General features: G+C 56.6%; 210 protein-coding genes, 2 tRNA genes, 2 pseudogenes and 1 riboswitch (2 of these 215 cut by a window edge). Of the genes and pseudogenes, 102 read left to right on the plus strand and 112 right to left on the minus strand.

Annotation, left to right across the window (positions count from 1 at the left end):
• Positions 1-171, plus strand: the 3' end of a protein-coding gene (locus M2Q46_RS00515; RefSeq protein ID WP_302356247.1) for a DUF445 domain-containing protein. Its footprint begins 1,146 nt before the window's first position; only the last 171 of its 1,317 coding nucleotides appear in the window; the start codon falls outside the window, past its left edge; the stop codon is at positions 169-171.
• Positions 172-335: 164 nt separating this feature from the next.
• Here the strand turns inward: M2Q46_RS00515 and M2Q46_RS00520 are convergent, their stop codons facing one another.
• Together M2Q46_RS00520 and M2Q46_RS00525 are read right to left on the minus strand one after the other, a co-directional pair.
• Positions 336-1,991: a methyl-accepting chemotaxis protein gene (locus M2Q46_RS00520; RefSeq protein WP_035269138.1), complete on the minus strand. Its 1,656-nt coding sequence runs from the start codon at positions 1,989-1,991 to the stop codon at positions 336-338.
• A 286-nt stretch (positions 1,992-2,277) separates the two neighbouring features.
• Entirely contained in the window at positions 2,278-4,008 is a 1,731-nt protein-coding gene (locus M2Q46_RS00525) for a PAS domain-containing methyl-accepting chemotaxis protein (protein WP_035269140.1), read from the minus strand.
• Positions 4,009-4,413: 405 nt separating this feature from the next.
• On the opposite strand from M2Q46_RS00525, the gene M2Q46_RS00530 reads away from it, so the two are divergent.
• The 3 genes from M2Q46_RS00530 (at position 4,414) to M2Q46_RS00540 (ending at position 7,394) form a co-directional block, all read left to right on the plus strand.
• Complete coding sequence (locus M2Q46_RS00530; RefSeq protein ID WP_035269142.1) at positions 4,414-5,358, plus strand: membrane protein; 945 nt, start codon at positions 4,414-4,416, stop codon at positions 5,356-5,358.
• A 94-nt stretch (positions 5,359-5,452) separates the two neighbouring features.
• Entirely contained in the window at positions 5,453-6,352 is a 900-nt protein-coding gene (nadC, locus tag M2Q46_RS00535; RefSeq protein ID WP_302356252.1) for a carboxylating nicotinate-nucleotide diphosphorylase, read from the plus strand.
• Between the two features lie 22 nt (positions 6,353-6,374).
• Positions 6,375-7,394 carry a tripartite tricarboxylate transporter substrate binding protein gene (locus tag M2Q46_RS00540; RefSeq protein WP_203145897.1) on the plus strand — a complete coding sequence of 340 codons (1,020 nt, stop codon included), beginning with the start codon at positions 6,375-6,377 and terminating at the stop codon, positions 7,392-7,394.
• 280 nt (positions 7,395-7,674) lie between these two features.
• On the opposite strand, the gene M2Q46_RS00545 is transcribed toward M2Q46_RS00540, so the two are convergent.
• The 4 genes from M2Q46_RS00545 to M2Q46_RS00560 all read right to left on the minus strand — a co-directional run bounded on the left by M2Q46_RS00545 (position 7,675) and on the right by M2Q46_RS00560 (position 13,498).
• A complete protein-coding gene (locus M2Q46_RS00545) occupies positions 7,675-7,947 on the minus strand; it encodes a hypothetical protein (RefSeq protein WP_009458345.1) in 273 nt (90 codons plus the stop codon).
• Positions 7,948-8,219: 272 nt separating this feature from the next.
• A complete protein-coding gene (locus M2Q46_RS00550) occupies positions 8,220-8,762 on the minus strand; it encodes a (2Fe-2S)-binding protein (protein WP_009458347.1) in 543 nt (180 codons plus the stop codon).
• The gene (locus M2Q46_RS00555) at positions 8,759-11,578 is read right to left on the minus strand and encodes a xanthine dehydrogenase family protein molybdopterin-binding subunit (RefSeq protein ID WP_035269146.1); all 2,820 of its coding nucleotides are present in this window, start codon (positions 11,576-11,578) and stop codon (positions 8,759-8,761) included. Before M2Q46_RS00555 ends, M2Q46_RS00550 begins: the two co-directional genes overlap by 4 nt.
• Positions 11,579-12,094: 516 nt before the next feature.
• Positions 12,095-13,498: a GntP family permease gene (locus tag M2Q46_RS00560; RefSeq protein WP_035269147.1), complete on the minus strand. Its 1,404-nt coding sequence runs from the start codon at positions 13,496-13,498 to the stop codon at positions 12,095-12,097.
• Between the two features lie 316 nt (positions 13,499-13,814).
• Here M2Q46_RS00560 and M2Q46_RS00565 point away from each other — a divergent pair.
• Positions 13,815-13,891: transfer RNA gene (locus tag M2Q46_RS00565), tRNA-Met, on the plus strand.
• Between the two features lie 11 nt (positions 13,892-13,902).
• Here M2Q46_RS00565 and M2Q46_RS00570 read toward each other — a convergent pair.
• A pseudogene (locus tag M2Q46_RS00570) lies at positions 13,903-14,292 on the minus strand (tyrosine-type recombinase/integrase); the annotation flags it as partial.
• Positions 14,293-14,826: 534 nt separating this feature from the next.
• Between M2Q46_RS00570 and M2Q46_RS00575 the strand changes: the two are divergent.
• The 3 genes from M2Q46_RS00575 to M2Q46_RS00580 are packed head-to-tail and all read left to right on the plus strand — an operon-like array spanning position 14,827 to position 15,548.
• Complete coding sequence (locus M2Q46_RS00575) at positions 14,827-14,973, plus strand: hypothetical protein (RefSeq protein ID WP_239055327.1); 147 nt, start codon at positions 14,827-14,829, stop codon at positions 14,971-14,973.
• Positions 14,954-15,307, plus strand: a complete 354-nt coding sequence (locus tag M2Q46_RS18720; RefSeq protein ID WP_367997699.1) for a glycoside hydrolase family protein — start codon at positions 14,954-14,956, stop codon at positions 15,305-15,307. The genes M2Q46_RS00575 and M2Q46_RS18720 overlap by 20 nt, the downstream gene beginning before the upstream one ends.
• Complete coding sequence (locus tag M2Q46_RS00580) at positions 15,207-15,548, plus strand: hypothetical protein (RefSeq protein WP_238441674.1); 342 nt, start codon at positions 15,207-15,209, stop codon at positions 15,546-15,548. The genes M2Q46_RS18720 and M2Q46_RS00580 overlap by 101 nt, the downstream gene beginning before the upstream one ends.
• 139 nt (positions 15,549-15,687) lie before the next feature.
• Here the strand turns inward: M2Q46_RS00580 and M2Q46_RS00585 are convergent, their stop codons facing one another.
• Complete coding sequence (locus M2Q46_RS00585) at positions 15,688-16,185, minus strand: BON domain-containing protein (RefSeq protein ID WP_302356261.1); 498 nt, start codon at positions 16,183-16,185, stop codon at positions 15,688-15,690.
• Positions 16,186-17,097: 912 nt separating this feature from the next.
• Between M2Q46_RS00585 and M2Q46_RS00590 the strand changes: the two genes are divergently transcribed.
• Positions 17,098-17,265, plus strand: a complete 168-nt coding sequence (locus M2Q46_RS00590) for a hypothetical protein (protein ID WP_203144930.1) — start codon at positions 17,098-17,100, stop codon at positions 17,263-17,265.
• 970 nt (positions 17,266-18,235) lie between these two features.
• On the opposite strand, the gene M2Q46_RS00595 is transcribed toward M2Q46_RS00590, so the two are convergent.
• Together M2Q46_RS00595 and M2Q46_RS00600 are read right to left on the minus strand one after the other, a co-directional pair.
• The gene (locus M2Q46_RS00595) at positions 18,236-18,388 is read right to left on the minus strand and encodes a hypothetical protein (RefSeq protein ID WP_181363933.1); all 153 of its coding nucleotides are present in this window, start codon (positions 18,386-18,388) and stop codon (positions 18,236-18,238) included.
• 78 nt (positions 18,389-18,466) lie between these two features.
• The gene (locus tag M2Q46_RS00600) at positions 18,467-18,700 is read right to left on the minus strand and encodes a hypothetical protein (protein WP_203144929.1); all 234 of its coding nucleotides are present in this window, start codon (positions 18,698-18,700) and stop codon (positions 18,467-18,469) included.
• A 249-nt stretch (positions 18,701-18,949) separates the two neighbouring features.
• Here M2Q46_RS00600 and M2Q46_RS00605 point away from each other — a divergent pair, with 249 nt between their 5' ends.
• Positions 18,950-19,228 carry a hypothetical protein gene (locus M2Q46_RS00605; RefSeq protein WP_203144928.1) on the plus strand — a complete coding sequence of 93 codons (279 nt, stop codon included), beginning with the start codon at positions 18,950-18,952 and terminating at the stop codon, positions 19,226-19,228.
• Between the two features lie 427 nt (positions 19,229-19,655).
• Here M2Q46_RS00605 and M2Q46_RS00610 read toward each other — a convergent pair whose 3' ends face one another.
• A complete protein-coding gene (locus M2Q46_RS00610; RefSeq protein WP_203144927.1) occupies positions 19,656-19,949 on the minus strand; it encodes an addiction module antidote protein in 294 nt (97 codons plus the stop codon).
• A 356-nt stretch (positions 19,950-20,305) separates the two neighbouring features.
• On the opposite strand from M2Q46_RS00610, the gene tauA reads away from it, so the two are divergent.
• Genes tauA through tauC form a run of 3 tightly spaced genes read left to right on the plus strand, consistent with a single transcriptional unit; the run spans position 20,306 to position 23,002 of the window.
• Positions 20,306-21,304 carry a taurine ABC transporter substrate-binding protein gene (tauA, locus tag M2Q46_RS00615; RefSeq protein ID WP_203144926.1) on the plus strand — a complete coding sequence of 333 codons (999 nt, stop codon included), beginning with the start codon at positions 20,306-20,308 and terminating at the stop codon, positions 21,302-21,304.
• Positions 21,305-21,309: 5 nt separating this feature from the next.
• Positions 21,310-22,095: a taurine ABC transporter ATP-binding subunit gene (gene tauB / locus M2Q46_RS00620; protein ID WP_203144925.1), complete on the plus strand. Its 786-nt coding sequence runs from the start codon at positions 21,310-21,312 to the stop codon at positions 22,093-22,095.
• 16 nt (positions 22,096-22,111) lie between these two features.
• Complete coding sequence (tauC, locus tag M2Q46_RS00625) at positions 22,112-23,002, plus strand: taurine ABC transporter permease TauC (protein WP_302356269.1); 891 nt, start codon at positions 22,112-22,114, stop codon at positions 23,000-23,002.
• A 259-nt stretch (positions 23,003-23,261) separates the two neighbouring features.
• Here the strand turns inward: tauC and M2Q46_RS00630 are convergent, their stop codons facing one another.
• Positions 23,262-23,966 (minus strand): SDR family oxidoreductase, encoded by a 705-nt coding sequence (locus M2Q46_RS00630; protein WP_302356270.1) that lies wholly within the window; start codon positions 23,964-23,966, stop codon positions 23,262-23,264.
• Positions 23,967-24,069: 103 nt separating this feature from the next.
• On the opposite strand from M2Q46_RS00630, the gene M2Q46_RS00635 reads away from it, so the two are divergent.
• A complete protein-coding gene (locus M2Q46_RS00635; protein WP_302356272.1) occupies positions 24,070-24,966 on the plus strand; it encodes a LysR substrate-binding domain-containing protein in 897 nt (298 codons plus the stop codon).
• Between the two features lie 171 nt (positions 24,967-25,137).
• On the opposite strand, the gene M2Q46_RS00640 is transcribed toward M2Q46_RS00635, so the two are convergent.
• Positions 25,138-25,842, minus strand: a complete 705-nt coding sequence (locus M2Q46_RS00640; protein ID WP_266109057.1) for an IclR family transcriptional regulator — start codon at positions 25,840-25,842, stop codon at positions 25,138-25,140.
• 90 nt (positions 25,843-25,932) lie between these two features.
• On the opposite strand from M2Q46_RS00640, the gene M2Q46_RS00645 reads away from it, so the two are divergent.
• The 9 genes from M2Q46_RS00645 (at position 25,933) to M2Q46_RS00685 (ending at position 36,481) form a co-directional block, all read left to right on the plus strand.
• A complete protein-coding gene (locus M2Q46_RS00645; RefSeq protein ID WP_302356277.1) occupies positions 25,933-27,435 on the plus strand; it encodes an amidase in 1,503 nt (500 codons plus the stop codon).
• A 44-nt stretch (positions 27,436-27,479) separates the two neighbouring features.
• Positions 27,480-28,511, plus strand: coding sequence for a TRAP transporter substrate-binding protein DctP (gene dctP / locus M2Q46_RS00650; protein WP_302356279.1), 1,032 nt, complete (start codon positions 27,480-27,482; stop codon positions 28,509-28,511).
• A gap of 18 nt (positions 28,512-28,529) precedes the next feature.
• Positions 28,530-29,069, plus strand: a complete 540-nt coding sequence (locus M2Q46_RS00655) for a TRAP transporter small permease (protein WP_060186940.1) — start codon at positions 28,530-28,532, stop codon at positions 29,067-29,069.
• Positions 29,066-30,346 carry a TRAP transporter large permease gene (locus tag M2Q46_RS00660; RefSeq protein WP_302356281.1) on the plus strand — a complete coding sequence of 427 codons (1,281 nt, stop codon included), beginning with the start codon at positions 29,066-29,068 and terminating at the stop codon, positions 30,344-30,346. The genes M2Q46_RS00655 and M2Q46_RS00660 overlap by 4 nt, the downstream gene beginning before the upstream one ends.
• A gap of 125 nt (positions 30,347-30,471) precedes the next feature.
• On the plus strand, positions 30,472-30,816 hold the full coding sequence (locus tag M2Q46_RS00665; protein ID WP_035269161.1) for a zinc ribbon domain-containing protein YjdM: 345 nt from the start codon (positions 30,472-30,474) through the stop codon (positions 30,814-30,816).
• Between the two features lie 196 nt (positions 30,817-31,012).
• Positions 31,013-31,507 (plus strand): RNA polymerase sigma factor, encoded by a 495-nt coding sequence (locus M2Q46_RS00670; protein WP_302356283.1) that lies wholly within the window; start codon positions 31,013-31,015, stop codon positions 31,505-31,507.
• A complete protein-coding gene (locus tag M2Q46_RS00675) occupies positions 31,504-32,448 on the plus strand; it encodes a FecR domain-containing protein (RefSeq protein WP_302356285.1) in 945 nt (314 codons plus the stop codon). The genes M2Q46_RS00670 and M2Q46_RS00675 overlap by 4 nt, the downstream gene beginning before the upstream one ends.
• Before the next feature lie 101 nt (positions 32,449-32,549).
• Complete coding sequence (locus M2Q46_RS00680) at positions 32,550-35,267, plus strand: TonB-dependent receptor (RefSeq protein ID WP_302356287.1); 2,718 nt, start codon at positions 32,550-32,552, stop codon at positions 35,265-35,267.
• Between the two features lie 191 nt (positions 35,268-35,458).
• On the plus strand, positions 35,459-36,481 hold the full coding sequence (locus tag M2Q46_RS00685) for a cytochrome-c peroxidase (protein ID WP_302356289.1): 1,023 nt from the start codon (positions 35,459-35,461) through the stop codon (positions 36,479-36,481).
• A gap of 92 nt (positions 36,482-36,573) precedes the next feature.
• On the opposite strand, the gene dctP (M2Q46_RS00690) is transcribed toward M2Q46_RS00685, so the two are convergent.
• The 4 genes from dctP (M2Q46_RS00690) to M2Q46_RS00705 form a co-directional block, all read right to left on the minus strand.
• A complete protein-coding gene (gene dctP, locus M2Q46_RS00690; RefSeq protein WP_026484510.1) occupies positions 36,574-37,671 on the minus strand; it encodes a TRAP transporter substrate-binding protein DctP in 1,098 nt (365 codons plus the stop codon).
• 18 nt (positions 37,672-37,689) lie between these two features.
• On the minus strand, positions 37,690-39,012 hold the full coding sequence (locus M2Q46_RS00695) for a TRAP transporter large permease subunit (protein ID WP_083053847.1): 1,323 nt from the start codon (positions 39,010-39,012) through the stop codon (positions 37,690-37,692).
• Positions 39,002-39,502, minus strand: a complete 501-nt coding sequence (locus tag M2Q46_RS00700; protein ID WP_226349297.1) for a TRAP transporter small permease subunit — start codon at positions 39,500-39,502, stop codon at positions 39,002-39,004. The genes M2Q46_RS00695 and M2Q46_RS00700 overlap by 11 nt, the downstream gene beginning before the upstream one ends.
• A 384-nt stretch (positions 39,503-39,886) precedes the next feature.
• Complete coding sequence (locus M2Q46_RS00705; protein WP_302356294.1) at positions 39,887-41,293, minus strand: amino acid permease; 1,407 nt, start codon at positions 41,291-41,293, stop codon at positions 39,887-39,889.
• 378 nt (positions 41,294-41,671) lie between these two features.
• A riboswitch (glycine riboswitch) is annotated at positions 41,672-41,761 on the minus strand.
• Positions 41,762-42,051: 290 nt separating this feature from the next.
• Between M2Q46_RS00705 and M2Q46_RS00710 the strand changes: the two genes are divergently transcribed.
• Positions 42,052-42,996 carry a rhodanese-like domain-containing protein gene (locus M2Q46_RS00710; RefSeq protein WP_060186948.1) on the plus strand — a complete coding sequence of 315 codons (945 nt, stop codon included), beginning with the start codon at positions 42,052-42,054 and terminating at the stop codon, positions 42,994-42,996.
• A gap of 63 nt (positions 42,997-43,059) precedes the next feature.
• Here M2Q46_RS00710 and M2Q46_RS00715 read toward each other — a convergent pair whose 3' ends face one another.
• From M2Q46_RS00715 to aqpZ, 5 genes are all read right to left on the minus strand, one after another.
• The gene (locus M2Q46_RS00715) at positions 43,060-43,476 is read right to left on the minus strand and encodes a DoxX family protein (protein ID WP_302356296.1); all 417 of its coding nucleotides are present in this window, start codon (positions 43,474-43,476) and stop codon (positions 43,060-43,062) included.
• A 25-nt stretch (positions 43,477-43,501) separates the two neighbouring features.
• Positions 43,502-44,377 (minus strand): DMT family transporter, encoded by an 876-nt coding sequence (locus tag M2Q46_RS00720; RefSeq protein ID WP_302356298.1) that lies wholly within the window; start codon positions 44,375-44,377, stop codon positions 43,502-43,504.
• Between the two features lie 145 nt (positions 44,378-44,522).
• Positions 44,523-45,461: a LysR substrate-binding domain-containing protein gene (locus tag M2Q46_RS00725; protein ID WP_115635005.1), complete on the minus strand. Its 939-nt coding sequence runs from the start codon at positions 45,459-45,461 to the stop codon at positions 44,523-44,525.
• Between the two features lie 4 nt (positions 45,462-45,465).
• The gene (locus tag M2Q46_RS00730; RefSeq protein WP_081055479.1) at positions 45,466-45,885 is read right to left on the minus strand and encodes a lysozyme inhibitor LprI family protein; all 420 of its coding nucleotides are present in this window, start codon (positions 45,883-45,885) and stop codon (positions 45,466-45,468) included.
• A gap of 246 nt (positions 45,886-46,131) precedes the next feature.
• Complete coding sequence (gene aqpZ, locus M2Q46_RS00735; RefSeq protein WP_088452448.1) at positions 46,132-46,830, minus strand: aquaporin Z; 699 nt, start codon at positions 46,828-46,830, stop codon at positions 46,132-46,134.
• A gap of 243 nt (positions 46,831-47,073) precedes the next feature.
• On the opposite strand from aqpZ, the gene M2Q46_RS00740 reads away from it, so the two are divergent.
• Positions 47,074-47,439, plus strand: coding sequence for a DUF4440 domain-containing protein (locus M2Q46_RS00740; protein ID WP_137431330.1), 366 nt, complete (start codon positions 47,074-47,076; stop codon positions 47,437-47,439).
• 92 nt (positions 47,440-47,531) lie between these two features.
• Here the strand turns inward: M2Q46_RS00740 and M2Q46_RS00745 are convergent, their stop codons facing one another.
• The 11 genes from M2Q46_RS00745 to M2Q46_RS00795 all read right to left on the minus strand — a co-directional run bounded on the left by M2Q46_RS00745 (position 47,532) and on the right by M2Q46_RS00795 (position 58,274).
• Complete coding sequence (locus M2Q46_RS00745; RefSeq protein ID WP_302356305.1) at positions 47,532-48,497, minus strand: DUF3325 domain-containing protein; 966 nt, start codon at positions 48,495-48,497, stop codon at positions 47,532-47,534.
• Positions 48,494-48,790 (minus strand): DUF3649 domain-containing protein, encoded by a 297-nt coding sequence (locus M2Q46_RS00750; RefSeq protein WP_088452454.1) that lies wholly within the window; start codon positions 48,788-48,790, stop codon positions 48,494-48,496. Before M2Q46_RS00750 ends, M2Q46_RS00745 begins: the two co-directional genes overlap by 4 nt.
• Positions 48,787-50,448 carry a PepSY domain-containing protein gene (locus M2Q46_RS00755; protein ID WP_230940672.1) on the minus strand — a complete coding sequence of 554 codons (1,662 nt, stop codon included), beginning with the start codon at positions 50,446-50,448 and terminating at the stop codon, positions 48,787-48,789. The genes M2Q46_RS00750 and M2Q46_RS00755 overlap by 4 nt, the downstream gene beginning before the upstream one ends.
• Before the next feature lie 581 nt (positions 50,449-51,029).
• Positions 51,030-52,391, minus strand: a complete 1,362-nt coding sequence (locus M2Q46_RS00760) for an SLC13 family permease (protein WP_009461047.1) — start codon at positions 52,389-52,391, stop codon at positions 51,030-51,032.
• A 285-nt stretch (positions 52,392-52,676) separates the two neighbouring features.
• Positions 52,677-53,159: a cysteine hydrolase family protein gene (locus tag M2Q46_RS00765; RefSeq protein WP_302356313.1), complete on the minus strand. Its 483-nt coding sequence runs from the start codon at positions 53,157-53,159 to the stop codon at positions 52,677-52,679.
• A 98-nt stretch (positions 53,160-53,257) separates the two neighbouring features.
• Entirely contained in the window at positions 53,258-54,265 is a 1,008-nt protein-coding gene (locus tag M2Q46_RS00770) for a YeeE/YedE family protein (RefSeq protein WP_302356315.1), read from the minus strand.
• Positions 54,266-54,298: 33 nt separating this feature from the next.
• Complete coding sequence (locus tag M2Q46_RS00775) at positions 54,299-55,594, minus strand: NAD(P)/FAD-dependent oxidoreductase (protein ID WP_026484494.1); 1,296 nt, start codon at positions 55,592-55,594, stop codon at positions 54,299-54,301.
• A 2-nt stretch (positions 55,595-55,596) separates the two neighbouring features.
• A complete protein-coding gene (locus M2Q46_RS00780; protein WP_052159242.1) occupies positions 55,597-55,950 on the minus strand; it encodes a c-type cytochrome in 354 nt (117 codons plus the stop codon).
• Between the two features lie 165 nt (positions 55,951-56,115).
• Positions 56,116-56,442, minus strand: coding sequence for a thiosulfate oxidation carrier complex protein SoxZ (soxZ, locus tag M2Q46_RS00785; protein ID WP_088452462.1), 327 nt, complete (start codon positions 56,440-56,442; stop codon positions 56,116-56,118).
• A gap of 13 nt (positions 56,443-56,455) precedes the next feature.
• A complete protein-coding gene (locus M2Q46_RS00790) occupies positions 56,456-56,959 on the minus strand; it encodes a thiosulfate oxidation carrier protein SoxY (protein WP_088452464.1) in 504 nt (167 codons plus the stop codon).
• Positions 56,946-58,274 (minus strand): FAD-dependent oxidoreductase, encoded by a 1,329-nt coding sequence (locus M2Q46_RS00795; protein ID WP_088452466.1) that lies wholly within the window; start codon positions 58,272-58,274, stop codon positions 56,946-56,948. Before M2Q46_RS00795 ends, M2Q46_RS00790 begins: the two co-directional genes overlap by 14 nt.
• Positions 58,275-58,678: 404 nt before the next feature.
• Between M2Q46_RS00795 and M2Q46_RS00800 the strand changes: the two genes are divergently transcribed.
• Positions 58,679-58,888, plus strand: coding sequence for a cold-shock protein (locus tag M2Q46_RS00800; protein WP_009461028.1), 210 nt, complete (start codon positions 58,679-58,681; stop codon positions 58,886-58,888).
• A 93-nt stretch (positions 58,889-58,981) separates the two neighbouring features.
• Here M2Q46_RS00800 and M2Q46_RS00805 read toward each other — a convergent pair whose 3' ends face one another.
• Positions 58,982-60,334: an ATP-binding protein gene (locus M2Q46_RS00805; protein WP_060186959.1), complete on the minus strand. Its 1,353-nt coding sequence runs from the start codon at positions 60,332-60,334 to the stop codon at positions 58,982-58,984.
• 12 nt (positions 60,335-60,346) lie between these two features.
• Positions 60,347-61,009, minus strand: coding sequence for a response regulator (locus M2Q46_RS00810; protein WP_021446792.1), 663 nt, complete (start codon positions 61,007-61,009; stop codon positions 60,347-60,349).
• A 252-nt stretch (positions 61,010-61,261) separates the two neighbouring features.
• Between M2Q46_RS00810 and M2Q46_RS00815 the strand changes: the two genes are divergently transcribed.
• Genes M2Q46_RS00815 through M2Q46_RS00830 form a run of 4 tightly spaced genes read left to right on the plus strand, consistent with a single transcriptional unit; the run spans position 61,262 to position 65,438 of the window.
• Complete coding sequence (locus tag M2Q46_RS00815; protein WP_031232271.1) at positions 61,262-62,857, plus strand: cbb3-type cytochrome c oxidase subunit I; 1,596 nt, start codon at positions 61,262-61,264, stop codon at positions 62,855-62,857.
• Positions 62,854-63,504, plus strand: coding sequence for a cbb3-type cytochrome c oxidase subunit II (locus M2Q46_RS00820; RefSeq protein WP_009461016.1), 651 nt, complete (start codon positions 62,854-62,856; stop codon positions 63,502-63,504). Before M2Q46_RS00815 ends, M2Q46_RS00820 begins: the two co-directional genes overlap by 4 nt.
• 8 nt (positions 63,505-63,512) lie before the next feature.
• Positions 63,513-64,328: a cytochrome c gene (locus M2Q46_RS00825; RefSeq protein WP_035269192.1), complete on the plus strand. Its 816-nt coding sequence runs from the start codon at positions 63,513-63,515 to the stop codon at positions 64,326-64,328.
• A gap of 21 nt (positions 64,329-64,349) precedes the next feature.
• The gene (locus M2Q46_RS00830) at positions 64,350-65,438 is read left to right on the plus strand and encodes a c-type cytochrome (RefSeq protein WP_060186960.1); all 1,089 of its coding nucleotides are present in this window, start codon (positions 64,350-64,352) and stop codon (positions 65,436-65,438) included.
• A 1,250-nt stretch (positions 65,439-66,688) separates the two neighbouring features.
• Here the strand turns inward: M2Q46_RS00830 and M2Q46_RS00835 are convergent.
• The 4 genes from M2Q46_RS00835 to M2Q46_RS00850 all read right to left on the minus strand — a co-directional run bounded on the left by M2Q46_RS00835 (position 66,689) and on the right by M2Q46_RS00850 (position 71,544).
• Positions 66,689-67,357 carry a metallophosphoesterase gene (locus M2Q46_RS00835; protein WP_035268369.1) on the minus strand — a complete coding sequence of 223 codons (669 nt, stop codon included), beginning with the start codon at positions 67,355-67,357 and terminating at the stop codon, positions 66,689-66,691.
• A gap of 145 nt (positions 67,358-67,502) precedes the next feature.
• Positions 67,503-69,737, minus strand: a complete 2,235-nt coding sequence (locus tag M2Q46_RS00840) for a TonB-dependent siderophore receptor (RefSeq protein ID WP_302357037.1) — start codon at positions 69,735-69,737, stop codon at positions 67,503-67,505.
• A gap of 286 nt (positions 69,738-70,023) precedes the next feature.
• Positions 70,024-71,010 carry a FecR family protein gene (locus M2Q46_RS00845; protein ID WP_302356331.1) on the minus strand — a complete coding sequence of 329 codons (987 nt, stop codon included), beginning with the start codon at positions 71,008-71,010 and terminating at the stop codon, positions 70,024-70,026.
• Between the two features lie 27 nt (positions 71,011-71,037).
• Positions 71,038-71,544, minus strand: a complete 507-nt coding sequence (locus tag M2Q46_RS00850) for an RNA polymerase sigma factor (RefSeq protein WP_035268361.1) — start codon at positions 71,542-71,544, stop codon at positions 71,038-71,040.
• A gap of 196 nt (positions 71,545-71,740) precedes the next feature.
• Between M2Q46_RS00850 and M2Q46_RS00855 the strand changes: the two genes are divergently transcribed.
• The gene (locus M2Q46_RS00855; protein ID WP_302356333.1) at positions 71,741-72,874 is read left to right on the plus strand and encodes an aminotransferase class V-fold PLP-dependent enzyme; all 1,134 of its coding nucleotides are present in this window, start codon (positions 71,741-71,743) and stop codon (positions 72,872-72,874) included.
• A 99-nt stretch (positions 72,875-72,973) separates the two neighbouring features.
• Here M2Q46_RS00855 and M2Q46_RS00860 read toward each other — a convergent pair whose 3' ends face one another.
• From M2Q46_RS00860 to M2Q46_RS00875, 4 genes are read right to left on the minus strand one after another with little or no spacing between them, the layout of a single operon-like run.
• Complete coding sequence (locus M2Q46_RS00860) at positions 72,974-74,464, minus strand: TolC family protein (protein ID WP_256868597.1); 1,491 nt, start codon at positions 74,462-74,464, stop codon at positions 72,974-72,976.
• 10 nt (positions 74,465-74,474) lie between these two features.
• Complete coding sequence (locus tag M2Q46_RS00865; RefSeq protein WP_009460989.1) at positions 74,475-75,161, minus strand: MarC family NAAT transporter; 687 nt, start codon at positions 75,159-75,161, stop codon at positions 74,475-74,477.
• Positions 75,162-75,181: 20 nt separating this feature from the next.
• The gene (locus M2Q46_RS00870; protein WP_083053824.1) at positions 75,182-76,654 is read right to left on the minus strand and encodes an amidohydrolase family protein; all 1,473 of its coding nucleotides are present in this window, start codon (positions 76,652-76,654) and stop codon (positions 75,182-75,184) included.
• A 41-nt stretch (positions 76,655-76,695) separates the two neighbouring features.
• Positions 76,696-78,330, minus strand: coding sequence for a Na+/H+ antiporter (locus M2Q46_RS00875; RefSeq protein ID WP_060186963.1), 1,635 nt, complete (start codon positions 78,328-78,330; stop codon positions 76,696-76,698).
• Between the two features lie 203 nt (positions 78,331-78,533).
• Here M2Q46_RS00875 and M2Q46_RS00880 point away from each other — a divergent pair, with 203 nt between their 5' ends.
• From M2Q46_RS00880 to M2Q46_RS00900, 5 genes are all read left to right on the plus strand, one after another.
• On the plus strand, positions 78,534-78,788 hold the full coding sequence (locus M2Q46_RS00880; RefSeq protein ID WP_179136438.1) for a YtcA family lipoprotein: 255 nt from the start codon (positions 78,534-78,536) through the stop codon (positions 78,786-78,788).
• Positions 78,789-78,795: 7 nt separating this feature from the next.
• Positions 78,796-79,845: a multidrug transporter subunit MdtN gene (mdtN, locus tag M2Q46_RS00885; protein ID WP_021446781.1), complete on the plus strand. Its 1,050-nt coding sequence runs from the start codon at positions 78,796-78,798 to the stop codon at positions 79,843-79,845.
• A complete protein-coding gene (locus M2Q46_RS00890; RefSeq protein ID WP_052159193.1) occupies positions 79,832-81,583 on the plus strand; it encodes an FUSC family protein in 1,752 nt (583 codons plus the stop codon). The genes mdtN and M2Q46_RS00890 overlap by 14 nt, the downstream gene beginning before the upstream one ends.
• A 316-nt stretch (positions 81,584-81,899) precedes the next feature.
• Complete coding sequence (locus M2Q46_RS00895; RefSeq protein WP_035268349.1) at positions 81,900-83,279, plus strand: NCS2 family permease; 1,380 nt, start codon at positions 81,900-81,902, stop codon at positions 83,277-83,279.
• A gap of 69 nt (positions 83,280-83,348) precedes the next feature.
• Positions 83,349-83,963: an HAD-IB family hydrolase gene (locus M2Q46_RS00900; protein WP_302356339.1), complete on the plus strand. Its 615-nt coding sequence runs from the start codon at positions 83,349-83,351 to the stop codon at positions 83,961-83,963.
• Positions 83,964-84,164: 201 nt separating this feature from the next.
• Here M2Q46_RS00900 and M2Q46_RS00905 read toward each other — a convergent pair whose 3' ends face one another.
• From M2Q46_RS00905 to M2Q46_RS00920, 4 genes are all read right to left on the minus strand, one after another.
• A complete protein-coding gene (locus M2Q46_RS00905) occupies positions 84,165-84,734 on the minus strand; it encodes an HdeD family acid-resistance protein (RefSeq protein WP_009460967.1) in 570 nt (189 codons plus the stop codon).
• A gap of 326 nt (positions 84,735-85,060) precedes the next feature.
• Entirely contained in the window at positions 85,061-85,540 is a 480-nt protein-coding gene (locus tag M2Q46_RS00910; RefSeq protein WP_302356342.1) for a copper chaperone PCu(A)C, read from the minus strand.
• 20 nt (positions 85,541-85,560) lie between these two features.
• Positions 85,561-86,178 (minus strand): SCO family protein, encoded by a 618-nt coding sequence (locus M2Q46_RS00915; protein ID WP_239055358.1) that lies wholly within the window; start codon positions 86,176-86,178, stop codon positions 85,561-85,563.
• 56 nt (positions 86,179-86,234) lie between these two features.
• Entirely contained in the window at positions 86,235-86,651 is a 417-nt protein-coding gene (locus tag M2Q46_RS00920) for a hypothetical protein (protein ID WP_035268339.1), read from the minus strand.
• Positions 86,652-86,733: 82 nt separating this feature from the next.
• On the opposite strand from M2Q46_RS00920, the gene M2Q46_RS00925 reads away from it, so the two are divergent.
• Complete coding sequence (locus M2Q46_RS00925) at positions 86,734-86,898, plus strand: hypothetical protein (protein WP_157664272.1); 165 nt, start codon at positions 86,734-86,736, stop codon at positions 86,896-86,898.
• A gap of 20 nt (positions 86,899-86,918) precedes the next feature.
• On the opposite strand, the gene M2Q46_RS00930 is transcribed toward M2Q46_RS00925, so the two are convergent.
• Complete coding sequence (locus tag M2Q46_RS00930; protein ID WP_302356347.1) at positions 86,919-88,625, minus strand: FMN-binding glutamate synthase family protein; 1,707 nt, start codon at positions 88,623-88,625, stop codon at positions 86,919-86,921.
• A gap of 374 nt (positions 88,626-88,999) precedes the next feature.
• On the opposite strand from M2Q46_RS00930, the gene M2Q46_RS00935 reads away from it, so the two are divergent.
• The 3 genes from M2Q46_RS00935 to M2Q46_RS00945 all read left to right on the plus strand — a co-directional run bounded on the left by M2Q46_RS00935 (position 89,000) and on the right by M2Q46_RS00945 (position 92,037).
• The gene (locus tag M2Q46_RS00935; RefSeq protein ID WP_302356349.1) at positions 89,000-90,913 is read left to right on the plus strand and encodes an FUSC family protein; all 1,914 of its coding nucleotides are present in this window, start codon (positions 89,000-89,002) and stop codon (positions 90,911-90,913) included.
• The gene (locus tag M2Q46_RS00940) at positions 90,913-91,377 is read left to right on the plus strand and encodes a MarR family winged helix-turn-helix transcriptional regulator (RefSeq protein ID WP_009460957.1); all 465 of its coding nucleotides are present in this window, start codon (positions 90,913-90,915) and stop codon (positions 91,375-91,377) included. The genes M2Q46_RS00935 and M2Q46_RS00940 overlap by 1 nt, the downstream gene beginning before the upstream one ends.
• Positions 91,378-91,506: 129 nt before the next feature.
• Positions 91,507-92,037 (plus strand): CinA family protein, encoded by a 531-nt coding sequence (locus tag M2Q46_RS00945; RefSeq protein ID WP_026484714.1) that lies wholly within the window; start codon positions 91,507-91,509, stop codon positions 92,035-92,037.
• Between the two features lie 34 nt (positions 92,038-92,071).
• Here M2Q46_RS00945 and acnA read toward each other — a convergent pair whose 3' ends face one another.
• On the minus strand, positions 92,072-94,726 hold the full coding sequence (acnA, locus tag M2Q46_RS00950; protein WP_302356353.1) for an aconitate hydratase AcnA: 2,655 nt from the start codon (positions 94,724-94,726) through the stop codon (positions 92,072-92,074).
• A 169-nt stretch (positions 94,727-94,895) separates the two neighbouring features.
• Between acnA and M2Q46_RS00955 the strand changes: the two genes are divergently transcribed.
• A complete protein-coding gene (locus M2Q46_RS00955) occupies positions 94,896-95,906 on the plus strand; it encodes a GntR family transcriptional regulator (protein ID WP_009460951.1) in 1,011 nt (336 codons plus the stop codon).
• A gap of 4 nt (positions 95,907-95,910) precedes the next feature.
• Positions 95,911-97,071, plus strand: a complete 1,161-nt coding sequence (locus M2Q46_RS00960) for a 2-methylaconitate cis-trans isomerase PrpF family protein (RefSeq protein ID WP_302356355.1) — start codon at positions 95,911-95,913, stop codon at positions 97,069-97,071.
• Here the strand turns inward: M2Q46_RS00960 and M2Q46_RS00965 are convergent.
• Positions 97,068-98,054, minus strand: a complete 987-nt coding sequence (locus M2Q46_RS00965; protein ID WP_026484711.1) for an AraC family transcriptional regulator — start codon at positions 98,052-98,054, stop codon at positions 97,068-97,070. The genes M2Q46_RS00960 and M2Q46_RS00965 overlap by 4 nt on opposite strands.
• A gap of 305 nt (positions 98,055-98,359) precedes the next feature.
• Between M2Q46_RS00965 and M2Q46_RS00970 the strand changes: the two genes are divergently transcribed.
• From M2Q46_RS00970 to M2Q46_RS01020, 11 genes are all read left to right on the plus strand, one after another.
• Positions 98,360-99,541: an ABC transporter substrate-binding protein gene (locus M2Q46_RS00970; RefSeq protein ID WP_009460946.1), complete on the plus strand. Its 1,182-nt coding sequence runs from the start codon at positions 98,360-98,362 to the stop codon at positions 99,539-99,541.
• 38 nt (positions 99,542-99,579) lie between these two features.
• Positions 99,580-100,971, plus strand: coding sequence for an aromatic ring-hydroxylating dioxygenase subunit alpha (locus M2Q46_RS00975; protein WP_035268328.1), 1,392 nt, complete (start codon positions 99,580-99,582; stop codon positions 100,969-100,971).
• A 32-nt stretch (positions 100,972-101,003) separates the two neighbouring features.
• On the plus strand, positions 101,004-101,540 hold the full coding sequence (locus M2Q46_RS00980; protein ID WP_035268326.1) for an aromatic-ring-hydroxylating dioxygenase subunit beta: 537 nt from the start codon (positions 101,004-101,006) through the stop codon (positions 101,538-101,540).
• Entirely contained in the window at positions 101,540-102,148 is a 609-nt protein-coding gene (locus M2Q46_RS00985) for a cysteine hydrolase family protein (protein WP_115635041.1), read from the plus strand. Before M2Q46_RS00980 ends, M2Q46_RS00985 begins: the two co-directional genes overlap by 1 nt.
• Positions 102,149-102,157: 9 nt before the next feature.
• Positions 102,158-102,985 carry an SDR family oxidoreductase gene (locus tag M2Q46_RS00990; RefSeq protein WP_302356359.1) on the plus strand — a complete coding sequence of 276 codons (828 nt, stop codon included), beginning with the start codon at positions 102,158-102,160 and terminating at the stop codon, positions 102,983-102,985.
• Positions 102,986-103,089: 104 nt separating this feature from the next.
• A complete protein-coding gene (locus M2Q46_RS00995) occupies positions 103,090-104,682 on the plus strand; it encodes an NAD(P)/FAD-dependent oxidoreductase (RefSeq protein ID WP_035268317.1) in 1,593 nt (530 codons plus the stop codon).
• A gap of 305 nt (positions 104,683-104,987) precedes the next feature.
• The gene (locus M2Q46_RS01000; protein ID WP_035268314.1) at positions 104,988-107,429 is read left to right on the plus strand and encodes a DUF3772 domain-containing protein; all 2,442 of its coding nucleotides are present in this window, start codon (positions 104,988-104,990) and stop codon (positions 107,427-107,429) included.
• Positions 107,430-107,472: 43 nt separating this feature from the next.
• Positions 107,473-109,872 (plus strand): mechanosensitive ion channel family protein, encoded by a 2,400-nt coding sequence (locus M2Q46_RS01005; protein WP_302356362.1) that lies wholly within the window; start codon positions 107,473-107,475, stop codon positions 109,870-109,872.
• A 99-nt stretch (positions 109,873-109,971) separates the two neighbouring features.
• Complete coding sequence (locus M2Q46_RS01010) at positions 109,972-111,270, plus strand: MFS transporter (RefSeq protein ID WP_009459482.1); 1,299 nt, start codon at positions 109,972-109,974, stop codon at positions 111,268-111,270.
• Between the two features lie 15 nt (positions 111,271-111,285).
• The gene (locus M2Q46_RS01015; RefSeq protein WP_302356364.1) at positions 111,286-112,401 is read left to right on the plus strand and encodes an aminotransferase class V-fold PLP-dependent enzyme; all 1,116 of its coding nucleotides are present in this window, start codon (positions 111,286-111,288) and stop codon (positions 112,399-112,401) included.
• 13 nt (positions 112,402-112,414) lie between these two features.
• Positions 112,415-112,831, plus strand: a complete 417-nt coding sequence (locus M2Q46_RS01020; protein WP_115635051.1) for a hypothetical protein — start codon at positions 112,415-112,417, stop codon at positions 112,829-112,831.
• Between the two features lie 9 nt (positions 112,832-112,840).
• Here the strand turns inward: M2Q46_RS01020 and M2Q46_RS01025 are convergent, their stop codons facing one another.
• From M2Q46_RS01025 to mgtE, 4 genes are all read right to left on the minus strand, one after another.
• Entirely contained in the window at positions 112,841-113,413 is a 573-nt protein-coding gene (locus M2Q46_RS01025) for a helix-turn-helix domain-containing protein (protein WP_226349537.1), read from the minus strand.
• 59 nt (positions 113,414-113,472) lie between these two features.
• A complete protein-coding gene (locus tag M2Q46_RS01030; RefSeq protein ID WP_035268306.1) occupies positions 113,473-114,489 on the minus strand; it encodes a two-component system response regulator in 1,017 nt (338 codons plus the stop codon).
• Positions 114,482-117,448, minus strand: coding sequence for an MHYT domain-containing protein (locus M2Q46_RS01035; RefSeq protein ID WP_302356369.1), 2,967 nt, complete (start codon positions 117,446-117,448; stop codon positions 114,482-114,484). Before M2Q46_RS01035 ends, M2Q46_RS01030 begins: the two co-directional genes overlap by 8 nt.
• A 162-nt stretch (positions 117,449-117,610) precedes the next feature.
• A complete protein-coding gene (mgtE, locus tag M2Q46_RS01040; protein WP_302356371.1) occupies positions 117,611-118,951 on the minus strand; it encodes a magnesium transporter in 1,341 nt (446 codons plus the stop codon).
• Positions 118,952-119,434: 483 nt separating this feature from the next.
• Between mgtE and M2Q46_RS01045 the strand changes: the two genes are divergently transcribed.
• Positions 119,435-120,196: a hypothetical protein gene (locus M2Q46_RS01045; protein WP_302356373.1), complete on the plus strand. Its 762-nt coding sequence runs from the start codon at positions 119,435-119,437 to the stop codon at positions 120,194-120,196.
• A gap of 64 nt (positions 120,197-120,260) precedes the next feature.
• Here the strand turns inward: M2Q46_RS01045 and nhaA are convergent, their stop codons facing one another.
• From nhaA to M2Q46_RS01080, 7 genes are all read right to left on the minus strand, one after another.
• A complete protein-coding gene (nhaA, locus tag M2Q46_RS01050) occupies positions 120,261-121,625 on the minus strand; it encodes a Na+/H+ antiporter NhaA (protein ID WP_239055368.1) in 1,365 nt (454 codons plus the stop codon).
• Positions 121,626-121,743: 118 nt separating this feature from the next.
• A complete protein-coding gene (gene dtd, locus M2Q46_RS01055; protein WP_035268299.1) occupies positions 121,744-122,202 on the minus strand; it encodes a D-aminoacyl-tRNA deacylase in 459 nt (152 codons plus the stop codon).
• 15 nt (positions 122,203-122,217) lie between these two features.
• Positions 122,218-122,562 carry a multidrug efflux SMR transporter gene (locus tag M2Q46_RS01060; RefSeq protein WP_302356376.1) on the minus strand — a complete coding sequence of 115 codons (345 nt, stop codon included), beginning with the start codon at positions 122,560-122,562 and terminating at the stop codon, positions 122,218-122,220.
• 6 nt (positions 122,563-122,568) lie between these two features.
• Positions 122,569-123,087, minus strand: coding sequence for a DedA family protein (locus tag M2Q46_RS01065; protein ID WP_009459463.1), 519 nt, complete (start codon positions 123,085-123,087; stop codon positions 122,569-122,571).
• A 37-nt stretch (positions 123,088-123,124) separates the two neighbouring features.
• Positions 123,125-123,595, minus strand: a complete 471-nt coding sequence (locus M2Q46_RS01070; protein ID WP_302356379.1) for a GNAT family N-acetyltransferase — start codon at positions 123,593-123,595, stop codon at positions 123,125-123,127.
• Complete coding sequence (locus tag M2Q46_RS01075; protein WP_009459461.1) at positions 123,592-123,993, minus strand: YchJ family protein; 402 nt, start codon at positions 123,991-123,993, stop codon at positions 123,592-123,594. Before M2Q46_RS01075 ends, M2Q46_RS01070 begins: the two co-directional genes overlap by 4 nt.
• 335 nt (positions 123,994-124,328) lie before the next feature.
• Entirely contained in the window at positions 124,329-125,087 is a 759-nt protein-coding gene (locus tag M2Q46_RS01080) for a M48 family metallopeptidase (protein WP_009459460.1), read from the minus strand.
• A 278-nt stretch (positions 125,088-125,365) separates the two neighbouring features.
• On the opposite strand from M2Q46_RS01080, the gene M2Q46_RS01085 reads away from it, so the two are divergent.
• Positions 125,366-125,851, plus strand: a complete 486-nt coding sequence (locus tag M2Q46_RS01085; protein ID WP_060186047.1) for a DUF4440 domain-containing protein — start codon at positions 125,366-125,368, stop codon at positions 125,849-125,851.
• Between the two features lie 145 nt (positions 125,852-125,996).
• Here the strand turns inward: M2Q46_RS01085 and M2Q46_RS01090 are convergent.
• Positions 125,997-126,075, minus strand: a tRNA-Ile gene (locus M2Q46_RS01090).
• 195 nt (positions 126,076-126,270) lie between these two features.
• Here M2Q46_RS01090 and M2Q46_RS01095 point away from each other — a divergent pair.
• Positions 126,271-126,399, plus strand: a complete 129-nt coding sequence (locus M2Q46_RS01095; RefSeq protein ID WP_266140775.1) for a hypothetical protein — start codon at positions 126,271-126,273, stop codon at positions 126,397-126,399.
• A gap of 462 nt (positions 126,400-126,861) precedes the next feature.
• Positions 126,862-127,128: a hypothetical protein gene (locus M2Q46_RS01100; RefSeq protein WP_083053805.1), complete on the plus strand. Its 267-nt coding sequence runs from the start codon at positions 126,862-126,864 to the stop codon at positions 127,126-127,128.
• A 36-nt stretch (positions 127,129-127,164) separates the two neighbouring features.
• On the opposite strand, the gene M2Q46_RS01105 is transcribed toward M2Q46_RS01100, so the two are convergent.
• Positions 127,165-127,692 carry a LexA family transcriptional regulator gene (locus tag M2Q46_RS01105; RefSeq protein WP_258866305.1) on the minus strand — a complete coding sequence of 176 codons (528 nt, stop codon included), beginning with the start codon at positions 127,690-127,692 and terminating at the stop codon, positions 127,165-127,167.
• A 134-nt stretch (positions 127,693-127,826) separates the two neighbouring features.
• Here M2Q46_RS01105 and M2Q46_RS01110 point away from each other — a divergent pair, with 134 nt between their 5' ends.
• Entirely contained in the window at positions 127,827-128,171 is a 345-nt protein-coding gene (locus M2Q46_RS01110) for a lysozyme (RefSeq protein WP_258866319.1), read from the plus strand.
• Positions 128,150-128,626, plus strand: coding sequence for a DUF2514 family protein (locus tag M2Q46_RS01115; protein WP_302356386.1), 477 nt, complete (start codon positions 128,150-128,152; stop codon positions 128,624-128,626). Before M2Q46_RS01110 ends, M2Q46_RS01115 begins: the two co-directional genes overlap by 22 nt.
• Before the next feature lie 45 nt (positions 128,627-128,671).
• Here the strand turns inward: M2Q46_RS01115 and M2Q46_RS01120 are convergent, their stop codons facing one another.
• The gene (locus M2Q46_RS01120; protein WP_009459867.1) at positions 128,672-129,202 is read right to left on the minus strand and encodes a hypothetical protein; all 531 of its coding nucleotides are present in this window, start codon (positions 129,200-129,202) and stop codon (positions 128,672-128,674) included.
• A 124-nt stretch (positions 129,203-129,326) separates the two neighbouring features.
• On the opposite strand from M2Q46_RS01120, the gene M2Q46_RS01125 reads away from it, so the two are divergent.
• Both M2Q46_RS01125 and M2Q46_RS01130 read left to right on the plus strand, forming a co-directional pair.
• Complete coding sequence (locus tag M2Q46_RS01125; protein ID WP_203144889.1) at positions 129,327-129,692, plus strand: YgiW/YdeI family stress tolerance OB fold protein; 366 nt, start codon at positions 129,327-129,329, stop codon at positions 129,690-129,692.
• 118 nt (positions 129,693-129,810) lie between these two features.
• Positions 129,811-130,155, plus strand: coding sequence for a DMT family protein (locus tag M2Q46_RS01130; protein ID WP_021446759.1), 345 nt, complete (start codon positions 129,811-129,813; stop codon positions 130,153-130,155).
• A 341-nt stretch (positions 130,156-130,496) separates the two neighbouring features.
• Here M2Q46_RS01130 and M2Q46_RS01135 read toward each other — a convergent pair whose 3' ends face one another.
• Complete coding sequence (locus M2Q46_RS01135) at positions 130,497-131,312, minus strand: META and DUF4377 domain-containing protein (RefSeq protein WP_035268251.1); 816 nt, start codon at positions 131,310-131,312, stop codon at positions 130,497-130,499.
• Between the two features lie 107 nt (positions 131,313-131,419).
• A complete protein-coding gene (locus M2Q46_RS01140) occupies positions 131,420-132,127 on the minus strand; it encodes a tellurite resistance TerB family protein (protein ID WP_035268249.1) in 708 nt (235 codons plus the stop codon).
• A gap of 210 nt (positions 132,128-132,337) precedes the next feature.
• Between M2Q46_RS01140 and M2Q46_RS01145 the strand changes: the two genes are divergently transcribed.
• Positions 132,338-133,489, plus strand: a complete 1,152-nt coding sequence (locus M2Q46_RS01145) for an ABC transporter substrate-binding protein (protein WP_026482930.1) — start codon at positions 132,338-132,340, stop codon at positions 133,487-133,489.
• Positions 133,490-133,577: 88 nt separating this feature from the next.
• On the opposite strand, the gene M2Q46_RS01150 is transcribed toward M2Q46_RS01145, so the two are convergent.
• The 5 genes from M2Q46_RS01150 to M2Q46_RS01170 all read right to left on the minus strand — a co-directional run bounded on the left by M2Q46_RS01150 (position 133,578) and on the right by M2Q46_RS01170 (position 136,830).
• The gene (locus M2Q46_RS01150) at positions 133,578-133,844 is read right to left on the minus strand and encodes a DUF3892 domain-containing protein (RefSeq protein WP_230940605.1); all 267 of its coding nucleotides are present in this window, start codon (positions 133,842-133,844) and stop codon (positions 133,578-133,580) included.
• Between the two features lie 87 nt (positions 133,845-133,931).
• Positions 133,932-134,618, minus strand: a complete 687-nt coding sequence (locus M2Q46_RS01155) for a 3'-5' exonuclease (protein WP_009455576.1) — start codon at positions 134,616-134,618, stop codon at positions 133,932-133,934.
• Positions 134,619-134,642: 24 nt separating this feature from the next.
• Entirely contained in the window at positions 134,643-134,867 is a 225-nt protein-coding gene (locus M2Q46_RS01160) for a hypothetical protein (protein ID WP_137430864.1), read from the minus strand.
• Between the two features lie 64 nt (positions 134,868-134,931).
• Positions 134,932-136,380, minus strand: a complete 1,449-nt coding sequence (locus tag M2Q46_RS01165) for a GGDEF domain-containing protein (RefSeq protein ID WP_060186022.1) — start codon at positions 136,378-136,380, stop codon at positions 134,932-134,934.
• Between the two features lie 183 nt (positions 136,381-136,563).
• On the minus strand, positions 136,564-136,830 hold the full coding sequence (locus tag M2Q46_RS01170; RefSeq protein ID WP_009455580.1) for a hypothetical protein: 267 nt from the start codon (positions 136,828-136,830) through the stop codon (positions 136,564-136,566).
• A gap of 545 nt (positions 136,831-137,375) precedes the next feature.
• Here M2Q46_RS01170 and M2Q46_RS01175 point away from each other — a divergent pair.
• Positions 137,376-138,245 (plus strand): MOSC domain-containing protein, encoded by an 870-nt coding sequence (locus M2Q46_RS01175; protein WP_060186021.1) that lies wholly within the window; start codon positions 137,376-137,378, stop codon positions 138,243-138,245.
• A gap of 18 nt (positions 138,246-138,263) precedes the next feature.
• Here M2Q46_RS01175 and M2Q46_RS01180 read toward each other — a convergent pair whose 3' ends face one another.
• Entirely contained in the window at positions 138,264-138,725 is a 462-nt protein-coding gene (locus tag M2Q46_RS01180; protein WP_009455584.1) for an Lrp/AsnC family transcriptional regulator, read from the minus strand.
• 146 nt (positions 138,726-138,871) lie between these two features.
• Here M2Q46_RS01180 and metC point away from each other — a divergent pair, with 146 nt between their 5' ends.
• Positions 138,872-140,095, plus strand: a complete 1,224-nt coding sequence (gene metC, locus M2Q46_RS01185; RefSeq protein WP_302356394.1) for a cystathionine beta-lyase — start codon at positions 138,872-138,874, stop codon at positions 140,093-140,095.
• On the opposite strand, the gene M2Q46_RS01190 is transcribed toward metC, so the two are convergent.
• From M2Q46_RS01190 to M2Q46_RS01205, 4 genes are all read right to left on the minus strand, one after another.
• A complete protein-coding gene (locus M2Q46_RS01190; protein ID WP_009455589.1) occupies positions 140,075-140,548 on the minus strand; it encodes a hypothetical protein in 474 nt (157 codons plus the stop codon). The two genes, metC and M2Q46_RS01190, sit on opposite strands and share 21 nt — an antisense overlap.
• Before the next feature lie 158 nt (positions 140,549-140,706).
• Positions 140,707-141,120, minus strand: coding sequence for an NUDIX domain-containing protein (locus M2Q46_RS01195; RefSeq protein WP_302356395.1), 414 nt, complete (start codon positions 141,118-141,120; stop codon positions 140,707-140,709).
• A gap of 46 nt (positions 141,121-141,166) precedes the next feature.
• A complete protein-coding gene (locus tag M2Q46_RS01200) occupies positions 141,167-141,556 on the minus strand; it encodes a YbaN family protein (RefSeq protein WP_009455593.1) in 390 nt (129 codons plus the stop codon).
• Between the two features lie 2 nt (positions 141,557-141,558).
• The gene (locus M2Q46_RS01205) at positions 141,559-142,149 is read right to left on the minus strand and encodes a peroxidase-related enzyme (protein ID WP_009455594.1); all 591 of its coding nucleotides are present in this window, start codon (positions 142,147-142,149) and stop codon (positions 141,559-141,561) included.
• A 177-nt stretch (positions 142,150-142,326) separates the two neighbouring features.
• Between M2Q46_RS01205 and argG the strand changes: the two genes are divergently transcribed.
• A complete protein-coding gene (gene argG / locus M2Q46_RS01210) occupies positions 142,327-143,661 on the plus strand; it encodes an argininosuccinate synthase (protein WP_035268236.1) in 1,335 nt (444 codons plus the stop codon).
• A 253-nt stretch (positions 143,662-143,914) separates the two neighbouring features.
• Here the strand turns inward: argG and M2Q46_RS01215 are convergent, their stop codons facing one another.
• The 6 genes from M2Q46_RS01215 to M2Q46_RS01240 all read right to left on the minus strand — a co-directional run bounded on the left by M2Q46_RS01215 (position 143,915) and on the right by M2Q46_RS01240 (position 149,645).
• A complete protein-coding gene (locus M2Q46_RS01215) occupies positions 143,915-144,748 on the minus strand; it encodes a phosphodiesterase (RefSeq protein ID WP_060186019.1) in 834 nt (277 codons plus the stop codon).
• Positions 144,749-144,763: 15 nt separating this feature from the next.
• Entirely contained in the window at positions 144,764-145,828 is a 1,065-nt protein-coding gene (locus M2Q46_RS01220; RefSeq protein WP_302356397.1) for an ABC transporter ATP-binding protein, read from the minus strand.
• Positions 145,818-146,630, minus strand: coding sequence for an ABC transporter permease (locus M2Q46_RS01225; protein WP_247965612.1), 813 nt, complete (start codon positions 146,628-146,630; stop codon positions 145,818-145,820). Before M2Q46_RS01225 ends, M2Q46_RS01220 begins: the two co-directional genes overlap by 11 nt.
• A 7-nt stretch (positions 146,631-146,637) precedes the next feature.
• Positions 146,638-147,444, minus strand: coding sequence for an iron ABC transporter permease (locus tag M2Q46_RS01230; RefSeq protein ID WP_026482917.1), 807 nt, complete (start codon positions 147,442-147,444; stop codon positions 146,638-146,640).
• A gap of 22 nt (positions 147,445-147,466) precedes the next feature.
• Positions 147,467-148,429 (minus strand): ABC transporter substrate-binding protein, encoded by a 963-nt coding sequence (locus M2Q46_RS01235; RefSeq protein ID WP_230940610.1) that lies wholly within the window; start codon positions 148,427-148,429, stop codon positions 147,467-147,469.
• A 151-nt stretch (positions 148,430-148,580) separates the two neighbouring features.
• Entirely contained in the window at positions 148,581-149,645 is a 1,065-nt protein-coding gene (locus tag M2Q46_RS01240; protein ID WP_302356398.1) for a LacI family DNA-binding transcriptional regulator, read from the minus strand.
• 205 nt (positions 149,646-149,850) lie between these two features.
• Between M2Q46_RS01240 and M2Q46_RS01245 the strand changes: the two genes are divergently transcribed.
• The 7 genes from M2Q46_RS01245 to M2Q46_RS01275 all read left to right on the plus strand — a co-directional run bounded on the left by M2Q46_RS01245 (position 149,851) and on the right by M2Q46_RS01275 (position 158,820).
• Positions 149,851-150,600, plus strand: coding sequence for a type 1 glutamine amidotransferase (locus tag M2Q46_RS01245; RefSeq protein ID WP_302356400.1), 750 nt, complete (start codon positions 149,851-149,853; stop codon positions 150,598-150,600).
• Between the two features lie 79 nt (positions 150,601-150,679).
• Complete coding sequence (kdpF, locus tag M2Q46_RS01250) at positions 150,680-150,775, plus strand: K(+)-transporting ATPase subunit F (RefSeq protein WP_022983188.1); 96 nt, start codon at positions 150,680-150,682, stop codon at positions 150,773-150,775.
• 136 nt (positions 150,776-150,911) lie between these two features.
• The gene (gene kdpA / locus M2Q46_RS01255; RefSeq protein WP_302356402.1) at positions 150,912-152,615 is read left to right on the plus strand and encodes a potassium-transporting ATPase subunit KdpA; all 1,704 of its coding nucleotides are present in this window, start codon (positions 150,912-150,914) and stop codon (positions 152,613-152,615) included.
• Between the two features lie 12 nt (positions 152,616-152,627).
• Positions 152,628-153,302: a potassium-transporting ATPase subunit KdpC gene (kdpC, locus tag M2Q46_RS01260; protein WP_252606285.1), complete on the plus strand. Its 675-nt coding sequence runs from the start codon at positions 152,628-152,630 to the stop codon at positions 153,300-153,302.
• Between the two features lie 14 nt (positions 153,303-153,316).
• Positions 153,317-155,401, plus strand: coding sequence for a potassium-transporting ATPase subunit KdpB (kdpB, locus tag M2Q46_RS01265; protein WP_302356405.1), 2,085 nt, complete (start codon positions 153,317-153,319; stop codon positions 155,399-155,401).
• Positions 155,402-155,446: 45 nt separating this feature from the next.
• Positions 155,447-158,116, plus strand: coding sequence for a sensor histidine kinase KdpD (locus M2Q46_RS01270; RefSeq protein ID WP_302356407.1), 2,670 nt, complete (start codon positions 155,447-155,449; stop codon positions 158,114-158,116).
• Positions 158,113-158,820 (plus strand): response regulator, encoded by a 708-nt coding sequence (locus tag M2Q46_RS01275; RefSeq protein WP_035268214.1) that lies wholly within the window; start codon positions 158,113-158,115, stop codon positions 158,818-158,820. The genes M2Q46_RS01270 and M2Q46_RS01275 overlap by 4 nt, the downstream gene beginning before the upstream one ends.
• Before the next feature lie 239 nt (positions 158,821-159,059).
• Here the strand turns inward: M2Q46_RS01275 and argF are convergent, their stop codons facing one another.
• Entirely contained in the window at positions 159,060-160,001 is a 942-nt protein-coding gene (gene argF / locus M2Q46_RS01280) for an ornithine carbamoyltransferase (RefSeq protein WP_021446751.1), read from the minus strand.
• Positions 160,002-160,253: 252 nt separating this feature from the next.
• Here argF and M2Q46_RS01285 point away from each other — a divergent pair, with 252 nt between their 5' ends.
• Positions 160,254-160,568: a DUF3579 domain-containing protein gene (locus tag M2Q46_RS01285; protein WP_009455652.1), complete on the plus strand. Its 315-nt coding sequence runs from the start codon at positions 160,254-160,256 to the stop codon at positions 160,566-160,568.
• 55 nt (positions 160,569-160,623) lie between these two features.
• Here M2Q46_RS01285 and M2Q46_RS01290 read toward each other — a convergent pair whose 3' ends face one another.
• The 10 genes from M2Q46_RS01290 to M2Q46_RS01335 all read right to left on the minus strand — a co-directional run bounded on the left by M2Q46_RS01290 (position 160,624) and on the right by M2Q46_RS01335 (position 168,238).
• Positions 160,624-161,565 (minus strand): 2-hydroxyacid dehydrogenase, encoded by a 942-nt coding sequence (locus M2Q46_RS01290; RefSeq protein WP_060186010.1) that lies wholly within the window; start codon positions 161,563-161,565, stop codon positions 160,624-160,626.
• Positions 161,566-161,722: 157 nt separating this feature from the next.
• Entirely contained in the window at positions 161,723-161,986 is a 264-nt protein-coding gene (rpsT, locus tag M2Q46_RS01295; protein ID WP_009455654.1) for a 30S ribosomal protein S20, read from the minus strand.
• 56 nt (positions 161,987-162,042) lie between these two features.
• Positions 162,043-163,596 carry a murein biosynthesis integral membrane protein MurJ gene (gene murJ / locus M2Q46_RS01300; RefSeq protein ID WP_302356413.1) on the minus strand — a complete coding sequence of 518 codons (1,554 nt, stop codon included), beginning with the start codon at positions 163,594-163,596 and terminating at the stop codon, positions 162,043-162,045.
• Positions 163,597-163,614: 18 nt separating this feature from the next.
• Positions 163,615-164,379, minus strand: a complete 765-nt coding sequence (locus tag M2Q46_RS01305; protein ID WP_060186008.1) for a 3-hydroxyacyl-CoA dehydrogenase — start codon at positions 164,377-164,379, stop codon at positions 163,615-163,617.
• A gap of 63 nt (positions 164,380-164,442) precedes the next feature.
• Complete coding sequence (adk, locus tag M2Q46_RS01310) at positions 164,443-165,099, minus strand: adenylate kinase (protein WP_035268201.1); 657 nt, start codon at positions 165,097-165,099, stop codon at positions 164,443-164,445.
• A gap of 102 nt (positions 165,100-165,201) precedes the next feature.
• Entirely contained in the window at positions 165,202-165,966 is a 765-nt protein-coding gene (gene kdsB, locus M2Q46_RS01315; RefSeq protein WP_302356416.1) for a 3-deoxy-manno-octulosonate cytidylyltransferase, read from the minus strand.
• 1 nt (position 165,967) lies between these two features.
• Positions 165,968-166,153, minus strand: coding sequence for a Trm112 family protein (locus M2Q46_RS01320; RefSeq protein WP_009455665.1), 186 nt, complete (start codon positions 166,151-166,153; stop codon positions 165,968-165,970).
• Entirely contained in the window at positions 166,153-167,232 is a 1,080-nt protein-coding gene (gene lpxK, locus M2Q46_RS01325; RefSeq protein ID WP_302356418.1) for a tetraacyldisaccharide 4'-kinase, read from the minus strand. Before lpxK ends, M2Q46_RS01320 begins: the two co-directional genes overlap by 1 nt.
• A complete protein-coding gene (locus M2Q46_RS01330; protein WP_009455679.1) occupies positions 167,229-167,633 on the minus strand; it encodes a biopolymer transporter ExbD in 405 nt (134 codons plus the stop codon). The genes lpxK and M2Q46_RS01330 overlap by 4 nt, the downstream gene beginning before the upstream one ends.
• Positions 167,633-168,238 (minus strand): MotA/TolQ/ExbB proton channel family protein, encoded by a 606-nt coding sequence (locus M2Q46_RS01335; protein WP_035268192.1) that lies wholly within the window; start codon positions 168,236-168,238, stop codon positions 167,633-167,635. Before M2Q46_RS01335 ends, M2Q46_RS01330 begins: the two co-directional genes overlap by 1 nt.
• A 425-nt stretch (positions 168,239-168,663) precedes the next feature.
• On the opposite strand from M2Q46_RS01335, the gene xseA reads away from it, so the two are divergent.
• Together xseA and sodB are read left to right on the plus strand one after the other, a co-directional pair.
• On the plus strand, positions 168,664-170,010 hold the full coding sequence (gene xseA / locus M2Q46_RS01340; RefSeq protein WP_302356421.1) for an exodeoxyribonuclease VII large subunit: 1,347 nt from the start codon (positions 168,664-168,666) through the stop codon (positions 170,008-170,010).
• A gap of 54 nt (positions 170,011-170,064) precedes the next feature.
• Positions 170,065-170,643 carry a superoxide dismutase [Fe] gene (gene sodB, locus M2Q46_RS01345; RefSeq protein WP_009455685.1) on the plus strand — a complete coding sequence of 193 codons (579 nt, stop codon included), beginning with the start codon at positions 170,065-170,067 and terminating at the stop codon, positions 170,641-170,643.
• A gap of 139 nt (positions 170,644-170,782) precedes the next feature.
• Here the strand turns inward: sodB and bfr are convergent, their stop codons facing one another.
• Entirely contained in the window at positions 170,783-171,247 is a 465-nt protein-coding gene (gene bfr / locus M2Q46_RS01350; protein WP_035268187.1) for a bacterioferritin, read from the minus strand.
• 254 nt (positions 171,248-171,501) lie between these two features.
• Between bfr and M2Q46_RS01355 the strand changes: the two genes are divergently transcribed.
• Together M2Q46_RS01355 and pcaF are read left to right on the plus strand one after the other, a co-directional pair.
• Entirely contained in the window at positions 171,502-172,323 is an 822-nt protein-coding gene (locus M2Q46_RS01355; RefSeq protein ID WP_302356424.1) for a phosphatase PAP2 family protein, read from the plus strand.
• Between the two features lie 383 nt (positions 172,324-172,706).
• Positions 172,707-173,912 carry a 3-oxoadipyl-CoA thiolase gene (gene pcaF, locus M2Q46_RS01360; RefSeq protein ID WP_009455691.1) on the plus strand — a complete coding sequence of 402 codons (1,206 nt, stop codon included), beginning with the start codon at positions 172,707-172,709 and terminating at the stop codon, positions 173,910-173,912.
• On the opposite strand, the gene M2Q46_RS01365 is transcribed toward pcaF, so the two are convergent.
• A complete protein-coding gene (locus M2Q46_RS01365; RefSeq protein ID WP_115635105.1) occupies positions 173,913-174,383 on the minus strand; it encodes a DUF192 domain-containing protein in 471 nt (156 codons plus the stop codon). It lies immediately after the preceding gene.
• Between the two features lie 46 nt (positions 174,384-174,429).
• The gene (locus M2Q46_RS01370; RefSeq protein ID WP_003801483.1) at positions 174,430-174,675 is read right to left on the minus strand and encodes a cold-shock protein; all 246 of its coding nucleotides are present in this window, start codon (positions 174,673-174,675) and stop codon (positions 174,430-174,432) included.
• A 165-nt stretch (positions 174,676-174,840) separates the two neighbouring features.
• Between M2Q46_RS01370 and clpS the strand changes: the two genes are divergently transcribed.
• The 11 genes from clpS to M2Q46_RS01425 all read left to right on the plus strand — a co-directional run bounded on the left by clpS (position 174,841) and on the right by M2Q46_RS01425 (position 190,049).
• Entirely contained in the window at positions 174,841-175,164 is a 324-nt protein-coding gene (clpS, locus tag M2Q46_RS01375; RefSeq protein ID WP_026482895.1) for an ATP-dependent Clp protease adapter ClpS, read from the plus strand.
• A 93-nt stretch (positions 175,165-175,257) separates the two neighbouring features.
• Positions 175,258-177,579: an ATP-dependent Clp protease ATP-binding subunit ClpA gene (gene clpA, locus M2Q46_RS01380; protein WP_035268183.1), complete on the plus strand. Its 2,322-nt coding sequence runs from the start codon at positions 175,258-175,260 to the stop codon at positions 177,577-177,579.
• A 93-nt stretch (positions 177,580-177,672) separates the two neighbouring features.
• Positions 177,673-178,872 (plus strand): paraquat-inducible protein A, encoded by a 1,200-nt coding sequence (locus M2Q46_RS01385; protein WP_302356426.1) that lies wholly within the window; start codon positions 177,673-177,675, stop codon positions 178,870-178,872.
• Between the two features lie 10 nt (positions 178,873-178,882).
• The gene (locus tag M2Q46_RS01390) at positions 178,883-180,535 is read left to right on the plus strand and encodes an intermembrane transport protein PqiB (protein ID WP_115635109.1); all 1,653 of its coding nucleotides are present in this window, start codon (positions 178,883-178,885) and stop codon (positions 180,533-180,535) included.
• On the plus strand, positions 180,532-181,146 hold the full coding sequence (locus M2Q46_RS01395) for a membrane integrity-associated transporter subunit PqiC (protein ID WP_302356428.1): 615 nt from the start codon (positions 180,532-180,534) through the stop codon (positions 181,144-181,146). The genes M2Q46_RS01390 and M2Q46_RS01395 overlap by 4 nt, the downstream gene beginning before the upstream one ends.
• A gap of 111 nt (positions 181,147-181,257) precedes the next feature.
• Entirely contained in the window at positions 181,258-185,031 is a 3,774-nt protein-coding gene (gene putA / locus M2Q46_RS01400; RefSeq protein WP_302356430.1) for a trifunctional transcriptional regulator/proline dehydrogenase/L-glutamate gamma-semialdehyde dehydrogenase, read from the plus strand.
• Between the two features lie 129 nt (positions 185,032-185,160).
• Complete coding sequence (locus M2Q46_RS01405; protein WP_009455707.1) at positions 185,161-186,318, plus strand: branched-chain amino acid ABC transporter substrate-binding protein; 1,158 nt, start codon at positions 185,161-185,163, stop codon at positions 186,316-186,318.
• Between the two features lie 128 nt (positions 186,319-186,446).
• Positions 186,447-187,379 (plus strand): branched-chain amino acid ABC transporter permease, encoded by a 933-nt coding sequence (locus M2Q46_RS01410; protein WP_021446749.1) that lies wholly within the window; start codon positions 186,447-186,449, stop codon positions 187,377-187,379.
• Complete coding sequence (locus tag M2Q46_RS01415; protein WP_021446748.1) at positions 187,376-188,482, plus strand: ABC transporter ATP-binding protein; 1,107 nt, start codon at positions 187,376-187,378, stop codon at positions 188,480-188,482. Before M2Q46_RS01410 ends, M2Q46_RS01415 begins: the two co-directional genes overlap by 4 nt.
• Positions 188,479-189,315 (plus strand): ABC transporter ATP-binding protein, encoded by an 837-nt coding sequence (locus tag M2Q46_RS01420; RefSeq protein ID WP_302356433.1) that lies wholly within the window; start codon positions 188,479-188,481, stop codon positions 189,313-189,315. The genes M2Q46_RS01415 and M2Q46_RS01420 overlap by 4 nt, the downstream gene beginning before the upstream one ends.
• Positions 189,312-190,049: an ABC transporter ATP-binding protein gene (locus M2Q46_RS01425; RefSeq protein WP_021446747.1), complete on the plus strand. Its 738-nt coding sequence runs from the start codon at positions 189,312-189,314 to the stop codon at positions 190,047-190,049. The genes M2Q46_RS01420 and M2Q46_RS01425 overlap by 4 nt, the downstream gene beginning before the upstream one ends.
• A gap of 310 nt (positions 190,050-190,359) precedes the next feature.
• Here M2Q46_RS01425 and M2Q46_RS01430 read toward each other — a convergent pair whose 3' ends face one another.
• Positions 190,360-192,411: a hypothetical protein gene (locus M2Q46_RS01430; RefSeq protein WP_302356435.1), complete on the minus strand. Its 2,052-nt coding sequence runs from the start codon at positions 192,409-192,411 to the stop codon at positions 190,360-190,362.
• A gap of 706 nt (positions 192,412-193,117) precedes the next feature.
• On the opposite strand from M2Q46_RS01430, the pseudogene M2Q46_RS01435 reads away from it, so the two are divergent.
• Positions 193,118-193,861, plus strand: a pseudogene (locus M2Q46_RS01435) (SDR family oxidoreductase).
• 32 nt (positions 193,862-193,893) lie between these two features.
• The gene (locus tag M2Q46_RS01440) at positions 193,894-194,538 is read left to right on the plus strand and encodes a DJ-1/PfpI family protein (RefSeq protein WP_302356437.1); all 645 of its coding nucleotides are present in this window, start codon (positions 193,894-193,896) and stop codon (positions 194,536-194,538) included.
• Between the two features lie 118 nt (positions 194,539-194,656).
• Here the strand turns inward: M2Q46_RS01440 and rlmF are convergent, their stop codons facing one another.
• From rlmF to M2Q46_RS01470, 6 genes are all read right to left on the minus strand, one after another.
• Complete coding sequence (gene rlmF, locus M2Q46_RS01445; RefSeq protein ID WP_302356439.1) at positions 194,657-195,652, minus strand: 23S rRNA (adenine(1618)-N(6))-methyltransferase RlmF; 996 nt, start codon at positions 195,650-195,652, stop codon at positions 194,657-194,659.
• Between the two features lie 135 nt (positions 195,653-195,787).
• Positions 195,788-196,249, minus strand: coding sequence for a dUTP diphosphatase (gene dut / locus M2Q46_RS01450; protein WP_035268160.1), 462 nt, complete (start codon positions 196,247-196,249; stop codon positions 195,788-195,790).
• Between the two features lie 73 nt (positions 196,250-196,322).
• A complete protein-coding gene (gene coaBC / locus M2Q46_RS01455; RefSeq protein WP_203144858.1) occupies positions 196,323-197,507 on the minus strand; it encodes a bifunctional phosphopantothenoylcysteine decarboxylase/phosphopantothenate--cysteine ligase CoaBC in 1,185 nt (394 codons plus the stop codon).
• Between the two features lie 20 nt (positions 197,508-197,527).
• Complete coding sequence (lspA, locus tag M2Q46_RS01460; RefSeq protein ID WP_302357038.1) at positions 197,528-198,046, minus strand: signal peptidase II; 519 nt, start codon at positions 198,044-198,046, stop codon at positions 197,528-197,530.
• Positions 198,047-198,053: 7 nt separating this feature from the next.
• Positions 198,054-200,894: an isoleucine--tRNA ligase gene (gene ileS, locus M2Q46_RS01465; RefSeq protein ID WP_302356443.1), complete on the minus strand. Its 2,841-nt coding sequence runs from the start codon at positions 200,892-200,894 to the stop codon at positions 198,054-198,056.
• Positions 200,884-201,849 carry a bifunctional riboflavin kinase/FAD synthetase gene (locus M2Q46_RS01470; protein ID WP_009455719.1) on the minus strand — a complete coding sequence of 322 codons (966 nt, stop codon included), beginning with the start codon at positions 201,847-201,849 and terminating at the stop codon, positions 200,884-200,886. Before M2Q46_RS01470 ends, ileS begins: the two co-directional genes overlap by 11 nt.
• Before the next feature lie 49 nt (positions 201,850-201,898).
• On the opposite strand from M2Q46_RS01470, the gene purN reads away from it, so the two are divergent.
• From purN to M2Q46_RS01500, 6 genes are all read left to right on the plus strand, one after another.
• Positions 201,899-202,555 (plus strand): phosphoribosylglycinamide formyltransferase, encoded by a 657-nt coding sequence (gene purN / locus M2Q46_RS01475; RefSeq protein ID WP_302356445.1) that lies wholly within the window; start codon positions 201,899-201,901, stop codon positions 202,553-202,555.
• Between the two features lie 173 nt (positions 202,556-202,728).
• Positions 202,729-203,994, plus strand: a complete 1,266-nt coding sequence (locus M2Q46_RS01480) for an RsmB/NOP family class I SAM-dependent RNA methyltransferase (RefSeq protein WP_302357039.1) — start codon at positions 202,729-202,731, stop codon at positions 203,992-203,994.
• Positions 203,995-204,095: 101 nt separating this feature from the next.
• Complete coding sequence (locus M2Q46_RS01485) at positions 204,096-205,322, plus strand: fatty acid desaturase (protein WP_026482877.1); 1,227 nt, start codon at positions 204,096-204,098, stop codon at positions 205,320-205,322.
• Positions 205,319-207,613, plus strand: coding sequence for a UvrD-helicase domain-containing protein (locus M2Q46_RS01490; RefSeq protein ID WP_060185991.1), 2,295 nt, complete (start codon positions 205,319-205,321; stop codon positions 207,611-207,613). The genes M2Q46_RS01485 and M2Q46_RS01490 overlap by 4 nt, the downstream gene beginning before the upstream one ends.
• 391 nt (positions 207,614-208,004) lie before the next feature.
• Positions 208,005-209,225 carry a sulfite oxidase gene (locus M2Q46_RS01495; RefSeq protein WP_170978564.1) on the plus strand — a complete coding sequence of 407 codons (1,221 nt, stop codon included), beginning with the start codon at positions 208,005-208,007 and terminating at the stop codon, positions 209,223-209,225.
• A gap of 53 nt (positions 209,226-209,278) precedes the next feature.
• Positions 209,279-209,587: a cytochrome c gene (locus tag M2Q46_RS01500; RefSeq protein ID WP_052159170.1), complete on the plus strand. Its 309-nt coding sequence runs from the start codon at positions 209,279-209,281 to the stop codon at positions 209,585-209,587.
• Positions 209,588-209,610: 23 nt separating this feature from the next.
• Here the strand turns inward: M2Q46_RS01500 and M2Q46_RS01505 are convergent, their stop codons facing one another.
• From M2Q46_RS01505 to M2Q46_RS01515, 3 genes are all read right to left on the minus strand, one after another.
• Entirely contained in the window at positions 209,611-211,512 is a 1,902-nt protein-coding gene (locus tag M2Q46_RS01505; RefSeq protein ID WP_302356449.1) for an alkaline phosphatase D family protein, read from the minus strand.
• Between the two features lie 123 nt (positions 211,513-211,635).
• On the minus strand, positions 211,636-212,013 hold the full coding sequence (locus M2Q46_RS01510; protein WP_083053752.1) for a hypothetical protein: 378 nt from the start codon (positions 212,011-212,013) through the stop codon (positions 211,636-211,638).
• Positions 212,014-212,036: 23 nt separating this feature from the next.
• Entirely contained in the window at positions 212,037-212,684 is a 648-nt protein-coding gene (locus tag M2Q46_RS01515; RefSeq protein ID WP_009455727.1) for a TetR/AcrR family transcriptional regulator C-terminal domain-containing protein, read from the minus strand.
• 98 nt (positions 212,685-212,782) lie between these two features.
• Here M2Q46_RS01515 and M2Q46_RS01520 point away from each other — a divergent pair, with 98 nt between their 5' ends.
• The 3 genes from M2Q46_RS01520 to M2Q46_RS01530 are packed head-to-tail and all read left to right on the plus strand — an operon-like array spanning position 212,783 to position 215,880.
• Positions 212,783-213,925: an HlyD family secretion protein gene (locus tag M2Q46_RS01520; protein WP_302356453.1), complete on the plus strand. Its 1,143-nt coding sequence runs from the start codon at positions 212,783-212,785 to the stop codon at positions 213,923-213,925.
• 2 nt (positions 213,926-213,927) lie between these two features.
• Positions 213,928-215,454, plus strand: coding sequence for an MFS transporter (locus tag M2Q46_RS01525; protein ID WP_137430895.1), 1,527 nt, complete (start codon positions 213,928-213,930; stop codon positions 215,452-215,454).
• Positions 215,455-215,496: 42 nt separating this feature from the next.
• Complete coding sequence (locus M2Q46_RS01530) at positions 215,497-215,880, plus strand: DUF4148 domain-containing protein (RefSeq protein WP_302356456.1); 384 nt, start codon at positions 215,497-215,499, stop codon at positions 215,878-215,880.
• A gap of 117 nt (positions 215,881-215,997) precedes the next feature.
• Here the strand turns inward: M2Q46_RS01530 and M2Q46_RS01535 are convergent, their stop codons facing one another.
• Positions 215,998-217,212 carry an arabinose transporter gene (locus M2Q46_RS01535; protein ID WP_302356457.1) on the minus strand — a complete coding sequence of 405 codons (1,215 nt, stop codon included), beginning with the start codon at positions 217,210-217,212 and terminating at the stop codon, positions 215,998-216,000.
• Between the two features lie 85 nt (positions 217,213-217,297).
• Between M2Q46_RS01535 and M2Q46_RS01540 the strand changes: the two genes are divergently transcribed.
• The gene (locus M2Q46_RS01540) at positions 217,298-217,939 is read left to right on the plus strand and encodes a TetR/AcrR family transcriptional regulator (RefSeq protein ID WP_137430897.1); all 642 of its coding nucleotides are present in this window, start codon (positions 217,298-217,300) and stop codon (positions 217,937-217,939) included.
• Between the two features lie 352 nt (positions 217,940-218,291).
• On the opposite strand, the gene M2Q46_RS01545 is transcribed toward M2Q46_RS01540, so the two are convergent.
• From M2Q46_RS01545 to dapD, 4 genes are read right to left on the minus strand one after another with little or no spacing between them, the layout of a single operon-like run.
• Positions 218,292-220,217 (minus strand): ATP-binding cassette domain-containing protein, encoded by a 1,926-nt coding sequence (locus tag M2Q46_RS01545; RefSeq protein WP_088452596.1) that lies wholly within the window; start codon positions 220,215-220,217, stop codon positions 218,292-218,294.
• A complete protein-coding gene (prmB, locus tag M2Q46_RS01550) occupies positions 220,214-221,137 on the minus strand; it encodes a 50S ribosomal protein L3 N(5)-glutamine methyltransferase (protein WP_088452598.1) in 924 nt (307 codons plus the stop codon). The genes M2Q46_RS01545 and prmB overlap by 4 nt, the downstream gene beginning before the upstream one ends.
• Positions 221,131-222,267, minus strand: a complete 1,137-nt coding sequence (gene dapE, locus M2Q46_RS01555; protein WP_035268144.1) for a succinyl-diaminopimelate desuccinylase — start codon at positions 222,265-222,267, stop codon at positions 221,131-221,133. The genes prmB and dapE overlap by 7 nt, the downstream gene beginning before the upstream one ends.
• Before the next feature lie 2 nt (positions 222,268-222,269).
• On the minus strand, positions 222,270-223,088 hold the full coding sequence (gene dapD / locus M2Q46_RS01560) for a 2,3,4,5-tetrahydropyridine-2,6-dicarboxylate N-succinyltransferase (protein WP_026482863.1): 819 nt from the start codon (positions 223,086-223,088) through the stop codon (positions 222,270-222,272).
• Positions 223,089-223,957: 869 nt separating this feature from the next.
• Between dapD and M2Q46_RS01565 the strand changes: the two genes are divergently transcribed.
• Positions 223,958-224,863 carry a hypothetical protein gene (locus M2Q46_RS01565; RefSeq protein WP_009455739.1) on the plus strand — a complete coding sequence of 302 codons (906 nt, stop codon included), beginning with the start codon at positions 223,958-223,960 and terminating at the stop codon, positions 224,861-224,863.
• 120 nt (positions 224,864-224,983) lie between these two features.
• Here the strand turns inward: M2Q46_RS01565 and M2Q46_RS01570 are convergent, their stop codons facing one another.
• Complete coding sequence (locus M2Q46_RS01570; RefSeq protein ID WP_302356461.1) at positions 224,984-225,751, minus strand: helix-turn-helix transcriptional regulator; 768 nt, start codon at positions 225,749-225,751, stop codon at positions 224,984-224,986.
• Between the two features lie 106 nt (positions 225,752-225,857).
• Here M2Q46_RS01570 and M2Q46_RS01575 point away from each other — a divergent pair, with 106 nt between their 5' ends.
• Positions 225,858-226,229, plus strand: partial view of a sulfite exporter TauE/SafE family protein gene (locus tag M2Q46_RS01575; protein ID WP_302356463.1) — the start only. 435 nt of this gene lie beyond the right edge of the window; only the first 372 of its 807 coding nucleotides appear in the window; its start codon is at positions 225,858-225,860; the stop codon falls past the right edge of the window.

Consider the following 226,229-nt stretch of genomic DNA (forward strand, 5'->3'; position numbering starts at 1 on the left):
GCCAAAGACCATATCTCGCGCACCGTGCGTCAATGGGATGACAGGCAACTGGTGCGCGAGCTGGAACTGACCGTAGGCACGGATCTGCAATACATACGCTTTAATGGCACGGTGGTGGGCGGTTTGGTTGGCGTAGGCCTGCACGCGATTCTGTTACTGGGTTTGGTCTAAAAAGAGCCTGCCAGATCAGCGTCCTGTCAGCGCCTTGGCCGTGCTTGGAAAACAGGGCAGAGCATTTCTGATCAGGGTTAGCTGAATCCGCTGCCTTATCGAGGCAGGAGTAGGAGGGGGCGGGGCAGCGAGACGCTCAGCGCTTTGCCCCCACGGCTTTCTTATCAGGCAACTTTCAGCAAGGGAACTGGCTCCTGGGTGGCATTCGGGTCGGGGGCGTAGGTAGAACGGCCACTCGACCCCGTATTCAGAAGCTGGATGGACAGTTTCAGCTCTTGTGCCTGACGGCTGAGCTCATGCACTGTCACTCCCAAATTTCGAGCCAGATCGGCGTTGTCATTGGTATCGCTGTCCATGGTGGAGACAGCGTCGTTAATCTGCGCCAAACCGCTGGCTTGCTCATTGGAGGCCGTGGAGATTTCGCTGATCAGATGCGTCACATCGGAGACGGACTGCATGATTTCATCCATGGTAGAACCGGCCCGTTTGGCATGATGGGCGCCGGTTGCCATGCGCTTCAAGGAGTCTTCCACCAGGTTCTTGATTTCCCCGGCGGCCTGCGCACTTTTCTGCGCCAGACTGCGTACTTCACCGGCCACGACCGCAAACCCTTTGCCGGCCTCGCCCGCACGGGCGGATTCCACGGCGGCGTTCAGTGCCAGAATATTCGTCTGAAACGCCAGCCCTTCAATAATCGACACAATATCGCCAATGCGCTCGGAGCTATTGTGGATGTCCTGCATGGTGCTGACCATGTCCTGCACCACTTCGCCTCCACGCCTTGCGGTAGACAGGCTCTGGTCGGCCAGCTGATTGGCCAGCCTGGCATTGTCCGCTGTCTGCTGCACATTCATGGTCAACTGCTCCATATTCGCGGCCGTGCGCTGCAAGGAGCCGGATTGGGCGGCGGTACGGTGGGATAGTTGGCGGTTGCCGTCCTCAATCTGTGTAGATACATCCAGAGAAGCCTGAATGCCCTGATGCACATCGCGGGCAAGGCTCAGCAGGCTCTTGCGCATCATGTCCATATAGAAATACAGCTGTGCAATTTCCTGGCTACGGGTGTGTTGTGGGTTCAGGTCGATCAGCAAATTGCCCGTCGCAATTTGTTGAGCGATATGGGTGGCACTGTGCAGGGGCTGCATCATGCGCTGGGTCACAATCCAGCCATAGGCCAAGGTGGCCAGACTGAGCACCCCCAGCGAGGCCAGCCCGGCGGTCAGATAGGTGCCGGATGCGCCACTGCCCAATAGCAAACCGACGCTCAAGGTCACCAGGCTGCCCGTCAGAATCCCGAAGCGTAGCAAGCTGGCGCGCAGGCTGCGGTTCAAGGGTTGGAGCAGGGTATTCAGGGCAGAGCGCCAGCCTCTGGCTTGCAACTGGCCTTCATGCAGACGAAAGCCGCGCAACCCTTGCTGCTGGATGGAGTGGTACAAATATTCTGCTTCCTTGATCTCTTTGGGCTGGGCGCGTACCCGTACCGAGGCATAGCCATTGACGCGGCCATTTTCTATTAAAGGAATGACGCGGGCCTTCACCCAGTAAAAGCCGCCGTCTTTGCGGCGGTTCTTGATCAACCCCGACCAGGATCGTTGTTGCTTGAGGGTCTGCCATAAATCCTGAAAAATCACGGCCGGCATGTGGGGGTGACGCACGATATTGTGGGGCGCCCCGATCAGCTCATCATGGCTGTAGCCGCTAACCTCGATAAAGACTGGATTGGCGTAGATGATGCGCCCCTTCAGGTCTGTTTTGGAGATTAAATAGGTTTTTTCGGGTACCTGTGTTTCATGAGACGTAATGGCTTGGTTTTCACGCATGATCTGGCCCTGTTAAAGACGTAGGCGGAAAAGGACAGATCATTATGTTGCATGTTGACTCAATTTTGTTACCTGGTGTTTGTATTAGATTCTAAATGTGTCAATGTAATGACAAGCAAAATCCAGGGTTTCAGAGCAAGGTTGCCGTAGTCTACTTCATTGATTTTATTATTAATTATTATTTTCAAGTATTCCGGGTATCAAAACCGATCCCGGAATTAATGTTTTGTCTAGCTGTCAGTTTTATCAGGATCAGCAGAGCCGCTGCCGATCCTGATTTTATGGTTTAGCGGCGAATCGCTTCCAGGCGGGCATTCGCTGTTTTGGCACTTTGAGCCTGAAAGGGCTGCGTGTTCTGGTAGGACAGTACCTGCATGGTGGGAGCCTTGCTCAACTGAGCCAAAGCAGGAGCACTTTGGTTGGAATCGACAGAGCCGGTATTCAAGGCCTTGATGGCATCGGCCAGCTCGGAGGCTTCGGAGGCCAGGTCGCTCATGGTGTTGCCCAGATCCTGTACCAGGGCGGCATTCTGCTGGGTGACCCCATCCATCTTGGCCATCGCTTCGTTGATCTGATCCAGACCGCTGGCCTGCTCGATCGATGCGGTGGAGATCTCGCCAATAATATCCGTGACACGTTTTACCGAGTCCACGACCTCGCCCATGGTGGCGCCCGCGCGGGCAGCTTGTTCGGCACCCACGGCCATACGGCTTACCGAGGCATCAATCAGGTTCTTGATCTCGCCAGCAGCTTGGGAACTCTTCTGGGCCAGACTGCGCACTTCACCGGCCACCACCGCAAAGCCACGGCCAGCCTCACCGGCACGGGCCGATTCCACCGCCGCGTTCAGCGCCAGAATATTGGTCTGGAAGGCAATGCCTTCAATGACGGTGACGATATCGCCAATGCGGCGCGAGCTGTCGTGAATGCCTTGCATGGTCTGCACCACTTCATTGACCACTTCGCCGCCACGCTGAGCAATCTGCATACTGGCATCGGCCAACTGGCTGGCCTGATTGGCGTTATCGGCGTTCTGACGCACGGTTACCGTCAGCTCTTCCATGCTGGCGGCGGTCTCCTGCAAGGACGCAGCCTGATCTTCGGTGCGCGATGCCAGATTGGTATTGTTGACTTCCAGAATGCGGGCCGCATGGATAGAGGCATCAATCCCGGTGCGGGCATCACTGGCAATTCCCACCAGACTCTTGCGCATCAAATCCAGACAGAAGTAGAGCTGGCCAATTTCCGAATTACTTTCGCTGGAGTTGATGTCAATATCCAGCTGCAAGTTGCCGGTGGCAATTTGCTGGGCGATCAGGGAGGCCTGGTCCAGAGGGCGGATCACACGCTGGGCAATCAGCCAGCCGTAACCCATCATCACGGCACTGGCCAGGCACAAACCACCAGTCAGCCACAAACCCGAGCCTTGAGGTACGCCACCTGTCAGGGCGAAGTACAGGGCGGTGCCGGTCGTGGCCAAAGCCAGGGCGCCCATACGGAACAGGCTGGCACGCAAGGAATTGCTGAAAGGGCGGCGCAACTGACTCAAGGCCTTGCGCCAGCCGGTAGGCACAGCACGGCCTTCATGCAGGCGCACACCTTTGGCGCGGCCTTCATTAATGGCGGCGTACAGGCTTTCGGCCTCGTCGATCTGTTCCTGGCTGGGCTTTACGCGTACCGAAGCATAGCCAGCGACGGTGCCATTTTCGTAAATAGGCACCGCCATGGCGTACACCCAGTAAAAACCACCGTCTTTACGGCGATTCTTTACCACGCCCATCCAGGGGCGTTTATTTTGCAAGGTGTCCCAGAAGTCCTGGAAGGCCTCGGGCGGCATGTCGGGGTGACGGACCAGGTTATGGGCCTTGCCAACCAGCTCCTCACGGGTGAAGCCACTGATCGCAATAAAGGCTGCGTTCGCGTAGGTGATCCGACCTTTCAGGTCAGTTTTTGAAATAAGGTACTGATCGGCCCGGACGCGAACCTCGTCCTGGGTAATGGGGAAATTCTTACGCATTCATCATCCTGGAGGAGAACAACAAAGGGGACGCGGGGGGCCGTCAAGCCCGCATGGGCCATGCAAAAACGGGGCATAGGCTTCTGTCTGTCCGTGATCGACCTGAATTGTCAGAAACCTTCTATTTTTGCGAATGGCGGAGCAGAACAAAGCGTGAAACTGTTGTCTGATCCGGCCTCTGACTGAGCGCTTGCTTGTCATTTATGGCAAACACATACAGTTCAAACACTTAACGGCAGCCAGGCGAATTTCTTTAGGCTTAGATGTTCATGGGTCATAATTTGATCATCTGAAAATAAGGTACCCACTGTATTTTCGGATAGCGCCCCTGCCGCCCGCCGGAGCAGGGCGGGCCTCGCTTATAATCCGCCAGATGCGCGCTGGCGCGATTCAGAAGGAGAATATGTGATCGATACGCAGGAACCTGTAGTCAGTGCTGAACTGGTGGCTGTTTTAGTAGCTGTCAGCGACGGCGAGCCCCGTGTCTTGACCACGGACGCCGGCCAAGCCTTGCCCGCCGGGCCGTTTCAGCACACGCACCGTTCTTTGCAAACGGGGCTGCGCGATTGGGTGGAAACCCAAACCCATCACCCGGTGGGGTATGTGGAGCAGCTGTATACCTTTGCAGACAGGGACCGTTTTGACGCGCAGGGCACGCGTATTGTGTCGGTCAGCTATGTCGGGCTGACGCGTGAAGTGGGCCAGCCGGATGTAGCCCAGGTGATCTGGCAGGACTGCTACCGTTACTTCCCGTGGGAAGATCGACGCGATGGTGCACCGGACATTATTCAGAAAACCATCGTGCCTGCCTTGCTGGACTGGTGCGAGCAGGACGAATCCTTGCGGGCCTTGCGCCGCCAGCGCGTCAATTACAGCTTTGGCCTGGAAGGGGCGATCTGGAACGAGGACTTTGTTTTGCAGCGTTACGAACTGCTGTATGAAGCGGGCTTGTTGCCCGAGTCCTGTCGCCGTCGCCAGCGTGAACAGCAAGAGCTGGGCAAGCATTACGAGCTGGGCCTGGGCATGCGTCACGATCATCGCCGTATTCTGGCCACAGGTCTGGCGCGTCTACGCGCCAAAATCAAATACCGTCCTGTGGTGTTTGAACTGATGCCGCCAGAATTCACCTTGCTGCAATTGCAGCAGGCCGTTGAAGCCCTGGCAGGGCGGGGACTGCATAAGCAGAACTTTCGCCGTTTGATTGAACAGCAAGCCCTGGTGGAAGAAACCGGCGCCATGAGTGTGGGTGGTTCAGGCCGACCCGCCAAATTGTTTCGCTTTCGTGGAGACGTTTTGTTTGAACGGGCGATCTCGGGCAGTAAATTGCCGCTGGCGAAACAAGCGCGTTAAAAAGCGGGCCTATGGCTTGACAGTGCTTATGCTCAGGAATAGCATAAATGCACCGTGCCATTAGGCCTTATTTTTAGCGATTTAAATACTCATAATGAGCATAATTAACGCCCCCGAGCCGACAGCGCAAGCTGCAGAGACACGAGCTCACCGTATTCCTTCCTTGCCCGACGTCATCCTGGAACCCTTGGTGCGCGCCACCTTGCAAGAAGACTTGGGTCGCGCTGGTGATCTGACGACGGACTCCATCGTTCCCGCAGCAACGCGCACGCAAATGCGCCTGGTGGCCCGCGAGGATGGTGTGTTGGCTGGCCTGGATCTGGCTCGTCTGGCCTTTACCTTGCTGGACCCTACGTTGCGCTTTGAGGCCCAACTGCAAGATGGCGATGTCCTGACTCCGGGGGTGCAGATTGCGGTCATCAGCGGTTCGGCCCGTTCCATGCTGACGGCAGAGCGCTGCGCCTTGAACTTCCTGGGGCATTTAAGTGGCGTGGCATCGGCAACCGCCTCCATCGCCCGTGCGATTGCGCCTTACGGCACTAAAGTCACCTGCACCCGCAAAACCATGCCCGGCCTGCGCGCTGTGCAGAAATACGCGGTTCGAGTCGGGGGCGGCAGTAACCATCGCTTTGGCCTGGATGACGCGGTACTGATTAAAGACAATCACATTGCCGTTGCCGGGGGCGTCAAAGCCGCCGTGGAAGCAGCCCGTGCCTATATTGGCCATCTGGTTTGCATTGAGGTGGAGGTCGACACCCTGGAGCAGCTGGATGAAGTGCTGGAACTGGGTGTGGATAGTATTCTTTTGGACAATATGGACACCGCAACCTTGACCGAGGCCGTGGCCCGCGTGGCAGGCCGAGCCAAAACAGAAGCCTCTGGTCGTATCACTCCGGAAACAGCCGTAGAAATAGCCCGTTGCGGTGTAGACCGAATCGCAGTGGGCTGGATTACGCACAGTGCCCGTGTACTGGATATTGGTCTGGACGCTTGAGTAGAGAAACGTGTTAGCTGTAATGGCGGGTTTTCAGGTGGGGAAGCGGGCGGCAGCAGCCACCTTGCTGGGAATGGTGGCGCTAGGCTTGGGTAATCCAGCGGCGCAGGCAAGGGAGGTGGCAGTCGAGCAGGCTGTGAAATATCCCCTCAAGCCGATTACCGTGATCGTCACCTTTCCGCCTGGCGGCGGGACCGACTTGCTGGCCCGCAAACTGGGCCCCCGGCTGGAAAGAGCGCTGGGCCAACCCGTTATTATCGACAACCGACCTGGTGCCAGCGGCAATATTGGTGCGCGGGCGGTAGCTTATGCCCGCGCTGACGGCTACACCTTGCTGATGGCCAATAGCTCTTTTGCCATCAATCCTGGCGTATTTCGTAACCTGGGCTTCAAACCCAAAGAAGACTTTGCGCCGATTGCGAATATAGGATTTGTGCCCTCCGTGATCGTGACCGGACACGGCTCGGATATTCAGAATCTGGAACAAGTTCTGGAGCAGCAGTCCGAACCGGCCTTGGCTTATGCGTCCTGCGGAAATGGCACTCCTCAGCATCTGGCGGGAGAGATGCTCTATGACTTGCGAGGCACGGCCTTGCTGCATATCCCGTATCGCGGCTGCGGCCCCGCTTTGAACGATGTGGTCGCGGGCCAGGTGCCTTTAGGCATTGTGACCTTGTCCAGCGCGGCTACCTTGATCGAGTCCGGACACTTGCGCGCCTTGGCCGTCACCTCTGCCCAACGCAGCCCCGTTCTGCCTAAAGTGCCAACCGTGGCTGAAGTCAGTCATAGTGATTTCGAGCTGGACCAATGGCACGGCCTGTTGGCTCCGTCTCACACGCCTGAACACATTATCAATACGCTGAACCGCGTCGTGCAAAAAGCCCTGACGGACCCGGCCATGCAATCGCAATTGCTGGCATTGGGTTATACGCCGCAAGAAGGCAATGAATCAGCACAAGCCAGTGGCTTCAAGGCCATGATCTGGAACGACATCGACCGATTTGGGGCCTTGGCCTACAAGATTGGTTTGCAGGTGGATTAGGGCGGGTAGGGCCCTGCTTTGCGGGCTCGTTGACTCCTGGAACGCAAGCGACAGGTTTTCCTCTGATGGTGTTCCGGCACCCGAATGCATCAGATCATGCGGCAATATGCCCAGTTTCTATATGAATCTTATTGGTCCCTCAGACAGTTTGAGGCCCAGGCAGCGGTTTGGGCTTACCTGGGCCAATATCTATAGAGAGACGAGGGGCCGATAGCTGAGCTTGTGTCTGTCTGACAGTTGGTCAGTCGATTGTGAACTCACAGACAAGCCCAGCTTCTATTTAGAAGAAGCTGTCTTCACTGGGCGCCTCAGGAACAGGCTGGGTCGCAAACCAGTGTTTTTCCAGTAACAGGGTATGCGTCAAACCATCCTTGCTGCAGTTGGAATCGATCTCGATCTGGCCGCGCTGGCTGCCGCCCGCATTGAAATTATCGGCCTCTACTTCGGCAGCGGCGATGTAAGCCTGCAGGTTCAGATCAGGCTGACCACGATCCAGAACAAACTGACGAATCGCTTCAGTGCCTAACTCATTAAGGGTGTAGGTGTAGTTCATGGTGTGCTCCTGATAGAGGGCCTTGAGAATATGCGGCCATAGATCCAAATCCTAGCACAGGGTGAAAGGAGCCGTGTGCCTCGTGGCACTGTACTGCGCGATGTAAGCCTTCCCTCTAGCTAACCATGTGAGTGACAAGCAGACAGATGGCGTTGCAGCGGAAGGCGTACTGTCGAGTACTCGAACGCCACGATACCAGCGTGGCTAAGCCCAGAGTTTTGCCGTGCAGTTGCCAGGGGATCACCAGCTAGATCCCCCGCAGCCTTTGCGACCTAACTGACCATGCCTGGAGTGGCGAGAATCAGATCCCTCATTGCTTGGTGGTAACGGACATAGCCCGTACAGCGGCAGATATGGTTTTGTAAACCTTCCGATACTTTGGCTTCAACTTGTTCACGTGAAACCGGCTGCTTTTGCAGGGATTCGTACAGCACAATTCCCGCATTTACAAAGCCGGGGGTGCAGTAACCACACTGAAAGGCAAAGTGCTCCAAAAAGGCTTGTTGTACAGGGTGCAGTTGCGTGACCTTGTCCTGTGCATCCCGCTGGGCATGGGCCTCGATCGTGCGTATTTTTTTGCCCTCAAAGTAACTGGCTGGCGTGATGCACGTTTGTATTTCTTCGCTACGCCCGTCCGGGTGATCCACGATGACAACGCAAGCATGGCAAATCCCCATTCCGCAGCCCAAATGCGTGCCGGTCAGCCCTGCATGCTCATGCAGAAAGTCGATCATGGGCAGATCTGGGCTGACGTCCATTGTTTGCAAGTCCACCCGATTAATGTTGAGGTGTAAGGTCTTAGTGGGGCTGCTCATGCCAAGCGCTCCTTGATTTTTTCTGCGGTCACAGGCAGTTCACGAAAGAACTGTCCTGTAGCGTGGTTAACACCGCTGACAGCGGCAGCAATGATGGGGATCATCACCACTTCGGCAATTCCCTTGGGAGAGTCCGTCTCGGAAATCTGGTCCAGTAGTTCGAAACTGGTGTTCCAGACGGCCACATCCTTGGCGCGAGGTAGGCGATAGCGGTGAAAATTCCAGGAGCCATCGCCGGGGCCACCTTCGTGCAGCGGTAGATCCTCGAACCAGGCCTGACCCAATCCCATGGCTAGCCCCCCCTCGGCCTGACTCATGACTAGTTGGGGCACGATGGGCTTGCCGCAGTCGATCCACGTATGTGCTGACAATAAGGTCTGCTCACCACTTTTGCTGTCGATCTCCACTTCCGTTAACACGCCAACGGCGGAGTAATACAGGTAACCGCCTCGACGACGTGACACAGGCGGGTAGCTGATATTGCGACGCTCCAGTCGCTGGTAGCCATTACGCGCCTTGGCCTGTTCGGTCTTGGTTCCTGCTCCATGGCGCAGTGCCAGCCCATCCAACGGCAGTCGCAGGTTTTGACCAGCTACCTCAAAGTCGGCCTCGGCCCACTGGTAGCGGTTAAACGCATGCAGCACAACACCGGTAACCAATTCCAGCTCGTGGGCGCGCTTGGCCAGTTGTGGCAGCGTGAGGGGTTCCAGACCTCCGGTGCTGAGCAGGCCATCGTCGGTCCAGCTGGCGTCTTCAGGGCGTACGGTCAAGGGGGCGATTTGACCACCACCGTAACCTTCCCCCCAGATGGACAAGGCGGCTGGCCATAGTCCATACAGAAACAGCAAGCGAGCCGCTTCCGAGGTGCCGTGAGAACCAAAGTAGGAGGAACTGCTGGCGTAGGAGCCGGAGGATAGAACCGGTGTCCAGCGTGGATTGGTTTGATGCTTGTCTTGATCAGGCTGTTTTAAGGTGTAGGGGTTGTGAGTAGCCTGCATATCCAGCTCGGGCCAGTCAAGATGTGAAGCCTTTACCGTGTGTGCAGCGCGGCCAACCCACTTGGCACAGATCACTGCTTGGGACGTTGCCGAGCCCGTACCAATTTCTACCGTAGAGGTGCGAAGGTGGACTTGCCCTTGCTCATCAATTTCGATACCAGAATGGTCTCCTTGCGCGCCGGTGCCATAGTTTTTCATAACGCAGGCAAAGCCCACGCCATACAGCTTGCCTGGGTTGCTGGCTTCAAACTCTTTCTTTTTCTTGTCCCGCCCGGTCCACAATGGATGTTGATGTGCTTTTTCTAAAATCTCCCGGGCACGCAGGGAGCCCGCCGGAATCCCTCCTTCCATATTTTTCTGACCGCTGCGCATGACGTTCTTGAGGCGTAATTCGATGGGGTCCATGTTCAGGCGAGCGGCTGCTTCGTCCAACATCAGTTCCATGGCAGTCATGGTCTGTCCCTTGCCATAACCACGCATGGAGCCGGCCTCCACCGCGCGCGAGGCCAGTGCAATTCCCCAGGAGTCGCTCTTGGGCAGATAGTAAATACCCTGTGCGCTTTGTGCGCCGCCTGTGGTGACCGCCCAGCTGCACGTAGCCCTGCCCCCACCGTCCGTGATGCTAAAGCTCTGGTACTGCATGATCTTGCCGCTCTTTTTGTCGATAGCAATGCGGTTGTTCATGCGGTTGGAGTGTCGTTTTTGACCAGCTTGAAACTGCTCAAAGCGGTCATTGGCTAGCCGTACGGGCATATTGTCTGCAAACAGGGCAGCAACAACTCCGTAGTGGTTGAAAGCGCTGTGCTCCTTGACCCCGTAACCTGTGGCCGTACAGGGGTGGACAATGATGTTCTCCAAACCAAATTGGGATGCGGCCACTATGCCCGCAGCTTCTGCACCATCCGCCCCCGGGGTTTGGGAGCCGACCACCATTTGCAGCTCTTTGTTTTTGTTGTCATACCAGCAATTGATGCACTCCGGTTCTAAAGGGGCGCCGTCGATCGATTGGGAGTAGTACTCACCATCGAACACGAGCCAATCATCAGGCGCTTGGTCGAAACGTTCTTGCATCGCTTCGCTCAAGGCGATGGCCTTTGCTGTATTGGTGTTTCCCTTGCTGGACGGCCATACAGGCGAGTTTCCCTGAATTTTTTCCGGAAACACGACTCCGTCCTTCATGCTGGAGAATATATCGTCGGCCCCTGGCGTATCGCCCTCTACACGGATATAGCGTGCTCCACCATAGGCATCTATTTCCCTGAAGCCTGTCTTGTCTCCATACTTCAGCACGGCGGATCTCTTGCTGGCATTTTTAGCGCGGCGGTAGCGATCAAAGTCTTTGTAGATCAAGATGGCGACCGGGTGCCCTAAAAAGCGTGCCGTCTTACCGGTGGCCAATAGCATCTCGTCGTTGTAGTAGTCAGGCAGTTCCAGTTGTGCCTTGGCGAGGTCTTGGGCCTGGATCAATATATCGGGCTGTAGGTCGGCACCTAGTGCTTCCAGGTCCAAGCCGATGTAACGATGATCAGCCTGAGCGGCGCGCAGGATAAAGGCGTGAGCCTGATGCTCTGGCCAACCGGGCATATCTTTGGCGCGAATATCACGCACAAAAAATTTGCTGCCGGTGACTTGTCGCGTACCGTCAATCTTGAAGGGTACTTGTCGCTCTACGCTATTCCAGGGCGTAGGGCGGGAGTCTTGTTCTCCCAGAAGTGTGGCCTGTGCCGTTTTGGGTAAAAAAGGCGCCATATAAATGGATACGCCGGATACGACACTAAATTTTAGGAACTGTCGCCGATTAAAAGGCGCTGTGCTCATGCAGGACCTCCGGATAATAAAAGATACGTCGCGATATTGAGAGCAACACTCCGCCTTCAGATGCGTAGTCGTACAGCATCGTTGAGCGTGGCTGATGATAGGGACGTGTCAGAACCCGAAGTTGGGCTTTTGGCCAAATTTCATATGTGTGTCTCCGAATCTTCGCTATTAGGTAGGACCTTGCTTCGCTTTTTTGTAGATGGCGTAGCGGGACCTGATTATTTTTTAGTTAGCTGGCTAGCTTCATAGGCATGAAGCATTTCTGATAGTGGCGGAGAATATCTGAAAATAGCGTGATAATGGTTATATTGTTTATGTTATGTTGATTTTTATTGTTGTAAATCAGTTACTTATGGGAGCGCTTGTTGTTGCTGGTGTTTCTACTTATGCAGGTTTAAATGGTTCTTGGGTGTAGTTTTAAAGTCCTGACTCTACGGTCCTGGTGTGTCGGCTGTCTCCATGTGGACTAAAAAGCCAGCCCAATGGGCTGGCTCGATGCACTGATAAGAAGAAAATCTAGAAGCTGCCAAAAATCGTACCCAACGTAATCACGGTGATCAGCGCAAAGATAGGAGCAGCCATTGTCACCATGGCGATATTGCCATAGGACTGACGGTGGTTCAGCTTGCAGATGGACAGCAAGGTAATGATCGCGCCGCAATGGGGCAGGGTATCCAGACCGCCCGCTGCCATCACCGCCACTCGGTGCAGTAGTTCAGGGCTGATGCCAGCTTGCTGAGCCATCGCCAAATAATCCGAACCCAACGTCTGCAAGGCAATACTCAAACCACCTGAAGACGAGCCTGTAATCCCGGCCAATGTCGTCATGGCGACTGCTTCCGAGATCAGGGGATTGCCAGGAGCCACGTTCAACACAAAGTCCCGAATAATCGCAAAGCCTGCCAGGCTGGCAATTACCGCGCCGTAACCAACTTCAGAGGCGGTATTGAACAAAGGCAGCATGAAACCAAATACGCCTTTATTGATGCTCTCGCGCAGACTCTTCCAGTGACCCAAGCGGCTGATGATCAGCACCAGGTTCGCGGTAATCAAGGCAATAATCAGCGCCCACAGACCCGTAATCTTGGCGGGATCAACCTGAGGGAAGCGCTCGGCCATGAACTCGAAGTTCGTGCCGGGGAAAATCCCATAAGTGAACAAGGCATTGACGCCAATCACCAGAATCAGCGGCAAGATAGCCAGGAAGATAGGCATGGGTTTCTGACCATGCGTACTGTGATCGTCGCTGGCATCAAAATGATCCTGACCGTGGTCGCCATAGCCTTCGCCATTCGCAATAGCTTTGCGCGCACGCGACTGCAGCCACCACAAGCCACCCAAAGCCATGATCAAACCACCAATAATCCCCAGCCCCGGTGCAGCAAACACGTTAGTGCCGTAATAAGGAATAGGAATCGCGTTCTGAATGGCAGGCGTGCCAGGCAGAGCCGTCATGGTGAAGGTAAAGGAGCCCAAAGCAATCGACGCGGGAATCAGACGCTTGGGGATGCCTGCGGCGCGAAACAGATCCTTGGCGATCGGATAGATGGCAAAGGCCACCACGAACAAGGACACACCACCATAAGTCAGTACGCCGCACACCATCACAATGGTGGCAATAGCATGACGATGCCCCAGCTTGCGCGTGATCCACTGAGCAATCGCCTGAGCCGCTCCGGAGTCCGCCATCAACTGACCAAACAAGGCACCTAACAAGAAGATGGGCAAGAACTGAAGCACATAGCCGCTAAGCGCGCTCATGAAGGTGGAAGTATAGATGGGCAACAAAAACCCGGAGTCCCCCGAGAGCAGCACAGCCAGGGCGGCCATCAAGGGGGCCAGCAACAGAACCGTCACCCCCCGATAAGCGAAGAACATCAGCAGCAAAAGCGAGACAACAATAGCAAGCGTACTGGCCATAAACAAAGTTCCTGTGGAAAGTCCGGATCACGGACGTCAGTCAATTAACAAGGACGGATCAAACGCCAAGCAGGCAGTGTAGCAATAGGGGATGACAAACAGGCTTGATAGGGCGCAAGGGGGAGGAGTAGCAGGGAATGGCTGGTCTTTTTACTTTTTGTATCATTTGGTTGAGTGGCCGAAGCAGGCGTTGAAGAAGGGAAGCTCAATGAATACAAGGGCTTAGCGTTTTCATAGGAGAGAATCATCAAAAAGATGAAAAAAGATCGAGATAAGGGCTTGCTAAAAGACGAAACCTTGCTATAATTTCTTCTTCGGCGCATTAGCTCAGCAGGTTAGAGCGACGGAATCATAATCCGCAGGTCCCCTGTTCGAATCAGGGATGCGCCACCAGAATACCCCTGTTAAATCAGGACATTAAAGCCACCCGATGCGGTGGCTTTTTTCTTGCCTGCTGTTTGCTGTGACCTAAACGTGACATGATTGGCGTACTGTGCCAGATGGCCTGCGTCCAGGTGGGCATACTTCTTCACCATGTCCAAAGTCTCCCAGCCGCCTAGCTCTTTCAATACAAAGAGTGGGGTGCCGTTCTGAACATGCCAGCTCGCCCATGTGTGACGCAGGTCGTGAAAGTGTAAGTCCCTTAGCTCAACCTCCTTCATTGCCGCAGCAAATGCTCTGCGGTCGATCTGCTCAATTTGCGACCCTGCCCATATTCGAGAGAACATCAGGCTTGCATGGGTTCCTATTCTGCGCTGAACCACCTCCACGGCATGCTCGTTCAATGGGACTGCTCGTGCACGCCCGACCTGGGTAAGTCATTCGTGACCCAGGCCAGACTCCTACCCAGATCCACCTTGTCCCAGGTTAGTGAGAATATTTCGGCAGCGCGGCAGTCCGTTGCCAACGCAAACTCGCAGGAGTCTCGCACCCAATCCAAACGGATAGCGTTTAGGAATTGATCGGCCTTTGCCTGGGTAAGCCAGCGAACGCGTACGGTTGCTTCTCTTGCCATCTGTAGCTTGGGCTTGCGGTCGATCCACCCAGCATCTGCCGCAAGAGACAAGATGCGTGTCATGCTTGCGAGATAGCGGTTCTGAGTCGCCGGGGTTAGTTTTGTTGCTGGCCCGCTTTCACATGTCCTGTGCGTCGGCAGGCCATTCATTATGTCGTCAGTTGTTAAAGAGCAGATGGAGCGGCCGCGCACGCAGTCTGAATGGATTGTGGGCGTAGTCAGCACGGTGGTGGCTTCGATCTTGGGCGGTGCCGCTGTGATCTAGCAGTACGAGCTGCATCACTGGGCAAACAACTCAGTTGGTCTGGTGGCCATGCTGGGTTTGGCGTTCGCATTTGGGTTGCCAGGCTGGGCCGTGGTGCGCTGGGCTTTTAACCTTTTCGACAAGCGGCGCAAGGCTGACCTGCTTGAAGTCATGACTGAACTGCGCGAAGGCGCGATTGGAGGGAAAACAGAATGAAGTCCTTGCTGAGTTTGATCTGGGGCCTGCTGGCCCTTTTTTTTCGTCCGCAGAAGGTGGAGCAGGCCGCACCAGAACCAGAGAAGGCTTCGCCGATACCGGGCCGGGCGTCGTTCAGGGTCCGCGCATCAGCCAAGCCGACGCCGACCAGCGCCTGCAGCGCCGGCTAGCCCGTGAGTTCGTGACTGGTGTTCTGAAAGCCCTGACTCGTCCTGCGACCCAGGCCCAGATCGATGCCATGGTGGATCTGGCCTACAACATTGGCGTATCTGCATTTCAAAGGTTCTACGCTGGTGCGTTTGTTCAATGCCGGCGACCAGGCCGGTGCTTTTGAGCAATTCCTACGCTGGAACAAATCAGGCGGCAAGGTGCTGCTGGGCCTGAACCTTGCCGCTTTGGCGCTGCTGCAGATCGGGTGGCGTCAGGGTAAGGCCCAGGCAGAGCAAAAACAAACAAAGGCAGACATGGCTGCCGTGGAGGTATCAAGAGATGCAACTGAAACGATTGAGCGCCTGGATGACGATGCTGTGCGCGACCGTACTCGCAAGCGGATGTGTGGCAGCGAAGGGCGGTAGCTACTGCGCCGCCGCCCAGCGGCCTTTCCAGTGGCGCTCTCATGCTGAGATTGACGCCACGCCGATAAGAGTGTTGCGCTATGTGGAAACGGAGGCTGTAACTTGGGGGCGGCTGTGTTTTTGATCGGAGGAATGTCGATCAGTTGGCCTTCACTGTCAAGCCGGTGGCGTCAACCTTGCTCACGCCTTTGATGCTTTCAGCATCTGAAATTGCCTTCTTCAGCAGCTTGTCATCTGAAACTGCACCAGTGAGCTTAGTGACTCCATTTTTGGTTTCGACTGAAATGGTGTTGCCCTGCAGTTCTTTCTGGGCGGCTAGGCGGGCCTTTACCTGCTTTGTGATTTCTGCGTCAGGTGTGTTTTGTTGAGTATCGGCCCCGCGGTTGTGTGCCTCTTTAGCGCTTGCTTCTCCTGGGGTTTTCTCCTCAGCGGCTCCTTTCCCGGCTGTTGCAGAAAGGTCAGGGTGGGAGGGCCTGTCTTCTGCCATGGCACCGGCGCTTAACCCAAAGCTGAGTGCTGAGGCTGCCAATAGCTGAGAGATAGTTGTTGAGTTAGTCATTTTTTCACTTAATTTGGGCGAATTGGTTTCGTGGGTCTTTAAAAGGATGTCCGCCTTGCTTTCTGGCGGTAGGCTCATCCCTCTTAATTAAAGCGAACCGCACCTTCGCTTGTGCTGGTCGTCGACAGTATTGAAGGTTGAGGAGCTTGCCGATTGTCGTGAGTCAAAAAGGTGTTCAATGTACCTGACCATAACTTGAACCCTAAGCAGGCTTGCCATTTGTCCTGCTGATAAAGCCAGTGCGTGTGGCAGACTGTGCATTGGTAAAGACGCTTAATGCCAAACTGTCCAGAATCCTCTTTGGGAGTTAAAGTTGTCATGTTGGGGTGGCCCGAAGTGTGGGGCTTGGAAAGTGGCAATGTCTGACACATGATGCACATGGTGCCGTGGTCTAGCTTTCCCATATATTGCTCCTTTGGTAAAGGTTGATACAGGTAACAGCTAAGCTCTAACTAGCTCGGGAAATACAAATCAATTCTCATTGTTTTAGTTCTTTCTGACTTTACGCTCAGACGGGTTTTTAAAATGCGCAAAAAGTTACGGATGTAAAGCAATGTGTGGAAAGAGTGCTTATATGGCTGTAGGGTAATTTGTGTTTGGAGCCTGGCACTTTACATTGCTCATCTGCTTGGTGGCGGGGTGCCAAGTGAAGTCTGTCTCTGGCCGTGACGTGCTTAGTAGTTCCAGCGCTGATTCGATATTGGTGTCCGGTGAAGCCCACTCCCGCGCAACTTCTGGCGTTAAAACTACAGGTTGGTGGCCGTGTATATCGACCATAAGGCATTTCTCTATCAAGGTGTGGGTGCTGGCTCTTATAAGTGAGTCATTCCATGGGTGTATGTCATCGACCCATTGGGCCGTTCGAACCGGTTTTAGCAATGCCTGCTATGCTAGATGAGGTGGCAGGTTAATTGGTGATGATTCTTGCTGCCACGATTAAACCGAGCGAACGCGACATAAGCGCAAGTTAACCAAACTAGAGAGATTCCCATGGGCACCAAAATTTTTACTGAAGCCGACCGTAAGCGTACTCCCCCTCCTGCCACTCCCAAGGGCGTGAGCCTTAGTACGAAATTCCGGGGCCAACGTGTTAGCCAGGAGCGTGGTGCGCATACCCGCAGCAAGAAGAATCCCGGCAAGCGCGCACATTCGGGTTAATTTCTGACGGTAGTTCGCCACCGGCGTTCTTCTGTTTACCGAGTGACGACGCTGACTTTAGGCTTTTGTGTTTATCAGCTTACGCGTGTGTGACATCTGGCAGGGGAAGAACATCTACTCGCGCAGTTGGGATTACTAAGCGGACGCGACAGTCTGGGACTGCTCGGACCGCGGTGGCTTGTTCAGCCTCACGCGGCTTTATTTTGCGTACTGGCTACCAGATGAAGATAAACAAGCTATTTATCGGTTTATCGCCTATCCTGTACTTATGTCCTAACATTTGTTGGGGCTGCCATTGACCAATGGAGGTCATAATGGACAAGAGAGGCAAACCGCCTAAGAAGCCAAGTACACGCAAGTCTGAGCTCACTCCGCCGCAAGTAGGTTGGCCAGCTCAGGCTCCTAATGCGGGGATCAGGCGCGCCAGCGCTGCCCATGATCACAAACCCACAGGAAGAGGGGCTGTGCGGGGAAGATAAACCTCGAGACTTGAATCGCTATCCTATCCCGCTATAGAAAGGGCCTGCAATGACACATCATCGCAGGCCTTTTTGTTTACAACTCTACACAGTGTACTAGCGTTGGAAATCCTGCTGCGTACCCTGCCATAGCTTAAAGCCTAGGCAAGCGCCCCAATGGTCGCGCTCATACAACCACAATGTTTTGCAATTGGAGCATTGGTATAAAGATTTTTGAGCTTCACCAGAGCCTTGCAAGCAAGGGCCAGCAACAGCCATAAATTCGTGCTTGAGGCTGATCGAAGAGGATAAGGGTAACAGCTGGCATAGAGTGCACAGATTATGTGAGCTTTGATAGGGCACTTTGTTCTCCTGAAGGGGGGAGCTCCAGACATTAGCCAGAGTGATGAAAAGTTATTATTGTTGTTGGAGTCCTCAGGGGGAGGGGCTGTTGCCGGAATGTTTGGCAGTCCCGTATTGCAGACTCGTTGGGGCGAGTCTGCGAAAGCTACTTATTTGCCTTTCGGCTGGTCCTGCGGAGCTTTGCCATCTTTATTGCCGTCCTTCTTGTCGTCAGGATGCATGGCCGCTTTTCGATCAGGAGACGGTGATGGGTTTTGGGAAGGGGCTTGGGGTTTGTTGGGCGAGCTGGTTGTTTGTGTCATGAGAGACTCCAATAGGTGAATCCCAGCAGCAAATCAGGCGATTTGAGGGCACTGCTTTGTGCTGTGATGCACTAACAGTTAGTTAAAAATGGATTGATCGTTTTGCGCTGGAGGAGGGGAGCGAGGTTTCTTGTCGCCGATGGGCTCATCGTTTGCAGGTAATGTCTGATCGTCTTCGTGGATCCGTTCGATTTCAACGGGGCGTTTGTCGCGGGGGTCCGGGATAGTGGGTTCGGCGGGGTCGGCGGCCGAGAGAAGGGGGAAGCGAAGCAAGTTAACTTTTCTTCCAATGGACCGGAGATAGTGTGTCATAGGCACTCCTGCCATGACTGGCGGGATATTTCTCAGAGAGTCTGAGCAACAGCGCCAGTAGCGCCTTCAGGGTGTCAACGAGAAGGTCTAAGTTCATACTAGGCTGATCCTGAAAATACCCACCATGCTAATTTGTAAATCATTGTATTTTAAGGGGAATTCAGTCTGTGCGCTTTGCTTTAAATCTGCTTGCAAGGCTGAAGAGGTCTATACTGACAATTCGTTTAACCGCCGATTAGGGAGGGCGTCATGAATACAGAAGTCTCATCAGGCGGCGGGCAATGGGATGACGATGGCGGATCTCAATTGAAAGCCTTGGCAGTGGCACGAGCCGTAGATCAGCTAGATGAAGATGATCAGTTGATACTTGGTTTTTTAGGGGCGTCCTTATTGAGCTTATGGGATGATTTACCCGCCAGCGAGCAACAGAGGTTGTTGAATAGCCAGGCCATCAAAAATGCATTTGATAAAGCAGAAATCAAAACTCGAATTCAGCGGTTGGAAGAACATTTCAAGCGGTTAAAGTAGTCGCTCGCCGGCTTAGGGGCACTGTAGTCTGCCTAGCCTTGCCTACTGTCATGCGTGGGCGAAAAAAAGCCCGCTCTAGGGCGGGCCTCTTTATCTGTGCTGTGACCGGAATGTGTCGTGAATAGCCAAAAAATGCCATAAAAAAGCCAAAATCGGACTGTTGTGTGGTGTGTGATTATCTCTGCAGTTGATTGATTTTAAAGGTCTTTCTTATTTGTTTTGTTTGCGGATGTGGGGAGTCATAATCCGCAGGTCCCCTGTTCGAATCAGGGATGCGCCACCAAGATAAAGAAAACGGCCCACAGGAATGTGGGCCGTTTTTTATTGTTTTTTCAGATGAAGAAGCCACCACTCAGTGGGTGGCTTTTTTCTGTTACGGCAGATCAATTGAAAGTGCGCTTGTCCGCCAACCCCTGATAGCGCTCTATCATGCATGAAGCGGCTCTACCGTTAATTTCACTCCAGCAGCCCGCGCTAATTTCAGCACAGTGTCATATCGTGGCTTGGCACCGGGAGCCAGGGCCTTGTACAGGCTTTCTCGGCCTACACCGGCGTCTTTTGCCATCTTTGTCATGCCTCTGGCTTTAACCACATCCGCAAGCGCAGAAAGGAACAAGGCTGGATCGTCCTCTTCCAAAGCAGCAGAGAGGTACTCGGCGATAGATTCCTCACTATCAAGATATTCAGCGGCGTCGAAAGGGGCAGTTTTGATGGCGGTCATGATTGATCCTCCTGAATTTTTTTCCACATAGCGATTGCAGTTTTTATGTCTTGTTTTTGAGAGGACTTGTCGCCCCCGCTAAGTAGCAGATAGACCACACGGCCCTCACGAGTACAGTAGAGACGATAGCCAGGAGCTGAAGGTCTCGGTGCGGTTGATCGTGTTCATGGGGCTAATTGTATCCGTTCGGATACTTTTATGCAATGTAAAGTGCGTAGTTAGGGTGTTCACCCACCTCATAAATTCACGCACTAACAATAAGCGAAATCGGTCTTTTGCCAGCCGTCTCGCTTTGTCTATCCTGATTCCTCGACCTAACGGCTTATCCAGCCGCAAAAATAATCGAGGAATGCTTCATGTCGTTGACGAGAACTCTGCAGCATCTGGGCCTGGCCTTGGCGGCCAGCGTCGTATCTTTGACAGCCCAGGCCACCAGCCTGACGGTCGCTTATCAGACCATTCCCACTCCGTCGAACGTGCCGCAGGCAGACGGTGTTTATGAAAAAGAAACCGGCGCCAAAATCGACTGGCGCAAGTTTGATGGTGGGGCAGAGGTCATCAATGCTGTCGCTTCGGGTGATGTGCAGATTGCCTATTTAGGCTCCAGCCCTTTGGCCGCTGCGGCCAGTCGCAAGCTTCCTATCGAGACATTCCTGATTGCTGCTGAGCTGGGCACCAGCGAAGAGCTGGTGGTGCGTAACGGTTCGGGTATTCAGGCTCCGCAAGATCTTGTTGGCAAGACGATTGCCACGCCTTTTGTGTCGACCAGTCATTACAGTCTGCTGGCTGCGCTCAAGGATTGGAAAATAGACCCCAAGCAGGTCAATATCATCAATCTGACGCCGGCCAATATCGTAGCGGCCTGGGCTCGTGGTGATATTGATGGTGCTTATACGTGGGACCCGGCCTTGAGCAAGGCCAAGGAAAGCGGCAAGGTGCTGATCAGTTCAGGGGAACTGGCCAAGCTGGGTGCGCCGACTTTTGATGTGTGGTTGGTGCGCAAGGATTTTGCGGAAAAACATCCGGATATTGTGTCGGCTTTTGCGCGTGTCACTTTGGCTGCGTACGAGGGCTATACGAACGATCCTGCTGCCTGGGTAGCCAATGCCGACCACATCAACAAGCTGTCCCGCTTGACTGGTGCGACGCCTCAAGAAATTCCCAATGTTCTGGCTGGCAGCGGCTTTTTATCTGCGGCTGATCAAATCAAAACTTTAGGTCAGCCCACTGCCAAGGCCTTGGCCGATACCTCTGCCTTCCTGAAAGAGCAGGGCCGTATCGACGAGGTCTTGCCTGATTACGCGGGTTACACCACCAGCAAATATGTCGAGGCGGCTGCCTCGCTGGCCAGGTAATTCTGATGGCGCAGTTAACACTGAATCACGTCAGCGCACGCTATCCCGGTGCCGATCATTTGGCGCTGCGAGATGTGTCGCTGCAATTGGGGCCGGGGCAGTTGGTGGTGGTGCTGGGGCCTTCGGGAAGTGGGAAGACTACTTTGTTGAATCTGATTGCAGGCTTCACCTTCCCCAGTGCTGGAACGATTATCTTGGATGGCGAACCTGTGCGCGGCCCTGGGGCTGATCGCGGTGTGGTGTTCCAGGACGACGCCTTGCTGCCTTGGCAGACGGTTCTGGAAAATGTGGCTTTTGGTTTGACGCTGCGGGGTGACTCCAAGGAGCCGCGTCAGGCGGTAGCTCGTCATCAATTGGCCCTGGTAGGGCTGGAGGGCTTGGAGCAGCGCCGTATCTGGCAATTGTCTGGTGGTCAGAAGCAGCGGGTGGGTATTGCTCGTGCTCTGGCAGCGGACCCGCGTGTGCTCTTGCTGGATGAGCCGTTTGGGGCGCTGGATGCCTTCACCCGCGAGCAGGCCCAGACGCTGCTGTTAAATGTTTGGCAGCGTAGCGCCAAGCCTGTTTTTCTGATTACTCACGATATTGAGGAAGCTGTGTTTCTGGCTACCGATCTGATTATTTTGGGCGGTACGCCTGGGCATGTGGTGGAGCGTCTGACGCTAGACTTTGGGCGGCGTTACACCGATGGGCAGCCGGTACGTCAGGTGAAGTCTTCGCCGGAGTTCATTGCGGCGCGAGAGCGTGTGCTGGAGCATGTGTTCTCGGCGCATCCCGTTACCGCTTCATCCTGAGTTTAGGAGACTGTTCATGAAATCCTCTGTCGCTGGCGAGGTTCTGCAACCGCGCGATATCGCTGGTTTGTCGGGCGCTTCGTCTTTAAGCGCAGGTAGCGACTCCAAGCCTCATCAATCAACGTCCACTAAGCCTCGGCAAGTCTCTATTGCCGTGATCAGTTTGCTTACCCTGAGTGGAGTGCTGTTCTTGTGGTGGGCCGTTACTGAGTGGGGCTATGTGGATCCGCTGTTTCTCCCATCACCCCAGGCCGTGCTGAGTCGCGTTTTTCGTCTGTTCACTGTGGGCTATATGGATGCCACGGTGCAGCAGCATTTGGTGGCCAGTTTGTGGCGGATCAGCTTGGCATTGTTTGCCGCTGTCTTGTTGGCGATTCCTACGGGTATCGCCATTGGTCGTAATCGCATTGCCCAAGGCATTCTGGACCCTTTGATTGAATTCTATCGCCCGATTCCTCCGCTGGCGTATTTGCCGCTGATCGTGATCTGGTTTGGGATTGGTGAGCTATCAAAAGTACTGCTGATTTATCTGGCGATTTTTGCGCCGATCACGATAGCGACAGCTGGCGGAGTGCGTAATGTGGATCCGGTGAAACTGCGTGCGGCTCAATCTCTGGGGGCGACGCGTGCTCAGTTACTGCGCTACATCATTATCCCCAGTGCCTTGCCTGATATTTTGACGGGCTTGCGCATCGGTTTGGGAGTGGGGTGGTCAACCCTTGTGGCTTCGGAGCTGGTTGCTGCCACGCGTGGTTTGGGATTCATGGTTCAGTCAGCAGGGCAGTTTCTGGCAACTGATGTGGTGATGGCGGGGATTCTGCTGATCGCCTTGGTGGCGTTTGCGCTTGAAATCGGTTTGCGTCGATTGCAGGCCAAGCTTGTTCCGTGGCACGGGCAAGCGCGTTAGCAGCTGGGGATGTGAGTGTTCGCCTGGAGTTTTTGGTGCAGAGGTTCAGAGTTGATGTTGTGCGGTGTGAGTAGGTCGGCTCTCGTTCGAGCCGACCTGGACGTCCAGACACCGTAGCATTGCGTCAAGACATGATTACTGCTTTGCTGGTTTATGCCTCAGCTGCTGGATTGAACTCATGGATCCCATAAGGCCCTTGGTTAGTGTGCGCACAGCGGCCTTAGTGTGAATACAGCCAGTCTGCTCAGCTCTTGGCAGTTCACACTGACCGAGTCAGCCCACCATCCACCTTGATGTTCTGTCCCGTAATGTAGCCAGCTCCATCCGACAACAAAAACGCAATTGTCGCGGCAATTTCCTCGGCTTTTCCATAACGTCCCATAGGCACACTTTCTCGCCGTTCTTCGGTCGCTGGCAGGCTATCAATCCAGCCAGGCAGCACGTTGTTCATACGTACATTCTTGGCTGCATAGCTGTCCGCAAAAATCTTGGTGAAGCTGGCTAGCCCGGCGCGGAATACCGCCGAAGTGGGGAACATCTCCGCAGGCTCAAACGCCCAGGCTGTAGAAATATTCACAATAGCCCCACCACCTTGCGCGGCCATGATGGGCGCTACCAGTCGTGCTGGACGCACGGCATTCAGAAAGTAGACATCCATGCCCTTATGCCAGTCTTCGTCGCTGATCTCCAGAACCGGACCGCGTGGACCGTGTCCGGCGGAGCTGACCAGGGCGTCGATACGCCCCCAGCGTTGCATGGTCAGGTCCACCAGTCGCTGCAAGTCTTCGTTGGATTGATTCGATCCTGTCAGACCTATACCGCCCAACTCTTTTGCCAGGGCTTCGCCCTTGCCGGACGAGGACAGGATGGCGACACGATAACCATCTTGAGCCAGCCTGCGCGCCGCAGCGGCACCCATGCCCGAGCCGCCTGCGCTAATAAGTGCTACTTTTTCTATAGTCATGAGAGCCTCCATATATTGAGATTGATATTATTATTTCAGCCTGGAATGGAAAAATCATGCGATAAATAAACCTTCCAGGATGTAGAAAAACTACTGTCAAAAAATGATGAAATCTCGCCGAACCTTGCCCCCGCTCAATGCCCTGCGCGCTTTTGAAGTGTCTGGCCGTCGTTTGAATTTCCGTGCCGCTGCGGATGAGCTGGGCGTGACTCAAGGTGCGGTCGCCCAGCAAGTCCGGGCTTTGGAAGAGCATCTGGGGCTGGCGCTGTTTCAGCGTCATCCGCGTGGTTTGCAGCTGACTTTAGCGGGCGCGGCCTATTTGGCCGAGGTGACTCGTGCTTTTGACACTTTGGCTGATGCAACAGGGCGCTTGTTGGTGCGCCCCGATACAGTCACGATCAGCGTCACGCCCACGGTGGCGGCCAAATTGCTGATTCCCCGCCTGGGGGATTTGCAAGCGGTCTTACCCGATGTGGAGCTGCGTACCGTGGCAACCGAGGCCTTGTCGGATTTTGAGCGCGATCAGGTTGATATTGCCGTGCGCCTGACTCGTCCACCGTTTGCTCCGGATCTGGAGGCCCAACTGCTGTTTCGTCAGGATCTGGTGGCCGTGGCCAGTCCTCGTTTGATAGGGAACATGACACTTCCTTTGCCGATTGAGCAACTGCGTGTTTTGCCCTTATTGCATGATGCCCACGATCATTGGGCTACGTTTTTGAAAACCAGTGGCAAATTGTCGGGTGCGGTGTTCAACCAGACAACGCTGGCATTGGACGCAGCTATGGCGGGCCAAGGTGTAGCGTTGGCGTGCAAGGCTTTTGTGGCAGCAGATCTGGCCGCTGGGCGTTTGGTTCAGGTGGCGGAAGCAGGGGCTTTAGGGCCGGACTTCTATCTGGTACGCAAGCGATCAGCTCCGGTCAGACAGTCGGTGGCGGCAGTATGGGATTGGTGCTTGCATAGATTGTTATTGCCTCAACTGCTTGACGAGCTGCCTGCCTGATCCGCCCAGAGTGCCGTAATGGGGAGTTGAACGAAGCGATTTTTTGATTAGTGTTTTCAGGCTGGCGCGTTGGGGCAACACGCAGCCAAGATGTGCTGCTCGCCATCTCTGGTGCCTATTGCCCAATAATCGTCATTGCGAAGCTGGCATTTATTGGGAGCCTGAATTCGATCAAGGCACGGCGCTATGTATGCGTTTTAAAGAAGCGCCCAAGTGGGCACAGAGCTCCTGCCTGTAATCATCTTCTTGAAATCTGGTCCGGGTCCCCGACAGCCCCAAAGCCCCCAGCAGTTTCCCGTCTCCACTGAACACAGGCACCGCCAAAGCAGCCAGTTCCGCAACGCGCTCGCCCAGGGACTGGAAAACCTTGAACTCATAATCCTTGGGTTGGCCATCGCTAAAGGCAGTCAGCACATGCCCGCTGGCTCCTGTCATCGGCAGGGTATCCCCCGTGCACAAACGGTGCCCCACATCTCTCCATCCCATGGCGACTGCTACGCATAGGCGCTGCTCGCCACTGCAAGTGAAAAACGATGCCGTCTCCCCCGTTTGTTTCGCCAGCCAATCCAGTTCCGGTTGCATGCTGCTGGCCAGCCAGTTGTCCATGCTCAGGTTGCGGGTGATGACGGCCAGCGCATAGCCAAAATAATAAAGCTGCTTGCCGTCCCGCCACACAAAGCCTTGTTGCTCCAACGTTCGCAGCAATCGCAGGGCGGTGGCCTTGTTCAGATCACTGCGTTGGGCGATTTCTGTCAGGCTCAAACCTTCTTGCTGCCCCAGGGTGCGCAAGATTGATAGACCGCGTTCCAAAGCCGCGACACCAGCCGGTGCAGACTGTTTTTGTACGGCTTGTTCAGGACTGTCCTTTCTTGACATCACCCAACTCCTCTGATAGATTTTTATGAAAATAATACACGAGTTTCATCTGATGAAACTACGGCAAAAAACTGCCCAGGGGACAAAACAATGGCCAGCACAACGCAGGCGGACCTACGCTACACATTTGAGCAGTACGCAGGCTGGATTCAACAGCCTTTGACCAAGCCTTCCACCGCCGAGCAGTGGGTACAACGTTTAGCAATTAACGAAGCGGAAATCCAACATTTTCTGCAATTGCCCCTCAGCAAGGCACAGCCTTATCAGGCTCGTCCCGCGCAGATCAAAGACGCGCAGGGCACAGTAACGCGTGCGCAGTTCAGTTTGCCTGCGATTGCTCCTGAACCGGAGCAGGCTTTGCAGCGTGCCAAGGATCTGAATCCTGACTTGCACTTGTTTACCGCCTTGGCGCAGACAGCGCCAAACGGGCAAGCGGGGTATCTGCATAATCTGCCCATTGCGGTTAAAGACATGACGGCGGTTGCGGGGTTTGCGGTGACGGCGGGTAGCGCTTCGGGGGATGTTGAGCTTGTGACGCAGGACGCCTTGAGCGTGGCCCGTTTGCGCGCCAAGGGGGCGGTGGTGATTGGCATGGCCAATCAGCACGAGATGGCTTTTGGGGCCAGCAGCAATAATCCTCGTTATGGCCGTGTGGTCAATCCCGCTTCACCTGAGCACATTCCCGGCGGTTCCAGCGGTGGCTCTGCCGCGATTGTGGCTGCGGATGTGTGCCGCGTTACCTTGGGCACCGACACGGGCGGGTCTATCCGTTTGCCTGCTGCTTGCTGTGGCGTGGTGGGTTTCAAGCCCACTTACGATAGCGTGCCGCGTGACGGGTCTATTGATGTTGCCCCCAGCCTGGATCATCTGGGGCCCATTGCCAAGTACGTACAGGACTGCGCCTTGGTGTATGCCGGGCTGCTGGATTTGCCGCAAGAACCGGATTGGGCAGTGGACAGTCTGGATGGTATTCGTGTGGGTCGCTTGGGCGGCTATTTTGCGGAGCCTTTGGAGTCTCAAGTGCTGCAAGCACTGGATCAGGCTTGTCTGGGTCTGGAAAAGGACAAGGCCAGCGTGCAGGACATTCTCTTGCCCGAAGCACATATGGCGGCCGCCTTGCAGTTCATGATCATCACTTCCGAGGCCACTGCGTCCTACACCGACCGCCTGCAGGAAAAGTCCGAGCAGATCAGCGAAGAAATCCGTATCCGGCTGGAGATTGGCCATTTTCTGCCCGCTCCCTGGTATCTGCGAGCGCAAAAACTGCGTACTGAATTGAATGCCCGCATCGAGGCCCTGTTTGATCAGGTCGACATTCTGATTTGCCCCACCATGCGTTGCCCGGCTCCCAAAGTCGGCGCTACCGAAGTGCAGATCGGTCATAAAACCTACCCTCTGCACACCGCCGTTACGCAATTGACCATGCCCTTTAGTTTGTCGGGTTCGCCTGCCATCTCCATTCCTTGGGGCGTGGCGCAGGACGGCGCGCCCATTGGGCTGCAATTGATTGCCAGGCAGGGGGATGACTGGCGTTTGCTGGCTGTTGCCCAACGTCTGGAAGCCGCAGGGCATGCCTTGTTCGGCAAAAACTAAAACGATTCGCTGCAGAAACTACCTCTACCACCAGGAAAAAAACCATGTCTTCACATCGCATCTCTCCTTTGCGTTGCGCGGGGCTGTTCGCCTTTGCCCTGACGCTTGCGCCTGCTGCTCATGCAGCGGATAAATTCCGGATCTCTCTGGATACCAACCCCAACCACGTTCGCAATAAAGGCGTGGAAGTTTTTGTGGCCGAGCTGCAAAAAAGAGTAGGGGACCAGTTGGCGGTTGAGGTCTACCCCAGCGCCCAGCTGTTCCGTGACCGTGATGTGCCTAAGGCCCTGCGCCAAGGCGCGATTGAAATGGGTTTGCCCGGCACTTGGCAACTGGAAGGTAGTGAACCTAGCGCCGCGGTTACCGCTCTGCCCATGTTCTACGGCGTGGACCCGGAGATCACCCATCGCCTGATGGATGACAAGCTGGGAGCCTTGGTCAACCAGAAAATTGAAGACCGCTTGAAGGTGAAAGTCTTGGGTAACTGGGCGGATGCCGGCTCCATCCATTTCTACACCACAGGTAAAGAAGTCCGTTCCTACGACCAGCTGCAAGGCATGAAAATCCAGTATTCGGGTGGCACGACCTTCTCGGCCCGTATCGAAGCGCTGGGCGGTGTGCCGGTGATGATTCCTTTCTCCGACTTGCCCATGGCCATGAGCCAAGGCGCCATCGACGCCATTGCCAGCAGTCGCGAGGGTGTGCGTACCGCCAAGCTGTGGGACTCGGGTCTGAAGTACAGCTTTGATGACTACCAGATGATGGCGCAATACGTGCCCCTGGTCAGTGAGCGCTTCTGGAAAAAGCAAAGTCCCGACGTTCAGGCTGCGATTACCGAAGCCTGGCAAATTGCGGTGAAACAGCAGCGCGATATGGTCAAGCAAGTCGAGCTGGACGCGGCCAAGACCTTGCAGGAAAACGGGATTCAGGCATTCAGCCCAGACGAAGCCGCTCGTACTGAAGCACGCAAGAAGTTGAGCCAGTCTCAGGACGCTTTGGTCAAAGCCATGAAAATTGATGTTGAAGCCGAGCAACTGGCCAAACAGGAACTCCAAGCAGCAAACGTGGAATTCTAAAAACGTAAAGGCGTGAGCATGTCCAATACCTGTACCAATAAGGACACGCCAGCCTTGGGGGAGGCCACGCCTCCCTCTGCGCTGCAGCGAGTCGAAGATGTGATCGTAGGTTTACTGGGACTACTGGCTGTACTGGTCTGTTTGTATAACGTCATCCTGCGCAACACCAGCAGCAGTCACGCCATCACGGCCAGTGATGAAATTCAGGTGTATCTGATTATCTGGGCCGTGTTCTTGTCCCTGGGCGTAATCACGGCGCAAGGGCGGCACATCAAGGCCGATATTGTGCTGAATTACTTGTCACCCGGCTTGAAGCACAAGGCGTTCCTATTCTCCTATGTGCTGGGCCTGCTGTTTTCCATGTTGATGAGCTATCTTGGTGTGCAGATCACCATGGAGGCCTATGAGTTCGGTGACGTGTCCTCGACCAGCTTGCGCTTTCCGTTGTGGATTTACACGGCAGCCTTGCCGGTAGGCATGAGCCTGATGAGCCTGCGCTATCTGCTCCTCTTGTTCCGCTGCCTGCGCACGCCGGCAGGCCAGGAGAGGCAATCATGATCGGGATTGTGTTTCTGGGTTTTCTGGCCTTGCTGGCTATCGGCGCCCCTATCTTTTTGGCGCTGGGTACGACGGGTGTGGTGCTGTTCTATCAGGACGATGCCTTGCTGTCTTTTGCCCAACGGCTAATTGATGAACTGAACTCTGTACCTCTATTGGCTGTTCCATACTTCGTCATTGCCGCCACCTTCATGGAGCGCGGGGGGATTGCACGAGCTTTGGTCGATGCGGCCCAGGCCTGGGTGGGGCAGATTCGTGGGGGAGTGGGTCTGGTCGGGATTACCGCTTGTGCCTTGTTTGCCACCATGTGCGGATCGTCGGTGGCCACGGCCATTGCCATGGGCACCATCCTGATTCCTGCCATGCTGCGTAGTGGCTACTCCGGTGGTTTTGCTTCTGGTGTGGTGGCATCGGCGGGGACTTTGGGCATTCTGATTCCACCGTCCCTGGCCTTTGTGATTTATGGTGTGCTGGCGGATGTGTCGATTCCTCGCCTGTTCCTGGCAGGTGTCATTCCGGCGATTTTGCAGATTGTGATGATCTCGGGCTACATCATCTGGTTCAGCCGCAAAAATAATTACGCCATTGATAGCAGTGCCATTCCACGAAGCGAGAAGCTGCACAAAACCTTGCTGGCTTTGCCGACCTTGCTAATCCCTTTGATTGTTCTGGGTGGCTTGTACGGTGGTTTCATGACGCTGTCCGAGTCCGCTGCGGTCTCGGCGGTCGTGGCTTACTTTCTGGCGCTGTTTGTCTACAAAGGCATTACCGTCAAAGAGACTTTTGCGGTGCTGGCGGTGGGGGTGCGTAACGCCTCGGTGATCATGATTATTGTGGCGGTGGCTTTGCCGTTCGGTCACTGGATTACCGAAAGCGGTTTGGGTGCCAAGCTGGTGGGGCAACTGCACGACTGGGATATCAAGGGCTGGCAGTTCCTGCTGTTTCTGAACCTGGTTCTGCTGTTCCTGGGCATGTTCCTGGAAGTGCTGTCGGTCTTGATGATCATGATGCCGCTGGTGCTGCCTTTGCTGGAGCCGCTGCAAATCGACCCTATTCACTTTGGTGTGCTGGTGGTGGTGAACATGGAAATTGCGCTGCTTAGTCCGCCATTAGGTTTGAATTTGTTTGTGGTGTCGGACATAGGCAAAGTGCCTTTGTCGCAGGTGATACGCGGCACGACACCGTTCTTCCTGATCCTTTTGGTGTTGCTGGGTATGGTCACGTACATTCCCATTCTGTCCACCTGGCTACCAGAGTTGCTGATGCCTACGATGTAATTCAGCGCCCATCACAGGCCCTGCCTAAACAGCAGGGCCTGTGCGTTTTTGGTCTTCCTGATGCAAAGGGCTAAACTGGCCGCACTTCTGGTGCAGCAGCACCCAGCTTTTTACAGGAAAAAAATATGAGCACACCGCTTCCCTGTCCTCAGTGCACCTTGGAAAATACCTACCATGACACGGAGCAATGGGTATGTGCCGATTGCGGCTATGAATGGCAAGACGTGGACCCGGCTGCCGAATCAGATACCGATGACGATGAACTGATCGTTAAAGACAGCAACGGTAACTTGCTGGCCGCGGGTGACGATGTGATTCTGATCCGCGACTTGAAGGTCAAAGGCTCCAGCACCTTGAAGAAAGGTGCCAAGGCCAAAGGCATACGTCTGGTTCGTGGTGACCACGAAGTCGATTGCAAGATTGATGGCATCAGCTACTTGTTGAAGGCCATGTATTTGAAGAAAGCCTAAGTACCCAAACTTGGTTTTTTTGCAGGCGCAGCGTATAGACACGCTGCGCTTTTTTTATGTCTGCAGACAGAATAAGGCATCCAGGCGACAGCAACTATCAGCTAGCGTATTGGTGGCAGGTAGTAGCAAACAAGGCGCTGGACGTGTATATAATAATGAGAATGATTATTAATTAGATATTAACCTGATTGTCTCTATGTCCAAGCTGACGGCGGCGTTCCTGACCCATTACCCGGATTTGATCCGCTATCTGCGCAGGCGTACTCACTGCTCTGAACTGGCGCAAGATTGCGCGCATGACACCTGGCTGCGTTTGCTGGAGAAGGGCAAGCAGGTCACGGCAGACAACCACCGGGCTTATGTGTTCAGAGTGGCTGCCAATATTTTGGCGGACTGGTATCGGCGTCAAACACGTGAGCAGGCTGCTTTCGATGGCTACGCCTTGAATGTCGCCCATCACCATGCCCCGGATACGTATGAGGAAGTGCTGGCCAAGGAAACCTTGCAGCGTCTGGAGCAGGCCTTGATGGCCCAGTCCCAGCGCAGTGTGCGGATTTTCATGATGCATCGCTGTGAAGAGATGAGCTACGCGCAGATCGCCCAGAAGTTGTCAGTGTCCGAGAGCACGATTGAGAAACACATGATGCGCATTTTGCTGGTGGCGCACCAAGTCTTTAATTCCGCAGCATGAACGCGCAGCCAGATTCGGCCTGGAGCCGAGTAGATGAAGACGCCGCCCGCTGGGTGGTGCGCAAAGAAGGCACCAAGCTGGAGCCGGACGCCCTGGCCCAGTTCGACGCCTGGTATGAAGCCGATCCGTTGCATGCCCAAACCTACGATGCCTTGGCAGCCAGTTGGCGGAGGCTGGATCAGGTTTCGGTGTTGCCTATCGCCCGTAAAAAGAGAAAGTCACGCGTCAAAACCCTGGCCAGTGCCTGTGTCTTGATGGGCGTCTCTTTTTACGCCTGGCAGATGTTTGAGCTGCAAGGCTCAATCCGCAGCGGGGTGGAGATCACTCAGTTGAGTTTGCCTGATGGCTCGGTGGCGATTCTGGATGCACAGACTCGTGTGCGTCTGAATTTTGAAAATGGCCAACGACAAGTCAGCGTGGAGTCGGGGCGTGCCTTCTTCCAGGTGGTGCCTGCTTCGCCCCAGACAGGTCCGTTCACCGTGCAGGCCGGTCCGGCACAAGCGACGGCTTTGGGAACGCGCTACGAGGTCAGCCTTATAGATCAGATCAGCGCCGTGGCGGTATACGAACATACCGTGCAGGTGCAGTGCCAGTCTTGCGAGAGCTCGCAGCCAGTAATCTTGCAGCCGGGAGACAGTGCCACGGTAGCGGGCGGGCAACTGCGGGCGCAGTTGGCTCAGCCTGCAACGTCCACGCATGCGGAAGCGGCGCCTGCCTGGGTGAACGGCTTGCTGAGCTTTGATGATGTCAGTTTGAAAGAAGTTGCCCGTCAGTTGGGGGAATACACCCATCGAGTGATCTGGATTGGCAGCGAGCAGGCGGGCTCAATGCGAGTGTCCGGTGTGGTGCAAGCGGCTCGCCCAGCCGCTGCCCTGAACTTGCTGACCTCGGGCCAAGGCTTGCAAATCAAGGAGTTACCAGGACTTATAGTTATTTACTAATGATAATTATTAACAATTAAAAAATACGATGGCAATCAGGGGTGAGGGGAGAGGGGTAGCACAGCGTCCTGAGGGTAGTTGTTTACATAGGATGCTCAATCATGAAGTGCGCTTTGCAGGACACGCCGTCTCTTTTTGCCTTGCGCAGGCAAGCTCGCCCCGGCGTGACAACCAAGTCTCTTTCTTCTTCCCAAGGCTCGCGCTTCAAGCAGGGGCAACTGGCTTTCTTGATGGCCAGTGTTCTGTTCGTGATGCAGCCCATGCCGGCACACGCTGCCGGGCCTATTGTGCTGGATATGGCCTCTCAGCCTTTGGCGGATGCACTTTTGCAAATTGGCCGTCTGGCCCAGGTGGAAATTGCGTTTTCACCGGGACAGGTTCGGGAAAAGCGAGCCGTGGCCTTGCAGGGCGAACTGACGGTTGAGCAGGCCTTGGATACCTTGCTGACCCCTTGGGGGCTGGCGGCCAGAGCCCAGGGCGATCAGCGCTACACGATTGTGACGGCTCCCGTTGCCAAAGGTTTGTCCGTGCTGGAGCCCGTCCGTGTACAAGGCCAGCGTGTTGGTGAACGCAACTATACCCGCGAGGAACTGGATCAACGTGCTGCAGGTAACCGTGATCTGTCCAGCCTTCTGGCCGATAACCCGGCCGTGCGTCAGAACGAGGCCGCGAAAACCAGTGCCAACCGTGGTTCTCTGGCGCTGGAAGATATCAGCTTCTACGGGGCCAGCCCGTTCCAGAATCAGTTCCAGATTGATGGCATCAGCTCCACCAATCAGATTGATCCAGCCAGTCGTAACTTGAATTTGCAGGTGGGCAATGTGCCTGCCTACGCCCAGGCCTACAACCTGGACACGAATATGCTGGAAAGCGTGACGGTGCTCGATAGCAGCATTCCCGTGGAATACGGCCGCTTCACTGGGGGCGTGGTCGATGCCAAGGTGCGTGATCCCAAGGGCGATAACAGCTTCCGCGCGGACTTCAGCTACAACTCCTCGGGTTTGACGTCACAGACTGTACCTGAAGAGCAAAAGAAAAAGTTCGGGGCGGGTGAGCCCGGTTTCACCCCAGCCTGGACCAAGCGTTTTTCGTCCGCCATGCTGGATGTGGGCATTACGGACAATACTGCGGCCTTGATCAATGTGTCCCGGCGTGAGTCCAGCATTGATCGCACCATGCGCGTACTGCACGAGAAGGAGTTCACCGATGTGAATACCAACTCCAAAGACCGTGTCGATAATGTGTTCGCCAAAGTCCATACCCGTTGGAGCGCCAGCACGGACTCCGCCTTGACCTTCAAGTACGCGGATCGACGCGAGGATCTGGTCGATTCCGGCATGATGGCCAATCGTGTTCAGTGGCAGCATCAACAAAAAGCCTATGGTCTGGGCTTTGACCTGAACCATGATTTTGGCTGGGGGCAGGGGCGCTTGCAGCTGGGTTACGACCAGATGAACAGCTACCGTAATTCCGACGGCACGGAATATATGGTCAATATGGTGTTTCTGCCCAATGGCCGCCCCGACTACACCTATATCAGCGGTGGTTTCGGGCAGGAGTCTACCGAGCAACGCAATCTGACCATGAAGACCCGACTGGAGTTCAAGCCGTTTCAGACCGGGGCAATCGAACATACGCCCTACGTAGGTTTTGAGCTGGCCCATACCAAGGGAGAATTTGTCCGAGATCGGGATGCCTATGGGGGGCAGAAACGCCATTACAGCGATGGGCAGCCCAGCAAGGTTCAGGTCTTGAATTATTACCGCGCTGGAGAGGTGGGCGTCAGCTATACCAATGCGTCCGTTTATGTATCGGACCGCATGTCCTGGCAGCGTCTAGCCCTGACAACAGGCTTGCGCATGGACAAAGACAACTACTTTGGCAATACCAATCTGGCCCCCCGTACCTTGCTGGAATGGGATGTGCTGGGAACGGGTGAAACCCGTCTGTCGGGTGGCTGGTCGCGCTATTACGGCATGGATATTCTTGGAATTGCCATGCGCGAGCGCAAGAGCCAACTGCACACCTTGCTGGTGACGGGCGGCAATCCGGTAGACCGTCCTTCGCATACGGCCTACAAGCTGGATGGCCTGAAAACCCCGTATGACGACGAGTGGGCCTTGCGTTTGCAGCAACAGCTGACGAACAAAGTGGCCGCCGAACTGGCCTATGTGCGCCGCTATGGCCGTCAACAAGTCTCTATCGAAGGGCTGGCGAAGACAGGCTACACCTACACCAATAATGGCAAGTCCAAAACCGATGCCTTTACCTTGAGTCTGATGAACACGGCCCCTTGGACCTTGGGCGAGAGCTTGTGGACGGGGCGTGTGGATGTGACCTATCAGCACAGCAAGCGTAATAACAAGTTGGCCGACGGTTATGACGGTGAAGCCGAGGCACAGGAGGAAAACATCTATTACAACGGCGACCTGATACGCCGTGGTGATCGTCCAGTGGGGGACTACAACCTGCCATGGCGAGTCAGCGCTGGCGTAACCGGCATGTGGGCGCGGTATGGCTTGCAGATGAACAACCGGATTAATTGGAACAGCGCTCGCATGGATGTGCACTATGTGGGTCTGAATCGGGGCGATGGCTTGGAGAAGTACGAGTCCGGTCGGGTCGGTTCTTATTGGACCTGGGATATGCGTCTGGATTGGGAACCGGCCATGCTTAAAGGTCTGGGCCTGGGGCTGGATGTGCTGAACGTGCTGGACAAGCAAGCGCCAGTGGTGGTCTCGACACCGACCTCCGTGCTGAACCCTAACCTATATCGCACAGGACGAGAGTTGTGGCTGCGCGCTTCCTATCGGTATTAACAGGAGGACGAGCGGGCGCAAGCTTGCTGATGGCGGCACTGGCAACAGTGCTGTCAGGGGCAACCTGCGCGGCGGGGGGAGTGGAGACAGGAGTGGACCAGCAGCTTGGCTCAGGTTTAGCTTCTGCTCCTGTGGCCACTACGGGGCTTTCCGCGTCGGAGACAACAGAACAATCCTGTGGAGCTAAGGACATGCTTGAGGCCAGGTGTCTACGCGCCCTTTATAAAAATGTCCCCGCTCAATGGCCAGCGCCCACCATTGATCCGGGGCAGTCCTGGCAAGAATGGGGGCCTGTGCCTGGGCCGGGCTCCAGCGCCCAGTCCGAGGCGGCAGAGGATGCCAAGAACAGGCAGATCGTCTCCTTGGGGGCACGCCTGTTTTTTGACAAGCAGCTGTCCCGTAAAAAGCAGATCTCCTGTGCCTCCTGTCATCAGCCCGACAAGTCCTTTACCGATGGCAAGGCATCAGCCGTAGGGGAGGATGGCTTGATGGGAAAACGCCGTACTCCCCCCTTGTTTGCTGCGCCTTTTGCTAAAGATCTGTTCTGGGATGGCCGTGCTCGAACCTTGCAGGAGCAAGTTGTCGGCCCCATAGAAAACCCGGTAGAAATGAACCATGCCTTGAGTGACTTGATCCCACGTTTGCAGGAGTCGGAAGACTATAGACAGGCATTTCAACAAGCCTTTGGCGCATCCTCATCCAATCCCATCGACGCCGAGCGACTGGCCCGTGCCTTGGCCGCCTATGTAGTTACCATTCGCCCGGCAGCAACGCGCTTTGATGATTTTATCGCCGGAGATACGGCTGCCTTGAATGATCAGGAACTGATCGGCCTGCACTTGTTTCGTACCAAGGCACGCTGCATGAATTGCCATAACGGCCCCATGCTGACAGACAACGGTTTTCACAATATCGGTCTGTCTTTTTATGGGCGTCGCTTGCAGGATCTGGGACGATTTGAATGGACCCGAGACCCTGCGGATCTGGGGCTGTTCCGAACACCCAGCCTGCGCAATGTTGCCAAGGCAGGTCCCTGGATGCATAACGGTTTGTTCCCCAGCCTGGATGGCTTGTTGCGTATGTATGACGTGGCAATGGGGCCGGACCCCAAAGAAACCGGGCTTTTGGTGCCGCGTAAATCGGAACGGATACAGGTCTTGAACTTGAGCGATGAGGAACTTCAGGCTTTGCTGGCCTTTCTGCAGGTCCTGTAGCGATCAAAGCGATTCAGACTTGATTGCGGGGCGCATAAAAAAGCGATAGTGGCGGACCACTATCGCTTTCAAGCTCACTGGAGGAGGGCGTTTTATTTCAGGCAGGCTTTGATTTTCTCCAGATCCGGGCCATCAATCGGACGTCCCAGATTGAAGGGCATGGAGGTTTCGCGCCAGTCCTTGTAGTCGTGCAGATACTCCATCTGGCTGGCATATACCTTGGCCGCATCAGGGTTGCTGCAGGCCATGGAAATCATCACCTCGTTGGTGACTTGCTGAATAGTCTTCAGGCTTTCATCGTCCATGCGGTGGATTTCCACGCCAGCTTTCTGGAAGGTGCGCAGACCTTCCGTCGCTTTTTTCTCTGTAAAAGCAATGGACCACATCATGGTGGCGTCGGCGGCAATTTGCAGTTTTTCCTTGGCCGAATCACTGAGTGCATCCCAGGCGGTTTTATTGATCATGACGCCAAACACGGAAGCGGACTGGTGCCAACCCGGCGTGGTCCAGTGCTTGGTGACCTGATGGAGACCGGCAGAAACGTCCACGTTCGGAGTGGAGAACTCGGCTCCCTCGATCACGCCACGCTCAAGCGATTGATACAGTTCCTGACCCGCCATGGATACCTGGGTGCCACCAATTTTTTCAAGCACCTTGCCTTGTTCCAGACCAGACAGACGCAGGCGCTTGCCCTTGATTTCTTCCAGGTTGCGAATCGGCACATTGGTATGGAAGCCGGATTCGTTATTGGTGATGGCGTAGGGGAGGTAAACCATGCCGTACTTGCCGTAGATCTCGTTATAAAGCTCGGCGCCACCCCATTCCTTGATCCAGTTTGCGTAGTCAACCGCGTTGAACAGGCTGGAGTGTGTTCCTAAAGGGGAGAAAGCGGGGTTGCGGCCTGCCCAGTAGCCCGGCCAGTCGGCTCCGGCTTGTATGGTGCCGGACTCCACCGCGCTGAAGACCTCGCCGGTTGGAACCAGTGCGCCGCCTTCAAAGAATTCGATCTTCAACTCATCACCGACCAGCTTGTTGGCCAGCTCTACCCATTTCTTGTCCAGTTCGACCAGCTCGATCGAAGCGGGCCAGGTACTGGTCATGGTCCACTTCTGTGCCGCCTGGCTCAGGCTGGTCATGCCCAGCAGGGCAAAACCCGTCAAGGCGAAGAGTGCCTTCTTTGTCAGTTTCATGGTGTCTCCTTGTTTTATTTAAGTTCCGTACAGGACAGTGGGTAGCCAAGTGGCCAGGCCAGGGAAAATGGCCAGCAAGATGCACATCAAAATAATCAGGCCAATGAATGGAATGACCCCGGTAATGATCTCCATGGTTTTGACGGATTTGGGCGTAATGGCCCGCAAATAAAACAGTGCATAACCAAAGGGAGGGGTCAGGAAAGAGGTCTGCAAAACAACGGCGACCAGAATCACAAACCACAGCAGGCTGATGCCCATCTCTTGCACAATGGGCAACAGAATCGGGAAGGAAAGCAGGACAATACCGGTCCAGTCCAGAAAGCAGCCCAGCACAAAAATAATCAGCAGCATGACTACAATAAGCAGCCAGGGCTGCATATCCAGGCCACGCATCAGGTCTTGTGCGGCGCCCAAACCGCCGGTGATATTAAAGACGCCGGTAAAGGCGGTGGCACCCACCACGATAAATAAGATCATGGAGGAAGTACGGCCCGTTTCGTAAAGCGCATTCAGGAAAATGGACCATTTGAACTTGCCCCGGAAAATAACGATCAGCAGGGACAGCAATACCCCAATGGCCGAGGCTTCCGTGGCCGTTGCAATACCGGCCAGCATGGAGCCCAGAATGCCCAGAATAAGAAAGATGGGTGGCACGGCTTCCACCAGCAGCATGCGGATCAGGGCGGGCTTGGAGATCTTTTCATCAGGCTCCACCGAGGGGGCACGTTCCGGGTGACGCCATGCAACAAACACGACCCAGACGGCATACAGCAGGCCCAGCAGGACACCCGGTATCAATGCGCCGGCGAACAATTCACCGATGGACAGGGGAGAGTAGCTGGCCATCAGGATCAACATGATGGACGGTGGAATCAGAATGCCCAGACAGCCGGAGGCCGCAATAACACCGGTGGTCAGCTTGGGGCAGTAGCCGTAGCGCAGCATGGGGCGCAAGGCCATCATGCCGGTGACGGTAATGGAGGCGCCAATAATGCCGGTGGTCGCCGCCAGAAGGATGGAGATGAACACCACGGCCAGTGCCAGTCCGCCACGAACGCGGGACATGAGCAGGCGCAAGGCTTCGAACATCTTGTCAGTCACTTCCGAGTCGGACAGGAAGCGCGCCATCAGGATGAATAAAGGAATGGCGATCAGGGTGTAGTTGTCCAGGACATCGCCGTAAATGCGGTTGACGACAATGCCCAGAACCATGGGCTTGCCAGCCACCAGTGCGCCGATGACGGCGGTACTACCCAGAACAAAGGCCAAGGGATGGCCCATGAAGAGCCCAAGCAGGAGCAGGCCACCCATGACAAGTGCAATCAGTTCAGGCGTCATGGTGAGCGGCTTCCTTCTGGGTCAACAAACGAATAACTTCAGCAATGCCCTGGAGCAGCAAAAGCGCGGCGGCCAGGGCCATGGACATCTTCAAGGGGTAGACGGGCAACTGTACTGCGCCGTACGTGGTTTCGCCTTGCGCCAGCGAGCGCATGGCGAAGTCGTAGCTGCGTGTCAGAAATACCCAGGCAAAAGGGAAGAAGAAAATCAGATAACCCGCAATCTCGGTCCATTTGCGAACGGTGGGGGAAAAGCGGTTGATCAGCAAATCCACCCGGACATGGGCCTGATGTTTAAGTGCGTAGGCGCCCAGCATCAGAAAGTAGAACCCATATAGCTGCTTGGTGACGTCAAAAGTCCAGCGAGTGGGCTGATTCATCACATAGCGCATGAACACTTCGTAAATAATAATGGCGGAGAAAATGATGGCAATAAAGGAAATGAGCTTTCCTATCCATTCATTGATTGAGTCGATTAGACGCAAAACCATGCTTGTCCCTTTTGTACGTTTTTATTGGCCACACACCGGGTTTAGTCTATGAGTAAGCTCTAAAGCGCCACAACTTGGGTTTACCCTTACGTAAACTTGAGTTTAATAATTAAGGGTAATAAGGCGTAAATAAGGGTGATTTTCTTGGGAAATCGTGCTGGGCCTGAAGGTGAAAGCCAGACTTTCGGGGCGACAATGAGCATGAAAAAAGCCACCCGTTTGGGTGGCTTTTTGCAATCGGGCTCCAGCCTCGTTCCAGTTCTGCTGCCCAAGGACAGCGAGTTGGAGTGTTGCCAGTGTATGCCAGCCAGGTTTTGTAGAACGAGGCCAGACCCGATTGCTGCAACACGGTTCTTGGTAGAACCGTGTTGTGTCCATCACAACTTAGCGTACGCTTTGCGCCGCCAGGCCCAGGGCCAGATCCTGCTTCATGCGTTTCTTGTAGAAAGGCAGGCAGATGAACAAGGCCAGGAACCAGAATGGCGTAGCCATCAGGCCGATCAGGGTTTCTTCTTCCTGGCTGAACAGGTACAGCGCAAAGGCAAAGAACGCCAGGGTCAGGTAGCACATGGGAATCGCAAAGGGCATTTTGTAGCTCGATGCGGCATGGGCCTCAGGACGAATGCGACGGTACTTCAGGTAGGTGATCAGAATCACGGCCCAGACAAAGATAAAGCAGATGCTGGCCACGGTGGTCACAATGGTGAACACACGCATTACGTCGCCTTCTGCGTAAAGCAGGAACAGGCTGGACAGCAAAAGGGCGCAAGAATAGATCAGACCATTACGGGGAGTGCCGTTACGCGACAACTGGCTGAATGCCTCTGGAGCCAGCTTGTTCTTGGACAGACCGTACAACATGCGACCAGTCGAGAACATGCCGCTGTTGGCGGACGACAGGGCCGAGGTCAGCACCACAAAGTTGATGATGGCTGCTGCTGCACCCACGCCAATCAGCAAGAACATGTTTACAAACGGGCTCTTGTTGGGCGCCACAATGTCCCAGGGGGTGACGGTCATGATGGCAGTCAGGGCCAGCACGTAGAACACAATCACGCGAACGGGAATCTTGTTGATGGCTTTGGGCAGGTTCTTGGCAGGGTCGGCTGTTTCAGCCGAGGCCGTACCCACCAGCTCAATGCCCACGAAGGCAAAGATGGCGATCTGGAAGGCCGCAAAGAAACCATGCAAGCCATTGGGGAACATGCCGCCGCGATCCCACAAGTGGGTCAGGCTGGCTTTTTCGCCGGTCGGGCCGACAAAGCCGGTGAACAGCAGGTAAGCACCCACGCCAATCAGAGCCACAATGGCGATGATCTTGACCAGGGCAAACCAGAACTCCAGCTCGCCAAACAATTTGGCCGACAGCAAGTTAAAGATCAGCAGGAAGGCAATGCATGCCAGGCCGGGTAACCAGAGCGGAATGTCCGGCCACCAGAATTGGGTATAGCCGGTAATGGCGACAATATCTGCAATACCAATCACCACCCAGCAGAACCAATAACTCCAGCCCAGAAAGTAGCCCATGGTGGGGCCGAGAATATCGGCGGAGAAATCCACGAAAGATTTGTATTCCAGGTTATGCAGGAGCAATTCCCCCATCGCCCGCATAACAAAGAATAAAAAGAACCCAATGATCATGTAGGTAAACAAGACCGAGGGTCCGGCCAGGCTAATGGTGCGGCCTGATCCCATAAATAGCCCTGTACCGATAGCGCCTCCAATTGCTATCAGTTGCAGGTGCCGGTTTTTCAACGAGCGCTGCAGTCCAGATGAATGTTGCTGAGACACACTGTTCTCCTAATTTTTTTTCGTTCAAATGCGTAATTATGACTGTGCTGCGAGAAAACAAAGGGCACAACCCGTCCTCAAGGACGGTTTTCTTGATGCCGATCTAAATAAGCTGAGGAGCGCACAGCAGTCCTCCTTGTTCTGACGACATGAAATGTCAAAACAGACCTGTGTGCGATTAAAAATGGGAATAGGGATGTGGTATGCCAGGCGGCCAGAAAAGGCGCCTGACTATCTGCTCATAAATAGGCTCCGGACGAATAGGTGAACACAGGCCATATGGCCTCTGTACCCCCTCTGTCCGTTTACCTGAGAGCTTATCCATCGGTTCGCGATGGTCCCCTTCGGTGGGCACGGGTGTGCCTCTCTCCAGATGGTCAAAGGTTCAGGATTCTTTTGCCTGAGAGATTCCGGGGTCGTTGCTCCGTCGGCGCTTCATCAAAGTGAAGACTCTCACCTGAACCGTTATTGACGCCGCTATTGTATAGACAGGTAAAAAGCGATGACTACTAGCGTTAACCTGTAGGCTTTTAATGAGAATAGTTCTTGTTTGTTGAGCGGTTTTGTGGCTGCAGAGCCAGCCTCGGGGATAGTGCAGGGGCGTGATGAAAGTAGCGGCGTCGAGTCTGGCCAGATGCCCTTGAAAGGGACCGTGTTTTTTGCATGGAAGCTATGCCGTAATGCTTTAGCGTTGAAACAGAAATCGGCCGACACCAGCCTACAATATCGGCTGTCTGGCAATTTTTGTACCTCGCAATATGGTCGAATCGATTCTGCAACTTATCGAGCAACACGGTCTGTTGATCGTGTTTTTCAATGTCCTGGTGGAGCAGGCAGGGGCGCCGGTGCCGGCCTATCCGGTGTTGGTGGTAACGGGTGCCTTGCACGAGTCCGGTGGTTACAGCCTGTGGGGCTTGCTGGGTTTTGCCGTGCTGGGCGCGATGATTGCGGATTACGGCTGGTACCTGGCTGGGCGACGCTATGGTGGCAAATTGCTGGCTTTGCTGTGCAAAATTTCACTGTCGCCGGACTCCTGTATTCGGCAGACCGAATCCATTTATATGCGTTGGGGGGCACCGTCCTTGATGGTGGCCAAGTTCATACCCGGCTTTGCTTCCATTGCCAGTGTGTTGGCCGGTACAGTGGGGACGCCCAGAAGAAGCTTCCTGCTTTACGACATCATCGGGGCTACGGTCTGGGCCGGCTCTGCCGTGTTCCTGGGCTCCTTGTTCAGCTCGGCGGTGGATGAGCTGCTGAATGTGCTGATCAGTCTGGGGGTGGTGGGTGGAATCCTGTTGGCGCTGGCTTTGGCGGTATTCATTGCCAGAAAGTGGTGGCAGCGCCATCGCTTCATGAAATCCTTGTGCATGGAGCGTGTCAGCGTGCAAGAGTTGCATCAGATGCTGTCCTCGGACACGCCCCCCACGATTGTGGATGTGCGTTCGACCCTGATGCAGGCGCAAGGACGTATTCCGGGGGCGATCAGTCTGGCTTTGGGTGAGGCCACGCTGAATTTGATTACCGACGGGGAAATTATTGTGTATTGCGATTGCCCCAATGAGGTGTCCGCAGCCTTGGTGTCCAAACGCTTGCTGCAAAGTGGCTATAGTCGGGTGCGCCCTTTGGAAGGCGGATTGGAAGCCTGGCGGGCCGCTGGTTTTGATATACAGCGCGACCCTGATCAGCCCGAACCGGCCCTGTAAAGGAAAACGGCAGACATCAAACCATGTCTGCCGTTTTTGCAAGAAGAACGCTTGAGATCGCGCTTACCGGCGCACCTGCCGGTAAGCATGAGCCAAAGCGGCGGCCACCGCCAGCCCGCCGATCACACTGATATGGTACTGCACCAGAGCTTGTTCCAGAAAGGCTTCCAAGCCCTGCATTTCCCAAAACCGATGTGCCAGGGGAATCGTGGACAAAGTAAAGACACTCAGCATCAGCGCTCCCAACCAGGCCAGGCGACTCGCGCTGATAATCAGCCAGCTGCCCAGCAATTGAACTGTGATAGTCAGCACGGCGAATAAAGCCTGGGGCTCCAGTCCGAAGTGGGCCATTTCCTTTTTTGCAGCGCTGAAGTCCCAAACCTTATTCACACCGCTCCACCAGAAAATGTAGGTCAGGAGCAGAGTAGCCAGTACAAAATACACTCGTGAACGCAGTAATTCTTGTATGACGTGGTTCATGATGCCTCCTCCTTGGGTGGGGCGTTCAGGGCTTGTGGACAGATGCTTCCAGCGTGGAGCGTGCGACGGCCAGTGTTTGCTGGCTCAAGACCAGTCCACCCATGACCAGTGCCACTCCCACCAGTTGCAGCGTGGTGGGCCAGATGCCCTTGATCAGCGCGTCCAGAATAAAAGCGGTCACAGGCACCAGCAGCATGAAGGGGGCAACAGTGACGGCGCTCAGTTGCTTGATGGCACTGAACCACAGCGCGAAGGGACCAGCCGTCAGTACAGTTGCCAGCAGGAACAGGCCCAGCCAATGCACAGGGATAAGCTGGCTTGGAATGTCCTGCGTCAGCAGCACAACCACACTCAGTTCCACACCGGCAATCAAGAGCTGCCAGCCGGTAAAGCCCAGCAAAGGGATAGGTGGCGCACCCCATTTGTTCATCAAGACCCCGCCCGTCGCAATGGACAACATGCTGCCCAAAGCGGCGGCAATGCCGATCAGATCCAGAGTGGCATTGCTGGACAGGACAACCAGCGACACGCCCAGCGCACCCAAGAGAACGGCTCCAATCCGCGTTAGGGCAGGGCGAGCACGCAAAATGCCCCAGGCGATAAAGATGGTGGCCAGTGGTGTCAGCGCCTGGAAGATGGCGGCCACGCCACCGGGCAGACGGGTGGCAGCGATAAAGAACAGGCCAAAGAACAGGCCGGTGTTCAGGGTGCCCAGCACGGCCAGGCGCCCCCACCAGGCACGGGGCGGCAGGCTGCGTACCAATGCCAGCAGGACGATGGCGCCTCCCAAAGCCCGGACAGCAGCCAGGAACAAGGGATTAGGTGGCAACCAGGTCGTGGTCAGAATGTAGGTAAAGCCCCAGAGAATAGCGGCAGTGGCCGCAGCCATTTTGGCGTTCATGTTGATGTACTCCCCATCATGAATAGTGTGATGAAGAGACTATAGGAGTGCAACGATGGCTTGAATAGATAAGAATATGGCCATCAGCGTTCCATAATTAGAACGACTGCTTGGAAGCTGGCTTTGGGTAATTTGCAGCAGGGATTCAGGGGGCGGGCGTATGCAAAATAGTGACGAACTCCTGGCCCAGAAAATCCAGCAGAGCGCGTACCGCAGGCACCAGGCCTCGGCGTGAAGGAAAGACGGCATGTACCACGCCGGAGCGGGGGTTCCAGCCGGGGGCCACATCCACCAGTCTGCCGTCCTGCATGTACGGAGCGATCAGCATGGCCGGCATCTGAACGACGCCAATTCCCTGCAAGGCTGATTGCAGCAAAGTCATGCGGTCGTCGCAGACCAGACGGGGTTGGTAGGGCACTTCCATCAGGGTGTTTTCTGCGGTTTGCAGTTGCCAGGTGGGATTGCGTTGCAGATGCTCGTCGCTCAAGGCGGGCCAGTTCCCTAATTGGTCCAGCTTGGGCAGCCCGCCCATGCGTTCGATCAGGGCCGGGCTGGCAACCAGATACTGTGTACTCTCGCCCAGGACTTTCATCACCAGACCGCTGTCTTCCAAAGGAGGGAAGCGGACGCGCAAGGCCACATCAAAGCCTTCGCGAATCACGTCCACGCGGCGGTTGGTGCTTTCCACTTCCAGCTTGACCTGCGGATAGGCCGCCATATAGCGGGCCAGCAATTCATTGACGCCGTAGTCCAGCAAAGCCAGGGGGCAGCTGATGCGTACTGAGCCTTGCGGCTCGCTGCGATGGCGCTCGATGATGTCCTGAGCGGAGTCGGCCTCCACCAGCATGGCTACACAGCGCTGGTAGTACATCTGGCCAATTTCCGTGACGCTGAAATGGCGGCTGGACCGCTGAATCAGACGCACACCCAGGGATTCTTCCAGAAAGGTGATGCGTCGGCTTAGCTTGGATTTCGGGATGCCCAAAGCCCGTCCGGCCGGTGCAAATCCTCCGTGGTCCACGACCTGTACAAAGTAGTAAAGGTCGTTCAAATCGCGCGTGGATGGGTGTTTGGTGTCGGGCATGTCATTACATGGCCGGTGGAACCGGGCAGCTCATATCGCCTTCTTCGCAGGACAGGTAGGTGTTGAAGTTCTTGATACGGGCCTGGGTCAATTCGTTCCGGCAAGTGGTGATCAGCATGGAGTGAATGCTGCCGCCTTCGGTGTTGATCGCTGCAAAGTCGCATTCTGCGTCCCTGAAGCTGATCCAGGCACGTTGGGCGTTACGCAAGGCTTTGAGGGTGTCGGCATCATCTTTCAGACGATGGCTGATTTCCTTGTAGAGCTTGTTCAGTTCGGCGTCCGAGTTCTTGTACTCGTTGCTAAAGCACTGGTTCATGGCATTTTGATTGCTCATGCTGTCGCAGTCGGCCGCCTGAACGGAAGAGGCGCTTGCCATCAAGCTCAGTCCTAAAGCGATCAGGCCGGTATTCAATGCTTTTTTCATGGGGTTCTCCGGTTTTGTGGGCGTTGATAAACGTATGAGGCTCAGTTGAATCGCCAGATGCAGTGCGTAATGCCCATTTGCTCGGGGCAGGGTGTAAATCCTACTACAAAGGGCGGCAAGCCTGATGCTTTGCCGGGTGATAACAGGGTTCCATAGATAGCATTGAGCCGCATTGTCTTGAATGGGCCATATGCTCGATTCAAGCCAATGCGGCTCAAGGGTCCTGCCAGCAGGAGTTAGCGCAGCTTACTCGTCGTTGGCGTGCAGAAAGCGATACACCAGCGCGCCGATCACCCCACCAACCAAGGGAGCCACCCAGAACAGCCACAGCTGCTCCAAGGCCCAGGTGCCCTGGAAGAAGGCCACGCCAGTAGAACGCGCAGGGTTCACGGAAGTGTTGGTGATAGGGATGCTGATCAGGTGAATCAAAGTCAGTGCCAGACCAATGGCTACGCCTGCCAGGCCAGCGTGACCACGCTTGTGGGTTGCGCCCATGATGATGAACAGGAAGAAGGCGGTCAGCACAATTTCTGCGATCAGGGCTGCGTTGCGGCTGTAGTTGTCGGGCGAGTGCTCGCCAAAGCCGTTGGAGGCAAAACCTGCCACGGGATCAAAGCCGGTTTTGCCGCTGGCGATCAGGTACAGAACACCGCCGGCCAGCAGACCGCCGAGAACCTGGGCAATGATGTAGGGAATGGCATCACGAGCGGGGAAGCGTCCCCCAGCGACCAGGCCCAGCGTGACAGCCGGGTTGATGTGACAACCAGAGATATTGCCGATGGCATAGCACATGGTCAGCAAAGTCAGACCAAAGGCCAGGGCTACCCCGGCAAAACCAATCCCCAGTTCAGGGTAGGCAGCGGCAAAGATCGCACTTCCGCAGCCCCCAAAGACCAGCCAGAAAGTGCCCAGCGTTTCTGCGGTGCATCGTTTTAATAAAGACATGATATTGCCCTGTTAGTCATTTAACACGGCTGGATTCTAGCGATAAGCGGGAAGCGCTAAGTGCTTGAAAGGAAAACAACTGTTAAAAATTTTCCTTTGTTTAGGGTGGTGTTTTTTTATAGTAAATGTGAGAAATATCGGTGGCGTGGCGGCTTGTGTCAGGTGTAGGATTTTGTCTGGTTTATGAAGAATTGTGTTGACGATTCTGACGCTGAACATCACTCCCAATTCCCTCACATCCACATGCCTCACTCCCTTGAATCCTTGATCCTGTCTCTTGAAGAGCGCCTGTTTGAGCGTGCCACTCGTCAGGATGTGGCGGCGCTTGGCGCTTTACTGGCCGACGAGTTTGTAGAGTTCGGAGCCAGAGGCGCGGCGTGGGGTAGAGCAGAAGTGCTAGGCGATCTGCCTGAACAGGATTTTGTGCAGCGCCACCTCAACAACTTCAAGCTGACCATCCTGTCAGAGGATGTCGTCCTGGCGACTTATGTGTGTGAGGTATCAGGTGATGAAAAGCCGCAGCAATCCTTGCGCAGCTCCATCTGGAAGCAGAGTCAGGGGCGTTGGCAGATGGTGTTTCATCAAGGAACCCGCGTTGCCCAGGAATAAAAAAGGGCCGGGATTTGAATGGCCCACCAAAGCTTGAATTGTTGTTCAACACTCCGGGGGGGCAATCTTGGCCCTTTCTACTCGGATCGCGCTTACGGCTGTTGCTGGATGAACGCCGCCGTCATGGGGGATACCTGGTGGAAATCAAAAGCCTGATGGTAGATCTCTCCACTCTTGGCTTCCACAGTTAGCCATAGTTGATGTTCCAGTTCGCTATTGGGCGGAATGACGATTTCTACCGCTCGTGTCCAGCGCGTGTTGCTGAAAGCTTGACGGGGCGCAGGCATAGGCTCGGGCTTGCTCACTTGCAGATAGGCGCGGCGTATATGTGGGTCGCAGGCCTGGCAAAAGCGAATCTGAAATGCTTTGCGATGAGCGCCGGTGGGCCCGCTGATGGGGGCTTTGTTATTCGTCTCAGCCAGAGCAAACGACCAGGGGCCAATCTGGCCTTGCAGGGCATGGTTGCCAAATACAGGCTCGGGGCCTTGTTGCGCCAGATAAATCATGAAGGCGGCAGGGATGGCCAAAAGGCCGCTGGCAAAAACCAGGCTGCGTGTGGAAAATCGTGATGCTGTAGGCGCCACTCCAGCGTGAGTTGGCTCTGTACGTGTAGCCCCAGCGCTAGTTGAAGCAGCGCTTGAATTTGCCGCCGCCACTCCATTTTTCCCAGCTACAGCGTCATTTGATGGCGATGCAGTGTTGTCCGCTCCAACCGCTTTAGGCGCTGCCTTCGCAACTGGTGCAGGTTTGGCCCGCACAGGTTTCTTTTCCTGCCAAGGCCACCAGGGCAAGTAAAAGGTCAACCCGGCACCGGCCATGGTCAGCCAACCCAGCCAGGCAACGGTGCCCATGCTCCAGCCCCAGCCTTGCCAGCATAGAGCTAAAGCCACAGCCAGCAAGGGCCAGCCGAGCAGACGAAAGATCCGCCTTTCCTTCTCGCTGGGCATGCGATGCAGCAGGAATTCCCCCTGGCGATCACTGGCCAAAGCCAGGCAGATAAAGCCCACCAGGCTGATGATAAAAACGGCCAGATTCAGCCACAGACTGGTATTAATCATGGCAGCACTCCTGCAGGCATCAACAGAACGCTCAGCAAGGCGATCAAAGCCGTCGGTAGAGCCATGCCCACCCAAGCGCGGGTGGCGCTTTTGGTGCTGAACACCCACATGACGGCGATGGTGTACCAGACAAAGCTCAACATATTCGCGGCCAGAACGGCCTGGGCTTTAGGCAGAGGCCAGAGCAAGGTCAGCAACACCGTGGCAGCGGCTGCCAGGGCGTAGCCGCCGACAGTGGCCGCCACAATGCGCGAGAGCACTTGCAGGCGGTAGCGGGAAGTCAGTCCACTCATCCGTTCACTCCCGCAGTTTGCAAGCTGGTTGGGGCGGCTGCTTTTTTAGGCAGGCTGGCAATGTGCCATTTGCGTTTCATTTTGATGGCGATATAGACAAAGATAGCGGCCAGGCCAAACATGGTCAGGTCAAAGCCTGCCAGGCCCCAGTCACCATGGATGACGGTGACACCCAGGTGGCGGTCGGTCGTCAGCAGGTTCAGGACAGGAATCAAGGCGTAGGCGGCGGCTGTCAGGTACAACAGTTCCAGCCAGGCGCGTTTTAATGGTCGCCAGGAGGCATACAGGAAGGACCAGCCCCAGACCAGGAACAGAGCATGAAACTCCCAGGCGGCGCGGTCGGCCATATTCACAGGCAAAAGGCGGTTGGCCCAGAAGTAGGCCGCCAGCCCCAAGGGCAAACCGGCCAGAGTTCCGGCATTCAGGATTTCTACTAAACGCAGGCCAGCGGCATCAAAACGCTCGGATGCGCTAAGCGGGGCGGCTTTGGCCTTGCGTTTTTGATGCTGGGTACGACGCTTTACCGTCCACAGCACCAGACCTGTCCCAATGACGGCGCAGCCCAGCAAGCCTGAAATAAAGTACAGCCAGCGCAACCACCATTCGGCAAACACTCCTTCGTGCAAGGCCAGCAATACGCGGTGAGTGTCTCCGGTGACATTGCTATTGTCCTCTGGCTCCATGAGGCTGCCATCAGAGGCGTTAAAGCGCAGGGTCTCGGCACGGGTCCAGTACACGCCCGTGACGCCGGTGCGACGCAGTTCTACATAGGCTTGGCTATCTGCCGGATGGGTAATCTGCACCGAGGCAATGCTGTTCTTGCCCCAGGCTTGTTCTGCGCTGTGCATCATCTGGCCCAGGGGAGCCTGCGGCATGCTCACGGGCAGGAAGTCGCGTTTTTGCTGACGAATATCCTGGAAGTAAGCCTGCCGTCCTTCTTCTGTCGCGCCGTACATGACTTCTCGTCCGGTCGGCATGTAGATGGACATGAAAAAAATCAGGCCCGTATAGGTAATCATCAGGAAAAAGGGCAGGGACATGACGCTGACGATATTGTGCGCGTCCAGCCAGGAACGCTGCCCCTTGCCGGGCCTGAAGGTGAAAAAGTCGGTGAAGATTTTCTTGTGAGTCACCACGCCCGTAATCACGGCCAGCAGCATCAGCATGGTACAGATACCGACCAGCCAGATAGCGACCGGATAGGGGAGGTAGTGCAAGGCGTAATGCATGCGGTACAGGCCGGTGCCACCAGCAGTTGCGCGGGGTTCCACTTCCGGCTGAATCTGGCCGGTGACAGGGTCCAGTTCTTCACCCCCGCGACGGCCGCGTTGACCGGGCTGGGGCATTTCTTCCCAGGCGATGGATAGCCCTTGCGTGGCACGCGGGTTCAGGGCTTGATGCGGCAGGGTAATGGTCCAGGCTTTGGACTCTGCCGGGGCATGCGCTTGCAACTGCGCCAGGGCCTGATCCAGCATCTGGCTGGATTGCTCGGGCAGGACTTGCATGGGCAAGGGGCGCTCCGGCTCCATCCAGCGAGTGATTTCATCGTCCACATAGCCAGCCGTGCCAGTGACGAAGACGAAAAACAGGATCCAGCCCACCACCAGACCGACCCAGGTATGCAGCCATGCCATACATTGGCGAAATGACTCTTTCACGCTGACGCGCCTCCTACTACAACACCGTCTCCGGATGCTGGATTGATGATCATTAAACCGAGAAAAGCCGTGCTTGTTTGGCAACGGTGGGTGACGGATTGAGTCCGCCATTCTTGTACGCTGCGCTCATCACGCAAGCTTCGCTTTTCAGTAAGCAAGTTCTTGGTGACAGAGAGGGGAAGAGGGCATCAGGCTTGAAACAACGGCAGAATAATAGCAATCATTCTCATTTCGGTGTTGGGAATTTCCAGCTTTCAAGGCTTTATTCAGAAATTAATGCGGCGCCATAGCTGTTTTGGCTTTTTCCATAGGGAAAAACGCGGTTGAGAGGGAGGCGGGGCGATGAGCTGGTGAGACTCGGGCGGGAATAAGTCTTGTCGGTTCCGGGCTGAGGGCTGAACGCCGGGATGAGGCAGAAGGGAATATGCCTTGCAGGCATTCCACGCCACTAGCAAATCTTATGGTCTATGGAGTTGGACCAGAGAGCGTTAACTGCCGGTCGATGAGGTCAGAATCCCCATCAAAAAGGCCCCGGCTAGCAAAGTGCCGGGGCCAGCTGGATTTCTGCTTCGCCGGGAGTTTTAGAGCACCACAAACAGCAGCCAGACGACGACTGGGGCAATAACCGTGACGGCAGCACCGTACAGCAATAGCTGACGGAAGAAGGCATCACGCGACACTCCCTGGGCATTGGCCAGTACCAGTGCGCCATTGGTGGAAAAGGGGCTGACGTCCACAATGGTGGAGGATACGGCCATAGCCGCAATAAAGCCCACCGGCCCCACGCCGCCATCGCCTTGCAGAAAGGGCACCGCCAGCGGAATCAGCGAACCCAGCACGGCGGTGGAGGAGGCAAACGCCGACACGACCGCGCCCACAAAAAGCAGCAGCAAGGCCGCCATCAAGGGAGAGGTCAGCTGGGCAACACTATGGCCGACAAAATCAATCGTGCCCATGGATTCCATCACGCCCACATAGGTGCTGACACCCACAATCAGCATGATTTCAGGCCAGGACACTTGGCCCAGCGCGCGTTTTTGCAGATTGGGGGCCATCAAGGTCAGTACCAGGCCGATGGTGATCGAGGTAAAGCCAATATCCTGTTTGAAAAACAAAGTCAGCACGGCCAGGATGAACAGGCCGACCAAGGTAAGAACGCGATACCAGTGGGGGGCCTCGTTGGCACCATTACCGGCTTCGACCAGGGCATCGGGGCTTTTCCGGGCGGTCTTGCGCTCTTCACCAAAGGCTTCGGCTTCAGCGTCGCCAAACACTTGCGGACCACCCGAGCCATGGGCCACGCGGGCAACGTTTACGTCAGCCGAACTTAGGTCCACTTTCTGACGCATCAGCTTCAAACCACCCATCCACACGAACAGCAAAATGGACACGGCCAAGTTGATGCTCAGGCTGGCCATCATGGTGGCCATTTCATTCAAGGGCAAACCGGCGGCGCTGACCACACGGTTGGTGATGCCACCGTAAATACTGATGGGGGAGAAGCCGCCCCCTTGGGCGCCATGAATCACCAGCAAACCCATCAAGAGCGGGTTGATGCCGTACTGGCGGGCAAAGCCCAGCGCAATCGGCGCAATGATGGCAACGGCGGCCGGGCTGACGGCACCCACAGCGGTCAATGCGGCCGTGATCAGAAACATGATCCAAGGAATGGCGGCGATGCGGCCACGCACGGCTCGCACGGCCATGCTGACCAGCCAGTTGATCGTGCCATTGTTCTGAGCCAGCGCGAACAAATAGGTAATACCGGCCAGTGTTAGAAACAGGTCAGCCGGAAAGCCGCCCATGATTTCCTTGGCGCCCATGCCCGCCACCAGCGTACCCACCAGAAAAGCGCCTACAAAAGCAATCAGCCCCATATTGATGGGTAGGGCGGTTGCCAGTACGAACATGCCTCCTAAAACGGCAATGGATAGCCAATGCATATGTCTCGTCTCCTTGTAATTGAACCTTTTGCAGGTTTCTGGAAACGACCATATCAGTGGCGGTATAGGGCTATCAATAAAGCTTATGGGCGAATGATTACGCTAAACGTAATGATTAATCAGGGGCGCGATGGTTGAATGTTCAATCAGCATTTGTCTGGTGCAGCAGAGAGAACAGGGGGGCGGATTTGATGAGCGGTTCGCTGCAGAGTAGTGGCTTGACGCGTGTGGGCGCTACCTTTGGGTTGCTGGGCCAAGTCCGGCTTTACCCGCCCATGCGCGTGATTAATGCCGGTCCAGTTCAGCCAGTAGTTCGCTGCTGTGGATCGTGCTCCCGAAGTGATGTTTCCACAATTTGATACCCAGCTCGCCGGAGCGATCCAGGGACGAGCCAACCGTCAGATCCGTAATCAGGGTGGGGTGCAGCCCGGCATCAAACAAGGCAAACCCGGCAGCCAGCACGCAGGTATCGGTTTGAATGCCGCAGACCAGAATGCGATCAGCCTGACATTGCTGCAAATATTCCATTGCAGCGGGGCTGGGGGCGTAGCCGTGCTTGATGAAGATTTGTTTGGCATCGACCAGACAGCGATCGCTGCGCGGCGGACACCAGCCTAGCTGACTGGAAAAAGGGGTTTGAGACTCGTCGTGCAGTTCAATCAAGGCCGCGCAAGGCAGGCGGGTGCTCAGGGCATTAATGCCGTCGATCAGCCAGGGGGGCGGTGAAAAGCAGCTTTGCACATCGACAACAAGCAGGATCTGTCGCATTGCAGTGGGCTCGGTAAGAGTGCTTCAGCGAATGTCAGGTGGAGCTCGCCTGGACCATTCTGAAGCGCAGTCAATCAAGCCCTTATTGAAACACGGAGTCAGGCGCTTGGGCGGGTCCAGGTCAGACGTGCACCGACGATAATGCCCAGCACCGCCAGCAAGGAGGTGGCCGACAAGGTGGACAAGCCGCTTAAGCCCTGGCCTATGGTGCAGCCCAGGGCCAGCACGCCACCTACGCCCATCAAGGCGCCGCCTGCCATGGAGCGCAGCATGTGGCGGGGCGACTCAAAACCTTCCAGCTTCCAGCGACGACGCAGTAGGGCGCTCAGCAAGGAGCCGGCCACCACACCCACCACAATCATGATGGTAAAGCGCGGGCTCATGCCGGTGGAGATCATGGCGTATTGAATGCTTTCCCCAATCGGGGCGACAAAGCTCAGCGAGCTGACGGGTAAAGGCTCGAAGGGATCATCGCCCAGCCAGCCGGTAGTCAGCCAGCCTGCCACAATCAGCAGCCCTACAAATGCTCCGGCCAGCAGGTCATTCAGGCGTTGGCCGTCCTGGCGACGCAGTAAGGCAAAAGCGATCAGGGCGGCGACGAGGAGGGCAATCACCATAGAGCGGAGGGGACCCTCGGACAGGGTCGCTGCGGGCAAGGTGACACTGCTGGCTTGGGCGATGCTCATGCGCAGCGGCGCCAGCAGGCCCGTCAAGGTGATATAAGCGGCGATACCCAGACAAAGCACGACGACAAAGGAGCGCAGATTTCCCTGTCCCAACAGAACCAGAGCTCGGGCGCCGCAGCCATTAGCCAGGGTCATGCCTGCACCAAAGAGTACACCTCCAAGTGGCACCAGCAGCCAGGAGAAAGTGGGGTTCAGGTACAGGACCTTGTCCAGACTGATCAGCCCGTAGCCCGCCGCCAGTTGTGTCCCGGCCAGGGCCACGGCCAGCGCCAGGGCAAAGCCCTGAAGCTTGTAGCCGCTACGCCCGGACCAGCGCTCGGTCAAGCCACGATAAAAGCAAAAACCACTGAGCTGGCCACTAATGCCAAAGAGCAGGCCAATGGCCAAGCTGACCCACAGTACAAGTTCTGTATTCATCATGTGCGCTGGATGTTAGGACCGGGTTGGAACCACTTAGCCTTTGGTGCCCCAGATGTCGCGACTGATCGCGGCATACCAGGCCTCGCCATACTGGGCTTCCTGCTTGCGAAAGGCCGGGCTGGCTTCTTTAGGGCTGACCCCGCCGGACGCTTCAGCCAGCTTGTCATCGGCAAAGGCGTACAAGTGCCCCACAGAAATGCCATAGTCGGGAGCGATCAAACTGTAGCAGGTATTGCTCAGTGTGGCCTGTGGCGCAGGCTTGCCGCTCAAGGCATTAATGATGGCAGCCGCTGCCAGCTTGGCTTGCGTATTGGCAGAGAAACCGGACTTGGGCATGGGCGAGGCAATGGTGGCATCGCCCACCACGTAGATGTCCTTGACCTGCTCGGACTCGAAGGTATGCGGGTCAATTGGCACCCAGCCGCTGGCGTTGGTGACACCGGCCTGTTCGGCAATGGCTCCGGCTTTTTGTGGCGGGATCACGTTCAGCACATCGGCTTTGTGGATCTCGCCAAACTCGGTTTCCACGCTCAGCTTGGCGGCATCCACGCGAGTGACTTTGCCGTCTTTGGAGAAGGGCACCCATTCGATCATGTCGCCATAGACTTGTTTCCAGCCATCCTGGAACAGGCCCTGTTTGGAGAAGCTGTCTTTGGCATCCAGAATCAGGATCTTGGATTTGGGTTTGTTCTGCTTGAAGTAGTGAGCCACCATGCTGGCGCGCTCGTAAGGGCCGGGCGGGCAGCGGAAGGGGTTTTCGGGGGCTACCATAATGAAGGTGCCGCCGTCGGGCATGGCATCCAGCTGACTTTTCAGCAAACGGGTTTGATCGCCCGCTTTCCAGGCGTGCGGGGCCAGCAAGGAAGCGGCCTCGTCATAGCCTTCCAGCGTGTTCCAGCGAAAATCAATACCGGGTGAGAGCAGCAGCTTGTCGTAAGACAGCTTCTGGCCCTTGGCCAAGGTCAGGGTTTTGGCCTGGGAGTCGACCGCAGTGGCCAGGTCGTGAATGACATCGATACCGGCTGCGCGCAAATCATCAAAGCCGTGGCCCTGCTGTTCAAAACGGCGCAAGCCGGCCAGATACAGATTGGTGAACGGGCAGGTGTAAAAGGTGGTGGCCGGTTCAATCAAGGTGACTTTCAGGGATGGATCACCGCGCTTCAAGTAACGGGCAGCGGTTGCACCGCCAAAGCCGCCACCGACCACAACGACATGGGCCGAGCTGCTGCGCGCGTACACAGGCAGAGTGCTCAAGGCCAGACCAGCCACACTGGTTTTACCGACACGGCTCAGCCACTGGCGACGGGAGGAGTTCAAGGGGGTGCTCATTCTTAACGTCCTTCCGCAACGCTGCGAGGGGTGGAGGAGACTGCAGAGAAATAACGTGCCAGGGCTTCCAGATCCGCATCCTGGTAGCCTTTGACCAGGCGACTCATGATGGTGGTGCCAGCCGGAGGCGTATCGGAGGCAAAGGCGCGCAGTTGCTCCAGCAACACCGCTTCGGGGCGGCCAGCCAGCGAGGGAATGATGGTCGTGGAACGCCCATCCGGGCCGTGACAGTTCGCACAGGAGCTGGCCACCGTTTTGATGTCCAGCGTGGAACTGGCCCAGGCCGGTGCGGTAGCACTGCTGGCCACGAGCAAGGCGGGGGCAAAAAGGAGACGACCTACCAGAGAGAGGGACATGGGCATTCTTCTTGTCAATGTGCATCGTTGTAGGAAAGGACGCTCAGCGTAGCATTCCCCTTACGCCCACCTTGTATGACTATATAGAACACTGTTATGAACTCAGCGCCCGTTAAGGGCGCTGAATGGGGCAGGTCAGGGGGCCGGGCTGGAACTGGTCCGCAATCAGTCGCTGATGCTCAGCTCCGTCTGGCCGGTAATGACAGCGCCTTGATCGTCCGTCCAGCTCATTTCCAGCACTCCGGAACGTCGTGCGACAAAGGTAAATTCAATGTACGGGTTTTGGGAAATCGCGGTTTCCGGCTGCCAGTTGAACAAGGGCTCGCCGTTAAAGGTGGCCTTGAATTCGTGGATGATGTTGCGCGGCACAACCTGGCCTTCCTTGCTCAGGCGCAGACCGCTTTCCATACGGTGTTCGACCAGGGCGCGCACGCGCACAATGTCGCCCGCCTTGGGCTTGGCATTGCTGATCCAGATACGTGGTTTACTCATGAGTGCCCCTTGTTTACATGCCGCAGCCGCCAGCAGTCACCGTGATGTGATGCTGGGCGCTCAGGACGCGGCCATCGCTTAACCGTGCCAGGGCGCGGATGGTTTGGGTTTCAATCAGGCGCAGGCGAACTGCGACTTCTGTTGTTCCGGCCAGGGCGGTGAAGTTAAAGCGGCAGGCCAGCGGATGCGGGTTGCCCTGGGCCAGAATGATCAGTTCCTGGCAGTACACATCGTCGCTCGCGGGCAAGTCCAGCACCACTTTGACGGGCACTGCGGCGGGGTTGTCGCCCAGAGCGGGCATATCCAGCTTCATGCCTTTTTCTTCTGGGCTGGCGCCTTTCAGGAACTCGTCCACAATGGCTTGGACCTGGGCCGCAGTGGCCGGTTTCAGCAATTGATCAAAGGCAACTTGCGCATGCAGATTGAGGGGCAGCCACGCGGCACCCAGTCCGGCGGCACTGCCCAGTACAAGCTGGCGGCGGCGGACAAAACGGGAGGGAAGTTTAGAGGAAGTCATTGAAACGGGTCTTGATCCACTGGAAGTCTTCTTGAACAAGGTCGGAGGTACGGACATCCATATCGATCTGGGTTTGCAGAACCTTGCCGCTTGCGTCCAGCTCGTATTCAAACTTGACCGAGATTTCTTCTTGCGGATCTCCGTTGACCATCATGTAGCAAAGATTATCCGGCAGCACGGGCACCACTTCCTTGCCCGCGATACGTTCGGCCAGGTTCTGGGAAACAATCTTGGCTACGGCGTGTGCCACGTGGGCGCTCTTGGGGTAGTGGCCGAACTGGTCGGAAATAAAGCCCATGGAGTCCCCCACCACGTAGACATTGTCGTCGTCGCGGGCAGTGAACAGGCGTGGGTCAATATTGGCCCAGCCCGTGGGTTTGCCATCGGGGCCTGTACCGATCAGGCCTGCGTTCCAGACCATATCGGCGGCCTGGTGCGGGGGCATCAGCACCGCGTCGTCAAAATCAAAATCGCCGGCGGTGGTCTTGATGTGCTTCTTGAAGGGATCGACCTCACGCACTCGGGCATTGGGGACGTGGGTGATGATGTCCGGGTACAGCTCCTGGAAGGCTGCGCGGTATCCCTCGCCAATCGGGGCAATGGTGGGCTTGGGGTCCAGAATGATGATCTTGCCCGGAATCTTGTTGGTCTTGATATGCCAGGCCATCAAACAGGCGCGCTCGTAGGGCGAGGGCGGGCAGCGATGCGGTGGCGGGGGCAGCGTCATCACAATGGTGCCGCCCTTGAAGGCTTTGAGCTTGTTCTTCAAGGCAAACATCTCGGCATTCGGGATGTAGGCGTTGGGAAAGTGCTGGCGGGTGTATTCCGCCGCGTAAGTGTCATTGCCAAACCAGGCATCGTAGGCATTGCGTATGCCGCCCGACAGGATCAGGTAGTCGTACTCCAGCGCGCCTTGGGTCGTGCGCACGGTTTTCTTGTCGCGCTCGATGGCGGTGACTTCGGCATGAACCAGGCTGTAGCCGTACTTGATGGAGGGCGCCAGCATGTCGTGGTTCAGGAAATCCGTGTTGACGATGTCAATCAGCCACTTGTTGCTCATGGGGCCGGACCAGAACGTGGGGTTGCGTTCGATCAGCACCACTTGTGCCTGGGGCACCAGCTTGGACAGGTACTTGGCAGCTGTCATCCCACCCCAGCCGCCCCCACAAATGACAATGCGCGGGCCCTTGGTGTGGCGCGGCAGGATCTGGCTGGTGTTGGTAATGATGGAGGGGGCCGAGAGGCTGGCAGAGGGCAGAACCAGGGTTCCAAATGCGGCAGCCGGCGTGGCCAGCAGGAAGTTTCTACGATTCATTGTATGTTCCTCGTGATCATGACATGACACACGTCAATCAGGATAAGTAGACCGCTAAGTGCGAGCCAGTATAGCCAAGAGTGCTTTGATTGCGTGGGGATTTTTTATAGGCTGAAGTAAGTTGTTCAGGCCTCAAATACCGTTTGGCGCTGAAATGGCGGCGCTTTTCCCCAGGCGTTCTTGTGTTGGAGATGGCAGGGGCAACTGGCCCGGACATGGTGCGCAGTGGCATCCCGGATGCAAGGGCGGCGCTAGACAAACAGGATGGACAGGCTCAGGAAACAACAGAATTTCCGGATTTTTACAATTAAAAAGTAACGGAGCTATCTTTGTGGACGCAATCGGAGGATAGTTCAGGGAGAGAAAATTTTTTTCTCTGATCGTTATTACATTTAGGACTTATTTTGAAGACAGAAATTGGTATTGTGAAGTGGTTCAACAGCGAAAAAGGCTTCGGATTCATCGTGCCGGAGAACGGCGGCAAGGATCTCTTCGCACACCACAGTGAAATTCAGGGAACCGGGTTCAAAACTCTGGAAGAGAACCAACGCGTTTCCTTCATCGAAGGTGCAGGCCAAAAAGGCCCATGCGCAACTAAAATCCAAATTCTTTGATGATGGGCTTGCCTGAAACAGGCAAGCACCTCGTCAAACAGAAAAGGCCGGACCCTGATGGGCTCCGGCCTTTTTTTATTGCGTGGCTTGGTTTTAGTTGCCCTGGTCGGCAAGGGGCACGGTCAGACGCGCTTCCAGCCCGCCACTTTTGCGATTCAGCAGCTCCAGCGTTCCGCCATGCTGGGTGGCGATCGCGTTCACAATCGACAAGCCCAAGCCGTAGCCCGCCTGTTGTTGCGAGCCGCGCCAAAAACGGTTCATGGCCAGATCCCGTTCGCTGTCGCTTAATCCGGGACCGTGGTCCAGCACCCTGAGACGCAGATAGCCCGGCTCTCCTGCTTCAATCCGCAGGCTGATCGGTTGCTGGGCTTTGGTATAGCGCAAGGCATTGTCGATCAGATTCTGTACGGCCACTGTCAGCAGGGATTTTTCAATCTGCACCGGGCCGGGTTTGCTGCGTATATCCAGCGTGATCTGGTCTATGGTGTCGCCGTAGATGGCTTTAAGGGCATGCAGGGCAGCGTATACCGCCTCGTCGGCCTGGCTACTTTCCATTCGGGCGCTTTGCCCGTCCAGCCGTGCCAACTCCAGCAGCCGCTGCAAAATGTTCTGTAGCTGTTGCACGCCCTGGTCTGCCTGGCTCAAGGCCGTATCCAGCGTGTTGCGTTCTCCAGGACGCTGGGCAGCCAGATGGGCAACTTGAATATGGGTTTTGATTCCGGTAAGGGGTGTACGCAGTTCGTGGGCAGCGCTATCGGTAAAGCGGCGTTCGCGCATGATGGCGGCTTGTTGCCGCTCCAGTAGTTCCTCAAGGGTTCGCAGCAAGGGTTGCAGCTCAACCGGGACGTTGACTTTGGGCAGTGGGCTGTCGTCCCCGGGACGACGGCGCGACAGCATGTCCCGAATTCGCTCCAGGGGAGCCAGGCCGTGACCGATACCAACCCACAAAAGCAGCAGGCTACCAAACAAGGCCACGACAAAGGGCAGGCCAGCCGAGAGCATGATTTCCCGTACCAGTGCTTCGCGTATTTCTATGCTGTCGGCGGCGGCAATCTGAATATGGCCTTCGCGCAGCACAAAGGTGCGCCAGCGCTTGCCACCATGCACGTGCGTGCCAAAGCCCAAAGCCACTTGTGACATATCCGGGCTACCCGCAGTTCGGCTGACCGCCTGAATTTCTACTTCGCTGCGCACCACACTGATTTCGCAAGCCACCCCATCTCGGGCAATGATGTCCAGGGGGCGCTCTGCGGATTGGGCCAACTCCTGCAAGTTTGGAAATTGGGCAACCAGTCCAGCCACCATGCGGGCCGATGCTGCCAGTCGGCTATCCAGCGCTTCACGCAAGGAGTGGCGTGCATCCATCAGCATCCAGGTGGCGACTGCACTCCAGAGCACGGTCAGGGAAATGCCGATAACCAGCAGCAATCTAAGGCGTAGGCTCATGGTGTGAAATACCTAACCGGCAGGCCCCAGTTTGTAGCCCAGGCCCCGCACGGTCTCGACAATATTGCTGCCCAGCTTGCGGCGCAAATGGTAGATGTGCACATTGATGGCATTGCTTTCCAGATCCTGATCGTAGCCGTAGACGCTGTCGCACAGTTGTTCGGCACTCAGGATGGTGTGCGGTTTGCTGAGCAGGGCACGCAACAAGGAGAGCTCACGTCGCGCCAGACTGACTGGCTTGCCGTCCAGGGTGACATGGCCGGTGGAGGCACAGAAACTGAGTCGCCCATATTCAATGCAATCTGTTTCGTGGCCCGCCACACGTCGTGTCAATACATGCAGGCGTGCCAGCAGCTCGTCCAGGTCAAAAGGTTTGATGACATAGTCATCGCCCCCACCCAGCAGCCCTTCAACCCGGTGATGCAGGGCGTCGCGAGCCGTCAGAATCAGAATGGGCAGTTTACGGCCTTGTTCGCGCCAACGCCGCAGCAGCGTCAGCCCGTCCTGATCAGGTAAACCCAGATCCAGAATACAGACATCAAAGTGCGAAGACAGCAAGGCCGTGTCGGCCAGGCTGGCCGTGCCCACGTGGTCCACGGTCAGCCCATGCAGTCGCAAGCCCGCCACAATTCCGCTGGCGACGAGCGCATCATCTTCAACAAGTAAAACGTGCATTCTCCCCCCTGTGGTAAATGCGGCTTGTGCAGGCAAAGCCTGATGTTTATTACGTTTCGGCGTTCATGTTAGCAGTCTTGAGGGCAGGGGCGAGAGGGAAAGTTCTCTTAATTTGGCCTTAATCCTGATCCTCTACTGTGATGTAGATTGCATTGCATTTGTATCTCGGTACTTACTTTTTTAATAAAACCGGCTTGGGCAATGACGTTTCTTTAGGCTTAGCCGCATGACAGATATCGGGCATTTATTCACATGACTCCTATATTAGGAATATTACTGGCGACCAGTTTTGTCGCCTCTTTGGTGGCACTGGGCATTCTTGTCTGGGCCGTGGCAAACAAGCTGATCTTCGTTGGGAAGAACGAAGCTGAGACCATCTTCATGAAAGGTGAGCTTGGTCAGCCGGATGATAGTGCTTCCTTTGGGGGGGAGAACGAAGCACAGACACATCGCTTTGACGTTTTGCGTGCCGGTATTGACCGTAGTGGTCGGGGGCCGGTTCTGCTTCTGGTCACGGTCGGGATTACCTGGCTGCTGATCGGTTCGGTGTTTGGCGTGATGGCCTCGCTGAAATTGCATTGGCCCGATTGGCTGGCCGACGTGGCACAAGTGACCTTTGGTCGTGCGCGTACCTTGCACCTGAACATCGTGGCTTACGGCTGGTTGTCGGTGACCGGGATTGGCGTGGCCCTGTGGTTGTTGCCGCGTATTTTTCATACGCCTTTGCGACGTCCCAATATGGTGTACTTCGGCGCCGCCTTGTGGACCCTGGGGGTACTGGGCGGCACGATTGCCGTGGCCAATGGCTGGTCCGACGGGATCGAGTGGCTGGAATTCCCCTGGCAGATCGACATTCTGTTGGCAGTAGGGGGCTTTTTCCTGGCCTGGCCTGCCATTGAAACCGCCGCCAACCGCAAATCGCGCCACATCTATGTGTCGGGCTGGTATTTCCTGGCCGGCATGGTCTGGTTTCCGTTCCTGTTTCTGGTGTCCAACATCCCCGGTCTGCACATCGGTGCTCAGCAAGCAACCGTGAACTGGTGGTTTGCTCACAACGTGCTGGGTCTGTGGCTGACGCCTATGGGTGTGGGGGCGGCGTACTACATCATCCCCAAGATCATCGGCAAGCCCGTGTATTCCTACAACGTGTCCTTGCTGGGTTTCTGGAGTCTGGCGCTGTTCTACAGCCAGGTCGGTATTCACCACTTGATGGGCGGTCCGGTGCCAACCTGGGCCGTCACCTTGTCCGTGGTGCACAGCATCATGATGTTTGTGCCGGTGATTGCCGTGGCCATTAACCAGCACGTAACCGTTGCGCAGAACCTGTGGGCCTTCAAGCAATCCATGGCCCTGCGTTTCGTCTGGATTGGCGCGCTGATGTACACCTTGTCCTCCTTCCAGGGTTCGCTGGAAGCGATCCGCTCGGTGAACTCGGTGACGCACTTCACACATTACACCGTCGGTCACGCTCACCTGGGCGCCTACGGCTTTGTGTCCATGGTGATGTTCGGCACGCTGTATTACATGATGCCGCACATTCTGGGACGTCGCTGGCCCTTCCCGGCTCTGATCAAAACCCATTTCTGGCTGGTGACGGCAGGCTTCACGATCTACGTGCTGGCTCTGAGCATTGCCGGTGTGGTGCAGGGCATGGGCTTGATGGACCCAGGTTCAAGTTTTGGCGAGATCACTCGCAAGATGGTTCCGTATCTGGAAGCCCGCTCTATTGGCGGCACCATGATGACACTGGGCCACTTTGTCTTTGCGGCTCACTTTGCCTTGCTCTTGCTGCGCAAAGGTTCCGCTGTTAATGCGACTCCTACACTTGCTCGGGCAGATGCGTCATGAATCGACTCTTACCTTTACTAATCGGGGCCATTGGCGTGTTGCTGCTGGCTACCTTGATGCTGGTGATTTTGCCAGCCTGGCAATTGCGTACCTCGGAACCGCCGGAGCAGTTGCAACCCTATACCGCCCAGCAACTGCTGGGGCGTGACGAGTACGTGGCCAACGGCTGTTTGTACTGTCACAGCCAGCAGCCACGCTCTACCGGTCAAACCCTGTTTGATACGGCACGTGGCTGGGGCCGTGCGTCCACACCGGGCGATTACTTTTACGATTCGCCCCACCTGCTGGGCACCATGCGTACCGGTCCGGACCTGTTTAACGTCGGTGCGCGCATGAAAAGCCGTGACTGGCATTTGACCCACCTGTATCAGCCCCGTGCGATTTTTGACTGGAGCCTGATGCCGTCCTATCCCTATATGTTCGAGCTGAAAGACCAGGTTTCCGAAGGCGATGTAGTGGTGCGTTTGCCAGAGTCCCTGCAGCCTGCGGGCAAGCATGTGGTTGCTCGCAAGGAAGCGCTGGACTTGGTGGAGTACCTGCTGGCTCTGGATCGCACCTATGCGACCAGCGCGCAGGAACTGGATAAACGTGACCGTGGCTACGATCGTCGCCCCGCTGAAGCCTCGACGGATTCGGGCGCTAAATAGGACAAGTCATGACAATGGAAAAAGTTTCTAGTTCGCCCCAGGTCGAGAACATCGACCCCACCTTCGAGCCGTGGGAGCCACCGCGTCCCATTCCGATCTTCCTGTTGGCTGTGCTGTTCGCCTTGGCCTTGGCCGGTGTGGGTCTTTACCTGCACGATCTGGCGCCACATGCCGCAGCGGACAAGCCGACCGCTGCTATCGTTGCTTCCAATGCAGGCGGCACCCCTGTGGTGCCAGCCATTCCCGCATTGAAGGATGCGCCCGTACTGGTGCATTCGGGGCAGGGCAGTGTGTGGAGCTGTGCTTCCTGCCACGGCGAGGCCGGTGAAGGCGCAGGCATCACTCCTCGTTTGGCCGGTATACCCGAGGCGTATCTGCTCAAGCAGCTGGAGGATTTTGCTCAAGGTACACGCCTGAACGAGTCCATGCAGTACGTAGCTCGCGGTTTGAAGCCTGAGGATATGAAAGAGCTGGCTGCTTACTACGCCAAGCTGCCTGCTCCCGCCATTAATGTGCCCAGTTCGGAAGCGAACCTGGCCCGTGGCGAAGCCCTGTTCCATAAAGGGGACTGGAAGCAGAACGTGCCTGCATGTATCAGTTGCCACGGCAGTCAGGGTGAAGGCGTAGGTACGTCTTTCCCGCCGTTGGCTGCGCAACAGGCCGAGTACTTGTTCAGTCAGTTGTCGGCCTGGAAAGGCGGCCATCGTCACAACTCGCCGCAAAGCCTGATGGATGACATCGCATCGCGCTTGTCCTACGAGGACCTGTATGCGGTTTCCTATTACGCCGCCTCGCTGCCAGCCAATGGCAAGCAGGCGAAATAAGATCAGAACAGAGAGCTTTTTATGAAAGACACTCAAAAAAATGGTCGCAGCAAATCCACCATGTCGGGTGGACGCAGACTGGCCTGGGGGGCCGGTATTGGTGTGCTGCTTTTTGCGATTGGCTACGGTTTGAATGCCAAGGGCTGGTTGTCCTTTTCCTTGGGTTCGCCCGACAAGGGCACTATCCAGCTTGGCGAGGCCACCTATAGTCGTGAGGCCATGGAAGCCGATCGCAAGGCACAGAGCAAGGACAAGCATTCGGTCACGGCTGGTATGCCGGTAGGCGCAGATGGTTATTACGTGCCACCGCCAGAGAGCAGCATTCCGGATACGCCGTATGGCGAGGCGGTTCGTCGCGGTCACAAGATCTTTATGGAAACCTCGACCACGGTGTCGGATCACGTGGGCAATACCTTGGCTTGTGTGAACTGCCACCTGGACGGTGGTCGTCGTGAACACTCTGCGCCTATGTGGGGAGCCTATGTCAGCTATCCCGCCTATCGTGCCAAGACCAAGGCGATCAGCACGCTGGAAGATCGCATCATTGGCTGTTTTACCTATTCCATGAATGCGCAGGCTTCGCCCTCGGGTGTTGCGCCGCCCGCTGGCAGCGACGTGTATCGTGACTTGATGACTTATATGTACTGGATGTCCGATGGGGCGCCTACGGGTCAGAAGTTGCCGGGTGCTGGTTTCCCCAAAGTTAAGAAGACCGAACTGGGCTATGACGTAGCACGCGGTAAAGAGGTCTACACCAACAACTGTGTCTTGTGTCATGCGGTCGATGGCCAGGGGCAGAAGGATGCCGAAAGTGGCGTGGTGTTCCCGCCTTTGTGGGGCCCCAACTCGTATAACTGGGGTGCAGGGATGGCTCGTATTGATACGGCTGCTGGTTTCATCAAGGCCAATATGCCTTTGGGTAAACCGTTCTCCTTGTCCGATCAGGATGCCTGGGACGTAGCGGCTTACATCAACAGTCATGAGCGTCCCAAGGATGCTCGTCAGAAGGGGACGGTTGAGCAAGCGCGTGTGGAGTTCCATGATGGCGAGGAAAGTTACTACGGTAAGGAGGTGAACGGCGTGATTTTGGGTGGGGGCGTGGAGAAGTAAGCCTTTGGCCTGTTTGCTGTTTGTTTGAAGATGAGACCGCCTCAGTTTCTTTTGGGAACTGAGGCGGTTTTGTTTTGGGCTTCTTCTTCTTCTTCTTCTTCTTCGTTTTCCTGAGTGTTGAGGAGTGGGGGGGTGTGGAGCAGGAGGGTTGGGAGATAAGGAGTGCAGAGAGCCTGCATGTTTAGATAGTGACTCGTGAAAACGCCGGTCTGGGCCGGGGGGCCGTCCTCCGGGCTTGGCTCCTTGCCGGTGCTGCGCACCGGTGCCCTGGTCAGGCTTGCTATTCGGGCGCATCCTGAACTCGCGAAAGTGCCTTGTCCCCCGGACAAGGCACAAGCATTTCGCTCAAACAACAGGACGCTTGAACCCCGAATAGCAAGCCTGCCTGCGGCAAGAAGCCTGAATCGCCCAGAGGACGGCCCCCCGGCCCAGACCGGCTCACAATGACTATAAATATGAGACTTCCGTTCTTTTGGGATCTGGCTATATGTGGTTTTTTCTGTTGCCGTAGGTGCGCAGGGGGCTTGAGGGGGAGGGGCGAGGTTTATTGGCTAATCGTCGTTTTCAACAGTTGGCGGTGAGGGTGAGGGATAGAGAAATCGGGACCAACTGCTAGTTATCGAGTGCCTGGTGCTTCATTGGAGCATAAATCTTGTTGAGGATCTCCTGGAGCACCAAGCTGTAGTTTGTAATCTGTAGCATGTAGCTTGTCTTTGAAGCCAAAGCGCCTGTCACCATGGTTGTTGTTCAGGTAATCGTAGATACATCGAGAGACGAGGCCAGTACCGACATTGACGAAGACAGGTTTGTACGTCATCAGACGTAGTGTCATTGATTCCGTGTTCAAGGCGAGTCGAACATCAGCCATTAGCGATTAGCCATTAGCCATCAGCACTCAGTAAACAATAAGCAGCAATCAGTTGCCGCATAAGGATTGTCTTTGCAAGTAATCGCTGAGAGCTGTTTCGGTCCTGCTGGGGTGTTGGGGCGATTCAGAGTACTGGCCGCAGGCGAGGGCTCGATCGGGGGTACAAGCGTCCTGCTGTTTGAGCCGGACGCTTGTACTTGGTCCGGGGGACCAAGTACCCGGCGAGTTCAGGATGCGCCCCGATCGAGTTCTCGACAAGGGTACCGGCGCGCAGCGCCGGCCAGTGCTCAGCCCCGACACCCCAGCAGGACCGAAACAGCGCCTTCCCAGAGACTAATTAGGTAAAAACAATCTCTAATTGAGAGCGAAGAACCGAAAGACCCTACAAAGCCACCAAGCGCTTCAAATCCAGCAAGGTGAAATGCCCATGATCCAGCCACCCGCCGGTATCAATGAAAAACACATTCCCTAATTGCCGCATCTTGTGCGTCGTCTGATGCCCATGCACCAAAGCCCGAAGACCCTCTACCATGCCATCGTAGCCAGTCACATAGCGATCCCTGGACCACATACAGACATAGCGGTCATTGGCATCAAAACCCTCGGTATGAATGTGCTGCCAATTGTCGTAGGGAAAGTCGGCATGAACCATACCCACCAGTCCCAAGGGCGTTTCTATTTCCATCGCCAAAGGCAGGGCTTGCAGACGTTGAGCGATCAGTGCCTGCTCGTCCGAGGTGCAATCGTCCAGCCATAGCCCACCATGCACGCGATGATCCACTTCCTGAATAGGCTGCCCAATCGCCCGCCGCCAGGTCAGCTGCTCGTGATTGCCACAAATCGCATGAAACCAGGGCAGGTCCAGCCACTCCAGAACATGATGCGACTCCGGACCACGATCCACCAGATCGCCCACCGAAAAAAGGCGGTCCTTGGACGGATCAAAACGAATCCGCTTTAAAGACGTTTTCAGCTTGGAGAAGCAACCGTGAATATCGCCAACCGCAATATCGCGTCCCAAGGTGTTCTGGCTGAAGTGTGCTACCTGCATGATGATGAAACCCGGACTAGATGAAACGTGCTCATCACGGTACTCAGAGCAGCAGGCCGAGTCAAGAAAGACGCGGCCTGCCGCTGCACTCAGTCAGAGGAGACTGTACGTGTCAGGCAAGACAGCCTCCTGTTCAGCAAGATGATTACCAATACAAATTCATGTTCAACATCACTTCCCGTTCCATGCCCCGGAACTGGCCGGTGTAATACTTTTTGTTGAACACATTGTTGACGTTCAGGGCTACCCGATAGCGGGACGTCTCATATGCCACCGCCATATCTGCCAAGGTGAAAGAAGGGTTGTAGTTCAGGCTGCCATCCGGCCGTACATCATTGGGCGATTTGCCTCGATACCGTACACCCGCCCCCACCATCAAGCCCTGAATTTGCTGGGGCCGATAGTCCAGCCACAGGCTGGCGGTCTGACGTGCGGTTTGCAACGTCTGCCGATCAATTTCTGCCGGGCGCTCGCTCTGCGTAGTCCGTGGATCCAGATAGGTATAGCCCGCCATCAGGTTGAGCTGAGAGCTAATGGGCAGCTTGGCTTCCAGCTCGATACCCGTGGATCGTACTTCTCCTGTCTGGACGCTGAAACGCGGGAAGTTCGGATCGGGCGTGGTGACATTGGTCTGGCGCAGGTCAAACACCGCAGCGGTAATCAGGGCATCGGTTCCCGGTGGCTGATACTTCACCCCGGCTTCGTATTGCTTGCCCTCGCGCGGCTTGAATGCCGTGCCATCGGCGGCCCGCCCTGTTGTGGGGTCAAAGGCGGTGGAATAGCTGATGTATGGAGCCACACCATTGTCAAACAGGTACAGCAAGCCCGCGCTGCCGGTGGTGGCGCGGTCCGTCATGCGCGGCTGCGTCGCACTGCTTTGTACGGTGCGAGCAGTGTCGTGACGCAAGCTGACATTGGCAACCCACTGGTCCCATTTCAGCTGGTTCAGCATGTAAATCCCGGTTTGCTTCAGATCGCGCTCGGAGTAATCCAGTTCGGGCGGTGTAATGGACAGCCCGTATACCGGGTCGAGCATGTCCAGGTCAGGTACGTTCCAGCCAAAGCCCAAACCGTCGTTTTCTTTGTAGCGCAGATAGTCCACACCAAATTCCAGGGTGTGCTCCAACGGCCCCCAGTTAAAGTCCTTGCCGACACGGCTATCTACCGTGAAGGTGCGGCCTTTGGTTTCCTGGGCCAGGCTGGCGCGGGAGACGCTGCGCTGGTCGGCCAGAACGGCCATGGCGTAGATATGGCGGTAATCAATGTCGATTTCCGAATAGCGCAGGTTCTGACGCAAGCGCCAGCCGCTTTCGGTGTCATGCTCCAGAGCATAGCCAATGGCTTTGGTGTCGCGATTGAAGTAGTCAAACGCCGGGTCCCCGGCGGTGCGTTTGAGCGGCAGGTCAGTGACTTCGGGGTAATAAAACAGATTGGGCCACCAGGACTTGGGAGTGCCTCGTTCACGCGAATACGAACCCAACAGTGTCAGGCTGGTCCGGTCCGACAGTTTCCAAAGCAGGGCGGGGGACACCGAGACACGATCGTCGCGCGAGTCTATGGTGCGTCCATGGCTTTTGCGCCCGGACAAATTCAGGCGATACAGCAGGGATTGATCGTCGTTCAAGGCTCCACCAAGATCCGCCGTTAACTGACGGCGCTGGTAGCTGCCATAGCCCAGTCCCAGACTGTTCACGTGATCGGCTGTGGGGCGCTTGGACACCACGTTGACCACGCCGCCGGGGCGTCCCTGTCCATACAGGACCGAGGCCGGGCCTTTCAGCACTTCGATGCTGTCCAGGCTGTCCATATCATCGTTCCAGGACCCGTAGGTGCCTGCCGAGAGTTGCTTCAAGCCATCTTTGTAGTAGGCACTGCCGTCACTAAAGCCACGTATCACCGCGCCACTCATGCGCAGGTCGCCCGAGCCGGACACGTCAGTCTGAACGCCAGGGGTGTAAGCCAGGGCGCGTTCAATGCTTTGCGGGGCCAGAATCTTTAACTGCTTTTGCGTGACGATGGAGACCGAACGCGGGGTTTCGATCAAGGGCACGTCCAGCTTGCCACCGCGGCTGTTTAGTGCGACGTAGCTGTCAGCGGTGTCTGTGGGGGCGCGGCGTATCGTGACTGGCGTCAATTGAGTCACACCGGCTGACAAGGTGACCGTGTTGCCGTCTCGGGTGTAGTTGATGCCACTGCCGTCCAGCAATTGACGCAAGGCTTGCTCAGGTGCCAGATGACCCGAGACCGAGGGGGCTTGGCGTCCGGCAACTACATCCTGAGAGAAAAAAATCTGCAAAGAGGTCTGTTCGCCCAGTTTCAGCAGGGCATCGCCCAAGGGCTGGGCAGGGATCTGAATAGAGACAGTTTGCTGGGCCTGCACAGCAGAAGGGGCCAGGCTGAAGGCCAGACTCAGGTTTAAGGTCAAGGCACTCAAGTTCGCCTGCAAAAGGGGCGAGTGGCGACGACGTGGGGTAAAGGGGCTCACGATCCTACGTTTTCCAATGAAAATACATCTCGCGCGATAGACGCGCCCAGCCTTTGGCCAAAGGGACTCAGGGGGCTGTCCTGCACGGGATAGCCTCCTTCACCTACCTAGACGCACAAGGTGCTCAATCACCGGAATGAGAATCATGATTATTTTGTAACAGGCCCAGGAAGCTCTGTTTTTAGTGAGCCACAATATGCTGCACGCCCGACGCATCGCTCTGGACCCGGACTGGGGCAATGGCCGGTAAGGCCTTCACGACGGTTTCGGGTTGGTCGACATCGAAAATACCGGAGATACGGTGCTGGCGCAGGGCGGGGGCGTCCAGCGTCAAGGGCTGGGGCAGGTAGCGAGCCATTTCCTGTACCAGCACTTCCAAAGGCGTGTTCTTGAAAATGATCTTGCCGCGTTGCCAGGCTGTCAGGCTTTCCACGTCGGCCGTGTGTACCGGACCGGGCTCCGCACCTTGGCGTAACAGGACTTGTTGCTGCGCCTCCAGGAGGCGTTCCTGGCGACGCCACCAAGGACCGGACTCCACTTTGACCGAGCCGGACTGAACGCTGACTTGCAGGCTGTCTGCCAGCCGTCGCACATTGAAGCGGGTGCCGGTGACGGTTACGGTGCCCAAGTCGGTGCGCACGATAAAGGGCAGGGTTTGGTAGTGTTGGACGGCAAAAAAAGCTTCACCCTGGAGCAGTTCGATTTCCCGTTTGGAGGCAGATAAACGAGCCTGGGCGATGGTGTCGGTATTCAAGTCCACAACAGAGCCATCGGGCAAGGTGATTTGCTGACGTTCGCCTTTGGCAGTGAGCAACTGTACCGTTTCTTCTACCGGGTTCAACCAGCCCGACTGATGGATGGCTCCGGCCGAGAGGGCCAGCATGCCAAGCGCGCCCAAACCCAGTGTCAGATAACGGCGCTTGGGGGATGGCACAAGACCAGGGGCGTGGGGCAGCAGTCTGCGCAGGCGTTCTTCCGGGACGGCCTGGCTGGCGCGCCACAGGTACTCCACCTCGCGGTAGCGGCGCGCGTTGTCAGGATCAGCGTCCCGCCAGGCTTGGAAGGCGTGGTGGTCCTGCTCGCTGGCTTCCCCCGATTGCAGTCGGGCGAACCAATGAGCGGCATCGCTGGGGTGATCCAGTTCGTCGGAGGAAGAGGGGTGGGTCATGGCGCGGGCTTTGTGTACGACATGGCGTCAGTCAGGTACGTAATGGTGCAGCCGTTCATGGATGTGACGCAAGGCACGAGTCATGTATTTTTCCACCATGCTGCGGGAAAGGGCCATGTCCTGGGCAATTTCGGTATGGGTCCAGCCCTCCAGTCGATGCTTGATATAGACCTCTCGGCATTTTGGGGGCAAGTCGGCCAGCGCGTTCACCAGCGCGTCGGCTAATTGCTCAAACTGGGCGTGGCTGTCAGCCCCGGCCTGGCGCGGATGCTCGGTATCGCTTAGCTCGTCCAAGGGTAAAACAGTCAGGACGGTTTGGTGGCGATGGCGGCTGATCAGACGGTTGTTGGTGCCTCGTGCCAGATAGGCACGTGGGTTGTCGATCAGGGTAGTGTTGTTTTCCAGCATGCCCACAACGGTGTCGTGCATGGCATCTTCCGCGTCTTCCCGGCTCTCGGCCTTGCGCCGCCATACGCCAAACAGCTCGCTATACGAGGCGAGCCAGGCTTTTATGGGACGTGAAGGGTGAGACATGGAGCGGCTTAGCGGAGCAGGCGGAAAAAAGAATAGTGAATAATAGCAATAATTCTCATTCAGGTTGTTCTTGTTCGGCCTGTCTGTGCAATTTCTTCTGACCGGAAGGGTCTTGGGGTCAAGCTGCCCGTACCAAGCGGCTTGGTCTAAAATCCTTCGATCCTTATATCTTCTACATCTGAATTCCGAGGTTTTCATGTCTCAAACCAGCACTCCCGTTGATCCGGACGGCCTGCTTGAATATTCGGTGGTCTACACCGACCGCGCCTTGAACCATATGTCCAAGACCTTCCAGGAAGTGATGCGTGAAATCTCTCGCACGCTCAAACAGGTCTATCAGGCACATTCGGCGATTGTTGTGCCGGGCAGTGGCTCGTTTGGCATGGAAGCGGTGGCCCGTCAGTTTGCAACGGACCGAAAGTGCATGGTGATACGCAATGGCTGGTTCAGCTACCGCTGGACTCAGATTTTTGACATGGGTTCCATCCCCGCCAGCACCACGGTTCTGAAAGCACGCCCGATTGAGGAAGGCAAGCAGGCCGCTTATGCACCGGCCCCTATCGAAGAAGTGGTTGCCGCAATTCAGGCTGAAAAACCAGCTTTGGTGTTTGCCCCGCACGTGGAAACAGCCTCCGGCATTATGTTGCCCGACGACTATATGCGTCAGGTCGCCGATGCCGTGCACGCGGTGGGCGGTCTGTTTGTGCTGGATTGCATTGCATCGGGCACCGTGTGGGTGGATATGAAGGATGTGGGTGTGGACGTGCTGATCAGCGCCCCGCAAAAGGGGTGGACTGGCTCGGCATGTTGCGGTCTGGTGATGTTAAGCGAGCGTGCTCGTGAGCACATTGAGACCACGACCAGCACCAGCTTTGCCTGCGATCTGCGCAAGTGGCTGCAGATCATGGAAACGTATGAGAGTGGGGCTCATGCCTACCATGCCACCTTGCCGACGGATTCCTTGAAAGTGCTGCAAGAGGCGATGGCCGAGACGGAAGCTCTGGGCTTTGACTGGATCCGCAATCGTCAACTGGAACTGGGCCGCAAGGTGCGTGCCTTGCTCAGCGAACATGGTTTCCGCAGCGTGGCGGCACCGGGCTTTGAGGCGCCGGGCGTAGTGGTGTGCTACACCACGGACGACGGGATACATTCGGCCGCGAAGTTTGCCAAGGCTGGTTTGCAAGCCGCCTCGGGCGTGCCTTTGCAATGCGATGAACCTGCCGATTTCAAGACCTTCCGAATTGGTCTGTTTGGCCTGGACAAGCTGAACAATCTGGAGCGCTCGGTGGAGCGCCTTGCCAAGGCGCTGGATGCGATTGAAGAGCAGTAAGTTGCTGCAGTAGCGGTTGCTACATGAGAAGGGAGCCTTGCATGGCTCCCTTTTTATTTTTGCTCCCAAGTAGAGTGTGGCTTGCTTCTTCTTTGCCTACTACTTGGTGGCATCCCCAGGGGTTTTGGGGGCTTGATTGAGTTCGCCCATGGCAAAGGCCAGGTTTACAGAGCCGACCAAACCTGCAGTATGAGCCATAGTCTGGGCTTCTTGTGCACCCAATAGACCGCTGTGCGCTTCGGTCAGCAAGGTCATGCCGGTCAGACCTTCCTTATAGGATTCCAGCGCACCTTGGTAAGTGATTTGTGCCGCCTCGACCAGGCTGGTGGCGGCTTGATGAGACTCCAGAGCAGCTCGCAGCGCGTCGGCAGCGATGATCATTTGCTTGTAGGCGTCTTGTTCGGTTTTGGCGACGCGTTCGCGCGCGGTGTCGGCACGCAACTGGGCTTCGCGTACTTGCTTGTTGCGTAGCCCAGCGTCGTAGATCGGGATATTCAGGGCCAGCACGGCGCCTCGGGAGGAGGATTGCGGGCTGACTTCGGGCAGGCTGCCTACACTTAATGAACCCATGCGTTTGGAGATAAAACCCATCAAGGCCAGCTTGGGCATGAAACTGGCTTCGGCTGAGTCTATGCCTGCCAGGCTGGCCTGATGGGCGGCTTGCAGGGCCTGTACATCGGGCCGCTGGGCGATGGCTTTTTTCAGTGTGTCATTGCCAGGGATATCCAGATCCTTGGGCAGGGGGCGGGTGGCGCTATCGGCGACTTTCAGCTCCGTTTCCGGGGACAGGCCAATTGCACCCAGCAACGTTTGATAAGACTGACGTGCCAGAGTGCTGGCATTCACATGGTGCAAACGTGCCTGGGCTTTCAGTTGTCGTGCCTGCGCGACTTCAATCTGGGTGCCCAGCCCATTGCGCTGCCGCTCCAGGGCGATATCTTCAATCAGTGCCGCATTTTTCAGCCCTTGGGCAGAGATTTGCTCGCGTTGGCGGGCCGAGTTGTAGTTGAAGTAGCTGATGGATACTTCTGCAATCACGGCTTGATGCACACCGCTGAAGGTAATCCGGCTGGCCATGGCCAGTTTGTCGGCCGCCTCTTGCAAGGCGGCGCGTTTGCCAAAGTCGAACAGCAGCCACTTCAAGGTCAGGGAAGGGACGGCGCCACTTAAATGGGTGTCGTAGTCCACATCGACTTCTCTGCCCAGAATGTGCACGCTGCTGTCGCGGTCGCTGCGCATATAGCCGCCCACCACGCTGGCGGAGATCAAGGGCAGGTAGGTGCTTTCCACCATACCGGCAGCTTCTGCGGCTTGTTGGGCCTCGCCCCAGGCAATGCGGGTGCTGGGGTTCAGGCGCTGGGCCAGGTCGATCAGTTCAGGCAGGCTGTATTCGTGATGGGCTTGCACGCGGGGCGCTGGCTGGTTTTGATCCGGGCCGCTGTAGTCGGCCAATGTCAGGCGAGGTGGTTCCGGCGCATCTTGCTCGGGCATGGCCTGGGCCATGGGTTTGTGATCAGGCGCCGCGCAGGCGGCCAGAGTCAGGGCGGCCGTCACAGCCAGAGTCAGACGCAATGCAGGAAAACAAGTCATAGACATAAATTCAGGAGGCAGCAGAATGAGTCAGCAGCGTAGCAGCATACTGCTGTCCGCCTTCAAGGACGAGTTGTACGGCCATGCAGACCAGCAAGAACCCCATGATGCGTGAAATGGCATCGACGCCGTTATGCCCGATCACACGCACGATGCTGAGCGAGGAGCGCAGGCAAATGAAAAAGATCAAACCAATCAGGATGGCCAGAATGATGGGCGTGGCCACCAGCACCCATTCCGCATAGTGCCCGCGCATGCCAGCCATTTTGGAGGAGGCACTGATAACCAGAGCCATAGTGCCGGGACCGACCGTGGAGGGCAGGGTCAGTGGAACAAAGGCGATATTGTTGTGGGCAGCGGTGTTCTGATCGGCTGCTTTGGAAACCACGTCGCTGACAGTGGGGGGAAACAGCATGCGAAAGCCGATATACGCCACGATCAGCCCGCCCCCGATGCGCATGTCCACCATGGAAATGCCCAGTGCCGAAGTAATCCACAAACCGGCGTAGTAGGTAATCAGCAAGGCCAGAATGACATACAGCGTTGCCTGACGCAGTTGCTGCTTCTTTTCTGCTGCGCTCAAGGTTTCGCCCAACGACAGGTACATCACCATTGAAGTCAGGGGATTGGCCAGGGGCAGCAAAAATGCCAGCCCCAGACCAAGCAATTTGAATAACTGCATCACTTCGTTGGGCATGGGAGCTCCTTGATGAGGTTTCAGGCGGGCAGGGCGTTCTTGTAAATCTTGCCGTCCTTGATGATCAAGAGCAGGTTCTGTTCGGGCTGCTCCAGAAAGCTCAGGCTTTGTTCGGGTTCGCCATCAATCAACAGCAGATCGGCCAGGGCACCGGCTCGGATCACGCCCAGCTCGCCTTCGTACGGTTGGCGCAGGCCCGACAGTTGCAGCAGCCGGCCATTATCTCCGGTCGCCATTTTCAGCACCTTGAGTGGGCTGTAAAAACGGGTCAGCTTGGACAACATGCGGCCATGGTGTGGTAGATGGGCGGGGGTGAACAGAATGTCCGTGCCCCAGGCGGTCTGGATCTGATATTTATCGGCCAGTTCGTAGGCACGTACGGTTCCTACAGCAACTTGTTGTTGCTTGGCCTTGCTGCGTGGGTCGTGCTGGACGTTGGCGTCTTCATCGGCCAAAAAGGGTTGCAGGCTCCACCACACGCCTTCGCCAGCCATCATGCGGGCGGTTTCTTCGTCGGCAAGTTGGCCGTGTTCGATGGATTTCACGCCTGCCTTGATCGCACGCTGGATACCACGAGCGCAGTACACGTGCACCATCACGTAGGTGCCCCAGTCGCTGGCGGCGCCCACCGCGGCACGCAGTTCGGCATCACTAAATTGCAGTCCTTCCAGTGGGTCGTACAAGGAGGTGACACCACCCCCGGCCATCAGCTTGATCTGGCTGGCGCCCAGCATCAGTTGCTCACGAACACGACGCAGGACCTGGTCGGCGCCATCGGCAATGCAGGTTACACCTGCTCGTTCGGTATGGCTTAGCTCGCCTTCTGCGCGTGGCACTTCGTAGCGCATACGAAAGTCCGCGTGGCCGCCGGTTTGCGCAATCATGGCGCCGCTAGGATAGATGCGCGGGCCATGCAGCAAGCCCATATCAATACCGCGTTTCAAGGAGAAGCTGGGGCCACCGGCATCGCGCACGGTGGTAAAACCGCGCAGCAAGGTGCGCTCGGCCTCTTTGCTGGCAATCAAATGCAGGTCGGCCGGGTCGGCCATCATGGCGGTCATCTGGTCGACAGCGCACAAGAGGCTATGCCAGTGGGCGTCGATCAGGCCAGGCATCAAGACTTTGTTCTGGCAGTCCATGACGGTGGCGTCGGCCGGAATCTCGGCAACCGGCATGACGGCAGTGATGCGGCCCTGGTCAATCTGGACGGCCAGCCCGTTTTTCAGCTCTGTTGTTTCACCATCAAACAGGCGCAGATTGCTCAGGATCAGTTTGGGAGCCAGGGCGATGGGTTTCTGATCCAGGGCATTATTGGATTGGAAGGCCGGGCCTGCAGGGACCGCGCTGGGGGCGAAACTGGCTGATGCACTCAAGCGCTTGTGAATGAAGGGAATGGAGGGGTGGGCGCAAACACAGGCTGGCAAGCCGTGACGATAGGCTTGGCGTTGTTGGCGCAGGGCAGGGGACTGGCCCAGGTAGGAGTAAGTCTGCATGGCGTCCTAAAAAATCAACGATAAATGAAAGGAAGGCGGACTCAAGACATACGCAGTTCGATCAGATCCAGCAGGCGGACCCGTTCGCGAGCGATTTCATCGGATATCTGGTGTGTGCGAGCTAAGGTGTAAACGGCCTCACGCGCGGCGTGGATGGCCCGGATTTGCATGTCTTTTTCCAGTGCTTGTTCTGCCAGATCCGGCTCCAGTCCGTCGCCTTGAGGGCTGTGAGCAATAGTGCCCAGGACGCGGTCGGCCATGGCCGTGTAACGCGCCCCTGAGGACTCGGGATTGTGCGCAATCAAGTCATTCAATGTCTGCGCCACCGACTGGGCGCTGGCGTGCCGTACGGCTTGCTCGGCCCGTTCTTCCTGCTCCTGACGTCGACGCAGGGCAGGGAAGCTGACTCGTTTCATGATGGGTGGCAGGGCCAGGCTGGCCGTCAGCAGTGACACGATAATGACGACGGAGGCCAGGAAAATGGCCAGATCTCGGGCAGGAAAAGGACTGCCATCGGCAAGAGTGAGCGGCAAGGTCATGACACCGGCCAGGGTGACGGCACCCCGTACCCCGGCAATGGACAGCACCAGCACCAGGCGCGGGTTGGCTTGTGCGGTCTCAGCATCATGATGCAAGCCCAGCAGGGACAGGCCGCGTCGTAGCCACAGGTAAGCGTAAACGCATAGAAAGCGCAGCAAAATCAGGGTGGTACACATGGCGACCGCATAGACCAGCAGCCAGGCTGGATTATGGTGGCCGGTCTCCTGGACAACCTGTACCGCGCCGCGAAAGATAGCGGGTAGTTGCTCGCCCAGCAGGACGAACATCATGCCATTCAAACTAAGTTGCAAGGTGTCCCAGACGGTCTTGCGCTGCATACGGGTGGCCGCCAGTGCATTGCCCGAGAGCTCGGCGTAGCTCATGGTCACGCCTGCCGCGACAGCGGCCAGAATGCCAGAGGCCTCCATTTGTTCGGCCAGGAAGTAGGACGCAAAAGGCAGGAGCAGGCTGAACAGAACCTCTGGCCCTGGCTCTTCGCCCCAGCGGCGCACAAAGAGATTACGCAGAAAAAGCAGGGCACGCGTGGTCACTACGCCCACGACCAGGCCGGCCAGCGTTAGCCACAGGAAGTTCTGGCTGGCAGACGTGATGGAGAAAGAGCCGCCCAGGGCCAGGGCTACAGCAAGTCGAAACGCAACCAGACCGCTGGCATCGTTGAACAGGGATTCACCCTCCAGCAAGGCCTGCAGTCGTGGCGGCAGAGGCACGCGGCGGGTAATGGCCGAGACGGCAACTGGGTCAGTTGGCGAGACAATGGCGGCCAAGGCGAAGGCCACTGGCAAAGGCATGGCAGGAATGAGCCAGTGCAGCACGTGGCCTAATCCGAATACCGTTAAAAAGACCAGAATAAAAGCCAGAACCAGAATGCCAATTCGGTCCCGAATTAAACTTTCCTTGGAAATGCGCCAGCCATCCAGAAATAATAAGGGCGGCAGAAACAGATAAAAGAACAGATCCGGATTCAGGGTCATCCCATGATTGAACCAGCCGGCAATCAGAAAGCCCAGCAGAATCTGTACGAGAGGGGCAGGGATGGCAACAGGTATTATCTTGACCACGCTGTTGCTGATTAAAACGGCGGCCAGCATGCTTAAAGTCAGGTTTACGTCATCCATGGCAACTCTGTGTAAATAACCGAGGTTATTGAGACCCTATCAGAAAGATGTTTGTCACTATACTCGTGAAAATCATAGATACACAGTTGCTTAATCCGGCAGAGATATAAATGATGTCTTTGAAAGGGCTCAGGTACAATTCGTCGCAGCGATCAGGGCGCCATGCGCAGATCGGTTTAACAATAATCAGGGAGATGCCACGCATGCGTGCGCTACTAGCCGGTCTGGCTGTCTTGCCCTTGTTGGGGGGATGTTCTCTTGCCCCGTCGGTCTATGTGGCGGGTTCGTATTTCCCGGCCTGGCTGGTGTGTGTGCTGGGCGCCGTGCTGCTGACCTTGCTGATTCGTTGGGGGCTGATTCGTGCAGGTGTGGATGATGCCCTGCCCATGCGTTTGCCTGTCTATGCCTGCTTGACGCTGGCACTGACCTTTGCCGCACTTCTTCTTTTCTTCGAGTGACTGAGCCATGACCCAGGCACAGAAATCCTCCCCCCGTAAAGGCGCTGCCCGCCTGCTGAGCGTGCTGATTGTTGTCGCCGCCATTGTCTTGGCTTGGTGGTATTTGCAGCGCTCTGCCAACAACCCTTTGTCCGAAGACGCGGTGATCGGTGCCGATGTGGTGCATATCTCCAGCTCCTTGCCTGGACACATTGAGCGCATGATGGTGCGTGACGGTCAGTTTGTCAGCCGCGATGAACTGCTCTTTACCGTAGACCCGGTGTTTTATCAGCTGCGTCTGGAACAGGCCCAGGCTGAACTGGCGCTGGCTCAGGCTACGCTGGACATGAAGCAACGGGCTGTGCGCGCAGAAGGGCATAACGCCGTTATTGCCGATGATCAGATTACCCGCGCTAAAACCAATTTGACGATGGCCACGCAAAGCCAGCGTCGCTTGGCGAATCTGGCGGCCAAGGGTTATGTCTCCCAACAGCAATTGGATGAAGCTAATACCTTGCTGCGTGATGCTCAAGTCACCTTGAAACAGGCAACAGAGCAATCCGGGGCCGCTCAGGCTCTGGTCGGCAATACGCAGGCAGAAGAAGCCATGGTGCAAGCGCGACAGGCAGGTTTGGCGATGGCCCAGCGTGATCTGGAACATACTCAGGTCAAGGCACCGCACAACGGTCGTATCGTGGGCTTGCGTATCGGCTCGGGAGAACATCTGATGCCCGGCACGTCTGTCTTTACCTTGCTGGATACGGATTCCTGGTATGTCACGGGCATGTACCGTGAAACGGATCTGAAGGAGATCAAGCCTGGTGCCTGCGCCACGGTGTATGTGATGTCCGATCCTTCGCGCAAGCTCTCGGGCAAGGTAGAGGAAATTGGTTGGGGCGTCAGCAGCCAGGAGCAGATCAATCTGCCGCGCAGCCTGCCCTATATTCAGAAATCCATGAACTGGGTACGGGTAGCGCAACGCTTTCCGGTGCGTATCCGTCTGGATGCCCCGCCCGAGGACTTGATGCGCATGGGTGCCTCGGCCACCACCATTATTCATCGCGATGGCAACTGCTAAGACCGGCGTGTCGGGTCTGGCGCGGCTGGTCTGGCAAGACTTGCAGCCCACCCCCGGTCGTCTGGCGCAAAGCTGGCGCGTGGCAGTGCTGTGCGCCTTGATGGTGCTGCTGGCCATGAACTACGGTATTCCCGAGTCTGCCGTCAGCTGCTTTGTGATCTTCTTTGTGATGAAGTCCGATGCCGGCGAAAGCTCGGTACTGGCGCTGGCTCTGGTGGTGCTGGTGTCCATTGTGGTGCTGCTGATGGTGCCATTGATTCAGGTCACGATTCAGTATCCGGCCTGGCGTTTGCTGGCCATGGTGCTTACCTCCTTTGTGCTGTTGTTTCTCGGGGTAGCCAGCAAGCTGGGGCCTTTGGGCGGGATTATTGCCTTGGTCATCGCCTTTGTGCTGACCTTGTTGGGCTATGTGCCCTTTGGCGAGATTGCTACCCGTGCCGTGCTTTATGCCTGGTTGATGACCTGCGCCCCCATGGGCCTGGTGCTGATCTTCAATCTCTGTTTTGGTTTGTACCCGCACAAGGTGTTGCGCCGTGAACTGGCAGCGCGTTTGCGTTTGTCGGCCCAGGGTTTGATGGGGCAGGCAGATACGCAGGATTTGTGGGACGAACTGGCTTTGGGGGTCAGTGCACAACAGAAGCGACTGGGCTGGATACGGCTGTTTCATTTGCGGCCTGCACAAGAGCAGGCAGAACTGGATCAGGCCATCTTGAATACCTACCGAGCCTTGCTGGCGGTTGCCGTCTTGCGCGATCAGCATCTGGACAATGAGCAGGCCACAGCATTTGCCCAGATGTGCGAACGCAGCGCACAGGATATTGAACAAGGGCGTTTGCCGCAGATGAATGATCTGCCCGAGCTGTCAGCCTCCAGTTCTTTGGCCGAACAAGATTTGCGCGATGCCTTGCTGGCCTTGTCGGGGGCGGTGTCTATTGGCAAAGCGGATCCGGAACATGGCTCCTTCATGGTGCCCGACGCCTTTAGTAATCCTGTTTATCAGCACCATGCCTTGAAGGCGACGGCAGCTGCAGTGCTTTGTTATCTGATCTATAGCGCGGCAGACTGGCAGGGCATTCATACTGCCATGATTACCTGCTACGTGGCCGCTTTGGGCTCTACTGGGGAAACCGTACACAAGCTGACCTTGCGGATTGTGGGCTGTTTGCTGGGGGCGGCGCTGGGCTTTATCACCATCTTGTTTGTGATGCCGCATCTGCTGGATATTGGCGGCTTGATGGTTGTGGTATTCCTGGTGTCCCTGTTAGGGGCCTGGGTATTTTATGGCCCGGAACGTATCTCGTATGCCGGCATTCAAATTGCCTTTGCCTTTTATCTGGTGACCTTGCAGGGCTTTGGTCCCAGCTTTGATCTGGATTCGGCCCGTGATCGGGTGATCGGTATTTTGCTGGGCAATGCGGTGATGTACGTGATGTTTACCCAGATCTGGCCTGTCAGTATTGCAGGTTCGGTACGTCAGCGTTTGGCCAAGGCTTCTGACAGTTTGAGCGGCCTGGGCAGCTTATGGCAGGAACGTCCTGCCCAGGCGGTGCAGCAGTCAGCCAGCGTTGCGCAGGAGCTGTCGGCGGCCAAATATGGATTGGCTCTGATGCACTTGGAACCAGAGCGTTTGCGACCCGACCAGCAGCAGGCCCAGGATATGCAACGTCAATGGCAGCAGTTGCGCCAGCAGTTCATCGGCCAAGCCTATATGCCTGTATCTCGCCACCGAAGCGATTGATAACCCTCATTACCTAGAGGTGATTTTCCCGTCCTTGACGGCTCGTAGAATGGGCCTCACTTCCCATTATCGGGATCAAAAGAAGCGCCGCAAAGGCCTCGGTTCGGTCGGAGACACCCCCGCATACCTACTTCTTTCTGCCTATGTCTGCACCTTGTTGCGGGCAGGGCAGGACTCGTCTTTGCTCGGCGTTTTCTTTGATTCAGCGTGTGAGAAGTCTCTTGCCCCCTTTGGGGCTGGAACTGTCCATTACTGATTCCTGATGACGGCAACGTACCGTTTCAGACATCACAATACTGATAAAGGAGCATGAAGTATGGCTGAGCAAGAATCCGCATTGCGGCCAGGGCAGGAGGCCCTGGTCCCTCCGGTTGCTGGCGGTTGGTTGCAGAAACATTTTGCCTATACAGAGCGCGGCAGTTCTCTGCGTCAGGAGGTCTTGGCAGGGCTGACGACATTCCTGGCAATGGTTTATTCCGTATTTGTCGTACCGTCCATGCTGGGCAAGGCGGGCTTTGATACCTCGTCGGTCTTTGTGGCCGTGTGTCTGACCAGCGCTTTTGGCTCCCTGCTGATGGGGCTGTGGGCGAATCTGCCCATTGCGGTGGGCTGTGCCTTGTCCTTGACTGCGTTCTTGGCTTTTGACTTGGTGCTGGGTCAGCAACTCAGCCCGGCCGTCGCCCTGGGTGCCGTGTTCCTGATGGGCCTGATCTTTACCCTGATTTCCGCTACCGGGATTCGTACCTGGATTCTGCGCAATTTGCCCCTGGGCATCGCGCATGGCACGGGTATTGGAATTGGCCTGTTCTTGTTGATGATCGCTTCCAACGAGGTAGGTCTGGTGACCCGTAATACGGGCGCAGGTCTGCCGGTTGCTCTGGGGGACGTCACGTCCATGCCGGTCTGGTTGAGTGTGCTGGGTCTGGCAGCGATTTTTGGCCTGGAGCGCCGTCGTGTCACGGGCGGTATCTTGCTGGTGATCTTGGGTCTGTCGGCGGTAGGCCTGATCTTCGATCCCAATGTGCGCTTTACTGGCCTGTTTGCCATGCCTAGCTTGCTGGGCGAGAACTCCTTGATCGGTGCCATGGACATAGGCGGGGCCTTGAATGCGGTCGTCCTGCCCAGTGTGCTGGCTCTGGTGATGACAGCCGTGTTTGATGCGACCGGCACGATTCGTGCGGTCGCGGGCAATGCCGGGCAATTGGACAAGGATGGCCAGATCATCAATGGCAGCCGCGCCCTGACGACGGACTCGCTCAGCTCTTTGGTGTCTGCCAGCTTGGGGGCTTCGCCTGCCGCCGCCTACATTGAATCTGCTGCCGGCACAGCCGCCGGGGGACGTACCGGTCTGACCGCGGTGGTGGTTGGCCTGGGTTTCCTGATGCTGATCTTCCTGTCGCCTTTGGCCGGTCTGGTGCCTTCCTATGCGACTGCGCCTGCCTTGATGTATGTGGGCTTGCTCATGCTGGGCGGCGTGCGTCATCTGAATACCGAAGATACGGTCGACACCATGGCGGGTCTGGTGTGCGCCGTGTTTATCGTGCTGACCGTCAATATCGTCACAGGCATCATGCTGGGCTTTTGCACGCTGGTGCTGGGTCGCCTGTTCTCGGGTGAACTGCGTCGCCTGAATGTGGGCACGGTTCTGATTGCCATTGCCCTGGTTGTTTTCTACCTGGGTGGCTGGGCCTTATAAAGCAGGGCTTGGGAAGGGCTGGTGTTCCCCTTTACACTAGCCCTTTTTCTGAAAACCAAAGGGGTACCTGTGCTGGTCGCATTTGATTTTGATGGCACGATTACAGACCGGGACAGCTTGCAGGACTTTATACGTCGCATGCGAGGCTGGCCGGTCTGTATTCGTGCCTATTTAGCTTGCGTGCCTCGCGTCCTGGTCTGGGATCGCGGTCCGCAGCGTCGTCAGGCGATCAAGCATCGTTTTCTACGCAGTGCCTTGGGTGGTTTGAGCCGGGAGCAGGTTCAGGCTTTAGCCGACACCTATGTGCGGGACTATGTGCCGCAGATTATCCGCCCGGAAATGATGGAACGAGTCCGTGCCCATCGAGAGCGGGGAGATACGATGGTGCTGGTCAGTGCCTCGCCGTCCATTTATTTACAGCCCTGGGCGCAAGCACAGGGAATGGCTCAGGTGCTGGCGACAGAGTTGGCCTTTGATGATCAACAAGGTTGTGTGGGCATGGCCAGCGCCAATTGCTGGGGGCAGGAGAAGGTGAATCGCTTGCAGGCGTGGCTGGGCGATAAACCCGTGGAGCTGGATATGGCCTATGGTGATAGCCCCGGTGATGCGCAGATGCTGGCCCATACGCGTCAGCCCTGGCTGCGGGGAAGGGATGCCGCTCTGCCAGCGCTGGAAGTCCGATAGTCGATTGTAGGGTTTGCTCTGTACCGCTTGAGTTGCAGGCTTGGCAGCCTGGTGGCAGATCTACAGTCCAGGGCGGGAGATCAAGATAGCATAATGCCCGACCAGAAGCAGATTCTGGTCGGGCATTTTTTCGGAGTGATTTGCAGTGATTTGGTCAGCGGAGATCAATCCCGACGCAGGGGTTTGATCCTGGCCGATGGTTTAGTTCTGATTGCGCTTGATTGCCATACCAATCAACAAGCTGGCCCAACCTTGGGTCAGCAAATCAATACCCAGTATCAGGCCCAGAATCCATACGCTATTGCCGGGCCAGCCTGCGGCAATGATCAAACCGGCTGCCAGTGTAATCAGGCCGGAAAAGGCCATCCAACCGCCACCTGCCTGGGCCCGGTTCTGAAACCAGATCCAGAGTCGGAATGCGCCGGAAGCAATCAGGAAGGCACCAAAAATCAGGGTCAGGACGGTGGCACCTACCAAGGGGTTGCTGATGGCAATCAAACCGGCGAACAAGTACAAAATGCCGCTCAAGCTCCAGAACAGAAAGCCGCGCCAGCCTTTGGAACTCCATGCATGAGCCAGATGCAGCACGCCGCCTATGGTCATCAGGATGCCGACGTACACCACGCTGGCAACCGTGGCGCCAACCACGTAGATCAAGGCGATCAGACCCAGAATAATCAGGGCGATGCCCAGACCAATAAACCATCCTGGTTTCAAGGGCAGTTGACGTAGCAACTCAGAGCGATTGTTGTCATGTGGACTTAGAGCCATCTATGTACTCCTTGCAAGGTTAAACCGACGCTACGGTCTTAACTTTACTCCAGACCCGTGCAAGGGCCTAGTGATATGCAAAGAGCCTGCTGCAGAAACACGAAGGCCCTACCGTTGCGGTAGGGCCTATGGGCCGCTCTGGCGGCGGTGAACTGTCATGATGACAGTTTGGGAAAGCTGTGTTTCAGACAGCTTACTGACACTATGTCAGTGGTTTCAATGTACGTTAGCTAATCAAAACCAGCCAATTATGGAAAACCCGGAAGTCTGAAACAAAGCCCTTCAAACCGGTAAAACAGGCAGTTTGAAGGGGTGGGAACAGGGCCTTAGTGGCCGTGTGCGCCCTGGTGACCCTGGCCAGCCTTGGTGTTCAAAGCACGGACCGGAGCGCTGATTTTCAGCTCTTCCTTTTGACCGGCGGCACTCTGGATTTCCAGGGTGAGATCCACGGAACTGCCCGCCTCAACCTGTTTGTCCAGACCCAGCAGCATGATGTGGTAGCCGCCGGGTTTCAGTTCCACAGCCTTGCCAGCGGGCAGGTCGAGTTTTTCAACCTGGCGCATGCGCATGACTTCGTTTTCCATCGCCATTTCGTGTACCTCTACCTGTTTGCTCAAGCTGCTGCTGGCGCCCAGCAATTGGGCGTTCTCGGTAGATTGCAGCACCATGAAGGCGCCGGTGGCTTGCTGGCCGGGAACCGTGGCGCGAACCCAGGGATCGGTAACGGTGACTTCGGCCTGGGCCAGGGTGGGCAGGTTCAGCAAGGCGGCCAGGGAAAAAAGAGAGCGAGCAATAGTACGTTTCATGTTGGTAATCCTGTTGGGGTTCACTTGCTCAGAGCCAGTACCTGGCGGATATCAGCCACGGCTTCTTCAGCCGTTTGCGTATGACGCAGGGCGATCTGCAACTTGCCTCGTGTGTCATACACATAGGTCAAGGCGCTGTGGTCCATGGTGTAGCTGGAGCCGGTAGGAACCTTTTGATAGAAGACTTTGAAGTCGCTGGCGGTTTTGGCCAGCTCTTCCTCGGTGGGGCGCAGGGCCACGAAACTGGGGTCGAAAGCCTGCATGTAGGCCCGCAGCAGTTCGGGCGTGTCGCGCTCCGGGTCAATGGAGATAAACAAGACTTGCAGCTTGTCGCCATCCTCGCCCAACTGTTCCTTGATGTCGACGGCACGAGTCAGGGCTGTCGGGCAGACGTCGGGGCATTGGGTAAAACCAAAGAAGATCAGCACGATCTTGCCGCGATAGTCGGCCATGGTGCGACGTTGGCCTTCGGTATCCAGCAAGCTGAAATCCTTGGCAAAGTCGGCACTGCTCATGTCTACACCTTCCAGATTACGAAAGGCGGGCTGCTTGGGGGCCTTGTCGCCGCAGGCGCTCAGGACCAGAGGAGTCGCCAGCATGGCAAGCAGGAGCTGGCGGCGTGAGAAGGAGGCGTTCATAGAAATATCCCGCTAATTGACAACATAAGGTGGCTGCGCCGGGCAGCCGAGGCTGGTCAGGAAACGAGCGTGGAGGGGGGACCGCGCGCACTCAGGGGCGGGCCCGTCAGGGGAAGAACGGGAGCCGCCGCCTGTTGGGCAGTGTCCCAGGTATGTCGTGGTGTAGGTGTCAGATTCCAGGCAGGGCTGGGATCATCATTCAGGGCTTTTTGCGCCTGGGCCTGGGCGAACAGACAGGCGGCATGCAGGCTGTGTTGCTCGTCGTGCTTTGGGCCGCCAGGTAGCTGGCTGCTCCATTGCGCCAGGAAAGGGTCGCCCTGAACGCACAGGCTGAGCGCGGCTGCATTGGCCGGGTCGGCGCTGGGCATGTAGCCGTTGGGGATCAGACCACGCAAAAGCAGGGCGCAGATTGCCAGCACCAGTAAAAACCGGCTGCGAGTACCTGAGGTGGGGAATGCGCAGTGCCTGATCATGATCAGAGCATTCTAGTACAGATGGAAATCAGTTTGCCCAGATTCTGTGGCACAGTAGACGCCTATCATCAAGGAGCTTGATATGCGACAGATTTATGGGGTGCTGAGCGCCTTGGTCATGGTGCTGGGGCTGGCGGCGTGTTCAACACCGGATCGCTCTGCAGACAGCAGCTGGAGTCGACCTTCCGGCGTTGAAATCTATGGGGAAATGGATGCAGGGGTAGGGACGGTGCGGCAGTCCCGCTAGGGAGACTGCCGCATGCCGCGTCAGGCCAGGGCTTGGCCTGCGCTATCAGCTGCGTCCTGTTTTTTCATGATTTCTTCAGGATCAGCTTCATCATTCAAGTGCGACAAGGCTTTGCTCAGGCTATAGGCCGGTTCAAAGGAGTCGGGGTTGGCCATAGGCCAGCCCACACGGAAAATCGTTTGACGATAGTGGCCGCGCAAGAGTTCGCCTTTTTTCAGATCCGGGAACAGAGCCGACATCACGCGCACTTCGCCGTTGCTGATACGGCGGGCAATATGGTGGGGACGTAACTGGTCCGGATGTTCCAGACCCGCCGCACCCAATAGTTCAGCCAGGGCTTTGAGCGTATTGCCATGGAAGCTGGCCACGCGCAGGGATTTGTCATCAACCACCAGGGCTTTTTGACGCTGCGGATCTTGTGTCGCCACGCCAGTGGGGCACTTGTCGGTATGACAGGCCTGGGCCTGAATGCAACCCACGGCAAACATGAAACCACGCGCGCTATTGCACCAGTCAGCACCCAGGGCCATGATGCGGGCCATATCAAAGGCGCTGATGATCTTGCCCGAGGCACCCAGGCGGATTTGTTCGCGCAAACCGATACCCACCAGCGTGTTATGAACCAGGCGCAGAGCCTCGCGCAAGGGGGTGCCGACGTGGTCAATGAACTCCACGGGGGAGGCACCGGTACCGCCTTCTGCACCATCGACCACAATAAAGTCCGGTGTGATACCTGTTTTCAGCATGGCTTTGGCAATGGCAAACCATTCCCAGGCATGTCCGATACAGAGTTTGAAGCCCACGGGCTTGCCACCGGACAAGGTACGCAGCTTGGCCACGAATTCCAGCAGCTCTACGGGAGAATGGAAGGCGCTGTGGCTGGGTGGCGAGTTACAGTCCACGCCTTCCGGCACACCGCGTGCCAGGGCAATTTCAGGCGAGACCTTGGTGCCGGGCAAGATGCCGCCGTGGCCAGGTTTGGCCCCTTGCGACAGCTTGATTTCAATCATCTTGATGTGATCCTGAGTGGCTCGTTCGGCAAAGCGTTCGGACGAAAAGTTGCCTTGTTCATCGCGGCAACCAAAGTAGCCCGAGCCAATATTCCAGATCAGATCACCGCCATGACGCAGGTGATAGGTGCTGATGCCGCCTTCGCCCGTGTCATGCGCAAAATTGCCCATCTTGGCACCCTTGTTCAGAGCCAGGATGGCATTGGCCGACAGCGCCCCAAAACTCATGGCCGAAATATTCAGCACCGACAGCGAATAAGGCTGGGTACAGTCCGGCCCACCCACCGTGATACGGAACTGTGAGTCTTTGATGTGCTTGGGCGTCATGGAGTGGTTGATCCACTCGTACCCATTGTTGTAGACCTCCTGGTGAGTACCAAAAGGCTGCTTGTCGACCTGCTGTTTGGCGCGCTGGTACACCAGGGAGCGGTCCGCCCGCGAAAAAGGCAGTTGCTGCTCATCGCCTTCCAGAAAGTACTGGCGAATCTCAGGGCGTATGGCTTCAAAGATAAAGCGCAGATTGCCGATAACCGGATAGTTGCGACGAATGGCGTGACGAGTTTGAGTGATGTCCACCAAGCCCTGAATGCACAGGGCCAGCCCTGGTATCGCCAGCCATAGCCAGCTTGCGCTTCTGAACAAGGAAAGCAGCAAGAAAAAGGCGGTCAGGCCAATGATGATGTAGAAGGCGGTGTAGCGTGTCAGCCACTTTTGCATAAAGACTCCTGCCAAGAAAACGGGGTGACGGGCAGGATTTCGGGTACCTGCCGGTCAGGCTGCCAACATCATAGAACGCTCCCGTACGGTTTGACCATGCCTGGATGGCGATAGTTTATGAAAACTAACAAACAACCACGGAGTGGCTGAAAAAGGGCGGGGCAGGGCGCAAATTGTTTAGCTTTGAAAGGCGTGATGGAAACCAGGGAGGCTGTTGCGGTGCAGCATGAAACAGCGTGTTCCGCCTTGAGGCTTGTGTATGGCGGGCAGGGCCGGAGCTGCCATAAACACGATATTCAGCTAGCTGTAATTGAATAGGTAGGTAAGCTATCTATATAATCATGCTTTAGCCTTTGTTCTGTCTCCTGTCTTTTATGTTTCCCTCATTTTCCTGGATCCAGCTGGATCGACCTGCGCTCCTGCATGGCCTGAATTTGGCCTTGGCAGCGTGGCTGTCGTTCACCATCGCTGTTTTGCTTTCCGTTGATAACCCGTTTTGGGCTGCCATGCCGGTGTGGGTGCTGTCGCAAGCGTATCGGGGGCTGGTGTACGAGCGGGCTTTGTGGCGGATTTTGGGAACGTTGGTGGGGGCCGGTTTGGGATTGGCGTTCCTGCACTTGCCCAATCCTTATCTGCAATTGCTGGGGATGGCCCTGGTGGTGGGGGTGGCCTCGGCCTTGACCCATGTGTTTCGGGGCGCTTTTTCTTACTTGCCCATGCTGGCGGGGATCACGATTGGCGTGGTGGTCTTGCCCTCGGTGCTGGCTCCGGAGGCGTCACTGGATTTGGCCTTGTCGCGAGTGGAGTGCACGCTGATCGGGGTCGTGGTCACTACCTTGCTGTGCTCGCGGACAACGCCGCGCAGTCAGCGCAAAACGTATTACGAGCGCGTACGTGTCCTGGCGGCGGATGCCTTGCGCATCGCTGCTCATGCTTTGGGGCCGTCTTATCAGCAGCCGGATCAAAGCTCGTGGAGCCGTGTTCGCCAGGAGATTGTGGATCTGGATGCCCAAGCCCGTATTCTGGCGGCCGGCTCTCTGGATGCTTATCGACGCCTGCCTTATGTGGATGCGTTTCTGTACGCCGTGATTGAGCTTTTGGCCGCCAGTGCGCTGATTGTCCAGCAAAGGGAGCAGGGCCTCTCGCCTGCCGCGGATTATGCACGCGACTTGCAGGAACAGGCACAACGCTTGCAGGACGGTCTGAGTTTGCGGGTGCTGGGCAAGACAGCCTTGCGGCAAGAGGGGCAGATCAGTCTGGCGCGCTTGCGCCGTGCAATGGGTCAAATACAAAGGGCGGAGCAGGGGTTGTTCGCTGAACGGGTGCAGCCCAGACGGCACCGTTTTCTGACGACGCCTGCTGTTTCGGTGGATTGGCCCTTGGCAATCCGCACAGGCCTGGTCAGTGGCCTGGCCGCTTTCACTGCAGGTGGCATCGCTTACGCTTTGGCCAGCCCCGCGCTGGAGTTGATGGCGATTGGGGTGTGTACGTTCTCCATTATTTTGGGCTCCATGCCGCGTCCGCAATTGATGAGCCGAACCATGTTTACCGGGATTGCCGTGGGCGTGCTGGTAGCCAGCTTTTATCGCTACTTCGTCCAGGCACACCTGGTTGCGGACTGGCAGGTCATTCTGTCCGTGCTTCCTTTTTTGGTGGTCGGCGGTTTGTTACGTGCCAACCGTCCTACGTCGACCTGGGCATTGGACGCGAATATGTGTTTCCAGCTGGCCAGTCAGGCCGGGATGGCGGCGGTCACTTGGCCCATCATCTTGAAGGAGTCCTTGCCTTTGCTGGCGGGCTCCGCGGTCGTGTGCAGTGCTTTCTTTCTTTTACCCCGCCGTACCCATCCCCGTGGCCAAGCTTTGGTCAGACGTGTGGTGCGCGAACTGTATCCCTTGATCAAGCGTTCGCGCCCACGCCTGTTCCGGGTCTGGCGTGCGCGGGTAGCGCGTCAATGGGTGCGTCTCTGGCACTGGATGGGCGAGCAGACCCCTCATGGTTTGCTGTCCTTGATCAACCTGGGCCATGGCGTGGTCGCGCTGAAGCGGCTGGCCAAACGCGGACCGGAGCAGCAAGCCTGTGTGGAGCTGGTCTGTGAGTTGCTGGAAGGGTTTGAGCATCAGCCCGTGGAGTTGGCCCAGCAATTGCTGCGTATCAGCCAATCCTGTACCGACACGGTATTGAGGCAGGCGATCATGGATGTGGCGCAGTCCTTGCAGGGGGCGCAAGCGGTTCTGGTTTATGCTTACCCGCCTGATGCTACGCCGCGCGCTGTGGAGACTTCCTGATGAATCACCAACTTTATGAACGATTTGGCCTGTCCATGATTGTGCTGGCGCGCCTGTATCGTCGTGAACTGGATCAGACGCTGGTGCGTTATGGCGTGTCCGAGGCCACCATCCTGCCGATTCGCTATCTGGCCCAGCTGGGGGAACCCATACGGCAAGGGCAGTTGGCACGCATGATGCGTCTGGAAGGCCCCACCCTGGTGCGCCTGATCGACCAGTTGGAGTCTGGCGGTTTGCTGGAGCGTGTGCCCGACGAGCAGGACAAGCGCGCTCGCCTGTTGTGTCTGACTGAAAAAGGGCGGGACTTTCACGAACGCCTGCTGGAATTGCTGCGCCAATCCCGTGCTCCCCTGTTTGAAGGGATTGCGGACGCAGATATAGAAGCGGCCTTGCGTTGTTTTGACGCGCTGGCCAGCAATCTGGGGCTGGAAGCAACGGATATGTCCAGCCTGTTCGGGGATTGATCAAGTTCCTGGGCGGGGCAGCGTAAGCGCATGTTCCAGATGGTGAGCAGAAAGCAGGGGCTGGTTTCCTGCTTTTTTACTTTATGGTTGAATAAACCGTCCTTGTTTCAGCAATAAGGAGGGTATGCCATGAACGATGTAGATCTTGCACGCTTGGTCAAAATCATGACCGAGGCCCAGCTGACGCTGGCAACCGCAGAATCCTGCACGGCAGGGTTGATTGCGTCCACGCTGGCTGACCAAGCGGGGGCGGCAGCTGTACTGGACTGTGCTTTTGTGACGTATTCTCCGCAGGCCAAGTATCGCTGCCTGGGCGTCGATCAGCGGGTGCTGGCGGAAAACAATCTGTGCAGTGAGGCAGTGGCGCGGGCCATGGCCAAAGGAGCCGCAGAATTGACCCCGGCCAATTTGATCATTGCCAATACGGGGGTGGCTGACGATATTGCAGAGCCGCAGATTCCGGCCGGCACGCAATGTTTTGCCTGGCTGTTCAAGCCACAGGATAAATTTGATCCTTTGGTCGTCTATACGGAAACGATTGTTTTCGATGGCACGCGGGATGAAATCCGCCAGCAAAGTGCGAATCATGCCTTGCTGCGCATCGAGCATTGGTTGCGGCTGGTTAAACAAGAACGCCAGGGTGTGACCCCTGGCGTTTGATACCGCTAACTGGACAAGCTAAGCCTGTAAAGGCTTAGTTTTCCAGGTATTTGCGCCAGACGCGTGGCAGGATACCGCCATGACGCCAGTATTCCATGTCCTCGACCGTATCCAGACGCACAATCACCGGCACGGACTGGGTGCTGCCATCCAGGCGATGGATGATCAGCTCGGCCTGCGAGCGTACACCCAGGTTTTCTTCCAGGCCCTTCACATCAAAGGTTTCGGTGCCGTCCAGTCCCAGGGTATCGGCATTGGTGCCGTCCTGGAACTGCAAGGGCAGCACACCCATACCGACCAGGTTGGTGCGGTGGATACGCTCGAAACCTTCGGCAACCACCGCCTTCACGCCCAGCAGAGCAGGGCCTTTTGCGGCGGAGTCGCGGGAAGAACCGCAACCGTAGTTCTTGCCAGCAATCACCAGCAAGGGAACCTGACGCTCCTGATAGGTCTGGGCCGCTTCAAAAATACGCATCACTTCGCCTTCCGGCATCACCTTGGTGACGCCGCCTTCCACGCCGGGAACAATCTTGTTGCGCAGACGGATGTTGGCGAAGGTCGCACGTTTGACCACTTCGTGGTTGGCACGGCGCGTGGTGTAGTTGTTGAAGTCTTTTTGTTCCACACCCTTGGACAGCAGGAAGTCAGCAGCAGGCGTACCCAGGCTGATCGAACCCGATGGCGAGATGTGGTCGGTGGTGATGGAGTCACCCAGAATCGCCAGCGGACGCATGCCGCGCAGGTTGGACACGGGAGCCGGTTCGCGCTGCAAGCCGTCAAAGTAAGGCGGTTTGCGGATGTAGGTGCTGTCGGCTTCCCATGGGTAGTGGCCACCATTGCTTTCGCGGGCCAGGGCATCCCAGGGTTCGCCACCGTCGTACAGCTCGGCATAGCGTTCGATGAACAGGTCACGGTCGTAAGCGCCGTGGATAGCTTCTTGTACTTCTGCCGATTTGGGCCAGATGTCGCTCAGGTAGACGTCTTTGCCGTCCTGATCCTTGCCCAGCGGGTCGCGGGTCAGGTCCACATTCAGGTTGCCGGCCAGGGCGTAGGCCACAACCAGGGCGGGCGATGCCAGGTAAGCAGCGCGCACGTTGGCGTGGATACGGCCTTCAAAGTTACGGTTACCCGACAGTACGGCGGTGGCAATCAGCTTTTCGGATTCAATCGCGTTGACGATATTGGCAGGCAGTGGGCCCGAGCCGCCGTTACACGTGGTGCAACCAAAGCCGGCAATGTTAAAGCCCAGCACGTCCAGGTCGTCTTGCAGTTGAGCGCGCTCCAGCACGTCAGCTGTTACTTGGCTGCCAGGCACCAGCGAGGTCTTGACCCAGGGCTTGCTGCGTAAACCACGAGCCACGGCGTTACGGGCCAGCAGACCGGCGGCCATCATATTGGCGGGGTTAGCGGTATTGGTACAGGAAGTAATGGCGGCAATGACCACATCGCCATCATTCAGCACAAAGTCCTCGCCTTCCACGGGTACGGCACGTTGCGGGTCGTAAGGACGGCCAGCAATTTTCTGGTGATGGGCGGGGAAGGACTGGGCAGCGGTGTCCAGATCCAGGTGATCTTCAGGATTGCTGGGGCCAGCCAGGCTAGGTTTGATGCTGCTCAGGTCCAGTTTCAGCACGGTGTCGTAAACAGGAGCGGGAGCGGCCGGGTCGCGCCACAGTTTTTGAACCTTGCTGTATTGCTCGACCAGATCAATCTGTTCTTGTGGACGGCCTGTCATGTGCATGTAGTGCAGGGCAGCGTCGTCGATGGGGAAGAACACCGCGGTTGCGCCGTACTCTGGTGCCATATTGGCGATCATGCCACGGTCGCCCAGGGAAAGCTCGTCCACGCTGGGGCCAAAAAATTCGACAAACTTGCCCACCACGCCCAGTTCGCGCAGTTTTTGCGTAATGACCAGAACCAGGTCGGTAGGCAGCACGCCGTCATTGAGCTTGCCAGTCAGCTCGATACCCACCACGGCAGGCAGGGCGATGGCGACGGGCAGACCTACCATCACGGCTTCGGCTTCAATACCTCCGACACCCCAGCCCAGAATGCCCAGGCCGTTAACCATAGGCGTGTGGCTGTCGGTCCCGACACAGCTGTCGGGGTAGACCAGATCCACGTCCTTGCCTTCTTCAGTCCATACAACCTGACCAATATGCTCGATGTGCAATTGGTGCATGATGCCTTTGCCGGGCGGTACGACTTTCACGCCATCAAAGTTGCTGGAACACCAGCGCAGGAAGGCAAAGCGCTCGCCGTTACGTTGGTATTCACGTGCCAGGTTGATGTCGGCTGCCTTGGGGTTGGCCCAGCTGTCCACTTGCAGGGAGTGGTCAATAATTACGTCGATAGGGACTTGAGGGCGCACGCGGCTGGCGTCGCCACCGGCTGCTTGTACGCCTTCGCGCAAGGCGGCCATGTCCAGCAGCATCACCAAACCCAGAATGTCCTGACCAAAGACGCGGGCAGGGTAGAAGGTGATGCCGTCGCCCACCTTGCGCTGGAGCAGGGAGTCAATTTCCTGATCCACGTCGGCGTGACGCACGGCCTTTTGACGACAGAGGTTTTCCAGCAGAACGCGCAGCGAGTACGGCAGCTTTTCAATACCGGGGATGTCGGCGATAGGAACGTAACGTACGGAACGTCCGTTCAGGGACAGCGTTTCTAGGGCAAGAGACTGAGACATGGCAAACGATTCATCCGTAATAAGAAGCCAGGAAAGCGGGGCCAACCTGAGCAAGAATAATCAATAAAATTATGCGTCTGGAGCCTTGATAAAACAATTAAATTGTATTTTGTTTGTATATAATACAATAAAACGATCCGGGATCGCTTCGATTTTTAGGAATGTCGGCATGAAAAGCCAATCCAATTCTTTGCATGTCACCTTGGCACATCGCCTGCTGGACTACGTGCGGGCAGGGCATTTGCAGGCCGGGCATCATTTGACGGAACAATCGCTGGCCGAGGCGCTGGGTGCGTCGCGCTCGCCCATACGCGGCGCACTGGCCTATCTGGCGGAAAAAGGCATTGTGGGCGCACAGCCGCCCCGACGTGGCTTATATCTGTTGAAAGGGGCCGACCAGCTTGGTGTGATCGAAGAAGAACTGGGTACCAGCCAGGACGACCAGATCTATCTGCAACTGGCCCGCGACAAGCTATCTGGTATTTGGGGTGACACCTTGTCGGAAAACGACGCCATGCGCCGCTATGGCCTGACACGCGAGCGTGTACGCCGCATTCTGGCTCGTGCTGCCAATGAAGGTTGGATGGAACAGCGCGCCAGCAAAGGCTGGTCTTTCCTGCCCATGATTGACGGCCCTCAGGCTTGCGAAGAAAGCTATACCTTGCGCCAGATGCTGGAACCAGCGGCCATGCTGCTGCCGGGCTTCGCCATTGACTCCACTGTCTTGCGCCGGGTGCGTTTGCAGCAGCAGGCCTTGGCCGACGGGGGCTGGCGTCATGCCGGACACGCGGAAATGTATCAGGCCAATGCCACCTTCCATGAAGCCTTGGCCTCCTTGTCCGGTAACCGCTTTATCGCCCAGACCGTGACACGCCAGAACCAGTTGCGGCGCTTGCTGGAATATCAGGAAACCCTGGATCGGGAACGTATTCGTCGCCAATGCCTGGAGCATCTGGCAATTCTGGATTTGCTGGAAAAGGGCGAACGCGCTCAGGCCTCCGCCCTGCTGGCCCGCCATCTGGGCAATGCCAGTGAAGAGAAAGTACAGCAGCTGGAGCGGCAGCAGCAGCAACGCAGCGGCCAGCCCGGCGCTTTTAGTGAATCGATGGTCTCTCACGCCGAACCCATGGAGGAGACGGCGCAATTTTCTTTAATGGCGCAAGCCAAGAACCAGGAATAACGTGATGAAGCAAAAATCCCTTCCCGCCGTGTTCATGCGTGGTGGCACCAGCAAAGCCTTGATGCTCAATATTGCAGACCTGCCTGCCGAGCGCGACGACTGGACGCCTCTGTTTTCCGCTGCCATGGGTACGCCGGACCCTTACGGTCGCCAACTGGACGGCATGGGCGGTGGTGTTTCTTCCTTGTCCAAGGTTTGTATTATCGGCCCGTCCAACCATCCGGACGCGGACGTGGACTATACCTTTGCGCAAGTAGCCATCAAGGAAGAGAAGGTGGATTACCGTGGCAACTGCGGCAATATGAGCTCGGCCGTCGGCCCTTACGCAGTAGAGCAGGGCATGGTCAAGGTTGAGGATGGCGAAGCGTGCGTACGCATTCTGAATACCAACACCAACAAGATCATTCACGCCCACTTCACGGTTGAAGATGGTCAGCCCCGGTACGACGGTGATCTGTCCATTCCCGGCGTAGGCGGCACGGGCTCGCCTATCCGTCTGGACTTTGTGGAACCAGGTGGTGCCTCTACTGGTTCCTTGCTGCCTAGTGGTGAATTGACCGAGTGGCTGGATGTGCCTGGCGTAGGCCGTATCGAGGTGTCGCTGGTGGACGCGGCCAACGCAGCCGTTTTTGTACGCGCTGCTGATGTAGGCCTGACCGGTTTGGAACTACCCGACTGGCTGGAAGCGCACCACGAAGTGCTGGAGCGTCTGGACGCAATTCGTGTGCAGGCGTCGGTACGCATGGGCATTGCTCCCGATGTGGAAGCCGCACGTCAGATTCGCATCGTGCCCTTTGTTTGCATCGTGTCGCCGGCTCAGGACAATCCGACCTTGTCTGGCGACGTGGTTCCTGCCAAAGAGATTGATCTGGTTGCCCGCGTGATTTCCAATGGCCAGCCGCACCGCGCCTTGCCCTTGACGATCTCGCTGTGCACCGCTGTGGCTGCTCGTTTGACGGGCAGCCTGCCTTCGCAATGTCTGTCTGACTCGGTTGCCCCTCAAGGTCCACTGCGTCTGGGCATGCCTTCCGGTGTGCTGACAGTGGGCGCGGAAGTGGAAAAGAAAGACGGCCAGTGGTTTGCCAAGGCCGGTTCTTTCTATCGTACGGCGCGTCGCCTGTTTGATGGCCGTGTGTGGGTTCCTGGCAAAGCCTTGAAGGACTAATCCACGATACGCAAGTCTTGCGAGGGGGAACGCCCGAAGCGGGACTTGTAGTCTGCACAGAAGCGGCCGAAATGGTTGAACCCGCAGCGCAAGGCAATCTCGCTGACCTGGGTACCCGGCACAGCATGTCGAATGGCTTGCTGGGCCGCTTCCAGACGAATCTGTTTCAAGAACTGCATGGGGCTCAACCCCCGTTCGTTGCGAAAGGCCAAGGTCAGGCTGCGCACACTGGCGCAGGCCGCGGTGGCAATCTGCTCCAGCGTCAGGGCCTCGTCCAGGCTGGCCCGCATGAAATCCTCCGCTCTTTGTACCCGGCGTGAACTGGCCGGGCGCACGCTTTGCTGCAATTGCTGGCTGTAGTTACCCGGCTGGGTATGAAACAGATGCAGCAAAAGATTGTCCTCGGCCTGACGCGACCACTGGTCCATTTCGGGCGGCAAATGCCCACCGTACGCCAGCAAGCTGCCAATCTGGTGCTGCCAGGCGCAGCCGTGCGGCGAATCCAGAGACATGCCAGCGGCAAATTCAATGGGCCGATCCAGGCTCAAGCCCAAGGTCTGACGGGCCACTTCTTCCAGCCGGTGGCGCGGAATCTTCACTAAAAACTGTTCACAGCCCTGTTCCCAATCCAGTTCAACCTGCAGGGAAGGGGAGATCACGCTGGCGATTTTAGGGTTGGCCTGGACATACTCCCGACCAACCCGAATACAGGAGCGTCCCTGTATAGGCACCTGAAACAGCAGGAAATCCTCCAGAATCCCCGGCGACACCTGCACCGCCGCGCCATATTTCAGCAAGACAAAGGAAAAGCTGTGGCTGCTGGCATAGCGCAGGGAAGCATCGACCGGGCCGTCATTCCAGGTCAAGCGGTGCTCGGTTAAAAAACCGGCCGTCTCGCTGCGTGTCTGGTCCGGGCAGCGCGATTCAAAGCGCGGCGCACTGTGTTGCAAGGGGGCCAGCCCTGACATAAACCACGCTTGCATGATGTGTGTCTCCAAATTTTTGCCGGTTCGGGATAAGGCTTGCCATATCTGGATAGCCGCCCATTCTGCGCCGGTCTAATGTATTTCAAACCTAAAACAGTAGTCCTGTCCCGGCACCTTAGCAGATTGGGATACGACTGGGAATTGCTGTATTCACGTAGTCCCTTGGGCCCGTCTTTTCTGGCTTGCAGGACAAGCGCCGCAAAAATCACGGGCGTCAGTGGTACACAGCTTCCGGCGTATTGGGGGTAGTCCAAGGCAGAACTAAAGTCCAGTTTTTTAAAAGACAGAGGACGGAGACAAACATGAAAAAACAAGTGGCGTTCTGTATGAGCACGCTGGCCTTGGCCCTGGCCTGTAGTCCGGCATCCAGTCAGGAAGTATTCAAGGTGGGGCTGCTAACCACCTTGTCTGGCCCTGGTGCAGCCATTGGCGCAGAAATCCGTGATGGTTTCGAGCTGGGCCTGAACCACTCGGGCGGCAAGCTCGGCGGGGTGGATGTAGCCTTGACGGTGCTGGATGATCAGCAAAAACCAATGGAAGGCCGCCAGGCGGTGGACCGTCTGGTCAAGCGCGACAAGGTCGATGTGATTACCGGCATGGCCTTCTCCAATGTACTGCTGCCCGTGATGCCGACGATTTTGAACAGTGACACGGTCTATATTTCCGCCAACACCGGCCCGGCCGATTACGCGGGCGAACGTTGTCACCCCAATTTCTTCAGCGTGTCCTGGCAGAACGAGGATATTCCCGCTGCCATGGGCAAGTACGTGACCGATCAGGCGCACAAGAAAGTCTATTTGATTGCCCCCAACTACCCCGGTGGTCGCGAGTCCATTGAAGGCTTCAAGCGTCTGTTCAAGGGCGAGATTGCCGACGAAGTGTATGTGAAGGTCGGCCAGATGGATTACGCCGCCGAGCTGGCACAAATGCGAGCTTCGGGTGCGGATGCCGTGTTTTTCTTCCTGCCCGGCGGCATGGGCGTGTCTTTTATCAAGCAGCTGATCAACTCGGGCCTGTCCACGCAACTGGCGGTGTATACCCCCGGCTTCTCGGCTGATCAGGACACGATTGCCGCGATTGGCGAGTCCATGAAGGGTATGGCTAATGCCGCCCAGTGGTCGCCCGATCTGGATAACCCGGTCAACAAACGCTTTGTGGCGGATTTTGAAAAGACCTACGGTCGCCTGCCTTCCATGTACGCCTCCCAGGGCTACGACGCCGCCTTGTTGCTGGATGGCGCACTGAAGGCTGACCCCAAGGCCGCTACCGACCGGGAGGCCCTGCGTAAAGCCTTGCGCAGTGCACCGTTCGAGTCTGTACGCGGCGCCTTTGCCTTTAACAACAACCAGTATCCGGTGCAGACCTACTACATGCGTGAAGTGGCCCCGAATGACAAGGGCCAGATGAGCAACAAGATTGTGTCCACCGTATTCGAGCAGTTTCAGGATCATTTTGCACCGCAGTGCAAGATGGAAAAGTCATAAAGAGGGTGCGTCAAGCATCCGGCAGCAAGGAGGTAATGATGAGCTATAGCAACGAACAGCTGTCCGCATTGGTGCGGGGAGACAGCGTACATAAATCGGTCTATACCGACCCCGAGATCTTCCGTCTGGAGATGGAACGCATTTATGGCCGTGCCTGGATCTACATCGGTCACGACAGCCAGGTGCCTAATCCCGGCGACTACCACACCACCTTGTTGGGCGGCCAGGACGTCATCATGGTGCGCGGCAGCGACAAGAAGGTGTACGTGCTCTACAACCGTTGCCCGCACAAGGGCGCGAAAGTAGTGGCCGATGGCTGTGGCAATGCGGGCAAGTTCTTCCGCTGTCCTTACCACGCCTGGACGTTCAAGCTGGACGGTCAGCATCTGGCCGCTCCAATGAAAAACGGCCTGGAAAACACCTGTTTTGATCCCAAGCACCCGGACTTCTCCATGCGCCGTGTGGCTCGTGTGGAAAGCTACCGTGGTTTTGTTTTTGCCTGTCAAAGCGCCCACGGCCCGGACCTGAAAGAGTTTTTGGGCCCCATCATTACCTCTATCGACAATCTGTGCGATCGCTCGCCCGTGGGTGAAGTGGAAGTGGCCGGTGGCAGCTTCAAGGTCTGGCAGCCCTCCAACTGGAAGGTGTTCTACGAGAACCTGCACGACACCATGCACGCCAACGTGACGCACGAGTCGTCCTACGTGGCCGCCCGTGAGCAAGCCGAAGATTACGGCTCCATGCCATTGGAACTGCACATCATGGACGGTAACGGTGAGCCCTACGGTTTCTGGGAAAAGCTGGACCTGTATGCCTTTGATAACGGCCACGGCTATATGGAAGGGATTTTCAATCCCGGTGCCATCGAAACCGACCCGATCACCAAGGCGCACTACGAAACGCTGAAAGAAGCCTACGGTGAAGAAAAAGCCTTGAACATTCTGGGCGAGAACCGTCACAACAGCATTATTTACGGCAGTGGTTCGCCCCACACCGTGTTCCAGCAGTTCCGTGTGATCCGCCCTGTGGCGGTGGACCGCACCCACGTGGAAATCCAGCTGTTCCGCCTGAAGGGCGCACCGGACGATATTTACAAGCGCGGCCTGATGTACGCCAACCTGATCAACTCGCCGTCGTCCAACGTGATGCCGGACGATATCGAAGTCTATGGCCGCTGTCAGGAAGGTAACCAGACCAATGGCGGAGACTGGATCAGCATGCACCGCTATGACGGCACTGACAAGCCTATCGAAGGCGGTATGGTCGCCACCAACGGCACCAGCGAATTGCCCATGCGCAATCAGTTCCGCGCCTGGAAGCATTTCATGACTACCAGTCTGTACGACGCGCCTGCGCAGTCGGAAGACAGTGGTAAAGCCACGGTGCGTTCGGCTTCTGGTGAGCCCATCGCCCCCGCAACACAGGCTTAAGCGGGCTGCTGTCCGAGCCAAGGAGAATTCTTATGTTGTTTGATATTGATTTTGACGTCAGCGTGGATCAGGTCACGCCTGTGAACCTGAGCCTGGAAGCCATCCGTGAAGTGGAGCAGTTCATCTATCACGAAGCTCGTTTGCTGGACGAGCGCCGTTGGCAAGCATGGCTGGATCTGTGGACTGAGGAGGGCATGTACTGGATTCCTCACAGCTACGATCAGGAAAGCCCTTACGAGCACATTTCCCTGTGCTGGGAAAACAAGCTGCTGCGTGAACTGCGTATCCGTCGTCTGGAAAACCACCGCAACTGGTCCCAGCAGCCAATCACACAGTCCTGCCGTGTGCTGGGCAATGTGATGATTGATGGCACTGATCCGGAAGGCTATCTGGTGGTGCGTTCCAGCTTCCACTCCATGGAGTGGCGTGGCAAGGATCCGGTCTACCGTGTGGGCAGCCTGATTCACAAGCTGCAGGCCCAGGAGGGCGGTGGCTGGAAACTGCGCATGAAGCAGGTGAACCTGGTGGATCGTGACGCGGTTCACGGCGCTATTCAGGTGTACATCTAATGTCGGCAGCCCATCACACAGCCTTGCTGGCCCTGCATTATCAAAACGACGTCCTGCACGCCGATGGCCTGATCCGTGTGGGGGTAGAGGCCAATAGCCCCCAGCGTCAGGCCTTGATCGAGGCCGCAGGCCGTTTGCTGGCGCAGGCCCGCGCACAGGGCGTGCCCATTGTGCATGTGCGGGTGGGCTATCGGCCTGACTATGCCGACCTGCTGTGCAATGCGCCGATTCTGCACAATGTGAAACGAATCGGTGCCATGCAGACTGGCAGCTGGGGAGCCCAGTTCTTTGACGGGCTGGCTCCCTTGCCCGATGAGTTTGAAGTTCACCACACGCGTATCAACGCTTTCTTTGGTTCCGCGCTGGAGCCAGTGGTGCGTCGTTTGGGCGTGGAGCGTCTGGTGATTGCCGGTGTGGCTACCCATTCTGTAGTCGAGAGCACAGTGCGCCATGCGGTGGATATGGGCTATGAGGTGGCGGTGGTGGCCAGCGCTTGTGGTGCTCCCCCCGCGACCCATGAGGCCTCCCTGGCCAGCATGAGCCTGATTGCTCATATTGACCGGGACGAAGATTGGGCGACGGTGTTCGGCGCACCAAAAGTAGAGTAGGAGAAGCACATGCAGCAGGACATGAAGGTGAATTTACAAGGTAAGGTCGCCATCGTGACCGGGTCCACGCAAGGGCTGGGGGCAGATATCGCCCTGGCTTTGTGTGCCGCCGGTGCGTGGGTGCTGATCGTGGGTCGCAGTCAGGAAGAAGGCCAGCGTACCGAGGCGCGTTTGCAGGCCGTAGGCAAGGCCCAGTTCATGGCCGCCAATATTTGTGATGATGCGCAACTGGATGCCTGCGTGCAGGCCGCATTGGCACAAACCGGACGCATCGACATTGTGGTGAACAATGCCTGTTCCTACGGGGACGAAGGCCTGGCTTCCAGCCGGGAGCTGTGGCATCAGACGCTGGATGTGAACCTGATCTCCAGCGCGATTCTGGCCCAGAAAGCCACGCCGCATATGGGGCAGGGTGGGGTCATCATCAATATGGGCAGTACAGGTGGCAAATTCGGCGTGGCCGGGCGCGCCCTGTATCCGGCTTCCAAAGCGGCCATCCTGCAATTTACAAAAAGCTTGGCCGTGGAATTGGCTCCCTCGGGGATTCGTGTGCTGACGGTTTCGCCCGCCTGGACTTGGTCGCCATCCGTTGAGCGCATGAGCGGTGGCTCGCGCGAGCTGGCCAATCAGGTAGGGGCACAAGTTCATCCTTTGGGGCGAGTCGGCTCCGGTGAAGAGGTCGCCCAGGTGGTGCTGTTTGCTGTGTCGGGAGCGGCTTCCTGGATGACAGGCATTGATCTGCCCGTCGATGGTGGCTTTTCCGTACTCGGGCCAGAGCAGGGCAAGTCGCCCCGTCACTGGTTTGAACGCTGGCAGGCGCAGTCGTCTGACTCATAAATAGAAAAGTGCGGTAAAAGATGTCCAGGGCTTGTGAACAGCTGTTTCTTGTGGCGTGTTCACAAGCCCTGACCCCGTTCAGGGCAATTTAAAAAAGGTGTGGGATGACAGACTCAACAAATAAAAAATCGTATGCCGTCATTGTGGTGGGCAGTGGCATTAACTCCCTGGTGTGTGCAGCCTTGCTGGCGCAAAAGGGCAAGCAGGTCCTGGTGCTGGAGCGTAACGACCGTGCGGGCGGGTGTATCCGTACCGAGGAGCTGTTTCCGGGCTTTACCCATGAGTTGCTGTCGTCCTGGTACCCCTTGTTCACATCCGGCGCTGCCTATGCCCGTTTGAAAGACGATCTAGCCGCCCAGGGCGTGGAGTTTCTGGAAAACGGCTACACCACCGGCGTAGTGGGCAGCGATGGCAAAGGCCTGGCCCTGCGCCACGATGTGGGCGATTCCATTCAGCGTATCAATGGTCTGCAAGCTGGTGATGGTGATGCCTTTGGTGCCATGTGCAGCCAGTTGTTCGAGCGCGATGCAGGGCTGACCTTCGGCTTGCTGGGCACCGAGCCATACAGCCGTGGCTTGTTGGGTTTGCTGTTCTCGCAATGGCGCAAGCGCCGCATGGACGGCATGGTCCAGTACGGACGCGAGTCCCTGGAATCCTTCCGCCGCTGGGCTGACCGTGAACTGAAAGATGACCGTGTGCGCGGCATGATGGCTCCCTGGGTCTTGCACTCGGGCCTGGGCCCTGACGACGCCTGCTCGGCCTTGATCGGCAAGCTGACCTTTGCGGCTGTGGTGGCCGGTGGCATGCCCGTGGTGAAAGGTGGCGGCCAGAATCTGGTGCGTGCTCTGTGCGCCATTATTGAAAAGGCTGGTGGCCGTATTCAACTGAACACCGAAGTGGAAGAAATTGTGCTGGAAGGACAAAAAGCCCGTGGCGTGCGTGCCGGCGGCCAAGTCTACGAAGCCAGCCATGTGGTGTGCAACGTTACACCGCCACAGCTCTATGGTCGTTTGTTGCCGGGTGCTCCCGCTCAAGTACGTGAACAAGCCAATGCCTACCGTTTTGGCCGTGGCGACATGCAAATTCATCTGGCGTTGGACAGCATGCCTAACTGGAGCGATCCGGAGCTGCTGAAAGTGCCGCTGCTGCACCTGTCCGACAGCCTGGAAGATGTCAGCATGAGTGTGGCTCAAGCCAATAATGGCCTGATCCCTGCCAAGTTCACCGTGGCGATCGGTCAGCCATGCTCGCTGGACCCCAGCCGTGCGCCGGAAGGCAAATGGATACTGTGGATGCAGATGCAGGACATGCCATCCAAATTACGTGGCGATGCTGCTGGCAAGATCGACGTGCCGGAAGACGGCAAATGGACCGAAGAAGTCAGCCAGGCCGTGGCCGAGCGCATCATCGACCAACTGGAAGGCGTCATGCCCGGTTTGCGGCAACAAATCGTGGGCCAGAAAGTGCTGTCGCCAGCCGACCTGGAGTCCATCAACTGCAATCTGGTGGGCGGGGACCCCTACTCGGGCATCTGCTCCCCTGACCAATTCTTCTGGATGCGCCCCTTTGCCGCCAGTAACGGTGCCCGGTCTCACGCCACACCGTACAAGAATGTCTACCACATTGGTGCGTCCACCCATCCAGGCCCAGGTCTGGCGGGAGCGTCCGGATTCATGGTGGCGGAGCAGATTCGTTAATCCTGCTTGTTCCTGGGCCTGAGGCTTGATGCCTGCAGGCAGAATATCCGGCCGGGGTAGGTGTTTTGCACCTGTTCTGGCCGGTTTTTTTGCTTCTTGGCATTCAGCCAGAAGAGGGGATGAGGGGGAGTAAAGGAGCCGGAACCTGAAAAGTGAGCAGTTCGGGGCGTTTATCGCCTAAAAAAACAGGGTTCTCGTGAATACCTCATGCGCCAAGCCCACAATAGTTCGGTATTCTGTGCATGTTTTCTGCTGCCCTGGCGGTTTCATGCTTGGGGCCTCATTGTTTAGCCGGAGTTTTATTGATGCACGCTTTTCGCCGTTCGCGCCTGTGTGCTTTTTTGTCCTTGTGGCTGCTGGCTGTGGTGCTGGCTGTTACCGCTGTCCCTGTGACGGCCGAGACGGTGGCATTGACGCCTGCGCAGGCCAGTGAATCCCTGAATGAGTTGCGTGACACGCTGCAAACTGTCCAGGACCGTTTGCAGAAAAATGATGGCTTGGGCGATTCCGATCTGGTTGCCTTGCGCAATCAGTTGCTGCTGGCGCAAGAGCAGGCTCAGGAAATGAGTGTGCGTCTGGAGCCTGAGCTGTTGAGCGTGACCGCGCGTCTGAATCAGTTGGGGCCTGTGGATGATCCGGCGGGGGAGTCCGAGGACATTGCGCGCCAGCGTGCTCAATTGCAGCAGGCAGTGACCGAGCTGGACGGCATGATCAAGCTGGCCCGTTTGATCGGCGTGGAAACAACACAAGGCCTGGATCAGGTGTCCAAGCAGCGCCGCGTAATTTTCCAGGCGGAATTGGGTCGGCAGTCGCAGTCCGTGTTGACACCGCGCTTCTGGCGCAATGTGTCGCGCGATTTGCCCGGTGATCTGGCCAGGGTTGAACGCATGCGCAAGGATCTGGCTCAGCGGGTAATCGATTTGCCCGCTTATGTGCTGTGGTCGGCAGGAGCCTTGGCTCTGGTCTTGCTGGCTTTGTCGGTCTGGGCGGTACGGGGGCTGGAGCGTTTTACCATCAACCACACCAAGCCCTCGCGCTTGCGACGCTCTTTTTATGCGACGGCTTTGATTGTGCTTTACAGCCTGACGCCCGGTTTGTTGGCATCGGTGGCGGCAGGGTTGTTTTACTGGAACGGCAATCTGGCTCCGGATCTGTCCAGCTTTGTGTCCAAGTCCGTATTCGCCTTGTATCTGGGTGGCTTTGTGACCGGGATGGGCCGTGTGCTTTTGTCGGCGCAGCGTCCTAGCTGGCGCTTGCCTCCCATTCCCAGCAATGTGGCTTTGAAGCTGGCATGGTTGCCCATTGCTCTGGGCATCATGGTGGCCTTGACCTGGATGTCGCAGCAGTTGCTGGGCCTGATCAATGCCACGCTCAGCACTACCTTGCTGGTCAACAGTTTTAACACGCTGACACTGAGCATCTTTATTGCCATTGCAGCCTGGAACTTGAGCCAGGGACGGGATAAGACCCCCGTTCCAGAAGGTGGCGAGGACCCGCAGAAAACGGCTCCGGTTCAGCAGGGGGCGACCTGGTTACGCGCCATTCCTATCACCCTGGGTGTGGTCATTGGGCTGGGGATGATTGCCTTCTTGCTGGGCTACATCGCCTTGAGCAGTCTGATTGTGCAAGAGGTGTTGTGGCTGAGTCTGGTGATTTGCACCTGCTATGTCCTGGTCGCGCTGATTGCGGATATCGGTCAAAGCCTCTTGCTGCAATTTAAAGAGAAGCGCGCCGCTAATGAATGGACCAGTACGCAATTGCGTGGCAGCAGCCAGATCGTGATCGTGCTGTCCGGAGCCTTGCGTTTATGCCTGATTATTACGGCGATTACCCTGGTCTTGCTGCCTTTTGGGGAAGACCCCACGCAGTGGCTGCAGCGTCGTTTGGGCTTTTTGGTTAAAGGTTTTTCTTTAGGTCAGGTTCAGTTAAAACCCAGCTCGGTCCTGCTGGCCGTACTGATTCTGGTGCTGGGCATTTTGTTCGTTAAAGCCTTGCAGCGCTGGGTTGCCAACCAGCTTTTACCCGCCACGCGTATCGATCCGGGTATGCGAGTGTCTACTGCTAATCTGTTCAGCTATGTGGGCTACTTTATTGTGGTGGCTACGGCGATTTCGTCTCTCGGAATCGGTCTGGAGCGCATGGCCTGGGTGATTTCAGCCTTGTCGGTGGGTATCGGTTTTGGCTTGCAAGCGGTGGTGCAGAACTTTGTATCGGGGCTGATTCTGTTGGCCGAACGTCCCATCAAAATTGGGGACTGGGTCAGCCTGAACGGGGTAGAGGGCAATGTACGCAAGATCAATGCCCGTGCCACGGAAATTGAAATGTTCGACCGCTCCACCTTGATCGTGCCGAACTCCGAATTCATCACCAAAACCGTGCGTAATGTGACCTTGAGCAATCCCTTGGGGGTAGTGAAGGTCAAGATCAATATGCCTATCGACACAGACGCTAAACGGGTACGTTCTATCATGCTGGATGTGATGCAGAACTACAGCGACGTGCTGGCCGACCCGGCGCCGGATGTGACGCTGGATGGCTTTGATGCCAACGGCTTGCAGTTCACGGCGACCTGCTATGTAAGCTCGCCTCGCATTGGCAGCCGGGTACGCAGTGTCCTGATGTTCGATATTCTGGATGAATTACGCAAGGAAGGTCTGGCGTTGCACCATACTCAGACCATGACGGTGTTGCCCAATACACCGGTCGCCAGCCAGAATGAAAGCGGCAACCCCTTGCTGAATGATTGAACCTCGATAAAAACAACAGGCAGGCCCCAGGGAGACAACAGCCATGAAGACGCTACGACTAGGTGTGCAGGTCTTGCTCTTGTTTCTGGCTCTGCTGGGGGCCTGGCCACAGGCACAGGCACAAGCCTTGTCCGAGGTAGAGCAAGAGCGTGAGATGATTCGAGAGCTGCAGCAGGCCCAGGATGAAATCCGCCTGATGCAGTACCGCCTGGAAGGCAACCAGGTATCGATACGGCCCGAGCGCAGCTACGAGGAAGATCAAAAGCTGGTGCGAACGCAGGAGCTGTCCGGACGGGTGGTGCAGTCTCTGGAGCGGCGCAGCCGCCTGTTGAAGGCACGTTTGCAGGAGCTGGGCGAAGATTCGGGCGATGAGGCCGAGCAGCTCATCGTTCATAACGAACGCATGCAATTGCGCCGTGCCGATGCTGCCTTGCGGGCTGATCTGCGCGTAGCGCGTCTGGTGCAGGTGGAGGCGCAACAAGCCCGTCAGTTGCTGCGAGAGGCGACGGTGCGCTATGAGAAAGCGAAGCGTTGGCGACGCAATGCCTCTTTGGTCCTGCTGGAAAGTTTGCCCGAACTTGCACAGGCCTGGCCCGCTGACCGTTCCAAACTATCTGACTTTGCCCAGCAGTGGCGAGGAACATGGAGCAATAGCAGTTGGCAGCAAAGCAGCGCCTCATTGTGGATGGCGGCGGCGGTTCTGTTTGTGATGCTGGCTTTGTTCCGCGTCATGCCCCTATGGGTAAGCCGTTATCTGCCAGCCGGACGCTTGCGTCGCTCCAGTCTGATCATTGCCAATTTCTTCCTGTGGTTTATCGCTACCTGGGTGGTGGTGGACCAGCTGGTTGAACTGGTGTTTCAACGGCCAGGCCTTTCTCCCACCCAGTTTGAGCTTCTGGCTTATTTGAAAGTAGGGGCTTGGGCTGCAGCAGTGGCGCTGGCTTGTCTCAAGAGTATGGTGGTTCAGCCTCGGGCTTCCTGGCGTTTGATTCCCGTTTCCACTCAGACTCAGCATAGGCTGCGTTACTTTGCACCCGCTTTTTTCCTGCTGGTGTATGCGGACATCACAAGCAGTTTTTTTCGGGGATCGATAGGTTTATCGGATGCATTTCAGTCCATGGCTGATGGTGTGAGCAGCCTGCTGTATTTGATCCTGTATGGCTATGGTTTGTGGGTTCTGCGAGACGAGCTGTTCAATCGTACTGATGCCGCGGGGCAGGGGGCGAGCCGAACGGGACGCAGTTGGGCTCGTCTGGCCTTTAAAGGCGGTGTCCTTGTTTACATCCTGGTGTTGGGCTTGTTCATCGGCGGCTGGCAAGGCCTGTCGGATGACTTGATGTCGCATTTCATCACCATGCCCTTGATCCTGGGGCTGTTGGCCTACGTTTGTATGGTGTGGCTGCAGGACATTGCGGATTCCTTGCTGACCTATTTACGTAACCGCAGCCATGATCCAGAGGCTGCGCCGATTCGCGTGCAAAGCCAGTTCATCGTTGTGTTTTTTGCTATCGCCCGGATGAGCGTGTTGCTTCTGGCGATCTGGATGGTGAGTGGGGATTGGTTAACTGAACCCAAACAGATGCTGGAGTCGGGGCTGGATGTCTCGCGTGAGGCCTTGCGTCTGGGAGCGGTGCAGTGGCGCCTGGACTTGTGGCTGATTGCCTTGGGCGTGATGCTGGTGGGGGCCGTCCTGATTCATTTTCTGCGCACCTGGCTGCGTCAGCATTACATGCCTAACACCACGCTGGAGCCGGGCCTGCAAAATGCGATCGTGGGCATGGTTGGGTACGTTGCCTATTTTGTTCTGTTGGTGATCTGCCTGTCCATGCTGGGTGTGCCGATTGAATCGGTGACCTGGATCTTTACGGCCTTGACGGTGGGTCTGGGTTTTGGCTTGCGAGGCATTGTGCAGAACATTGCCTCTGGCCTGATGCTGATGGTCGAGCGTCCCGTCAAAGTGGGAGACTGGGTGGAGGTAGAGGGCAGCGAAGGCAATGTGCGCCAGATTCGCTTGCGGGCGACCTATGTTGAGCGCTTTGATCGCACCATGGTCATGGTCCCCAACTCCCAGATGATGGGGCGGCAGGTGCGTAATCTGACTTACACCCCGACCTCCTTGGGCGCGATCGAGTCCCGCTTGCTGTTTCCGCTGGATGTGGACGCGGATGCGGTCATGCAGATTTTGCGTGAGGCCGTACAGTCCGAGCCGGAAATTCTGACCGAGCCAGCCCCTATCTTGTCTTGCGACGGAATTTTTGGGGATGGGGTGGCATTCAGCACCCGTTGTTTCATCAATACCATGCGAGTCCAGCGCCGGGTGCGCAGCAACCTTATGCTCGATATTCTGCGGCGCTTGCGTCAACAGGGCATCAGTCTGCATCCGGCCCAACGCTGGGTTCAGGAAGCCATGGACAAGGACAGGGCCGAAGACCCCGACCTTTAGGGTTTTCCCAGTGATTGAAAGCTGAAATATTCATCCGTATAATTTGTTTAGCCACACTAAACAGAATAGACGCATTATGCGTATCAGGATGGATGAGACATGAGCAAGAAACAGTCCCCACAGGACGAGGCCCCCGTATCGCCGTGGCGTGCCGCCAGCGCAGCGGGTTTGGGCACCATGATCGAGTATTACGACTTTCAGCTGTACGGCGTCCTGGCTGTGACGCTAAGTGTGCTGTTTTTTCACGCCGGCAATGAGAACGCGGCCTTGCTGTCCACATTGGCCGTGTTTGGCGGGGCCTTTCTGGCACGCCCCTTGGGCGGTATTTTCTTTGGCTGGTTTGGCGACAAGCATGGCCGTACCGCTGCCTTGATGTTCACGATTGTGGGCATTGGAGTGGCCAGCGCCTTGATGGGCATGTTGCCTACCTACGCCACGCTGGGCCTGGCTGCACCGGCCTTGCTATTGCTGTGTCGTTTGCTGCAGGGCTTTTTTGCCGGTGGTGAAATTACGGGCGCAGCTACCTATGTGGCGGAATGCTCGCCCCCCGGCAAGCGCGGTTTCTTTGGCGCGTTCAACCCGGCTGCCGCCACTTTGGGCTTGTCCCTGGCCACCGGCGTCGCGGGGTTGGTGACAGCGCTGGTGGGTAAGGAAGCCATGCTGGATTGGGGCTGGCGTATTCCCTTTCTGCTCTCCATTCCCTTGATCATTCTGTGTGTCTGGGCTCGTTCACGTATCGAGGATTCGCCGCGCTTTAAGGAAATGCTCAAAAGCCATCACCCCGAGCATTCGCCTTTGTCCTTGATTGTGCGTGATTACCGCCGTCCCCTCTTGCAAGTCATTGCCATTGGTTTTGCACAGAATGCAGCAGGCTACGTGGGCGTGGTCTATCTGAGTACCCATTTGATTCACACCCTGAAATACGACGGCACCGCGGTGTTCTGGCTGATTTCCCTGGTCACCTTGTGCTCGGCCTTCATCATGCCTTTTGCCGGTGGCCTGTCTGATCGCTTTGGCCGCAAACCCTTGCTGACGATTGGCTTGCTGGGCTATCTGGTGCTGGTGCCGCTGACGATGTGGGTCGCCTCCTGGGGCAGTTTCCCGCTGGCGGTGATCGCGGTGGCCGTGTCCATTTTGCCGTTCATCGTAGTGCAGGCCGTGGGCTACCCCTTGTATGCCGAATTGTTCCCTACGCGAGTGCGCTATAGCGGCGTGTCGCTGGGCTTTAACATCGCCACCATTCTGGGTGGAGCGACGGCGCCATTTGTGGCGTCCTGGCTGACGGGCCTGACCGGTTCCAGCATGGCACCTGCCTTTTACGTGATGGTAGTGGCGCTGATCGGGATTGTGGCTTTGAGCACGGTGCAGGAAACCTCTGGCCGTCAGTTGGCCGATTGATTTTCAAGGAAGTAAATGATGTCCGGATATTTTCTTTATCACTCCATTGGCATGTTCGAGGGCAAGGAAGCGGCCATGCGTGCCGAGCTGGATCAGTTCAGCCAGGTCTGGTCGGCGCAGGACGATGCCCAGTGGGGGTACGCTCTGGGCCAGAAACAGGCTTTCATGGATGCCTGGGCCCGTTTGATTGGTGCTGATTCCAAGGATATTGCGCTAAGTGAAAACGTCACAGGCGGCCTCTACAGCATTCTGGGTTCTTTGCCTTCGCATGTGCTTAAAGGACGTACCTTGCTGGTTGCGGCCGATTGCTTTCCCAGCCTGCATTTCCTGTTGCAAAAAATGGCCTTGCGCCTGGGCTTCACCTTGCGCACCGTACCTTTGAGCGCCGGCCTGTCCTATGTGACGGACGATGATTTCATCAATGCCTGGGATGACAGTGTGGGTTTGGCCCTGGTGACCTGGGTCAGCTCTACGTCCTCGCACCGGGTGGATGTGGATCGCATGGCGCAATGTGCGACGGAGCACGGCAGCCTGATGGCGCTGGATTTGACACAAGCTGCCGGGCTGGTGCCGTTCACCGTGCATGAAGGCGTGGCCTTTACCTTGTCGGCCTCCTTGAAGTGGGCATGCGGCGTGTCCGGTGCCAGCCTCTTGCATGTGCGTGCAGATTTGATCGAGCAGTGCGAGCCGGAGTTTCGCGGCTGGTTCAGCCAGGAAAATCCCTTTAACTGGAATCTGGACCAGTTCAGCTATGCTGACGGCGCGCGTCGTTTCGACCACGGCACACCGGCTATTTTGGGAAGTATTGCGTCCCTGCCTGGCATGCGTTTCGTGCTGGAAACCGGCGTGGAAAAACTGCTGGAGCAAAACCGGGCATTGACGGCGGTCTTGCTGGATCGTGCGGCCAAAGCCAATTGGCCCGTGCTGACCCCATTGGCCGAGAACGAGCGCGGCGGCAGCATCATGTTGCGCGCCAGCAGTGCCCAGCGCGCTCAGGCTATGGTGGATCAGCTGCGTGAGCAGGAGCTCTATTGCGATCAGCGTGACGGCGTATTGCGTCTGTCGCCCGGTAATGTCTGCACCGAGCAGGATGTACTGCGCTTGTGCGACACCTTGCAAGCCGGCTGGTAAAGGAGGAGGGGATATGGATAGCCAAACCTGGGCTCATCAGGCCAGCCGTCGTATCGAACGATCCGCCAAGGTCGTGATGGACTATATGGCGGATCTGGATGCGCTGGGACGCTGGTCCCTGGGCTGCTTTGACACCGAAACGGTGGAGCCTGGCCTGGTGGTGGGGACGTCCTTGTTTGATGGTGGCCAAACCCATGTCAGCGTGGAGATTCTGGCCGAGCAAGGGCTGATTCGCTATTGGGTAGGCAGCGCCACGCAACGTACGCCGCGCATCAGCGCCATGGTGCAGCCGCTGGATCAGGATTCCTGCATTTTGATCATGCTGGCGACACGCGGTGCAGACATGGATGAAAACCGCTGGCTACGTTTGCAGCGTTGCCATGAAACCGAGCTGGATCTGATCCAGGCCCAGCTGCACAGCGCCGCCTAGTGCTCGTGCTTAATAGCTGGGTGGGGTGATCGCCACAATAAAGCGCACATCCGTGTCGTAAGGATTGCGGTAGGCATGGGGCAGGCTGGAGTTGAAATAACAGCTATCGCCCGTTTGCAGACAGTGCTGATCATCCCCTACATCGACCAGCAGCCGGCCTTCCGTCACCAGCACACATTCCTCGGCAGGGTGGCTCCAGCGCTGCCCGACCGAGCTTCCTCCCGGCGGCAAGAAGCCCGCCAGCATTTCAATACTGCCAAAGCCCGGTGACACCCGCTGGTACTGCACGCCCGAAGCGGATTGAATGCTCATGCGCTCGTTCTGGCGAACCACCGCCACTTGCTCCACATTGTCATCCAGCAGGGAAAACAAGGGCGTATCCAGCGCACGTGCAATTTGGCGCAGGGTATCCAGACTGGGTTGGGTCAAACCGCGTTCCACCTGGCTGATCAGGCCGGGGGAGACTTGGGCAAGCTCGGCCAGCTTGCGCAGAGACAGTTTTTTATGAAGTCGGACTTGGCGAATACGCAAAGCGGCCATGTAGAAGCGGGGGTAGATAGTAAAGCCGTCATTGTAAGACAAGCCCGCAGGGCTGAGGAGCGCGGGACCTGGCCCACCTGCTGCTTATCGGGCCAATCGGTTCAGGTCTTTGCCATCAGTTGGGGATCGTCGGCCCATTTTTCTTTGATATGCAGCATTTCAGGCAGGCACTTGTCCAGCAGGGCGATCAGTTGCGGGTCAAAGTGCTGGCCGGATTGTTCGCGCAGATAGTTGATGCAGCGCTCTACACTCCAGGCTTTCTTATAGGGCCGCTCACTGGCCAAGGCATCAAACACATCGGCCACCGCCACGATGCGGGCGGGCAGGGGGATATTCTCGCCTTTTAAACCGTAGGGATAGCCACTGCCATCCCATTTTTCATGGTGATACAGCGCGATCGTGCGTGCCAGTTTTAACAAACCATGCGAGTGCTGGCCAATAATGCGGGCGCCAATCAAGGTGTGCGTACGCATGATTTCCCATTCTTCGGGTGTTAGCTTGCCGGGTTTTTGCAGGATGGAATCCGGGATGCCGATTTTGCCAATATCGTGCATGGGCGCGGCGTGCAGCAGTTCGTCGGCCGCTTCGCTGGAGTAACCCAGCCAATGGGCCAGAATGCGCGTGTAGTGGCTCATGCGGATGACGTGGCGGCCAACTTCGTTGTCCTTGTATTCGGCCGCTGTCCCCAGGCAACGGATAATCTGCAGGCGGCTGTCGCGCAGTTCCTGCATTTGTACCAAGGACAGATGGTTGCGTATGCGTGCCTTCAGAATTGCCGGGTTAAAGGGTTTGGAGATGTAGTCCACCGCCCCCATGTCCAGCCCCATTTGCTCATCCTGCGGCTGCGAGAGTGCGGTTACAAAAACAACGGGGATGTGGCGGGTTTTAAGGTCGGCCTTCAAGGCTCTACAGACTTCGTAACCCGACATTTGCGGCATCATGATGTCCAGCAAGATCAGGTCCGGTAGATCCCGTTGTGCCAGCTCCAGCGCCTTGATGCCATCTTTGGCAAAGAGTAGCCGGAAATCCTGTTGCAGCGTATGGCGCAGAATCTGCAGATTGGCGGGCTCGTCATCGATGAGCAAGAGGGTGGGGCGCGGTGAGGTAAATTCATTCATGGCGTGGCGGATCCTTGGCCAAGCTCGCATTCAGGTCTTTGATCAGCTTGGACAGGATCAGGCTGGCTTGAGCAAAGTCGAACACGTCGATGGTTTTATTAAGATCATTCAGGGTATCGGTTTGCCCTGTGCTTTCCAGATACTGACAGACCACTTGCAAGGCAGGTTCGTCCAGCTCGTTGAGCAAGACGCTGCTATGCAGAATGTGGAGATGGTTCAAGGCAACGTCTGGGGTATGCACCACGACGTGTTGAGGGTCTGAATAAGGAGTCGGTGGGCCGTTGTGGCTAAGTTCTTGAGCGATGCGGTTGAACATTTCCTGCAACTGTTCAATACGGCGACGCATCTGGCGAGTTTGACCACGACGAATTTTTTCTTCCAGCTCGGCGCTGAGGGCAGACACCTGGGGCAGGCCCAGATTGCCGGCGGTGCCGCGAATGCCATGCAGGCTGCCCAGCACAATCTCCCAGTTCGGGGATACCTGCTTGATTTCATCAAGTGGGTAGCGGGTATGCAGGTCAGACAGAAAGCTCAGCAGAGCGCGGCGCAGACGGACCTGGGAACCCCACAGGCTCATGCCCAATTCCCAATCGATCAGGCTGCTCTCTTGTGGTTCGACGCTGTGCTCCAAGGGGCCGGTGGGGGGCAGACCCATCACCATGGCAATTTCCTGCAGCAAAGAAGGCAGATCCAGCGGTTTGGTGGCAAAACCATTCATGCCAGCCTCCTGGGCCGCATGACGGTCGGACTCCATGACACTGGCAGTCAGCGCAATCAGTGGCAAAGGCAGACGCGCTTCGCGGCGTTCCTGTTCGCGCCACCGGCGGGCGGTTTCCAGGCCGTCCATCTCGGGCATGTGCACATCCAGCAAGGCCACATCAAAATCTTCTTTGGACAGCAGCTCCAGCACTTTGTGACCGTTGTCGGCCACTGTCACGGAATGACCGTGCTGCTCCAGGGCCAAGGTCAGCAGTTCCTGATTCAGGCTGATGTCATCGGCCACCAGAATGCGCAGCGGCGGCAGGCGGGGCACGGGCTGATCGTCCGGGCTCAGGCTGGGTTCTTTGCCCGGTTCCAGGGGAATACGGACTTCAAAGACGCTGCCCACACCCAGGGTACTTTCAACCTTCAGCGTGCCGCCCATCAGATCCACCAACTGGCGGGCAATGGATACGCCCAGGCCGGTACCGCCAAAACGGCGGCTGATGGATACATCGGCCTGTGTAAAGGGGGTGAACACATGGCGTAACTGCTCAGGAGTCATGCCAATGCCGGTGTCCGTGACGCGGATGGAGACGGTATTGCGCCCTGGTTCGGGATTGACATCCACATGCACCGCTCCGCTTTGGGTGAACTTGATGGCATTGCCGATCAGGTTGTTCAGCACCTGCTGAATCCGCATCGGGTCGCCCTTGTAAAACTGATGCAGCTCGGGCGCATGGTTCAGACGGAACTCCAGGTTCTTGGCATCCGCTGCCAAACGCAAGGAGGCCACGACCTGATTGCACAATTCAATCAGCGAAAAATCCACTTGCTCCAGCTCGACCGAGCCGCGTTCCAGCTTGGTGGTATCCAGAATGTCGTTCAGCAAGGCCAGCAAGGAGTGGGCGGACTGGTTGATAATGGCAAGGTGCTTGTTTTGCTGCGCATTGATCTGATCATTCAGCATCAAGTCGCTAAAGCCAATAATCGCGTTGAGCGGGGTACGGATTTCATGGCTCATATTGGCCAGAAAAGCCGTCTTGGCCTGGGCTGCCTGCTCGGCTTTTTCCGCACTTTGACGCAGGGATTCGGTCAGTGCCTTGTAGCGGCTCATGTCAGTGACAAAACCGACAAACAGCGGGTCACCCGGCTGGCGTACCTTGCCTACGGCCAGGCGCATCGGCAGCAAGCTGCCATCCTTGCGCAAACCGGTGACATCCCGGCCTACGCCAATAATTTTTGGGTCGTTGGTGCGTAAATAATTGGACAGATAGCTGTCGTGGCGCGAGCGGTCCGGCTCGGGCATCAACATGTTCACATTGCACCCCAGCACCTCGCCAGCCTTCCAGCCAAACAGGCGTTCGGCGGAATGGTTGAAGTCCAGAATGGTGCCGTGGCTGTTGATGGTAATAATGCCGTCAATCGCGGTATCCACAATGGCCCGGTTATGCGATTCGCTTTCTTCCATCTTCAAGAACAACTGGCGGTAGCGCAGCAGGCCGTTGGCCGCGGTCACCAGTACCGTCACCGTAATGGTGAAGGTGGACAGCACCATGGAGGCAAAGGTGCTGTTGAAGATGATCATGTCATCGGGCGGTGTGGTCTGGCCTATAAAGCGGGCGGCCGCCATGCCGGTATAGTGCATGCCGGAAATGGCCAGGCCCAGCACAATGCCGCTGATGACTACGCGTTGCAGCAAGGTCAGGCGGGTGCGATGCAGGCGAAAGCGTATCCACAAGGCCAGCGTGGCCAGTACCACGGCCAGCACAATCGACAGGAAGAAGGTGATGGGCTCATAGCGCAGCACCGGCGCCATACGCATGGCAGCCATGCCACTGTAATGCATGGTGCCTATACCCAAACCTACCAAAATACCGCCCACAATCAGGTGCGAGCGTTGTACACGGGCTTGCGAGAGAATTTGCAGGGCGACCCAGGATGCCCCTACGCTGGGCAGAACCGACAACATGGTGATGGCCGGGTCGTAATGGACGCTGGTGCAAAGTTCAAACGCCAACATGCCAATAAAGTGCATGGTCCAGATGCCACCGCCCAGGGCGATGGCACCCGTACAAATGGCAATCTGGCGGTGTATGCGCAAATCAGCCATGCGGGCAATATGGGCCGTTTGTAAGGCCATGCCCGAGGAGAAGATGGCAACCAGTAGCGACAGGATGACCAGACCACTGTTATAGCTGCCAACCAAAAAGGGAGCCATCTGGTCTGCACTGATGAAGAACTGGTCGAGTATCCGCATAGGTGCTGATGTCCGAAGCGGCCCATAGGGGGCCAAGTTAGACGAAATGTGTCAGGCTCCCCCTGCCTGCCAGAGGGAATGTAACGGTGAAATTCGGATAGGTTACCGAGTTTGTCTCTTACTGTGCGCTTTTTTGTATGGATTCAACAAAAAAATTCATGGCTAGAGCAAGGTTCCTGTCAGCAACATCGCGGCCACGGAGAAGTAAATCACCAAACCGAGCACGTCCACCAGCGTGGCCACCAGGGGTGCCGAGGCACTGGCCGGGTCAAAACCGACGCGCTGCAAGATGAAGGGCAGCATGGAGCCAATACAAGAACCGAACGTCACAATGCCAACCAGAGCCAGCCAGATGGTGAAGGCAATCAGCAAGGAGTGCTCGCCATAGTCGTACAGGCCCAGGTGTTGCCAGATTTCGATACGAATAAAGCCGATCGCCCCCAACATGGTGCCCAGCACCAGACCCACGGGTAATTCGCGCAGCAGGACACGCCACCAGTCGCGCACCCGGACTTCACCCAGGGCCAGACCGCGAATCAGCAAGGAAGTGGCCTGCGAGCCGGAGTTACCGCCGGAGCTCATGATCAAGGGAATGAACATGGCCAGGACCACGGCCTTTTCCAGCTGTATTTCGTAGTACTGCATGGCACTGGCGGTCAGCATTTCACCCAGGAACAGAATGGCCAGCCAGCCTCCCCGTTTGCGAATCATGGTGCTAAAGCCCGCTTGCAGATAGGGTTTGCCAATATGTTCGGCACCCCCGAAGCGGTTCATGTCTTCGGCGGCCTCGTCCATCAGGGCGTCGATCACGTCGTCTACCGTCACAATGCCGATGATGGCATTGGCCTCGTCCACCACTGGAATGGCCAGAAAGTCGTGGCGGCGTATCAGTTGGGCCACGGCCTCCTTGTCCGTCAGGGCCTGCACGGCAATGGGGCTGTCGCCACTCCACAACTCGGTCAGGGCCGCCTGCGGGTCGGCGCACACCAGCTTGCGCAAAGGCACCACAAATTGCAGTTGTTGCTTGTCGTTGACCACATAGATGGCATAGACCGTTTCGCGGGTACTTTCCACTTCCCGAATGTGCTGCAAGGTTTGTGCCACATTCCAGCTCATGGGCACTTGCAGAAACTCGGTAGTCATGATGCCGCCGGCTGTGTCTGCCGGATAGTGCATCAGACGCATGATGGAGGTGCGGGTGCGCTGGCTCAGGCGGCCAAGAATCTGCTCCTGGTCTTCATGGTCCAGGTCTTGCAGCAAGTCGGCCATTCGGTCTTCGGCCAGTTGCTCCAGCACTGGCAGGCGTTCGGGACGTGTCAGCTCCATCAAGAGCGCACTGGCCCAACGCAACTCCGGCACTTCCAGCAAGGCTTGCAGGCGTTCGTTATCCAGCTCCTGGGCAGCGAGCAGCGCGGGGCGTTGCTCCAGCTGATTCAGGGCCAGAACAATATCGGCAATCGGGGTTTGGGGGCCAAGTAGCTCAGTTGATGAATGCGTGGACATGCAATACTCCAGTGGGCGTGCAGGTACAGGGTCTTGAGTTCAGGAGGTTGGCACCGGGCCAACAGACCGTAAAGCGAACCGGCTCAGTTCGCACGAAACTCGCTAGGATAGCGTTCTTTGCGGATACGTGCTTCCCAAGCCGGGCGCAGGAAACGCCAGGCCGCTGCATTTTGTCTGGGAAATTGCTGATGCTGTGGTCTAAGTATGTCTGTGAATCGATCCATGATTTACCCATAGAACCGCTCAGTGCACTACCAAGCTGAAACTCAGCGTGATGAAGAATATCGCCATCGTAGGGAGGTCTGCGCTGGAAGTCAAAGCGATTGCAATGATGCGCAAAAAAATGATTTGTGCTGTTAAGGTGAGGCTTGTGCCCCTGCACCAAACTTGAGACGGTTCAGAGGGTGCTATAGTGCCCGCTTTGCCGCATAACGGCGACTCGACCCCGGCGGGCCAAGGCCCACTACACGATCAGGAACAACCATGAGCAATGCGATTAATTTTGACAAAGGCAACTACCGCTTCATTCCGACCGGCGTGAACCGCTTTTCGGGCGGGGTGGCCGCTCAGCCCGGTTACGAGATCTGCCGGGTCGTGTTTTCTGCCCCCGTGCCACTGAAAGAAGGTTTTGACTTGATTCAGGCCGTGCTGGAAGCAGAAGAGCGTCCCTTGACAGCCTTGTGCGCCTGCGAGCTGCGCTCGCCCGAGCCAGTTAGCGACAGCGACTTCAACAAGTTCAATGAGCTGTATCTGGAAACGCTGAAAGAGTGGGGCCTGGTCAAAGGCAAGCATAATCCGGTCGCCCGCAGCAACGTGTCGCCGCTGGTAGGCGCACCTGCCGAGCCCAGTTTTTACGCTTTCAGCTACACGGTGGAAACCGATATTGAAGAAGCCACCTTTGTGATCGCAGGCAGCTGCGAAGTCCCCGAAACGCCCGACGACTATATAGAGAGCATTGTGGCCTACCAGGACGTGTCGCCTGAAGGGCTGTTGCAGAAGGCGCAATGGGTTCTGGGTGAAATGGAGCGTCGTCTGGAAGTGTTGGGCCATGAATGGACTGACACGACGGCCACCCATGCGTACACGGTGCACAATCTGCATCCTTTCATGGCTACTGAACTGGCTCAGCGCGGTGCGATCAACCATGGCTTGGGCTGGCACCTGGCCCGTCCTCCCGTCAAGGATCTGGAGTTTGAAATGGATTGCCGCCGTATCCTGAACGAACGCGTGCTGACCATTGATTAATTGATCAGCCCTAAAAAAAACAGGCCCACGCTAGCGTGGGCCTGTTTTTTTGATGTCTGGCTGTTTATGCCTGGCTATAAGCTGCCTGGCTGGCAGACTGCTGATAGCGACGACGCACAATCAGGCCCCACGCCAAGCCCAGAACGGCGGACGCCAAAGAGCCGCACAGAACGCCCAGCTTGGCAGCATCCAGCAAAACGGGCTCGGCAAAGGCCAGGTTGGCCACAAAGATGGACATGGTAAAGCCAATACCGGCCAGCAAACCAATCAGGGTGACGCCGGCCCAATCCATGCCGGCAGGCAGGGTACATAGCCCCAAGCGTACGGGCAACCAGGTGCCCAGCAAGACGCCCAGGGGCTTGCCCACAATCAGGGCAATCGCCACACCAAACAGGGCGCTTTGTGCACCGGCGGCATTCAGGTCCAGACCATTCAGGCTGACCCCGGCATTGGCCAGCGCAAACACCGGCATGATGATGAACGCTACCCAGGGGTGCAGCAGTGCAGGAATACGCTGGACCGGAGGCAGAATCTCGCGTTGAGCCAACTGCATTTTCTGCAGCGTGTGCATGACTTCGTGGGTGTCATGCTGGCTTTCCAGTTTGGTGGCCAGTTCCAGATTCAGGTGACGGGCCTTGCGAGGCAAGGGCAGGGCGCGCACAGGGCTCATCATGCCCAGAACCACACCGGCCAGGGTGGGGTGAGCACCTGTCTTCAACAAGCCAAACCACAGGATCGCACCGGGAACGACATAGGCCCAGGCCGAGCCTATGCCCATTTTTTGCAGACCCAGGACGGCCACAATACCAACGGCTGCAATCAGGAAGGCGCTATAGTCCAGGCCACCCGAGTAGAAGAAGGCAATGATCAGGATGGCGACCAGGTCATCAATAATGGCCAGCGCCAGCAAAAACACCCGCAAGCTGGGGGGCAGGGAGCGGCCCAGCAAGGCCAGCACACCCACTGCAAAGGCAATATCGGTGGCGGTAGGAATGGCCCAACCCATCAGCACAGTCGGGTCGGGATTCATGGCGGCGTAGATCAGCGCCGGCAGAGTAATGGCGGACAGGGCAGCACAGATAGGCAGCATGGCCGAGCGCCAGTCGGACAGGGCACCGTCATGGATCTCGCGGCGGATCTCCATCCCGACAACCAGGAAGAACAAGGTCATCAGAATATCGTTGACCCAAAAATGCAGATCTTGCGAGAAACGCCAGGAGCCCAGCTCCAAGGTCACTTGGGTGTGCCACAGGGCAGAATAGCTATCGGCAAATGAAGAGTTGGCCCAGATCAGGGCTATGGCGGCAGCCATCAACAAGACCACGCCGCCCAAGGCCTCGATATGCAGGAGGCGTTGCAATTGGGCTTGCAACTGGCGGGTCAGAACATGGGCGCGCGGCAAAGGCGCACCGGAAGAAGGGTGGGACATGGTCGGCAAATCTCCACAAGGCGGCCCGACCTTGCGTATGTAATTAACCTGCCTTGCTGCACCATGCCAGCAAAACACCCTGCGCAATTATAGGGATGGAGCCTCTTTAAGGCAATCGTCAGCTTGGGTCTGTGTCGGGCGCAATATGTATGGGAATCGTGACTGGCCCATCGTTGGTCAGGCTCAATTGCATATCGGCACCAAATACGCCGCACTGGGTATCAGGCAGCCGGGTGCGGGCCATGGCTACCAGCTCGTCAAACAAGGGCTGGCTGATTGCAGGGGGCGCAGCGCGGCTGAATCCTGGACGGTTGCCCTTGCGCGTATCGGCCGCCAGGGTGAACTGGCTAACCAGTAATAGCTGACCACCGGCTTGCTGCAAGTTCAGGTTCATCTTGCCTTGCTCGTCCGAGAAAATGCGCAGGGCTAGCAATTTATCCAGCAAGCGTGTGGCTTGCTCGCGGGTGTCACCGTGCTCGGCACAGACCAGAACGGCCATGCCTGCGCCAATTTTTGCGACAGTCTGGTTTTCAATATCGACCTGGGCCTGACGTACCCGTTGAATCAAGGCAATCATATTTATTCACTAAAATCAGTGGCCGACAGATTTGGAGAACAGATTCACAATCAGCACACCCACCACAATAAAACCGATGCCAATCATAGCGGCCAAATCCAGCTTCTGCTTGAAGACCACCCAGCCAATCAAGGAAATCAGCACAATGCCCACGCCACTCCAGATGGCATAGGCCACCCCAACCGGCATGACGCGCAGACTGAGTGACAGAAAGTAGAACGCACCCGCGTAGAAGATGATCGTGAAGGCGCTGGGCATCAGGCGCGTGAACTGTTCGGAGCGCTGCAGCAAGCTGGTGGCGATGATCTCGAAGAGAATCGCGATGAATAAATGCAGGTAGGCGAGGCTTACAGGGGTCATTGAAAATCAGGGTTGGAAACTGAACCAGCCAGGTAGCAGCAAGACACTGGCCCACAAGGCGGCCGAGGCCCAGGATGAGATATGAAAACTCAGAGGCGACATGGCACAGGTGCCCGCAATCAAGGGGACAGTTGAGCGCAAGGGACCAACAAAGCGGCAGGCCACAATACTAAACCATCCCCAGCGTGCAAAAAAAGCCTGCGCTTTTGCATACAGATGCAAACGCTTGCGGGCCCACTCGAAGTGGAACAGATTGCCGCCGTAACGCTGGCCCAGAAAAAACGAGATGGCATTGCCCAGGCCGGCGCCCAGTGTCACGGACAGCCAGATCGGCAGCAAGCTCATTTCCCCGGCGCCGACCAGGGCACCGACGGATAAAAGGATGGCTGTACCCGGTATGATCAGGGCCAAAAAGGGCAGGGACTCGACCAGGCACAAAGCGAAAACAGCGGGGGCCACCCATTGTGGGTTGGCGCTGATCAGGGCCGTGGCCTGTTCTGCAAAATTGCTTAGGGTGCTCAGCATATCAACCAGAAGGAAGGGACAGCATCATTGCAGTCTTTTAGTTCAGGGCAAGGCTCAGAATCAGGCGGTCCTTGTGTTGCAAGCCGTCCTCAAACAGGGCCTCGTCGTAATGGTGCAGGAAATAATCGGGCTCTACCGCCACCACTCGAAAGCCGGCGCGCTGGTAGAAAAACAGGGGGTAGCCAATGGTGCCGGTGGCCACATATAAGGTTTGCCCACCTTGTTCGCGCACATAGCTAATCAGGGCAGACAGCAGCTTGGCACCCAATCCATGACCTTGGTGCGAGGGCTGAACGGCGATGTTCATCAGCTCCCAATCCTGGGCGTTCCTGCACTGCAAAATAGCAGCCGCCACGATGCGTTCCTGATCTTTAATGCACCAGGCGTGCGGTGTGTCTTTGTAGCTTTCAATCAGACTTGTGCTGGGATCAGCTTCCAGAAGCAAAGCCATGGGCAGGCTGGAGCCATGGACCTGTTCAGCTTGTACAAAGTCGCTGCTTTGGCTCATGAAAAATCCCCGTCCACGTAAAACCATTGGCCTTGTTCAAGGACAAAACGGCTGACTTCATGCAGACGGTTCGCCCGGCCATTCAGACGGTTGCGAGCGACAAATTCCACAATCGCTTCCGTGTCGGAAACACGTTCATGACGTCGCACATCCAGGCCCAGCCATTGCAAACCTTCCGGATTGGGTTCCAGCGAATGAGGTCGGGTGGAGCTATGCCAGGTGGCCAGCAGATAGTCCAGATCGTCGCGCACAAAAGCGCTGTACCGCGAGCGCATCAGGGTAGCCGCATCGGGGGCTTGCAAGTACTGCGGGCCTTGGTGCCAAGGGCCGCAACAAACTTCGTAGGTTTTGGGATTGCCGCAGGGACAGGAGTTTTTTGAAGAGGAAGACTTTTTCAAGAGCGTAACTGCCAAGACCAAAGAATGGCACAAGCATACCTGAAAGCAGGTATTGGTTTATGGCGCCACCGCGACGAAAAGTAAGGATTTACAGACCAGGCTTTGCTGTAGCTGGACTGCTTGTCAGGCAGGGGCGTTCGAGGGAGTACGGGTGTTGGTAATGTCTGATTGGTTCATCGTACGGGTAAAAAGTTCCTGGCCGAGCATCCAGCGTTTGGTAGCGGCGGCCCGATGCTGTGCTGCATCCTGACTTGTGATCCCTGGAATCCCCATAAAAAAACCCGCCCGCAAAAGCGGACGGGTTAGCGGCATGCGATTCGCTGCGTCGAAGGGGCTTATTTAGCCGCGTCGATGCGCTGTTGCATACGCTGGGCGCGTTCTTTGGAGCCGGGGTGCGAGCTCATCACGCTGCTTTCACCGCCGTCCAGAGCTGCCAGTTTTTCAAAGGCAGAAACCAGACCCTGGGTCTTGAGCTTGCGCTCGGTCAGCAGGTCAAAGGAGTAGTCGTCAGCGTCGGATTCTTGCGATTGCGAGAACTGAGCGTTCAGGAAGGCTTCGGACAGCTCGCCCAATTGGCTGGAGTTCAACTGAGCAACCACACCGTTACCGGTGGCGGCAGCAGCGTCACGAGCAGCGGACAGACCGTAGGCGGTTTGCATGGCTTTCTTGCTGTGGCCCAGTTCAACGTGGCCCATTTCGTGACCGATCACGCCGCGCAGTTCGTCGTCGTTCATCTTGTCCATCAGACCGGCATACACACGGATACAACCGTTAGCCATGGCCCAGGCGTTCACTTCCTGAGTCTGGTAAACCTTGAAGTTCGGTGTTTGACCGTTCAACTGTTTCGCCAATGGCTTGACGACACGTTGCAGACGCTTGTTGTACTTGCTGTTGGGGCTGGCCACTTTGTTTTCAGCATCCATCTGCTTGCAGGACTGATCCGACAGAGCAATCACTTCCTGATCGGACAAATTGAACGCCTGGACAGCCTTGCTGCCGGCACCGACCATGCCACCCACATCCATTGTCTGACAGCCTGCAGTCAGGCCAGCGACGGCCAGCATAGCGGCCAATGCACCCATACGAAAAGTCATGAACTTCCCCTTCTACTTATATAAAGAGAAGCGATTTTAATGACTAGGCGGCGAAGGGTTCCTGTATAAAACAAACTTTAACAATTGTTGTTGGTGCACTTACACATAGATAAAAGGCCTGGGCGGGCACGATCAAGACTAAGTAAGGAGGTTCAGCCCCACAATGTCCCACTCATTCCCGAACGTTTGTAGTACGTCGCCTCGACCAGCGTTAAACGCTAATGATTAGGCACCGATGCTACTATCCGCCTCATAAAAACGAGAGGGAGGTAAGGGAAATGAGCAAGAAAATCATGGTGTTGTTGGGAACGCTGGTGCTGGCGGGTTGCGCGGCACAGACCCAGGGAGAACGCAGCCTGAGTGCCCAATCTTCACCAAGCTGTGCACCGATAGACGAGGCTGGTGTTGCCGTTTTGTTTGAGCGTTGGAACCAGTCGCTACAAACCGGCAAACCCGAGGTCGTCGTTAACAACTATGCAGAGCGCTCGATTCTGCTACCCACGCTGTCTGGGGTAAACCGCATCACCAAGGCAGAGAAAGAAGATTATTTCGACCACTTTCTGGCTGGCAAGCCGCAGGGCAGGGTAACGCAACGACAGATCACCCTAGGCTGCAATATGGCAGTGGACTCGGGGCTGTATACCTTTCATATGGGCAGCAGCGGCAAGGACGTAGGCGCGCGTTACACCTATACCTATCAATGGAACGGGCGGGATTGGCTGATTGTCAGCCACCATTCTTCGCTCTTGCCGGCGGATAAATAAGCGCTTTTCAGGCCTGGGTAACTTGCTCAAACAGCAAGAAGCCCGGGCTTCAGGTTTGTTGCTGGGTGCAAGCCAAACGGCAGGGAACAAGCGAGTTCGGCATTGTTATTATTAGTACGGGCCGATGCTTGAAAGAGGAATGAGATGGTGCCCCCCCCGTGAGTCGAACACGGCACCAACGGATTATGAGTCCGCTGCTCTAACCAAGCATGAGCTAGAGGGGCAACAAGTCCGCAATTATTACATAAAGTCTGTGTTTGTGCCTAGCGTAGCCACGGCTAGAGCAAGAGATTCAAGCATCTGGAGGCCCAACTGTATTTGCTCGCGATTGGTAGCACCTTGTTGTTTATCCTTGGAGCACAATGAGCGCGTCTAAAACCCAGAGAATAATGATGAAAACACTTATTTTGGCTTTGACCATGACAGCTATTCTTTCCGCCTGTGCCGTCCATACTCCCAGGGGTTCGGTGATTGTGGATCCGGATGGTTACGGTGGATATGGGCAGCGTCACTGTCCACCCGGCCAGGCTAAAAAGGGCAATTGCTAAGCAAGTACCGCAGGCTGCCCCCTTATTTGCGCTGATAGCGTTTGCTACCTGTGCTGGTTTCGCAATAGCGCCCTCCACGAGGGCCGGTGCAATAGGTTCCACTGGAGCAGGGGCAAACGCTGCTGGATTGCAGCGCCTGTGGCCTGGACTGCGAACGTTGTCCTGCAGTGCCGGTGTACGCAGGACACGACCGCTTGCTGCCGCTGGCTGAACCATCACGGCATACAAAGATTTCCCCCTCGCAGTGGGAAATGCCACCTTTTTTGCCTGAGCAGGGAGTGTTTCTTGCCTGCGTGCTCAGAGGTAGCAATGCCATGATCAGGCATAGGAACAGCCATTTCATTCTTGTCTCACATGCCAGGGACGAGCTTGAGTCCCCAATGGTCTTGTTATAAAAGGGGCATTGAAAAATAATAGTTTTTTGATGCTCTGTTATAGCAGAGGTTTTATTTGGATATTGTCATGCGAATCTTGATGCTTGCCCCCGCTTTATTGTTAGCCGCTTGCCAAACTACGGTGCCCACAGAGAAAGTCGGCAGTGAGGCCTGGCTGGAAAAGGTGGATCGTCAATTGGCTGTCTCCGATGGACAAGGGCATGGCCCTGACTATGGCTCGCAGGAGTGGTGCAACGTGGTGCATATCCGTTTGTATGGTCAGCGCTCAGCACAGCCCGTCCCTTGTGATCAGGCCTGGATGGAGAAGGTCGATCAGGAAATGAAAAAGCGTTAAGCCGCATCATGCAAGGCAGCCTGCGCTGCCAGCTTTTTACGAACGCCGATAGTATTTCCGGTGCTCCACCATGGTGCCGATGATTTCAATAGCATGCTGGTCGCTGCGAATGGAAGGATAGTCTTCGTTCAGCGGCACCAGCTCAAAGATTTCTTGCCCACCTTCATCTATGCACAAGAGCCGGTACTTCTTGAAGGTGGCTTCTTCTTCGCTGTTTTTGGCGACCACATAATCACCGGGGCGGGGCGTGAGCTCGCAATCCACAATAATCCGGTCGCCTTCCTTGAAGTCCGGCAACATGGAATCGCCCTTGATCTGCAAGGCAAAGGAACGCTCGGACAGACACAGGTCTGTCAGCAGATATTCCACTTCTTCAAACGTGAAGTTCTGACCGGGATCCCGAAACACACCTGCCTGTACATAGTTCAGCAGGGGGATACGCCGCTCGCCCATCATGGCGTCTTGCACGTTGGAGTCAAAACCGTGCTTAGCCCCAAAACCATAGCCTTGCTGATCCAGGCTATGCGCTTCCAGACCCACTTCTTTTTCTATGGCTCGCGCCACTCGTTCGCCAATGCTGCGCCCACCGTTGTAGGTGGATGACAGGTACTGGGCCAGTTGCGCCCGTGTGCGCCCAATAGAGCGCGCAAAGTCAGCCGCGTTGCCGTGAGCGCGGTCTTCAATCAGGCATTCCGACTATCTGCGACGGCTATACACAAGGAGTCAAGCTGGGTGACATGGCCAGTCCGCAGCGTTGCGACGCCTTGACGGAGCAGGAGGTTCGTCGTGCTTTGAGTGTGGTGGATCGTTCCGTTAGCTATCCCTTGCCGGATGAGGTACGTGTGGCGCTGAGCAGCTTTGTTTATAACGTGGGGGCTGGGGCCTATGCCAATTCGACCTTGCTGCGCAAGCTACGGGCTCGGGATATAGCCGGAGCATGTCAGGAGCTGGATCGTTGGGTCTATGCTGGTGGCCGCAAGCTGCGGGGGCTGGAGCGGCGGCGTCAGGCCGAGAGGCAGTTATGTCTATCAAGTCTGCATTAGTAGGTGCTGCTGTTCTGGCAGCCCTTTTTTTATGGGGGGCGCTTTATGGTCAGGAGCAGTATCGCAAAGGCTATGAGCTGGCCCAGGCGCAGACCAGGGCGGCGCAGTTGCAGGCCGAGGTCCGTGCGCGCTTGATGGAGCAACGATTACAAAAGGAGGCGGAGGATGTTCGAGTCACTTATCAAATGCAGCTGGATGCGGCTAAGCGTGTTGCTGTGGCTGCTCGCGCCGATCTTGACGGCTTGCGCAGCAAGCTCGCCGCCGCCAATGATCGTGTCGCCGCTCAGGCTGCCCGAGCCGGACATGCGCTGGATGCAAACGCCCGAATTGCCAGCCAGCTGCGCAACGTGGTCGGCCTGTGCGCAGAGCGATATACAGAGATGGCAGGAGTTGCTGATGGATACCGGAGCGCTTTAAGCGGTTTGCAGGGGTATGTGTTGGCCTTGAGGAAATAGGGCCCCACGGATGGAAACAGCCCAGGGCGTTAGCGCTTCATGCGCTTAGCGTTGCAGGCCTTCGGTTTGATAAAACAGTTTCAGGTCGCGAGGGCTACCTAGTCTGACTTTAGGCAAGGTGCTTGCCTCGAAAATGCTCAAGTACTTGTGGCGATTGGGCGGGGTCACGATGGCGATATGGCGGATCATTTGCCATTTCACACTATCTTTACCGCCTTCCAGGGCTCCACGACGGTTGCGCTCAAACAGGGTGCGCCGGAAGTAGCGCAGCAGGCTGGTAGCGGTGGAGACCTCTAGCACGATGAAACCTGTAGCGCGAGCCAGACGTGGGGCCAGGTGGCGCGTGTAGTTGCCTTCCATCACCCATTGTTCTTGCGCAATAGCCGCCTGGTGAAGCGCAACAAAATCGGCTTCGGGGCGGGGCACCCAGTTGCTATGCGGCAGGTGGTAGAGCTGATCCAGATGCACGGCCGGGATGGCCAGCTTGCGTGCGATCGCGTCAGCCAGGGTGGATTTACCGCTATTGGATGGGCCAAGAATGCAGATGCGGGGGCCTAAGTTCTCAAGAAGGGGCATGGTGCAGTGATGGTGTGATGTCGCGCTTGGTAACAAGGCAAGCCCAACACCGCCATTTTAATAAGAACGCTGATGATATCTGCTGTTATGGTTAAGTTTCAAGCCATGAACAACAGGAGTCATTATGTCTGCTTACGTTAAATTGCGCTCGGCCGTGGCGCTGGCTTTGTTATCAAGCGCGTTGTCGTTTCCTGCCCATGCCCAGTACACGGGCCCGTCGGAGATTGGTCAAACGACGGTTGCGGAGATCCTGAAAAATCCCGTCGATGATCAGGACGTGCGGGTGCAAGGCCATTTGCTACGTCAAACGGCCCACGACAAGTTTCTGTTCTCTGATGGCAGCGGGGAGATCGTGGCGGAGATCAAGGCCAAGCATTTTGCGGGTCAGACTCTGGATGAGAAAACCAGGGTGGAGCTGATTGGCGAAGTCGATACCAGTTCCAAGCGCCCACCCGAAATTGAGGTGGATTTTTTGAAAGTTGTGGACTGATAGCCCTTGCTTGATGCCCCGTCTTTCTGCTGCCTGATTATCCCCATAGGCGCTGCTTAAATGTGACGCTACACTGGCCGGGTCGCGGTGCAGGCCGCTTTTTATTTTCGTGTCCAGAATGGCTAAGATCCTTCCCATCTTGATGTTGGTCGTCTCCAATGTGTTCATGACCATTGCCTGGTATGGGCACCTGAAATATCCCAATAGCCCCTTGCTGAAAGTCGTTCTGATCAGCTGGGGCATTGCTTTGGTGGAGTACTGCCTGGCGGTGCCGGCCAACCGTTTGGGGCACACCGTCTACAGTGCCGCGCAGCTAAAGACCATGCAGGAGGTCATTACCTTGCTGGTGTTCGTGGTGTTCTCGGTGTTGTATCTGAAAGAGAGCTTTACGCTGAATCACCTGCTTGGTTTCACACTGATTGGTGCCGGCGCGTTTTTTATTTTTTATGGGCCGCTGAAGTAAGAGCAAGCCTCATCACCGTTCAGGCATAAAAAAAAGCCTCGCATGTCGCAAGGCCTGAAGCCGGATAAATAGGGAGGTGAAAAATGTTATCCGGTATTTCCATACTACGGATGGGCAGGCTTGCTGACTAGGTTCAAAGCATAGCAGTGAGTAACTATTTGTGGCTCCGAATGTGCTGTTTCTTATGGGGTTTAGGGGATTTGAACCAGGACAGTTTGCTTCCTGGTTCGAAAAAAATGTTCCTGAAATAAATAGCCCCAAAGTCGGAATCAACTCCAACCTTGGGGCTATGTGATCAGGTCGTCAGTGCAACAAGCGCTTGGACGACGTTGCTGCGTGAGTTACTTGCTGACTTGCTCGGACTCTACAACCATGTCCAGAACATCGGCCTTGGACGAGGCGTCTGCAGGCACGTTCTTCAGTTCGTAGCGGTTGATACGCAGCACGTTACGAACGCCAGGAGTATGGGTGTAGCCCTCGATGTCGCCGTAGTAGTACATCCAGTCACCCGTGTAGGTCTTGACGCCCGAATCGCTGTACTGGATCTCGCGTACCTTCAGGCACTGGTAGTTTGGAATCAGGGGGTGGGAGCACTTCTCTTTTTGTGCAGCCACTTCCAGGAACACACGGGTTGGCTCGCTGCCGTAACGGGTCGTTGCAGTAGGCTCACCTTTCAGGCGCCATTTGGTGCCGTCTTTAAAGTTCAGGGTCAGGACCGGTGCTGGATTATCCGGTGCGGAGTCGGCCTTGGCCATGCTCCAGTCTGTCGCTGTAGGCAACAATTTGCCAACGGCTTGTTCGTTGCGCATCAACTCGGGGTCCGAGCACATTTTCAGGGTGCTGACCGGCGAGGTAAAGGTGATTTTGGAACCGCTGATGGTGTAGCCGCTGCCCAGGACATTACACAGATTGTCGACCGACATCATGGTGTCAGTGAAATTCAAAGTGACTTGCTCGCCGCCTGCGCCAGGTATGGCAGGGGCTGGCTGGCCGTCTTTGCCGGTAGTGGCAAACAGACGCCAGTGATAAGCCTGCAGAGAGGTTTCTTTATCCATTTGGCGCTCGGAAGTCGCGGTGTTGCTGTTGTTTGGAGCCGCGCAAGCGGCCAGACCCATTAAGGCCAATGTACCAATCGTCAACTTGAGGGTGTTTTTCATGAGTGGTTTCCTTGATGAGTCGTGGGCTGCATTGGGAGTGTCAGCCCGGGGTTGAAAAATAAAACAATCAGAGTGGGGGTGTTCTGGTGGAACGGTCCCACTTCCGATCAAGCTTGGGGTAAAGCTTGGACTTGATTATCCAGACTTTCGCGCAAGGAGTTTGGCAAGGATAGTAAACGTGCCAGCTCGTCCAGATACGCGCGTTCCATATAGCTTTGCTCGTCAATGACGATGGCGCTGGTCAAGTAAATTTCGGCCGACATCTCGGGCGTTTGCGCCAATTGGGCGATGGCTTGCGGGTCAACCGGTTTGAGCAGTTCTTGTGACAGCCAGAGACGGGCTTGTTCGGGGGCGGCCATTTTACTGATTTCCGCGTCAATCAATTCGCGCTCGGCATCACCGATATGGCCGTCTGCCTTGGCAGCGGAGACCAGAGCGGCCAGGATGACCATGGCATGGGTATCTGCCGGGCCGTTGGAAGCCAGCGGCAGCGGGGCGGCTGGGACCGCCTGCACGGGTGTTGGGGCCGCTTGCTGGCCCGCGTTTTGTTCTTGCCAGTTCTGATAGACCTTGATGGCCAGGGCACCCAAGGCAGCGGCTCCGCCGTACGCGGCCATGGAGCCGCCCATTTTGCGGAACTTCTTGTTGCCCAGCAGGACGCCCAGAACGCCGCCTACCACAGCGCCGCCACCAAAACCACCGGCTTGTTCACTGATCTTCTTACCCAGGCCGGAGGAGTTCAATTGGCCTTGACCTTGTTTTAGTGCGCTTTGGCCGCTTTGCAGAATTTGTTGCAGCATTTGCTGAAGTGACATGGGTTCGCTCTATGAAAGGTAAACAGTAGCTTCGTTATAAACTACTTTATTGTGTGTGCCCGCGTACAATTGTAAGCAGACCTGCCGGAGCAAATCGTTCAATAAGACGTGTGCGGCACGGGGAATTTGGTATCTTATGCCCAGATCAATCCATATAAGCGCGGCTGCGCTGATATCAAGGGGGGAAGGGCTTAACTGGCTCTGCACATTATGAAATTGACTCGAACTGCTTTCGCTTTGTCCGTTGTTCTGGCCGCTCTGGCCACACCGGCTCAATCACAGGTCAAGATTGGCGTGATCGCCTCGGCCACCGGACCGACCGCCGTGGTCGGTTTGCCGCAGCGCAATACCGTGCCTTTGCTGCCTACCAAGGTTGGCGATCTGACGGTTGAATATGTCTCCCTGGATGATGCCAGCGACCCGAACCAAACGGTGACGCTGTTCAAGAAAATGATTTCCGAGGACAAGATCGATGCCTTGATCGGGCCTACCGGCTCGCCCAATGCCATGAGTCTGATTCAATTTGCGGCCGATTCGGGCACGCCTGTGCTGGCGCCGGTGGGCGCGGCGTCCGTCGTGCTGCCCATGACCGAGCAAAAGAAATGGGTCTTTAAAACGACCCAGAACGACGACATTATTGCTCAGGCCCTGGTCAAGCATATGGTCGATACCGGCGTGAAAACAGCCGGTTTCCTGGGCTTTAACGATGCCTATGGCGAGAGCTGGTTGACCGTGTTCAAGGAACTGGCCGAGGCGAACAATATCAAGATTGTGGCCACCGAGCGTTATGTGCGTTCCGATACCTCGGTAACAGGCCAGGCCTTGAAGATTTACGCGGCCAAACCAGATGTGGTCCTGGTAGCCGGCACTGGCGCTGCGGCTGTTCTGCCGCAAGTGACGCTGGTTAAGCAAGGTTACAAAGGGCAGATTTATCAAACGCACGGTGCTGCGCTTCCTGCGTTCTTGAGCCTGGGTGGCGAGCAGGTTGAAGGCACTATTCTGGCGGCCAGCCTGATGTTGGTCTTGCCTGAAATTGCCGATAGCAATCCGTCCAAGCCTATAGCGCAGGACTACATCCAGCGCTATACCGAGCGTTACGGTCAGGCTCCCGCCACATTTGGTGCCAACGTGTACGACGCTGGTCTTTTGCTGGAAAAGGCAATTCCTGAGGCGGCTACCAAGGCCAAACCCGGAACGCCGGAGTTCCGTTCGGCTTTGCGTGATGCGCTGGAGCAAACCCGTGATCTGGTGGCTACCCAAGGTGTGTATACCATGTCGCCCGAAGACCATAGCGGCTTTGACGAGCGTGGTCGCGAGCTGATTACGGTACGTAATGGCCAATGGCACTTGCTCAAACCCTAAGCAGGTGGACAGGCAGGTATGGAAAAACGCGGCTTAAAGCCGCGTTTTCTGTTTTCCTTGAGGGAAAGTGGAGGGAGGACCGGCCTGCTTAACCGGCCTGGCTGGGAAGGCTGAGCAAAATATGAGGCTCTTCAACTTCAAGCTCAGTTTTCAGGTACTTGGCACCAAAACGGCTGAGCGCCACGATCAGTTTGGCGGGAATGCCATCCAGAAGAATGTAATAGTCCTCCTGGCCCTGCTCAATTTGCTGGACCACATCCGGTTGAGAGCGTTGCCAGCCTGCGCCTCCAAGATGGGTGATTCGTTCGTAAGGGTCCCGACGCATATCTTTCGTGACGTATGCAACCTCGATCATTTGCCACCTCATGAAGTTCTTGTTGGGACCTTCATCATTGGGCATATGATGGCTGACAGCCATTAGGGATTTTACGAACCTTGAGGTTTAGACCTTCAAGGCCTTGACCAGATAGGGGTCCAGGTCTGGTTGACGCAGCAACCAGTTCTTGTAGTCCTGTGGTACATCGGCAATGGCCATGCCCTTGTGTTTGCCAAAATGCAAAATGGTGGGAATCCGGGCGTGCTCGGAGAGCTGCCACAACTGTTCCCAGGTATTGATGTTTTGTGTCAGGCCCAGCAAGTATTGCAGGAGTGCCAGGCAATTGCGTACATCGGCCAAGGCGCTGTGCGCATTGCGCAGGCGCTCGCGGGCGTTGGCGCGATCAATATGATAGATCAGGGCGGACTGGCTGTAGCTGTCCAGGCCTGGAATCAAGTGCCGGGCCAAGGCCAGAGTGCAAATCCGCTTGATATTGGGCGAACCGGCCACGCCCCAGTCGTAGTCCACGTTATGGCCAATGATGTATTGGGTGTCGGCAGGCAGCTTGAACTCGGTATGCGACGGGCAGTCTTGCAGCTCTTCGTCGTAAATGTGGTGGGTGGCCAGCGCACCCAGAGAATTGGCTTCATCAGGCCGGTAGCGTTGCTCGAATTCTTCATTGACCAGCAAGAAGACAGGGTCGCTTAAACGCAGCCAGGCTGCCTCGATGACTTGAGGTTTGGCAGTGCCGGTGGTTTCAGTATCAAACAGCAGGGCAGACATACGGGAATCGCTAACAGACAAAGCCGTCATGGTAGTGCATGTGCCCCGCTTTGCCTATACGGGTTTCAGGCGAAAGCCTTCGGGAACGCCCCAGCGATTGGTGCGTAGCAGCCAGTGCGTCTGGCAGCTCAGGCAGCGGTACTGGGTCTCATGAGCCCCGTCCGGAGAGGGAGGATGCTGTCCCAGTAAACGCAAGTCAGCATGCGCTTGGCTAGTACTTAATCCCTGTGGCAAGGTCAAACACGCTTGGCACAAGGGCGAGCCGTAAACTGACGCCATATCACCGCTCCCTGATGTTTTGTTTCGTATTGACACATCAGTATCGGTTTGCTTACGGATAGCGTCAAGTCTTCGTTTTTGGTTCGGGGAAATGATAGGAAAAACTCTGATCCCGACCGGCACGTTTTGCCTCGTACAAGGCCGTGTCGGCCTGACGAAGCAGAGCATGCAGATCCAGCGTGGAGGCTTCCAGAGTTGCGATACCCAGGCTGGCCGTCATGGTCAGTTGCTGCTCGTTATCCAGGGCCAGGGGCCGCAGGGCAATACTTTTGCGGACACGCTCGGCCACGGCATGGGCTTGGGTGGCGCTGCAGTCGGGCAGCAAGATGCCAAACTCCTCGCCACCCAATCGACCGCACAAGTCTGTATCGCGTAAAGCCAGGGAAATACGCTGGGTGATGGCGCTCAGGGCCAGGTCACCGACATGGTGGCCGTGGGTGTCGTTAATGGGTTTGAAGTGGTCGATGTCCAGAACAATGACGCTGACAGGAACGTGCCGTAGGCGACATTGAGTCAGCATGGTCTGGCTTTGCTGATAAAAGGCCTGCTTGTTGAGCAAACCGGTCAAGGCATCGTGGTGAGCCAGCCGCTGGAGCTTTTCCACTGCCAGATTACGGGCTGAGATCAAGCTGGCACTGGTAATGGAGGCGAGTGCAATGGAGGCAATGCCGATGCGCAGCGACAGCAGATCCAGTGAGGTATATAGCTGGCTGGGCAGGAAGTAGACCGGCTGGCTCAGGGCAAACAGTGTCCAGAGCACATAGAACAAGGTCAACAAGGTAGTGGAAAAGAGCGAGTAGCTCAGGGCGCACCACAATAAGGGCAGGACGGGAAAGGCCAGGGAGCCGGGGCCGTCAATCAGCAAACTCAACAAGCTGGTCAGTAATAAGGACAGGGCGGGTGCCAACTGGGCCAGACTCATCAAATGGGGCTCGTTCCAGTACTCCATGAAACGGCGTATGGGGCGGGCCGGGGCAGTCAGGATGACGGGCAAAATAGCGGTGTAGGAGATCATGCCGGTCAGCATCCAGGACAGGATGGCCAGCGACAAGGCTTGAGAGGTATGCAAAGACAGGGCAATGCCGCCTAGCAGGGCGGAAAGGATACAGGCTAGCCCGTAGTAGGCGGCCAGGGTCAGCATGGCCTGAGGGCGGCGCAAGGACAGGTCCAGCAGCGGATTGCGGGTGATCAGCCAGTATGCCAGCCCGACGCCACTGACATTGGCCAGGGTTAGCAAAAGGGCAATAGGCAGGGGGTTGCGGGCGATCAGTTCGGCGCACAGATAGGCCAGAACAACAATGACCCAGTTAAGGAACTGGCTGGCCCAATCCGGGCGACGAATGAACAGGCCCAGCAGCACGGCCTCGGCAGGCCAGAAGATGGTCAGGGCGTCGTAATGGCGCAGCTTGGTGCCCAGCAGGGTCAGGATCAAGACCAGGCTGAACAGGAAAAAACGGGAGAGATAGGAATAGCGCCGCGGCGGGCGCAAGCAGGAAGCCTGCTTTGATTTCATATCCGTTGCCATAGGAGCGCACGCTCGTCGTGGACGCTTTACAGCGTCGGATAAGTTTCATCAAGCCGCCACTATTTTAGGATGAAAGCAGGAATGTTTCTTGCAAATTGTAATTATATGTTTGTAAATGAAATTAATACGGGGAACTGGGTTGGTTCCCCGTATTAATTGGCAGGCAAAGCCTTAGTTCAAGGCTGGCAAAGGGTGGCGTGGAGCCACGTGATGCACGTCCTGCAGGCGGAAACGGAAACGCACGTTGGCGTCCTGGTTCTGCGCGTCTGCCGTATAGGTGGTGCAGCCGTGTACAGGCGAGCTGAAAATCACGGTACCCGCCATGCGAGGGCCGTTCTTGGGTTGCAAGTAAACGGTATCGCCAATGCGAATATCGGTCTTGTTCAAGGCAATATGCTCAGGGCGCGATACCAAACCGGTTGGATAGATATTTTTCATAATTTTTTTCCTTATCGTGTGGCGTCATTACATCGTTTTTTTATTGAGATTTGATGACACCATGATGGATCGGTCTCCACACGGAGGCCAAGCCATTGCTATTTCAATGTAGAGCCGCGCTGGTCGAACAAATGTCAGGCAGACGTGCTCTGTGGCAGCATGGACAGCGCCTTATTCGTTTGCCAAGCAAATGGACGGAGCGAGTCCGCTACGATGCAAAAAATAAGTCTGGATGTGGCTGTCGTCGCCGTGGTGAATGAATACCCGCATGTTTGGGGACATGCCAGAAGGTCAAAGGGACCTGCTTTGCGTGGGTACATTCAAAAAAATGTTGATCGCACTTTCTTGATGTAATGGATATGTTGGTGCAATCAATCAACTATTAACTCATGGCTTTGCGCTGTTGTCAAGTGTTGGTGCGAAATAGATTTTCAGAGTCGATGTTTCTGATCCACTTCTTTGCAATCAGTCTCCAAAGCAGGGGCAGGCAGGCGCTCAGCCTGTTTTAGAATAAGTCCCTTAACTTGCCTTTTCTGTTGCGACTCATGATTACCATCACTGGCCTTTTTACCCATCCCATCAAATCCTGTGCCGCCCAGGCCCATCCACAGGGCGTGGAGGTCAGCGTTGCGGGCCTGGCCTTTGACCGAGAGTGGGTTGTTGTTGACCAACAGGGCGTATTCATGACGCAGCGTCGCTGGCCGCGCATGGCCTTGATTCAGCCAGTGGTGCAGGACGGGCAGATTACTGTGCAAGCGCCTGGTATGGATCCTTTGTCCTGGTCTCTGGATGCCCTGGCAGGGGATAACGTCGCTGTGTCCGTGCGTATCTGGAGTTCAGATACCTTGGGCCGGGACGAGGGTGATCAGGTCGCGCAATGGTTTAGCGACTTTTTGCAGACTCCTTGCCGGGTGTTGCGTAACCATAGCCGCGCCAGGCGTTATGTATTGACCGAACGTGTGCGTCCCTGGGAAGAAAAGTCCCAGGGCTGGCGTCAGATTGGTGATCAGATCAACGGTTTTGGTTTTGCAGATGCGCTGCCTTTTCTGTTTACCAATGAGGCGTCCCTGGAAGAGCTGAACCGCCTGGTGCAACAGTCAGGTGAGCAGGCCGTGCCCATGAATCGTTTCCGCGCGAATGTGGTTTTTGAGGGCTTGCCCGCGTATGAAGAGGACTATGTGCTGGGTGTCAGCAGTGAAGGCTTGAGCTTTGCTTTTATCCGCCCCTGTACTCGTTGCCCTATGCCCAATGTGAATCAGCTGACAGCGGATGTGGGTACCCAACCCGGCCTGGCCTTGGCACAAAGCCGTCAGTTCCCGCAAGGGACCTTGTTTGGCATGCAGGCCATGCTGGTTGAATCCAAACCTCAGAGACTGAGTATCGGCCAGACGCTGGATGTGGAATACAGCTTTTAAGCCCTGAACCACACTGGATCAGGCGTAGTCCAGGGGCAGACGGGTCGTGAACTTGATCTGCTCCATGGCGAAACTGGAGCTGACGTCGGTCAGCTCTATTTCCGAGATCAGGCGCTGGTAAACACGGTCAAAGCTTTTGATGTCAGGTACAACCACGCGCAGCAAATAGTCGGTATCGCCGCTCATGCGATAGAACTCCACAATTTGCGGGATCGCCTCCACCACGGCCGAAAACTGGCTGTACCACTGTTTGTTGTGCTGATTGGTCTTGATGGCCACAAACACCGTCACCCCGACATTCAGCTTTTCAGAGCTGAGCAAAGCCACCCGTTTTTCGATATAGCCTTCCTGCTCCAGGCGCTGTATGCGTCGCCAGCAGGGTGTGCTGGACAAACCCACCCGATCGGCAATTTCCTGGATGGCCAAGGTGGCATCGTTTTGGAGGATCTCCAGAATGTGCTTGTCGAATTTATCCAGCATAAAAATAATTTCCCAATAATCTTGCTGATTGTAGGTATTTATTCTCGGAATTCTGCCTACAGTAGCGTGAAAACGCAATAATTGCCCTTGGGCTCTTGCGTAGACTGTTTCCATTCATCTTTAGCGATCAGGATCAGGAAAACAGTATGCAGGACTGCGATTATCAACAAACCCGTTTGACCCATGTAGGACGGGACACCAGCGTGTCGGCTGGCTTTGTGAATGTGCCCATTTGTCGCGGCTCCACGATCCTGGCCGACAATCTGGAGCAATGGGCGCAGCGCAAGGAGCCTGACAATCCCTACGCCTCTTATGGCCGTTTCACCAATCCCACCTTGCAAGCCTTGACGCAGGCCGTGGCCGAGCTGGAAGGCGGTTTTCAGGCCAGCTTGTTTCCCTCTGGATTGGCGGCCTGTACTCATGCCTTGTTGGGCATGTTGGAAGTTGGAGATCATTTGCTGATACCGGATTCAGTCTATGGACCGGTACGCGCGTTTGCCCAGCAGGTGCTGGCCAGCCGCATGGGTATTCAGGTGCAGTTTTACGAGCCGTCTGTGGGGGAGGGCATGGCCAGCCTGATTCGTCCCAATACCAAGGTGGTGTACGTAGAGTCGCCCGGTTCGGCCACTTTCGAGATTCAGGATATTCCTGCGATTGCTCGCTGTGCGCATGCGGTGGGGGCGTATGTGCTCTTGGACAATACCTGGGCTACTCCCTTGTTCTTCCAGCCCTTCGAGCATGGTGTGGACGTATCCATTCAGGCGGCCACCAAGTATCTGACCGGGCATTCCGATGCCTTGCTGGGAATTGCCACCGCGAATGAGCGTGCCTGGCCGTTGCTGCGCCGTGCTGCACATGATTTTGGTCAGACAGCCGGTCCTGACGATGCCTTTTTGGCGCTGCGCGGCATGCGTACTTTAGGTGTGCGTTTGCGTCAGCACCAAGCCAGTGCTTTGCAGATTGCCCGTTTTCTGGAGAATCATCCGCAGGTTCAGCGGGTGTTGCATCCGGCGTTGGAATCGCATCCCGGTCATGCCATCTGGAAGCGGGATTTCACCGGCTCTACCGGCTTGTTTGGCCTTGTGCTGGAACCCTTGAGCGAAGCGCAGTTATCCTGCTTTTTCAAGACCTTGCGCCTGTTTGGCATCGGTCTGTCCTGGGGTGGGTTCGAGAGTCTGGCTTTGCCCATGGAGATGCCCAAACGCAATGGGAAAGCCTTGTTTGGGGAAGGGCAGTTATTGCGTTTGCATGTGGGGTTGGAAGAGCCCCAGCACTTGCAGCAAGACCTGGAACACGCGTTGGACGCGGCTTATGCGCTCAACACGTCCAGAAGCACAAGTGGGCTGCGTTTAGTTGCCCAGCAGGCTTAACTGCTGGTTTTCCTGACGGGCGATCAGGCGACGCGTCTGTTCTTCACTGATGTCCAGGCTGGGATCATCCAAAGAAGGTTGAGCGGGGCTGGAGATACTTTCTGCAATCCGGTTCCAGCGCAGTCCCAGTTTGCTGGGTTTGGCCGGGCGACGACGGCTGCGCGGGGCGGTTTCGTGCTGGTCAGGCGAGTACTGGGTCAGATCAAACTGGCCAGTAACGATCCCGACTTGCTTGAGCAGAACCATGGCCTGCAAGGGGCTTTTGAAACTGCGCGGATCTTTGCTGCGGGCGGTAACCAGTACTGCCTGACCGGCACGCGTGGCCACTTGTACGAAAAAATGATTGCCTTGTCCTTTGATGGACACACCTAAAATCCCCCCGGCTTGCGTGGCGGCACGCAGCTGCTGCAGGGTAAAGGTGACGATTGCGCCTTGACAGGGCAAAGAGGACATAAATTAGCGCTCAATAAAGAAAGCCCGCCGTTGCGGGCTGGTCGGGCAAATAGCTGCGTCCCCATAAGAGGGGACTCAAGGGCGACATTATGCCAAAAAATAGGCGGTTCGTGGCTTGGACGGCACAAGACGGAAGGACGTCTTGTGCAAGCTGCAGCTCAGGCGGCGGCCTGGGCACATAGGCGCGGCAGAATGTGATTCGCCAGCAAGGGGGCTAGCGTCAGCGAACGGATTTCCTGCGGGCTGACCCAGCGCGCTTCTTCCAGCTCGGCGGCGGCCTGGATTTCCCGGTTTACCGTCAAGGTGAAAACGTGGGCATGAACCACGTGGCCAGGTTCATTGGCGGCGGGGCTTTCAAAGTATGCTTCGTAGCGGGCCGAGGCGGTTTCCTCCGTTGTCAGGCCCAGCTCTTCGTCCAGTTCGCGTTGCAGGGCTTGCAAGGGCGTTTCACCTGTTTCCAGCTTGCCGCCCGCCTGCATGTAATAGGCGCTGCCACGCTTGCGGACCAGGAGAATTTGGCCTTCAGAGTTGGTGATGTAGGCGGCAGCCAGCAAGATGACAGGATTGGACATAGGTGTTTCAAGCAAAAAGGGTCAAGCCAGGATCGGTTCAAGCAGGCTATTTTTGCACAGGCTCGGAAGGGGTGTCATCCAGGGTTTTGGCACGCAGCAAATAGCGGGTGGCGAAAATGCCTGGGATCAAGAGCCCGAGTCGATACCAGCCCAGGTGACTGGTCAGCCAGGCCGAGACGGCCAGCGACAGCCATAACATGATCAGCGCCCGGCGTTTGGCCTGGCGGGTCAAGCCCTGGCCGTTCTCCCAATTTCGCAGGTATGGGCCCAGATGGCGTTGATCCAGCAGCCATTGATGAAAGCGGGGGGAGCTACGGGAAAAGCACCACGCGGCCAATAGTACAAATGGCGTGGTAGGCAGCAAGGGTAAAACAGCGCCGGCAATCGCCAGCGCCACACAAATCCACCCGGCAAACAACAGGGCGTAACGCATCATGTTTAGCGGGGAACGCGTCCCAGCATGTAGAACTCGTCATTGCAGCGCATGGACATGAAGTTGGCCATGCGGTTACTCAGACCAAAAAAGGCACTGATACCGGCAATATCCCAGGCGTCCTCGTCGCTGAAACCGTGCTCGTGCAGGGCCTGGAAGTCGGCGTCTTCAATCTCCTGAGCGTTTTGCGAGACTTTCATGGCAAAGCTCAGCATGGCTTTTTGGCGTGCCGGAATATCGGCCTTGCGCCAGTTCACGGCAACCTGGTCTGCCACCAGCGGATTCTTGGCGCGGATGCGCAAGATGGCACCGTGGGCAATCACGCAGTAATGACACTGATTGGCAGCGGAGGTGGCCACCACAATCATTTCCCGGTCTGCATGGCTCAAACCACTGGGCTTTTCCATCAGCGCGTCGTGATAGGCAAAAAAAGCGCGGAATTCGTCAGGACGGTGGGCCAGAGCCAGAAACACATTCGGAATAAAACCGGATTTTTCCTGCACGGCTTCAATTCGACTGCGAATATCCTCGGGCATTTCGGCCAGCGTGGGGACGGGATAACGGCTGATAGCGGGTTGAGCGTGGGTCTCGGGCATGGCTTGTCTCCAGGTAAAAATGGATGTTCTAGTTCATCGAGTAATTAAATCCAGCTACGCAAAGGTGTCCAGGGTCGGTCAAGACGATATAATGACATATTGATCCTGCCGCGGGCAGGGCTCTACCAGAGAGCCTTACGGGCGGAACTGTACTTGCACACCACTACTGACGCGATAATGACAACCATCCTTGAATCTCTTCCAGTCGGCCAGAAGGTCGGCATTGCCTTTTCCGGTGGCCTGGACACCAGCGCTGCACTTTTGTGGATGCGCAATAAAGGCGCCATCCCTTACGCATACACCGCGAACCTGGGTCAGCCTGACGAACCCGATTACGATGCGATTCCCCGCAAGGCCAAGGAATACGGTGCCACGCTGGCCCGTCTGGTTGACTGCCGTCAGCAACTGGTGGCTGAAGGGATTGCCGCCTTGCAGTGCAACGCCTTTCACATCACCACCGGTGGCGTAACCTACTTCAACACCACGCCTATTGGCCGTGCTGTTACCGGCACCATGCTGGTTGCCGCCATGAAAGAAGACGACGTCCATATCTGGGGCGACGGCAGCACCTACAAGGGCAATGACATCGAGCGTTTCTACCGCTACGGTTTGTTGACCAACCCTGAGCTGAAGATTTACAAGCCTTGGCTGGACCAGACCTTCATTGACGAGCTGGGCGGCCGCGCCGAGATGTCCGAGTACATGCAGGAAAACGGCTTCGACTACAAGATGTCGGCCGAAAAAGCCTACTCCACCGACTCCAACATGCTGGGTGCCACGCACGAAGCCAAGGATCTGGAGTACCTGAATGCCGGTATCAATATCGTCAAACCCATCATGGGCGTGGCTTTCTGGCGTGATGATGTGGCCGTGGCTGCTGAAGAAGTGCGTGTGCGCTTTGAAGAAGGTCAGCCTGTCGCCCTGAACGGCGTGGAATTCTCCGATCCTGTGGAACTGATGCTGGAAGCCAACCGCATCGGTGGCCGTCATGGTCTGGGCATGAGCGATCAGATCGAAAACCGCATCATCGAAGCCAAGAGCCGTGGCATCTACGAAGCCCCCGGCATGGCCTTGCTGCACATTGCTTACGAGCGTCTGGTTACCGGCATCCACAACGAAGACACCATCGAACAGTACCGCATCAATGGTCTGCGTCTGGGCCGTCTGCTGTACCAAGGCCGCTGGTTTGACCCGCAAGCCATCATGTTGCGTGAAACCGCCCAGCGCTGGGTGGCTCGTGCCGTAACTGGCGAAGTGACACTGGAACTGCGCCGCGGTAACGACTACTCCATTCTGGACACCGTCTCGCCTAACCTGACTTACAAGGCCGAGCGTCTGAGCATGGAAAAAGTGGACAGCATGTTCTCGCCACGCGACCGTATCGGTCAGCTGACCATGCGTAACCTGGACATCGTGGACACCCGCGACAAACTGTTCACCTACACGCAAGCTGGCCTGCTGGCCCCTGCGGCTGGTTCGGCTGTGCCTCAGCTGAAAGACAGCAAGAAGTAAGACATGGCTTGCAGATCGGGGTGGCTCTGGGCAGCCCTCTTGATCTGAAGCAGCAGTATCAAAACACCCCAATATCGGTTGAATCCGATATTGGGGTGTTTTTTTAGGGTATGGGCCTAGCGTTCTTGAACGGCTTTGCTTAATGCTGTCAGTGTTTGCTACAGCCTTGAGCTAGCAAAGAGGGACCTATAGTCAACTTGGTTTGACGAGACCATCAAGGCCAAGCAGCCGTTGGTGTATGCCGTGCATCCAATCAGTCGATCAGTTTCCCGCTTGGCTCATGGAAGGCGAAGGGGCCGTCGAATTGGCCGACGGTGGCAGTATGGGTCACGATCTGGCCAAGGCTGTCCAGCGCATGAACGGCATAGCCGGGTGGTTCCAGTGTCCAGGCCGATGCTGCATTTTCAGCCAGATCCAGACAGACTTGATGCGCCACCGATGGGGCGGTGCTGGCAATGGTGCCGCCAAAACGGATCTGGATATTGCGATGCAAATGCCCGCTGATCACACGTTCGATATTGCTGTGTCGGCGCACAATCGCTTCCAGTTGTTCCGCTCCTTGCAGCAGGCCTATCTTGTCCATGTGGCCGATCAAGGTGTTGAAAGGAGGGTGATGCAGGGCAATGATGGTGGGGCGCTCAGGCTGTTGGGCCAGCTCGGTACGTAACCAGTCCAGCTGTTCCTGATCCAGACTGCCCGCGCTGGCTCCCAATACCGCACTGTCCAGGGCCAGCAGTCTTAGCTCTCCAATATCCACGCTGTAGCAAACCGGCCCGGCCTTGCCCAGATAGCTATATTCGGGAAAGCTCTCGCGCAGTTGCTGGCGGTCATCATGGTTGCCCGGCAACAAATACACCGGGATGGAGCCCAGCGGTGCCAGCAAGCGGCGCAAGTGCGCATATTCCTGTGGTCGACCAAAGTCGGTCAGATCGCCCGTCAACACCAGGGCATCCGGTTTCTGTGGCAGGGCTAGAGCGTGGTTGATGGCGTCCTGCAGATAGGGTGCGGTATTCAGACGGCCATAAGCCAGCCGACCTTCTTCCCGAATATGCGGGTCCGTCATTTGAATCAGTAATGTTTTCAGCATCGTTATCCGTTTGCGTTAAGAGAGTGGCACGGTACCGGGCATCAGCTTGCCGGGGTTGATGTGAATTCCCACTGTACTGCCAAGGACGGCTCCGTGATCACGGTCTACCTCGGCAATCAGAGGGGCTTGTCCGTCCACGTCCAGGGTCAGTTGCACCCGTCCGCCCATGAAACTGCGTTGTCGCACTTTGGCACGTGCCCAGCCGCTGGGTGTATCCATGCAAACGCTGATGTCCTCCGGGCGAACCAGCAACTCCTGCGCCCCGCGCAAGGTCTCGGGGCAAGTCAGGCTCAGGTCTGCCAGACGGATTTCGTTATTGAGCAGGCTTTGTTCGCTGCGTTGCAGGACGTTGACCCGCCCGAGGAAGGTAGCGACAAAAGGGTGGGCCGGATGGCGGTACAGGCTTTCGCCATCGCCAATCTGAATGATGCGGCCTTCGTGCATGACGGCCAGACGGTCGGCAATGGCAAACGCTTCCTGCTGATCGTGGGTCACATGAATGGCCGTGATACGCAGGCGTCGCAGCAGCTCGGCCAGCTCGTCGCGCAAGGAGACTTTCAGCTTGGCATCCAGGGCGGCCAGCGGCTCGTCCAGCAGCAGAACGCGGGGTTGATTGGCAATGGCACGTGCGATGGCAACGCGTTGTCGTTGCCCACCCGACAAGGCGGAGGGCTGGCGTTTTTCCAGACCGTTCAAGCGCATCAGATCGACCAGCTCACCCACCAGTTTTTGGCGTGCGGCCAGATCCATTCCCTTGATCTTCGGGCCATAGCCGATATTGGCTTCCACCGTCATGTTCGGGAACAGGGCGTAATGTTGAAACACCATGCCGACCTCACGCTTTTCAATCGGCAGATGGGTGACGTCCTGGTCGTCGAACAGAATGCGGCTGCCGGCATCGGGCATTTCCAGGCCGGCGATCAGTCGCAGCAAGGTGGTCTTGCCGCAGCCCGAGGGCCCCAGCAAAGCCATGACTTCACCGGGGGCGATGTCCAGAGTGCTGGGATGCAATCCCCGTGTGCCATCAGCATAGGTTTTGGCGCAGTGTTCGATACGCACCGGTATGTGTTTATTTTCCATAGTGTTTCTCCAGCAAGCGCGCCAAGGTCTGCAGCCCCCACAGCACGGGCAAGATGACGAGCATGAAAATCAGCGTATAGGCTGAGCCCACCTCGATACGCATGGACGCATAGCTATCAGCCAGCCCCACGGGCAAGGTGCGGGTCAGTGGCGTATGCAGCATCCAGGTCAGGTTGAACTCGCCTAGCGACAAGGTGAAGACCATCAGGCTGCCAGCCACAATCGCAGGCAGGATGGCCGGCAGCAGGATGCCGAAAAAGATTTGCGTAAAGCTGGCTCCCAGCGAGCGGGCCGCTTCTTCCAGGTCGATCAGGCTGCGTTTTTGCAGAGCTGCTGTGGTCGTACGCACCATAAAGGGCAGGGTGAACACAATGTGGCCCACCAGAATGAACCAGAAGCTTTGACGAAAGCCTTGCAAGGAGCCATAGGCCAGCAGCAGGGCCAGGGCCGAGGCCATGCCGGGGACCGCCACTGGCAAGGTCAGCAGTTCTTCAAAGCTGCGCGCCAGACGGGAGCGGCTGCGTGCCAGGGCATAGGCACAGGGGACGCCCAGCACAATGACAGCCAGCACACAAAGCAGCGCCAGCTGCAGGGATAGCCAGACTGTGCTGCCGTAGTTGGCCCAGACTTGCTCCACCCATTTCAGGGTCAGGCCACTTTTCAGTCCGATACGATAATTGTTGACCAGCCCGGCCAGCACGGAAACCAGAATGGGGCCGAGCAGGAACAGCACGGTCAGTCCGGTGACAGCCAGAAGCAAGGGGGCAGGGCGATGGGGGTTTGAAGCCGTTTTCAGTTTCATGGTGCCCTCAAATAACGACCGAGGGATCGCGGACCAGACGCCGGGCCAGCCACAAGGTAAACCATGTCAGCAGCCCCAGGGAAATGGACAAGCTGGCCGCCAGGGTGAAATTCGCATAGTTGGTAAATTCGTTATAGATCGTGATGGGCAACACTTCGTAGCGGCTGGACAGGGTGAAGGCCGTACCGAAAGCGCCCATGGAGGTGGCAAAAACAATGGCACCGCAAGACAGGGACGTGGGAGCCAGTTCCGGTATCCAGACATCTCTGGCAATGTCCCAGCGTGTGGCTCCACAGGAGCGCGCGGCTTCCTCCAGATTGCGGTCTATGGATTCGGCGGCTGCGGTGTAAGTAGCAATGGCGCGGGGCAGGGAAAAGTACAGATAGGCCAGAAACAAACCCAGCAGGCCGTAGGCAAAGGTCACTCGCCCCAGCCCCAGATCCTGACCGATCTGGGCCAGCAGCCCCTGCCGACCGCCCAGCAAGATAATGAAAAAGCCCACGATGACGCCAGGAAAGGACAGGGGCAGCGTCATCAGGGAGAGCAGCAGGCGCTTGGCCGGCACGCGATAGCGAGCCATCACGATGCCGACCATGGCACCCAGCACCAAGGTGGCCAGGGTCACGATGGCGGACAGGAGCAGCGTTTGCAGCAAGGCCTGCAAGTACCGCCCCGATGTCAGCACGACCCAGTAGGTGTGCATGCCTTCTTGTGCGGGCAGGGCCAGAAGCTGTACCGCGGGCAAGAGCCAGAATGCGGCAAAGAAAGCGACGGCAGGGGCCGAGCACAAGGGCAGCAGGTATTTGCGTTGCATACGCTAACTCCACATGGACCGCTTAGCGGACCTCTGCCAGATAACGCTCGGCAAAGGGTTTCTGACCCTGTGCCATGCGCTCATAGTCAATGGCCTTGGCACGCGCGTATTCGCTGTCGGGCAGGAAGCGCGACTGGGCTTCCTTGCTGACGGCGCTGCTGCGAACCGGGCGCAGGAAAGCATTGGCCCAGATGGACTGCCCTTGCTCGGACAGCACAAAATCCAGCACCTTGCGTCCCTGTTCGGTGTGTGGAGCCTTGTTGACCAGGGACATCACATACGGCACCACAATCGTGCCTTCCTGGGGAATCACGAAAGCGACGTCCTCGCCGTCCTTGTACTGAGCGCGGTAGGCGCTGAAGTCATAGTCCAGCAAGATGGGGATTTCGCCGGAAATCAGGCGGGCATAGGCGGTTTGCTTGGGAACAATGGGATTGTTCTTTTGCAGGGCCTTGAACCAGTTGATGGCGGGATCAAAGTTGTCCATATTGCCGCCCAGGGCTTCGTTGATGGCAACGGCACCCACGTAGCCCACGAAGGCCGATGAGGGGTCCAGATACCCGACCAGGCCTTTGTACTCGGGCTTGAGCAGGTCGTTCCAGGAGGCAGGCACCGGCACATTGCCCAGGGCCGATTTGTTCACCATGATGCCCATGGTGCCGGAGTGGATTGCAAACCAATGGCCTTGCGGGTCTTTCAGCCCTTCGGGAATCTGTTCCCAGCCCTGGGGTTTGTAGGCCTGGGTCACGCCTTCTTTCTGGGCCTGAATGGCAAAGGTGATGCCCAGATAGGTCACATCGGCGACCGGATTGGCGGACTCGGCAACCAGCTGGGCCAGGGACTGGCCGGAGTTCTTGTTGTCGGGCGGGACGGTAATGCCGGTGTGCGCCTTGATGGCCTCGATCTGGCTGGCCCAGTCGGCCCATTCTGGTGGACAGTTGTAGCAAATGGCCGTCTGCGCAGCGGCGGCGCTTCCCACGGTCATCAGGGCCAGGGGCAGTGCCAGGCGGCAAGCCAATGTACTCAGCATATGTTTCATGGTCGATCACTCCAGTCAGTCAGTGGTGTCAGGAAAAAGCCGGGAATGGCTTGAACGCAGGGGGTTGCGGGAGCGGATCCCGAAGAGGAAAGGGGCTTCATCCTGGATGCGCCCGTGGTGAACAAGGGGCAGGGGCGCAGGACTCGCCCGGGTTGAAGGTGTAGGGCAGCAGAACCGAGGCCTGCGCGGGAACCGTTTTTTGCTGGGCTACCGCCTCCAGCAGCAGGCCGATGCACTGGCGACCAATTTCTTCATTGGGTTGTGCGATGGTGGCCGGGCGTGGAAACAGTTCAGCGCCCAAGGCGATGCCGTCAAAGCCGATCACGCTGATATCGTTGGGAACCTGCAGGCCAATCTGCTGTGCCGTGCGCAGACAGCGAATGGCAATCAGATCGTTGGAGCCAATCATGGCTGTGGGGCGTTCCGGTTGGCGCAAGAGTCGGGCGACGCTGGCAAGATGCACGTCCTCAGAAGACGGTGCTTGCTCTTGCTCTCCTTGATCCATGAAAGGCACTTCCAGCAGTGGCATGGGAACCAGGCCAGCCTTGTCCATTCCTTTCAGATAGCCACGGCTGCGTTGCTGGGCGCGATCAGAAACGTGCAGATGACCGCTTACCATGGCAATGCGGCGATGACCTTGCCTTGCCAAGTGGCCGATCAATTCAATCATGGCCTGCTCGCCGTTGACGGTGACGCAAGGATGCTCGGGATGCAGGTTGTACGCCAGTACGTAGGGACAGCGTGTCTTGCTCAGCCGAACTAAAGCAGGAGAGTGAGCCGGGTTGGAGACCACCAGCACAATGCCTTCCACATTGCTGGCCAGGAGCAAGGCCACTGCCTGGGATTCACGTTCCAGGTGGTAGTCGGTAAAGAAGGGCAGGATGGCATAGCCGCCGCGGGCTGCGGTATCGGCGATGCCCTTCAGGCACTCGGCAAAGACGGGGTTGAGCAAGGTCGGCAAGACCACGCCGATGACTCGGCTGCGCTGGCTGCGCAGACTGCGTGCCGAGGCATTGGGCTCATAAGCCAGTGCGTCGATCGCGGCTTGCACGCGCAGGCGGGTTTTCTCACCAACCTTTTCCGGCTCATTGAGCACGCGCGATACCGTCGCAACCGATACCTGTGCTGCTCTGGCGACATCCAGTATTCCTATGTTGGCCATGACACCCAGCCGTCAAAATGAAAACGATTACATTTGAGCAAAGGCATATGTCAGGCAAATGACGGTCCTGGGTTTTTGTGTGCAGCAGGAACCCCCTTGATGCCACTTATACGAGCCTGATCGCAAACAGATCCTGGTCTTGATACGGCCAGTTCTACAGTGAGTTCTCCTGAACAACAGGCCTGCGCGGTCAGGCTTTCATCTCATGAAACCCATTCTTGTTTTGCAGCACGAGGTCACGCAAGGGCCGGGGGTGCTGCTGGATCATCTGGAGAGCCACGGTCTTCCCTATCACTTGTGCATGTCGCCGCTGGATGGCCGGGCGCCCGTGTCGGCTCGTGATTACAGCGGGGTGGTGGTGCTGGGCAGTGATCGCAGTGTCAATGATCTTTTGCCCTGGATAGAGCAGGAGCATGCCTTGTTACAGGATGCGGTTCAGCGTCATGTTCCGGTTCTGGGGCATTGCTTTGGGGCACAACTGCTGGCGCGTTCCCTGGGGGCCCGCGTGCAGCGCAATCCGTATCCGAACATAGGCTGGGGCCAGGTCTGGAGCAGTCCCTACGCCCGGCGTGTCATGGGCCTGCCCAGGCGTGCCATGCTGTTCAACTGGCATTACGACACCTTCCAGATTCCCTCGGGGGCCAGCCGGACTTTATACGGCCCTCATTGCCTGAATAAAGGTTTCTGCCTGGGCCCGCATTGGGCCTTTCAAGGCCACCTGGAAGTGACTGCCGACAGCATCCGTCAGTGGTGTGATCACGGCCGCTGCGAGTTGGAGCAGGTATACGGTCCGGTGGCCCAGGATGCAGAACATATCTTGTTGGGCCTGGATCAGCACCTGAGCACTTTGCACCTTATTGCCAGACAGACTTATCAACGCTGGACAGATCAGTTGCTGGAGCGTGCCGGTGTCGCCCTGGCCCAAATCCATATGCCGTCTTTATACGCGGGCTAGTAAACACTGCTCTGAATTTATGCCGCCACTCCTAGACTTTCTCTGTCTGCTGCAAGTCAGCATTGATCAGGAGTTCGGGATGAGTGCGTCCTTTTTTACGGTTCTGGCAGGAGGGATTTCTCTGGGGCTGTTTATCTATTTGTTCTATGCCTTGCTCAAGGCCGAAAAATTCTAAGTTCAGGCCAGCAAGTGTTCATTGTGGGAACAGGTGTGCATATGAGTGATTTTCTATTTTTAGCGGTGCTGTTCGCGTTCTTTGCGATGGCGACCGGATTTGTTCTTGGTCTTGAGAAGCTGTAAGAGGAGCTGTCATGCTGGACGATCTGATGCAGTTTCTAGTTATTTTGGCCGTCTCTACGGTCTTGTTAGTGGTGGTGGGTAAATGGATTGCCCATTTTTTCAGTAGCCCCAATCACAGCCTGATCGAACGTGGCACGTATCGGCTGCTGGGCGTGAATCCTGAAGAGAAAATGTCCTGGAAGCGATATGGTCTGGCGCTCTTGTTGAGCAATGCCGCCATGTTGCTTCTGGGATATATTCTTTTGCGGGTGCAGGGCTGGATTCCCGGCGACAGCCTGCAGCGCGCCGCGCAAACGCCTGACCTGGCCTTTAATACGGCTGTGTCTTTTACGACCAATACCAATTGGCAGGCGTACTCGGGTGAATCCAGTCTGTCCAATTTTTCCCAAATGGCGGCCATCACCTTTTTGATGATGATCAGTGCCACAACGGGTCTGGCAGCGTCAGGAGGTTTCATCCGTGGCTTAAGCCGTAAAAGCTCGGCCGATATTGGCAACTACTGGGTGGATTTCACCCGCTCCTTGTATCGCTTGCTCTTGCCATGCAGCTTCCTGCTGGCCTTGCTGTATATCTGGCAGGGGATGCCACAGACACTGAGCTCGGATGTCGTGGTCAATACGCTGGAAGGTCTCAAGCAGCAGATAATTCTGGGGCCAGTAGCCAGCCTTGAAAGCATCAAGCATGTGGGGACTAATGGGGGCGGCTTCTTTGGTATGAACGCGGCTCATCCATTTGAAAACCCTACGCCGCTGACTAATACCATGCATATGCTCAGCATGTTGCTGGTGCCTTCGGCCCTGACTTACGCCTTTGGCTCCATGCTGGCTCGTCGTCGCCAGGGTTGGGCTTTCTTTGCGGCCTTCCTGGTGATGTTCATCGGTTTTCTGTCCCTGATTTATAGCGCCGAACAGGCAGGCAATCCTTTGCTGACTTCCCTGGGGGTGGACCAAACACAAAGCAGCACGATGGGCGGTGGCAATCTGGAGGGCAAGGAACTGCGCTTCGGTGTGGCGCAAAGCAGCTTGTTTGCCACCGTGACCACGGCTGCGACTACCGGCTCGGTCGATGCCATGCATTCTTCGCTGACTCCTTTGGGTGGCCTGGTGCCGATTGCCCAAATGATGCTGAACAACGTGTTTGGCGGGATAGGCGTGGGCTTTATCAGCCTGGTCAGCTACGCCATTCTGACGGTGTTTCTGGTGGGCATGATGATAGGGCGCAGCCCGGAGTTTTTGGGCAAGAAGATCGAGGCGCGGGAGATGAAGTACGTGATGCTGGCCATGCTGGCGCATGCCTTCAGCATTCTGGGTTTTACGGCCTTGGCCAGCGTGCTGCCATCCACTATGGATAGTCTGTCCAATATGGGGCCACATGGTTTCAGCGAAGTTCTGTACGCCTATACCTCGGGTACGGCGAATAACGGTTCCGCCTTTGCAGGTTTCAACGCGAACACCCCTTTCTTCAATACAACGATAGGGCTGGCCATGTTGGTGGGGCGGTATCTGACCCTGCTGCCCCTGCTGGCTCTGGCCGGTGTGCTGGCTGCCAAGAAAGCGGTTCCTGCCGGACCAGGCACCTTGTCGACGGCCACCCCCTTGTTCACCGGCCTGTTGATTTTCGTGGTGCTGGTGGTGGGCGGGCTGACTTTCCTGCCTGCACTGGCGCTGGGCCCGATTGTAGAGCACCTGTTGATGCTCGATGGCATTACTTTTTGAGGATTGACTGTCATGTCTACCCATCAATTTATGGTTTCGACACCGGCTGCACCGACGATGAAAAGCTTCTTGCGTCCCGTGCTGCTGTCTGCCTTGTTTTTTATGCTGTTGACGGGCATTGCCTACCCGTTGGCCACGACCTTTATCGGCACCGCCCTGTTCCCGGAGCAGGCAAAGGGCAGCCTGATTCTGCGTGACGGCCAGCTCGTGGGTTCACGCCAGATTGGTCAGTACTTCAGTCAGCCCGAGTATTTCCAAGGGCGTCCCAGCGCGACGTTGGGAGCCGATCCGGCTGACCCTTCCAAGAGCATTGCGCAGCCCTATAACGCGGCGGCCAGTGGTGCCAGCAATCAGGGAGTATTAAGCAAAAGTTTGCTGGAGGCTGTGGCAGAACGCAGCAAGGCATATCGCCTGATGAACGGTTTGGCAGAGGATGCTCCCGTGCCTGTAGATGCTGTCACAGCGTCGGCATCGGGTCTGGACCCGCATATTTCGGTGGCCAACGCCCGTTTGCAGGCCGCCCGTATCGCCAAAGTGCGCGGTATGCCGCTGGCTCAGGTCCAGGTCCTTATTGATCGCTATACCAGTGCTCGTCAATTCGGGGTGCTGGGCGAGCCACGCGTGCAGGTCTTGGAGCTTAATCTGGCGCTGGACATGGCCAAGCGTGCCCAGCCCGCAGTGCGTTAGGAGCAGGTGTCATTATGTCTATTACTGATCTGAAAGCCCCGCAAGAGGCCGAGCGTTCGACGGCATTTCAGGCCGTGCCCTGGGGCACGGTGTGCAAGGAAGCCTTCAAGAAATTGTCGCCTCGGGTGCAGTTCAAGAACCCGGTGATGTGTGTGGTGTATCTGGGCAGTATCGTCACCAGCTTGCTGGGCGTGCAGGCCTTGATGGGGCAGGGTGAGGCCCCCGCTGGATTTATCTGGTCTATTGCAGCCTGGCTGTGGTTTACGGTCCTGTTTGCCAATGCGGCCGAAGCCGCGGCAGAAGGGCGTGGTAAAGCGCAGGCCGACGCGCTGCGTTCTACGCGCAAGCGGGTCATGGCCAAGGTTCTGAAAGACCCCGCCCGTGATAGCCGCGCCTGGCCTGTCCCCAGCGACGAACTGCTGCCCGGTGCCTATGTGCTGGTTGAAGCGGGCCAGATTATTCCGGCTGACGGCGAAGTGCTGCAGGGGGCAGCGTCGGTAGATGAGTCCGCCATTACGGGTGAATCGGCGCCGGTTATCCGGGAGTCGGGAGGCGACTTTTGTTCTGTGACGGGGGGAACCCGCGTTCTGTCTGACTGGATCGTGATGCGGGTCACCGCCAAACCGGGTGAGGCTTTTCTGGATCGCATGATTGCGATGGTGGAGGGCGCCAAGCGCGGCAAGACGCCGAACGAGATTGGCTTGAATATCTTGCTGGTTGCCCTGACGCTGATCTTTCTGCTGGTGTGCGTGACCTTGCTGCCTTTCTCCAGCTTTGCGACGGTGCTGACCGGCCAAGGTTCGCCCGTTACGATTACCGCCTTGATTGCTCTGTTGGTGTGTCTGATTCCGACTACCATCGGTGCCTTGCTGTCGGCGGTAGGTGTCGCCGGGATGAGTCGCATGATGAAAGCCAATGTGCTGGCCAGCTCGGGCCGCGCTATCGAGGCGGCGGGAGACGTGGATGTTCTGCTGCTGGACAAGACAGGCACCATTACGCTGGGTAATCGGGAGGCCTCGGCCTTTTTGCCCGCGCCGCAAGTATCGGAACAGGCCTTGGCAGACGCGGCTCAATTGGCATCGTTGGCGGACGAGACCCCCGAAGGACGCTCCATTGTGGTGCTGGCCAAGCAGCTTTTCAATTTGCGTGGTCGTGAATTGCAAGGTGCGCAGACCATTGCCTTTAGCGCCCATACACGCATGAGCGGTATTGATATCGAGGGTCGTCAGATTCGTAAGGGGGCGGCAAATACCATGCGCTCCCATATCGAGTCCCTGGGCGGCGTGTTTCCTCGCGAACTGGACACCTTGGTCAATGAGGTCGCCCGCCGGGGCAGCACACCGCTGGTCGTCACTGAAGGTAATAAGGTGCTGGGTGTGGTGGAGCTCAAGGATATCGTTAAAGGCGGTATCAAGGAGCGCTTTGCCGAGTTGCGCGCCATGGGCATCAAGACTGTCATGATTACCGGGGACAACAAGCTGACCGCCGCTGCCATTGCAGCCGAAGCCGGGGTGGATGATTATCTGGCCGAGGCCACGCCCGAGGACAAGCTGCAATTGATTCGGCGCTATCAGGATGAAGGTCGCCTGGTTGCCATGACTGGCGACGGCACGAATGATGCGCCTGCTCTGGCGCAGGCCGATGTGGCCGTGGCCATGAACAGCGGCACCCAGGCGGCTAAAGAGGCCGGCAATATGGTGGATCTGGACAGTAACCCCACCAAGCTCCTGCGTGTGGTGGAAGTGGGCAAGCAGATGATCATGACGCGCGGAGCCCTGACCACCTTCAGCATTGCCAATGATCTGGCCAAGTACTTTGCGATTATTCCTGCGGCTTTTGTGGTCACGTATCCTGCTTTGGGTGCCTTGAATGTGATGCAGCTGCATAGTCCGGCTAGCGCCATCCTGTCGGCAGTCATTTTCAATGCCTTGATCATCATCGCCTTGATTCCTTTGGCCTTGCGGGGTGTGAAGTATCGGGCCGAACCGGCCAGCCGTTTGCTGAAACGCAACTTGCTGATTTACGGCTTGGGAGGGCTGATCGCCCCTTTCATAGGCATCAAGCTGATTGATTTGCTGCTGACGCCGTTTTTTGGATAAGAGCGTAAGATCAATAGCAATTTTCTGGATGGAGTGCGCAGATTCATGTCACTTGAGGATAGGCCGGACCCGGATGAGCTGCTGCAGGTGATTGGCGAGGATCCGCACCAGCCTCGTCGCGGGCAGCTCAAGATTTTCTTCGGCGCTTGTGCGGGCGTAGGGAAAACCTACGCCATGCTCAAGGAGGCGCATCAACGCCAGTCCGAGGGCGTGTCCGTGGCTATCGGGATTGTGGAAACCCATGGCCGCCAGGAAACCCAGGCTCTGATTGACGGTTTGCCCGTGCTGCCCCGCAAGGAGTATCAACGTCAGGGGCGGGTGGTGACGGAGTTTGATCTGGATGCCGCCTTGGCCTCGGGTTATCAGCTGCTGCTGGTGGACGAGCTGGCGCACTCCAATATTGAAGGCAGTCGACACGCCAAGCGCTGGCAGGATGTGGAGGAATTGCTGGATGCGGGCATTGATGTGTATACCGCGCTCAATGTGCAGCATCTGGACAGCCTGAATGAGGTGGTGGGCGGCATTGTCGGGGTACGGGTTCGGGAGACGGTGCCAGACCGGATTTTTGATCGGGCGGCCGATGTCTTGCTGGTGGATCTGCCGCCGGATGATCTCTTGTCTCGTCTGAGTGCGGGCAAAGTGTATCTGGCCGACTCGGTGGCCCACGCGCGTCAGAACTTCTTTCGTCGCGGCAATCTGATTGCTCTGCGTGAGTTGGCTTTGCGCCGGGTGGCGGATCGGGTCAATGCGGACGTGCATGTGTATCGGATCTCCCATGCGATCCGGACAGTTTGGCCGACACGTGAGTTACTGATGGTATGCGTCAGTGCCGATAGCGCCCAGGAAGCTCTGATTCGGGAGGGGGCGCGCTTGGCCCAGCAATTGCAGACGCCCTGGATTGTGCTGCATGTGGATACGCCGCAGGAAAGCGGGCAGATCAAGGCGCAGGAAGCACTGGTGCGCTTGGCGGCCAGTGCTCAGCATGCCGGAGCCGAGTTTGCCAATATTGCCGGGCAGGATGTGGCGCACACGATTTTGGCCTATGCCCGTCAGCGCAATGCGACCAAGCTGATTTTGGGAAACTCGTCAGCGCGATCTATCTGGCCCTGGCGCACTCGCCTGTCCGAGCGCCTGGCGCGCAGCAACCCTGAAATTGGTTTGCTGCTGCTGCGTATGGATACGGTACAGCGGCCCATACGGCCCCTGGAGCTGGAACAACCCATGGCACAAGGCAAGGCCTTGTCGATTGCGTCCATTATTTGTGTTGTGACCACCTTTCTGGCCGAGAAGCTCTTGCCCTTTTTCGAGCTCTCCAACGTGATCATGCTGTTCTTGATCACTGTGGTCTTTATTGCCCTGCGTTTGGGACGACTGGCTGGGGTATGGGCTTCTTTGCTGTCCGTGGCCTTTTTCGACTTCTTTTTTGTCGAGCCGCGTTATTCCTTCTCGGTAACGGATACCCAATATGTCTTTACCTTCGGCGTCATGCTGGGAGTGGCGCTGATTATTGGCCAACTGGCTGCCAAGCTGCAGGCCGAAGCCAGGGCTGCCCGTGATGGTGAACGCCGTGCTGCGGCATTGACTCGTGTCAGCCGGGACTTGGCCGGAGCCTTGGCCCTGGAACAAGTCCTGGCGGTCTGCCGCGATACGCTGGAACCTTTGTTCGAGATGCAGGTGGTACTGGTGGTGCCGGATCAGCAAAACCAGTTGGTGGCGACTCGTCATACAGGCTTTGTAGAGCTATCGGTGGCGCAGTGGGTGTTTGATCATATGGAAGCCGCCGGTAATGGCACTGAGACCCTGAGCGGTGCCAGTGCCCTGTATCTGCCCTTGAAAGGTCCCATGGCCCCGCGTGGGGTCTTGGTGGTGCAGTCCGGCGGAGCCGCTTCCTTGAGGACTCCGGATGGACGGCGCTTGCTGGATGCTTGTTGCTTTATCTTGGCCCAGGCTCTGGAGCGAATTCATTATGTGGAAATCGCTCAGGATACGGTACTGCGCATGGAGGGGGAGAAAATGCGCAATACCTTGCTATCTGCTGTCTCGCACGATTTACGCACGCCCTTGACCGTGATTCGAGGCCTGGCAGAAACGCTGGAGCAGCCCAAAGGCTTGAGCGAAACCGAGCGCACGGATATTGCCCGATCGATCCGCATTGAATCGGACGAATTGCGCCGCCAAGTATCCAACCTGCTGGATCTGGCGCGTATGCAAAGCGAAGGGGTGAAGTTGCATAAGGAATGGCATGCCCTGGGCGAGATTGTGGGGATTGCCGTTGCCCGTTGCTCAGCGGCTTTGCAGCCTCGCAAGGTGGTGACCGAGTTTGCGGCCGACCTGCCTTTGATCGAGGTGGATGGTGTTTTGCTGGAGCGAGTGGTGACGAATCTGCTGGATAATGCCGCCAAATATACGCCCGTCACCAGTACGATTTCCCTGCGCGGCCTGTGTTCTGGTCAGTCCATGTATTTAATGATCAGTGATGATGGGCCAGGCCTGCCGCCCGGTGATCCCGAGCGCTTGTTCGATACGTTTACCCGGGGGCAGAAAGAGTCCTCTGTGGCAGGTGTGGGCTTGGGTCTGGGCCTGTGTCGAACGATTATTGCCGCACATGGTGGTACGATCAGCGCCAAGCCGCGTATGCCCCATGGCGTGATCTTCGAGATTCGCCTGCCCTGGAAAGCGGCTCCCCGTATGGATGGTGATGAGCTACTGACATGAACAAAGCCCAGATACTGATCGTGGAGGACGAATCCAATATTCGTCGTTTCGTGCGAATTGCCTTGGAGCAGGAAGGCATGTCCGTGATTGAGGCCAGCACGCTGGCGCAGGCGCGCATGGATGCGGCAACCCGTCGCCCTGATTTGATGATTGTGGATTTGGGCCTGCCCGATGGGGATGGCAAGGACTTGATTCGTGATCTGCGCAGCTGGGTGTATTCGCCCATTCTGGTGCTGTCGGCGCGTGAACGAGAGGAAGAAAAAGTAGCGGCCTTGAATGCCGGGGCGGACGATTATCTGGTCAAGCCCTTTGGCGTACCGGAGCTGCTGGCCCGGATCCGGGCCTTGTTACGGCGCTCTCAGCTGGTTCCGAATGTTCAGGCGGCTTCTTCGCGGGTTCGCTTTGGGAGCGTGCAGGTGGATCTGGCTTCCCATGAGGTCACGCGGGACGGGGAGGCGGTGCATCTGACACCGATCGAGTTTCGTTTGCTGACGGCCTTGATTCGGGGGCATGGCAAGGTGCTGACGCACCAACATTTGCTGCATGAAACCTGGGGAGCGGCGTATTCCGATCGGCCTCATTACCTGCGGGTGTACATGATGCAGCTGCGCCAAAAGCTGGAAGAGGATGCGGCACAACCCAAGTATCTGCTGACTGAGTTGCAGGTTGGCTATCGTTTGGCGGGTTTGGAAATCCAGGAGTAAAGCGAATCTGGTGTTGATGTGGGCGGTGTTGCTTGAGATTGCTTATCGCATTGCCTGACGCTTTGAGGACTTGAGTTTGGCGGTTAAAGGATCAGCAGTACGCCAGTTTGGAACGTATATTCAAAGGGATTATGTGAATCACATTTGGATAGGCATGTGAAGCGATCCGGTATTAAAAAGGGGATACGACGTATCCCCTTTTTATGTCATTGAGCAAAGTCTGCTCCGGGTAAAAGCACTCAGGCTTCCAGACGCCCCAGAATCAGGAACTCCATCAATGCTTTCTGTACGTGCAAGCGGTTCTCGGCTTCGTCCCAGACCACACTTTGTGGACCGTCAATGACTTCGCCAGTCACTTCCTCGCCACGGTGAGCGGGCAGGCAGTGCATGAAGATGGCTTCAGGGTCGGCCACATCCATCATTTCCTGATCCACACACCAGTCAGCAAAGGCTTTGCGACGCTCTTCGTTTTCGTCTTCGTAACCCATGCTGGTCCACACGTCGGTGGTGACCAGGTGCGCGCCCTTGCAGGCTTCCAGTGGGTCGTCGAATTCACGCAGAATGCTGGAATCCGGGTTGCCGGTGCGATCCGACTCCAGGTGGTAGCCGTTAGGGGCCGACACATGCAGGGTAAAGCCCAGGATTTCCGCCGCTTGCAGCCAGGTGTAGGCCATATTGTTGGCGTCACCAATCCAGGCCACGGTCTTGCCCTTGATATCGCCACGGTGTTCGATAAAGGTGAAGATGTCGGCCAGAATCTGGCAAGGGTGAAATTCGTTGGTCAGGCCATTGATGACCGGCACCCGCGAGTGGGAGGCAAAGCGCTCCAGACGAGTCTGCTCGAAGGTACGAATCATGACGATATCGACCATGCGTGAAACCACGCGGGCGGTATCTTCAATCGGTTCGGAGCGGCCCAGCTGCGAGTCGGTGGTGGTCAGGTGAATGACCGAACCGCCCAACTGATACATGCCGGCTTCAAACGAAACACGGGTACGGGTGCTGGCTTTTTCAAAAACCATCGCCAGGGTGCGGTCGTGCAATGTGTGGTGCGGCTGATAGCGTTTGAACTTGTCTTTGATCAGGCGTGCGCGTTCCAGCACATATAAAATTTCGTCGTGAGAAAAGTCGCGAAATTGCAGAAAGTGCCGAAGCGGTCCTGCTTGCACGATGGCATCCATAAAAAAATCCTGCGGATAAAGAAAGCCATCTTAACCTGTCCGGCTATTAAGAGCAAAGCCGGTCTGTGGCGGGGAAGGGGAAACCGTTTGGTTTTGGAATAAAGCGAGAGGGCAAAGTAATGATTAGCAATAAATTGTCAAGCGGCTAATTTATTGAATCCCGGGCTTTGCGTGGCCGCGATCGGATACAATGCGTGGCGAGAAAGGAAAAGGTGCAGCATACCTGAACTGCACGATGAGCGATTAATTGTTATGACAGAGCCAGTGAAGCAACTTGTAATCCATGGTGTGACCCGGCAGGATCAGCGCTTTCGTCCCAGTGATTGGGCAGAACGCTTGGCCGGTGTAATGTCCCAGTTCCGTCCCGCTGGGGCGATGGGTGGTCATCTGACTTATTCGCCCTATGTGGTGCCGCGATTGATTGACGGCGTGCGATGTGTGGTGGTGGATGCGCGCCTGCGAGAGCTTGAACCTTTGGCCTGGAAATTCGTCTGTGGCTTTGCCGATGATAATAATTTAAAAACCAGCGGCATTGATCCCGACAATATGGACCCTGTCGATTCCTGATTCAGACAGTGCATTCAATAAGTCGCCACCGCGAAAACGGTAGGCGACTTGTTTTTTATACGGTAAGCGGCGTGAGCACTTTGCCGGTTTTTTGATACTGCAATACATTTTCCAGCGTCAGCGAGAGCATGGCTTCGCGTGTCTCGTGCGTTGCACTGGCCGTGTGCGGTGCCAGAACGACCTGGTTCAGATCGCGCAAGGCCTGGGGCACCTGGGGTTCATTCTCGAACACATCCAGCCCGGCAGAGCCCAGTCGTCCTTCCTGCAGGGCGGCAATCAGTGCGCTTTCATCGACCACGCTGCCGCGGGCAATATTGACCAGAATCCCTTTGGGACCCAAGGCGTTCAGCACGTCTATATTGATCAGCCCCCGTGTCTCATCGCCACCGACGGCAGCAATCACCATGATGTCTGCCCAATGGGCCAGTTCGATCAGGGAAGGCTCATAGTGCCAGGGCACATCGTGACGTGGACGGCGGTTGTGATAGCGCAGTTCCATATCAAAGCCACTGGCGCGGCGGGCAATGGTCTGGCCAATGCGTCCCAGGCCCACAATGCCCAGCTTCTTGCCGCTGACCCGTGTCCCCAGCCCGAAACCATTGGGTCTGTCCCATAGACCAGCACGCACGTAGCGATCCGATTCCGTCACACGGCGAGCCGCATCCAGCATCAAGGCCCAGGCCATATCGGCTACGCAATCGTTCAGTACATCCGGAGTGGTACTGACCTGAATACCGCGCTGTTTGGCGGCCTGTACGTCGATGGAGTCGTAGCCTACCCCTACGCTGCAAATCGCTTTCAAAGCGGGCAGGCGGTCCATCAAGGAGGCGGGGGTAGCAGTGACAGCGCTGGTCAGGAGTACCTGTACGCGTTCGATCTGCTGGGCAGAGAGCTGGTTCAGGTCCTGGAGGACAATGCGCTCGAAATGACGGTCGATTTCGTCAAAAGAAGGGTGCTGGGCCAAAGATGCCAGTTGCAGCACGATGGGACGTGTCATGGGGACTCGCTAATGAAAAAGCAAATCCATAACTTAGCATGATTGGCCTGCATGTTCAGGCAATGGTTTTGTGGCTAATAAAAAAGGGGTGCTAAGCACCCCCTTTCTAACTGGTTTTTAGGCCAGAGCCGATTAAACCATTAAAAATCTTCAGCAATCAGGCCAGGGCCTTGATAGCAGCAGACAGGCGGCTCTTGTGGCGGGCAGCCTTGTTCTTGTGAATGATGTTCTTGTCGGCAACGCGATCAATGATGCTGGTCGCTTTGCGGAATACTTCGTTAGCAGCGGTTTTGTCACCGGCTTCGATAGCCTGGCGAACGCGCTTGATAGCGGTACGCAGCATGGAACGGATGCTGGCGTTGTGTTTGTTGCGAGCCACTGCTTGGCGGGCGCGCTTGCGTGCTTGTGCGGAATTAGCCATTTTTAATAAAGCCTAAGTTTTAAAGTTTAATCGGCAAAGACAATTATTCTAGGATACTAAGCCCGCTTTGTAAAGTAAGAGGGGCGAATGCCTACGATAAACAACATGCCGAAATAGGAAATGCCGCTGGCAAGCAACACGCCGCCCAGATACAGTACACGCAGCATGGGCGTGGCTCCCAGGCTGATCCAGTCGATATAACGGTCAGCCAGCAAGAGGACGGCGGCCAGAGCAGCCAGGGCAGGAATAATCTTCAGGAAAAAACGTAACCAGTCATGATTGGGCTGGTAAATCCCGCGCTTTCGCAGCATGACCAGCAAGGTCAGCGCATTGACGGTGGCACCCAGGCCAATCGACAAGGCCAGCCCGGCATGGGCAAACGTGGGCACCAGTACCAAGTTAAAGAGCTGGGTAATGATCAGGACGGCAATGGCAATGCGCACCGGTGTACGAATATCCTGGCGGGCGTAAAAACCGGGGGCCAGAATCTTGATGGCCAGCAGGCCCACCAGACCAACCGAATAGGCACCGACTGCCAATTTGGTCTGGGCAACATCAGCGGCTGCAAACGCACCGTAGTGAAACAGGGTGGCGACCAGGCCGTCGGACAGCAAGGCCATGCCCAGGGCGGCAGGCAGGCCCAGCAGCAGGACCAGGCGCAGGCCCCAGTCCAGCAAGCCGCTGTAGTTCTTGTCGTCCTTGCCGGCATGGGCGGCCGACAGCTTGGGCAGCAAGACCGTGCCCAGTGCCACACCTAGCAGGGCAGTGGGGAACTCCATCAGACGGTCGGCAAAGGACAGCCAGGTCACGCTGCCGGACTGCAGCCAGGTGGCGATATTGGTATTGATCAGCAGGGAAATCTGCGCAACAGAAACGCCCAGAATGGCGGGCAGCATCTGTTTAAGAATGCGTTGCACGATGGGGTCGCGGCGTGCTTCACCCAGTCGTAGCGAAAATCGTGGCAACAGGCCCAGACGGGCCAATGCGCTCCATTGCACCAGCAATTGGGCCAGACCGCCCACCATCACCCCAACGGCCAGGGCGTAAATGGGTGTTTCCATATGCTGGGCCAGAAACAGGCTGGCGCCAATCATGGACAGATTCAGCAGGATGGGAGTGAAAGCCGGAACCGCAAAGCGGCTCCAGGTGTTCAGTACCGCAGAGGCAAAAGCCACCAGCGACATGCAGATGATGTAGGGGAACATCATGCGCGTCATGGTGATGGCGGCACCAAATTCGGTTTGTCGCTCGGGGGCGGTCAGGCCACTGGCCATGGCACTGACGACCCAGGGGGCCGCAACAATGCCAATGGCAGTGACCAGCATGACAGCAAAGGTCAGCAGCAGGGCGACGCGGTCCAGCAATTGCTGGACCTTGTCCTGCTCGTGCTCCTTGCGCACCTGCCCCAGGATTGGGACAAAGGCTTGTGAAAACGCTCCTTCTGCAAACAGGCGTCGCAGCAGATTGGGAATGCGAAATGCCACCCAGAAAGCGTCGGTGAGCGGGCCCGCCCCAAAGGCGCGGGCAATCAGAATATCGCGTGCCAGTCCGGTGATACGAGACAGCAGCGTCAGGCCACTAATTGTGGCCGCCGAGCGAAACAAACCCATTGGAGCCGATACAGAAAGTTATTTTGGTGCCATACGAATAGCGCCATCCAGACGGATGGTTTCGCCATTGAGCATTTCATTATTGATGATGCTCTGCACCAGTTGGGAGAAATCTTCAGGGCGACCCAGGCGCGATGGGAAAGGAATGCTGGCCGCCAGGGAGTCCTGAACTTCCTGAGGCATGGCAAACATCATGGGGGTGCCGAAGATGCCGGGAGCAATCGTCATGACGCGGATGCCGGTCTGGGCAAGGTCGCGGGCCAGAGGCAGGGTCAAACCGACCACACCGGCTTTGGAAGCACCGTAAGCGGCTTGGCCAATCTGGCCATCATAGGCGGCTACCGAAGCGGTGTTGATCAGCACGCCACGCTCGCCCGAGGCTTCGGGGGTGTTGCTGCCCATGGCCGCAGCGGCCAGGCGGCACATATTGAAGGTGCCGACCAGGTTGATCATGACGGTTTTCTGGAACAGGTCCAGCGTGTGCGGGCCATTGCGTCCTACCGTGCGCGAGGCGGGAGCCACGCCGGCACAGTTGATCAGTCCGAACAGGGGGCGGGCGCTGTCCTGGCAAGCCAGATCCACGACGGCCTGGGCATCTTGCTCGGAAGTAACATCACAGCGCTGATAAAGTTGGCCCAGCTCTTTGGCCAGAGCCTCACCGGCCTCGTCCTGAATATCGGCGATCACCACGCGGGCGCCGTTTTCAACCAGCATACGTACGGTGCCTGCGCCCAGACCCGATGCGCCGCCGGTGACAATAAAAGTCTTGTTATTGATTTGCATGAGCTTGTCTCCCTTGGATAATAAACAACCGGCCCTTTTGGGGCCGGCTGAATCTTGACTTACTTAGCTTGCCAGGGCGTCCACAATGCGCTGGCGGATCTCATCGACGCTGCCCACGCCGGAAATCTTGCGATAGGCCGGAGCTTGCGGGTCGCCGGTGGCTGACCATTGCGAGTAGTAATCGACCAGAGGGCGGGTCTGCTCGCGATAGACAGACAAGCGGTGGCGTACGGTTTCCTCGCGGTCATCGTCGCGCTGGAGCAAGGGTTCGCCCGTCACATCGTCCACACCGGGGGTTTTGGGTGGATTGAAGGTGACGTGGTAGCTACGACCGCTGGCAGCGTGGATACGGCGGCCGCTCATGCGTTCGATGATGCTTTCTTCCGGTACGTCGATTTCGATCACGAAGTCCAGTTTGACCTGGGCATCCTTCAAGGCATCGGCCTGGGGAATCGTGCGTGGGAAACCGTCGAACAGGTAGCCGGGCTCACAGTCGGCTGCTTGCAGGCGATCGCGTACCAGGCCGATGATCAGGTCATCCGAAACCAGGCCGCCGGCGTCCATGATTTTTTTGGCTTCTACACCCAGCGGGGTTTGGGCTTTGACAGCGGCACGCAACATATCGCCCGTGGAAATTTGTGGAATACCAAATTTCTCGGTGATGAAAGCAGCTTGAGTGCCTTTGCCGGCACCAGGGGGCCCGAGCAGTATGAGTCGCATGAATTCCTCCAGGAAATGCGTCGATCCGATTCTCGCTTCAGTATGATGCGTTGCAGCATATTTAGCGCATTTTTTATTCGGATAGAGCAGAAAAAAGATCTTTTATAACCGATTTGCGAAGTGAGCGCGTACTCTTTCCAGGTCTTGTTCGGTGTCTACCCCGGCTGCAGGAATCTCCTGGAGGCGGTGAACCATAATCTGGAAGCCGTTTTCCATGGCTCGCAGCTGCTCCAAAGACTCGAAGTGCTCCAGTGGCCCACGCGGTAGCTGGGCGTACCGCTGCAGGAAGCGATTTCGGTAGGCATAAAGGCCAATATGGTGCAATGCGGGAAGCCCGTCGGCCAGTACCTGTTCGCCACCGGCCAGCGCGTCGCGGGCCCAGGGCATGGGGGCGCGGGAAAAGTACAGGGCGCGACCTTGCAGGTCGCAAACCACTTTGACGGCATTGGGGTTAAAGAGTGTCTCGGCGTTCTTGATGGGCGCGGCCAGCGTGGCAATGTCGGCTTGTTCGCTGCGGGCCAATAGTTCGGCAGCAGCATTGATGTGCTCGGGCTGAATCAGGGGTTCGTCCCCTTGCACATTGACCACGATCTCGCCCTCGGGTAGCTCCAGCAGGCGAGCGGCCTGGGCCAGACGGTCAGTGCCGGTCGGGTGTTCTGCATCGGTCAGCAAGGCATTGAAACCATGCGCCTGGACAGCCTCCAGCACTTGCGGTGAGTCCGTCGCCACCCAGACCTGACGCGCCCCGCTTTGCGCGGCTTGTTGAGCGCAACGCACGATCATGGGTTGGCCTGCAATGTCGGCCAGCGGTTTGTTGGGCAGACGGGTGGAACCCAGGCGGGCAGGGATGATGACGGAAAAAGTCATATCAGTTGCTGGAAGGTTCCTGCGCGTCCAGTTGACGTGCTTCGTTGATCAGCATGGTAGGGATGCCGTCCACAATGGGGAAGGCCAGTTTGTCGGCCTTGCAGACCAATTCTTGCTGTTCGCGGTCGTGGCGCAGCGGGCCTTTGCACAAGGGGCAGACCAGCACTTCGAGTAGGCGAGCTTCCATTATTGAACTCCGGGTAATGTGGGTAAGGTTGAGCGCCGTTCGCGCAGCAGGCTATCCAGTTCAGCAATCCAGTCCGGGCGTGAAAACACGGGCTGGACATCCACAACCCACAGACGTGGGTCGTTCAGGTGCTGGCATTTTACGGCGTCTTTACGGGTAATGAGTACCGGCCCCTCATGCAGGGCCTGAAAGTCCTGAGCTTGCAAGGCGGCATGGTCGGGCAGGGGGAAAGTCTGGCTCAGATGCAGACCACAAGCGCGCAGCATCGTGAAAAAACGGGCGGGCTGGCCAATGGCGGCCAGCGCCTGCAGTTCTTGCTGGCCGTATTCCTGATACCAGTCCGACCAGCTCAGGCGACGGCCCGAACTCAGGTGTTCCAGCTGATAAGGACGCAGGCTCATGCTCAGGGCGCGGCCAGGCTCGGTGGGTTGAGGGGTGGAAGGCGGCGTTTGGTCGGCCACAATCTGGCTGATCAGCCAGTCCACGCGACGCAGGCGTTCGGGACTTTCACGCAATGGTCCGGCTGGCAGCAGCAAGCCATTTCCCACACCGCGAGCATCCTGTACCACGACTTCCATATCGCGTTGCAAGGCCAGATGTTGAAGGCCGTCATCCGAAATAATCAGGTCGACTGCCGGATATTTCTCGAGCAAAGCCTGGGCCGCCAGCGCACGGCGAGGGTGAACGGCGATGGGGGCCCGGGTTTGGGCGGCAATCAGGGCGGGTTCATCGCCAAATTGTTCGGCGGCTAATTGGCCCTGGCCTACGCGCGGGCTGGGGCCGATCTCTACCCCGTAACCTCGGCTGACAATGCCGGGTGTCCATCCCAGGGCGCGCAATTGCTCGGTCAGAGCCAGGACGACGGGGGTTTTACCTGCGCCACCCACGATGATATTGCCCACCACGATCACCGGCACCGGGCTGCGGTAGGATGCGGCGGGATCTTGCTCGTAGCGTTGCTGCTTGCGCTGTACGAAGAGCGCAGCCAGCGCTGAAAGCGGGCGCATCACAAGGCTGAACCAGCCCTTTTTCTGCCACTGCTGGTGAAGCCAATGAGTCAGGCGGACACGCGCACTCATGGGGCCTGGGTCGCAAAGTGAATGCGATGAATGCCAACCTGACGGGCGGCCTCCATAGCCTGTACCACCGCGAAGTGGGGGGCTTGGGCATCGGCCAGAATCAGCAGGCTGCTGTTTTCGTCAGTCTTTTCGCTCGACAAGGCGTGGCTAAGGGGAGAGCCACTGCTGGCATCCAGCCACATACCGTTCAAGGCGTAGCGCCCGTCCTGGCTGATAGCCAATAGCAGTTCCGTGGTTTGTGCGGCCTGAGCTTGAGCCTGGGGCAAGGAAACATCCAACTGGCGATAGCGCACGAAGGTGCTGCTGGCAGCCAGGAAAATCAGCACCACCAGCAAAACATCTATCAAGGGCACCAGATTCAGTTCCAGCGTGTCCTGGTCTTGGGCTCGGCGAAAGCGCATCAGACGGCCCTCTGAGCCAACAGACGATCCAGCGCACCCGCTTCCGTTTCCAGGCAGTGAAGCAGATAGTCGGCACGGCTGCGAAAGTAGCGGTGAAAGATCATGGCCGGGACAGCAATTAGAATCCCCAGGGCGGTGTTGTACAGGGCCACGGAAATGCCACGGGCAATCAGGCTGGGGTCGCCACCGGCGGGGTCGTAGGCAGCAAAGATGTCGATCATGCCAATAACCGTACCAAACAGGCCCAGCAAAGGGGCGATCACGGCAATGGTGCCCAGTGCCGGAATGTACTTGTTCAATTGGTAGCTGATGTCTTTGCCTTCTGCCTCGACCGCAGACTCACGCACGGCGGAAGTTTGGTGGCGGTTTTTCAGTACGGTGGCTAATACTCGACCCAGAGGGGAGTTATCGTACAGGCGGGGCAGGGACTCGTCCTGAATCCGGTTCTGGGCCGTCAGCTCGCTGATCTGGCGTGCCAGTCCGGCCGGTAGAATTCGTTTGCTGCGCAGGGCTAAAAGACGCTCCAGGATCAAACCCAGGGCAAGAATGGAGCAGGCCAGCAGGAACCAGACAGGCCAGCCAGCGGCATGGATCAAAGTAAGCACGAGTCTATTATCCGGTCACGAAATAAATCAGCGCTTATTGTAGAGCCCCTGTCCGCATTGCGGGAATGTTCCGGCGCGAGCGCGGTACACTTTACGGTCTTTTCCCACAAAGCACGGCCAAACCCCTGATGTATTTGAAGTAATAGGTGTAGTGCTAAAACTATCCACAAAAACTGTGGATAATTCTGTGTATAAAACATCCCATAGTGGCTCGGGCGGTGGTTTAGAGGTTCTCTGGCTAATTTTCGACCATCTTGGTGTTTTTATAAATAGTCTTTAATTTCAATGGCTTATCCGGTTTCGATAAAGTGCTGCATCAGGTGTTCAACGGAAGCCATTGTCTTGGCGTCTATTTGACAAAAGCATGACAGTTGTGGATACGGAACGGTGGAAAACTCGTTCGGGGCGAGTCAAAAACAAAGAATATGATGCATTATCAAGAATCTAGAGCACCTGCGGTATGGACCGTGGCACAGTTGAATCGCCGTGTCAGCCAATTGCTGGATGAGCATATGCCCGTGGTTTGGGTCAGTGGTGAGGTGTCGAACTTTACCCAGGCCGCTTCGGGGCATTGGTACTTTTCCATCAAGGATGACAAGGCGGCCGTTCGTGCCGTGATGTTTCGGGGGCGTGCCCAGGCCGTGGGATTCGTGCCGCGTGCGGGCGAGCGCTTCGAGTTTCGTTGCTCGGTTACCTTGTACGAGGCACGCGGGGACTTCCAGGTTCAGGTGGAAGGCATGCGCCGCGCCGGGCTGGGGGATTTGCACGAAGCCTTTTTGCGGCTGAAAGGGCAGTTGCAAAGCGAAGGTTTGTTCGATCATGAGCGCAAACGCCCCATCGCCACCTTGCCGCGCAGCATAGGTATTATCACTTCCCTGGCAGCCGCGGCCTTGCGGGATGTCCTGACAGCGATGGAGCGTCGTGCTCCGCACGTGCGCATCATTATTTATCCTGCTCCGGTTCAAGGAGCAGAAGCACCGCCGCGATTGCGGCAAGCTCTGGAAACCGCGATTGAGCGGGCCGAGGTTGATACGCTCTTGCTGGTGCGTGGGGGCGGAAGTCTGGAAGATCTCTGGGCTTTTAACGACGAAGGTCTGGCGCGTCTGATCGCGTCCAGTCCTATCCCTATTATTAGTGGGGTGGGGCACGAGACAGACTTCACCATTGCTGATTTTGTAGCTGACTTGCGCGCACCCACGCCAACCGCCGCCGCCGAACTGGCCTGTCTGGGGCGCGATCAGTTACTGGAACAGGTGTTTGCGCGCATGGGCGCGTTGAGCCACGGTGTGCAGCGTCATCTGGACCGGGCCTCTCTGCGTCTGGATCGGGCGGTAGCCAAATTGGTCTCTCCGCATCAACGCCTGGCCCAGCAGCAGCAACGTCTGGATCATCTCACCCAAAGACTGCAACGTGTGGCTCGCAGCGTCCCCGATACTGCTGCGTTGCGCCTGACTACCTTGAGGGCGCGTTTGGAGCGCAGCATTCCTCAGCTGACGTCAAGACAGCAAAATCTGAATATGCTTTTCCAACGGCTGGAAAAAGGTCTGGATCATGCGCTGGTTTTGCGTCGCCAGCGCCTGGCCGCGGCCCAGCAAACGCTGCAAGCCTTGTCCCCGCGCCTTATCATCAATCGTGGATATGCCATAGTCAGGGATAGCGAGGGGAAAGTTGTAAAAAATGCGTTAGACTTAAAGATTGGTGAACGACTCGATGTCGAGTTGAGTCGCGGTCATGTGTCGGTGGATGTGGTGCGCACGCACGATCTGCTCTAGGCTGCGTCGTCCTTGTTGGATACCAAACACGGTTTTTTTTTAGAAGGAATTGAAATGGCATTCACTCTTCCAGCTCTTCCATACGAACTCAACGCCCTTGAGCCACATATCTCCAAGGAAACCTTGGAGTTTCACTACGGTAAGCATCACCAGGCTTACGTCACCAACCTGAACAATCTGGTTGCTGGCACCGAATTTGAAAACGCTTCCCTGGAAGATGTGGTCAAGAAATCCTCCGGTGGCGTGTTCAACAACGCTGCTCAGGTTTGGAACCACACTTTCTACTGGAACAGCCTGTCCCCTAACGGCGGCGGCGCTCCTACCGGCAAAGTGGCTGATGCCATCAACGCCAAATGGGGCAGCTTTGACGCCTTCAAAGAAGCCTTCACCAAGTCTGCCGTTGGCAACTTCGGTTCGGGCTGGACCTGGTTGGTCAAAAAGGCCGACGGTTCCCTGGACATCGTCAACACCAGCAACGCTGGCACGACGCTGACTTCCGACGACGTCGCCCTGATCACCTGTGATGTGTGGGAACACGCCTACTACATCGACTACCGCAATGCCCGTCCCAAGTACCTGGAAATTTTCTGGAACCTGGTGAACTGGGACTTTGCCGCCAAGAACCTGGGTTAATCGTCCTGGTTGAGGGTAGCGCTCATCGGAGGGCTACCCGGCAATAAAAAAAACCGCCATGCGCATGCTGGCGGTTTTTTTTGGCTTCAATGAAAACAAGTCATAGGGCGTGTGCGGCCGTGCCTTGTTTTTGAAGACCTTACATCTGGGATTGCTGGTAGTTTTCCAGGCCCACTTTTTCGATCAGGCCCAATTGCTTCTCCAGCCAGTAGGTGTGGTCTTCTTCCGTGTCGCGCAACTGGGCCAGAATGATGTCGCGTGTCACGAAATCGCTGGCGGATTCTGCCAGTGCTATGCCTTTTTGCAGAGCCGCGCGAACTTCATATTCCAGTTCCAGATCCTTGCGCAACATGCCGACCACGTCCTTGCCGGGTTCAAACGCATTGGGGCGCATGTCGGGAATACCGTCGAGCATCAGGATGCGGCGTATCAGGGCGTCAGCGTGCTGTGTTTCTTCTTCCATTTCGTGGTTCATGCGCTCGTAAAGCTGCGTGAAACCCAGATGCTCGTAAAAGCGGGAATGGATAAAGTACTGGTCGCGCGCTGCGAGTTCGCCGCGCAGCAGTTGATTCAGATAGTCGAGGACTTCGGGGTTGCCTTGCATGGTGATGAGCCTGTAGAGGATGTCAACGGGGGAAGTATGCCATGAGCAGGCCATGAGGGTGCTTGATCTGTGGCACCAAATGGCAAGCACGCTATTCAGTTTGGCGGCTGCAATGGCAAGATCGCGGATTGCCTTCCAATCGTGCCGGGGTGCAGCTTCAGTGTTTACCGGTCTCAGCCGGGTCAAGAGCTCCACACGCGGCCGTTGGCGTTTTCCGAAACCGGGGCTTTTTGCTCCTTTAGTCGAGGTCTGCTATGTCTGCTGCTTTGCGTGTTCGTCCTGCCTTGTTGGGCCTGGTGGGCAGTGTCTTGGTTTTGTCGGCGGGTCAGTTGAGCGCTCAGCCTTCTACACATTTGGAAGTCAAGGAAAGTCACTCTTCCGTCAAGCGAGTGGCTGGTTACTTGGACCAAACTGAACTGCCTGATAGTGTGATGCTCCTCGATCCGCCGCCGGCTGCAGATAGTGCGGCCTTTGCCCGGGATGAAGAAGCGCGTCGGGCTGCCGGGCAGCTAAAAGGGTCAGCTCGCTGGGCACTGGCTAAACAAGATGCAGACTTGGTATTTCCACGGCCCGCTCAGAATTATTCGTGCGCATTGGGAGTTCAAATCGACCAAGAGAGCACGCCGGTTATTTATCAGATGATGCGTCGCTTGTTGCCTGATGCGGGTCTATCCACTTACGGAGCCAAAAACAAGTATCAGCGGGTGCGTCCTTTCGATCTTCATAATGAAGATACATGCACGCCAGCGGATGAGGAGTTTTTGCGCAATGATGGTTCCTATCCCTCGGGCCATGCGGCTGCTGGCTGGGCATGGGCACTAGTGTTGGCGCAGATCAGCCCCGAACGAAGTAATGAGTTGCTGGCTCGTGGCCTGTCTTTCGGTCAAAGCCGTGTCATTTGCAATGTACATTGGCAAAGTGATGTGGAGGCGGGGCGTGTGGTAGGCGCCGCCGCGGTGGCTCGTGTGCAGAGTGAGGAGGCCTTCCAGGCTGACATCCTGGCCGCCCGACTAGAATTGGCACAAGCGAAAGTTGCTTCAAGTGGTCAAGCGCTTAATTGCGCCGAACCGTTCTAGCGCTGCTTTGAGTGGGTCGTTCGGCTGGCGATTGTAAAAACGAGCGTCCTCATATTGGTTTGAGTGCAGGAAAGAGGGCTTCCGTCTGCTTTCCTGTGCGAGCGCGTCTTGTTTTCTTAATGCCGTGATTACCTGGCGTTGCGGGTATGAGAGTTGAATAAGCTTTTCCTGCTGCGGATTCGGCTTGTCACTGTACCAGGCGCTTTGGCGCATAGACCGCCGGATCGTTCGGGACTGGATGCGCTAAACTGACCGCACTGCGGACATGCTGAATCACCAGAAAAAACCCGGCTGTACTCAAGCGCTACTATCAAAACAGTAGATTTCGAGCGCTCTTCATAGTGCTCTCGCGTGATTTTATTCAAGATATCAGGGTGAATTTCATGAGTCAGGACGCCTTTATTTGTGACGCAATTCGTACGCCTTTCGGACGTTATGGCGGTTCGCTGTCCGCTGTGAGGGCGGATGACCTGGGTGCGGTGCCTATTGCCGCGCTGATGAAGCGCAACCCCCAAGTCGATTGGAGCAAGCTGGATGATGTGATGTACGGCTGCGCCAACCAGGCGGGTGAAGACAACCGCAACGTGGCGCGGATGTCCGCTCTGCTGGCCGGTTTGCCCGTGGACGTGCCTGGCGTGACCTTGAACCGTCTGTGCGGTTCGGGCCTGGACGCGATTGGTTCGGCTGCTCGCGCCATTCGCGCTGGCGATGCCTCTTTCATCCTGGCCGGTGGTGTGGAAAGCATGAGCCGCGCTCCCTTCGTCATGGGCAAGGCTGAAACGGCGTTCTCCCGCAGCGCGGGTATTTATGACACCACGATTGGCTGGCGCTTCATCAACAAAGCCATGAAAGAGCAGTACGGTGTGGACTCCATGCCCGAAACGGCTGAAAACGTGGCTCAGCAGTTCAATGTGTCCCGTGAAGACCAGGACGTGTTTGCCCTGAATAGCCAGCTGCGTGCGGCCGCTGCCCAGGAAGCCGGCATTCTGGCTGAAGAAATTACCCCTGTGATCATTCCCCAGCGCAAGGGCGATCCCATTGTGGTGGATAAGGACGAGCACCCACGTGCCACGACTCTGGAGTCCCTGACTCGCTTGAAGCCTGTCGTGCGTGCCGATGGCACCGTGACCGCGGGCAATGCCTCGGGTGTGAACGATGGTGCTTGCGCGCTGCTGGTTGCCAACAAGGCAACCGTCGAAGCCCAAGGCCTGACTCCGCGCGCTCGTGTGGTGGCCATGGCGTTTGCTGGTGTGGAGCCACGCATCATGGGTATTGGCCCGGCACCTGCCAGCCAGAAGGTGCTGGCTTTGGCGGGTCTGACTCTGGATCAAATGGATGTGATCGAGCTGAACGAGGCCTTTGCCGCTCAAGGTCTGGCGGTGACTCGCATGCTGGGTCTGGCTGATAACGATCCTCGCGTGAACCCGAACGGGGGCGCGATTGCGCTGGGTCACCCTCTGGGTGCCAGTGGTGCGCGTCTGGCGATTGCGGCCATTAACCAATTGCATCGCACAGGCGGACGCTACGCCCTGTGCACCATGTGTATTGGTGTCGGCCAGGGCGTGGCTTTGATTCTTGAGCGCGTCTAACTAAGGTTGCAGGGCAGGCAGGCCGGTGATTGTCTCACCGGCCTTTTTGTCTGCTTGCTTGAACCAGCCTTGTTCCATCTCCAAGGCATAGCGCACAGGTCGCACCGGGCAGTGGGATTGAAGATCAAAGGGTTGCATGGCCTCGATATTGGTGATCGTGCCTTCTTCAGTAATGAAGGCGATATCCAGCGGCAGAGGCGTATTCTTCATCCAGAAGCAAGGCATTCCGCTTTGCTCGAATACGAATAACATGCCGTGATCGGGGGCCAGGCTTTCTCGATGCATCAAACCTTGTGCACGAGTCTCGTCGCGATCGGCCACTTCCGCCTGGATTTGTTTGGAACCCAGGGATAGTGTCAGGGTGGGAAGAGTCTCATCCGCCTGGACCGGGGCGCTAATACAAAGCGCTGCCAGAAGACAGGCAAAAAAAACAGGGCGCGCAGGCCCCGTAGTCGTAGTGCGATACTGCATGTGTGTTGCGAACCTGCTTTTGTTAGAATCGAGAGCGCAAGAGATCTTAAGGCGAAGTAATATTAAGTGCCTGCTTGCCTTTGGGGCCTTGGGCGACTTCATACAGAACTTTCTGGCCTTCTTTCAAAGTCTTGAACCCGTTCATCTGAATGGATGAAAAATGAGCGAAGAGATCTTCGCCGCCGTTATCGGGTGTAATAAACCCAAAGCCTTTGGCATCATTGAACCACTTAACGGTCCCGGATAGTTTTTGATTGTCTCCAGTGCCTGCGGTGGTGGTAGTTTCCGACATGCTTGCTGCCTCTCAACTTAGTGTATGGTTGATACTTTTTTCGGCCCCTCCCTGGGCCTGTGATCGCGGCACCTCACTTTTTATTGTGAAGTTGACACGATCAGTCGGATGATGCTGAATTTTGTTCCCCCCAGTCAACCTATGGAAAGCACCTAGTTCTGTATTATGGCCATTGAGATCGATAAGCAAGGCGCCACAACGGTAGAGCGCCAATCCGCGCGGCTTGCCCCACCACCCATGTATCAGGTCATCTTGCTCAATGATGACTACACACCCATGGAGTTCGTGGTGAATATACTGGAGCGGGTATTTGCCAAGACCCCAGAGCAGGCCGAACAGCTTATGCTTAAAGTACATTACGAGGGTCGGGCGGTCTGTGGTGTGTATCCACGCGACATTGCCGCCACCAAGGTGGAAATTGTGCGACAACTGGCGCAGTCGCGACAGCACCCTTTGCAGTGTGTGATGGAGCCGGTGCCTGATGCTTGACCATTTAATGGTTTACCGTATTGTTCAGATCAGGCAAATTAGTCATAGAATAGCTTTAACCCCTAGTTTTACTCTTGCCGTGTAGGAGGAAGCATGATCTCCGAAGAACTTGAAGTCAGTCTACACATGGCCTTTGTCGAGGCTCGTGCCGCGCGCCATGAATTCATCACGGTAGAGCATCTGCTGTTGTCCCTGCTCGATAACGCCTCCACGCTGGAAGTGTTGAAAGCATGTGCTGCCGATATTGATGCACTGCGCCAGAATCTGCGTAAATTCATTAATGAAAATACGCCCACTTTTCCTGGTGAAGGCGAGGTCGATACCCAACCCACGCTGGGCTTTCAGCGTGTGATACAGCGTGCCATCATGCACGTATCGTCCAGCAACTCCGGTAAAAATGTGGTTTCCGGTGCCAATGTGCTGGTGGCGATGTACGGGGAAAAAGACTCGCATGCGGTGTATTACCTGCAGCAACAAGGTGTCTCGCGTCTGGATGTTGTCAATTTCCTCTCGCACGGTATCACCAAGGCCAATCCGGAACCTGCTGCCCCCGAGCCACCCAAGGCCGCCGCTGCTGCGGAAGCCGACACGCGCTCGGACGCCCAGAAGTCCCCATTGGATCTGTACGCTACAGACCTGAATACCGAAGCCAGCCTGGGTCGCATTGATCCCTTGATTGGCCGTGAAAAGGAAGTGGAGCGTGTCATCCAGGTGCTGTGCCGCCGCCGCAAGAACAACCCCTTGCTGGTCGGAGAGGCTGGCGTGGGTAAAACCGCGATTGCCGAAGGCTTGGCGCTGCGCATTCAGCGTGGTGACGTCCCTGATATTCTTAGCGAAGCGCGTGTTTACGCGCTGGATATGGGTGCCTTGCTGGCCGGTACCAAGTATCGGGGCGACTTCGAACAACGTCTGAAGGCGGTGCTCAAGCAGCTCAAGGAAACGGCACAGTCCATTTTGTTTATTGACGAAATCCACACACTGATCGGAGCCGGCTCGGCTTCGGGCGGTACGCTGGATGCGTCCAACCTGCTCAAGCCTGCGCTGTCCTCCGGTCAGCTCAAGTGTCTGGGTGCGACTACCTACTCGGAATACCGCGGAATTTTCGAAAAAGACCACGCCTTGTCGCGTCGCTTTCAGAAAATCGATGTGGCAGAGCCGACGGTGGAGCAAACCATCCAGATTCTGCGTGGTTTGAAGTCCAATTTCGAAGAGCACCACGGTGTACGTTACTCGGCAGCGGCCCTGACGGCGGCAGCGGAGTTGTCCGCCCGTTATATCAACGACCGCTTTTTGCCGGACAAGGCCATCGACGTGATCGACGAGGCTGGTGCAGCGCAGCGCTTGCTGCCACGTTCCAAGCAGAAAAAGGTTATCGGCAAGGCCGACATCCAGGCAACGGTTTCGCGTATTGCACGCATTCCGCCCCAGACGGTCTCCAGTGATGATCGCAACAAGCTGGCAACCCTGGCCCGCGATCTGAAATCGGTGGTGTTTGGTCAGGATGTAGCCATTGACGCCTTGGCGGCTGCCATCAAGATGGCGCGCTCTGGCCTGGGGCTGCCTGACAAGCCTATTGGTTCCTTCCTGTTCTCCGGCCCGACCGGCGTGGGTAAAACCGAAGTGGCGCGTCAGTTGGCCTTTGTGCTGGGCGTAGAGCTGCTGCGCTTTGACATGTCCGAATACATGGAGCGTCACACCGTGTCGCGCCTGATCGGTGCTCCTCCTGGTTACGTCGGTTTCGACCAGGGCGGTTTGCTGACCGAAGCCGTTACCAAACAGCCGCACTGCGTGCTGCTGCTGGACGAAATCGAGAAAGCGCACCCGGACGTCTACAACATCCTGCTGCAGGTGATGGATCACGGCACGCTGACGGATAACAACGGTCGCAAGGCTGATTTCCGCAACGTCATCCTGATCATGACCACCAACGCCGGAGCCGAAGCGCTGAACAAGACCAGCATTGGCTTTACCCAGCCCCAGCGCTCGGGTGATGAAATGCAGGATATCAAGCGTCACTTCTCGCCAGAGTTCCGTAACCGTCTGGATGCGATCATTGGCTTCAAGCCTTTGTCGCGCGACATTATCCTGCGCGTGGTGGACAAGTTCCTGATGCAGCTGGAAAACCAGCTGCACGAGAAACGCGTCGAAGTGTCCTTCTCGGACGCCTTGCGCGAACATTTGGCTGCCAAGGGCTTCGACCCAGCCATGGGTGCCCGCCCCATGCACAGGCTTATTCAGGACACTATTCGCCGTGCCCTGGCCGACGAGCTGCTGTTTGGTCGTCTGGTCGATGGTGGTCAGGTCGAGGTGGATCTGGACGAGAACGGCGAGGTGGTACTGGAATATCCTTCTTCAGGACCTGATGAGCCCGGTAGCAAGGCCTCTTCGCGTCCCGAGCCGGAATTAGTCGACTAAGCCGTGAGGGCATCGCGCCCCTTAATCGTCTGTACGCACTGTGACACCGTACACGAGCGAGTCCCCGTTCAAGGAGCGGGGCTCGCTCGTTGTGTGCGTTGCGATACTGAACTTTACCGCCACAGCCGCTTTTCACCACGTGAATGGCAAGCGCTGGTCTTGGCGGTTTTTATCCTTTTTCTGATTGCCAATCTGTTTCCCGTCGTCTATCTGAGCATGGCGGGTAAAACAGTGTCGCCCACGTTTCCCAAAGCCCTGTTGCTGATCTGGCAGCAGGGGTATTGGGGCTTGTCCGTCATGGCGGGGTTGGTGGGATTCTGGCTGCCGTTGTTTCAACTGATTTTCCAGTTCTGGGCCTTGGGCCTGATTGCCAGGGAAAAGCCCTTGCCGGGCGATTTCGGTATTGGGCTGCGGGCCTTGAGCCATCTGGAGCATTGGTCCATGACGGCTGTGCTGTTCCTGGGCTTGATTGTGGCCATGGTGAAATTTGCCGGGATCGGGCATTTGACGATTGCGCCAGGTCTGTACGCCTTTTTTGCTCTGACCTTCCTGCTGACCGGCTTGAGCCGTATTACGGCGGGGCGCTTGTGGCGCTGGGCGGAGGATCGTGATCTGGTGCCGGTTTCGACCCGGCAGGTCTTGAAAGAGCATCCAATCTGGAGTGCCTGTACCCACTGTGGCTTTGTGCAGTCCAGCCAGAAACCGGACTGTGACCGTTGTGGTGCAACTGTGCATAAACGCAAGCCCAATAGCCGCGCACGGGTGGCCGCTCTGGTGTTGACGGCCTGCGTGTTCTATATTCCCGCCAATGTCCTGCCTGTCATGGAGCTGCGCAGCATTTTAGGCAGTAGCGCGCATACGATTCTGGGTGGGGTCATTGAACTCTGGCAACTGGGCTCCTGGGACTTGGCATTGATCGTGTTCATCGCCAGTATTGTGGTCCCCATCACCAAACTCCTGGCTTTGATGATTCTTTTGTTGGGGCGTCGTTGGCGTGGCAATGCTGTACAGCGTCAACGCAATCGCATTTACGACATGGTCGAGCTGATTGGGCAATGGTCCATGCTGGACGTATTCGTGGTGGTTCTGATGGCAGCACTGGCCAACTTCCCAGGCTTGTCGCAGATTATTCCTGGAGCGGGGGCCTTGAGCTTTGGCATGGTGGTGGTTTTGACCATGCTGGCCGCGCTTAGCTACGACCCTCGCCAAGGCTGGGACCAGGATACCCACGAAGAACCAATAATAGAACCGCAAACTACGCCGTCTCCGCCTGCCTCACAGGCGACTTCCTGAAGGAAACAAGGTGCACGATCCTACAACTAATCAGCCTGACGGTCAGACCGAGCCCGCGCAGCCTAGACTGATTCCTGCCAAGCGATCCCGATTCTCCTGGATCTGGATTTTGCCCATAGCCGCCGCCGTGGTGGGGGCGTCTTTGGTGCTGCGCAACTGGATGTTGACCGGACCGCGTATCACGATCAGCTTTGATTCAGCCGAGGGCTTGGCCGTGGACCAAACCAAGTTACGTTATCGCGAAGTGGATGTGGGTACGATTTCGGACATTCAGGTGTCTCCGGATCGAAAAGGGGTTTTGGTCACGGCGCAGCTCGAGCGTGATGGCTCCGAGTTCATTACCCAAAAAGACACGCGGTTCTGGGTGGTGCGCCCGCGTTTGGGTTTAAGTGGGGTCTCCGGTCTGGGCACCTTGTTGTCGGGTGTTTATATCGGTGTGGACGCGCCTTTTGAAGTGAATAAAAAAGGCGAGCAACTGGACTTTGTGGGCCTGGAAAGTCCGCCGGAAGTAACCAGTGGCCGTGCTGGTAAGCGCTACGTGTTGACTGCGCCCGAATTGGGCTCGCTGGATCTGGGTTCGCCCTTGTACTACAAGGGCATACAGGTTGGGCAAGTCAGCAGTTATGAACTGAACGAAGAAGGCAATGGGGTGCGTGTGCAGGTGTTTGTCGATGCTCCTAACGACAAATTCGTGACGCAGGGCTCGCGCTTCTGGAACGTCAGCGGCGTCAATATGTCGCTGGATTCCACCGGCTTTAATGTGCGTACGCATTCCTTGGTCTCTGCCTTGGCAGGAGGTCTGGCCTTTGATCAGATGGAAGGCGAGCCTACGGATGTTGCTCAGGCTGATTCGCAATACGAACTGTTCCCCACACAAGAGCGCGCGATGGCTGAGCCGGATGGTCCCGCGGTTGAATTGCGCTTCCATTTCCATCAGTCCGTGCGTGGCCTGGTGCCGGGCTCCAAGGTGGAGTTCCGGGGCCTGGAGCTGGGGCAGGTCTACGATGTGGATCTGGAGTTTGATTTTGAGCGTAAGCGCTTCTTTGCCCTGGTGAAGGCACGTATCTATCCGCAGCGTTTTGGCCGCCTGTACGAGCGGGTGGTGGAGGCTAGACCGGACGAGAAAGATCCAATGAGCGCCTTGTTCAAACCGATGGTTGAGCGTGGTCTGCGTGGTCAATTGCGTCCTGCCAGCCTGATTACGGGCCAGCAGTACATTGCTTTGGAATTCTTCGACAAGGCCCCTGAAGCCGAGTTCGACGAGACCGCCAAACCTTTGGTGGTGCCTGTGATCGCCGGGGATTTTGATCGTTTGCAGGAGCAGGTCAGCGATATCGTTACCAAGATTGCTGCTATCCCGTTCGATCAGATCGGCAAGAATCTGCAAAGCGGGCTCACGGAGCTGGGTCAGGTGCTCAAGCAACTGGACAAAACGACAGTGCCGCAGCTCAATGGCGCTCTCAAGTCCATGGATGCCGCTGTTCAGAAACTGGGCGCCATGCTGGATTCGGATTCTTCCTTCAATACCTCTGTGGATCAAACCCTGAGCGAACTGAAACGCTCCTTGCGATCCCTGCGTGATTTAAGCGATACCTTGCAAAGCCAGCCCTCGGCGGTCCTGCGAGGTCGTTCCCCTGACGTGCTGCCGGAGCCTGCGCCATGATGTCTCGTTTTCTGATTCCCGTGGCGTTCGCCGGTTTGCTGACGGCTTGCGCCTCGACCACGCCCACTTACTACACCTTGCAAGCGTCCAATGCCGCTCCGGCGGCTGCGGCTCCTTCCACTCAAGTGTGGAAGGGCTTTCAGCTGCGACGCATGGATGTGCCTGCTCAATTGGATCGTCGATCCTTTGTACTGACGCAGACTGCGGGCGGGCAAGTCAATCTGCTCAATGATAGCCAGTGGGCCTCACCTTTACCTGATGAAATGTCCCTGGCTTTGGCGTCTGGTTTGCAGGATCGCCTGGGCGTTCCCCAGTTGGCCAGCGCTGCTCCGAAAACACCGCTGTGGCAGATCGATGTGCTGGTACAGCGCTTCGAATCTGTCTATGGCGAACGCGCTACCCTGGAGTTGAGCTGGACACTGACGCCAGTTGGCTTTGAGGGGGAGGCCCAGCAATGCCGCTGGCTGGACTCCGAGCCTGCGTCCTCTGTGCCAGAACTGGTGCAGGCGCATCGCCAATTGCAGCAGCGCTGGGCGGATGCACTGGCCGCACAAATGCAAGGTAAACCTGTCCCGGTTAACCTGAGCAAAGCCATGTTCTGCGTCAGTTAACCACTTGGGTTAACTTTTTCCTGTTCGGGTTAACCTGAATACGAATTTGGGTTAACCGCCAGTATTATTTCGGCTTATCGCAGTCAACAAAGCGTAACCGGGATATGAAGCATGGCGAGCACAACCTTAGGGATTAAAGTCGATATAGAACTGCGCGAGCGGCTGCGGCGTGCGGCGGATCAGTTGCAGTGCACCCCGCATTGGCTGCATAAGCAGGCCTTGCTGTCCTATATCGAAGGAATCGAGCGTGGTGTGTTGCCTAGCGAATTGGCGCTGCTAAGCGGGGGTGACTCCGAAGCTGCCGAAGAAGGTGTACTCATGCCTTCCATCCCGTTTTACGGTTTTGCGCAGGATGTGCAACCGCAAAGTGTGTTGCGCGCTGCCATTACCGCCGCCTACCGCCGTCCAGAAACCGACTGTCTACCCTTGCTGTTAAGTGCAGCGCGCTCTTCTCAAAGTGCGCGTGCCCAGGAGTTGGCCGCTCGTCTGGTTAAAGCCTTGCGCGCCAAGCGCCGTGGCGGCGGCGTAGAAGGCTTGATCCAGGAATTCTCCTTGTCCAGCCAGGAAGGCGTTGCCCTGATGTGTCTGGCAGAGGCCTTGCTGCGTATCCCTGACCGCGCGACACGCGATGCCTTGATTCGCGACAAAATCAGCCACGGCGACTGGCGTGCACACATGGGTGAGTCCCCCTCGCTATTTGTGAATGCCGCCACCTGGGGCCTGATGCTGACGGGGCGCCTGGTCAGTGTAAATAGTGAAAAGAATTTGTCCTCCGCCTTGACCCGCATGATTGGCAAGGGTGGCGAGCCCTTGATCCGCAAAGGCGTGGACGTTGCCATGCGCATGATGGGCGAACAGTTCGTGACTGGCCAAACCATTGCTTCAGCACTGGCCAATAGCCGCAAGTTTGAGGAGCAGGGCTTCCGTTATTCCTACGACATGTTGGGTGAGGCCGCGACGACAGCGGAAGACGCGCAACGTTACTACCAGGCTTACGAGCAGGCCATCCACGCGATTGGTCGTGCCAGCCAGGGGCGTGGGATTTACGAAGGCCCCGGCATTTCCATCAAGCTGTCCGCGCTGCACCCACGCTACAGCCGTTCCCAGCGTGATCGCGTCATGCGGGAGTTGTTCCCGCGCTTGTTGTCCTTGGCACAACTGGCGCATCACTACGATGTGGGCCTGAATATTGACGCCGAAGAAGCAGACCGCCTGGAAGTGTCCCTGGATCTGCTGGACAAGCTGTGCTTTGATCCGTCTTTGGCAGGTTGGAACGGCATTGGTTTTGTGGTGCAGGCCTATCAAAAGCGCGCGCCTTTTGTCATTGATTATCTGATTGATCTGGCCCGTCGCAGCGGTCACCGCTTGATGCTGCGCCTGGTGAAAGGCGCGTACTGGGATTCGGAAATCAAACGTGCTCAGGTTGATGGTCTGGAAGACTATCCCGTCTACACGCGCAAAGTACACACGGACGTGTCTTACCTGGCTTGCGCTCGCAAGCTTTTGCAGGCCCCAGAAGCCGTCTACCCGCAGTTTGCGACACACAATGCGCAAACCCTGGCTGCTATTTATGTGATGGCTGGCCAGAACTACTACACCGGCCAATATGAGTTCCAGTGCCTGCACGGCATGGGCGAGGACCTGTACGACGAGGTAGTCGGCCCGATCAAGGACGGCAAGCTGAACCGTCCTTGCCGTATCTATGCACCCGTTGGTTCTCACGAAACCTTGCTGGCGTATCTGGTGCGTCGTCTCCTGGAAAACGGTGCCAACACCTCTTTCGTGAATCAAATTGGCGATGCCGATGTGAACATGGAGCAGCTGATTGCCGACCCCGTGGCTCAGGCCCTGAGCCTGCAACCCTTGGGTCGACCCCATGACAAGATTCCGTTGCCGCGCCAGTTGTACTGGGAGGCGGAGCAGCGCTTGAACTCGGCTGGCCTGGATTTAAGCAACGAGCACCGCCTGGGTTCTTTGGCCGCCACCTTGATGCAAACCGCTGCCTTGCCACGTCAGGCTCAGCCTATCCTGGGGCAGGGCAATCCGGTCTGGGACGAGTCCAAGGCAACGATTGTGCGTAATCCAGCCAATCATCAGGACGTAGTGGGGCAGGTCATGTTTGCCACTGCACAGGATGTGGAGCAGGCTTTGGACGCCGCCAGCCACTATGCACCGATCTGGCAGGCTACGCCGGTAGAAGAGCGTGCCGCTGCCCTGCAGCAAGCCGCCCAACTGCTTGAAGATAATATGCAGGACTTGATGGGCCTGCTGGTGCGTGAAGCTGGCAAGTCCTATGCGAATGCGATTGCCGAAGTGCGTGAAGCCGTGGACTTCCTGCGTTATTACGCCGGACAGGTTCTGCGCGACTTTGATAATGACGAATATCGTCCCGTCGGTGTGGTGCTGTGTATCAGCCCCTGGAACTTCCCCTTGGCTATTTTCCTGGGTCAGGTCTCGGCGGCTCTGGCTGCAGGCAACGTCGTCCTGGCCAAGCCTGCTGAACAAACCTGCCTGATTGCGGCGGCCGCCGTCGAGCTGCTGCACAAGGCAGGGATTGCTCCCGGTGCCTTGCAGCTCCTGCCTGGTGATGGCCCATCCGTGGGCGCGCCTTTGGCGGCCAGTGAGAAGGTTAATGCTGTGATGTTTACCGGCTCGACCGCCGTTGCCATGGGCTTGAATCGTCAATTGGCTAAACGCCTGACGGCAGACGGTCAGGCCGTCCCGCTGATTGCAGAAACTGGTGGCTTGAATGCCATGGTGGTCGACAGCTCGGCCTTGCCTGAGCAGGTGGTGTTTGATGTGCTGAATTCTGCTTTCGACTCGGCCGGTCAGCGTTGTTCCGCCTTGCGGCTGCTGTGCATTCAGGAAGATGTGGCCGAGCGTGTGCTGAACATGCTCAACGGTGCCATGCAGGAGCTGAGCGTGGGCAATCCCGACCTGCTCAGCACGGATGTAGGTCCGGTGATTGATGAAGAAGCCCGCTCCGGTATCGAAGAGCACATCAGCGCCATGCGCGAGGCTGGTTTCCGTATCACGCAAAGTGAACAAAGCCGCAGCCTGACAGGTACCTTTGTCTTGCCGACCATTATCGAGATCGAGCAGGTCAAGGACCTGGAACGCGAAATTTTCGGCCCCGTTCTGCACGTGATGCGTTTCAAGCGTAGCGAGCTGGATAGCCTGATCAATCAGATCAACGAACGTGGTTACGGACTGACCTTTGGCGTTCACACCCGTCTGGATGAAACCGTGGAGCGTGTCGTTTCCCGCATTCACGCCGGCAACGTCTATGTGAATCGCAATATGGTGGGCGCGGTGGTGGGTGTACAGCCTTTCGGTGGTGAGGGCTTGTCGGGTACAGGCCCCAAAGCAGGCGGCCCCTTGTACTTGCGCCGACTGCTTAGCCGTTGCCCGCAGAACCTGCCTTTGCAAGCTTGGCAGGAGCAGGGCGCGGTCTTGCCTGGTCCGACGGGCGAGTCCAATATTTATCAGTTGCACCCACGAGGTCGCGTTCTGTGCATGCCTGTCAGCGTGCACGGCTGGCAAGCTCAGCGCGAGGCCTGCGCACGCAGCGGCAATCAGGCCATCCTACTGGACCGTTTGGGTCTGGGAGGCTGGCAGGACGCGCCTGCCGAGCAAATTGCCATGTCCGATTTGGGTGAGGCAGATTATGATGCTGTTTTGTTTGAAGGCGACAGCGACGAACTCCGGCACGTACTGGGACAAGTGGCTGAACGCCGCGGACCCATTGTTGGGGTTCAAGGGCTGTTGACGCAGGAATTGGAGGGGGGCGCGACTTACCTCATCGAGCGTTTGTTGCGCGAAGTCTCGGTCAGTACCAATACAGCGGCAGCTGGGGGCAATGCCAGTTTGATGATGGTCGGTTGACATCAGATGGCACCCATTTCTATGCACACGTTTGGTCGCACATTTCACCTGGAGCGGCGGCCCTGCGTTCATTCTCACGGCACGGGCCGACATGTAGCGCGGCTATATTAAAAAACGAAGGAGAACAATATGCAGTCCATCACGAGCTTTAAATTGGCCTTGGTTTCGACCGCGGTTTTTGGTGCATTGGCAGCCAGTCCTGCTTTTGCCGCTGACAAGGTAATCAAGCTGGGTTTTTCCGCCCCCTTGACCGGCCCGCAGGCTCACTACGGTGAAGACATGCGCAATGGCCTGGTGCTGGCTCTGGAAGAGGCCAACGCCCAGAAAATTGAAATTGATGGCGCAACCGCCCGTTTTGAACTGGTGGCCAAGGATGACCAGGCTGACCCGCGTACGGCGGTTCAGGTGGCTCAGCAAATTGTGGACGACGGTGTTGATGGCGTATTGGGCCACTTCAACTCGGGCACCACGATTCCTGCTTCGCGTGTGTACAACGACGCGGGCATCCCCCAGATCGCCATGGCAACCTCGCCTGAGTACACCCAGCAAGGTTACGACAACACCTTCCGCATGATGACCAGCGACACCCAGCAAGGTGCCGCTGTGGGTCAGTTCATCGTCAAGGATCTGGCAGCCAAGAAAGTAGCCCTGATCGACGATCGTACCGCTTACGGCCAAGGTCTGACTGACCAGGTTGCCCGTGCGGTAGAAAAAGCAGGTGGTCAGATTGTGGCCCGTGAATACACCACGGACAAAGCCAATGACTTCACCTCCATTCTGACCAACATCAAGTCCAAGGCACCCGATGCCATCTTCTTTGGTGGTCTGGATGCGCAGTCCGGCCCGATGAAGCGTCAAATGCAGACGCTGGACATCAAGGCCCCGCTGGTTTCGGGCGAAATGACGCGCAGCGACACCTTCCTGCGTCTGGCCGGTGCAGCCGCTGACGGCACCTACGCCTCCCTGGCAGGTGTTCCTCTGTCCACCATGGCGGCTGGCGAGAAGTTTGCCAAGGACTACCAGGCACGCTTCAAGGCGGAACCCGGTGTTTACGCTCCGTATGCCTACGACGGCGCCTGGAACATGATCACCGCCATGAAGGAAGCCGGTTCTTCCAAGGCAGAAGACTACCTGCCCAAACTGGCCGCATTGAAACGCAACGGCGCCACCAGCAGCAACATTGCCTACGACCAGAACGGCGATCTGAAAGAAATCGCCGTCACCATCTACGAAGTTAAAGATGGCAAGTGGACGATGGTTAAAACCATGGTCAGCCAGGCTAACTAAGCATCTCTGATCCTGCAGTTTGAGCCCTTCGGGGCTCATCTTTACCGTGGCCTGTGTTTGGCAGGCCCACGCTCCCTGTTCTATCGCCGTGCGCCGGGGCAGGGAGCAATGACCACGAGTCCCAATCTATGGAAATCCTGATACAACAACTAATAAATGGCCTGACCGTGGGCAGTGTCTACGCCTTGGTGGCGCTGGGCTACACCATGGTGTATGGAATTATTGGCCTGATTAATTTTGCGCATGGTGATGTAGTCATGGTTGGGGCGATGCTGGCCACGACAGTGGTGTTATCGCTGGTCGGCGCGGACCCGGCAGGCCTGTCCGCCTGGTTGATGGTGGGGCTGGCCCTTTTGGCCGCTATCCCCGTCTGCATGGGCATAGGCTGGACTGCCGAGCGTTATGCGTATCGTCCCTTGCGTCGTGCGCCTCGTCTGGCCGCCTTGATTACCGCCATTGGTGTGTCTTTTATTGTGCAGAACCTGGCCATGATGATCTGGGGGCGCAATTACCTGAGCTTCCCGCACATTATTGAACCCATGGTGTTCCAGCTGGGTGACGCGCGCATCAGCTTGCTGCAAATTCTGATTATCGGTGGTGCCGCTGCGATCATGTCTGGCCTGATGGTACTGGTGCACCGCACCCGTCTGGGCACCGCCATGCGTGCAACCGCCCAGAACCGCGAAGTAGCTGGCTTGATGGGGGTGAATATCAATACCGTGATTTCCGCCGCTTTTGTCATTGGCTCGGCCCTGGCTGCCGTCGCAGGCGTGATGATCGTGACTTACTACGGCGTTGCCCAATACACGATGGGCTTCATGCTGGGTCTCAAAGCATTTACCGCCGCCGTTCTGGGGGGCATTGGTAATTTGGGTGGTGCCATGCTGGGTGGCTTGTTGCTGGGCTTGATAGAAGCTCTGGGAGCAGGCTATATCGGCGACCTGACCAATGGGGTTTTTGGCAGTAACTATCAGGATGTGTTCTCTTTTATCGTGCTGATCTTGGTGCTGATTTTCCGTCCCTCGGGCCTGTTGGGTGAACGTGTGGGAGATCGCGCATGAGTCTGAATCAAACATTAAGTGGCGCTGGCTCCAAGCAGCGCCCCGCAACGCCCGCCAAAGTCTGGGTCGGTGCGCTGCTGATTGGTGTGGTGCTGGCTATTCTGCCCTTCGTGCTGGGTATGGCGGGGCAAAGCTGGATCCGCACCCTGAACTTTGCCTTGCTGTACGTGATGCTGGCCCTGGGCCTGAACATCGTGGTGGGTTTTGCCGGTCTGCTGGACTTGGGCTATATCGCTTTCTATGCCGTAGGGGCTTATGTCTGGGCTATGTTGGCATCGCCGCATTTTGGTCTGCACCTGCCGTTCTGGATGGTGCTGCCAGCCGGTATCGCTCTGGCTGCCGTATTCGGTGTGCTGCTAGGCTTTCCGGTCCTGCGTTTGCGGGGCGACTATCTGGCCATTGTGACCCTGGGTTTCGGTGAAATTATCCGCATCTTCATGAACAACCTGGATGCGCCGGTCAACATCACCAACGGTCCGCAAGGGATCAACCGGGTCGATACCTTCAAGATTGGCGACTTCATCTTCGGCAAGGCGGAAACTCTTTTTGGCATACGAATAACCGGGCCAGAAAAGTACTATTACCTGCTCCTGCTGATCACACTGCTGATTGTGTTCATCTGCGTGCGTCTGCAGCACTCCCGCATTGGGCGCGCCTGGGAAGCGATCCGCGAAGATGAAATCGCTGCCAAGGCCATGGGCATCAATACCCGTAATGTCAAACTGCTGGCCTTTGCCATGGGTGCAACTTTTGGTGGTGTGGCTGGGGGCTTGTTTGCTTCCATGCAAGGCTTCGTCAGCCCGGAGAGTTTCAGCCTGACCGAATCCATCTCCGTGCTGTGCATGGTGGTGCTGGGTGGCATGGGCCATATCCCCGGTGTGATCGTGGGTGCCTTGCTGCTATCTGTCTTCCCCGAACTGCTGCGCTCCGTCGTCGTACCTCTGCAGCAAAGCGTGTTTGGTGACGTGATTCTGGACCCGGATGGCATTCGTATGCTGTTGTTCGGCTTTGCCCTGGTACTGGTCATGATTTATCGCCCTGAAGGCCTGTGGCCCTCGGCAGTGCGCCGTCGTGAACGCAAAATGAAGCAGGTGCAAGCATGAGTTTGAGCATGAACCAACAAGTAAAAGACGGCGAGGTGCTGTTGCAGGCAGAAGGCTTGTCCAAACGCTTCGGCGGTTTGCAGGCCTTGTCTGAAGTCAGCTTCAGCATCCGAAAAGGCGATATCTACGGTCTGATCGGCCCGAACGGCGCGGGTAAAACCACGCTGTTCAACGTGATGACAGGCTTGTACATCCCCGAGTCGGGTCGTTGCACCTTTGCAGGCCGCAACCTGACTGATTGCAAACCCCATCAAATCGCTGAATCCGGTTTCGCGCGTACCTTCCAGAACATCCGCTTGTTCGGCAGCCTGTCTGCCCTGGAAAACGTCATGATTGGCCGCCACGTCCGCACCCATGCAGGCGTGCTGGGGGCGGTGCTGCGTAACCGCGCTACCCGTCAGGAAGAAGAACAGATCGAGGCCCGCGCCTACGAGCTGCTGGATTACGTAGGCATTGCCCAGCACGCTAATGAGATTGCTCGGTCCTTGTCTTACGGTGACCAGCGTCGCCTGGAAATCGCCCGTGCATTGGCAACCGATCCTATGCTCTTGGCTCTGGACGAACCCGCTGCCGGTATGAACCCATCTGAGACAGTAGTCCTGCGCCAGCTGATAGAAAAAATCCGTGGCGACGGCATTACCGTCCTGCTGATCGAACACGACATGAAGCTGGTCATGGGCCTGTGTGATCGAGTTCTGGTGCTGGAATACGGCAAAGTCCTGGCCGAAGGCAAACCCGCCGAAGTCCAACATAACCCACGCGTGATCGAAGCCTATCTGGGCGCAGGTGCAGCCAAAGAGCTGGGCATTACCGTTGAAGAGGAAAAGGCATGAGCACAGAACCGTTGATGCTGGATATTCGGGGTCTGGATGTAGCTTATGGCGGCATCCGGGCGGTACGTGGCCTGGACCTGCGAGTGGGCAAGGGCGAGCTGGTTTGCTTGATCGGTGCGAACGGCGCCGGTAAAAGTACCACGTTGAGAGCCATCACAGGCCTTGTGCCTGCCGCTGCAGGACAGATAGAACACCAAGGTGAAAGCATCGTCGGCCTGCCATCGCACCAGTTGGTGAGACGCGGCGTGGTCATGGTGCCGGAAGGGCGGGGGATTTTTCCGCAACTGACGATCGAAGAAAATCTGGCCATGGGAGCGTATACCCGCAAGGACCACCACGAAGTGCGGCAGGATATCGAGCGTATCTATACCCTGTTTCCGCGTCTGGCTGAGCGTAAGAAGCAGTCGGCTGGGACTTTGTCGGGCGGGGAACAGCAGATGGTGGCAATGGGACGGGCCATGATTTCCCGGCCTTCTTTGCTGCTGCTGGATGAGCCGTCTATGGGCTTGGCGCCGATTATGGTCGAACGGATTTTTGAACTGATCCAGACGATTGCGAAGGAAGGCGTGACGATTTTGTTGATTGAGCAGAATGCGCGTTTGGCTTTAGAGCTGGGAGATCGGGGATATGTGATGGAGTCGGGGCGGATTATCCTGGAAGGCCCGGCTGCGCAATTACTGCACGATCCGAAGGTGAGGGCGGCGTATCTGGGGGAAGAGGATTTTGCTGCGTGAATGAGTTTCGATAAAAAGCCAATCAGCTGTAGGCTGATTGGCTTTTTGTTTCTAACCATAAGTCTTGTAAGTAGTCTAGATTAATGTATTTGCGTCTGCTTTCGACCTTGAAGAGACATTATATATTTTCCCGGGTCAACACTCTCAGAAGGTACATTTTTCCATCCCTATGTATCTCAAAGGAAAAACAATACGTCCCCACGAAACTCCGTCCAAGATCTGCTTTACTTAAGGAAATTGAGGCGCTAAATCATCTCGCGACCAAACGAAAGGAGATTTCGGATCGAGAAAACTTGAGGTGCTCATTAAATCACTGAACTTGCTCACGTCCTTTCGTAAAGTCGCCGATCTGTCGACGTGCGCGATCACAAGCGTCCCGGACTTTTCTTCGAATCACATATTCAGGTTGTCCTTCATTTTGCTGCCGAACCTCCTCCGCGAGATGCAATATTTCTGTGGGAACTACTTGTGATATATCGAGGTCGAGCAGGACAGGTAGGAGTTGCTCATCGGACCGCGTCAGAAAACTCTTATTTGGACCAAACGACATATTTTGAACTAGGAAGTCAAGGGACATTAAAGGGGAGGAAGGCGGCTGCTCAAACTCGGTTGCCAGCGAGTCCCGGATTGACCAAGCTGTGCTGTCGATCGTTAACCACCAGTGCTGATAGCCAAGTTCACTGGATTTTTCATGTTTCCTTCTCTCGATGATGCCTAGGTAGCTGACCACATCATTGCGAATCAAAATATCGACGGTATCAGAGTCTCCGTTCATGTGGCTGCTGTTTCGCCGCGTCTCATGAGCGTCTCGCCATAGTCTATCTACAGCAAACCGGAGTTGCTCGTCCGCGCGCTCGTAGTCACTGGTAAGTTCGTCATATTTGATGCCATAGTCGTGTTCTAGAAACTCCTGGATATCGAGCTCTGGTCGCTCGTACCCTCTAAATCGCGTAACCCATTCAGCGAATTGTGATGGATTGCGCCCCTCCTGGATATATTTACTATATAGATAGGGAATTCTTCCTTGCCATTGAGCGCCCGATGCTGCGCATTTTATGGAAATACGGATATGGTTGATAACTTCATCTACTGCTGATTTGCAGACAAAAACCTCCACTCCACACGCAATTAAATTCTTAACAACTGTTGAAAATCTCGTGTCGATTTTGTCCAAGCTGAGTTGATCCGCTAAAAGCGGCAGTATTAATGTAGTGTCAAGCCAGATTTTCCCAAACGAAAATATTTTTTTGGTGGCTTTTTGAACATCTGGTGTTTCTCTAAGAAACGCGAACAGTGTATATGTATCGGAAAGCGTCTTAAGGTGTTTACGCACAGCCTCATTTTGAGACTTTATGGTTTGGTCCAGTGCAGCTTCAATGATGCTGGGAAACTTCGCTAGTTGTTCTTTTACAGATTTTTCAGAGTTTGAAAGTTTCTCTAGAATCAGACTGCGGACAAGATCTTGATCTAGTTTATGTACGGTACCTCTTAAAACAGATGCAGCGAAATTTTCTCCCGATTTTAAAAGTGCTAAATCAAGTATTTGCTTTGTAAGCTTACCAAGGTAGGCGATAGTCGAGTCTGAAAGATCACTAGCAAAACCGCCTACACATGCAGCAATTTCGCGGTCGAGCGCTCTCTCTTGTAGGTCTTGGTGGGCCAGCTTTTCTGACAGACGTTGATGCTCTTCGAACGCGAGATGAAAGCTATCTTCTTTTTCTCGATGCTTGATAATGTTTTTATCCAGCCTTTTCAGTGCAGAGTCGGCGTATTTTGCAATTGAATCAATCGGCTGAGAAGGAAGATAAGAATGGATAGCGGAGTGTATAGCCGCACGCAACATTCTATTTTCTGAATTGGTTTTACGAAGGGCCGATCGAACTAACGCCTCATACGACAGTTTCGTCAAGCCTTTGTCAGTATTGGTGTCTTCCCACTGCATCGCTAAATATACAAGAGCAGCTTTGGCTTCTTGATCGGATAATGCGCTGCGCTTAGTTGTAATAACCTGTTGTCCTTCGAGGTAGGGGCGACCAACCCGTTCAAAAAATTCTTCTGCACCACTTATTTTGAGATTGTCGATATCGAATCTGTCCAGAAACCAGTTCTTATCTCGAATGTCAAGAAAAATTCCATTATTTAATAGTTCGCTTTTTATTTTATCGCCTTTCGCTCCAATTTCCTGATTTGTTAAATAGATTAATATTTTCACATCGGGAAAACTGTTTTTTAGCTGTTTCTCTGTATTCTTTATTTTCGTATTCCATCCGACCGTCACAGAGTATTGCGCACAAATATTGATTTCGCCGTCTGGACTGCGGAGCTCCGAGTCCCGTCCGCCGTCTCCAGAAGGGGAAGCCATAGTGCGCATAGATGCATGTTCACTGGCGAGGAACTTTGAGCATAGGATCTCAAAATGAGCCCAATCCGACGGTTTGGCTTGGTCAAGTGCTAGTTCGAATTGACTGCGATTCATAGGCGTTAATAGTAAAAAATAGAAACTAAGAAACCGTGCTGTACATGACCTCAAGCAGAGCTGCCTTCAGAGTGTAGCCACTGGATCGGGATGTAAAGACAGAGCATGCAAAATTAGTTGCAGCCTCAAGAGAAGACTGTTTGTGATTTAGACCGAAGTGTCGAATGGCGGGTTTTGACTGAAATCAGAGATAATATTAACCGATAACAAAAAATATGTCTCGATATTAATAAATAGAAAGCTAGGTTTCTCGGTAAGGTTATTTAATAGGCCATTAATTTCAGGAAGACTTTAAATTTTAAAAAAATATGAGGAGAGTTTTAAATCCTTGATGGTGTTAGATAGTGTTTTATTTTTTTATATAAGGTTATGCTGGCTTATGAGTTGGTTAAATATATGTAGTGTAAATAGTAGTGATGGGTTTTGGGCGGACTCTGGATGACTGTAAGTCTTCATCATGGCATCTCTGGATGCCACCGATAGGTCGCTATGTAGTGAGTAGCCTGCTTGTACTATCTAAAAAGATAGTGGGTCGTGATGTTGTTTCTATGCGAACGACTTCGTTTTAAAGACCCGTCAAAGAGAGCAAAAAATTGATTTAGGAATTATCGGGCGACGTGCCTTGATTTGTGTTGTGTCGAGTGGTCTAGGGCTAGTCTGTGTGCAGGCACTACCAACTGAAGGCGTGCAAGTCACCCTGGTATCTCGCAGCGAACACAAGTTGCAAGAAGCGGCCAAGCAGGTTGAAGCCTCTACCGGTATTTAAGGTAATTGGATAGCCGCCAATCTTTCTCAGGCTACAGACAGACAAGCCGTAGCCGCCGCGTGCTCAGACATCGACATTCTGGTGACCAACGCGGGTGGGCCTCCGTCTATGCCTTTTGCTCAGTTGGAGACCACTCACTCGCAAGCCGCACTGGAGCAAAACTTCCTGGCAGCAGTCGAGTTAATTCAGGCTGTATTGCCAGGCATGGTGAGCCGAGGTTTTGGCCGCATCGTTAACATCACTTCAGTTTCCGTTCGCTCGCCTGTGACCAACCTTGAGTTGTCTACCGTTGCCCGCATGGCTTTGACTGGATTTGTCGCTAGTGTGTCTCGCGAAGTGGCCTAGCATAACGTAGCGATTAACAACTTATTGCCCGGCACCATCATGACGGATCGCTTGCGGGAGCTGGGGCCTGTGGCAGAGACGTTGATTGCCTCAGTACCAGCATGGCGAACTGGAACACCTACCGAATTTGGTGCTGCATGTGCCTTCTTGTGCAGCGAGGCCGCAGGTTTTATCGTTGGGCAGAATTTATCTATTGATGGTGGTTTGGTACGAGCTACGATCTAAGTTATTAAGTTTTAACCATGAAGGGGCACACCATGAGCGGTAAGGCAGCATCGGCTACATCCAACAGCACAGCAGCGAACACAACAAAAAAACAAATCGGCATGGTGCTGTTTGACCAGTTTGAAACTCTCGATGTATTCGGGCCTGTTGAAATGTGGGGCGGGATGCCGGATTACGAGATGGTCATGGTGTCTCAGCAGGGAGGGCTGGTTCGCTCGTCGCAGGGGATAGAGACACAGGCCGCTTATAGTTTCGAAACGGCTCCGCAGTTCGACATTCTGATGGTTCCCGGCGGTATGGGAACGCGTAGTGAAATCAACAATCCAGCCTTACTGGCCTTCATTCAGAAGCAGGACAAGGCAACGCAGTGGACGGTATCGGTTTGTACGGGGGCAGCTTTATTGGCCAAGGCGGGTGTTCTGAGGCAGCGGCGGGCTACGTCCAACAAGCTGGCTTTTGATTTTGCGGTGGCTCAGGATGGGGATGTGCTTTGGCAAAAGCAGGCCCGCTGGGTGTTTGATGGCAAGTACGTCACATCCTCGGGGGTATCGGCGGGGACGGATATGGCGTTGGCCCTGGTCGAGAAGCTCTATAACCGTGAGCAAGCCGAAATCGTCGCGCATTGGACCGAGTACGTCTGGAACAGTGATCCGACGATTGATCCGTTTGCGCACTAAAGCTGGGGGTTGCTGGGCGTAGTTGTTGGGTGAAAGGTTTAGGAGTCGGGGTCTTGGCGTCGTTAGCTGATTGCAGCTAATGCCATCAGCGTATCGAGCATCCCGACTTGATACGCGCCTACTTCCAGCGCTCCTTGCGCCAAGCCTCTTGTGCCGCAGCGTCCAGAAAGGTCCAGGCTACAAAGCGGCTTTGCTTTTGTCCTTGCGTCATTTCTACGGTTTTGACCTTAATCGCCTTGGCCTTCTTTAAGGCATTCAACACACCGGGTACATTCGACGCTTTGGACACCAAGGTGCTGAACCAAAGCACTTGCTCGCCTACCGCCACGCTTTCTTCGATCATGTGGCGGATGAAAAGCGCCTCACCGCCTTCGCACCAGAGCTCCGTATTCTGCCCACCAAAGTTCAGCACAGGAGCATTGTGCTTGGGTGCAGCCTTGCCCAAACCACGCCATTTACGTTGACTGCCGCTTTCAGCCTCTTCCTGCGACGAATGGAAGGGCGGGTTGCACAGCGTCAGGTCAAAGTAATCATTCGCGCCTAGCAGGCCCTTGAAAATATGTCTGGGGGATTTCTGCTGACGTAACTTGATTGCAGCCGACAAGCCCGGGTTCGCGTGAATAATGGTTCGTGCAGAAGTCAGCGCATCAGCGTCTATGTCGGACCCTAGAAACTGCCAGCCATATTCGGTATGAGCAATCAATGGGTAGATCGTATTTGCGCCCACGCCAATATCCAGGACGCGTACTGCCTCACCACGGGGAATGGCTCCCTTATTGCTGTTGGCCAGCAAATCGGCCAGGTAGTGCACGTAATCGGCCCGGCCCGGAATAGGAGGGCAAAGGTAATCGGCAGGAATATCCCAATGCGCTATGCCGTAAAAGCTCTTGAGCAGGGCGCGATTCAGAGTTTTGACGGCATTCGGATCTGCGAAGTTGATGCTTTGATCACCGTACGGATTCAAGAAAACGAAAGTAGCCAGTTCGGGCGTTTCTTTGATGAGAGCGTCAAAGTCGTAACGGCCCTGATGGCGGTTGCGTGGGTGGAGCTGGGCCGCCGTTTTATTTGAAGTAGGTAATTCGGCGTTGGAATTACCTGTTTTTGGAGAGGGCATTGGAATCCGAAATTGGCCTGGGTAAGTCTGAATCGTGGTGCTGGGACGTTTTTAAAGCAAAGCATTAGGATTAAAGAAGGAGCGATGCTTACTGTACCAAGACACCCAGCATCGCATCCTTTCCTAGCTTTAGACTTAGTTCTTGCCCGTGCTACCAAAGCCACCCGTACCGCGCTCGGTCTCGGTAGAGAACTCATTCACAAATTGCAGTGCCACTTGTACCACAGGTTGGAACATCAGCTGAGCAATACGCTCGCCGGGCTGGATCACGTAATCCTGATCGCTGTCATTGGCCAGAATCACGCCAATCTCGCCGTGGTAGTCGGCATCAATCACGCCAATGCCTTGGGCAACACGCACACCGTGTTTCAGGGACAGGCCCGAACGCGAGGCGACGATGGCGACCAGGCCAGGGTCCATCATATTGATGGCCAAGCCGGTTTTAACCAGCGTACGGCCGCCAGCGGGCAGGGTAACGGCTTCGCTCAGGCAGGCGCGCAGGTCCATGGCGGCGGAGCCATCCGTGGCGTAGCTGGGGGCTTCGATGCTCGTGCCCAACAAGTCATTGACGATGCGAGCTTCAATACGGCGGTGCATAGACGGTATCCTGAAAAAAAAGAGGCAGCGCACCTGCTTTAGCGCTGCCCGTCATCATAAAAGAGAAAAGGGATTAGAGCCGCTGGGCGATGTCTTGCACCAGCTGGCGTGCGGCCAGCAGTTTATCCTGAGCAGGCCATTGCATATGGCCTTGCTCGTCAAACAGCACCAGTTCGGTGTCGTCGGCGTTCATGGCGCGCTGGGCCAGGTTGGCAACCAGCAAAGGCACATTTTTACGCTGACGTTTGGCTTGGGCGTGCTCGATCAAGTTGTCGGTCTCGGCGGCAAAGCCTACACAGAAAGGACCGTTCGTCAGTGCGGCAACCTCGGCCAGAATGTCGGGGTTGGGGCTGAATTGCAGGTCTGGCGTGGCTTGTTCGGAGGTCTTTTTGATCTTGATGTCGCTGGCATTGCTGACGTACCAGTCTGCTACCGCTGCAACGCTGATGAAGATATCAGCATCATCCACCTGGGACATCACGGTGGCGTGCATTTGACGGGCAGTTTCCACGTTGATGCGACGCACCTGGTAGGGCGTTTCCAGTGCAACGGGGCCGGAGACCAGAGTCACTTGGGCACCCGCTTCCTGGGCTGCACGGGCAATGGCATAACCCATCTTGCCGGAGGAGCGGTTGCTGATGACGCGCACTGGGTCAATCGGCTCGCTGGTCGGGCCAGCGGTGATCAGGACGCGTTTGCCTGCCAGCAGTTTGGGCTGAAAGAATGACGTCAGTTCTGCCAGCAATTGGGCAGGCTCCAGCATGCGGCCATCGCCGGTTTCACCACAGGCTTGGTCGCCACTGCCGGGGCCAAGAATGTGTACACCATCGCGGCGCAGTTGTTCGACATTGCGTTGGGTGGCCGGGTGCAGCCACATTTCCCGGTTCATGGCTGGGGCGATCAACAGGGGGCAATGGCCACGAGCAATACACAAGGTGCTGAGCAAGTCGTCGGCCAGACCGTTGGCCAGCTTGGCCATGAAGTTGGTGCTGGCTGGGGCGATCAGGATGGCGTCCGCATCCCGGCTCAGCTGGATGTGGGCCATATTGTTGGGAACACGCGCATCCCACAGGTCGGTGTAGACGGTACGGCCAGATAAGGCCTGGAAGGTGACCGGGCTGATGAAGCGCGTGGCCGATTCAGTCATGACCACATCAATCCGGGCACCCTGGTCCTGGCTGCGACGCAAGAGTTCGGCGGTTTTATAAGCAGCGATGCCGCCGGTGATGCCAAACACCAGTTTTTTATTGCTAAGCATAGGACATGATCCTTACAGACTCAGGAGCGCTGTCGTTTGTTGCGGCGCATGCGCATGAACTCGTCCAGCACCAACAGGGCAGCGCCGCAGCTGATGGCGACGTCGGCAATATTGAAGGCCGGAAAGTAGGATTGATTCCAGTAGAACAGCAGAAAATCTACCACGTGCCCGTGCATCAGGCGATCCACCACGTTGCCGATGGCACCGCCCAGAATCAGGCTTAGCGACAGGCAAAACAAGGGTTGCTTGGCCGAGCGGCGCAGCATGGTCACGATAAAGACCGTGGCAACGGCTGCGATGCCGACAAAGAACCAGCGCTGCCAACCCTGACCACCGGCCAGAAAGCTGAACGCCGCGCCGGGGTTGTAGAGCAGGGTGAAATCAAAAAAGGGCAGGATATTCCAACGTTCCTGATAGAACAGGTTGCTGTCGAAATACTGTTTGGTCCATTGGTCCAGGCCGACAATAAAGGCGGCCAGACCAATCCAGGCCCAGAACTGCCGCGAGGGCAGTCGGACCTGGCCGGGAGAAGGGGCCATGTCCTTATCAGGCATGGTGACGCACTTCGCCTTCGCCAAACAGATTGTCCTCGCAACGACCACACAGGGTGGGGTGCTCGGCGCTCTGGCCTACGTCAGGGCGGTGGTGCCAGCAACGCTCGCACTTGGCCTGTTCGGTAGGGGTAACGTCGATGCGCAAATCGCCTTCGCCAGCGTGCACGTCAGCACGCGAGACGATCAGCATGAAGCGCAGATCTTCGCCCAGAGATTGCAGGAATTCCAGATCCTGACCGTTGGCATAGATGTCGATTTCGGCTGCCAGGGAGGAACCGATGGCGCCGGTGCTGCGCACGTCTTCGATACGGCGCATCACGTCGGCACGGATGGCGCGCAGGCGCTGCCACTTGGCGTTCAGTGCCGACTGTTCGCCTTGCTCGGGCAGGACATGGAACAGCTCGGTGAAGATGGTGCCGCTAGGAACCGAACCACCGTGCATGTCGCGCCAGGCTTCTTCTGCCGTGAAAGACAGGATAGGAGCCATCAGCTTGAGCAGGGTCTGTGTCAGGTGATACAGCGCGGTTTGAGCCGAGCGACGTGGCTGGCCATCTTTAGCCGTGGTGTACAGACGGTCTTTCAGAATATCCAGATAGAACGCGCCCAGGTCTTCGGAGCAGAAGGTCTGCAAGCGAGCCACGATGGGGTGGAACTCGTAGCGCTTGTAGTTCTCCAGCAACTCGGCCTGCATGTCGGCGGTCATTTGCAGGGCGTAGCGGTCGATTTCGGTCAGTTGATCAACAGGTACAGCATGTTGGGTGACATCGAAGTCGGCCAGGTTACCCAGCAGGAACTTCAAGGTATTGCGGATACGGCGGTAGCCTTCCACAACACGCTTCAGAATTTCGTCGGAGATGGACAGCTCGCCCGAGTAATCGGTAGAGGCGGCCCACAGGCGCATGATCTCGGCACCCATCTTGTCGGCAATTTCTTGCGGCTTGATGATGTTGCCCAGCGATTTGCTCATCTTGCGGCCATTGCCGTCCACCACGAAACCGTGGGTCAGCAGGGCTTTGTAGGGTGCGCGGCCATACAGCATGCAGCCCGTCAGCAAGGACGAGTGGAACCAGCCACGGTGTTGGTCCGAGCCTTCCAGGTACAGGTCGGCAGGCCATTGCAGCTTGTCAGCGTGCGAGCCGTGGGTGGTGTGATCCTTGCCGCCCAGCACGGTAGCGTGTGTGGTGCCCGAGTCAAACCACACGTCCAGCGTGTCGCGGTTTTTCTCGTACAGATCGGCTTCGTCACCCAGCAGGTCGCGTGGGTCCAGGTTCTGCCAGGCTTCGATACCGCTCTTTTCGATACGCTCGGCTACTTGCTCCATCAGCTCGGGCGTGCGGGGGTGCAGTTCACCCGTTTCCTTGTGCACAAAGAAAGCCATGGGCACACCCCATTGGCGCTGACGCGACAAAGTCCAGTCCGGGCGGTTGGCGATCATGGCGTGCAGGCGGGCACGACCCCAGGAGGGGTAGAACTCGGTGTTATCAATGGCTTCCAGGGCCATTTCACGCAAGCTGCGGCCGCTGCTGTTTTCCTTGTCCATACCGGCAAACCATTGGCTGGTGGCACGGTAGATGATGGGCGTCTTGTGACGCCAGCAGTGCATGTAGCTGTGCGGGTGCTGTTCGGTTTTCAGCAAGGTACCGGCGTTCTGCAAGGCTTCCACGATTTGCGGATTGGCCTTCCAGATCATCTGGCCGCCAAACAGGGGCAGATTCTCGGCGTAATGCCCATTGCCCATCACGGGCGTGAGCATGTCGTCGTCCTTCATGCCGTGGGCTTTGCAGGAGATAAAGTCTTCAATACCGTAGGCCGGGGCCGAGTGCACCACGCCAGTACCGCTGTCCAGGGTGACGTAGTCGCCCAGGTACACGGGGGAGCGGCGTTGGTAGCCTGCATCCACGTGAGCCAGAGGGTGGTTGAATTCGATCAGGTTCAGGGCTTCGCCGGTAGCGGTGGCCACGACCTGGCCGCTCAGACCCCATTGCTCCAGGCAGGACTTCACCAGCTCTTCGGCCACGATCAGCATGGAGCCGGTGGCGCGTGGGCTGTCCAGCTTGACCAGGGCGTAGCTGATTTCAGGGTGTACGTTCAGTGCCTGGTTGGCAGGGATGGTCCAGGGGGTGGTGGTCCAGATAACGATGGCGCCATCGTCCACGCTGTCCACGCCAAAGGCGGCGGCCAGTTTGTCCTTTTGCGCGAAGGGGAAGGCTACGTGCACGGACGGGTCGGTGCGATCGGCGTACTCAACCTCGGCTTCTGCCAGGGCGGAACCACAGTCAAAACACCAGTTCACGGGCTTCAGGCCACGGAACACGAAACCCTTTTGCATGATCTTGGACAGTACGCGCAGCTCGTCGGCTTCGTTACTGAAATTCATGGTCAGGTAAGGGTTCTCCCAGTCGGCCAGCACGCCCAGACGCTTGAAGTCCTTGCGCTGGCTGTCGATCTGCTCCAGCGCGTAGGCGCGCGCCTTGGCCTGAACTTCAGCCACAGGCAGGTTCTTGCCGTATTTCTTTTCGATCTGAACTTCAATGGGCATGCCGTGGCAGTCCCAGCCGGGCACGTATTGCGCGTCAAAGCCCGCCATATTGCGGCTTTTGACGATGATGTCTTTCAGAACCTTGTTGACCGCGTGGCCAATGTGAATGTCGCCGTTCGCATAGGGAGGGCCGTCGTGCAAAATAAATTTGGGACGACCGGCACTGGCTTGCCGAATTGCTGCATAGACTTTGTTTTCTTCCCACTGGCTAATCCAGCCCGGCTCACGTTTGGCGAGGTCACCACGCATGGGAAAGGGAGTGTCGGGCAAATTGAGAGAGTTTTTATAGTCCATTTGAAGCAAAGTAGTCGCGAGCGCGTTGTGCATCGTTGTCGATGGCGGCGATCATTGTGATGAGGTCCGGGAATTTTTCCTCGTCCCTGACAAATTCCAGAAATTCTATACGGGCAAGTTTACCGTAAGCATCCAGGCGTTGGTCCAGTAAATGCACCTCTAACAGCAGCCGTCCCTGGTCTATGACGGTTGGGCGTACCCCCAAGGAGGCAATGCCGGGCAGAGCCTGTCCGGTCAGTCCGTGCACCCGGACCACGTACACGCCGGAGCGGGCGGCACAGTGTTCGGGAACACGCACGTTCAGGGTCGGGTAGCCAATGTCCCGGCCCAGTTTCTGGCCATGAATGACATGACCACTAATATGAAAGGGTTTGCCCAGCAGGGCACGGGCGCGGTCCAGCTGGCCCACGGCCAGGGCGGTGCGCACTTCCGAGCTGGAGATGCGGCGGCCATCGGCATCGGCGACATCGTGCAGAGTCTCGACGCTAAAGCCATGGCGCTTGCCCGCTTCGCGCAACATTTCAATGTCGCCGGCCCGTTTGTGGCCGTAGCGGAAATCCTCGCCCACCAGCAGCCAGCCAGTGTTCAGACCCTGGACCAGAATCTCGTCAATAAAGGTAGCGGCAGACATATCGGCCATGGCCTGATTGAAGCGGGCCAGATAAATTTGTTCAATGCCGCATTGATGCAGGGCTTCGACCTTGTCACGCAGGCCGCTGATCTGCGTGGGGATCAGTTCGGGCCGTTGGCCGCGCTGCGCAAAAAAGGCGCGCGGGTGGGGCGTAAAGGTCATTACACAGGAGCTCAGGTCCTGCTGACGCGCCATTTCATTGACGCGATGCAAGATGGCCTGATGGCCCAGATGGACCCCGTCAAAATTGCCAATGGTGACAGCGCTGCGGGCCGTGCTGTTGCGCCGCGGCAGAGAGCGATAGAGTTTTAGATCAGATTTCACAAGCGAGAGTTTACAATTTTGGATTCGTTATTTCTCGGGAAACAGGATTTTGACCGATTCCACCCTACCTTGTCGCCTTGTTGTGCTTATTTCAGGCCGGGGCTCCAACTTGCAGGCCATAGGCGAACTGATCAAGACAGCGGGCTTAAATGGCCGTATCGAGGCGGTCATCTCTAACAAGGGCGATGCGCCCGGACTGGAATGGGCGCAGCGTCAAGGGCTGCCTACCGAGACGGTTTCGCATCGCGAATTTGCAACACGTGAAGCCTTTGACCAGGCTTTGGCACGCGTGATCGACCGCTACCAGCCAGATTATGTTCTACTTGCGGGATTCATGCGCATCCTGAGCACCGATTTTGTTCAGCACTATGCAGGCAAGCTCATCAATATACACCCATCCTTGCTTCCTAGCTTTCCCGGTTTGAATACCCATCAACAGGCACTTGACGCGGGCGTGCAGTTTCACGGCTCCTCGGTGCATTTTGTGACCCCTGTGCTCGATGATGGTCCCATCATTGCCCAAAGTATCGTGCCCGTCCTGCACGACGATGATGCACAGACTCTGGCAGAGCGCGTTTTGGCAACCGAACACCACGTCTATACCGAGGCCGTACGCTGGCTGATCGAGGGACGGGTGCGTTTGCAGGCTGATGGCCGTGTCGAGGTTGCCGGACTTGCGCATCGCGGCTTTTATTTCCCCGCCTGATTGAGCGGGCTATTTGGAATTTTTGAATATTCATGTCTGATCACCAACAATCCCGCGGCCGCTCGGACCGCAAGCGCCCGTCCTCGTCTGCCCAACGTAACGAGTCCGGAGCGCGTGGTCGCCCTTATGCAGCACGCCGTGACAAACCCTCGGGTCCACCCGAGCCGGGCGCGATGGCACAGCGCCGTCTGGAGCAGGTCTCCAGCGCCCTGGGTGAAGTTTTGCAGTGGAAGCACCCCGCCGACCTGGCCTTGACACGCTGGGCGCGTACACGCCCCAAAATGGGCTCGCGTGACCGTGCCGAGATCCGTGAGGCCGTGTTTGATGTGCTGCGCCACCTGCGTCAGTACCGTAACTGGGCGGAAAGCGGCGTAGGCCCATCTACCCGTCGTCTGGCCATTCTGGGCCTGTCTACGGCTATCGGTCAGGAATCCCTGTCTTTGGGGCTGACGGAAGAAGAGCGCCAGTGGCTGGGCCATATCCGCGCCCTGAATGTGGACGGTCTGCCGGTTGGCGTGCGTCTGAGCCTGCCCGAGTGGCTGGAAGAGCGTCTGAAAGAGATTCCGGATTCCTACAAGCTGATGGCCGCCATGAACGAGCAGGCCTTGCTGGATTTGCGTGTCAACCCCATGAAAGCCGAGCGTGATACTGTGTTGCGCCAGCTGCAAAACGGCCCTATGGCTCGTTTCAAACCGGTTGCCATGCCGTTTTCGCCTTGGGGTATCCGTATTGAAGGTCGACCATCTGTCGCAGTATGGCCACAGTATGAGAAGGGCGAGCTGGAAATTCAGGAAGAGGGCAGCCAGTTGCTGACCGCCTTGCTGGAGCCTCGCCGTGGCGAGATGGTTATTGACTACTGCGCCGGTGCCGGTGGCAAATCCCTGCTGCTGGGCGCCTTGATGCGCTCCACAGGCCGTTTGTACGCCTTTGACGTGTCGGCCACCCGCTTGAACAAGGCCAAACCGCGCTTTGCCCGTGCTGGTCTGTCCAATGTGGTGCCTGTCGTGATTCAGGAAGCGGGCGACCAGCGAGTTCGCCGCCTGCATGGCAAGGCACAGCGTGTATTGGTAGACGCTCCGTGCAGTGGATTGGGAACTTTGCGTCGAAATCCTGATCTTAAGTGGCGTCAACACCCCCAAGCTCTGGAGCAGTACACTCAGATGCAGGCCGACATTCTGGAGCAAGCCGCGGCTTGTGTCGCACCAGGAGGTCGTTTGGTTTATGCAACATGTAGTTTCTTGCCTGAAGAAAACGAGCAGCAAGTGCAGGCGTTCTTGGACAACCATCCCGAGTTCAAGCTGCTGGATGCCCGGGAAATCTTGAAGGACAAATGTCCGGCCCTCGCGCTAGAGGGGCCTTATTTGAATCTGCGCACGGACCGTCACCAAACCGACTGTTTCTTTGGTGCGGCACTTGAACGAATCACGGAAAGTGCTTGATTTAAAGCAAGTTCGTCCTTAAATAGTGTTATTGTTAACTGGTTAGGTGGGCTACACTTTTCTGGTTTCCCTTAACACAAAGATCAGGTCTAAAAGGGTCTATGCAATCGTTTCTTTCTTTTCTTGCTGACGGATGGCTGCAACTGTCTTGGTGGCAGCTCACTCTCGTCATTCTGGCGGTGACTCATGTCACTATTGTGTCAGTTACCGTATTTCTCCACCGCAGTCAGGCGCACCGCGGGCTGGACCTGCACCCTGCGCTGATGCATTTCTTCCGTTTCTGGCTCTGGATGACCACCGGTATGGTCACAAAAGAATGGGTTGCGATTCACCGCAAGCACCACGCCAAATGCGAACGTGAAGGCGATCCCCATTCCCCTGTGGTCTTTGGTCTGGGCCAGGTGTTCTTCCGTGGTGCAGAACTGTACCGTCAGGAAGCCACCAACCCTGAAACCTTGAAGCGTTTCGGTCACGGCACGCCCGATGACTGGCTCGAGCGCAACCTGTACAGCAAATACAGCATGTTGGGTATTACCATCATGCTGGGTATTGATCTGTTCCTGTTCGGTCTGCTGGGTCTGACTGTCTGGGCTATCCAGATGGCCTGGATTCCTTTCTGGGCAGCCGGTGTGGTGAACGGTCTGGGTCACGCTATCGGTTACCGCAACTTTGCCAGCCCTGATACCAGCACCAACGTGTTCCCTTGGGGCATCATCATTGGTGGTGAAGAGCTGCACAACAACCACCACGCTTACGGTACGTCCGCCAAGTTCTCCAGCAAATGGTACGAATTTGACTTGGGCTGGTGCTACATCTCGGTGTTCAAGGCACTGGGTCTGGCCAAGGTCAAGAAGGTCGCTCCCAAGCTGCGTCTGGAGCCTAGCGTGCCTTCGAATGCTCCGCTGGAAGGCATTAGCCTGGCAACCTTGCAGGGCGTGATTACTCACCGCTACGAAATTCTGGCCCGCTATGCGGACATCATCAAAACCACCGCTTCGGAAGAAATCGCTCGTCTGAAGCCACAAGTGAACAAGGACAACCCGAATTGCTCCTGGTCCCTGCTGGAAAGCTGCAACGACTGGATCGGTCGTGGCGACGACGTTCTGGCTCCCGAGCAGCGCGCTGAACTGGAAACCGTGGCGGCTGGCGATTCCCGCCTGTCCATCCTGGTTCGCATGCAGCGTGAACTGGCCGGTATCTGGGAAAGCTCCAGCGCCTCCAGCGAGCAGTTGCTGTCCGACCTGCGCACCTGGTGCCAGCGCGCTCAGCAAAGTGGTATTGAAAGTCTTGAGCAGTTCGCCTTGCGTCTGCGCCGCTACGCGGCATGATGGATCGCTTAAACCCGGAACAGCGAGCCGCCGTTACTTTACCCTCTGGCCATGCCCTGGTGCTGGCCGGAGCGGGTAGCGGAAAAACCAGTGTACTGACCTCCCGAATGGCCTGGTTAATCCAGACCGGGCAGGTCAGCCCACATGGCCTTGCTGCTGTTACCTTCACCAATAAAGCCGCGCGCGAAATGCTGACGCGGCTTACTTCTTTATTGCCTATCGATACCCGCGGAATGTGGGTCGGGACCTTTCACGGCCTGTGCAATCGCCTGCTGCGCATGCATTACCGTGATGCCGGTCTGGTGCAGACTTTCCAGATTCTGGATACGGCAGATCAGTTGGCCTCCATCAAGCGTATGGTCAAGGCCAATAATGTGGATGACGAGAAATTTCCGCCCAAGGAAATTCAGAAGTTCATCAACGCCTGTAAAGAAGATGGCCAACGTCCTGGCGACCTGGAAGCGCACGACCCTCACCGCCGCCGCCTGATCGAGCTTTATCAGCTTTATCAAGAGCAGTGCGAACGTGAAGGAGTAGTGGACTTTGGCGAGCTGCTGCTGCGTGCCTACGAGCTGTTGTCCCGCAATGCCCCGATTCGCGAGCATTATCAGCGCCGTTTCAAACACATTCTGGTCGACGAGTTCCAGGACACCAACGTGCTGCAGTATCGCTGGTTGCGTCTTTTGGCCGGCGATCAGGCCTGCATGTTTGCCGTGGGCGACGATGACCAGTCCATCTACGCATTCCGTGGCGCGAACGTGGGCAATATGGCCGACTTCGAGCGCGACTATGCCCGTGGCAATGTGATACGCCTGGAGCAGAACTACCGTTCCTGCGGCCATATTCTGGATTCGGCCAACGCGCTGATCGAGAACAATAGCGGCCGTCTGGGCAAGAATTTATGGACCGATAGTGGCGAAGGCGAGCTGGTACGCATCAGCGAACTGGCCTCGGATGCCCTGGAAGCGCAGTGGATTGTGGACGAAGTCCGCGCCCTGATCGCCGAAGGCAAGCCACGCCGTGAAATTGCCATCCTGTATCGCAGCAACGCCCAGTCCCGAGTGATCGAGCACAGACTGTTTTCCCAAGGCTTGCCCTACAAAGTGTATGGCGGCCACCGCTTTTTCGAGCGTCAGGAAATCAAGCACGTACTGGCTTACTTGCGGTTGATGGATAACGCGGATGATGACACCGCTTTCTTGCGCGTCGTGAACTTCCCGACTCGTGGGATTGGTGCTCGCTCTGTGGAGCAGCTGGCTGATCTGGCGCGTGAGCGTGGTACCAGCTTGCTGCGTGCCATTCCTTACCTGCAAGGACGTGCGGCTGCCAGCCTGATGCGTTTCTCGAACCTGATTCAGGATATGGCCAGCCAGGCGCAGATCCTGTCCTTGCCCGAGCTGATTGAGCACGTTGTCCACGACAGTACCTTGCTGGCCCATTACCAGGCCGACCGCGAAGGTGCCGAACGGCTGGAAAACTTGCAGGAGTTGGTCAACGCGGCCACGGTTTTTGTGGGTGAAGAAGGCTTTGCCGAGCTGCCCGCAGGTCGAGTCCCCGAAGCAGTGGCGGGCGAGTCCGAGCAGGCCATGCAGAACCCGGATCAACCGGCTGCCTCTGTGCTGGCCCCCATGTCGCCTTTGGGCTCTTTCCTGACTCATGCTTCTCTGGAAGCAGGGGACAATCAGGCCCAGGCTGGCCAGGACGCCATTCAGTTGATGACGATCCACGCAGCCAAAGGCCTGGAGTTCGATGCCGTCTTCATTACCGGTCTGGAAGAGGGCTTGTTCCCGCATGAGAACAGCTTGTTCGACCCCGGTGGGATCGAGGAAGAGCGTCGTTTGATGTACGTGGCGATTACGCGGGCGCGTCAGCGTTTGTACATCACTCTGGCGCAAAGCCGCATGTTGCATGGCCAGACGCGTTACGCCATGCGTTCGCGCTTTCTGGAAGAGCTGCCGGAGCAACACATCAAATGGTTGTCGGCCCGCTATACCAGTACACCCGTGCAGTCAGAGGCCAGTTCGGGGGCCTTCCGTCGTGGTCAAAGCTGGGAGTCCAAGGACAAGAGCTATTCAGCCCAGCCTTACGGCGGTCGCAGTCACACCAGCGTGCTGGAAGTGAATGGCCAGACTTTCCGGGTGGGGCAGGGGGTGCATCACAACCGCTTTGGTGAAGGCACCATTATTAATCTGACGGGTCAGGGTGACGATGCCCAGGCCTTGATTCAGTTTCGTGAAGTCGGCAGCAAGACTCTGGCCTTGGCCATTGCCAAACTGGATCCTGTTAGCTAAAAAGCGAAGCAACGACTGAATCAGTCAATCGCAGTTTGAATGCCCCCGGAAACTCCGGGGGCTTTTTTATGGCCTGCCCTATGTCATGGAAATTTTCAAACAGCCGCAGTTTTTACAGCCGTTTTATTTCAAGCCCTTCATTTTTACTCTTCATCGTGCTCGACGCGGATGCCTCCCAGGAAAAATTTCTCACCTTATTTCACGTTTTGGATAAACACAGAGATTGCAGGGAAACCCTTGTTTCAAGCGACTTTCCTGTTTTTGTTTTCCTTCTTTAAAGCTCTATATGATCGTTATATATAAGGGTTATAGATTCTAGTTATAAAGCTGCTGCCCCCATAAAATCGAAGCCTAAATTAATTACAGATAACAAACACACATGGAGGCGATCATGGAACCTAGCAATCTCTCACGCCGGCGTATGCTTTTGTCGACGGGCGGGGTGATGGCCCTGGCCGGTACAGCAAGCTTGACTCCTTTGTCAGCGGCACTGGCTCAGGAAAAGGCAAAAACGCAGGCCAAAGCCTTGCCAGCCTATGCATCCTGGAAACATGCCGACAGCTTGATCGTGCACAGTGCCAACACTATTGAAACCAAACGCAGCGCTTTTGGCTCGGGTTTGATCACGCCGCTGGATCGCTTGTTCGTGCGTAATAACGTGGCCCCCCCATCCGAGCAGATCGTGGCTGATCCGGACGCCTGGGTGCTGTCGATCAAGGGCGTGAAGAACCCGAAAGACATGAGCGTCGCCGAGCTGAAACGCCTGGGTCTGGTGGCTGTGCCCATGGTGCTGCAGTGTTCGGGTAATGGTCGTGCTTTTTTCCCTGAAAAACCCAGTGGTACTCAGTGGACGGTAGGTGCCGCTGGCTGTGTGGTCTTTACCGGCGTGCCGATCAAGGCCGTGCTGGAGGCTGTGGGCGGCATGGAGGAGGGCGCCAAGTACATGACCGGTCAGGGCGGCGAGGAAATTCCTCAAGGGCTGGACCCGAACACCATTATGGTAGAGCGTTCGATTCCCCTGGAAGCCATTGATGACGCTATCCTGGCCTGGGAGATCAATGGTCAGCCCATCCCCTTGGCTCACGGCGGCCCCTTGCGCTTGATCGTGCCGGGTTACACCGGGGTCAATAACGTCAAGTACATCAAGCAACTGGCGTTTACCAAAGAGCAGTCTGCTGCCAACATTCAGCAAAACAGCTACCGTTTGGCGCCTGTGGGTGAGAAGTCCAACCCCAATCAGGAGTCGGTTTGGGAAATGCCTGTCAAGTCCTGGGTGACCAGCCCTAGTGGTGAGCCTGGCGAAGAACTCAAGGCCGGCAAGGTACAGATCCAGGGCTTGGCTTTTGGAGGCATGTCGGCAGCCAAAGAAGTGGAAGTGTCCGTGGATGGTGGCAAGAACTGGGTGAAAGCGACGTTTGTAGGCCCCGATCTGGGCAAGTATGCGTGGCGTCAGTTCGTTGCAGGCGTGGATTTGAAACCAGGCAAGTATGAGATTGCCAGTCGCGCTACCAGCGAAGCAGGCACGGTACAGCCTGAAGAGCGCGTACCTAATAACCGTGGCTATCTGAACAACAGCTGGCGCGACCACATGCTGGCTGTCACGGTCGTTTAAGTCTTGAATGTTGTACCCGCCCCGTCAGCTCGGGGCGGCTATGGAAGGGAATCATGAAGAAATATCTAGTTGCTGCAGTATCTGTATTTGTTTTTAGTACTCAAGCCTACGCTCAGGAGCAAGGCAAGGAACTGTTTCTGACAGGTGCCAAACCCATTGCCTGTGCGGTCTGTCATACCTTGGCTGATGCTGGTTCAGCCGGGGCCATTGGTCCGGATCTGGATGAACTCAAGCCAGGCAAGGAACAGATCCTGAAGGTCATGAAAGAAGGCATGGGCGCCATGCCTTCTTTTGCACAAACCATGAGTGACGAAGAGCGTGATGCTGTCGCCACCTATGTCAGCTCTGTAGCGGGTCAGTAAGTTCTACCTGCTGTAGCCAGACGCTAGCCGCCTTCCCCTTTCTTCTTCTGATCCGGAGGCAGAAATTCGGTAGGCGGCTTTTTGTTGGCATTGTGATGCAGGATGCGGGCGGGGCGACCTTCCTCATCCAGCCAGATCTGGCCGATTCCGGAACCATTCCATACCCGTTCCCCCTGTTTGCGCTGATCCGGCAGACGCGGGCTGATGCTCAGGTCACGGCGTTGCGTAAACCAGTTCAGAGGGGATCGCGGCGAGTAGAGCCAGCGGTTCAGCCGATCCAGCCAGTTCAATAAAGCTTCCGGAAATTCGTTCTTGATGCCGCTGCTGGTCACTTGCCAGATATGTGGAATATGCCCGCTATGGCGCACCTGTACATCGTAGACAAAGGAGTAGTGCACATCGCCGGACAGAATCACATAGTTTCCGGGCGTGCGTGAATGCCTGAAGATGTTCAGCATGGTGTTGGCAGCCCCTCTGTGGGCCATCCAGTTCTCGGCGTCCACCGTCAGGGCAAAACCCGCGTACGTGCAGATGCTTTGTATGACTTCGATCAGCTTGACGCCAAACATGGGCGTGGGCGACACAATGATGGCGGCGCGCTCATCCAGCAATTCGTGTTGAAGCTCGGTCAAGGATTCCCAATCCATCAGTCCGGACGGGCGACTGGGCAAACGGCGTTTATGCCAGCGGCGCGTGCGTGTATCCAGCACGATCAGGGTAGGCTGGGTGCGCAGCACATAGTCCCATTGGCGAAACTCCAGCAGTTCCTTGATCAGCGCATCTTGAGCTTCATGTTCAAGACGCTGATGTTCATCCGTCTGGCTGGTCCAGGCGGTCACCGTATTCAACACCGACTCAAACACCTCGGGCCGGTTGCCCCAACCCTGACACAACATATAGGCGATCAGGGCATTGCCTACGATCTGCCGTGAAAAAGGATGGCCATAGGCGACGCTTTCCCATTTGGCGGACAGATTCCAGTCATCGGTGATGTCGTGGTCGTCAAAAATCATCAAGGTTTGCACGTGGGCCAGAAGGCGTGCTGCTTGGGGCAGGTCCTGACGGAAACCTTCCAATGCCAGTGCCTCGCGTTGCCAGCGTTGCTGATGCTTGGGCTCCAATTGGGGAGGCTCAGGCTCTGGAATGATTTGCCATGGGATGGGGGACCAAACCAGCAAATACATGGCCATGACTTCGGCCAGCGTGACCAAGTGATTGTGTGCGTTGGCAGTGGTGAAAATTGGTTTTTCCACACCACCAAAAAAGCGCTCGCGCAGATCCTCGTTGGATTTGAAGGCAGGCAGCAAATCCGCACGTCGGTAGTAGCTGGCGGGGTGCCGGTAAAGCGATTCGCTATCCGAGACGACGGCGCCTTCCAGATATTCCCCATACAAGCCTAGCCGCTCAATCAAGGCATGAATGGCCGCCAGCATGGGACCGGCCACATCGTCGGCGTAAACCTGATCTCCGGACAGCATCAGCAAGGCAGGCCGGGCATGGGCCTGGGTAATGTGCTCGCTCAAGACTGTGTCGGCCTGAGCCAAACCATCGCGCGAGGCGTGATGAGGCTTGCGGCACGAGCCAAACATCAGATTGTCAGCGCGGCTGGCCAGCACAAAGCTGGGCCAGGTTTGACCCTGGTGCAGCAGATGGGGAGCCCAATCAGCAATCCCTTGCTCCGGTCCTCCTTCGATTGAGGCGAGCAAATCGTAGTGAACAAGCGTGTCTTGGGGCAGGGCTGTAGTTAGCGGTACATCCAGAAAGTGGATAAAGGCCTGCTTGCCCAACTGTACGATGCGACAGTGCTCGCTACTGAGCGAAATACGCTGGGGAGCGGCACCCTCTGCTTGCAGGACCAGGTCCAGGGTCAAGGCCGAACTGCCAACCAGCCATAGCACCAGGCGCTGGGGATCGAGGCGACGCAAAATAGGGCCTGCCAGTACAGGCGGCAGTGTGGGGAGATGTGGGGAGAGACTCAAACGGGTGACAGCCAAAATCAGAAAAGATAATGGACAGTGTAGGGCCTATAAAGTTGCAACTCGTACTGCTTAGCTGTCTGCCACTTCCGGGCTGGCAGCCAGAAAAGCGGTAACTTGCGCGTCCAGATCGTCCTCATGCACTACGCGGACTGGAAAGCCGAATTTTTCGCTCAAAGGGGCGACAAAGGCATTCAAGGAAAAGGCCATCAAGGCATTGCTGACAACTACCAGGCTGGCGGCACAGGACACGCTCAGACGGCTGCGGTTGGCCTTGATCCATTGCGAGAATTCCTCCTTGTCCGTGCCTTCCTCTGCACCAGGCAGCTCGCGGGTCAGCAAGACAAAGCGTTGTCCTTGATCCAGCAAGGCTTCCAGTTCCGCTTTCCAATTGGATGGGGCGCTGTTCGAGATCCAGATACGGGGGAATTCCTGTGTAGCAACGTGCATGTGCGGGTCCTGAGAATGTCTGTTTATGATTTGTTTTGAATGCGCTGCTTTGTACCATCAATCAACAGGTTCAGGCCAGTGATAAAACGGCCCGTAAAGTCATCGGAAAAAATCGCCTCACGTGCCTGCCAGTTGCTGGGGTACTTTTCTTGAGCCAATTCTAAAAAAGCCTGTTTGCGTAAAGACAGGTCCAATGTGCTGCCAGGCCCCAGAGCCTGTTCTTCCATGACAAAACCCAGAATGTAGTAAATCAGGCTAAAGCTGGCCTCGGCAGCAAATTGGCTGTCTGCGCCTGCCTGCATGAAAGCGGACAAAAAGGCTTCGCTGGTGCGCAGCACATTGTCGGTGACTACATAGGTACCCGCAAAGACTCGAGCGCCGTCTCGTCTTTGCAACAGGGCCTGCCGGAACTCCAGACCCAGATGCCGAACTTGTTCATCCCAGGCTTGGTTGCTTGGGCTGTGTCGCGCCACGTTTTCTACCAACGCGTCAGCCATGCCATCAATCAAGGCTTGCTTGGCATTGAAATGCCAATACAGCGAGGGGGCCTGGATATTCAGGGCCTGAGCCAGTTTGCGCAAAGTCAGGCCTTCCAGCCCCTCCTGGTCCAGCAAGTCCAGCGCTGTCTGGATGATGTGTTCACGTTGAATACGGGGCGCTTTTGTTGCCATGTTCTCTCCGATATTTGCAACCTAACGCTGTTAGTGTATCATTCGCTCATAGACTAACAGTGTTAGGTTGTGATTTTTGATTGAGCAGGGATACGGTTATGAGCACCTCAACAACTTCAACGGAACGCAAAGCGCCGGGCCTGCGGCTGGCTCCTTGGCTGGGCTGCCTGGCCATGATTGGGCTGCTGATTCTGGCGACCACGCAGTGGAACGAGTGGACCAGTAGCCGCCGTATACAGAGCACTCAGAATGCTTACGTGAAATCCGACTTTGCGGTGCTCAGTGCCAAGGTTTCGGGCTACGTGAAAGCCTTGCCCTTGGGGGATTATGAGCAGGTCAAGGCGGGGGATCTGATTGCGCAGATTGATCCGGCCGATTACGAGCTGGCCGTGGCGGCAGCGCGGGCGGAACAGTCCAAGGCGCAGGCCCATCTGGACAATCTGGACGGTGAAATTGCACAGCAACAGGCGCGTATTAAAGAGGCGCAAGCCAAGCTGCGCTCCGTGCAGGTGCGCGTGCGGCAATATCGTAATAATCCTTCGCGTCAGGCAAGGCTGGTCAAGGAAGGTGCCTTGTCACGGCAAGGCTATGAAAACGCCCAGGCCGATCTGGATGAGGCAATCAGCCAAGGGGAGGCCGCTACCGCGCAAGTGGAGCTGGCGAAAAACTCCCTGAAGGTTCTGCAGGGGCAGCGTGCGATTCGTACCGCTGAGTTGAAATCGGCTGAAGCTGCCTTGGAGTCTGCTCGTCGCAATTTGGGCTATACGCGGATTGTGGCCCCTTTTGACGGGGTCTTGAACAAGCGTCATGTGCAAGTAGGCAGCTTGTTGAACCAGGGCACGCAGATTGTTTCCATCGTCCCCCTGGAGCAGGCCTACGTCATTGCAAACTACAAGGAAACGCAGCTTGCGCATGTGCAGCCTGGGCAGCCGGTGGCGTTGACCGTGGATGGCTTGCCCGGTGGCAGTTGGCGGGGGCGCGTAGTAGAGATTGCACCCATGAGCGGGGCCGAGTCTTCCTTATTGCCTGCCGATAACGCCTCCGGGAATTTCACCAAAGTGGTGCAGCGCATACCGGTGCGTATTGAGCTGGAGCCGGGCCAGGCACAGTTGGAGCGTCTGCGCCCCGGTATGTCGGCACAGGCCAGAATCGACACGGCGGGTTCCCACGTTGCGGCTTATGACATGCCGGGTTTGAAACAGACTCGTCAACTGGCCGTCGTTCGGGCTCAGGAGGGCTGACCATGCCGTTCTCCAGGCTGATGGCTAATACGCAAACCGCACGCCCCATCCTGACCGTGATGGCGATCTTCCTGGGCGCGGTCTTGACCACCGTGCAAGGGCGTCTGTTTTCCGCTGCCTTGCCGGACTTGCGCGGCCAGTTTGGCTTGGATGTGCTGGAGGCGGCCTGGTTGGGAACGGCCTTGAATGCGGCGCAGTTGATCTCCATGCCGATTGCGCCGTGGCTGGCAACCGTAATCGGGCCGACCCGGGTACTGCTGGTGCCCAGCCTGCTGTTGGGCTTGGCCGCCTTTTTGATCCCTTTCTTTGCCCATCATTACCCCGTCTTGTTGAGCCTGCACGGACTGGCCGGACTTTGCCTGGGGATTTACCTGCCACTGACGATGTCCCTGGCTTTGCGCAGTGTGCATCCTCGGCTTTGGCTGGCTGTCATGGCAGCGTACAGCTTGCGTGTTTCAACCGGCATGGATGCGGGCTATGGCACGTCCGGTTTTTTACTGGAGGAGTTCAGTTGGCATTGGGTGTATTGGCCCACTGCTTTTGTGGGGCCAGTGATTGCGTTTCTGGCTTGGAAAGCCATGCCGTTGACGCCTATAGATCGCGACCAATTGCAAAACGCCGATTGGGGCGGGATGGCCTTGTTTTGTACGGGTTTAGTGCTGGCCTTTGTCGGGATAGAGTCCGCGGAACGGCTGGGCTGGACTGATTCCGGTCTGGTTGTTTCTGCTCTGCTCGGTGGCGTGGTGCTTGTGGTGGCCGCCATAGGACGTGGCATGCGCAGGCAGAACTCCTTTGCCAGCCTGATGGCTTTGAGCAATCGAAATATCCGTGTGTGCCTGATTATTGCCTGCCTGTTCGGCGTGCTGATGACACCGACGTCTTTGCTGATTCCCAGCTTTCTGACCCAGATGGGGGACTTGAAACCCCTGCAAGCGGGTGCTGCCACCTGGATTGCGTTTGGGGCTTACCTGGCCTCGACTCCGCTGGCGATCTATCTGGCCCGACGTCTTGAGCCACGCCTGATGATGATTCTCGGTTTAAGCATCATCGCCTTCACCGCCTGGCTGGGAACTCATATTAGCCACGACTGGCGTGTGGAGCAGTTTGTTTCGATCCTGATTTTGCAGTCTGTGGGCGAGAGCACCATGTTGATCGGGTTGATTGCTGCTTTTGTGACCAATCTGAATCCTCAACATGGAGTGGCTTTGGGTGTGTATGTCCCCATTGCTCGTGTCTTTACGCCCGTTGCCGCCGCCACGCTGGTGTCTACCTGGCTGCGCATGGCAGGCGATATCAGCCGCAGCAGTCTGAGTAGCCATCTTGTAGAAGGTGACCCTCTGGTTATGGAGCGGGCTTCGGACGGCGTGGCCGCCTTGGCTCGCGTTCTGGCTCGTGAATCACAGGTCGCTGCACAGATCAGCGCCTACAACCTGGTGTTTTGGTGCAGCTTGCTGGCCTTGTGTCTGGCCGTGCTGCTGCGTTCTTCACCCCCCAATCCCATTGCGCCTCCCTTTGCTCGACCTGTTTAGGTCCTGGCGGAGAGGCGGTTTTTTTAATCAAGGAGATTCATTATGAAATTAGGTTTATGGACAGTGGCTTGCACGGTTTTGATCGCTTCAAACTCTGCTTGGGCGGCTGACGGAACTGCACAGGTGCAGGGCCAGAGCTACAGCAAAAGTCGCGCCCAGGTTGCGCAGGAACTGGAGCAAGCTCGGGAACAGGGATTGATCAGTGTCGCTGCGCATGGTTACCCCAAAGTTCCACAAGGCCCGGCTAAAACGCGCGCTCAGGTGGTTCAGGAGTTGCAAGAGGCCCAACAAGCCGGTTTGCTGGATTTTGCAGACGATGAATATCCAGTCCTGCCTGCGGGCAGTGTTCATAAGACGCGTCAGCAGGTTGTGCAGGAGCTGGAACAAGCCAGAAAACAGGGCCGCCTTTTGTATGTAGCCCCATAAGGCTGTCTTGAGCTGCCTTTGCGGTATTTTGTTTAAGGTTTAAAAAGGGACTGAGACTGCCTAACGGCAAGCTCAGTCCCTTTTGCTTTTATGAAATTGCTTTTGCGGGAACGGGTTTCAAACCTGGGCTATAGGATGACGCATCAAACGCAGCGCCACCAGTACAGACAAGCTAACGACCCCTGCACTGAACAGATAAATCGCTTCCAGCCCCCAGGTTCCTGCGACTGCGCCCAGGGCAGGGCCGGTGATGCCCAAAGAAATGTCCAGAAAGGCGACATAGGCGCCCATGGCGACACCTCGGCTTTCGGGTGGTGCGCGGCGTACGGCCTCGACACCAAAACCAGGAAAGGCCAGGGAATAGCCCCATCCGGTCAAGGCTGCACCCAGGTACGCAATCGCAGGGCTGTGGGCACCCCAGATCAGCAAGAGACCCACTGCTTCCACCAGCACGCACAGCAAAGCGACGCGTGCCCCGCCCAGCTTGTCAGGCAGATGACCAAAGAACATGCGCGCAGCAATGAAGGCAAGCCCAAAGGCAGTGAATGCCAGCGAAGCATTGCCCCAGTTGCGATCAGCAAAGAGCAGGGCGATAAAGGCGGTCAGACTGCCAAAACCGACACTACATAGCAGCAAGCCCATACCGGCGCCCCAGACCAATCCCAGGACTTGGTAGAAAGGGGTACGACGCAGCGCAGTGGGGGCGGTGGCGCGGGTCTTAAGCAGCATCACCAGGGAAATCAAAGGCAACAGCGTGACGGCGACGGCGATACCGTTAAAACCGTAATCCTGGTTCACCACAACACCCAGAGGGGCGCCGACGGCGTAGGCGCCGTACATGGCCACACCCACCCAGGCCATGACTTTGCCTGCATTTTGCGGGCCAACCAGGCCGATGCCCCAGCTCAAGGCACCCGTCACAATCAGGCTTTCACCGCAACCCAGCAAGATACGGCCAATCACCAGCACCCAGACCGATAGGGTTGGTGTGCTGACAAAGCTCAACGAAGCCAGATAGGCCAGGCCGGACAAGCACATCACCATCAAACCCAGCATGACGGCGTGCTTGGAGCCTTGTGTATCAGCCAGATTCCCGGCCCAGGCACGGGAGAGCAAAGCGGCTGCGAATTGAACACCGATAACCAGGCCCACGACCAGCGTACTCATCGCCAGCACATTGTGTACATGCAAGGGCAGTACGGGCAGGGGCAGCCCGATACTTAGAAAACTGACGAACACGGCCAGCGTGATAGGGAGTAGCGTTAGAAAAACATGGGCGGCAGGTGGCGACTGCGCCTTCGAGGTGGCTTGCGCCGAATTGGGTACAGACATGAAACACTCCAAACATGAGTAATTGCTCGATATTTGAGATAATATGAATAATTGCTCACATCGAAAACTCGCATTCGGAGTCCTTATGCAAACGCTCCCTCAAGCCCGTCGTATCCCGCGTCAAAGCCGTTCCCGGGCTTTGGTGGAGGCGATTTTGGAGGCAACAGCTCGCGTTTTGTCCGAGCGTGGCTATGCTGGCACCAATACCAATGTGGTCGCGGAGGTGGCTGGAGTCAGCGTGGGCTCGGTGTATCAGTACTTCCCGAATAAGGACTCACTGATTGCCGCCTTGCATGAACGCCATGCTTTGCAAATGAACCAGGCTATGGAAAGCAGTCTGGCCGATACGCAGTCCCTGGGGTTGCGGGGGCGTTTGAGTGATCTGGTCAAAGCCTGGTTGGCCGCGCATCGGGTGGACCCGGAATTGCATCGGGTACTGGAAAAGGATTTTCCTTTCTTTGATGCGCCAGCCAGCGAGAGCCAGGCTGATCAAAGTATTCGTGACCGCATTCGTCAACTGCTGGAAGAGCACCGTAGCGAGGTTGCCCCGCAGGATCTGGATTTAGCCACCTGGGTAGTAATGCAAAGTCTGGAGTCCCTGATCCATGGTGCGATCATTCCGCCCGGTGTGCCGTATCCACCGGAGCAGGTGGAAGAGGCCATTGTGGATTTGCTGTGTGGATATTTGGGCTGTGCGGGCTGTGGGAATGGGGGTGAAGGGAGCTGAGTTGTCGAGCCGGTTCTCGAGTGAGTTTTGGCTCACATGAGTTTGTTGTTGTTGTTGTTGTTGTTGTTGTTGTTGTTGTTGTTGTTGTTGTTTGCTGGCCGGACTCACCTTGGCTAAACGTATGTGCTGAATGGCATACAGCAAAACGAAGAACGAGATGACATAGCCAAGTTTACGAGTGTATAGATCCTCTGCTCATAGTCCTGGCTCAGATACCCAGGAGTCAGCAAACTCGTAAGGCTTCGATGTGCGTTTTACAGACCATCAAGAGCTTCCAACAAAAAGGCGCCAATCTTTGTAGATATGGCGCCTTTTTTCTCAGGAGTTCACGAGCAGAACGGAGTCGATAGGCCTAGACCTGTCGCCCAATCTCTTCCATCGCTTCCTGAATTTCCAACCATTCTTCTTCCAGCGTTTGATGCGTTTTGGTGAGCTCACCATGTTCGGTCATCAAGGCAGGACGTTGGTCCTTGTAGCTGTCCGAGTAAAAGTCTGGGTCCTGCATCAAGGTATCCAGCTCCTGCAAACGCAGCTGAGCTTTCTCCATGGCTGACTCCACTTTCTTCAAGCGGCTTTCCAGTGGCTTGCGTTGTTGGGCCTGCCGTTGACGCAGCTCGGCTTCCTGACGGCGTTGAGTCTTTCGGTCTGTGCCTTCAGCACCTGTATCCGCACGCGCTTCCTGGCGAGCTTCCGAGCGCGATTGCGCGCTGCGGGCCAGTAGCCAGTCGCGGTAGTCTTCCAGGTCGCCATCAAACTCCTGAACCTGGCCATCGGCCACAATCCAGAAAGAATCAACGGTAGAACGCAACAAATGGCGATCGTGCGATACCAGCAGTACGCTGCCACCGTAATCAGCCAGGGCTGCCGCCAAGGCTTCACGGGTATCCACGTCCAAGTGGTTGGTTGGCTCGTCCAGCAGAAGCAGATTGGGTTTTTGCCAGACAATCAGGGACAGGGCCAGACGCGCCTTTTCACCCCCGGAGAAGGGAGCGGTCAGGCTGGTGACCATATCACCGCTGAAACCGAAGGAGCCCAGGTAATTACGCAGTTCCTGCTCGCGTACATCCGGAGCCAGACGCGCCAGATGTTGCAGGGGAGTGGAGTCCGGGTCAATGGAGTCCAACTGGTGCTGGGCAAAGTAGCCGATCACCAGGCCTTTGGATTCCAGGCGTTCTCCTTTGATAGGTTCCAGCTTGCCAGCCAAGGTTTTGACCAGTGTGGATTTACCCGCACCGTTCATCCCCAAAATACCCACACGGGCACCGCCGCGTACCATCAGACGGACCTGGCTCAAAATCGCCTTGTCCTGACCGGGGTAACCCAGATCGGCTTGATCCAATGTCAGCAAGGGATCGGGTGTGTATTCGGGCGAGGGCAGGCGAATGGAAACGCTTGAGTCGTCGCGCAAGAGCGTCACGGTCTGCATGCGGGCCAACGCCTTGACGCGGCTTTGTGCCTGTTTGGCCTTGGTGGCCTGGGCCTTGAAGCGGTCAATAAAACTTTGCAGGCGCGCGGCTTCACGGGTTTGACGCTCGTAGGCGATCTGGCTTTGTTGTACGCGCTCGGCACGTTGCACCAGAAAGTCGTTGTAGCCGCCTTTGTAGCGAACCAGCTTGCCTTGATCCACGTGCAGAATCGAACGGGCCACGGCATCCAGAAACTCGGTGTCGTGCGAAATCAGCAGGACCGTGCCGGGGTAGGAGCCCAACCAGCGCTCCAGCCAGAGCATGGCGTCCAAGTCCAGGTGGTTGGTGGGTTCGTCCAGCAAGAGCAGGTCAGAAGGTGCCATCAGGGCGCGGGCCAGGGACAGGCGCATTTGCCAGCCACCGGAGAACTCGCGCACAGGCAGCATCCACTGATCGGGGCGGAAACCCAGACCGGCCAGCAGTTGCTCGGCACGCGAGGGGGCGGACCAGGCATCGGCTTCGATCAGGGCGTTTTCCAGTTCGGCAATGGCTTGGCCATCGCTGTCGGGCGTATTGGCACGTTTTTCCTGCAAGGCACGCAAGCGCTCGTCGCCATCGATAACAAATTCGCGGGCAGGGCGGTCACGGTCTGGAATGGTTTGGCGCACACTGGCCACTTCCCAGACTTCGGGGATGCTCAGGTCACCCCCGTCCAGATCCAGCTCGCCTTGCAGCAATGCAAACAGCGAGGACTTACCCGCACCGTTCTTGCCCACAATGCCCAGGCGCTCGCCCGGGTTGACGATGAAATCAGTATTGTCCAGCAGGACTTTGACGCCGCGACGCAGCGTAATTCCAGTTGCGCGTATCACAGAGCCAGTTGCTCCCGGCTTAACAAGAGAATCTGGTCTTCAGCGGTTTCCGTGCTCAGCCAGATCGGCTCCAGCTCCGGGAAAGCGGCGATGAAATTGTCGTACTCATTGCCGATTTCCAATACCAGCACACCTTCGGGTGCCAGGAAGTTGGGGGCCGCTTCCAGAATGCGACGCACCAGATCCATACCATCGTCGCCGCCAGCCAGGGCCAGTTGTGGCTCGTGCTGGTATTCCTTGGGCAGGTTTTGCATGGACTGCTCATTCACATACGGTGGGTTGCAAATGATCAGGTCGTAAGCGCTTGGCGGCAATTGATCCAGCAGATCGCTCTTGTACAAGCTCATGCGATCGTTCAGCTCGAAGGCATCGATGTTTGACTGGGCCACTTCCAGCGCGGCGTCGGACAGATCCACGGCATCGACCTGGGCTTGTGGGAAGGCCAGTGCCGTCAAAATAGCCAAACAGCCCGAGCCAGTGCACAAATCCAGGGCGTTGTAGATGGCATCGGGGTCCGCAATCCAGGGTTGCAACTGCTCTGCCAGCAATTCAGCAATGGGAGAGCGCGGCACGATGGTGTCGGCGGTGACGCGGAAGCGATGGCCTTGCAGCCAGGCTTCGCCAGTCAGGTAGGCGGCGGGCACGCGCTCGTTGCAGCGTCGTGCGACCAGGGCCAGATAGGCAGCGCGCTCGGACTCCAGCACGGTGGCATCCAGATACGGGTCCAGCGTGTCCAGGGGCAAATGCAGGGTGTGCAGCAGCAGATAGGCGGCCTCGTCCCAGGCATTGTCACTGCCATGGCCAAAGGCCAGCTGACAGCGGTTGAACTGGCTGACAGACCAGCGCAACAAGTCGCGCACGGTGCGCAGTTCCTGCTGGGCTTCCAGCAGGGAGGAATGATCGATGCAAGGGCTTAACAAAGCAGGGATTCCAATGTACGGCGATAAATGTTTTTAAGAGGCTCAAGATCAGCCACAGCAACGTGTTCATTGATTTGATGGATGCTGGCGTTGAGCGGGCCAAATTCGACCACTTGAGGGCAGATTTTAGCGATAAAGCGGCCATCCGAGGTGCCGCCTGTTGTGGACAGATCGGTTTCCACGCCGGTTTCGGTTTCAATGGCCTTGGCAAGAGCCTGGCTTAGCGGTCCGGCCTCTGTCAGGAAGGGCTCGCCACCCAGTGTCCATTCCAGTTGGAAATCCACACCATGGCGGCGCAGGATGGACTCCACTTCGGCTTGCAGACCGGCAGGTGTCTGCTCGGTGGAGAAGCGGAAGTTGAAATGCACATCCAGCTGACCGGGGATCACATTACCCGCGCCGGTGCCGGCATGAATATTGGAAATCTGAAAGCTGGTGGGCGGGAAATCGATATTGCCGGCGTCCCACATGCGGTCTGTCAGTTCGTGCAGCGCAGGGGCGAATACATGCAGCGGGTTGATGGCCAATTGCGGGTACGCCACATGGCCTTGGCGACCCTTTACGATCAAGTGGCCGGACAGGGAGCCACGACGGCCATTTTTAATGGTGTCACCTAATTGGCGCGAGCAGGTAGGTTCGCCCACGATGCAGTAGTCCAGCTGTTCGCCACGTTCTTTCAGCACTCGGCAAACATGCACCGTGCCGTCGGTGGCCGGGCCTTCTTCATCCGACGTCAGCAGCAGGGCAATCGAGCCTTTGTGTTCAGGATGGGCCTGGGTAAATTCCTCAACTGCGTGGATGAAGGCCGCAATCGAGGCTTTCATATCCGCCGCACCACGGCCATACAGCTGACCGTCGCGCACGGTGGGTTCAAACGGGGGCGAGTCCCAGGCCGCTTCCGGCCCGGTAGGAACCACGTCTGTGTGACCGGCAAAAACAAACAAGGGTGCCTGGGTGCCACGGCGGGCCCACAGATTGGACACCGGGCCGCTGGGCAGATGTTCCAGGCTAAAGCCCGCTTGCTCCAGCCTTGCGCCCAGCCATTGCTGGCAGTGGGCGTCCTCAGGGGTGACCGAGGGGCGGGCAATCAGGGCTTTGAGGGTGTCTAGTACAGAATTGTCAGTGCTCATGTTCAGGCGCGAAGTAAATCATTAATACTGGTCTTGGCGCGGGTACGGGCATCCACACGCTTGACGATGATGGCGCAGGCCAGGCTGTAGAGCCCATCGGCCGAAGGCAGGGAACCAGGGACCACTACCGAACCGGCAGGGACACGGCCCTGGTAAATCTTGCCTGTTTCGCGCTCGTAAATTTTGGTGCTTTGCGACAGGAAGACGCCCATGGCCAGCACCGAGTTCTCTTCCACGATGACCCCTTCCACCACTTCGGAACGGGCACCGATGAAACAGTTGTCCTCAATGATAGTGGGGTTGGCCTGCAGAGGCTCCAATACCCCGCCAATACCGACGCCACCCGACAGGTGAACATGCTTGCCGATCTGGGCGCAGGAACCAACGGTGGCCCAGGTATCTACCATGGTGCCTTCACCGACATAAGCGCCGATGTTCACAAACGAGGGCATCAGCACGACATCGGGTGCTACATAGGCGCCTTGGCGTACCACAGCACCGGGAACGGCGCGAAAGCCTGCCTGGGCAAACGCAGCCTGGTCGTGCTGCTCGAATTTCAAAGGCACCTTGTCATAGAAGGGAGCGGGCTCGCTGGCCATGACGCGGTTTTCGTTGATCCTGAAGGACAGAAGAATCGCTTTCTTGACCCAGTCGTTGACCTGCCACTGTCCGTCGATTTTTTCCGCCACACGCAGGGAACCGTAATCCAGCTTTTCGATCACGGTATGGATGGCCGTGCGCAGTTCAATGCTGTGTTCTTGGGGGGAGAGGGAAGCTCGCTGTTCCCACGCCGATTCGATCAGACTTTGGAGGTCGCTCATAGGCTAGGCTCTGTGAATGCAGGCCGTCTTTGGCAGTATCGGGATACAGAAGGCGCATGATGCGCGGTTTACCACCGCAGCGGCCGAGCTTGAATGGAGGCAACAGGATAACCGAGTCTGCCCCTTCCATGTACGGTTTTGTGGCTTTCTTTGTCGCTTTTGAGGACAGATGCGTGTGGGATGCAGTCTGTCAGCAAGGTCAGGAAGGTGGTGTGTTGGCCAAGTGAACTTCATGTGCAGATGTGAATGCGGAGGTCTGCAATTTCTGTATTGGGTTTTTTCTGTTTACTTTATTTCTGACGTTGTTTTTCTTTTTTCTTGTGGTTCGATAATTATTTTTCTACTTACCCTTGTTTTTCTTATCGCAGCTATTTTGTTTATTTATTATTGCTGCTGCTCAATTCAATCAGCTACGTAATCAAGTATTTCAAGATAATAAAAAATAAGCATGTATTGCCATACAAGCTTTGTGTGAAATTCTTGGGCGAGGCCTGGTTTGCGGGTGTGTGCTGCCTGATCGTATAGCCTGCTTTTTTCTCGCTTGTCTCTGTAGGGTTTATGTAAAAAGGGTTTAACCCTTTTTCGTCCAGGGTCATGAGTCTATCCATGTTGAGAATGAGGTGACCTGCAGCCATGCGCTTTGATTCGGTTTCTCTTTTTACATTTTATAAAATTTATCGATTTTTTATCTGCCTAGAATGATCGTGAAGTGTTTTTTGCTGCATTCAGTTCTTGTTTTTCATTCAAACGGAGGGCTTATGCGATCGATCCTTTTATGGCTTCTGGGTGTTCCTATCCCTATCATCATTTTGCTGGCTCTGTTTTGGCACTAAGGTGCGTGCGATCACAATCTGAAATAAGGAATCATCATGGCTACAACGCAATTTGGTTCGGATGCAGGTTTGGGGACGCAAGCCGTGGCGGAGTCTTCGCACTCCGCTGTGTCTTGGGGCGCTGTCATCGGGGGCGCGGTTATTGCCGCTGCCATGACGGTGACCTTGCTGGTAGGTGGGACCGGCCTGGGTTTCATGGCGATTTCCCCGTGGAGTAATGACGGGGCCTCAGGCACCACGATGGCTATCGGGACGATTATCTGGCTTTTTGTCACGCAGATCATTGCCTACGGTATTGCGGGCTATGTCACTGGACGTCTGCGTACCAATTGGACAGGTGTTCACGGTGACGAAGTTCATTTCCGCGATACGGCGCATGGTTTTCTGGTCTGGGCCGTGAGTGCGGTTGTCAGCGTCTTCTTGCTGGGCTCGGGTGTCGCCTCGCTGGTCTCGGGTACGGCTCAGGCGGGGGCGAATCTGGCCGGGGCTGGAGTGGGAGCGGCATCGGCCATCGTAGGCCAGGCAGGCAAGGATCAGGCGCAAGGCCCCGGCTTGGGCTATTTCACCGACACCTTGTTGCGTCCGGCAGATCCTGCCAATGCGCCTGCTCAGACTGGCAACCCGGAACGTGAGGTCAGCCGGATTCTGGCTCGCAGCCTCAAAGAAGGGGAGGTGTCCCAGCAGGATCAGGATTACTTGCTGCGTTTGGTGGCCAACCGTACCGGCTTGACGCCCGAGCAAGCCAAGGAGCGTCTGGACTCCGTGCAAAAGCAAGCCAAGGAAACAGCCGACAAGCTGGAGCAGCAAGCTCGTGAAGCGGCTGACACCGCTCGCAAGGCAGCCGCTGCTTTCGCGCTGTGGGCATTTGCGTCCTTGCTGGTGGGTGCCTTCGTGGCCAGTCTGGCTGCAACGATTGGTGGACGGGCGCGTATCACGCGTTAAGCCCCAGTCATGATGCCAGGCCGCTTATAAGTTGAGGCGGGCAGTGCAGGCCCCTGGATGTCAGAGCTCCGGGGGCCTTTTTGTTTCTGCTTCCATCAAGTTGCTGTCTGGTCAGTTCCTTCAAGGAACACGAATAAAGTTGCTGGGTGCTTGCCCCAAGCGGCGACGAAACATGGTGGAAAAGGCACTGGAGCTGTCGTAACCCAGATCCAGTGCAATCTGTGTGACGGATTGGCCGGCCGACAGCTTGGCCAGAGCCGCCAGCAGACAGGCTTGTTGACGCCATTCACTAAAACTCATGCCGGTTTGTTGCCGGAACAGGCGCGTAAAACTGCGCAGGCTTTTATTGATTTGCCCGGCCCACTGTTCTGGCGTGCTTTGAATATTGGGCTGACTTAAAAAGTCTTTGCAGAGCTGGGCCATGGATGGGTCTTGAGGGATGGGGGCAAAGAGCGGCATGGTTTGCGCCAAACCGACTTCATGCAGAAGCAGTTGAGCCAAGGCGCCGTCGCGGCCATTCTCCTCGTACAGAGCGGGCAAGGCCAGGGAGGCCAGCAACAAGTGATGCAGCAAGGGCGTAATGACCAGCACTTCGCAGTGTGTGCTGCTGCGAGGTGCTGCTTCCGGCTCTATATATAAGCTTCGGGTGCTGGCGCTTTGCATGCGAACGCGATGGCGTTTGCCAGCTGGAATCCACACGCCGCTATAAGGTGGAATTACCCAGGCGCCATCGTCGGTTTCGACTCCCATCAGCCCGGTCATGGCATAGAGCATTTGCGCCCGTCGGTGCACATGAAAGTCCAGCAGCGTGCCCGGCGCGTAGTCCGTGCCAATCGCCAGCAAGGGGCGAGGGGTGGCATCTACGCTATCCAGTCGTACATTGTGCATAAGCAAGCCTCTGGCCGAAACGAAAGTATTGTTGACCGGTTTTAGCATGCCAGCCAAAGCAGGGCGACCTATTCTTGGGTTTTGTCATCTGTGTTGATGGGCGGCTATGTATTTTCTATTGCTGTTTTTTGGTTTGCTGGCTGGCGTGACCACCGTGCTGTTTGGCTTCGGTGGCGGTTTTGTGGTGGTTCCCGTGCTGTATTCGGTGCTGATTGGCATGTATGGCGTGGACAGTCAGATGGGGCAGGCGGCCATGCATATTGCGGTGGCCACTTCCACCTGCGTCATGATTTTTGGTGCTGGCCTGTCTACCTGGCGCCACCACAAGGCGGGCACTGTGCCTTGGGGGCAAGTGCGTCCTTTGCTCCTGTTCATCGCCTTGGGGGCGATTCCCGGGGCGGCAGCAGCCATGGCCTTGAGCGGGTCCTGGGTACGTTGGGTTTTTGTGGTGTATCTGGGCCTGACGATTCTGGATAGC

Origin of the sequence: Alcaligenes sp. YSL9, from assembly GCF_030515105.1 — a bacterium.
GTDB classification, from domain to species: Bacteria; Pseudomonadota; Gammaproteobacteria; order Burkholderiales; family Burkholderiaceae_B; genus Alcaligenes; species Alcaligenes phenolicus.

What these genes read in the sequence shown, in the direction of transcription:
- M2Q46_RS01195 (WP_302356395.1), bottom strand. Translation starts at nt 141,120, where the DNA reads ATGTCCAATCCTGTCATCTTGCTGGCTGCCGCCTACATCACCAACTCT.
- M2Q46_RS00585 (WP_302356261.1), bottom strand. Translation starts at nt 16,185, where the DNA reads ATGAGCCTACCGCCAGAAAGCAAGGCGGACATCCTTTTAAAGACCCAC.
- kdpF (WP_022983188.1), top strand. Translation starts at nt 150,680, where the DNA reads ATGAGTGCGTCCTTTTTTACGGTTCTGGCAGGAGGGATTTCTCTGGGG.
- M2Q46_RS01190 (WP_009455589.1), bottom strand. Translation starts at nt 140,548, where the DNA reads ATGTCCTCTTTGCCCTGTCAAGGCGCAATCGTCACCTTTACCCTGCAG.
- M2Q46_RS01200 (WP_009455593.1), bottom strand. Translation starts at nt 141,556, where the DNA reads ATGATGCGTTACGCCCTGTTGTTTGCCGGGTGGATTTGTGTGGCGCTG.
- M2Q46_RS00700 (WP_226349297.1), bottom strand. Translation starts at nt 39,502, where the DNA reads ATGGTTTTGCGTCTAATCGACTCAATCAATGAATGGATAGGAAAGCTC.
- M2Q46_RS01330 (WP_009455679.1), bottom strand. Translation starts at nt 167,633, where the DNA reads ATGCGCTTTCGCCGAGCCCAAGACCAGGACACGCTGGAACTGAATCTG.
- M2Q46_RS00815 (WP_031232271.1), top strand. Translation starts at nt 61,262, where the DNA reads ATGACTCCTATATTAGGAATATTACTGGCGACCAGTTTTGTCGCCTCT.
- M2Q46_RS00605 (WP_203144928.1), top strand. Translation starts at nt 18,950, where the DNA reads ATGAATACAGAAGTCTCATCAGGCGGCGGGCAATGGGATGACGATGGC.
- M2Q46_RS01145 (WP_026482930.1), top strand. Translation starts at nt 132,338, where the DNA reads ATGAAATTGACTCGAACTGCTTTCGCTTTGTCCGTTGTTCTGGCCGCT.
- M2Q46_RS01170 (WP_009455580.1), bottom strand. Translation starts at nt 136,830, where the DNA reads ATGAAAAATATCTATCCAACCGGTTTGGTATCGCGCCCTGAGCATATT.
- M2Q46_RS00730 (WP_081055479.1), bottom strand. Translation starts at nt 45,885, where the DNA reads ATGAAAAAAGCATTGAATACCGGCCTGATCGCTTTAGGACTGAGCTTG.
- M2Q46_RS00835 (WP_035268369.1), bottom strand. Translation starts at nt 67,357, where the DNA reads ATGCAGGTAGCACACTTCAGCCAGAACACCTTGGGACGCGATATTGCG.
- M2Q46_RS01045 (WP_302356373.1), top strand. Translation starts at nt 119,435, where the DNA reads ATGAGCAATGCGATTAATTTTGACAAAGGCAACTACCGCTTCATTCCG.
- M2Q46_RS01180 (WP_009455584.1), bottom strand. Translation starts at nt 138,725, where the DNA reads ATGCTGGATAAATTCGACAAGCACATTCTGGAGATCCTCCAAAACGAT.
- M2Q46_RS00575 (WP_239055327.1), top strand. Translation starts at nt 14,827, where the DNA reads ATGCTGGGTTTGGCGTTCGCATTTGGGTTGCCAGGCTGGGCCGTGGTG.
- M2Q46_RS01070 (WP_302356379.1), bottom strand. Translation starts at nt 123,595, where the DNA reads ATGAGCCAAAGCAGCGACTTTGTACAAGCTGAACAGGTCCATGGCTCC.
- M2Q46_RS01020 (WP_115635051.1), top strand. Translation starts at nt 112,415, where the DNA reads ATGGATAGCCAAACCTGGGCTCATCAGGCCAGCCGTCGTATCGAACGA.
- M2Q46_RS01565 (WP_009455739.1), top strand. Translation starts at nt 223,958, where the DNA reads ATGGCTACAACGCAATTTGGTTCGGATGCAGGTTTGGGGACGCAAGCC.
- M2Q46_RS01240 (WP_302356398.1), bottom strand. Translation starts at nt 149,645, where the DNA reads ATGGCCAACATAGGAATACTGGATGTCGCCAGAGCAGCACAGGTATCG.
- M2Q46_RS00905 (WP_009460967.1), bottom strand. Translation starts at nt 84,734, where the DNA reads ATGGCTCTAAGTCCACATGACAACAATCGCTCTGAGTTGCTACGTCAA.
- M2Q46_RS01005 (WP_302356362.1), top strand. Translation starts at nt 107,473, where the DNA reads ATGAAGACGCTACGACTAGGTGTGCAGGTCTTGCTCTTGTTTCTGGCT.
- M2Q46_RS00540 (WP_203145897.1), top strand. Translation starts at nt 6,375, where the DNA reads ATGGCGGGTTTTCAGGTGGGGAAGCGGGCGGCAGCAGCCACCTTGCTG.
- kdsB (WP_302356416.1), bottom strand. Translation starts at nt 165,966, where the DNA reads ATGACTTTTTCCGTCATCATCCCTGCCCGCCTGGGTTCCACCCGTCTG.
- M2Q46_RS01495 (WP_170978564.1), top strand. Translation starts at nt 208,005, where the DNA reads ATGGAACCTAGCAATCTCTCACGCCGGCGTATGCTTTTGTCGACGGGC.
- M2Q46_RS00970 (WP_009460946.1), top strand. Translation starts at nt 98,360, where the DNA reads ATGAAAAAACAAGTGGCGTTCTGTATGAGCACGCTGGCCTTGGCCCTG.
- M2Q46_RS00760 (WP_009461047.1), bottom strand. Translation starts at nt 52,391, where the DNA reads ATGCATTGGCTATCCATTGCCGTTTTAGGAGGCATGTTCGTACTGGCA.
- M2Q46_RS00860 (WP_256868597.1), bottom strand. Translation starts at nt 74,464, where the DNA reads ATGACTTGTTTTCCTGCATTGCGTCTGACTCTGGCTGTGACGGCCGCC.
- M2Q46_RS00955 (WP_009460951.1), top strand. Translation starts at nt 94,896, where the DNA reads ATGAAAAGCCAATCCAATTCTTTGCATGTCACCTTGGCACATCGCCTG.
- M2Q46_RS00665 (WP_035269161.1), top strand. Translation starts at nt 30,472, where the DNA reads ATGAGCACACCGCTTCCCTGTCCTCAGTGCACCTTGGAAAATACCTAC.
- M2Q46_RS00830 (WP_060186960.1), top strand. Translation starts at nt 64,350, where the DNA reads ATGAAAGACACTCAAAAAAATGGTCGCAGCAAATCCACCATGTCGGGT.
- M2Q46_RS00550 (WP_009458347.1), bottom strand. Translation starts at nt 8,762, where the DNA reads ATGAGCAGCCCCACTAAGACCTTACACCTCAACATTAATCGGGTGGAC.
- nadC (WP_302356252.1), top strand. Translation starts at nt 5,453, where the DNA reads ATGAGCATAATTAACGCCCCCGAGCCGACAGCGCAAGCTGCAGAGACA.
- M2Q46_RS00635 (WP_302356272.1), top strand. Translation starts at nt 24,070, where the DNA reads ATGATGAAATCTCGCCGAACCTTGCCCCCGCTCAATGCCCTGCGCGCT.
- M2Q46_RS00595 (WP_181363933.1), bottom strand. Translation starts at nt 18,388, where the DNA reads ATGACACAAACAACCAGCTCGCCCAACAAACCCCAAGCCCCTTCCCAA.
- M2Q46_RS00890 (WP_052159193.1), top strand. Translation starts at nt 79,832, where the DNA reads ATGGCAACTGCTAAGACCGGCGTGTCGGGTCTGGCGCGGCTGGTCTGG.
- M2Q46_RS00980 (WP_035268326.1), top strand. Translation starts at nt 101,004, where the DNA reads ATGTTGTTTGATATTGATTTTGACGTCAGCGTGGATCAGGTCACGCCT.
- M2Q46_RS00590 (WP_203144930.1), top strand. Translation starts at nt 17,098, where the DNA reads ATGGGCACCAAAATTTTTACTGAAGCCGACCGTAAGCGTACTCCCCCT.
- M2Q46_RS00725 (WP_115635005.1), bottom strand. Translation starts at nt 45,461, where the DNA reads ATGCCCGACACCAAACACCCATCCACGCGCGATTTGAACGACCTTTAC.
- M2Q46_RS01115 (WP_302356386.1), top strand. Translation starts at nt 128,150, where the DNA reads ATGTCTATCAAGTCTGCATTAGTAGGTGCTGCTGTTCTGGCAGCCCTT.
- M2Q46_RS01015 (WP_302356364.1), top strand. Translation starts at nt 111,286, where the DNA reads ATGATGTCCGGATATTTTCTTTATCACTCCATTGGCATGTTCGAGGGC.
- M2Q46_RS01500 (WP_052159170.1), top strand. Translation starts at nt 209,279, where the DNA reads ATGAAGAAATATCTAGTTGCTGCAGTATCTGTATTTGTTTTTAGTACT.
- kdpB (WP_302356405.1), top strand. Translation starts at nt 153,317, where the DNA reads ATGTCTATTACTGATCTGAAAGCCCCGCAAGAGGCCGAGCGTTCGACG.
- M2Q46_RS01010 (WP_009459482.1), top strand. Translation starts at nt 109,972, where the DNA reads ATGAGCAAGAAACAGTCCCCACAGGACGAGGCCCCCGTATCGCCGTGG.
- M2Q46_RS01030 (WP_035268306.1), bottom strand. Translation starts at nt 114,489, where the DNA reads ATGAATGAATTTACCTCACCGCGCCCCACCCTCTTGCTCATCGATGAC.
- M2Q46_RS01355 (WP_302356424.1), top strand. Translation starts at nt 171,502, where the DNA reads ATGTCTGCTGCTTTGCGTGTTCGTCCTGCCTTGTTGGGCCTGGTGGGC.
- clpA (WP_035268183.1), top strand. Translation starts at nt 175,258, where the DNA reads ATGATCTCCGAAGAACTTGAAGTCAGTCTACACATGGCCTTTGTCGAG.
- acnA (WP_302356353.1), bottom strand. Translation starts at nt 94,726, where the DNA reads ATGTCTCAGTCTCTTGCCCTAGAAACGCTGTCCCTGAACGGACGTTCC.
- M2Q46_RS00720 (WP_302356298.1), bottom strand. Translation starts at nt 44,377, where the DNA reads ATGAACGCCAAAATGGCTGCGGCCACTGCCGCTATTCTCTGGGGCTTT.
- M2Q46_RS01060 (WP_302356376.1), bottom strand. Translation starts at nt 122,562, where the DNA reads ATGACCCCTGTAAGCCTCGCCTACCTGCATTTATTCATCGCGATTCTC.
- M2Q46_RS01510 (WP_083053752.1), bottom strand. Translation starts at nt 212,013, where the DNA reads ATGCACGTTGCTACACAGGAATTCCCCCGTATCTGGATCTCGAACAGC.
- M2Q46_RS01395 (WP_302356428.1), top strand. Translation starts at nt 180,532, where the DNA reads ATGATGTCTCGTTTTCTGATTCCCGTGGCGTTCGCCGGTTTGCTGACG.
- M2Q46_RS01370 (WP_003801483.1), bottom strand. Translation starts at nt 174,675, where the DNA reads ATGTCGGAAACTACCACCACCGCAGGCACTGGAGACAATCAAAAACTA.
- M2Q46_RS01095 (WP_266140775.1), top strand. Translation starts at nt 126,271, where the DNA reads ATGACAGCTATTCTTTCCGCCTGTGCCGTCCATACTCCCAGGGGTTCG.
- kdpA (WP_302356402.1), top strand. Translation starts at nt 150,912, where the DNA reads ATGCTGGACGATCTGATGCAGTTTCTAGTTATTTTGGCCGTCTCTACG.
- M2Q46_RS00820 (WP_009461016.1), top strand. Translation starts at nt 62,854, where the DNA reads ATGAATCGACTCTTACCTTTACTAATCGGGGCCATTGGCGTGTTGCTG.
- M2Q46_RS00655 (WP_060186940.1), top strand. Translation starts at nt 28,530, where the DNA reads ATGTCCAATACCTGTACCAATAAGGACACGCCAGCCTTGGGGGAGGCC.
- coaBC (WP_203144858.1), bottom strand. Translation starts at nt 197,507, where the DNA reads ATGCTTAGCAATAAAAAACTGGTGTTTGGCATCACCGGCGGCATCGCT.
- M2Q46_RS01065 (WP_009459463.1), bottom strand. Translation starts at nt 123,087, where the DNA reads ATGCTGAGCACCCTAAGCAATTTTGCAGAACAGGCCACGGCCCTGATC.
- M2Q46_RS00745 (WP_302356305.1), bottom strand. Translation starts at nt 48,497, where the DNA reads ATGATTAATACCAGTCTGTGGCTGAATCTGGCCGTTTTTATCATCAGC.
- M2Q46_RS00740 (WP_137431330.1), top strand. Translation starts at nt 47,074, where the DNA reads ATGCCTCACTCCCTTGAATCCTTGATCCTGTCTCTTGAAGAGCGCCTG.
- ileS (WP_302356443.1), bottom strand. Translation starts at nt 200,894, where the DNA reads ATGGACTATAAAAACTCTCTCAATTTGCCCGACACTCCCTTTCCCATG.
- M2Q46_RS00870 (WP_083053824.1), bottom strand. Translation starts at nt 76,654, where the DNA reads ATGCAGACTTACTCCTACCTGGGCCAGTCCCCTGCCCTGCGCCAACAA.
- tauC (WP_302356269.1), top strand. Translation starts at nt 22,112, where the DNA reads ATGAAATCCTCTGTCGCTGGCGAGGTTCTGCAACCGCGCGATATCGCT.
- M2Q46_RS01290 (WP_060186010.1), bottom strand. Translation starts at nt 161,565, where the DNA reads ATGACACGTCCCATCGTGCTGCAACTGGCATCTTTGGCCCAGCACCCT.
- mgtE (WP_302356371.1), bottom strand. Translation starts at nt 118,951, where the DNA reads ATGTCCACGCATTCATCAACTGAGCTACTTGGCCCCCAAACCCCGATT.
- M2Q46_RS00995 (WP_035268317.1), top strand. Translation starts at nt 103,090, where the DNA reads ATGACAGACTCAACAAATAAAAAATCGTATGCCGTCATTGTGGTGGGC.
- M2Q46_RS01140 (WP_035268249.1), bottom strand. Translation starts at nt 132,127, where the DNA reads ATGTCACTTCAGCAAATGCTGCAACAAATTCTGCAAAGCGGCCAAAGC.
- M2Q46_RS01165 (WP_060186022.1), bottom strand. Translation starts at nt 136,380, where the DNA reads ATGAAATCAAAGCAGGCTTCCTGCTTGCGCCCGCCGCGGCGCTATTCC.
- M2Q46_RS00660 (WP_302356281.1), top strand. Translation starts at nt 29,066, where the DNA reads ATGATCGGGATTGTGTTTCTGGGTTTTCTGGCCTTGCTGGCTATCGGC.
- M2Q46_RS01525 (WP_137430895.1), top strand. Translation starts at nt 213,928, where the DNA reads ATGCCGTTCTCCAGGCTGATGGCTAATACGCAAACCGCACGCCCCATC.
- rlmF (WP_302356439.1), bottom strand. Translation starts at nt 195,652, where the DNA reads ATGCCCTCTCCAAAAACAGGTAATTCCAACGCCGAATTACCTACTTCA.
- M2Q46_RS00825 (WP_035269192.1), top strand. Translation starts at nt 63,513, where the DNA reads ATGACAATGGAAAAAGTTTCTAGTTCGCCCCAGGTCGAGAACATCGAC.
- M2Q46_RS01420 (WP_302356433.1), top strand. Translation starts at nt 188,479, where the DNA reads ATGAGTTTGAGCATGAACCAACAAGTAAAAGACGGCGAGGTGCTGTTG.
- M2Q46_RS00680 (WP_302356287.1), top strand. Translation starts at nt 32,550, where the DNA reads ATGAAGTGCGCTTTGCAGGACACGCCGTCTCTTTTTGCCTTGCGCAGG.
- M2Q46_RS01270 (WP_302356407.1), top strand. Translation starts at nt 155,447, where the DNA reads ATGTCACTTGAGGATAGGCCGGACCCGGATGAGCTGCTGCAGGTGATT.
- M2Q46_RS00685 (WP_302356289.1), top strand. Translation starts at nt 35,459, where the DNA reads ATGCTTGAGGCCAGGTGTCTACGCGCCCTTTATAAAAATGTCCCCGCT.
- M2Q46_RS00770 (WP_302356315.1), bottom strand. Translation starts at nt 54,265, where the DNA reads ATGATGAATACAGAACTTGTACTGTGGGTCAGCTTGGCCATTGGCCTG.
- M2Q46_RS01520 (WP_302356453.1), top strand. Translation starts at nt 212,783, where the DNA reads ATGAGCACCTCAACAACTTCAACGGAACGCAAAGCGCCGGGCCTGCGG.
- M2Q46_RS00960 (WP_302356355.1), top strand. Translation starts at nt 95,911, where the DNA reads ATGAAGCAAAAATCCCTTCCCGCCGTGTTCATGCGTGGTGGCACCAGC.
- M2Q46_RS01120 (WP_009459867.1), bottom strand. Translation starts at nt 129,202, where the DNA reads ATGCCCCTTCTTGAGAACTTAGGCCCCCGCATCTGCATTCTTGGCCCA.
- dtd (WP_035268299.1), bottom strand. Translation starts at nt 122,202, where the DNA reads ATGATTGCCTTGATTCAACGGGTACGTCAGGCCCAGGTCGATATTGAA.
- M2Q46_RS01540 (WP_137430897.1), top strand. Translation starts at nt 217,298, where the DNA reads ATGCAAACGCTCCCTCAAGCCCGTCGTATCCCGCGTCAAAGCCGTTCC.
- M2Q46_RS01225 (WP_247965612.1), bottom strand. Translation starts at nt 146,630, where the DNA reads ATGAAACTGAAAACGGCTTCAAACCCCCATCGCCCTGCCCCCTTGCTT.
- M2Q46_RS00810 (WP_021446792.1), bottom strand. Translation starts at nt 61,009, where the DNA reads ATGCACGTTTTACTTGTTGAAGATGATGCGCTCGTCGCCAGCGGAATT.
- M2Q46_RS01215 (WP_060186019.1), bottom strand. Translation starts at nt 144,748, where the DNA reads ATGCTGAAAACATTACTGATTCAAATGACGGACCCGCATATTCGGGAA.
- M2Q46_RS01275 (WP_035268214.1), top strand. Translation starts at nt 158,113, where the DNA reads ATGAACAAAGCCCAGATACTGATCGTGGAGGACGAATCCAATATTCGT.
- kdpC (WP_252606285.1), top strand. Translation starts at nt 152,628, where the DNA reads ATGTCTACCCATCAATTTATGGTTTCGACACCGGCTGCACCGACGATG.
- M2Q46_RS01410 (WP_021446749.1), top strand. Translation starts at nt 186,447, where the DNA reads ATGGAAATCCTGATACAACAACTAATAAATGGCCTGACCGTGGGCAGT.
- dctP (WP_302356279.1), top strand. Translation starts at nt 27,480, where the DNA reads ATGTCTTCACATCGCATCTCTCCTTTGCGTTGCGCGGGGCTGTTCGCC.
- M2Q46_RS01160 (WP_137430864.1), bottom strand. Translation starts at nt 134,867, where the DNA reads ATGGCGTCAGTTTACGGCTCGCCCTTGTGCCAAGCGTGTTTGACCTTG.
- M2Q46_RS00985 (WP_115635041.1), top strand. Translation starts at nt 101,540, where the DNA reads ATGTCGGCAGCCCATCACACAGCCTTGCTGGCCCTGCATTATCAAAAC.
- M2Q46_RS01515 (WP_009455727.1), bottom strand. Translation starts at nt 212,684, where the DNA reads ATGGCAACAAAAGCGCCCCGTATTCAACGTGAACACATCATCCAGACA.
- sodB (WP_009455685.1), top strand. Translation starts at nt 170,065, where the DNA reads ATGGCATTCACTCTTCCAGCTCTTCCATACGAACTCAACGCCCTTGAG.
- M2Q46_RS00750 (WP_088452454.1), bottom strand. Translation starts at nt 48,790, where the DNA reads ATGAGTGGACTGACTTCCCGCTACCGCCTGCAAGTGCTCTCGCGCATT.
- M2Q46_RS00545 (WP_009458345.1), bottom strand. Translation starts at nt 7,947, where the DNA reads ATGAACTACACCTACACCCTTAATGAGTTAGGCACTGAAGCGATTCGT.
- M2Q46_RS01305 (WP_060186008.1), bottom strand. Translation starts at nt 164,379, where the DNA reads ATGCAAATCAATAACAAGACTTTTATTGTCACCGGCGGCGCATCGGGT.
- M2Q46_RS00520 (WP_035269138.1), bottom strand. Translation starts at nt 1,991, where the DNA reads ATGCGTGAAAACCAAGCCATTACGTCTCATGAAACACAGGTACCCGAA.
- metC (WP_302356394.1), top strand. Translation starts at nt 138,872, where the DNA reads ATGCAGGACTGCGATTATCAACAAACCCGTTTGACCCATGTAGGACGG.
- lpxK (WP_302356418.1), bottom strand. Translation starts at nt 167,232, where the DNA reads ATGAGTGCGCGTGTCCGCCTGACTCATTGGCTTCACCAGCAGTGGCAG.
- adk (WP_035268201.1), bottom strand. Translation starts at nt 165,099, where the DNA reads ATGCGACTCATACTGCTCGGGCCCCCTGGTGCCGGCAAAGGCACTCAA.
- clpS (WP_026482895.1), top strand. Translation starts at nt 174,841, where the DNA reads ATGGCCATTGAGATCGATAAGCAAGGCGCCACAACGGTAGAGCGCCAA.
- M2Q46_RS01415 (WP_021446748.1), top strand. Translation starts at nt 187,376, where the DNA reads ATGAGTCTGAATCAAACATTAAGTGGCGCTGGCTCCAAGCAGCGCCCC.
- M2Q46_RS01430 (WP_302356435.1), bottom strand. Translation starts at nt 192,411, where the DNA reads ATGGCTTCCCCTTCTGGAGACGGCGGACGGGACTCGGAGCTCCGCAGT.
- M2Q46_RS00940 (WP_009460957.1), top strand. Translation starts at nt 90,913, where the DNA reads ATGAATCACCAACTTTATGAACGATTTGGCCTGTCCATGATTGTGCTG.
- M2Q46_RS01150 (WP_230940605.1), bottom strand. Translation starts at nt 133,844, where the DNA reads ATGATCGAGGTTGCATACGTCACGAAAGATATGCGTCGGGACCCTTAC.
- M2Q46_RS00925 (WP_157664272.1), top strand. Translation starts at nt 86,734, where the DNA reads ATGCGACAGATTTATGGGGTGCTGAGCGCCTTGGTCATGGTGCTGGGG.
- M2Q46_RS00920 (WP_035268339.1), bottom strand. Translation starts at nt 86,651, where the DNA reads ATGATCAGGCACTGCGCATTCCCCACCTCAGGTACTCGCAGCCGGTTT.
- M2Q46_RS00645 (WP_302356277.1), top strand. Translation starts at nt 25,933, where the DNA reads ATGGCCAGCACAACGCAGGCGGACCTACGCTACACATTTGAGCAGTAC.
- M2Q46_RS00930 (WP_302356347.1), bottom strand. Translation starts at nt 88,625, where the DNA reads ATGCAAAAGTGGCTGACACGCTACACCGCCTTCTACATCATCATTGGC.
- M2Q46_RS01405 (WP_009455707.1), top strand. Translation starts at nt 185,161, where the DNA reads ATGCAGTCCATCACGAGCTTTAAATTGGCCTTGGTTTCGACCGCGGTT.
- M2Q46_RS00695 (WP_083053847.1), bottom strand. Translation starts at nt 39,012, where the DNA reads ATGACGCCTGAACTGATTGCACTTGTCATGGGTGGCCTGCTCCTGCTT.
- aqpZ (WP_088452448.1), bottom strand. Translation starts at nt 46,830, where the DNA reads ATGTCTTTATTAAAACGATGCACCGCAGAAACGCTGGGCACTTTCTGG.
- M2Q46_RS00880 (WP_179136438.1), top strand. Translation starts at nt 78,534, where the DNA reads ATGCGTGCGCTACTAGCCGGTCTGGCTGTCTTGCCCTTGTTGGGGGGA.
- M2Q46_RS01035 (WP_302356369.1), bottom strand. Translation starts at nt 117,448, where the DNA reads ATGCGGATACTCGACCAGTTCTTCATCAGTGCAGACCAGATGGCTCCC.
- M2Q46_RS01085 (WP_060186047.1), top strand. Translation starts at nt 125,366, where the DNA reads ATGAGCAAGAAAATCATGGTGTTGTTGGGAACGCTGGTGCTGGCGGGT.
- M2Q46_RS01480 (WP_302357039.1), top strand. Translation starts at nt 202,729, where the DNA reads ATGGCACAGCGCCGTCTGGAGCAGGTCTCCAGCGCCCTGGGTGAAGTT.
- M2Q46_RS01135 (WP_035268251.1), bottom strand. Translation starts at nt 131,312, where the DNA reads ATGAAAAACACCCTCAAGTTGACGATTGGTACATTGGCCTTAATGGGT.
- M2Q46_RS00805 (WP_060186959.1), bottom strand. Translation starts at nt 60,334, where the DNA reads ATGAGCCTACGCCTTAGATTGCTGCTGGTTATCGGCATTTCCCTGACC.
- M2Q46_RS00600 (WP_203144929.1), bottom strand. Translation starts at nt 18,700, where the DNA reads ATGACACACTATCTCCGGTCCATTGGAAGAAAAGTTAACTTGCTTCGC.
- M2Q46_RS01220 (WP_302356397.1), bottom strand. Translation starts at nt 145,828, where the DNA reads ATGGAAAATAAACACATACCGGTGCGTATCGAACACTGCGCCAAAACC.
- M2Q46_RS01205 (WP_009455594.1), bottom strand. Translation starts at nt 142,149, where the DNA reads ATGCCCGAGACCCACGCTCAACCCGCTATCAGCCGTTATCCCGTCCCC.
- M2Q46_RS00855 (WP_302356333.1), top strand. Translation starts at nt 71,741, where the DNA reads ATGTCTCAAACCAGCACTCCCGTTGATCCGGACGGCCTGCTTGAATAT.
- M2Q46_RS01440 (WP_302356437.1), top strand. Translation starts at nt 193,894, where the DNA reads ATGAGCGGTAAGGCAGCATCGGCTACATCCAACAGCACAGCAGCGAAC.
- tauA (WP_203144926.1), top strand. Translation starts at nt 20,306, where the DNA reads ATGTCGTTGACGAGAACTCTGCAGCATCTGGGCCTGGCCTTGGCGGCC.
- M2Q46_RS00630 (WP_302356270.1), bottom strand. Translation starts at nt 23,966, where the DNA reads ATGACTATAGAAAAAGTAGCACTTATTAGCGCAGGCGGCTCGGGCATG.
- M2Q46_RS00935 (WP_302356349.1), top strand. Translation starts at nt 89,000, where the DNA reads ATGTTTCCCTCATTTTCCTGGATCCAGCTGGATCGACCTGCGCTCCTG.
- M2Q46_RS01485 (WP_026482877.1), top strand. Translation starts at nt 204,096, where the DNA reads ATGCAATCGTTTCTTTCTTTTCTTGCTGACGGATGGCTGCAACTGTCT.
- M2Q46_RS01125 (WP_203144889.1), top strand. Translation starts at nt 129,327, where the DNA reads ATGTCTGCTTACGTTAAATTGCGCTCGGCCGTGGCGCTGGCTTTGTTA.
- M2Q46_RS00875 (WP_060186963.1), bottom strand. Translation starts at nt 78,330, where the DNA reads ATGGATGACGTAAACCTGACTTTAAGCATGCTGGCCGCCGTTTTAATC.
- M2Q46_RS01535 (WP_302356457.1), bottom strand. Translation starts at nt 217,212, where the DNA reads ATGTCTGTACCCAATTCGGCGCAAGCCACCTCGAAGGCGCAGTCGCCA.
- M2Q46_RS01365 (WP_115635105.1), bottom strand. Translation starts at nt 174,383, where the DNA reads ATGCAGTATCGCACTACGACTACGGGGCCTGCGCGCCCTGTTTTTTTT.
- argG (WP_035268236.1), top strand. Translation starts at nt 142,327, where the DNA reads ATGACAACCATCCTTGAATCTCTTCCAGTCGGCCAGAAGGTCGGCATT.
- M2Q46_RS01490 (WP_060185991.1), top strand. Translation starts at nt 205,319, where the DNA reads ATGATGGATCGCTTAAACCCGGAACAGCGAGCCGCCGTTACTTTACCC.
- M2Q46_RS00990 (WP_302356359.1), top strand. Translation starts at nt 102,158, where the DNA reads ATGCAGCAGGACATGAAGGTGAATTTACAAGGTAAGGTCGCCATCGTG.
- xseA (WP_302356421.1), top strand. Translation starts at nt 168,664, where the DNA reads ATGATGCATTATCAAGAATCTAGAGCACCTGCGGTATGGACCGTGGCA.
- M2Q46_RS01285 (WP_009455652.1), top strand. Translation starts at nt 160,254, where the DNA reads ATGACAGAGCCAGTGAAGCAACTTGTAATCCATGGTGTGACCCGGCAG.
- M2Q46_RS00715 (WP_302356296.1), bottom strand. Translation starts at nt 43,476, where the DNA reads ATGAACCACGTCATACAAGAATTACTGCGTTCACGAGTGTATTTTGTA.
- mdtN (WP_021446781.1), top strand. Translation starts at nt 78,796, where the DNA reads ATGACCCAGGCACAGAAATCCTCCCCCCGTAAAGGCGCTGCCCGCCTG.
- M2Q46_RS01100 (WP_083053805.1), top strand. Translation starts at nt 126,862, where the DNA reads ATGCGAATCTTGATGCTTGCCCCCGCTTTATTGTTAGCCGCTTGCCAA.
- M2Q46_RS00910 (WP_302356342.1), bottom strand. Translation starts at nt 85,540, where the DNA reads ATGAAACGTACTATTGCTCGCTCTCTTTTTTCCCTGGCCGCCTTGCTG.
- dut (WP_035268160.1), bottom strand. Translation starts at nt 196,249, where the DNA reads ATGCACCGCCGTATTGAAGCTCGCATCGTCAATGACTTGTTGGGCACG.
- M2Q46_RS00560 (WP_035269147.1), bottom strand. Translation starts at nt 13,498, where the DNA reads ATGGCCAGTACGCTTGCTATTGTTGTCTCGCTTTTGCTGCTGATGTTC.
- M2Q46_RS01000 (WP_035268314.1), top strand. Translation starts at nt 104,988, where the DNA reads ATGCACGCTTTTCGCCGTTCGCGCCTGTGTGCTTTTTTGTCCTTGTGG.
- M2Q46_RS00915 (WP_239055358.1), bottom strand. Translation starts at nt 86,178, where the DNA reads ATGAACGCCTCCTTCTCACGCCGCCAGCTCCTGCTTGCCATGCTGGCG.
- argF (WP_021446751.1), bottom strand. Translation starts at nt 160,001, where the DNA reads ATGGATGCCATCGTGCAAGCAGGACCGCTTCGGCACTTTCTGCAATTT.
- M2Q46_RS00850 (WP_035268361.1), bottom strand. Translation starts at nt 71,544, where the DNA reads ATGTCTCACCCTTCACGTCCCATAAAAGCCTGGCTCGCCTCGTATAGC.
- M2Q46_RS01130 (WP_021446759.1), top strand. Translation starts at nt 129,811, where the DNA reads ATGGCTAAGATCCTTCCCATCTTGATGTTGGTCGTCTCCAATGTGTTC.
- M2Q46_RS01155 (WP_009455576.1), bottom strand. Translation starts at nt 134,618, where the DNA reads ATGACGGCTTTGTCTGTTAGCGATTCCCGTATGTCTGCCCTGCTGTTT.
- M2Q46_RS00525 (WP_035269140.1), bottom strand. Translation starts at nt 4,008, where the DNA reads ATGCGTAAGAATTTCCCCATTACCCAGGACGAGGTTCGCGTCCGGGCC.
- M2Q46_RS00710 (WP_060186948.1), top strand. Translation starts at nt 42,052, where the DNA reads ATGGTCGAATCGATTCTGCAACTTATCGAGCAACACGGTCTGTTGATC.
- M2Q46_RS00555 (WP_035269146.1), bottom strand. Translation starts at nt 11,578, where the DNA reads ATGAGCACAGCGCCTTTTAATCGGCGACAGTTCCTAAAATTTAGTGTC.
- M2Q46_RS01080 (WP_009459460.1), bottom strand. Translation starts at nt 125,087, where the DNA reads ATGACTTTTCGTATGGGTGCATTGGCCGCTATGCTGGCCGTCGCTGGC.
- M2Q46_RS01175 (WP_060186021.1), top strand. Translation starts at nt 137,376, where the DNA reads ATGATTACCATCACTGGCCTTTTTACCCATCCCATCAAATCCTGTGCC.
- nhaA (WP_239055368.1), bottom strand. Translation starts at nt 121,625, where the DNA reads ATGTCCCACCCTTCTTCCGGTGCGCCTTTGCCGCGCGCCCATGTTCTG.
- pcaF (WP_009455691.1), top strand. Translation starts at nt 172,707, where the DNA reads ATGAGTCAGGACGCCTTTATTTGTGACGCAATTCGTACGCCTTTCGGA.
- M2Q46_RS00965 (WP_026484711.1), bottom strand. Translation starts at nt 98,054, where the DNA reads ATGCAAGCGTGGTTTATGTCAGGGCTGGCCCCCTTGCAACACAGTGCG.
- M2Q46_RS00580 (WP_238441674.1), top strand. Translation starts at nt 15,207, where the DNA reads ATGCCATGGTGGATCTGGCCTACAACATTGGCGTATCTGCATTTCAAA.
- M2Q46_RS00640 (WP_266109057.1), bottom strand. Translation starts at nt 25,842, where the DNA reads ATGTCAAGAAAGGACAGTCCTGAACAAGCCGTACAAAAACAGTCTGCA.
- M2Q46_RS00765 (WP_302356313.1), bottom strand. Translation starts at nt 53,159, where the DNA reads ATGCGACAGATCCTGCTTGTTGTCGATGTGCAAAGCTGCTTTTCACCG.
- M2Q46_RS00670 (WP_302356283.1), top strand. Translation starts at nt 31,013, where the DNA reads ATGTCCAAGCTGACGGCGGCGTTCCTGACCCATTACCCGGATTTGATC.
- M2Q46_RS00845 (WP_302356331.1), bottom strand. Translation starts at nt 71,010, where the DNA reads ATGACCCACCCCTCTTCCTCCGACGAACTGGATCACCCCAGCGATGCC.
- putA (WP_302356430.1), top strand. Translation starts at nt 181,258, where the DNA reads ATGGCGAGCACAACCTTAGGGATTAAAGTCGATATAGAACTGCGCGAG.
- soxZ (WP_088452462.1), bottom strand. Translation starts at nt 56,442, where the DNA reads ATGAGTAAACCACGTATCTGGATCAGCAATGCCAAGCCCAAGGCGGGC.
- M2Q46_RS00865 (WP_009460989.1), bottom strand. Translation starts at nt 75,161, where the DNA reads ATGCCCAACGAAGTGATGCAGTTATTCAAATTGCTTGGTCTGGGGCTG.
- tauB (WP_203144925.1), top strand. Translation starts at nt 21,310, where the DNA reads ATGGCGCAGTTAACACTGAATCACGTCAGCGCACGCTATCCCGGTGCC.
- M2Q46_RS00795 (WP_088452466.1), bottom strand. Translation starts at nt 58,274, where the DNA reads ATGAATCGTAGAAACTTCCTGCTGGCCACGCCGGCTGCCGCATTTGGA.
- rpsT (WP_009455654.1), bottom strand. Translation starts at nt 161,986, where the DNA reads ATGGCTAATTCCGCACAAGCACGCAAGCGCGCCCGCCAAGCAGTGGCT.
- M2Q46_RS01530 (WP_302356456.1), top strand. Translation starts at nt 215,497, where the DNA reads ATGAAATTAGGTTTATGGACAGTGGCTTGCACGGTTTTGATCGCTTCA.
- M2Q46_RS00780 (WP_052159242.1), bottom strand. Translation starts at nt 55,950, where the DNA reads ATGTCCCTCTCTCTGGTAGGTCGTCTCCTTTTTGCCCCCGCCTTGCTC.
- dctP (WP_026484510.1), bottom strand. Translation starts at nt 37,671, where the DNA reads ATGAAACTGACAAAGAAGGCACTCTTCGCCTTGACGGGTTTTGCCCTG.
- murJ (WP_302356413.1), bottom strand. Translation starts at nt 163,596, where the DNA reads ATGGGTTTGTTTCGCTCGGCGGCCACAATTAGTGGCCTGACGCTGCTG.
- bfr (WP_035268187.1), bottom strand. Translation starts at nt 171,247, where the DNA reads ATGCAAGGCAACCCCGAAGTCCTCGACTATCTGAATCAACTGCTGCGC.
- M2Q46_RS00775 (WP_026484494.1), bottom strand. Translation starts at nt 55,594, where the DNA reads ATGAGCACCCCCTTGAACTCCTCCCGTCGCCAGTGGCTGAGCCGTGTC.
- dapE (WP_035268144.1), bottom strand. Translation starts at nt 222,267, where the DNA reads ATGAGCACTGACAATTCTGTACTAGACACCCTCAAAGCCCTGATTGCC.
- lspA (WP_302357038.1), bottom strand. Translation starts at nt 198,046, where the DNA reads ATGGCCCCTTCTCCCGGCCAGGTCCGACTGCCCTCGCGGCAGTTCTGG.
- dapD (WP_026482863.1), bottom strand. Translation starts at nt 223,088, where the DNA reads ATGAGCGACCTCCAAAGTCTGATCGAATCGGCGTGGGAACAGCGAGCT.
- M2Q46_RS01235 (WP_230940610.1), bottom strand. Translation starts at nt 148,429, where the DNA reads ATGACCGTGGGAAGCGCCGCCGCTGCGCAGACGGCCATTTGCTACAAC.
- M2Q46_RS00610 (WP_203144927.1), bottom strand. Translation starts at nt 19,949, where the DNA reads ATGACCGCCATCAAAACTGCCCCTTTCGACGCCGCTGAATATCTTGAT.
- M2Q46_RS01230 (WP_026482917.1), bottom strand. Translation starts at nt 147,444, where the DNA reads ATGCAACGCAAATACCTGCTGCCCTTGTGCTCGGCCCCTGCCGTCGCT.
- M2Q46_RS00790 (WP_088452464.1), bottom strand. Translation starts at nt 56,959, where the DNA reads ATGACTTCCTCTAAACTTCCCTCCCGTTTTGTCCGCCGCCGCCAGCTT.
- M2Q46_RS00975 (WP_035268328.1), top strand. Translation starts at nt 99,580, where the DNA reads ATGAGCTATAGCAACGAACAGCTGTCCGCATTGGTGCGGGGAGACAGC.
- M2Q46_RS01425 (WP_021446747.1), top strand. Translation starts at nt 189,312, where the DNA reads ATGAGCACAGAACCGTTGATGCTGGATATTCGGGGTCTGGATGTAGCT.
- M2Q46_RS01245 (WP_302356400.1), top strand. Translation starts at nt 149,851, where the DNA reads ATGAAACCCATTCTTGTTTTGCAGCACGAGGTCACGCAAGGGCCGGGG.
- M2Q46_RS01320 (WP_009455665.1), bottom strand. Translation starts at nt 166,153, where the DNA reads ATGGAAGCTCGCCTACTCGAAGTGCTGGTCTGCCCCTTGTGCAAAGGC.
- M2Q46_RS00895 (WP_035268349.1), top strand. Translation starts at nt 81,900, where the DNA reads ATGGCTGAGCAAGAATCCGCATTGCGGCCAGGGCAGGAGGCCCTGGTC.
- M2Q46_RS00945 (WP_026484714.1), top strand. Translation starts at nt 91,507, where the DNA reads ATGAACGATGTAGATCTTGCACGCTTGGTCAAAATCATGACCGAGGCC.
- M2Q46_RS00675 (WP_302356285.1), top strand. Translation starts at nt 31,504, where the DNA reads ATGAACGCGCAGCCAGATTCGGCCTGGAGCCGAGTAGATGAAGACGCC.
- M2Q46_RS01570 (WP_302356461.1), bottom strand. Translation starts at nt 225,751, where the DNA reads ATGCACAATGTACGACTGGATAGCGTAGATGCCACCCCTCGCCCCTTG.